Origin of the sequence: Pseudomonas sp. LFM046, from assembly GCF_000949385.2 — a bacterium.
In the GTDB taxonomy this organism is placed as follows: domain Bacteria; phylum Pseudomonadota; class Gammaproteobacteria; order Pseudomonadales; family Pseudomonadaceae; genus Metapseudomonas.
On the sequence record NZ_JYKO02000001.1, the window covers coordinates 3,512,345 to 3,737,967 of the forward strand.

Annotated in this window: 210 protein-coding genes, 2 tRNA genes, 1 rRNA gene, 6 pseudogenes and 1 other annotated feature (2 of these 220 running past the window's edge); of the genes and pseudogenes, 106 read left to right on the plus strand and 113 right to left on the minus strand. The window is 63.0% G+C overall.

Annotated elements, in window-relative coordinates; genetic code table 11:
• The 3 genes from TQ98_RS16110 to msrB all read right to left on the minus strand — a co-directional run.
• Window positions 1-29: the 5' end (the start) of a MarR family transcriptional regulator gene (locus tag TQ98_RS16110; protein WP_044874254.1), read on the minus strand. 439 nt of this gene lie to the left of the window's left edge; 29 of the gene's 468 nt are visible here — the first part of the coding sequence; its start codon is at window positions 27-29; the stop codon falls past the left edge of the window.
• Window positions 26-511 (minus strand): glutathione peroxidase, encoded by a 486-nt coding sequence (locus tag TQ98_RS16115; protein ID WP_044874253.1) that lies wholly within the window; start codon window positions 509-511, stop codon window positions 26-28. The genes TQ98_RS16110 and TQ98_RS16115 overlap by 4 nt, the downstream gene beginning before the upstream one ends.
• Window positions 512-631: 120 nt before the next feature.
• Entirely contained in the window at window positions 632-1,024 is a 393-nt protein-coding gene (gene msrB, locus TQ98_RS16120; protein WP_044874252.1) for a peptide-methionine (R)-S-oxide reductase MsrB, read from the minus strand.
• Window positions 1,025-1,197: 173 nt separating this feature from the next.
• On the opposite strand from msrB, the gene TQ98_RS16125 reads away from it, so the two are divergent.
• From TQ98_RS16125 to htpX, 3 genes are all read left to right on the plus strand, one after another.
• Complete coding sequence (locus tag TQ98_RS16125; protein WP_044874251.1) at window positions 1,198-2,409, plus strand: pyridoxal phosphate-dependent aminotransferase; 1,212 nt, start codon at window positions 1,198-1,200, stop codon at window positions 2,407-2,409.
• Window positions 2,410-2,415: 6 nt separating this feature from the next.
• The gene (locus TQ98_RS16130; protein WP_044874250.1) at window positions 2,416-2,868 is read left to right on the plus strand and encodes a hypothetical protein; all 453 of its coding nucleotides are present in this window, start codon (window positions 2,416-2,418) and stop codon (window positions 2,866-2,868) included.
• A gap of 86 nt (window positions 2,869-2,954) precedes the next feature.
• Window positions 2,955-3,827 (plus strand): protease HtpX, encoded by an 873-nt coding sequence (gene htpX / locus TQ98_RS16135; RefSeq protein WP_044874249.1) that lies wholly within the window; start codon window positions 2,955-2,957, stop codon window positions 3,825-3,827.
• 115 nt (window positions 3,828-3,942) lie between these two features.
• Here the strand turns inward: htpX and TQ98_RS16140 are convergent, their stop codons facing one another.
• Complete coding sequence (locus TQ98_RS16140) at window positions 3,943-4,599, minus strand: thiopurine S-methyltransferase (protein WP_044874248.1); 657 nt, start codon at window positions 4,597-4,599, stop codon at window positions 3,943-3,945.
• Window positions 4,600-4,698: 99 nt separating this feature from the next.
• On the opposite strand from TQ98_RS16140, the gene TQ98_RS16145 reads away from it, so the two are divergent.
• Window positions 4,699-5,466 carry a class III extradiol ring-cleavage dioxygenase gene (locus TQ98_RS16145; RefSeq protein WP_044874247.1) on the plus strand — a complete coding sequence of 256 codons (768 nt, stop codon included), beginning with the start codon at window positions 4,699-4,701 and terminating at the stop codon, window positions 5,464-5,466.
• A 93-nt stretch (window positions 5,467-5,559) separates the two neighbouring features.
• Here the strand turns inward: TQ98_RS16145 and TQ98_RS16150 are convergent, their stop codons facing one another.
• Window positions 5,560-7,245 (minus strand): DEAD/DEAH box helicase, encoded by a 1,686-nt coding sequence (locus TQ98_RS16150; protein WP_044874246.1) that lies wholly within the window; start codon window positions 7,243-7,245, stop codon window positions 5,560-5,562.
• A 369-nt stretch (window positions 7,246-7,614) separates the two neighbouring features.
• On the opposite strand from TQ98_RS16150, the gene TQ98_RS16155 reads away from it, so the two are divergent.
• Entirely contained in the window at window positions 7,615-8,406 is a 792-nt protein-coding gene (locus TQ98_RS16155; protein ID WP_044874245.1) for a crotonase/enoyl-CoA hydratase family protein, read from the plus strand.
• An 83-nt stretch (window positions 8,407-8,489) separates the two neighbouring features.
• On the opposite strand, the gene TQ98_RS16160 is transcribed toward TQ98_RS16155, so the two are convergent.
• The 5 genes from TQ98_RS16160 to TQ98_RS16180 form a co-directional block, all read right to left on the minus strand.
• Entirely contained in the window at window positions 8,490-9,107 is a 618-nt protein-coding gene (locus tag TQ98_RS16160; protein ID WP_044874244.1) for a LysE family transporter, read from the minus strand.
• Between the two features lie 175 nt (window positions 9,108-9,282).
• On the minus strand, window positions 9,283-9,897 hold the full coding sequence (locus TQ98_RS16165) for a hypothetical protein (RefSeq protein ID WP_044874243.1): 615 nt from the start codon (window positions 9,895-9,897) through the stop codon (window positions 9,283-9,285).
• A 402-nt stretch (window positions 9,898-10,299) separates the two neighbouring features.
• A complete protein-coding gene (locus tag TQ98_RS16170) occupies window positions 10,300-11,163 on the minus strand; it encodes an MBL fold metallo-hydrolase (protein ID WP_044874242.1) in 864 nt (287 codons plus the stop codon).
• Between the two features lie 112 nt (window positions 11,164-11,275).
• Window positions 11,276-13,345 carry an EAL domain-containing protein gene (locus tag TQ98_RS16175; RefSeq protein ID WP_044874241.1) on the minus strand — a complete coding sequence of 690 codons (2,070 nt, stop codon included), beginning with the start codon at window positions 13,343-13,345 and terminating at the stop codon, window positions 11,276-11,278.
• Between the two features lie 192 nt (window positions 13,346-13,537).
• Window positions 13,538-13,984 (minus strand): Lrp/AsnC family transcriptional regulator, encoded by a 447-nt coding sequence (locus TQ98_RS16180; RefSeq protein ID WP_044874240.1) that lies wholly within the window; start codon window positions 13,982-13,984, stop codon window positions 13,538-13,540.
• 133 nt (window positions 13,985-14,117) lie between these two features.
• Here TQ98_RS16180 and TQ98_RS16185 point away from each other — a divergent pair, with 133 nt between their 5' ends.
• From TQ98_RS16185 to TQ98_RS16215, 7 genes are all read left to right on the plus strand, one after another.
• The gene (locus tag TQ98_RS16185; protein ID WP_044874239.1) at window positions 14,118-14,738 is read left to right on the plus strand and encodes a LysE family transporter; all 621 of its coding nucleotides are present in this window, start codon (window positions 14,118-14,120) and stop codon (window positions 14,736-14,738) included.
• 337 nt (window positions 14,739-15,075) lie between these two features.
• Window positions 15,076-16,110: a polyamine ABC transporter substrate-binding protein gene (locus TQ98_RS16190; RefSeq protein ID WP_103103154.1), complete on the plus strand. Its 1,035-nt coding sequence runs from the start codon at window positions 15,076-15,078 to the stop codon at window positions 16,108-16,110.
• Window positions 16,111-16,520: 410 nt separating this feature from the next.
• A complete protein-coding gene (locus TQ98_RS16195) occupies window positions 16,521-17,675 on the plus strand; it encodes an amine dehydrogenase large subunit (protein ID WP_044874237.1) in 1,155 nt (384 codons plus the stop codon).
• Window positions 17,676-17,687: 12 nt separating this feature from the next.
• The gene (locus TQ98_RS16200) at window positions 17,688-18,227 is read left to right on the plus strand and encodes a MauE/DoxX family redox-associated membrane protein (protein WP_044874236.1); all 540 of its coding nucleotides are present in this window, start codon (window positions 17,688-17,690) and stop codon (window positions 18,225-18,227) included.
• A gap of 3 nt (window positions 18,228-18,230) precedes the next feature.
• Window positions 18,231-18,842: a methylamine dehydrogenase accessory protein MauD gene (gene mauD, locus TQ98_RS16205; RefSeq protein WP_044874235.1), complete on the plus strand. Its 612-nt coding sequence runs from the start codon at window positions 18,231-18,233 to the stop codon at window positions 18,840-18,842.
• A 15-nt stretch (window positions 18,843-18,857) separates the two neighbouring features.
• Complete coding sequence (locus TQ98_RS16210; protein ID WP_044874234.1) at window positions 18,858-19,379, plus strand: methylamine dehydrogenase light chain; 522 nt, start codon at window positions 18,858-18,860, stop codon at window positions 19,377-19,379.
• A gap of 17 nt (window positions 19,380-19,396) precedes the next feature.
• Window positions 19,397-19,924, plus strand: a complete 528-nt coding sequence (locus TQ98_RS16215; protein WP_044874233.1) for a hypothetical protein — start codon at window positions 19,397-19,399, stop codon at window positions 19,922-19,924.
• Window positions 19,925-20,225: 301 nt separating this feature from the next.
• Here TQ98_RS16215 and TQ98_RS16220 read toward each other — a convergent pair whose 3' ends face one another.
• The 3 genes from TQ98_RS16220 to TQ98_RS16230 form a co-directional block, all read right to left on the minus strand.
• Window positions 20,226-20,714 (minus strand): heme-binding protein, encoded by a 489-nt coding sequence (locus TQ98_RS16220; protein ID WP_044874232.1) that lies wholly within the window; start codon window positions 20,712-20,714, stop codon window positions 20,226-20,228.
• A gap of 98 nt (window positions 20,715-20,812) precedes the next feature.
• Window positions 20,813-21,439 carry a response regulator gene (locus TQ98_RS16225; protein ID WP_044874231.1) on the minus strand — a complete coding sequence of 209 codons (627 nt, stop codon included), beginning with the start codon at window positions 21,437-21,439 and terminating at the stop codon, window positions 20,813-20,815.
• Window positions 21,436-22,887 (minus strand): ATP-binding protein, encoded by a 1,452-nt coding sequence (locus TQ98_RS16230; RefSeq protein WP_242443148.1) that lies wholly within the window; start codon window positions 22,885-22,887, stop codon window positions 21,436-21,438. Before TQ98_RS16230 ends, TQ98_RS16225 begins: the two co-directional genes overlap by 4 nt.
• Window positions 22,888-23,017: 130 nt before the next feature.
• On the opposite strand from TQ98_RS16230, the gene TQ98_RS16235 reads away from it, so the two are divergent.
• Window positions 23,018-23,329 (plus strand): hypothetical protein, encoded by a 312-nt coding sequence (locus TQ98_RS16235; RefSeq protein WP_044874230.1) that lies wholly within the window; start codon window positions 23,018-23,020, stop codon window positions 23,327-23,329.
• A 146-nt stretch (window positions 23,330-23,475) separates the two neighbouring features.
• Here TQ98_RS16235 and TQ98_RS16240 read toward each other — a convergent pair whose 3' ends face one another.
• Window positions 23,476-24,819: an MFS transporter gene (locus TQ98_RS16240; protein WP_044874229.1), complete on the minus strand. Its 1,344-nt coding sequence runs from the start codon at window positions 24,817-24,819 to the stop codon at window positions 23,476-23,478.
• 288 nt (window positions 24,820-25,107) lie between these two features.
• On the opposite strand from TQ98_RS16240, the gene TQ98_RS16245 reads away from it, so the two are divergent.
• On the plus strand, window positions 25,108-25,671 hold the full coding sequence (locus tag TQ98_RS16245) for a LuxR C-terminal-related transcriptional regulator (RefSeq protein ID WP_052659233.1): 564 nt from the start codon (window positions 25,108-25,110) through the stop codon (window positions 25,669-25,671).
• A 189-nt stretch (window positions 25,672-25,860) separates the two neighbouring features.
• Here TQ98_RS16245 and TQ98_RS16250 read toward each other — a convergent pair whose 3' ends face one another.
• The 4 genes from TQ98_RS16250 to TQ98_RS16265 form a co-directional block, all read right to left on the minus strand.
• Window positions 25,861-27,150, minus strand: coding sequence for an FAD-dependent monooxygenase (locus TQ98_RS16250; RefSeq protein ID WP_044874228.1), 1,290 nt, complete (start codon window positions 27,148-27,150; stop codon window positions 25,861-25,863).
• Window positions 27,143-27,817 (minus strand): peptidase S8, encoded by a 675-nt coding sequence (locus TQ98_RS16255; protein WP_044874227.1) that lies wholly within the window; start codon window positions 27,815-27,817, stop codon window positions 27,143-27,145. Before TQ98_RS16255 ends, TQ98_RS16250 begins: the two co-directional genes overlap by 8 nt.
• A complete protein-coding gene (locus TQ98_RS16260; protein WP_044874226.1) occupies window positions 27,807-29,540 on the minus strand; it encodes an ABC transporter ATP-binding protein in 1,734 nt (577 codons plus the stop codon). Before TQ98_RS16260 ends, TQ98_RS16255 begins: the two co-directional genes overlap by 11 nt.
• Window positions 29,541-29,690: 150 nt before the next feature.
• Window positions 29,691-31,598 (minus strand): sigma-54-dependent Fis family transcriptional regulator, encoded by a 1,908-nt coding sequence (locus TQ98_RS16265; protein ID WP_044874225.1) that lies wholly within the window; start codon window positions 31,596-31,598, stop codon window positions 29,691-29,693.
• Window positions 31,599-31,818: 220 nt separating this feature from the next.
• On the opposite strand from TQ98_RS16265, the gene TQ98_RS16270 reads away from it, so the two are divergent.
• The 6 genes from TQ98_RS16270 (at window position 31,819) to TQ98_RS16295 (ending at window position 39,064) form a co-directional block, all read left to right on the plus strand.
• The gene (locus tag TQ98_RS16270; protein WP_044874224.1) at window positions 31,819-32,217 is read left to right on the plus strand and encodes a MerR family DNA-binding transcriptional regulator; all 399 of its coding nucleotides are present in this window, start codon (window positions 31,819-31,821) and stop codon (window positions 32,215-32,217) included.
• 41 nt (window positions 32,218-32,258) lie between these two features.
• On the plus strand, window positions 32,259-33,422 hold the full coding sequence (locus tag TQ98_RS16275) for an isovaleryl-CoA dehydrogenase (RefSeq protein ID WP_044874223.1): 1,164 nt from the start codon (window positions 32,259-32,261) through the stop codon (window positions 33,420-33,422).
• Window positions 33,423-33,492: 70 nt separating this feature from the next.
• Window positions 33,493-35,100 (plus strand): carboxyl transferase domain-containing protein, encoded by a 1,608-nt coding sequence (locus TQ98_RS16280; RefSeq protein ID WP_044874222.1) that lies wholly within the window; start codon window positions 33,493-33,495, stop codon window positions 35,098-35,100.
• A gap of 181 nt (window positions 35,101-35,281) precedes the next feature.
• Window positions 35,282-36,076, plus strand: coding sequence for a gamma-carboxygeranoyl-CoA hydratase (locus TQ98_RS16285; protein ID WP_044874221.1), 795 nt, complete (start codon window positions 35,282-35,284; stop codon window positions 36,074-36,076).
• A gap of 2 nt (window positions 36,077-36,078) precedes the next feature.
• Window positions 36,079-38,028: an acetyl/propionyl/methylcrotonyl-CoA carboxylase subunit alpha gene (locus TQ98_RS16290; RefSeq protein ID WP_103102989.1), complete on the plus strand. Its 1,950-nt coding sequence runs from the start codon at window positions 36,079-36,081 to the stop codon at window positions 38,026-38,028.
• A gap of 130 nt (window positions 38,029-38,158) precedes the next feature.
• The gene (locus tag TQ98_RS16295) at window positions 38,159-39,064 is read left to right on the plus strand and encodes a hydroxymethylglutaryl-CoA lyase (protein ID WP_044874218.1); all 906 of its coding nucleotides are present in this window, start codon (window positions 38,159-38,161) and stop codon (window positions 39,062-39,064) included.
• A 101-nt stretch (window positions 39,065-39,165) separates the two neighbouring features.
• On the opposite strand, the gene TQ98_RS16300 is transcribed toward TQ98_RS16295, so the two are convergent.
• The 4 genes from TQ98_RS16300 to TQ98_RS16315 all read right to left on the minus strand — a co-directional run bounded on the left by TQ98_RS16300 (window position 39,166) and on the right by TQ98_RS16315 (window position 43,750).
• Window positions 39,166-40,584, minus strand: a complete 1,419-nt coding sequence (locus TQ98_RS16300; RefSeq protein ID WP_044874217.1) for a TIGR00366 family protein — start codon at window positions 40,582-40,584, stop codon at window positions 39,166-39,168.
• 363 nt (window positions 40,585-40,947) lie between these two features.
• Window positions 40,948-42,126: an acetyl-CoA C-acetyltransferase gene (locus tag TQ98_RS16305; protein WP_044874216.1), complete on the minus strand. Its 1,179-nt coding sequence runs from the start codon at window positions 42,124-42,126 to the stop codon at window positions 40,948-40,950.
• A 238-nt stretch (window positions 42,127-42,364) separates the two neighbouring features.
• Window positions 42,365-43,021 (minus strand): CoA transferase subunit B, encoded by a 657-nt coding sequence (locus TQ98_RS16310; RefSeq protein ID WP_044874215.1) that lies wholly within the window; start codon window positions 43,019-43,021, stop codon window positions 42,365-42,367.
• Window positions 43,022-43,051: 30 nt separating this feature from the next.
• Window positions 43,052-43,750 carry a CoA transferase subunit A gene (locus tag TQ98_RS16315; RefSeq protein ID WP_044874214.1) on the minus strand — a complete coding sequence of 233 codons (699 nt, stop codon included), beginning with the start codon at window positions 43,748-43,750 and terminating at the stop codon, window positions 43,052-43,054.
• Between the two features lie 125 nt (window positions 43,751-43,875).
• On the opposite strand from TQ98_RS16315, the gene TQ98_RS16320 reads away from it, so the two are divergent.
• Together TQ98_RS16320 and TQ98_RS16325 are read left to right on the plus strand one after the other, a co-directional pair.
• On the plus strand, window positions 43,876-44,784 hold the full coding sequence (locus TQ98_RS16320; protein ID WP_044874213.1) for a LysR family transcriptional regulator: 909 nt from the start codon (window positions 43,876-43,878) through the stop codon (window positions 44,782-44,784).
• Window positions 44,785-44,846: 62 nt separating this feature from the next.
• Window positions 44,847-46,802, plus strand: a complete 1,956-nt coding sequence (locus TQ98_RS16325; protein WP_044874212.1) for an acetoacetate--CoA ligase — start codon at window positions 44,847-44,849, stop codon at window positions 46,800-46,802.
• 8 nt (window positions 46,803-46,810) lie between these two features.
• On the opposite strand, the gene TQ98_RS16330 is transcribed toward TQ98_RS16325, so the two are convergent.
• Complete coding sequence (locus TQ98_RS16330; RefSeq protein ID WP_044874211.1) at window positions 46,811-47,407, minus strand: DJ-1/PfpI family protein; 597 nt, start codon at window positions 47,405-47,407, stop codon at window positions 46,811-46,813.
• 229 nt (window positions 47,408-47,636) lie between these two features.
• Window positions 47,637-48,836: a PilT/PilU family type 4a pilus ATPase gene (locus TQ98_RS16335; protein WP_177410177.1), complete on the minus strand. Its 1,200-nt coding sequence runs from the start codon at window positions 48,834-48,836 to the stop codon at window positions 47,637-47,639.
• A 119-nt stretch (window positions 48,837-48,955) separates the two neighbouring features.
• On the opposite strand from TQ98_RS16335, the gene TQ98_RS16340 reads away from it, so the two are divergent.
• Window positions 48,956-49,234: a peptidylprolyl isomerase gene (locus TQ98_RS16340; RefSeq protein ID WP_044874209.1), complete on the plus strand. Its 279-nt coding sequence runs from the start codon at window positions 48,956-48,958 to the stop codon at window positions 49,232-49,234.
• 141 nt (window positions 49,235-49,375) lie between these two features.
• On the opposite strand, the gene TQ98_RS16345 is transcribed toward TQ98_RS16340, so the two are convergent.
• From TQ98_RS16345 to TQ98_RS16360, 4 genes are all read right to left on the minus strand, one after another.
• Window positions 49,376-49,675: a hypothetical protein gene (locus TQ98_RS16345; RefSeq protein WP_044874208.1), complete on the minus strand. Its 300-nt coding sequence runs from the start codon at window positions 49,673-49,675 to the stop codon at window positions 49,376-49,378.
• A gap of 76 nt (window positions 49,676-49,751) precedes the next feature.
• On the minus strand, window positions 49,752-49,940 hold the full coding sequence (locus TQ98_RS16350) for a hypothetical protein (RefSeq protein WP_044874207.1): 189 nt from the start codon (window positions 49,938-49,940) through the stop codon (window positions 49,752-49,754).
• Window positions 49,941-50,200: 260 nt separating this feature from the next.
• Window positions 50,201-50,419, minus strand: a complete 219-nt coding sequence (locus tag TQ98_RS16355; RefSeq protein ID WP_044874206.1) for a BPSL0761 family protein — start codon at window positions 50,417-50,419, stop codon at window positions 50,201-50,203.
• Window positions 50,420-50,643: 224 nt separating this feature from the next.
• Complete coding sequence (locus TQ98_RS16360) at window positions 50,644-50,859, minus strand: hypothetical protein (protein WP_044874205.1); 216 nt, start codon at window positions 50,857-50,859, stop codon at window positions 50,644-50,646.
• A gap of 518 nt (window positions 50,860-51,377) precedes the next feature.
• On the opposite strand from TQ98_RS16360, the gene TQ98_RS16370 reads away from it, so the two are divergent.
• Window positions 51,378-52,967, plus strand: coding sequence for an ABC-F family ATPase (locus TQ98_RS16370; RefSeq protein WP_044874204.1), 1,590 nt, complete (start codon window positions 51,378-51,380; stop codon window positions 52,965-52,967).
• Between the two features lie 123 nt (window positions 52,968-53,090).
• On the opposite strand, the gene TQ98_RS16375 is transcribed toward TQ98_RS16370, so the two are convergent.
• Window positions 53,091-53,699 (minus strand): FMN-dependent NADH-azoreductase, encoded by a 609-nt coding sequence (locus TQ98_RS16375; RefSeq protein WP_044874203.1) that lies wholly within the window; start codon window positions 53,697-53,699, stop codon window positions 53,091-53,093.
• 225 nt (window positions 53,700-53,924) lie between these two features.
• Window positions 53,925-54,431, minus strand: a complete 507-nt coding sequence (locus tag TQ98_RS16380) for a DUF1993 domain-containing protein (RefSeq protein WP_044874202.1) — start codon at window positions 54,429-54,431, stop codon at window positions 53,925-53,927.
• 150 nt (window positions 54,432-54,581) lie between these two features.
• On the opposite strand from TQ98_RS16380, the gene TQ98_RS16385 reads away from it, so the two are divergent.
• The 4 genes from TQ98_RS16385 to TQ98_RS16400 all read left to right on the plus strand — a co-directional run bounded on the left by TQ98_RS16385 (window position 54,582) and on the right by TQ98_RS16400 (window position 57,778).
• On the plus strand, window positions 54,582-55,490 hold the full coding sequence (locus tag TQ98_RS16385) for a LysR substrate-binding domain-containing protein (RefSeq protein WP_103102990.1): 909 nt from the start codon (window positions 54,582-54,584) through the stop codon (window positions 55,488-55,490).
• A 98-nt stretch (window positions 55,491-55,588) separates the two neighbouring features.
• Complete coding sequence (locus tag TQ98_RS16390; protein WP_044874199.1) at window positions 55,589-56,770, plus strand: MFS transporter; 1,182 nt, start codon at window positions 55,589-55,591, stop codon at window positions 56,768-56,770.
• 16 nt (window positions 56,771-56,786) lie between these two features.
• Window positions 56,787-57,134 carry an MmcQ/YjbR family DNA-binding protein gene (locus TQ98_RS16395; RefSeq protein ID WP_044874198.1) on the plus strand — a complete coding sequence of 116 codons (348 nt, stop codon included), beginning with the start codon at window positions 56,787-56,789 and terminating at the stop codon, window positions 57,132-57,134.
• Window positions 57,135-57,220: 86 nt separating this feature from the next.
• Window positions 57,221-57,778, plus strand: coding sequence for a putative glycolipid-binding domain-containing protein (locus tag TQ98_RS16400; RefSeq protein WP_044874197.1), 558 nt, complete (start codon window positions 57,221-57,223; stop codon window positions 57,776-57,778).
• Between the two features lie 126 nt (window positions 57,779-57,904).
• Here the strand turns inward: TQ98_RS16400 and TQ98_RS16405 are convergent, their stop codons facing one another.
• From TQ98_RS16405 to TQ98_RS16430, 6 genes are all read right to left on the minus strand, one after another.
• Window positions 57,905-60,964: an efflux RND transporter permease subunit gene (locus TQ98_RS16405; protein ID WP_044874196.1), complete on the minus strand. Its 3,060-nt coding sequence runs from the start codon at window positions 60,962-60,964 to the stop codon at window positions 57,905-57,907.
• Window positions 60,961-61,977: an efflux RND transporter periplasmic adaptor subunit gene (locus TQ98_RS16410; RefSeq protein WP_044874195.1), complete on the minus strand. Its 1,017-nt coding sequence runs from the start codon at window positions 61,975-61,977 to the stop codon at window positions 60,961-60,963. Before TQ98_RS16410 ends, TQ98_RS16405 begins: the two co-directional genes overlap by 4 nt.
• Before the next feature lie 112 nt (window positions 61,978-62,089).
• Window positions 62,090-62,869, minus strand: coding sequence for an ABC transporter permease (locus TQ98_RS16415; protein WP_044874194.1), 780 nt, complete (start codon window positions 62,867-62,869; stop codon window positions 62,090-62,092).
• Entirely contained in the window at window positions 62,866-63,798 is a 933-nt protein-coding gene (locus TQ98_RS16420) for an ABC transporter ATP-binding protein (RefSeq protein ID WP_044874193.1), read from the minus strand. Before TQ98_RS16420 ends, TQ98_RS16415 begins: the two co-directional genes overlap by 4 nt.
• 113 nt (window positions 63,799-63,911) lie before the next feature.
• Window positions 63,912-64,532, minus strand: coding sequence for a glutathione S-transferase (locus TQ98_RS16425; RefSeq protein WP_103102991.1), 621 nt, complete (start codon window positions 64,530-64,532; stop codon window positions 63,912-63,914).
• Between the two features lie 89 nt (window positions 64,533-64,621).
• Window positions 64,622-66,586 (minus strand): methyl-accepting chemotaxis protein, encoded by a 1,965-nt coding sequence (locus TQ98_RS16430; protein WP_044874190.1) that lies wholly within the window; start codon window positions 66,584-66,586, stop codon window positions 64,622-64,624.
• Window positions 66,587-66,847: 261 nt separating this feature from the next.
• On the opposite strand from TQ98_RS16430, the gene TQ98_RS16435 reads away from it, so the two are divergent.
• A complete protein-coding gene (locus tag TQ98_RS16435; RefSeq protein WP_044874189.1) occupies window positions 66,848-69,517 on the plus strand; it encodes a cation-transporting P-type ATPase in 2,670 nt (889 codons plus the stop codon).
• Here the strand turns inward: TQ98_RS16435 and TQ98_RS16440 are convergent.
• Together TQ98_RS16440 and TQ98_RS16445 are read right to left on the minus strand one after the other, a co-directional pair.
• Window positions 69,514-70,122 carry a flavin reductase family protein gene (locus TQ98_RS16440; RefSeq protein ID WP_044874188.1) on the minus strand — a complete coding sequence of 203 codons (609 nt, stop codon included), beginning with the start codon at window positions 70,120-70,122 and terminating at the stop codon, window positions 69,514-69,516. The two genes, TQ98_RS16435 and TQ98_RS16440, sit on opposite strands and share 4 nt — an antisense overlap.
• 93 nt (window positions 70,123-70,215) lie before the next feature.
• Window positions 70,216-70,704: a tetratricopeptide repeat protein gene (locus tag TQ98_RS16445; protein ID WP_052659232.1), complete on the minus strand. Its 489-nt coding sequence runs from the start codon at window positions 70,702-70,704 to the stop codon at window positions 70,216-70,218.
• Between the two features lie 368 nt (window positions 70,705-71,072).
• Between TQ98_RS16445 and dusA the strand changes: the two genes are divergently transcribed.
• Window positions 71,073-72,083 carry a tRNA dihydrouridine(20/20a) synthase DusA gene (dusA, locus tag TQ98_RS16450; protein ID WP_044874187.1) on the plus strand — a complete coding sequence of 337 codons (1,011 nt, stop codon included), beginning with the start codon at window positions 71,073-71,075 and terminating at the stop codon, window positions 72,081-72,083.
• Here the strand turns inward: dusA and TQ98_RS16455 are convergent.
• Entirely contained in the window at window positions 72,053-72,442 is a 390-nt protein-coding gene (locus tag TQ98_RS16455) for a hypothetical protein (RefSeq protein WP_242443151.1), read from the minus strand. The genes dusA and TQ98_RS16455 overlap by 31 nt on opposite strands.
• A 286-nt stretch (window positions 72,443-72,728) precedes the next feature.
• Between TQ98_RS16455 and tal the strand changes: the two genes are divergently transcribed.
• Window positions 72,729-73,655, plus strand: coding sequence for a transaldolase (gene tal / locus TQ98_RS16460; RefSeq protein ID WP_044874185.1), 927 nt, complete (start codon window positions 72,729-72,731; stop codon window positions 73,653-73,655).
• 60 nt (window positions 73,656-73,715) lie between these two features.
• Here the strand turns inward: tal and rssC are convergent, their stop codons facing one another.
• Both rssC and rssB read right to left on the minus strand, forming a co-directional pair.
• On the minus strand, window positions 73,716-74,198 hold the full coding sequence (gene rssC, locus TQ98_RS16465) for an anti-sigma factor antagonist RssC (protein ID WP_044874184.1): 483 nt from the start codon (window positions 74,196-74,198) through the stop codon (window positions 73,716-73,718).
• Window positions 74,195-75,379: a two-component system response regulator RssB gene (gene rssB, locus TQ98_RS16470; RefSeq protein WP_044874183.1), complete on the minus strand. Its 1,185-nt coding sequence runs from the start codon at window positions 75,377-75,379 to the stop codon at window positions 74,195-74,197. The genes rssC and rssB overlap by 4 nt, the downstream gene beginning before the upstream one ends.
• Before the next feature lie 215 nt (window positions 75,380-75,594).
• Here rssB and TQ98_RS16475 point away from each other — a divergent pair, with 215 nt between their 5' ends.
• Window positions 75,595-75,894, plus strand: coding sequence for a PilZ domain-containing protein (locus tag TQ98_RS16475; protein ID WP_044874182.1), 300 nt, complete (start codon window positions 75,595-75,597; stop codon window positions 75,892-75,894).
• A gap of 62 nt (window positions 75,895-75,956) precedes the next feature.
• Here the strand turns inward: TQ98_RS16475 and TQ98_RS16480 are convergent, their stop codons facing one another.
• Window positions 75,957-76,658, minus strand: a complete 702-nt coding sequence (locus TQ98_RS16480; protein ID WP_044874181.1) for a VacJ family lipoprotein — start codon at window positions 76,656-76,658, stop codon at window positions 75,957-75,959.
• Between the two features lie 102 nt (window positions 76,659-76,760).
• Between TQ98_RS16480 and TQ98_RS16485 the strand changes: the two genes are divergently transcribed.
• The 3 genes from TQ98_RS16485 to TQ98_RS16495 all read left to right on the plus strand — a co-directional run bounded on the left by TQ98_RS16485 (window position 76,761) and on the right by TQ98_RS16495 (window position 78,362).
• Complete coding sequence (locus tag TQ98_RS16485; protein WP_044874180.1) at window positions 76,761-77,180, plus strand: thioesterase family protein; 420 nt, start codon at window positions 76,761-76,763, stop codon at window positions 77,178-77,180.
• A gap of 55 nt (window positions 77,181-77,235) precedes the next feature.
• Window positions 77,236-77,976, plus strand: a complete 741-nt coding sequence (locus TQ98_RS16490) for a phosphatase (protein WP_044874179.1) — start codon at window positions 77,236-77,238, stop codon at window positions 77,974-77,976.
• 122 nt (window positions 77,977-78,098) lie between these two features.
• Window positions 78,099-78,362, plus strand: a complete 264-nt coding sequence (locus TQ98_RS16495) for a DUF4404 family protein (RefSeq protein WP_044874178.1) — start codon at window positions 78,099-78,101, stop codon at window positions 78,360-78,362.
• Window positions 78,363-78,406: 44 nt separating this feature from the next.
• Here the strand turns inward: TQ98_RS16495 and queF are convergent, their stop codons facing one another.
• Window positions 78,407-79,237 (minus strand): NADPH-dependent 7-cyano-7-deazaguanine reductase QueF, encoded by an 831-nt coding sequence (queF, locus tag TQ98_RS16500; RefSeq protein ID WP_044874177.1) that lies wholly within the window; start codon window positions 79,235-79,237, stop codon window positions 78,407-78,409.
• A gap of 161 nt (window positions 79,238-79,398) precedes the next feature.
• Here queF and TQ98_RS16505 point away from each other — a divergent pair, with 161 nt between their 5' ends.
• Together TQ98_RS16505 and TQ98_RS16510 are read left to right on the plus strand one after the other, a co-directional pair.
• Window positions 79,399-80,079 carry a heavy metal response regulator transcription factor gene (locus TQ98_RS16505; RefSeq protein ID WP_044874176.1) on the plus strand — a complete coding sequence of 227 codons (681 nt, stop codon included), beginning with the start codon at window positions 79,399-79,401 and terminating at the stop codon, window positions 80,077-80,079.
• The gene (locus TQ98_RS16510; protein ID WP_044874175.1) at window positions 80,079-81,428 is read left to right on the plus strand and encodes a heavy metal sensor histidine kinase; all 1,350 of its coding nucleotides are present in this window, start codon (window positions 80,079-80,081) and stop codon (window positions 81,426-81,428) included. Before TQ98_RS16505 ends, TQ98_RS16510 begins: the two co-directional genes overlap by 1 nt.
• 100 nt (window positions 81,429-81,528) lie before the next feature.
• On the opposite strand, the gene TQ98_RS16515 is transcribed toward TQ98_RS16510, so the two are convergent.
• On the minus strand, window positions 81,529-82,359 hold the full coding sequence (locus TQ98_RS16515; RefSeq protein WP_044874174.1) for an undecaprenyl-diphosphate phosphatase: 831 nt from the start codon (window positions 82,357-82,359) through the stop codon (window positions 81,529-81,531).
• 295 nt (window positions 82,360-82,654) lie between these two features.
• Here TQ98_RS16515 and pnuC point away from each other — a divergent pair, with 295 nt between their 5' ends.
• Both pnuC and TQ98_RS16525 read left to right on the plus strand, forming a co-directional pair.
• Window positions 82,655-83,221: a nicotinamide riboside transporter PnuC gene (pnuC, locus tag TQ98_RS16520; protein WP_044874173.1), complete on the plus strand. Its 567-nt coding sequence runs from the start codon at window positions 82,655-82,657 to the stop codon at window positions 83,219-83,221.
• Window positions 83,218-83,766 carry an AAA family ATPase gene (locus tag TQ98_RS16525; protein WP_044874172.1) on the plus strand — a complete coding sequence of 183 codons (549 nt, stop codon included), beginning with the start codon at window positions 83,218-83,220 and terminating at the stop codon, window positions 83,764-83,766. Before pnuC ends, TQ98_RS16525 begins: the two co-directional genes overlap by 4 nt.
• Before the next feature lie 85 nt (window positions 83,767-83,851).
• Here TQ98_RS16525 and TQ98_RS16530 read toward each other — a convergent pair whose 3' ends face one another.
• The 4 genes from TQ98_RS16530 to TQ98_RS16545 are packed head-to-tail and all read right to left on the minus strand — an operon-like array spanning window position 83,852 to window position 86,479.
• Window positions 83,852-85,174 carry a sensor histidine kinase gene (locus tag TQ98_RS16530; RefSeq protein ID WP_044874171.1) on the minus strand — a complete coding sequence of 441 codons (1,323 nt, stop codon included), beginning with the start codon at window positions 85,172-85,174 and terminating at the stop codon, window positions 83,852-83,854.
• Entirely contained in the window at window positions 85,171-85,839 is a 669-nt protein-coding gene (locus TQ98_RS16535; protein ID WP_044874170.1) for a response regulator transcription factor, read from the minus strand. Before TQ98_RS16535 ends, TQ98_RS16530 begins: the two co-directional genes overlap by 4 nt.
• Window positions 85,839-86,153 (minus strand): PepSY domain-containing protein, encoded by a 315-nt coding sequence (locus tag TQ98_RS16540; protein ID WP_103102992.1) that lies wholly within the window; start codon window positions 86,151-86,153, stop codon window positions 85,839-85,841. The genes TQ98_RS16535 and TQ98_RS16540 overlap by 1 nt, the downstream gene beginning before the upstream one ends.
• Window positions 86,153-86,479: a PepSY domain-containing protein gene (locus TQ98_RS16545; RefSeq protein ID WP_044874167.1), complete on the minus strand. Its 327-nt coding sequence runs from the start codon at window positions 86,477-86,479 to the stop codon at window positions 86,153-86,155. The genes TQ98_RS16540 and TQ98_RS16545 overlap by 1 nt, the downstream gene beginning before the upstream one ends.
• A 170-nt stretch (window positions 86,480-86,649) precedes the next feature.
• On the opposite strand from TQ98_RS16545, the gene TQ98_RS16550 reads away from it, so the two are divergent.
• Both TQ98_RS16550 and TQ98_RS16555 read left to right on the plus strand, forming a co-directional pair.
• On the plus strand, window positions 86,650-87,729 hold the full coding sequence (locus TQ98_RS16550; RefSeq protein ID WP_044874166.1) for a hypothetical protein: 1,080 nt from the start codon (window positions 86,650-86,652) through the stop codon (window positions 87,727-87,729).
• Window positions 87,730-87,761: 32 nt separating this feature from the next.
• The gene (locus TQ98_RS16555) at window positions 87,762-88,652 is read left to right on the plus strand and encodes a hypothetical protein (RefSeq protein WP_044874165.1); all 891 of its coding nucleotides are present in this window, start codon (window positions 87,762-87,764) and stop codon (window positions 88,650-88,652) included.
• Here TQ98_RS16555 and TQ98_RS16560 read toward each other — a convergent pair.
• Genes TQ98_RS16560 through hmpA form a run of 3 tightly spaced genes read right to left on the minus strand, consistent with a single transcriptional unit; the run spans window position 88,604 to window position 91,274 of the window.
• Entirely contained in the window at window positions 88,604-89,794 is a 1,191-nt protein-coding gene (locus TQ98_RS16560) for an NnrS family protein (protein WP_044874164.1), read from the minus strand. The two genes, TQ98_RS16555 and TQ98_RS16560, sit on opposite strands and share 49 nt — an antisense overlap.
• Window positions 89,781-90,038, minus strand: a complete 258-nt coding sequence (locus tag TQ98_RS16565) for a hypothetical protein (protein WP_044874163.1) — start codon at window positions 90,036-90,038, stop codon at window positions 89,781-89,783. Before TQ98_RS16565 ends, TQ98_RS16560 begins: the two co-directional genes overlap by 14 nt.
• A gap of 54 nt (window positions 90,039-90,092) precedes the next feature.
• Window positions 90,093-91,274, minus strand: coding sequence for an NO-inducible flavohemoprotein (gene hmpA, locus TQ98_RS16570; protein ID WP_044874162.1), 1,182 nt, complete (start codon window positions 91,272-91,274; stop codon window positions 90,093-90,095).
• 149 nt (window positions 91,275-91,423) lie between these two features.
• Here hmpA and norR point away from each other — a divergent pair, with 149 nt between their 5' ends.
• A complete protein-coding gene (norR, locus tag TQ98_RS16575) occupies window positions 91,424-92,974 on the plus strand; it encodes a nitric oxide reductase transcriptional regulator NorR (RefSeq protein WP_044874161.1) in 1,551 nt (516 codons plus the stop codon).
• Window positions 92,975-93,289: 315 nt separating this feature from the next.
• Complete coding sequence (queD, locus tag TQ98_RS16580) at window positions 93,290-93,646, plus strand: 6-carboxytetrahydropterin synthase QueD (RefSeq protein ID WP_082073277.1); 357 nt, start codon at window positions 93,290-93,292, stop codon at window positions 93,644-93,646.
• 212 nt (window positions 93,647-93,858) lie between these two features.
• Here queD and rrf read toward each other — a convergent pair.
• The 6 genes and pseudogenes from rrf to TQ98_RS28155 form a co-directional block, all read right to left on the minus strand.
• Window positions 93,859-93,974, minus strand: a 5S ribosomal RNA gene (rrf, locus tag TQ98_RS16585).
• A 153-nt stretch (window positions 93,975-94,127) separates the two neighbouring features.
• Window positions 94,128-94,393, minus strand: a sequence feature (23S ribosomal RNA rRNA prediction is too short).
• Window positions 94,387-94,776: a thiamine pyrophosphate-binding protein gene (locus TQ98_RS16590; protein WP_242443153.1), complete on the minus strand. Its 390-nt coding sequence runs from the start codon at window positions 94,774-94,776 to the stop codon at window positions 94,387-94,389. It overlaps the preceding feature by 7 nt.
• A gap of 69 nt (window positions 94,777-94,845) precedes the next feature.
• A complete protein-coding gene (gene hisD, locus TQ98_RS16595; protein WP_044874678.1) occupies window positions 94,846-96,153 on the minus strand; it encodes a histidinol dehydrogenase in 1,308 nt (435 codons plus the stop codon).
• Between the two features lie 390 nt (window positions 96,154-96,543).
• Window positions 96,544-97,356, minus strand: coding sequence for a helix-turn-helix transcriptional regulator (locus TQ98_RS16600; RefSeq protein WP_044874677.1), 813 nt, complete (start codon window positions 97,354-97,356; stop codon window positions 96,544-96,546).
• Window positions 97,357-97,514: 158 nt separating this feature from the next.
• Window positions 97,515-98,666, minus strand: a complete 1,152-nt coding sequence (locus TQ98_RS16605) for an MFS transporter (RefSeq protein ID WP_044874676.1) — start codon at window positions 98,664-98,666, stop codon at window positions 97,515-97,517.
• Window positions 98,667-98,957: 291 nt separating this feature from the next.
• Window positions 98,958-99,176 (minus strand): annotated as a pseudogene (locus TQ98_RS28155) (hypothetical protein); the annotation flags it as partial.
• On the opposite strand from TQ98_RS28155, the pseudogene TQ98_RS16615 reads away from it, so the two are divergent.
• Window positions 99,176-99,421, plus strand: a pseudogene (locus tag TQ98_RS16615) (PDDEXK nuclease domain-containing protein); the annotation flags it as partial. The pseudogenes TQ98_RS28155 and TQ98_RS16615 sit on opposite strands and share 1 nt — an antisense overlap.
• Window positions 99,422-99,446: 25 nt before the next feature.
• Here the strand turns inward: TQ98_RS16615 and TQ98_RS27990 are convergent.
• Entirely contained in the window at window positions 99,447-100,052 is a 606-nt protein-coding gene (locus TQ98_RS27990; protein ID WP_197708599.1) for a hypothetical protein, read from the minus strand.
• Window positions 100,053-100,488: 436 nt separating this feature from the next.
• On the opposite strand from TQ98_RS27990, the pseudogene TQ98_RS16630 reads away from it, so the two are divergent.
• Window positions 100,489-100,629 (plus strand): annotated as a pseudogene (locus TQ98_RS16630) (JAB domain-containing protein); the annotation flags it as partial.
• 49 nt (window positions 100,630-100,678) lie between these two features.
• Here TQ98_RS16630 and TQ98_RS16635 read toward each other — a convergent pair.
• The gene (locus TQ98_RS16635) at window positions 100,679-103,342 is read right to left on the minus strand and encodes an AAA family ATPase (protein ID WP_044874673.1); all 2,664 of its coding nucleotides are present in this window, start codon (window positions 103,340-103,342) and stop codon (window positions 100,679-100,681) included.
• 154 nt (window positions 103,343-103,496) lie between these two features.
• On the opposite strand from TQ98_RS16635, the gene TQ98_RS16640 reads away from it, so the two are divergent.
• Complete coding sequence (locus TQ98_RS16640) at window positions 103,497-103,694, plus strand: hypothetical protein (protein ID WP_052659244.1); 198 nt, start codon at window positions 103,497-103,499, stop codon at window positions 103,692-103,694.
• Window positions 103,695-103,810: 116 nt separating this feature from the next.
• Here the strand turns inward: TQ98_RS16640 and TQ98_RS16645 are convergent, their stop codons facing one another.
• The 5 genes from TQ98_RS16645 to TQ98_RS16665 form a co-directional block, all read right to left on the minus strand.
• A complete protein-coding gene (locus tag TQ98_RS16645) occupies window positions 103,811-104,410 on the minus strand; it encodes a hypothetical protein (RefSeq protein ID WP_052659243.1) in 600 nt (199 codons plus the stop codon).
• Window positions 104,411-104,732: 322 nt separating this feature from the next.
• Window positions 104,733-105,782 carry a dihydroorotate dehydrogenase gene (locus tag TQ98_RS16650; RefSeq protein WP_044874671.1) on the minus strand — a complete coding sequence of 350 codons (1,050 nt, stop codon included), beginning with the start codon at window positions 105,780-105,782 and terminating at the stop codon, window positions 104,733-104,735.
• 14 nt (window positions 105,783-105,796) lie between these two features.
• The gene (locus TQ98_RS16655) at window positions 105,797-106,729 is read right to left on the minus strand and encodes a DUF6282 family protein (protein WP_044874670.1); all 933 of its coding nucleotides are present in this window, start codon (window positions 106,727-106,729) and stop codon (window positions 105,797-105,799) included.
• Window positions 106,730-106,756: 27 nt separating this feature from the next.
• Window positions 106,757-107,527 carry an aldolase/citrate lyase family protein gene (locus TQ98_RS16660; protein ID WP_044874669.1) on the minus strand — a complete coding sequence of 257 codons (771 nt, stop codon included), beginning with the start codon at window positions 107,525-107,527 and terminating at the stop codon, window positions 106,757-106,759.
• Window positions 107,524-107,922 carry a cupin domain-containing protein gene (locus tag TQ98_RS16665; RefSeq protein ID WP_044874668.1) on the minus strand — a complete coding sequence of 133 codons (399 nt, stop codon included), beginning with the start codon at window positions 107,920-107,922 and terminating at the stop codon, window positions 107,524-107,526. The genes TQ98_RS16660 and TQ98_RS16665 overlap by 4 nt, the downstream gene beginning before the upstream one ends.
• Window positions 107,923-108,142: 220 nt before the next feature.
• Here TQ98_RS16665 and TQ98_RS16670 point away from each other — a divergent pair, with 220 nt between their 5' ends.
• Together TQ98_RS16670 and TQ98_RS16675 are read left to right on the plus strand one after the other, a co-directional pair.
• Window positions 108,143-109,573 carry an NAD-dependent succinate-semialdehyde dehydrogenase gene (locus TQ98_RS16670; RefSeq protein WP_044874667.1) on the plus strand — a complete coding sequence of 477 codons (1,431 nt, stop codon included), beginning with the start codon at window positions 108,143-108,145 and terminating at the stop codon, window positions 109,571-109,573.
• 199 nt (window positions 109,574-109,772) lie between these two features.
• Entirely contained in the window at window positions 109,773-110,600 is an 828-nt protein-coding gene (locus TQ98_RS16675) for an IclR family transcriptional regulator (RefSeq protein ID WP_103102993.1), read from the plus strand.
• Between the two features lie 118 nt (window positions 110,601-110,718).
• Here TQ98_RS16675 and TQ98_RS16680 read toward each other — a convergent pair whose 3' ends face one another.
• From TQ98_RS16680 to TQ98_RS16700, 5 genes are all read right to left on the minus strand, one after another.
• Window positions 110,719-111,528: an ABC transporter permease gene (locus tag TQ98_RS16680; RefSeq protein ID WP_052659242.1), complete on the minus strand. Its 810-nt coding sequence runs from the start codon at window positions 111,526-111,528 to the stop codon at window positions 110,719-110,721.
• On the minus strand, window positions 111,525-112,730 hold the full coding sequence (locus TQ98_RS16685) for an ABC transporter permease (RefSeq protein WP_044874664.1): 1,206 nt from the start codon (window positions 112,728-112,730) through the stop codon (window positions 111,525-111,527). The genes TQ98_RS16680 and TQ98_RS16685 overlap by 4 nt, the downstream gene beginning before the upstream one ends.
• Before the next feature lie 19 nt (window positions 112,731-112,749).
• Complete coding sequence (locus TQ98_RS16690) at window positions 112,750-113,799, minus strand: ABC transporter substrate-binding protein (RefSeq protein ID WP_044874663.1); 1,050 nt, start codon at window positions 113,797-113,799, stop codon at window positions 112,750-112,752.
• Between the two features lie 94 nt (window positions 113,800-113,893).
• The gene (locus TQ98_RS16695; protein ID WP_044874662.1) at window positions 113,894-115,006 is read right to left on the minus strand and encodes an ABC transporter ATP-binding protein; all 1,113 of its coding nucleotides are present in this window, start codon (window positions 115,004-115,006) and stop codon (window positions 113,894-113,896) included.
• 35 nt (window positions 115,007-115,041) lie between these two features.
• Entirely contained in the window at window positions 115,042-116,412 is a 1,371-nt protein-coding gene (locus TQ98_RS16700; RefSeq protein ID WP_044874661.1) for an aminotransferase, read from the minus strand.
• Between TQ98_RS16700 and TQ98_RS27650 the strand changes: the two genes are divergently transcribed.
• Both TQ98_RS27650 and TQ98_RS16705 read left to right on the plus strand, forming a co-directional pair.
• Window positions 116,375-116,764: a hypothetical protein gene (locus TQ98_RS27650; protein ID WP_146036023.1), complete on the plus strand. Its 390-nt coding sequence runs from the start codon at window positions 116,375-116,377 to the stop codon at window positions 116,762-116,764. The two genes, TQ98_RS16700 and TQ98_RS27650, sit on opposite strands and share 38 nt — an antisense overlap.
• A gap of 14 nt (window positions 116,765-116,778) precedes the next feature.
• Window positions 116,779-117,555 carry an IclR family transcriptional regulator gene (locus TQ98_RS16705; RefSeq protein ID WP_044874660.1) on the plus strand — a complete coding sequence of 259 codons (777 nt, stop codon included), beginning with the start codon at window positions 116,779-116,781 and terminating at the stop codon, window positions 117,553-117,555.
• 119 nt (window positions 117,556-117,674) lie between these two features.
• Here the strand turns inward: TQ98_RS16705 and TQ98_RS16710 are convergent, their stop codons facing one another.
• Window positions 117,675-119,108 (minus strand): NAD-dependent succinate-semialdehyde dehydrogenase, encoded by a 1,434-nt coding sequence (locus TQ98_RS16710; protein ID WP_044874659.1) that lies wholly within the window; start codon window positions 119,106-119,108, stop codon window positions 117,675-117,677.
• 170 nt (window positions 119,109-119,278) lie between these two features.
• Here TQ98_RS16710 and TQ98_RS16715 point away from each other — a divergent pair, with 170 nt between their 5' ends.
• Both TQ98_RS16715 and TQ98_RS16720 read left to right on the plus strand, forming a co-directional pair.
• Window positions 119,279-120,202, plus strand: coding sequence for a hydroxymethylglutaryl-CoA lyase (locus tag TQ98_RS16715; RefSeq protein ID WP_044874658.1), 924 nt, complete (start codon window positions 119,279-119,281; stop codon window positions 120,200-120,202).
• Between the two features lie 36 nt (window positions 120,203-120,238).
• Window positions 120,239-121,051, plus strand: coding sequence for a cupin domain-containing protein (locus TQ98_RS16720; RefSeq protein WP_044874657.1), 813 nt, complete (start codon window positions 120,239-120,241; stop codon window positions 121,049-121,051).
• A 616-nt stretch (window positions 121,052-121,667) separates the two neighbouring features.
• On the opposite strand, the gene TQ98_RS16725 is transcribed toward TQ98_RS16720, so the two are convergent.
• The 4 genes from TQ98_RS16725 to TQ98_RS16740 are packed head-to-tail and all read right to left on the minus strand — an operon-like array spanning window position 121,668 to window position 125,623.
• Window positions 121,668-122,510, minus strand: coding sequence for an ABC transporter permease (locus tag TQ98_RS16725; RefSeq protein WP_044874656.1), 843 nt, complete (start codon window positions 122,508-122,510; stop codon window positions 121,668-121,670).
• The gene (locus TQ98_RS16730; protein ID WP_242443154.1) at window positions 122,510-123,430 is read right to left on the minus strand and encodes an ABC transporter permease; all 921 of its coding nucleotides are present in this window, start codon (window positions 123,428-123,430) and stop codon (window positions 122,510-122,512) included. Before TQ98_RS16730 ends, TQ98_RS16725 begins: the two co-directional genes overlap by 1 nt.
• A gap of 44 nt (window positions 123,431-123,474) precedes the next feature.
• Window positions 123,475-124,545, minus strand: a complete 1,071-nt coding sequence (locus TQ98_RS16735; RefSeq protein ID WP_044874654.1) for an ABC transporter ATP-binding protein — start codon at window positions 124,543-124,545, stop codon at window positions 123,475-123,477.
• Window positions 124,546-124,570: 25 nt separating this feature from the next.
• The gene (locus TQ98_RS16740; protein WP_044874653.1) at window positions 124,571-125,623 is read right to left on the minus strand and encodes an ABC transporter substrate-binding protein; all 1,053 of its coding nucleotides are present in this window, start codon (window positions 125,621-125,623) and stop codon (window positions 124,571-124,573) included.
• 255 nt (window positions 125,624-125,878) lie between these two features.
• Between TQ98_RS16740 and TQ98_RS16745 the strand changes: the two genes are divergently transcribed.
• The 7 genes from TQ98_RS16745 to TQ98_RS16775 all read left to right on the plus strand — a co-directional run bounded on the left by TQ98_RS16745 (window position 125,879) and on the right by TQ98_RS16775 (window position 133,209).
• A complete protein-coding gene (locus TQ98_RS16745) occupies window positions 125,879-127,258 on the plus strand; it encodes an aspartate aminotransferase family protein (RefSeq protein ID WP_044874652.1) in 1,380 nt (459 codons plus the stop codon).
• Window positions 127,259-127,320: 62 nt separating this feature from the next.
• Window positions 127,321-127,854, plus strand: coding sequence for a MarR family winged helix-turn-helix transcriptional regulator (locus TQ98_RS16750; protein ID WP_082073296.1), 534 nt, complete (start codon window positions 127,321-127,323; stop codon window positions 127,852-127,854).
• A gap of 3 nt (window positions 127,855-127,857) precedes the next feature.
• A complete protein-coding gene (locus TQ98_RS16755; RefSeq protein WP_044874650.1) occupies window positions 127,858-128,820 on the plus strand; it encodes a nitronate monooxygenase in 963 nt (320 codons plus the stop codon).
• Between the two features lie 14 nt (window positions 128,821-128,834).
• The gene (locus TQ98_RS16760) at window positions 128,835-129,581 is read left to right on the plus strand and encodes an enoyl-CoA hydratase/isomerase family protein (protein ID WP_044874649.1); all 747 of its coding nucleotides are present in this window, start codon (window positions 128,835-128,837) and stop codon (window positions 129,579-129,581) included.
• On the plus strand, window positions 129,578-130,819 hold the full coding sequence (locus TQ98_RS16765) for a CaiB/BaiF CoA-transferase family protein (protein ID WP_044874648.1): 1,242 nt from the start codon (window positions 129,578-129,580) through the stop codon (window positions 130,817-130,819). The genes TQ98_RS16760 and TQ98_RS16765 overlap by 4 nt, the downstream gene beginning before the upstream one ends.
• A 2-nt stretch (window positions 130,820-130,821) precedes the next feature.
• Entirely contained in the window at window positions 130,822-131,571 is a 750-nt protein-coding gene (locus TQ98_RS16770; RefSeq protein WP_044874647.1) for an enoyl-CoA hydratase/isomerase family protein, read from the plus strand.
• A 6-nt stretch (window positions 131,572-131,577) separates the two neighbouring features.
• Window positions 131,578-133,209 (plus strand): AMP-binding protein, encoded by a 1,632-nt coding sequence (locus TQ98_RS16775; protein WP_242443156.1) that lies wholly within the window; start codon window positions 131,578-131,580, stop codon window positions 133,207-133,209.
• A 235-nt stretch (window positions 133,210-133,444) separates the two neighbouring features.
• Here the strand turns inward: TQ98_RS16775 and TQ98_RS16780 are convergent, their stop codons facing one another.
• The 3 genes from TQ98_RS16780 to TQ98_RS16790 are packed head-to-tail and all read right to left on the minus strand — an operon-like array spanning window position 133,445 to window position 136,796.
• Window positions 133,445-134,350, minus strand: a complete 906-nt coding sequence (locus TQ98_RS16780) for a plasmid partitioning protein RepB C-terminal domain-containing protein (RefSeq protein ID WP_044874646.1) — start codon at window positions 134,348-134,350, stop codon at window positions 133,445-133,447.
• Window positions 134,347-135,243, minus strand: coding sequence for a plasmid partitioning protein RepB C-terminal domain-containing protein (locus TQ98_RS16785; RefSeq protein ID WP_044874645.1), 897 nt, complete (start codon window positions 135,241-135,243; stop codon window positions 134,347-134,349). The genes TQ98_RS16780 and TQ98_RS16785 overlap by 4 nt, the downstream gene beginning before the upstream one ends.
• Entirely contained in the window at window positions 135,243-136,796 is a 1,554-nt protein-coding gene (locus tag TQ98_RS16790; protein WP_082073295.1) for a recombinase family protein, read from the minus strand. The genes TQ98_RS16785 and TQ98_RS16790 overlap by 1 nt, the downstream gene beginning before the upstream one ends.
• A gap of 122 nt (window positions 136,797-136,918) precedes the next feature.
• Here TQ98_RS16790 and TQ98_RS16795 point away from each other — a divergent pair, with 122 nt between their 5' ends.
• The gene (locus TQ98_RS16795) at window positions 136,919-137,272 is read left to right on the plus strand and encodes a hypothetical protein (RefSeq protein ID WP_082073294.1); all 354 of its coding nucleotides are present in this window, start codon (window positions 136,919-136,921) and stop codon (window positions 137,270-137,272) included.
• A gap of 119 nt (window positions 137,273-137,391) precedes the next feature.
• Here TQ98_RS16795 and TQ98_RS16800 read toward each other — a convergent pair whose 3' ends face one another.
• Complete coding sequence (locus TQ98_RS16800) at window positions 137,392-137,601, minus strand: antitoxin Xre/MbcA/ParS toxin-binding domain-containing protein (RefSeq protein WP_044874643.1); 210 nt, start codon at window positions 137,599-137,601, stop codon at window positions 137,392-137,394.
• 60 nt (window positions 137,602-137,661) lie between these two features.
• Here TQ98_RS16800 and TQ98_RS27925 point away from each other — a divergent pair.
• The 3 genes and pseudogenes from TQ98_RS27925 to TQ98_RS16810 form a co-directional block, all read left to right on the plus strand.
• Window positions 137,662-137,787, plus strand: a pseudogene (locus TQ98_RS27925) (transposase domain-containing protein); the annotation flags it as partial.
• A gap of 282 nt (window positions 137,788-138,069) precedes the next feature.
• On the plus strand, window positions 138,070-138,453 hold the full coding sequence (locus TQ98_RS16805; protein ID WP_044874642.1) for a nucleotide pyrophosphohydrolase: 384 nt from the start codon (window positions 138,070-138,072) through the stop codon (window positions 138,451-138,453).
• A gap of 28 nt (window positions 138,454-138,481) precedes the next feature.
• On the plus strand, window positions 138,482-140,338 hold the full coding sequence (locus TQ98_RS16810; RefSeq protein WP_044874641.1) for a DUF2075 domain-containing protein: 1,857 nt from the start codon (window positions 138,482-138,484) through the stop codon (window positions 140,336-140,338).
• A gap of 252 nt (window positions 140,339-140,590) precedes the next feature.
• On the opposite strand, the gene TQ98_RS16815 is transcribed toward TQ98_RS16810, so the two are convergent.
• The 4 genes from TQ98_RS16815 to TQ98_RS16835 all read right to left on the minus strand — a co-directional run bounded on the left by TQ98_RS16815 (window position 140,591) and on the right by TQ98_RS16835 (window position 154,226).
• Window positions 140,591-142,528, minus strand: coding sequence for an AAA family ATPase (locus TQ98_RS16815; protein WP_044874640.1), 1,938 nt, complete (start codon window positions 142,526-142,528; stop codon window positions 140,591-140,593).
• 299 nt (window positions 142,529-142,827) lie between these two features.
• Window positions 142,828-148,362 (minus strand): DEAD/DEAH box helicase, encoded by a 5,535-nt coding sequence (locus tag TQ98_RS16820; protein WP_044874639.1) that lies wholly within the window; start codon window positions 148,360-148,362, stop codon window positions 142,828-142,830.
• Between the two features lie 1,071 nt (window positions 148,363-149,433).
• Window positions 149,434-151,311: a hypothetical protein gene (locus tag TQ98_RS16830; RefSeq protein ID WP_044874637.1), complete on the minus strand. Its 1,878-nt coding sequence runs from the start codon at window positions 151,309-151,311 to the stop codon at window positions 149,434-149,436.
• Between the two features lie 1,685 nt (window positions 151,312-152,996).
• A complete protein-coding gene (locus TQ98_RS16835; protein ID WP_044874636.1) occupies window positions 152,997-154,226 on the minus strand; it encodes a Druantia anti-phage system protein DruA in 1,230 nt (409 codons plus the stop codon).
• Window positions 154,227-154,496: 270 nt separating this feature from the next.
• Here TQ98_RS16835 and TQ98_RS28160 point away from each other — a divergent pair.
• The 4 genes and pseudogenes from TQ98_RS28160 to radC all read left to right on the plus strand — a co-directional run.
• Window positions 154,497-154,613: pseudogene (locus tag TQ98_RS28160) on the plus strand (integrase); the annotation flags it as partial.
• A gap of 486 nt (window positions 154,614-155,099) precedes the next feature.
• Window positions 155,100-155,369: a hypothetical protein gene (locus TQ98_RS16840; protein ID WP_044874635.1), complete on the plus strand. Its 270-nt coding sequence runs from the start codon at window positions 155,100-155,102 to the stop codon at window positions 155,367-155,369.
• Window positions 155,366-155,662, plus strand: coding sequence for a LasR-specific antiactivator QslA (locus tag TQ98_RS16845; protein ID WP_082073292.1), 297 nt, complete (start codon window positions 155,366-155,368; stop codon window positions 155,660-155,662). Before TQ98_RS16840 ends, TQ98_RS16845 begins: the two co-directional genes overlap by 4 nt.
• A 300-nt stretch (window positions 155,663-155,962) precedes the next feature.
• Window positions 155,963-156,469, plus strand: coding sequence for a DNA repair protein RadC (radC, locus tag TQ98_RS16850; RefSeq protein ID WP_044874633.1), 507 nt, complete (start codon window positions 155,963-155,965; stop codon window positions 156,467-156,469).
• A 37-nt stretch (window positions 156,470-156,506) separates the two neighbouring features.
• Here radC and TQ98_RS16855 read toward each other — a convergent pair whose 3' ends face one another.
• Window positions 156,507-157,310 (minus strand): NYN domain-containing protein, encoded by an 804-nt coding sequence (locus tag TQ98_RS16855; protein ID WP_044874632.1) that lies wholly within the window; start codon window positions 157,308-157,310, stop codon window positions 156,507-156,509.
• A 396-nt stretch (window positions 157,311-157,706) separates the two neighbouring features.
• On the opposite strand from TQ98_RS16855, the gene TQ98_RS16860 reads away from it, so the two are divergent.
• The 10 genes from TQ98_RS16860 (at window position 157,707) to TQ98_RS16910 (ending at window position 167,184) form a co-directional block, all read left to right on the plus strand.
• The gene (locus tag TQ98_RS16860; RefSeq protein ID WP_044874631.1) at window positions 157,707-158,219 is read left to right on the plus strand and encodes an antirestriction protein ArdA; all 513 of its coding nucleotides are present in this window, start codon (window positions 157,707-157,709) and stop codon (window positions 158,217-158,219) included.
• A 515-nt stretch (window positions 158,220-158,734) separates the two neighbouring features.
• Window positions 158,735-159,106 (plus strand): helix-turn-helix domain-containing protein, encoded by a 372-nt coding sequence (locus TQ98_RS16865; protein ID WP_044874736.1) that lies wholly within the window; start codon window positions 158,735-158,737, stop codon window positions 159,104-159,106.
• 11 nt (window positions 159,107-159,117) lie between these two features.
• A complete protein-coding gene (locus TQ98_RS16870) occupies window positions 159,118-159,945 on the plus strand; it encodes a replication initiator protein A (RefSeq protein WP_044874630.1) in 828 nt (275 codons plus the stop codon).
• A gap of 244 nt (window positions 159,946-160,189) precedes the next feature.
• A complete protein-coding gene (parA, locus tag TQ98_RS16875; protein ID WP_044874629.1) occupies window positions 160,190-160,828 on the plus strand; it encodes a ParA family partition ATPase in 639 nt (212 codons plus the stop codon).
• Complete coding sequence (locus tag TQ98_RS16880; protein ID WP_044874735.1) at window positions 160,825-161,067, plus strand: hypothetical protein; 243 nt, start codon at window positions 160,825-160,827, stop codon at window positions 161,065-161,067. Before parA ends, TQ98_RS16880 begins: the two co-directional genes overlap by 4 nt.
• Window positions 161,068-161,300: 233 nt before the next feature.
• Window positions 161,301-161,789, plus strand: coding sequence for a conjugative transfer signal peptidase TraF (gene traF, locus TQ98_RS16885; RefSeq protein WP_277949305.1), 489 nt, complete (start codon window positions 161,301-161,303; stop codon window positions 161,787-161,789).
• Between the two features lie 430 nt (window positions 161,790-162,219).
• Window positions 162,220-163,071 (plus strand): oxidoreductase, encoded by an 852-nt coding sequence (locus tag TQ98_RS16895; RefSeq protein WP_242443160.1) that lies wholly within the window; start codon window positions 162,220-162,222, stop codon window positions 163,069-163,071.
• Window positions 163,072-163,093: 22 nt separating this feature from the next.
• Entirely contained in the window at window positions 163,094-164,947 is a 1,854-nt protein-coding gene (gene asnB, locus TQ98_RS16900; RefSeq protein ID WP_044874628.1) for an asparagine synthase (glutamine-hydrolyzing), read from the plus strand.
• 88 nt (window positions 164,948-165,035) lie between these two features.
• Window positions 165,036-166,235, plus strand: a complete 1,200-nt coding sequence (locus TQ98_RS16905; protein WP_082073291.1) for an MFS transporter — start codon at window positions 165,036-165,038, stop codon at window positions 166,233-166,235.
• Between the two features lie 22 nt (window positions 166,236-166,257).
• Window positions 166,258-167,184 carry a LysR family transcriptional regulator gene (locus TQ98_RS16910; RefSeq protein WP_044874627.1) on the plus strand — a complete coding sequence of 309 codons (927 nt, stop codon included), beginning with the start codon at window positions 166,258-166,260 and terminating at the stop codon, window positions 167,182-167,184.
• Window positions 167,185-167,663: 479 nt separating this feature from the next.
• Here the strand turns inward: TQ98_RS16910 and TQ98_RS16920 are convergent, their stop codons facing one another.
• The gene (locus TQ98_RS16920; RefSeq protein ID WP_146036024.1) at window positions 167,664-168,638 is read right to left on the minus strand and encodes a PD-(D/E)XK nuclease family protein; all 975 of its coding nucleotides are present in this window, start codon (window positions 168,636-168,638) and stop codon (window positions 167,664-167,666) included.
• A gap of 71 nt (window positions 168,639-168,709) precedes the next feature.
• Entirely contained in the window at window positions 168,710-169,102 is a 393-nt protein-coding gene (locus TQ98_RS16925) for a hypothetical protein (RefSeq protein ID WP_044874625.1), read from the minus strand.
• A 355-nt stretch (window positions 169,103-169,457) separates the two neighbouring features.
• On the opposite strand from TQ98_RS16925, the gene TQ98_RS16930 reads away from it, so the two are divergent.
• Together TQ98_RS16930 and TQ98_RS16935 are read left to right on the plus strand one after the other, a co-directional pair.
• Window positions 169,458-170,123, plus strand: coding sequence for a hypothetical protein (locus TQ98_RS16930; protein ID WP_052659241.1), 666 nt, complete (start codon window positions 169,458-169,460; stop codon window positions 170,121-170,123).
• Window positions 170,105-170,701: pseudogene (locus TQ98_RS16935) on the plus strand (tyrosine-type recombinase/integrase); the annotation flags it as partial. The gene TQ98_RS16930 and the pseudogene TQ98_RS16935, both read left to right, overlap by 19 nt.
• Window positions 170,702-170,772: 71 nt before the next feature.
• Here TQ98_RS16935 and TQ98_RS16940 read toward each other — a convergent pair.
• The 9 genes from TQ98_RS16940 to thrS form a co-directional block, all read right to left on the minus strand.
• Window positions 170,773-170,849 (minus strand) — tRNA-Pro (locus TQ98_RS16940).
• An 85-nt stretch (window positions 170,850-170,934) separates the two neighbouring features.
• Window positions 170,935-171,291: a MerR family transcriptional regulator gene (locus TQ98_RS16945; protein WP_044874624.1), complete on the minus strand. Its 357-nt coding sequence runs from the start codon at window positions 171,289-171,291 to the stop codon at window positions 170,935-170,937.
• On the minus strand, window positions 171,272-171,574 hold the full coding sequence (ihfA, locus tag TQ98_RS16950; RefSeq protein ID WP_044874623.1) for an integration host factor subunit alpha: 303 nt from the start codon (window positions 171,572-171,574) through the stop codon (window positions 171,272-171,274). The genes TQ98_RS16945 and ihfA overlap by 20 nt, the downstream gene beginning before the upstream one ends.
• A 3-nt stretch (window positions 171,575-171,577) precedes the next feature.
• The gene (pheT, locus tag TQ98_RS16955) at window positions 171,578-173,956 is read right to left on the minus strand and encodes a phenylalanine--tRNA ligase subunit beta (RefSeq protein WP_044874622.1); all 2,379 of its coding nucleotides are present in this window, start codon (window positions 173,954-173,956) and stop codon (window positions 171,578-171,580) included.
• Window positions 173,957-173,993: 37 nt separating this feature from the next.
• Window positions 173,994-175,010 (minus strand): phenylalanine--tRNA ligase subunit alpha, encoded by a 1,017-nt coding sequence (gene pheS / locus TQ98_RS16960; RefSeq protein WP_044874621.1) that lies wholly within the window; start codon window positions 175,008-175,010, stop codon window positions 173,994-173,996.
• A 94-nt stretch (window positions 175,011-175,104) separates the two neighbouring features.
• Window positions 175,105-175,461, minus strand: a complete 357-nt coding sequence (rplT, locus tag TQ98_RS16965) for a 50S ribosomal protein L20 (protein ID WP_044874620.1) — start codon at window positions 175,459-175,461, stop codon at window positions 175,105-175,107.
• 28 nt (window positions 175,462-175,489) lie between these two features.
• The gene (gene rpmI / locus TQ98_RS16970; protein WP_044874619.1) at window positions 175,490-175,684 is read right to left on the minus strand and encodes a 50S ribosomal protein L35; all 195 of its coding nucleotides are present in this window, start codon (window positions 175,682-175,684) and stop codon (window positions 175,490-175,492) included.
• Between the two features lie 61 nt (window positions 175,685-175,745).
• Window positions 175,746-176,297: a translation initiation factor IF-3 gene (infC, locus tag TQ98_RS16975; RefSeq protein WP_177410221.1), complete on the minus strand. Its 552-nt coding sequence runs from the start codon at window positions 176,295-176,297 to the stop codon at window positions 175,746-175,748.
• Window positions 176,297-178,219: a threonine--tRNA ligase gene (gene thrS / locus TQ98_RS16980; protein WP_044874617.1), complete on the minus strand. Its 1,923-nt coding sequence runs from the start codon at window positions 178,217-178,219 to the stop codon at window positions 176,297-176,299. The genes infC and thrS overlap by 1 nt, the downstream gene beginning before the upstream one ends.
• A gap of 156 nt (window positions 178,220-178,375) precedes the next feature.
• Here thrS and TQ98_RS27660 point away from each other — a divergent pair, with 156 nt between their 5' ends.
• From TQ98_RS27660 to TQ98_RS16995, 4 genes are all read left to right on the plus strand, one after another.
• Window positions 178,376-178,585 carry a hypothetical protein gene (locus TQ98_RS27660; protein WP_146036025.1) on the plus strand — a complete coding sequence of 70 codons (210 nt, stop codon included), beginning with the start codon at window positions 178,376-178,378 and terminating at the stop codon, window positions 178,583-178,585.
• A 429-nt stretch (window positions 178,586-179,014) separates the two neighbouring features.
• Entirely contained in the window at window positions 179,015-179,260 is a 246-nt protein-coding gene (locus TQ98_RS16985; RefSeq protein ID WP_044874616.1) for a hypothetical protein, read from the plus strand.
• Between the two features lie 46 nt (window positions 179,261-179,306).
• Complete coding sequence (locus TQ98_RS16990; protein WP_044874615.1) at window positions 179,307-179,645, plus strand: hypothetical protein; 339 nt, start codon at window positions 179,307-179,309, stop codon at window positions 179,643-179,645.
• A gap of 124 nt (window positions 179,646-179,769) precedes the next feature.
• Window positions 179,770-180,096: a hypothetical protein gene (locus TQ98_RS16995; RefSeq protein ID WP_044874614.1), complete on the plus strand. Its 327-nt coding sequence runs from the start codon at window positions 179,770-179,772 to the stop codon at window positions 180,094-180,096.
• A 40-nt stretch (window positions 180,097-180,136) separates the two neighbouring features.
• Here the strand turns inward: TQ98_RS16995 and TQ98_RS17000 are convergent, their stop codons facing one another.
• Window positions 180,137-180,379, minus strand: coding sequence for a hypothetical protein (locus TQ98_RS17000; protein ID WP_044874613.1), 243 nt, complete (start codon window positions 180,377-180,379; stop codon window positions 180,137-180,139).
• 483 nt (window positions 180,380-180,862) lie between these two features.
• Here TQ98_RS17000 and TQ98_RS17005 point away from each other — a divergent pair, with 483 nt between their 5' ends.
• A complete protein-coding gene (locus TQ98_RS17005) occupies window positions 180,863-181,072 on the plus strand; it encodes a cold-shock protein (protein WP_044874612.1) in 210 nt (69 codons plus the stop codon).
• Window positions 181,073-181,225: 153 nt separating this feature from the next.
• Entirely contained in the window at window positions 181,226-181,471 is a 246-nt protein-coding gene (locus TQ98_RS17010) for a hypothetical protein (RefSeq protein ID WP_044874611.1), read from the plus strand.
• A gap of 1,190 nt (window positions 181,472-182,661) precedes the next feature.
• On the opposite strand, the gene TQ98_RS17020 is transcribed toward TQ98_RS17010, so the two are convergent.
• Window positions 182,662-182,943: a hypothetical protein gene (locus tag TQ98_RS17020; protein ID WP_044874609.1), complete on the minus strand. Its 282-nt coding sequence runs from the start codon at window positions 182,941-182,943 to the stop codon at window positions 182,662-182,664.
• Between the two features lie 110 nt (window positions 182,944-183,053).
• Here TQ98_RS17020 and TQ98_RS17025 point away from each other — a divergent pair, with 110 nt between their 5' ends.
• Window positions 183,054-183,254 (plus strand): hypothetical protein, encoded by a 201-nt coding sequence (locus TQ98_RS17025; protein ID WP_044874608.1) that lies wholly within the window; start codon window positions 183,054-183,056, stop codon window positions 183,252-183,254.
• Window positions 183,255-183,345: 91 nt separating this feature from the next.
• On the opposite strand, the gene TQ98_RS17030 is transcribed toward TQ98_RS17025, so the two are convergent.
• A tRNA-Val gene (locus TQ98_RS17030) sits at window positions 183,346-183,422 on the minus strand.
• A gap of 184 nt (window positions 183,423-183,606) precedes the next feature.
• Between TQ98_RS17030 and TQ98_RS17035 the strand changes: the two genes are divergently transcribed.
• Window positions 183,607-184,890 carry an FAD-binding oxidoreductase gene (locus TQ98_RS17035; protein WP_044874607.1) on the plus strand — a complete coding sequence of 428 codons (1,284 nt, stop codon included), beginning with the start codon at window positions 183,607-183,609 and terminating at the stop codon, window positions 184,888-184,890.
• Between the two features lie 61 nt (window positions 184,891-184,951).
• Here TQ98_RS17035 and TQ98_RS17040 read toward each other — a convergent pair whose 3' ends face one another.
• Complete coding sequence (locus TQ98_RS17040; RefSeq protein WP_242443161.1) at window positions 184,952-185,620, minus strand: PA2778 family cysteine peptidase; 669 nt, start codon at window positions 185,618-185,620, stop codon at window positions 184,952-184,954.
• A gap of 251 nt (window positions 185,621-185,871) precedes the next feature.
• Between TQ98_RS17040 and TQ98_RS17045 the strand changes: the two genes are divergently transcribed.
• From TQ98_RS17045 to TQ98_RS17055, 3 genes are all read left to right on the plus strand, one after another.
• Window positions 185,872-186,141 (plus strand): hypothetical protein, encoded by a 270-nt coding sequence (locus TQ98_RS17045; RefSeq protein ID WP_044874605.1) that lies wholly within the window; start codon window positions 185,872-185,874, stop codon window positions 186,139-186,141.
• A 219-nt stretch (window positions 186,142-186,360) separates the two neighbouring features.
• Window positions 186,361-187,374, plus strand: a complete 1,014-nt coding sequence (locus TQ98_RS17050) for a DJ-1/PfpI family protein (protein WP_044874604.1) — start codon at window positions 186,361-186,363, stop codon at window positions 187,372-187,374.
• Window positions 187,375-187,378: 4 nt separating this feature from the next.
• Window positions 187,379-187,621 (plus strand): DUF1272 domain-containing protein, encoded by a 243-nt coding sequence (locus TQ98_RS17055; protein WP_044874603.1) that lies wholly within the window; start codon window positions 187,379-187,381, stop codon window positions 187,619-187,621.
• A gap of 406 nt (window positions 187,622-188,027) precedes the next feature.
• Here TQ98_RS17055 and nfuA read toward each other — a convergent pair whose 3' ends face one another.
• Window positions 188,028-188,612, minus strand: coding sequence for a Fe-S biogenesis protein NfuA (nfuA, locus tag TQ98_RS17060; RefSeq protein ID WP_044874602.1), 585 nt, complete (start codon window positions 188,610-188,612; stop codon window positions 188,028-188,030).
• 97 nt (window positions 188,613-188,709) lie between these two features.
• Window positions 188,710-190,995: a fatty acid cis/trans isomerase gene (locus TQ98_RS17065; RefSeq protein WP_044874601.1), complete on the minus strand. Its 2,286-nt coding sequence runs from the start codon at window positions 190,993-190,995 to the stop codon at window positions 188,710-188,712.
• A gap of 173 nt (window positions 190,996-191,168) precedes the next feature.
• Between TQ98_RS17065 and metH the strand changes: the two genes are divergently transcribed.
• On the plus strand, window positions 191,169-194,861 hold the full coding sequence (gene metH / locus TQ98_RS17070) for a methionine synthase (protein ID WP_044874600.1): 3,693 nt from the start codon (window positions 191,169-191,171) through the stop codon (window positions 194,859-194,861).
• A gap of 176 nt (window positions 194,862-195,037) precedes the next feature.
• On the opposite strand, the gene TQ98_RS17075 is transcribed toward metH, so the two are convergent.
• Window positions 195,038-195,331 carry a DUF1883 domain-containing protein gene (locus tag TQ98_RS17075; protein WP_044874599.1) on the minus strand — a complete coding sequence of 98 codons (294 nt, stop codon included), beginning with the start codon at window positions 195,329-195,331 and terminating at the stop codon, window positions 195,038-195,040.
• A 215-nt stretch (window positions 195,332-195,546) separates the two neighbouring features.
• On the opposite strand from TQ98_RS17075, the gene TQ98_RS17080 reads away from it, so the two are divergent.
• The 3 genes from TQ98_RS17080 (at window position 195,547) to TQ98_RS17090 (ending at window position 197,546) form a co-directional block, all read left to right on the plus strand.
• Window positions 195,547-196,155: a hypothetical protein gene (locus tag TQ98_RS17080; protein ID WP_044874598.1), complete on the plus strand. Its 609-nt coding sequence runs from the start codon at window positions 195,547-195,549 to the stop codon at window positions 196,153-196,155.
• Between the two features lie 76 nt (window positions 196,156-196,231).
• Window positions 196,232-197,272 carry an RNA methyltransferase gene (locus TQ98_RS17085; RefSeq protein WP_044874597.1) on the plus strand — a complete coding sequence of 347 codons (1,041 nt, stop codon included), beginning with the start codon at window positions 196,232-196,234 and terminating at the stop codon, window positions 197,270-197,272.
• A gap of 55 nt (window positions 197,273-197,327) precedes the next feature.
• On the plus strand, window positions 197,328-197,546 hold the full coding sequence (locus TQ98_RS17090) for a DUF2970 domain-containing protein (protein WP_044874596.1): 219 nt from the start codon (window positions 197,328-197,330) through the stop codon (window positions 197,544-197,546).
• Window positions 197,547-197,549: 3 nt separating this feature from the next.
• On the opposite strand, the gene TQ98_RS17095 is transcribed toward TQ98_RS17090, so the two are convergent.
• Window positions 197,550-198,635 carry an ABC transporter substrate-binding protein gene (locus tag TQ98_RS17095; protein ID WP_052659240.1) on the minus strand — a complete coding sequence of 362 codons (1,086 nt, stop codon included), beginning with the start codon at window positions 198,633-198,635 and terminating at the stop codon, window positions 197,550-197,552.
• Window positions 198,636-199,085: 450 nt separating this feature from the next.
• Here TQ98_RS17095 and TQ98_RS17100 point away from each other — a divergent pair, with 450 nt between their 5' ends.
• Both TQ98_RS17100 and TQ98_RS17105 read left to right on the plus strand, forming a co-directional pair.
• Window positions 199,086-200,744, plus strand: a complete 1,659-nt coding sequence (locus TQ98_RS17100; protein WP_044874595.1) for a nitrite/sulfite reductase — start codon at window positions 199,086-199,088, stop codon at window positions 200,742-200,744.
• A complete protein-coding gene (locus TQ98_RS17105; protein WP_044874594.1) occupies window positions 200,728-201,228 on the plus strand; it encodes a DUF934 domain-containing protein in 501 nt (166 codons plus the stop codon). Before TQ98_RS17100 ends, TQ98_RS17105 begins: the two co-directional genes overlap by 17 nt.
• A gap of 139 nt (window positions 201,229-201,367) precedes the next feature.
• Here the strand turns inward: TQ98_RS17105 and sohB are convergent, their stop codons facing one another.
• Entirely contained in the window at window positions 201,368-202,393 is a 1,026-nt protein-coding gene (gene sohB / locus TQ98_RS17110) for a protease SohB (RefSeq protein ID WP_044874593.1), read from the minus strand.
• A gap of 211 nt (window positions 202,394-202,604) precedes the next feature.
• Here sohB and TQ98_RS17115 point away from each other — a divergent pair, with 211 nt between their 5' ends.
• From TQ98_RS17115 to TQ98_RS17130, 4 genes are all read left to right on the plus strand, one after another.
• Window positions 202,605-203,315, plus strand: a complete 711-nt coding sequence (locus TQ98_RS17115) for a histidine phosphatase family protein (RefSeq protein ID WP_044874728.1) — start codon at window positions 202,605-202,607, stop codon at window positions 203,313-203,315.
• 58 nt (window positions 203,316-203,373) lie between these two features.
• On the plus strand, window positions 203,374-203,688 hold the full coding sequence (locus tag TQ98_RS17120) for an SCP2 sterol-binding domain-containing protein (protein ID WP_044874592.1): 315 nt from the start codon (window positions 203,374-203,376) through the stop codon (window positions 203,686-203,688).
• 207 nt (window positions 203,689-203,895) lie between these two features.
• The gene (locus tag TQ98_RS17125; protein WP_044874591.1) at window positions 203,896-204,966 is read left to right on the plus strand and encodes a phosphotransferase family protein; all 1,071 of its coding nucleotides are present in this window, start codon (window positions 203,896-203,898) and stop codon (window positions 204,964-204,966) included.
• A gap of 25 nt (window positions 204,967-204,991) precedes the next feature.
• Complete coding sequence (locus tag TQ98_RS17130) at window positions 204,992-205,759, plus strand: SDR family oxidoreductase (RefSeq protein ID WP_044874590.1); 768 nt, start codon at window positions 204,992-204,994, stop codon at window positions 205,757-205,759.
• Between the two features lie 157 nt (window positions 205,760-205,916).
• Here the strand turns inward: TQ98_RS17130 and TQ98_RS17135 are convergent, their stop codons facing one another.
• Window positions 205,917-206,567, minus strand: a complete 651-nt coding sequence (locus TQ98_RS17135; RefSeq protein WP_044874589.1) for a hypothetical protein — start codon at window positions 206,565-206,567, stop codon at window positions 205,917-205,919.
• Between the two features lie 100 nt (window positions 206,568-206,667).
• Here TQ98_RS17135 and TQ98_RS17140 point away from each other — a divergent pair, with 100 nt between their 5' ends.
• On the plus strand, window positions 206,668-207,447 hold the full coding sequence (locus TQ98_RS17140) for a TSUP family transporter (protein ID WP_044874588.1): 780 nt from the start codon (window positions 206,668-206,670) through the stop codon (window positions 207,445-207,447).
• Here TQ98_RS17140 and nudC read toward each other — a convergent pair.
• The 3 genes from nudC to TQ98_RS17155 are packed head-to-tail and all read right to left on the minus strand — an operon-like array spanning window position 207,421 to window position 210,786.
• Window positions 207,421-208,254, minus strand: a complete 834-nt coding sequence (gene nudC / locus TQ98_RS17145) for an NAD(+) diphosphatase (protein ID WP_044874587.1) — start codon at window positions 208,252-208,254, stop codon at window positions 207,421-207,423. The two genes, TQ98_RS17140 and nudC, sit on opposite strands and share 27 nt — an antisense overlap.
• Window position 208,255: 1 nt before the next feature.
• On the minus strand, window positions 208,256-209,935 hold the full coding sequence (locus TQ98_RS17150; protein WP_044874586.1) for a hypothetical protein: 1,680 nt from the start codon (window positions 209,933-209,935) through the stop codon (window positions 208,256-208,258).
• Window positions 209,936-209,973: 38 nt separating this feature from the next.
• The gene (locus tag TQ98_RS17155; RefSeq protein WP_044874727.1) at window positions 209,974-210,786 is read right to left on the minus strand and encodes a crotonase/enoyl-CoA hydratase family protein; all 813 of its coding nucleotides are present in this window, start codon (window positions 210,784-210,786) and stop codon (window positions 209,974-209,976) included.
• Between the two features lie 213 nt (window positions 210,787-210,999).
• Between TQ98_RS17155 and nhaB the strand changes: the two genes are divergently transcribed.
• The gene (gene nhaB / locus TQ98_RS17160; protein ID WP_044874585.1) at window positions 211,000-212,502 is read left to right on the plus strand and encodes a sodium/proton antiporter NhaB; all 1,503 of its coding nucleotides are present in this window, start codon (window positions 211,000-211,002) and stop codon (window positions 212,500-212,502) included.
• Here nhaB and TQ98_RS17165 read toward each other — a convergent pair.
• From TQ98_RS17165 to TQ98_RS17185, 5 genes are all read right to left on the minus strand, one after another.
• Window positions 212,486-213,850 (minus strand): amino acid permease, encoded by a 1,365-nt coding sequence (locus tag TQ98_RS17165; protein WP_044874584.1) that lies wholly within the window; start codon window positions 213,848-213,850, stop codon window positions 212,486-212,488. The genes nhaB and TQ98_RS17165 overlap by 17 nt on opposite strands.
• A gap of 17 nt (window positions 213,851-213,867) precedes the next feature.
• Window positions 213,868-216,123, minus strand: coding sequence for an arginine/lysine/ornithine decarboxylase (locus tag TQ98_RS17170; protein WP_044874583.1), 2,256 nt, complete (start codon window positions 216,121-216,123; stop codon window positions 213,868-213,870).
• A gap of 103 nt (window positions 216,124-216,226) precedes the next feature.
• A complete protein-coding gene (dnaQ, locus tag TQ98_RS17175; RefSeq protein ID WP_044874582.1) occupies window positions 216,227-216,964 on the minus strand; it encodes a DNA polymerase III subunit epsilon in 738 nt (245 codons plus the stop codon).
• Window positions 216,965-217,004: 40 nt separating this feature from the next.
• Window positions 217,005-217,448 (minus strand): ribonuclease HI, encoded by a 444-nt coding sequence (gene rnhA / locus TQ98_RS17180; RefSeq protein WP_044874581.1) that lies wholly within the window; start codon window positions 217,446-217,448, stop codon window positions 217,005-217,007.
• Window positions 217,449-218,213 carry a methyltransferase domain-containing protein gene (locus tag TQ98_RS17185; protein ID WP_044874580.1) on the minus strand — a complete coding sequence of 255 codons (765 nt, stop codon included), beginning with the start codon at window positions 218,211-218,213 and terminating at the stop codon, window positions 217,449-217,451.
• A 61-nt stretch (window positions 218,214-218,274) separates the two neighbouring features.
• Here TQ98_RS17185 and gloB point away from each other — a divergent pair, with 61 nt between their 5' ends.
• Complete coding sequence (gene gloB, locus TQ98_RS17190; protein ID WP_044874579.1) at window positions 218,275-219,054, plus strand: hydroxyacylglutathione hydrolase; 780 nt, start codon at window positions 218,275-218,277, stop codon at window positions 219,052-219,054.
• A gap of 98 nt (window positions 219,055-219,152) precedes the next feature.
• Entirely contained in the window at window positions 219,153-220,748 is a 1,596-nt protein-coding gene (locus TQ98_RS17195; RefSeq protein ID WP_044874578.1) for a LysM peptidoglycan-binding domain-containing protein, read from the plus strand.
• On the opposite strand, the gene TQ98_RS17200 is transcribed toward TQ98_RS17195, so the two are convergent.
• A complete protein-coding gene (locus TQ98_RS17200; protein ID WP_177410178.1) occupies window positions 220,745-222,190 on the minus strand; it encodes an HDOD domain-containing protein in 1,446 nt (481 codons plus the stop codon). The two genes, TQ98_RS17195 and TQ98_RS17200, sit on opposite strands and share 4 nt — an antisense overlap.
• A 237-nt stretch (window positions 222,191-222,427) precedes the next feature.
• Between TQ98_RS17200 and TQ98_RS17205 the strand changes: the two genes are divergently transcribed.
• Window positions 222,428-224,254, plus strand: coding sequence for an extracellular solute-binding protein (locus TQ98_RS17205; RefSeq protein ID WP_044874577.1), 1,827 nt, complete (start codon window positions 222,428-222,430; stop codon window positions 224,252-224,254).
• Window positions 224,251-225,623 carry the 5' portion of an extracellular solute-binding protein gene (locus TQ98_RS17210; protein WP_044874576.1) on the plus strand. The gene runs 475 nt beyond the window's last position, so the window shows 1,373 of its 1,848 coding nt (coding positions 1-1,373); its start codon is at window positions 224,251-224,253; its stop codon lies beyond the right edge, outside the window. Before TQ98_RS17205 ends, TQ98_RS17210 begins: the two co-directional genes overlap by 4 nt.

The window sequence follows — 225,623 nt, forward strand, 5'->3', positions numbered from 1 at the left end:
AGCTCCGGCTCGATGGACGGCTTGTTCATTTCAGCAGTGCTTCGATCTCGGCGCTGATCTGTTCCGGCTTGGTGGTCGGCGCGAAACGCTTGATGCGCTGGCCATCCTGGCTGATCAGGAACTTGGTGAAGTTCCACTTGATGCCCTGGCTACCCAACAGGCCCGGTGCGCGCTTCTTCAACTGCACATAGAGCGGGTGGGCATTGGCACCGTTCACCTCGATCTTCTTGAACAGCGGGAAGCTGACACCGAAGTTCAGTTCGCAGAACTCGGTGATGGCGCCTTCGTCGCCCGGTTCCTGCTTGCCGAACTGATTGCAGGGAAAGCCCAGCACTACCAGGCCCTTGTCCTTGTACTGCTGCCAAAGGCTTTCCAGGCCCTTGTACTGCGGTGTGAAACCGCACTGGCTGGCGGTGTTGACCACCAGCAGGGCTTTGCCGCCGAAGTCCGCAAGGGTCTTGCGCTCGCCTTTGATGGTGGTGACGGGGATATCGAGAATCTTGTCGCTCATGGTCGGGGCCTGATGTGGGAATGGATAACGGAAGAAAGATAGCCATCAATTAAATTGCACGCAATTTAATTTACCCAAGAAAAGGCCCGCCTTGCGGCGAGCCTTGGCAAAAACCCGAATTCAGCGCGGTTCGAGCTTCAACGACACCGAGTTGATGCAGTAGCGCAGTCCGGTCGGCCGGGGTCCGTCGGGGAAGACATGCCCCAGGTGCGCGTCGCAACGGGCGCACCGTACCTCGACGCGGTGCATGCCGTGACTGAAGTCCTCGAGCTCCTTGATGACATCCTTGCCCACCGGCTGGAAATAGCTGGGCCAGCCGCTGCCGGAGTCGTATTTGGTATCGGAGTCGAACAGCGCCTCGCCGCAGCAGGCGCAGCGATAGATGCCCGGTGTCTTGGTGGCGTAGTACTCGCCGGTGAAAGCGCGCTCGGTGCCGCCCAGGCGGCAGACGTGGAACTGGGCGTCGGAGAGCTCCTCGCGCCAGGTTTCCAGGGGTTTCTCTAGCTTGTCCATGACAGTCCTCGGCAGTAGTAAAAAAGCGCGATCCCGGCCTTTTCCGGTCATCAGGCCGCACGTATCATGCGCGATTCATCAGACGCCAGTCTGGCAGCGGCGTTACAGGCTGCCAAGGCGCATCGATCCCCGTCGCCCGCGCGACTCTTTTCACCTCGGGACATCCACGCATCATGCAGGTCAGCAAATCGAACAAGCTCGCCAACGTCTGCTATGACATCCGCGGACCGGTGCTCAAGCACGCCAAACGCCTGGAAGAGGAAGGCCACCGCATCCTCAAGCTGAACATCGGCAACCCGGCGCCGTTCGGTTTCGAAGCCCCGGAGGAAATCCTCCAGGACGTGATCCGCAATCTGCCCACCGCCCAGGGCTACAGCGACTCCAAGGGGCTGTTCAGCGCGCGCAAGGCCGTGATGCAGTACTACCAGCAGAAGCAGGTGGAAGGTATCGGCATCGAAGACATCTACCTCGGCAACGGCGTGTCCGAGCTGATTGTGATGTGCATGCAGGCGCTGCTGAACAACGGCGACGAAGTGTTGATCCCGGCGCCGGACTACCCGCTCTGGACCGCCTCCGTGAGCCTGGCCGGCGGCAAGCCGGTGCACTACCTGTGCGACGAGCAGGCCAACTGGTGGCCGGACCTGGAAGACATCAAGGCCAAGATCACCCCGAACACCAAGGCCATGGTGATCATCAACCCGAACAACCCCACTGGCGCCGTGTACTCCAAAGAAGTCCTGGAAGGCATGGTGGAACTGGCCCGCCAGCACAACCTGGTGGTCTTCTCCGACGAGATCTACGACAAGATCCTCTACGACGGCGCCGTGCACATCTCCACCGCCTCCCTGGCGCCGGACGTGCTCTGCCTGACCTTCAACGGCCTGTCCAAGTCCTATCGCGTGGCCGGTTTCCGTTCCGGCTGGGTAGCCATCTCCGGCCCCAAGCAGAAAGCCCAGAGCTACATCGAAGGCATCGACATCCTGGCCAACATGCGCCTGTGTGCCAACGTGCCCAGCCAGCATGCGATCCAGACCGCCCTCGGCGGCTACCAGAGCATCAACGACCTGGTGCTGCCCAACGGCCGCCTGCTGGAACAGCGTAATCGCGCCTGGGAACTGCTGAACGACATCCCTGGTGTCAGCTGCGTGAAGCCCATGGGTGCGCTCTACGCCTTCCCGAGGATCGACCCGAAGGTCTGCCCGATCCACAACGACGAGAAGTTCGTCCTCGACCTGCTGCTGTCCGAGAAGCTGCTGATCGTCCAGGGCACCGCCTTCAACTGGCCGTGGCCGGATCACTTCCGCGTGGTCACCCTGCCCCGCGTCGACGACCTGGAGCAGGCCATAGGCCGTATCGGCAACTTCCTCAAGTCGTACCGCCAGTAACGACCCATGGACCTGCAGATCGACGACTTCTACAGGGACTGCGCCGCCGGCCTGCTACAGCTGTACCAGGCCTTTCCACGGCGCATCGCCCTCTACGTGGAAGATCTGATCGGCCCTTCCGAGCCAGACGAGTTCGGCCTGCCCAGCAAGCGCCACGAAAGCTGCCTGGGCGCCCTCCTCTGGCTCGCCGACGAGGGCTATCTGCGCTTTGACAGCACCATCCACTTCGAAGCCCTGGATCAGGCGGTCCTGACCGAGAAAGGATTCCTCCGGCTGTCCCGCGCGCTGCCCGGCGCGCTGGCAGACACCGAATCCCTGCCCCCCAGCATCCGGCGGGTTCGCGCCAGCCTTGCGCAGCAACTGCGCGAAGCCTTTCGCAATGCGAACAGCGAACGCCTCGTACGCCTGTCTCGACTAATCTTCGAGGGCAGCGCCGATACTTCAGACGACATAGTTTGAAATAGTCCCTGGTTGAATACGCCAGGGCCGCCCCTTATATACCCCGCATACCAAACGCTTTCCGCCGTGAGGAGACTGTTCCAATCATGATGCGCATTCTGTTGTTCCTGGCCACAAACCTCGCAGTCCTGGTGATTGCCAGCATCACCCTGAAGCTGCTGGGCGTGGATCGTTTCACCGGCCAGAACTACGGCAGCCTGCTGGTTTACTGTGCCGTGTTCGGCTTTGCCGGCTCCCTGATCTCGCTGTTCATCTCCAAGTGGATGGCGAAGATGAGCACCGGGACCGAAATCATCACCCAACCCCGCACCCGCCATGAGCAGTGGCTGCTGCAGACCGTCGAGCAGCTGTCCCGCGAAGCCGGCATCAAGATGCCGGAGGTCGGCATCTTCCCGGCCTACGAGGCCAACGCCTTTGCCACCGGCTGGAACCGTAACGACGCGCTGGTGGCCGTGAGCCAGGGCCTGCTGGAGCGCTTCTCCCCCGACGAAGTGAAGGCCGTTCTGGCCCACGAAATCGGCCACGTGGCCAATGGCGACATGGTCACCCTGTCGCTGATCCAGGGCGTGGTGAACACCTTCGTGATGTTCTTTGCACGCATCTTCGGCAACTTCGTCGACAAGGTGATCCTGAAAAACGAAGAAGGCCCGGGCATCGGTTACTTCGTCGCGACCATCTTCGCTGAACTGGTCCTGGGCATCCTCGCCAGCATCATCGTCATGTGGTTCTCGCGCCGCCGCGAATACCGCGCTGACGAGGCCGGCGCCAGCCTGGCCGGCACCAACGCGATGATCGGCGCCCTGCAGCGTCTGCGCGCCGAACAGGGTGTACCGGTGCAGATGCCCGACAGCCTGACCGCCTTCGGCATCAATGGCGGCCTGAAGCACGGCCTCGCCGGCCTGCTGATGAGCCACCCGCCGCTGGAAGACCGCATCGAGGCCCTGCGCCGCCGCGGCTGAAACGAATCACACTGACTTGGGCGGCCCACGGGCCGCCCTTTTTTTTGCCCACCGGTTTCATCTCGCCCTTGTAGGGGCGAATTCATTCGCCAAGCAGGCCGCAGGCCTGCCCCAATTACCGGCGACGTAGTCGGAATACCGGTTCGTGCAGGCTGTCCAGCCCGCGGGACGCGAACTTCCAGTTCTTCTCCAGCACGTCATTGCGTTCCAGCATCTCCACCTCCCAGCCCGCCTCCAAGTGCCGGCGCACCTCCGCCTCTGGCACCGAGAACGGCGGCCCTTCGAGGCGCGCCTGCTCGTAGTCCAGGGTGACCATCAGTCCGACACAGTGCTGCGGCAGGATGCGCTGCAGGTGGGCCACATAGTCATCCCGCATGGCGGGCGGCAGGGCGATCAGCGCCGCGCGGTCGTAGAGACCCCGGCACTGGGCGACTTCTGCGGCCGTCACTGCGAAGAAATCCCCCTGGAGGATTTCGACAGCGCCCACGCGATAGCGACGAAGCGCGCCGTGCTGCGACACCTCTGGGGTCAGGCCCTGCTCGGCAAAGAAATCCACCACCGCCCGTTCGGCCAGCTCCACGCCCAACACCCGGTGCCCCTGCCCTGCCAGCCAGAGCATGTCCAAGGTCTTGCCGCAGAGCGGCACCAGCACCTGGGATTCGCGGGGGAGACCCAGTTTCGGCCAATAGCGTTCCAGATAGGGATTGACCTCGCGCTGGTGGAATCCGATCTGATTGTCTGCCCAACGTGCCTGCCAGAACTGCTCGTCCATGACGCCTCCATCAATTCGATCAAATAGCTCAAATATTTATGCTGGAAATCGATATATCCAGCCCGGATGATGCCGGAATCCTACCGGAGGAATTCCGAAATGCTACCCAGCCTCTACATCTCCCACGGCTCTCCCATGCTCGCGCTGGAGCCCGGCGCCAGTGGCCCGGCACTCAAGCGCCTGGCCGATTCGCTGCCACGGCCCGAGGCCATCCTGGTGGTGTCCGCCCACTGGGAAAGCGACCGCCTGCTGCTGAGTAGCGCCGCCCACCCAGAAACCTGGCATGACTTCTACGGCTTCCCGCCACCGCTTTACGCCGTGCAATACCCGGCACCGGGTGCGCCCGAGCTGGCGGTAGAAATCGCCGGCCTGCTGACCGACGCCAGCCTCCCGGCGGGCGTCGACCCGGAGCGCCCGTTCGATCACGGCACCTGGGTGCCACTGTCGCTGATGTATCCAGACGCCGACATCCCGCTGGTCCAACTGTCGCTGCCCAGCCGCCTCGGCCCCGCCTTCCAGACCCGCGTTGGCCGTGCGCTGGCCTCGCTGCGGCAGCGCGGCGTGCTGCTGATCGGCTCCGGCAGCATCACCCACAACCTGGGAGAACTGGACTGGCGCGCCGGCCCGGACGTGGTGACGCCTTGGGCGAAGGCGTTCCGCGACTGGATGGTGGAGCGCCTCGAAGCCGACGATGAAGCGTCCCTGCACGACTACCGTCGCCTCGCACCCCAAGCGGCCCGCAACCATCCTCGCGACGAACACCTGCTGCCGCTCTATTTCGCCCGCGGCGCCGGCGGGCAATTCAGCCTGGTGCACCAGGGATTCACCCTCGGCGCCCTGGGGATGGATATCTACCGCTTCGATTGAGCGAAGGTTCCAGCCTACGAAGCCAGAAGCCACCAACTCACACCCACAAAAAAGCCCCGCATTTGCGGGGCTTCTTCGTTTACGGCATGGCGCTTAGTCTTCGCGGTAGCGGCGCAGTTTCAGCTGCTTGCCGGCCACGCGGGTGTCCTTCAGCTTGCCCAGCAGGCGGTCGAGGCCTTCTTCGGGCAGCTCGATCAGGCTGAAGGTCTCGCGGATCTGGATGCGACCGATGGCCTCGCGGGCGATGCCGCCCTCGTTGAGGATGGCACCCAGCAGGTTCTTGGCAGCGATGCCGTCGCGAGTACCCAGGGCCGTGCGGCAACGCACGCGGCCTTCGGCCAGCGGCATGGGTGCACGACGCTCGCGGTACTCACCGCGCTCGCCACGCTCACCACGTTCGCCACCTTCACGCTCGCGGCGCTCACGGGGCTGGAAGCTCGGCACCAGCGGCTGCTCACGCTCCACGTCGGACAGGTTCAGGGCCTGACCATTGGTGGCCTTCAGCAGCAGCGCAGCGGCCAGAGCACGAGGCTCGCAGCCGATGTCGGCGATCAGGCGGTCCAGCAGCTCGCCGTGGCTGGCTTCGGCACCGGCCACCAGCGGGGCGATGCTGGCGGTGAGCTTCTTGATGCGCGCGTCCAGCACTTGCTGGGCGTTGGGCAGACGTACTTCGGCGACCTTCTGGCCGGTCACGCGCTCGATCACCTGCAGCATGCGGCGCTCACGCGGGGTCACCAGCAGCAGGGCGCGGCCATCGCGGCCGGCACGACCGGTACGGCCGATACGGTGCACGTAGGATTCCGGGTCGTAGGGCATGTCCACGTTGAACACGTGAGTGATGCGCGGTACGTCGATGCCGCGGGCGGCAACGTCGGTGGCGACCACGATATCCAGGCGACCGTCCTTCAGGGACTCGATCACGCGCTCACGCTGGTTCTGGGCGATGTCGCCATTCAGCGCGGCGGCCTTGTAGCCCTTGGCTTCCAGGGCGCTGGCCAGATCCAGAGTGGCCTGCTTGGTCCGCACGAAGGCGATCAGGGCGTCGAATTCCTCGACTTCCAGCAGACGCAGCACAGCCGGGGTCTTCTGGTCGGCGTGGACCATCAGGTGAGCCTGCTCGATGCGGGCCACAGTCTGGGTCTTGGCGGCAATCTTGACGTGCTGCGGGGTCTTCAGGTGACGCTCGGCAATCGAACGGATCGACGGCGGCAGCGTGGCGGAGAACAGCACGCTCTGGCGGCTTTCCGGGAGGGCTTCGAAGATCACTTCGAGGTCTTCCATGAAGCCGAGCTTGAGCATTTCGTCCGCTTCGTCCAGCACCAGCTGCTGCACGGTGGCGAGCATCTTGTCGTCGCGGCGCAGGTGGTCGCAGAGACGGCCAGGGGTGGCCACGATGACCTGGGCGCCCTGGCGCAGAGCCTTGAGCTGCGGGCCCATGGGCGCGCCACCGTAGACGGCGACCACGTTCAGGCCGGGCATCTGCTTGGCGTAGGTTTCGAAAGCGGTGGCAACTTGCAGTGCGAGCTCGCGGGTCGGTGCCAGGATCAGCGCCTGCGGCTCACGTTTGGCCGGATCGATGAGCGACAGGATCGGCAGCGCGAAGGCTGCGGTCTTGCCGGTACCGGTCTGGGCCTGGCCGATCATGTCGTGGCCGGCGAGGATCACCGGAATCGACTGGGCCTGGATGGGGGACGGCTCTTCATAGCCGACCGCCGAGATGGCGGCCAGAACATTGGGATGAATGCCGAGCGCGGCGAATCCGCCGATTTCCTGGGTCATGGGTCTGCCTCGTGTGCATCCGCAAAGACCCTTGTTCCATGGCTGCACATGCCATGAAGGACCTTTTGGGTCACCCTGGCAGCCTGGTAGAGAATTTGCGTGATCGCTTTATTAGGAATGGATGAAACGTCAAGGGTAGTCCGCAGTGCGGACTTGCAGCCGAAGGCAAAGCGCCTCGGAAAAAACGCAGTACTTGAACGGAGCCGTCAAATGGCCGGCGCGCATCATACAGGATTATTCTGTCCCGCGTGCAGCTTTTTCGGCCGCCCCCCTTCATCTCCGCCAGACGGTGTCGGGCAATGGACAAGCCTTCTGCGCGGGTCTATATCCCACCTGCCCTCCCGCTATTCCTACAGAGGAACGCCCTCCATGCCCTCCAGTTCCGCCGGCCGCGTCAGCCGCGAAAAGCGCGGCCACATCATGCTGATCGGCCTCGATCGCCCCGCCAAGCGCAACGCCTTCGACTTCGCCATGCTGGAGGACCTGGTCCTGGCCCTGGGCGAGTACGAACGGGACGACAATGCCCGCTGCGCCCTGGTTTTCGCCCACGGCGACCACTTCACCGCCGGCCTGGACCTGGCCAGCGTGGGCGACACGTTCAAGAAGGGATGGAAGGTTCCCGCCGGCGCCATGGACCCCTGGGGTACCTTCGGCGGCGACCGCTTGACCAAGCCGCTGATAGTCGCGGTAAGGGGGTACTGCTACACCATCGGCATCGAACTGATGCTGGCGGCGGACATCAATCTCTGCGCCAGCAATACCCGCTTCGCCCAGATGGAAGTGCAGCGCGGCATCTTCCCCTTCGGCGGCGCCACCCTGCGGCTGCATCAGGTGGCCGGCTGGGGCAATGCCATGCGCTGGCTGCTCACCGGCGATGAATTCGATGCCCACGAAGCCTACCGTCTGGGGCTGGTCCAGGAAGTGCTGGCGCCGGAAGACCTGCTACCCCGCGCCATCTGGCTGGCGGAGCGGGTGGCGGCCCAAGCGCCGCTGGGCGTCAGGGCCACCCTGGCCTCGGCACGGCAGACGCTGGACGAAGGCGAAAAGGCAGCAGCGGCCAGCCTCCCGGGCACGGCCCAGCGCTTGCTGGCCACCGAGGACGCCCAGGAAGGGCTCAGGGCAATGCTGGAACGACGGGAAGGCCACTTCAAAGGGAAATAGCTGCAGCTTGTGGGCTGAGTGGGCGCGAATTCATTCGCAATGCAGGCGGCAAATCTGCCCTGCAAGAGCGAAAAAACCGCCCCTCAACGGCTAAGCAACAAACGCCCGCCCAGCCCCACCAGGAAAACGCCCATCAGCGTTTCGAACACGGCCTTGAAGCGCATGAAGCCGCCGCGCACGGCGGGGCTGGAGAAGAGCACGGCCATCCCGCAGTACCAGAGCCCGGATACACCGGCGGCGATGGCAACGATGGCGGCGTAGAACCAGTCCGGCGCATGGGCCGGAACCATCACCGCGAAAATGCTGCCGTAGAAGGCCAGGGCCTTGGGATTGGTCATGCTCACCAGATAGCCCTTGCGGGCAGCGGCGAAGGCACTGGACTCAAGTGCGTCGGAGGTGGTCGCCTGCGGCTTGCGGGCGCCGAAGATCATCTTCGCGCCAATCCAGATCAGATAAGCAGCACCCGCCAGCTTGATCCCGGCGTAGACCCATTCCACCTGCATCACGATCAGCCCCAGCCCCGCCACCGCCAGCAAGGCCCAGGTCGCGGAGGCGGCGGCCAGCCCGAGGCCGGTGGCCACGCCTGCGCGGCGGGAGCGCAGGGTTGCGGTGGAGGTGACGATGGCGAAATTGGGGCCCGGACTGACAACGCTCAGGACCAGTACGCCGGAAATGGCCAGCAATGCGCCGATGTAGTCCACGGCATCCTCTCGTCGTATCGATTGGGGGAAATGCTGGGGAGTATATCCGGGGCGCGCGCCGGCGGACGTCAGCCGGTGGTCGTACTTCAGTAGATCAAAGCGGGCATGTGCAAGGACTGCGTCCCTCTCCCCGAGGGGAAAGGGGGCAGCCAGTCGAAGGAAAATGCCAGGACCATCAAGGCATTGGCGTAGGTTCGGCCGGTGCCGGCGGCGGGTTGTCCATCGGCGGTACAGCTTCCATCTCGTCAGGCACAACGTTATTCGCCCGCGGGATGCCAGCGGCAAACCAGGCAAGGTTGCCGGCATTACGAATCAGCAGGACGGGGCTGTCGCAAGGTGTTGGTGGGGTCGGCGTGAGGACGTCGTTGATCGTGAAGTCCCCATCCGTGGCCAGCGGTACACCGGCCAGGTTGGTGCTGCTTTCCGTGAACGGCGCTACCGCGCCACAGAACAGGGTCGCGAATACGCTCTGGCCAGTAGCCCGGCCTACGTTGTCGCCCCCACCCAATACCAGGCCTTTCCCCCTGACCGTGATCTGGCCATCGGCGAACACCTTGGCAACAAGATCGTCGATCACCCAGATTTGTCCGGGCGGCTGCACGCCGCGCACCAGGTTGCGGTTGACCACAGTGGCAATGTTCTCGGTCCCCTGGCCACTGGAGACCGGAATGACGCCTATTCCTCCATTGAAGCTCACCAGAATCGCCATTGTGGCAGCGAGGGCCGTGGACGCCAGAACGGCGGATATCAGCAGGGGAATGGTTAACGTTAACGCGATTTTTCCTTTCATTTCTCAACCTCCACACTGGCTCCCATCGAACAGATCGACGAGTAGCCGCAGAACGGAGAGCAGGCAGGACGGACCGAAATCCCTTGTCGCAAGGGTTGGCTGGCCGGGCGACCCCGAGGGGCGTCCCAGGATGGATGACTCGGTGAACAGCCGCTGGCCGTGATCGGATGGCCGGGCTTGCCGCCGCTCTCCTCCGGTGGTGTCTGAGTCAGCGTCGGAAGACGCCGACCCCACCGTCCGTCAGAGCAGGCACAGGCGCTAACAGCACAAAGGCGGGGGTGCGAGGACTCTGCAAGTACTGCACGTGTCAGTATACCCCCCTGCATCCGCACGCCTGCCCCGTCTGTCCCTCAGGGGGCACAACGCCATACCCCTCGTCGGGAAAGCGCCCTGCCCCACCGCTCAGAGAGCGTCCAGGGGAATCTTCAGGTAGCGGATGCCGTTGGCCTCGGCCGGGGGCAACTGTCCCGCGCGCATGTTCACCTGCACTGCCGGCAGGATCAGCGCCGGCATGGACAGGGTGGCGTCCCGCGCGGTGCGCATGGCCACGAATGCCTCTTCATCGATGCCTTCATGGGCGTGGACGTTCCGCGCCCGCTGCTCGGCCACCGTGGTTTCGAAGCGATAGTCGTCACGGCCGGGGGCCTTGTAGTCGTGGCACATGAAGAGCCGGGTGTCGTCCGGCAGCTCGAACAGGCGCCGGGTGGAGCGGTACAGGGAACGGGCATCGCCGCCTGGGAAATCACAGCGGGCGGTGCCGTAGTCGGGCATGAACAGGGTGTCGCCGATGAAGGCGGCATCGCCCACCAGGTAGGTCATGCAGGCCGGGGTGTGACCCGGCGTGTGCAAGGCCCGCAGCTCAAGCGAGCCAATGGACAGGCGATCGTCATCCAGAAGGAGGCGGTCGAACTGACGGCCATCGGTGGCGAAGTCCTGGCCTGCATTGAACAGCTTGCCGAAGCGCTGCTGGACCTGGGTGATCTGCCCTCCGATGGCGAGCTGCCCACCCAGTTCGCGCTTGAGCCAGGCGGCGGCAGACAGGTGGTCGGCGTGAACATGGGTTTCCAGCAGCCAGTCGACCACCAGCCCCTGCGCCCGCACGTAGTCGGCGATACGCGCAGCCCCGACAAAGGACGTGCGGCCACTGGCGGCGCAATAATCCAGGACCGGGTCGATGATGGCGCAGCGGTCACTGGCCGGATCGCTGACGACGTAGCTGTAGGAACAAGTGGCCGGGTCGAAGAAAGCTTCAACACGGGGGGTCATGGGGCGCTCTCCTGTCCACGTTTTCCCAAGCTTAGTTGCCGCCGCTCCGGGGCCGGCCCAAGACAGACTCCGGCGATCCCCCAACCCACGCCGAACAGCAGACTGCCACCCCTCAGGCCAGGGCGACGGAGCTGGCCATGAACTCGTTGGCGGGCACCGGTTTGCCGAACAGGAAGCCCTGCAGCAAATCGCAACCCAGACCGGTCAGGAAGGCCTGCTGGGATTCGGTTTCCACCCCTTCGGCGACGATGCGCAGGTCCAGTGCCTGGCCCAGGGCAACAATGGCGGAGATGATCGCCGCATCATCGCTGTCGTGCTCCAGGTCGCGAACGAAACCACGGTCGATCTTCAACTCGTTAGCCGGCAGGCGCTTGAGGTACAGCAGGCTCGAATAGCCGGTACCGAAGTCGTCGATGGACAGGTCCACGCCCATCTCGGCCAGTTGGCGGAGGATCGCCAGGCTGGTGTCGGCGTCCCTCATGGCGACGGTTTCCGTGATCTCCAGCGTCAGGCAGTTAGCCGGCAGGCCGTGGCGTTCCAGCGACAGGGCCACGCTGTCGATCAGCCCGGCATGGCAGAACTGCAAGGCCGAGAGGTTCACCGCTACCCGCCAGTCACGGTGGCCATCGGCGTACCACTGGCTCATTTGCCGGCAGGCCTCGTTCAGCACCCAGTTGCCGATGGGGATGATCAGGCCGGTCTTCTCCGCCAGCTCGATGAACTCTTCAGGCATCAACAAGCCCCGGCGCGGATGCGCCCAGCGCAGCAACGCCTCGGCCCCGATCACCTTCTGGTTGTCGCCGGCGGCGAATTTGGGCTGGTAGTGCAATACCAGCTCATTGGCGTCCAGGGCGTGGCGCAGGTCGTGAATCAACTGCAGCTGGTTGCGGGCATTGGTGTTCATCGACTGCTCGAAGAAGCTGTAGCCGTTCTTGCCCGCGCCCTTGGCGTGGTACATGGCGGCGTCCGCGTTCATCAGCAGCTCTTCGCGGGTCGTGCCGTCGCCGGGATAAAGGGCGATGCCGACACTGGTGGACACCCGCAGCTCCTGGTCGCCCACCTCGAAGGGCGTGCTGACCAGGGCCACCAGGTCACTGGCCAGGGTCACCGCGTCGTTCGGTTCGCCAAGGCCGGCGAGCAGCACGAATTCGTCGCCGCCGATGCGCGCCAGGGTGTCGTCGGCGCGCAGGTTGTCACGCAGGCGCTGGGCCACTTCGCGCAGCAGCAGGTCGCCAACGTGATGGCCGAAGGCGTCGTTGACCGGCTTGAAGCCATCCAGGTCCATGAACAGCACACCGAAGCAGCCGCCCGTGCGCCTGACCGTGTGAATGGCCTGGTCGATGCGGTCTTCCAGCAAGGTGCGGTTGGGCAGCCTGGTGAGGTTGTCGTGCAGCGCCAGGTGCGTCAGCTCCTGGTTGGCCCGCTCCAGGGACGTGGCGAGCTGGGCAGTGCGCGTTTCCAGTCGGGCGTCCAGGATCGAAGTCAGCAGGGCAATGGCCAGCACCGCCAAGGTGACCGCTATCACCAGGCTGGCCAGCCAGCGACTGTCGAGCCCTTCGATGGCCGCGCCACAGACACTGCCCAGAGGGAAGTTGGCCGCCGCCATGCCGGTGTAGTGCATACCGACGATCGCTCCCCCCATCACCAGGGCAGCGCCGGCGCGCGAGAGACGCACATAAGGGGTGTCTCGCCGCAGACGGAAGGCGATCCACAGGGCCGCGCCAGACGCGACCACCGCAATACCCAGCGAGAGATAGAACAGGTCCGGGTCATAGTCGATGCCCGGCGTCATGCGCATGGCATACATGCCCAGGTAATGCATGGAGCTGATGCCGGCCCCCATGGTCACCGCGCCGCAGAGCAACTGCCAGAGCGGTTGTTCCGGCTGGCTCACCAGCCAGAGGGCGAACCCCGAGACGAGGATGGCGATCAACAGCGACAGCAGGGTCAATGGCAGGTCGTAGCCCAGGGGAATGGGCAGGCTGAAGGCGAGCATGCCAATGAAATGCATCGACCAGATGCCAATGCCCATGGCGACAGCCCCGCCGCCAATCCACATCAGCGCGCCACGTCCTTGGCTGCTGGCCACCCTCCCGGCCAGATCCAGCGCCGTGTAGGACGCGAGGATGGCGACCAGCAGGGAAATAAGAACAAGGGAATAGTCGAAGCTGCCCGTGAGCATGAAGAACCTATCAAGCGGAGATTCCGCCCTGGATGAGGGCGAATAAATGGGTCGCATTCTAAACAAAGTCTGATCGACCGGTTAGACCGTATGGCAGATTGCCTTTATTCGCTCTCCTTCGTGACATGACTCCAGTACCTGGCGGACCGTAGGGTGCGCATGGCACACCCTACGGTGGAGCGAGTGCAGGCCTCACTCCCGCGGCGGCTCAAGCCCGCGCAGGGGAATGGGCGCCGACATGACGATGGACGTGCGGGTCTCGCCGAAGTGGTTGATGCTGCCGACGAAGCGCTCCAGGTGACGGATATCCCGGGTGGCCACCCGCAGGATGAAGGAGTCCTGCCCCGTGACGTGCAAGCACTCCAGCACTTCCGGCAGCTTCTGCAACTGCGCAATCAGCCGGGCTTTCTGCGGTTGCGGCGTGGTCATCCCGATCAGCGCCATGACCTGGTAGCCGGCCTTCTCCGGCGAGACCGTCGCGCGGTAGGCCTCGATCACGCCGGACTCCTCCAGGCGCTTGAGGCGTTCGGACGTGGCCGGCAGGGACAGGGCAACACGTGCCGCCAGGTCAGTCAGGGAAATGCGTCCCTCGCTCTGCACCACTTGCAGGATTTTCCAGGACTTCGCATCCAGCTCCATGATTCTCAGGCCTCCCCGGTGAATTTCGTGAATATTTCAGGCAACCACCCAAAACTACCGTAATCCCTGCATTCATGCCCGTCGCAGTGCAGCGCAGACTATTGCCCAGGTCCACTGCCACCGGAGCCTCCGAATGGATGCCCTGCTGTTTCTGAAATCCGTCCTGATCGGCCTGTCCATCGCCGCCCCGGTGGGGCCCATCGGCCTGCTGTGCATCCAGCGCACGCTGGGGCACGGCGCACGCATCGGCTTTATCAGCGGCCTGGGCGCGGCGGCGGCGGATGCCACCTACGGCGCCGTGGGCGCCTTCGGCATCGGTGCCATCACCCGCGCCTTCGTCGCCCTGGCCACGCCCCTGGCCCTGGCCGGCGCCCTCTTCCTGGCCTGGATGGGCCTGAAAATGCTCCGCGCCACACCACCGGAGCGCGCCGCTCACGCCAGTGATCCGGTCCGGGCCCTGCCAGCCTTCGCCTCGGTGTACCTGCTGACCCTGAGCAACCCGCTCACCATCCTGTCGTTCATCGCCATCTTCGCCACCTTGTCCGGCGGCGAGGCCCTGTCCGCAGGGTCCGGCCTGGTGATGGTGCTGGGCGTATTCTGCGGCTCGGCCCTTTGGTGGCTGGCCCTGAGCCTGGGCGTGGCCGCCGTCCGCCACCGCCTTGAGCCGGGGACGATGATCTGGATCGACCGCTTCGCAGGCGTCTTCCTGCTGGGCTTCGCCGCCTGGCAGCTGGTGCGGGTAGCCGGTAGCTGACCGCGATTTCCGGGTTACCGACTCCGCTTGAAAGCGGGGCCCGAGCACAGATTTCGCCCCATTTCGATGCGCCCGAATGGGTAGCCCGGTGCCAGCCCCGTTACGCTCGGTAATCCCCCACTCCCGCACTACGCTCGATCAACCCGTCAAAATCGACACATATCGGCCTTAAAGCTTATATGGCGCGGCAATTGCTTACATATATGCGACCTGAGCAGATAGTTATCGGCTTGGGGCCGACAAAAGCCCTCCTCATCAAAGGTTGCCGCAATTGATCAAGCACACATTCCCCCGCCTCCTCGGCGCCGCCTTGTGTGGCGTGCTCGCCACCAGCGCCATGGCCGAAGAACGCACCCTGCGCGTGTACAACTGGTTCGACTACATCACCCCGCAGACGCTGGAGAACTTCAAGAAAGAGAACGGCGCCAAGCTGATCTACGACATCTTCGACACCAACGAAGCCCTGGAAGCCAAGCTGCTCACCGGCAACTCCGGCTACGACGTGGTGGTGCCGTCCAACGTCTTCCTCGCCAAGCAGATCCAGGCGGACGTGTTCCAGCCGCTGGACCGTAGCAAGCTGCCCAACTGGAACCACCTGGACCCGCAGCTGATGAAGCTGATCGAGGCCAACGACCCGGGCAACCGCTTCGCCGTGCCCTACATGTATGGAACCGTGCTGATCGGCTTCAACCCGGCCAAGGTCAAGGCGGCCCTGGGAGAGAACGCCCCGGTGGACAGCTGGGACCTGATCTTCAAGGAAGAGAACATCTCCAAGCTCAAGCAATGCGGCGTGGCCCTGCTGGATTCGCCGTCGGAGATCATGCCCATCGCCCTGCACTACCTCGGCCTGCCGCCCAACAGCAACCAGCCCAAGGACTATGAAAAGGCCGGCGAACTGCTGCAGAAGATCCGCCCCAACGTCGCCTACTTCCACTCCTCCAAGTACATGGCCGATATCGCCAACGGCGACATCTGCGTGGCGGTCGGCTACTCCGGCAGCTTCTCCCAGGCGGCGAACCGCGCGAAGGAAGCCGGGAACGGCGTTGTGGTCGACATGCGCCTGCCCAAGGAAGGCGCGCCCGTGTGGTTCGACATGCTGGCCATCCCGAAAGGCGCGAAGAACGCCGAAGACGCCCACGCCTTCATCAACTACCTGCTGCAACCCCAGGTGATCGCCCCGGTCAGCGACTTCGTCGGCTACCCCAACCCGAACAAGGACGCCACCGCCCTGGTCAGCCCGGACATCCGCAACAACCCCAACCTCTACCCCACCGCCGAAGCCCAGGCCACGCTCTTCACCCTGAGCCCCCTGCAGCGCACCGCCGAGCGCGCCCGCACCCGCGCCTGGACGAAGCTGAAGTCGGGAACCTGATCGCCCTGCGCTGAACCGCTCTACCCATCCTGCTGGCCTCCCCTGCTGCCAACTCCGCCAGGCCAGCACCGCAGGATGGGTCGGGCGACGTTCCGCAAGCCTGCGAAACCCATCTACCGAGGCTGATGGGTTTCGCTCCGCTCTACCCATCCTACTTGCATCCCCTGCCGGGCCAGCCCGCAGCTGGCCAGCCAAATTACCCCCTCCTCCGTCAGACGCGGCACAAGCACGCGCGCGACTATGCTTTCTGGCGGGTCTCCGACCGCTGGCAGCCAGCCACAACTAATGGCACAGGCACACAAGGGGTTGGCACGGACAACAAGCTCCATGCCGCAGTCCGGCGGCAGACTAGGACTGCAGATTTCTGCCCGCACCCGCGATCCATTCCAATAATTCAGGGAGCCGCCCCTATGCGAATAACCAGGATCCTCGCCCAATCAACGCTGGCCCTGGGCGTCTCGCTCATCGGCCTCGGTCACGCCAGTGCCGAGCTGCCGGCCGATAAAGGCATCGGCCAGACCACCTTGCCCTTCCCGCCGGAACCGCACCGTGCCTATGTCGTCGACGTGGAGTTCGAGAACTTCGTCGCCGGCCGCGTGACCGTGGTCGATCCGGAGCAGAAGAAGGTGCTCGGCATGGTGCCCACCGGCTTCGCCGCGCCCTCTACCCTGAGCCGCGACGGCAAGACGCTGTTCACCGCCGACCTGTTCTACTCCCGTGGCACCCGCGGTACCCGCACCGACGTGCTGACCGCCTGGGACACCAGCACTCTGTCTCCCTCCTATGAAGTGCTGATCCCCACCAAGCGCGCCGAAACCCTGACCCAGCGCTACGCCCTGGGCACCAGCTCGGATGACCGCTTCGTCTACGTCTACAACTTCACCCCGTCCACCTCGGTAACCGTGGTCGACACCAAGGCCAAGGCCGTTACCGCCGAACTCGCCATCCCCGGATGCGTGCTCAACTACCCGGTCGGCAAGCGCGCCTTCGCCTCCCTCTGCGGCGACGGCAGCGTGCAACTGGTGACGCTGAACGACGAAGGCAAGGAAATCGCCCGTACCCACACCGCCTTCTTCGACCCCAACGCCGAGAAGCTGGTAGAGCGCGCCTACAACGTGGGTGACACCTACTACTTCGTCACCACCACCGGCACCGTGCGCGGCGTGGACTTCTCCGGCAAGCAGCCGAAGGTCCTCGAAGCCTGGGAACTGGTGAGCGACGCCGCCGAGAAGAAGGCCGGCTGGGCCCCTGGCGGCTGGCAGCTGATCACCGTGGCGCCGAAGCTGAACCGTCTCTATGTGCTGATGCACGACGCCCACGAGCCGATGAAGTGGGAAGACCCGAGCCCCATCGTCTGGGTCTACGACCTCAAGACCCACAAGCGCATCGGCACCCTGGAAGCGCCGAACCCGATCTGGAGCCTGCACGCCACCAAGGATGACAAGCCCCTGCTGCTGGGCACCAACATCGCCGGCGGCCTGGAAGTCTTCGACCTGACCAGCGGCAAGCACACCGGGACCATGGAGCACGTTGCCAAGACGCCGATCCAGGTCCTCAGCCACTGACGAGGTGCAGCCATGCAACCTGATCCCATCTTCGTCATCGCCGCCGCCCTCGCGGTTGCGGTGATCCTGGCCAGCGCGGCGACCCACAAGCTGCGTGCGCCAGCGCGCTTCGCCAACCAGGTGGAGGACTACCAACTGCTGCCGCGTGGTCTGGTGCGTCCGGTATCGCGGGTACTGCCCTTAGTCGAAGTGGCCGTGGCCTTCGCCCTGCTCGTGCCCGCCAGCCGTCACGTTGCCGCCCTGGCTGCGGCCGCGCTGCTGGCCGGCTACGCGCTGGCCATCTCCATCAACCTGTGGCGCGGCCGCCGCGACATCGACTGCGGTTGCGCAGGGCCCGAACAGGCCCAGCCGATCCGCCCGGTGCTGCTGGCCCGCAACGCCGTACTCGTGAGCCTGGCGCTGGTCGCCAGCCTCGCCCCCCACAGCCGCGACCTGGGCGTGTTCGACAGCTTCGTCGTGATCGCCTCCGCTGCCGTGGCCCTGCTCATTTATGCCGCCGCTGATGGCCTGATGGCCAACAGCCCCCGTCTGCTCAAACTTATTGGAAGGTGAAATATGGAAGCTCTGATCGTTTCCAACGTCCTGCTCTGGTGCCTCTTGATTGCCCTGGCCTTCGCCGTCATGGGCCTCGTTCGCCAGATCGGCGTACTCCACGGCCGTCTGGCCCCGGCCGGCGCGCTGATGGTCGACAAAGGCGTATCCGTCAACGAACCCGCTCCGAAAGTCACCGCTGCCGACCGTAACGGCCGCCCGGTCAACTTTGGCTATGCCGGCGAGAAAGCCCAGCTGCTGTTCTTCCTCTCGCCCACCTGCCCGATCTGCAAATCCCTGCTGCCGGCCATCAAGTCCATCGCCAAGGATCAGGCCGATCGCCTGGAAGTGGTCTACGTCAGCGACGGCGACATGGACGCCCAGCAGGCACTGATCGCCGAGCACAAGCTGGAAGACGCCACCTACGTGGTTGGCCCGGAAGTGGGCATGACCTACCAGATCGGCAAGCTCCCCTACGCCGCGCTGATCGACAAGGCCGGTGTGCTGCGCTCCAAGGGCCTGGTGAACTCCCGCGAGCACCTGGACAGCCTGTTCGAGGCCGAGCACCTGGGCAGCGCCACCCTGCAGCAGTACCTGCACAACCACTCGCACGCCCACGGCGCACATAACCACTAAGGAAGGGAGCACCCGATGAAACTGCTAGACCGCCTGTTCGAACGCTCCACGCGCCATGTGGCCGACACCACGTCGCGGCGTAAACTCCTGGCCCGCCTGGGCTCGCTGATGGTCGCCGGTGCCGCCCTGCCGGTGCTGCTGCCCATCGACCGCACCAGCAAGGCCCTGGCCGCCGAAGCCCCCAAGGCCGGCGATCCGGGTGATCCCAACAGCTGCGACTACTGGCGCTACTGCTCCATCGACGGCTTCCTGTGCAGCTGCTGCGGCGGCTCGGTCACCTCCTGCCCGCCGGGCACCGAGGCGTCCCAGGTGACCTGGATCGGCACCTGCCGCAACCCGGCTGACGGCAAGGACTACATCATTTCCTACAACGACTGCTGCGGTAAGCACAGCTGCGCCCAGTGCGCCTGCACCCGCAACGACAGTGAGGAACCCGCTTACCGTCCGTTCAACAACAACGACGTGAACTGGTGCCTGGCGGCCAAGTCGCACATCTACCACTGCACCGTCTCCATCATCCGCGGCGTCGCGGTCTGACCCGCCGGAGGGCTGCCATGCGTTACCTGTTGATTGCCGGACTGATGTGCGCCATGGCAGCCCCCACCGCCATGGCCCGCGCCATCCCGGACCCGAACCAGAAACACGCGCCGGGCAACGAAGCGCTGCAAAAGCCGATTGCCCAAGCCGGCTACAGCACCCCGGTGAACTACCAGCTGCAATGCGCCGGCTGCCACCTGGGCGACGGCACCGGCTCCAGGGCCAACGACACGCCGAAGATGAAGGACTTCGTCGGCAACTTCCTCAAGGTAGAAGGCGGCCGTGAGTTCCTCGTGCGCGTGCCGGGCATGTCCCAGTCGGCGCTGAACAACGCCCAACTGGCCGAGCTGATCAACTGGCTGATGCGCAAGGACGGCATCGCCGGCAAGAGCGTGCCGGACGACTACAAGCCCTACACCGAGGAAGAAGTGGCGAGAATCCGCGGCGTCGCCCTGCTCAACCTGCCCGAGACCCGCGCAGGCCTGATCAAGCAGATGCGCGACAAAGGCATCGAGATCGACGACGGGATCAGCGACGCCAACTGACGATTTAGCTGGACGGCTTATGACCCGCCTTTATGGCGGGTCTTTTTTGCCTGCAGGAAAGCTGCGTGACGGCTGTGTAGGCTGTGACAGACGCAGGATGGGTGGAGCTTGCGATACCCATCACCCCTACCCCGCATGGGTTTCGTGCCTCAACCCATCCTACCTACTGCGAAGAAGGCCGGAGGGATACGTAGGATGTGGTAGAGCGAAGCGAAACCCATCAATCGGGGGTCCGCATGGGATTCGTACCTCTGCGGAGCGCAGCCCCCCACCCTACGAATCCCTGCAGCGCAATGGCTACTTACTTGAACAGCGCGGCGTTCTCGGCCAGGACGGCGTCGGCGCACTGCGCGTCCAGGTGACCGCCCGGGGCGCCGGCTACGCCGATCGCGCCGATGACGGCATCGCCGGCCTTGACCGGAACACCGCCGCCCAGCAGCAGGAAGCCCGGAATGTCGGCCAGGTTGGCGGCGCCCGGGTTCTTCTGGGCGTTTTCCATGATGGTCAGGGTCGGCGTCTTGGCGGAAGCGGCGGTGAACGCCTTGGCACGGCTGGCTTCAATGGTGTGCGGGCCGGCGTTGTCGGCACGGGCGAAGGCTTTCAGCAGGCCCGCGCGGTCCACGACCGACGCGCTCACGTTGTAGCCCTTGGCCTGGCAGGCGGCGACAGTGGCAGCGGCCAGTTTCTGGGCGTCGGCGGTCGAGATATTGCTTTCCTTCAGTACGTCAGCAGTGGCGGCACCGGCGAAAGTCAGGCCGCAGAGCAGTGCTGCAAGGGAGAAACGGGGCATGGTTACGTCCTTTTCGTGGATCGATTTCAGGAGTAGCCAGTGTGGCCAGAGGGCGCTTGCCTCGGTATTCGCCCGAATACGCGCCGGCCTCCGTAGTGCTACGGAGACGGCGAATCCAGCAGGGTCGCGTACTGGCGGATGAGCTGCGCCAGCGAGTCGGCTTCGAGCTTGGCGAAGACGTTGGCGCGATAGGTTTCCACGGTGCGCGGCGACAGATCGAATTCGCGCGCGATTTCCTTGTTGCTCATGCCCTGGACGATGCGCGCCAGCACATCACGCTCGCGCCCGGACAGGCGCGCCAGCCGTTCGACGGCGGCCTGGGTCACCGCCTGGCGCTCGCGACTGGCGACATGGCTGCGCACGGCGGCCTGCACCGCATCCAAGAAGACGTCGTCGTCCACCGGCTTCTGCAGGAACTCCATGGCACCGCCCTTGAAAGCACGGCGGCACAAATCGACGTTGGCGTGGCCGGTCAGCATGACCACCGGCAGATCAGAACCCTCCGCCAGCCTTGCCAGCACATCCAGCCCACCAATCCCCGGCATGCGGATATCCAGCACCACACAACCGATGGCCTGTGGTGACAGCGACGCGAGAAAGGCCTGGGGATCGCCATGGCCCTCACTGCGCAGCCCGACGCTGCGCAACAGCAGCGCCAGCCCGTCGCGCACGGCATCGTCGTCGTCGACCAGATACACCAACGGGGAATGTGCAGGGAGGCTCATGCAGGGGCTCCGGCCAGGGGCAGGCGCAATGTGAAGCAGGCGCCCACGGGATCAAGGTTGCGCACGGCGATGCGGCCGTCCATGGCACCGGCCAGCGTTTCGCACAGTGCCAGGCCCAGCCCCATGCCTTGTGGTCGCGTGCTGTAGAACGGCTCGAACAGTCGCGGCAATGCCTCATCGGCGATGCCTGGGCCGTTGTCGCTGACGCTGAACGCATAGTCGGTGCCCTCCACACCGCCGCTCAGGACGATGTTCCGGCTGCCAGGCGTGTCGGCCAGCGCGTCTGCGGCGTTCTGGACCAGGTTGTGCAGGATCTGTTCCAGCGCCACCCGGTCACCCAGCAGGCGGACTCCCGGACTGGAGTTGTGCCACATCAAGCGGATGCCCCGACGTGCCAGCTCGTCTTCACGCAGGAACAGCAGCGAAGCCGCCAGGGCATCGGGGTCTACTGCGGTGCGTGGCGAGGGCGAGCTGGGCTTCACCAGCTCGCGCATGCGGCTGATGATGTCGGCCGCGCGGCGAGCCTGGCCCGCACTGGCGAGCAGGGCCTGACGCACCGCTGGGCGTTCTTCCTCGTCATCCAGCAGGCGTTCGGCGGCACGTACCTGCGCGAGGATGGCGGTGAGCGGCTGGTTCAGCTCATGGGCAATGCCGGCGGCCATTTCCCCCAGGGTGCTCAACCGCGCCATCGCCGCCAGGCGGACCGCCTCCTGCTGCCGCCTCGCGTCAGCGCGCGACCGTTGCCAGGCAGCGGTACCCGCCGCCAGCAGGCAGCTGGCGGCCGCCCAGGCCAGCCACTCCACCCAGGGCCAGTCCGTGGCCGTCAGCGTGCGCCAGCTGTGCAGGGGAAAGGGTTGGCTGACCGCGCCCAGCGGTTTGTGCAGGTCGATTTTCCAGCCCGGTGGGCCGTCGGTGGACTGGCGCGCCAGCAACATGAGCGGGCCCTTCCCCAGGTCCAGCGTCAGCATTGCGAGTGAGGGTGGGAAGTCGGCGGCGGGTATGAGTAGTCGCGCGTCCAGCAACAAGCTCCAGCTTGACGGGGCCACCAGCCAATAGCGGGCCTCGTCCAACGGCAGCGTGACGGGCCGTCCCACTTGGCGGGCTTGCTCGACTGCCGCTACGAGGCCCGGCGGGGAGGCCGTGCTGCCTGCCCAGGCCCCGTCGCGCAGGAAGCCCAGCCCCAGCAGTTGCGGCATGGACGGTTGCAGGCTGGGAAGCAGGCGTTGGGGAATGGGCGGATGCGACAGCGCCGCCAGCGTGGCCAGCACCGCTTCGTGCTGCACAGTCTTCTGGCTGAGCATGCGCTGCGCGATGCTGGTGTCCTGGAAAAAGCGCTCGTACCGGTCGGCGTAGTCCTGCCAGCCGATCCAGGCAGCAACGGGACTAAACAGGACCAGCCAGAGCAGGAACGTGCGGGGAATCGTCAGGGGCTTCACGGCCGACATCATGCCTTGCGGCCTCGGGCGCTGGCCATCCGTACACCTACGGAGCCAGGCGGGCTGCAGCCGGTAGGAGGCGCTGGTCTACCCTCTTCTTTCAAGAACCTGGTTTCACCGAACACCTTTGGAGGCCTCGCGCATGACTGATCGCTACTCCTGGACCCATGAAATCGCCGAAGACCGGGCCGCCGCCGGAGCCGCCTTGATCCCGGTCGAGCTGCGGGAAATGATCGATGGCCTGGATACCGGCGCGATAAAGCCGTTCTACGCCGCCGTGGCCAATCTTGCCTACTCGGCGGCTGATCAGTGTGAAGAGTACGACGGTTACTGCATTGGCCTGATCGACGCCGCCTACCAGCGAGGAGAGTTGGGAATCGTGGAGCGGGACGCGCTGCGGGACTTCATCATTTCCTTGTGCGCGAGGGTGCGCGAAGGCAAGCGGCCTGCGTGAGCCGCGGCGAAGTGATTTGAACCCGGACGCTCCCATGCGGGAGTGTCTGCAGGAGCGAGCGCTCGGGGCCCCCTCGCTCCTACCCGGTTTCAGCCCATCATCTTGCGCACAACCGTGCGGATTCCTGGCGCGCTTCTACTCGCCAATCAGGCGGGGGTTCGAACGCGTTTCAATGAATCGCTGGGCGTCGCGTCCGGCTCATCGTGCAACGAGATACGGAAGGTTTCCGGCAGTGCCAGTCCGCCGGCCAGGGCCAGCAGTGCAATCAGCACCAGGTAGAAGGCCGGCGCCAGGCTGCTGCCCGTCTGGCTGATCAACCATGTCGCGACCAGCGGCGCGGTGCCGCCGAAAATCGTGTACGCGACGTTATAGGTCATGGCCGAGGCGGTATAGCGCGTGCGGGTGGGGAAGACTTCGGACAGCAGCGCAGCGGTGACGACGCCGGACAGCACGGCGCCCACGGCCAGCAGGATGACCCCGAAGATCGCTGCCAGGAGGTCACCGGAGCTGGCCAGCCAATAGGCGGGGAAGACCGTCAGAATCACCCACAGACAGGCCACGCCAATGGTCCTGCGGCGGCCGAAGCGGTCCGAAAAGGCACCCGCCGCCGGGCAGGCACCCGCCGCGAACAGCAGGGCCACGGTCGAGACCATGAGCGACTGAGCCCGGCTCAGGTGCCCGACAACCTGCAGGTAGGTCGCGAAGTAGGTGGAGAACATGTAGAACGACAGCGCCGTCAGCGAGATGAAGGCGCCGAGCCGCAGGATCGTGCCCTTCTGTTGCCCCAGCGTTTCCCGCAATGGCGAATGGGCATGTTCCTGTTGCTCGGACATGGCCAGGCGGAATGCCGGCGTCTCCTCCATCCGCCAGCGCAGATAGAGTCCGACCACACCCAACGGCGCCGCCACCAGGAACGGCACTCGCCAGCCCCACTCGCTCATCGCTTCGGGTGAGAGGCTGGCATCCAACAGGTAGGCCGTGACCGCCGCGCAGGCGAACGCCGAAAAGGTCGATACGGGGAGGAAGCTGCCATACCAGGCCCGTCTGTGATTCGGCGCGTGCTCCATCAGGTAGGCGCAGGCCCCGGCGTACTCGCCGCCGGCAGAAAAGCCCTGGACACAGCGGGTGAGCGTCAGCAGGACCGGAGCCAGCAAGCCGATGCTGGCGTAAGTCGGTAGCAGGCCGATCAGCGTGGTGGCTCCTGCCATCATCAGGACCGTCGCCGAAAGTACGCGTTTGCGACCCAAGCGGTCCCCGAGCGCGCCGAACACGATCCCGCCCAGGGGCCGCAGGGCAAAGGCAACGGCGAAGACCGCGAAGGTCTGCAGCAAGGCGGCGTTGGGATCATCACTTGAGAAAAACTGTTTGGCGATGATCGTGGCGAGAAATCCATAGACCGCAAAGTCGAACCATTCAACGAAGTTACCTACCGCTGCCGCAGCGGTTACCTTTCGAAGCGTGGCGGGAGATACCGTTATTGCTTTGCTCATTACCTTCCTCTCCTGAATTATTTTAATTAAATAGGATGGGCAGTGAATGGATGGCGCACAGAGTGTTCAGTGCAAGGCTGATATGGTTTGGTTTCTATGTTTCACGCGCTTTTAAATACCGCCGGCGGCAAGTAATTGCCCCAACCGGATAGTGGCGGCGTGTTGTAAAAATCAGCGTGGTGTCATCATAGGGACGCAGCGTAGAGCGGGCCAGGCTCTCCGATCACCTAGGTGATCGGACCTGCTCCCAGAACGTTTTCGGTCATGCGGTTCAGGAGGAAATCACTGATGTTCGAAGAGGGATTGCTCGACGCGGATCATCTTTTTCATCATTTGCCAGTGGCGGTGATCGTTGCCCGGAATCGCACAATAGTGAAGTGCAATGCACGCGCACTCGACATGTTTCGGGCGACCCGCGAACAACTGTCAGGCGAATCTTTTGCCGTGCTCTATCCCGAGCGGAAAGACTTTGAAAATGCGGCGCGGCATTTTGGCCCGTTATTATCCAAACATGCCGATTTTCATGATGATCGCCTCATGCGTCGCCTGGATGGCACGCACTTCTGGGTCACGGTCCGAGGCCATGGTTTCAACGAACACAATCCCTACGAGTTGGCGGCCTGGGTGTTCACTGACGTGGATGAGCACGAACAGCACATCCGCGCTCAGAAAGTGAGCCTTACCGCACGCGAGCGGGAGGTGGCCGCACTGTTGGTGGATGGGCTGACGAGCAAGGAAGCGGCGAAACGCCTGGGCATCAGCCCCAGGACCGTGGACATCCATCGGTGCAGCCTGCTCAAAAAATACGCGGTGAAGTCGACGGGAGACTTGATCAAACGGATCGTGGGCTGAGGGTTGAAGACTCGCTGGACGTCATCTCGACATTCGCGAGTGAACATCCACGTTCGAAGGGGGCGCCCCCGTAAGTTGGTGCCGAGCGCAGCGAGGCCCAACAACCTGCACATCGCTGGGCTTCGCAGGCTCAGCACCAGCCTACGAAATGCCCTTGGCGCAAGCTCGGATGGATAGAGCTTGGGCTGCTCAGGGGCGGTAGCCCTGGGACAGGAGCCAGCCCTGCACCATTCGCCTCTGCTGTTCGGGCAGGGCAGTCAGGGCCTGGTTCAGTTCGCCGCGCCGCAGGGCGGTGACGATGGGGGCGAGTTCGAGGCCTTGCAGGTGCCAGATGCCGAGAGGCTGGTCGGCCGTTACCACGACTTCCACTTCTTCAATCAGCTCGTCGTGAATGACCGGTGCCCGCTCCACCCGCACCTGGCTGAAATCGGCGGGAGCGTGCATGGGTTCGACATCGGGCCAGGTGCATCGGTCACGCCAGAAGGGCTGGTCGGGCCAGCGTTGTTCCAGCGCGTAGAAGTCGCGGCCGGTGCGGGCGAAGCGCAGGAAAAGGTGTTCGACCCGGCGCTGGTGGAATTGCCGGGCCAGTTCCGCGCGCTCGGGGCACTTGATCATCGTGTTGATCACCGCAGGCGCCTGAAGAGCCGAAGACAGGGACTGGAAGATGCCGTTGCCGGACAACGGGTCCACCGCCATGGCCGCATCCCCTACCCTCAGCCAATTCGCGCCGCTGGCCTCGTGGAAGAGGATGGCCGTACTGCTGCGGGCGTGCAGGCTGGCGGGTTGCAGCGCCGCCTCGCCAAACAGCTCGCGCACCAGGGCCGACTCGCCACGACGCTGGGCGCAGTATTCCGGCAACTGGTCCTTGGGGGATAGATCGCGGGCATCCAGGGTGATCTGCCAGTAGCAGCGGCCATCGTCCAGGCGCGCCATCCAGGCCCAGCCATCCGGCACGCTTTCCACTGCCGAGCCCGGATGGCCCGGTGCGTCCTGCCACTGGTTGAGCAGGCTCAGGGTTTCTGGCCCACGCAGGCGGCCACCGGCCAGGGGCGCCTGACGGCCACGGGCTTCAACGAGGAAATCACCCCGCAATGGTTCACCAGGCTCGACGTGGATCAGATGGCCGTCATCGGTGCTCTCCACCCGCAACACGCGGGCCTCCAGCACCTCGATGCCAGCGGCTTGCAGGTCTTCGCGGATCGCGGCGTCGAACCGCGTGCGGTCCAGCAAGCACTCCTGGTTGATGGACTGGCCGTCACCATTCCACAGCACCCGCCTGGGTGAGGGCGCAGCGGCGCACGCCAGGGCGCGGTTCAATCCTGCCTGACGCAAGCCATCCAGCACCCGCTGGGAAACGCCTTCCACCGCCGCGAAGCGCCGCCATTCGCTGACCACCCGCACGGCGTAGCCAAGCCGTTTCAGCCCCAGGGCCACCGCCGCACCGGCCGGGCCGGCGCCGAGTACGACGATCTCAGTCATGGCCACGGCGCTCCGGGCCGATAAAGGCGGCACCGTCGTGCAACCACTGGAGCACCGCGTCTCGGTTGCTGCCGGGGTTGGCCAGCACGTAGCCGGCGATGATGCCGGAAAGGGCCGCGCAGCCCACGCTGGAACCTGCCACGCCATTGGCGGCGGCGACGTGGGCGCCGAAGTCGGCCTGGGGGCTGTTCAGCCACGACCATTGCCCCGGCGCGCAACGGGCATCGCCGGTGACGCGGATGACGCCGGGGTAGGCCGCCGGATACACCGGCTCGCCCTGGGCCGGGCTGGAGGCGCAGAGCAGGACGCCAGCGGTCTGGGCCACCACGCAGGCTTCGCGCAGCACCGGACGGTCGTTGCGCAGGCCGAGGCTCATATTGACCAGGGCCACATCCTGTTCCACCAGCCAGTGCAGCGCGGCAGCAATCTGTAGCGGGCTGGTCTGCCAGCGGTCACCGAAGACCTGGGCGACGCAGAGGCGAACCGGACCGCTCTGGCGTGTCAGGGTGTCCAGCACCACGCTGCCGTGGCCGAGCGCATCGGGTTGGGTGTCGCCCTCCTTCAGTTCCCCGCCTTCCAGCCAGAAGCGCCGGGCCTGAGCGACGCGCCCGCCCTGCTCTGCCGAAAAGCCGCTGTCGATGATGCCGATGGCGACTTCAGTGGCCATGGCTCACCTGCTCGGGTTCCAGGCTGTGCAACTGACCGAGCTCCAGGCGGAAGGCAATATCGGCCTGGGCCAGTGTCGAAGGACGGTGGCTGATCAGAATGCGCGTGCGCCCGGCGAACAACTGGTCGATGGCGGCGATCACCTCACGCTCAGTGGCTTCGTCCACCGCCGAGGTGGCCTCGTCCAGCACCAGGATCAGCGGGTCCTGCAACAGCGCGCGGGCAATGGCGATGCGTTGCTTCTGGCCGCCGGAAAGCTGCTGACCACGCTCGCCCAGGGGGCTGTCCAGGCCGTGGGGCAGCGATTCGATCAGGCTGTCCAGGCGGGCCAGGCGCGCGACCTGCTCCAGGGCTTCGCGGCTGGCGTCGGGGGCGCTGTAGGCAAGGTTCTCGGCCAGGGTGCCGCGAAACAGCACGATGTCCTGGCTGACCACGGCGATGCGCCGGCGCAGGGCGAAGAGGTCCAGTTCCCGCAGGTCGGCGCCGTCCAGCAGCACGCGGCCCTGGTCCGGGTCGTAGAAGCGTTGCAGCAGGTCGATCAGGGTGGACTTGCCGACGCCCGAGGTGCCGCTGATGGCCACCTTCAAGCCGGCGGGAAGCAGCGCATCCACCCCGCGCAGCACCGCACCGGCGCGTTGTTCGTGGGCGAAATGCACGCTTTCAAGACGCAGCTCGCCTTTGCCCTCCGGCATGGGTTTTGGCGCTTCGGGCTGGCGTACCGGCACCGGTTCCTGTTGCAGCTCCATCACCCGGCCGAGGCTGACGGTCATCCGCTGTAACGCGACATAAAGGCCCAGCAGGCTCTGCACCGGCCCCACGGCCATGCCCAGGTAAGTGGAGAACGCGATCAGCGCGCCCAGTTGCCAGGTGCCCTGAATGACCCAATAGCCCCCGATCAGGAAGGCGCAGGCGCGGGACAGCGACGTGAGGGTGCCGGGCACGGCATGGGTGAAGAATTCGGTGACCTGTACCTTGAGCAGCTGACTCATGTAGCCCTGCCCCAGGGATTCCAGGCGTTGGGATTCGCGCCGCTGCTGGCCGGCGGCCTGGATGAACTTCATGGCCGGCAGGGTCTCGACGAGGAAGGACGACACATCCGCCGAACGCTCGCGCAGGCTGCGCACTTCACGCTCCACCTTGCGCCGCATCCAGCGCAGCCAGACAACTTCGATGGGAATCAGGAGCGCCAGCAGCAGGGACAACTGCCAGGAAAGCATCAGCATCAGCGCCACGGCGCCGAGCAGGCCGATCACGCTGGAGACCGCCGAGAACAGGGAATCCACGGCAAAGCGCTGGATCTCCGCGACATCGCCATCCAGCCGGGAAAGGAGGTCGCCGATGCGCTTGCGCCCGTAGAAGGCCGGCGAGAGTTGCTGGAGATGGCGATAGAGGTCATCGCGCAGGGCGAAGAGGATGCGCCCGGAGAGCCGCGTATGCAGGTAGCGGTTGATGCCGGAGAGCACGGTGCCAAGGATGCCGACGGCGATCATCGCCACCGCCACCTGCACCAGCTTGCCGAAGTCCCTGGCCAGCAGGCCGTCATCGATCAGGGTCTTGGTCAGCCAGGGCTGGGCCAGCACCAGCAGGGAGGCGGCAAGGGACAGGCCAAGCAGCACCACAATGGCGCGCAGCTGCGGGCGGACGAAGCCGTAGAGCCAGGCCAGGGAACGGCGCAGCAGGTCGGGGTCGCTGGTTTCCACCAGTTTGAGGAAGAGGCGGGTCATCGAGTAAAGGCCAGGGATTGCAGGTTCATTGTGGGGGCGAATTCATTCGCCAAGCAGACCGCAGGTCTGGCGATGGATATCTGGGGCAACTGCGTTGCCCTTGGCGAATGAATTCGCCCCTACAAGGACTATTCGCTCCTACAGGAAATGTCATCCCCGCAACTGCTTCAGCTTGCGATACAGCGTCGCGCGGCTGATGCCGAGGCCATCGGCGGCGGCGGAGACGTTGCCTTGGTGCCGGTCCAGGGCGGCGCGGATCAGCTCCAGTTCGTTCTCGCGGATGCTGCCCGGCTGGCGGCAGCTGCTGGTGAGTTCGTCGAGCAGGCTGTCGGTGAGATGGTCCAGCCCCAGCACGGTCTCGCCCTCCTCCCGCATGGCCAGGGCCGAGCGCAGCACCATTTCCAGCTGGCGGATGTTGCCCGGCCAGTCATAGCCGGACAGCAGCTCGCCGAGGTCTTTGTCCAGGCTGACGTCAGCGGCGCCGAACTTGTGCAGGACGCCGCTGATCATCCCGGACAGATCGTCACGCTCGCGCAGGGCCGGAAGGCGCAGGCTGACGCCGTTGACGCGGTAGTAGAGGTCCTCGCGGAAGTGCTTGTCCTGCACCAGGCGCTTGAGGTCGCGGTGGGTGGCGCAGATGACCGCCACGTCGATCTCCTGCTCCTCGCCTGCGCCGAGGGGCGCTACCCGGCGCTCCTGCAACACGCGCAGCAGGCGCGCCTGGAGGCTCAGGGGCATGTCGCCGATCTCGTCGAGGAACAGGGTCCCGCCGTGGGCCTGCATCAGCCGGCCCACCATGCCGCCCCGGCGCGAGCCGGTGAAGGCGCCTTCGCGGTAGCCGAAGAGTTCGGATTCGATCAGGCCTTCCGGGATGGCGGCGCAGTTCACCGCCACGAAGGGCTTGTCCGCACGCGGGCTGGATTGATGCAGCGCACGGGCCACCACCTCCTTGCCGGTGCCGGTTTCGCCCAGCAGCAGGACCGGGAGGTCGTTGGCCAGCCCCTGGCGGGCCATGCGCAGGGCACGGGCGAAGCGGCTGTCGCGGCCGGCCAGTTCCTCCAGCAATTGGGGCTTCTGTGCGGTGGGGGCCTTGGCGGCCGGCGCGGTAGCACCCAGCTTGGTGTGGCGGGGCACCTGCAGGGCGCGGAAGTAGAACTCGCCCTTGGCGGTCTGCACGCTGCTCACCCCGCCCTGCAGCAGGCGGGCAATGAACTGCGGCGAGCGCTCACCGAGCAGTTCGCTTGAACGCCGCCTCACCAGGGATTCGCGGCGTATCTGAAGGAGGTCGCAGGCGCGGTCGTTGGCAGCCAGCACTTCGCCGTCCAGGCTCAGGGCCAGCAGGCCATGCCAGGCGCTGCCGAGGTATTGCGGGCGGTGGTGGAAAGCCAGCACCAGGTGATCCGGGTAGCAGAGGCCGAACATGCGGCTCTCGATGTTGCCGGCGGCCAGCATCAGGGTGGCGAGGTTGTCCTGGGGCTGGGCCATGACGCCCTGGCGGGTCAGGTCGAGCACACCGACCACCCTGCCCTGGGGATCACGCAGGGGCACCGAGGTGCAGGAGAACGGGCTCAGGCGGTCGAGGTAATGCTCGCCGCAGTTGATCAGGGTCGGGCGGCCTTCGACGACGGCCGTGCCAATGGCGTTGGTGCCACGCAGGGACTCGCTCCAGCAGCTGCCTGGCCTGAGGTCGCGCAGGCCGAAGTCCTTGAGATATTCCGTCTGACCCTCGATGGCGAGGACATTGGCCTGGGCGTCGCCGAGGATGATCAACCCACCCTTGCCCTGCTGGCTGACCAGGTATTCCAGCTCCGGGGTGGCCGCGTCGATCAGCAGACGGTTGCTGTCCAGCAGCAGTTGCAGGTCATGGCCCTGCTCCAGCACGGCCTGCTCGTCTTCCAGGCAGTTGAGGCCGTGGCCGAGGCTGCGCCGCCACGAGGCATCGATCTCGTCGCGCAGCACGCCCTGGGGCAGCTCGCCTTCGCTGGCCAGTCTCAGACGGTATTGCCGCGACTCGTTCAGTGGATCGGCAGCTGTTTTTATTCGAATGTCTTGCGCCATCTCTCGCTCCAGCGTGCGCCCCGGCAAGGGCCGGCGGCCAAGCTACACGCCCTGAATGTCTACACCCCCGGCTCGCGTCCGTAAAGAGCGCGCCAACGGCCCCGCAGGCAGCAAGTATCGGACCATTCAAGGCAGTCCATTCTGCTGCGGCGTGCAGTTGACAGTCAGGTTGGCACAGGTTTACGTTAACGTAAAGGTAAACGCAGACACGAGCCCAACCATGTCCATCACCTACAGCATTTCCGACCTGGCCCGCGAACTGGATGTCACCACCCGCGCCATCCGCTTCTACGAGGAGCAAGGCATGCTCAGCCCCGAGCGCCGTGGGCAGGAGCGCATCTACAGCCCGAAGGACCTGGTGGCGCTGAAGCTGATCCTTCGCGGCAAGCGCATCGGCTTCTCCCTGGCCGAGTGCAAGGAACTGATCGACCTCTATGACCCTAGCAGCGGCAATCGCAAGCAGCTGGAAACCTTCATGACCAAGATCGCCGAACGCCGCGCGCAGCTTGAACAGCAGTTGCTGGACATCCAGCAGATGCAACTGGAACTGGATACGGCCGAAGAACGCTGCCTGGCGGCGATGGCCGAAACCGAACGCAAACAGGGCGTCAACGCCTGACTCCCCTTCCCTCCCCGACAATGACAAGCACAGGTGGAACCATGAGCTATCCCACTCTCAACTTCGGTCTCGGCGAGACCATCGACATGCTGCGTGATTCCGTCTATCAGTTCGCCCAAGCCGAACTGGCCCCGCGTGCCGCGCAGATCGACCGCGATAACGAGTTCCCCATGGACATGTGGCGCAAGTTCGGCGACATGGGCCTGCTGGGCATGACCGTGGAAGAGGAGTACGGCGGCACCAACATGGGCTACCTGGCTCACGTGGTGGCGATGGAAGAGATCAGCCGCGCGTCCGCCTCGGTCGGCCTGTCCTACGGCGCCCACTCCAACCTGTGCCTCAACCAGATCCGCAAGAACGGCACCCACGAGCAGAAGCTCAAGTACCTGCCCAAGCTGTGCTCCGGCGAACACGTTGGTGCCCTGGCCATGAGCGAGCCCAACGCAGGCTCCGACGTGGTGTCCATGAAGCTGCGCGCCGAAAAGAAAGGCGACCGCTACGTGCTCAACGGCAACAAGATGTGGATCACCAACGGCCCGGACGCCAACACCTACGTGATCTACGCCAAGACCGACGTCAACGCCGGCTCGCGCGGCATGACCGCCTTCATCGTCGAGCGCGACCTCAAGGGCTTCTCTCGCCACCAGAAGCTGGACAAGCTGGGCATGCGCGGTTCCAACACCTGCGAGCTGGTGTTCGAAGACGTCGAAGTGCCGGAGGAAAACATCCTCGGTGCCGAAGGCCGTGGCGTGGCCGTGCTGATGAGCGGCCTGGACTATGAACGTACCGTGCTCTCCGGCGGCCCGACCGGGATCATGAGCGCCTGCATGGACGTGGTGCTGCCCTACGTGCACGAGCGCCAGCAGTTCAAGCAATCGATCGGCGAATTCCAGTTGGTGCAGGGCAAGCTGGCCGACATGTACGCCGGCATGAACGCCTCCAAGTCCTACCTGTACAACGTGGCCAAGGCCTGCGACCGCGGCGAGGAATCGCGCAAGGACGCCGCCGCGGTGATCCTCTACACCGCCGAAATGGCCACCAAGATGGCCCTGGACACCATCCAGCTGCTCGGCGGCAACGGCTACACCAACGAGTACCCGGCCGGCCGCCTGCTGCGCGACGCCAAGCTCTACGAGATCGGCGCCGGCACCAGCGAAATCCGCCGCATGCTGATCGGCCGCGAGCTGTTCAACGAAACCAAGTGATCCGTAGGGTGCGCTGCGCGCACCAGTGACTGCTAAGCGGTGCGCCTGGCGCACCCTACAGGAATCGAAGATGGCCATCCTGCACACCCAGATCAACACCCGTTCTCCCGAGTTCGCCCGCAACAGCGCGGCGATGCTCGAACAGGTCAGCGCCCTGCACACACTGCTCGGCCGCATCCATGAAGGCGGCGGCGCCAAGGCCCAGGAGCGCCATACCTCGCGCGGCAAGCTGTTGCCCCGCGAGCGCATCAACCGCCTGCTCGACGCGGGCTCGCCCTTCCTCGAAATCGGCCAGTTGGCCGCCCATGAGGTCTACGGCGAAGACGTGCCCGCCGCTGGCGTGGTGGCCGGTATCGGCCGCGTGGAAGGTGTGGAATGCATGATCGTGGCCAACGATGCCACGGTGAAAGGCGGCTCCTACTACCCGCTGACCGTGAAGAAACACCTGCGCGCCCAGACCATTGCCCAGCAGAACCGCCTGCCCTGCATCTACCTGGTGGACTCCGGCGGCGCCAACCTGCCCCGCCAGGAAGACGTGTTCCCGGATCGCGAGCATTTCGGCCGCATCTTCTTCAACCAGGCCAACATGAGCGCCATGGGCATCCCGCAGATCGCCGTCGTGATGGGCTCCTGCACCGCCGGTGGCGCCTACGTGCCGGCCATGTCCGACGAGACCATCATGGTGCGCAACCAGGCCACCATCTTCCTCGCTGGTCCGCCGCTGGTGAAGGCCGCCACCGGTGAGGTGGTGACTGCCGAAGAGCTGGGCGGTGCCGATGTGCACTGCAAGACCTCGGGCGTGGCCGACCACTACGCCGAAAGCGACGAGCACGCCCTGGCGCTGGCCCGCCGCAGCATCGCCAACCTCAACTGGCGCAAGGCCGGCGAACTGAACCTGCGCGCCCCGCTCGCCCCACGCTTCGCCGCCGACGAGCTGTACGGCGTGATCCCGGCCGATGCCAAGCAGCCGTTCGACGTGCGCGAAGTCATTGCACGCCTGGTGGACGACTCCGAGTTCGACGAGTTCAAGGCCCTGTTCGGAACGACCCTGGTGTGCGGCTTCGCCCACCTGCACGGCTACCCCATCGCCATCCTGGCCAACAACGGCATCCTCTTCGCCGAAGCCGCGCAGAAAGGCGCGCACTTCATCGAACTGGCCTGCCAGCGCGGCATCCCGCTGCTGTTCCTGCAGAACATCACCGGCTTCATGGTCGGCAAGAAGTACGAGGAAGGCGGCATCGCCAAGCACGGCGCCAAGCTGGTGACGGCGGTGGCCTGCGCCAAGGTGCCGAAGTTCACCGTGATCATCGGCGGCAGCTTCGGCGCCGGTAACTACGGCATGTGCGGCCGCGCCTACGACCCGCGTTTCCTGTGGATGTGGCCCAACGCGCGCATCGGCGTGATGGGTGCCGAGCAGGCCGCCGGCGTGCTCACCCAGGTCAAGCGCGAACAGAGCGAACGCGCCGGCCACAGCCTGAGCGCCGAGGAAGAGGCGCGCATCAAGCAGCCGATCCTCGAGCAGTACGAGCGCCAGGCGCATGCGTACTACTCCAGTGCGCGGCTGTGGGACGACGGCGTGATCGACCCGGCGCAAACCCGCGACGTACTGGGCCTGGCGCTGTCCGCCAGCCTCAACGCCCCAATCGAGCGGACCACCTTCGGCGTGTTCCGGATGTAATAACAGCTCCCCTCTCCCTTCGGACAAATCGGCAGGACAGCCGATTTGGGCAGCTCGAAGAGCTGGCCGAAGGCCGAGCCACATGGATGTGGCGAGTCCAGAGGGGTCGGGGGTGAGGGAAGCCAGCCCTCACTGGGACCCCAGGCACTCGGTGCGCGCGGCGCACCCTACAGGATCGACCATGACCGACTTCACCACCCTGCAACTGGACATCGCCGCCAACGGCGTCGCCACCCTCTGGCTGAACCGCCCGGAGAAGAACAACGCCTTCAACGCCGGCATGATCCGCGAACTGATCCTCGCCCTGGACGCCGTCAAGGAACACGGCAAGGTGCGTTTCCTGATCCTGCGCGGCCGTGGCCGGCACTTTTCCGCTGGCGCGGACCTGGCCTGGATGCAGGAATCCGCCCAGCTCGACTACAACGCCAACCTCGACGATTCCCGCGAGCTGGCGGAGCTGATGTACAACCTCTACCAGCTCAAGGTGCCCACCCTGGCGGTCGTCCAGGGCGCAGCCTTCGGCGGCGCACTGGGCCTGATCAGCTGCTGTGACATGGCCATCGGCGCCGTGGATGCGCAGTTCTCCCTGTCCGAAGTGCGCATCGGCCTGCTTCCGGCCGTCATCAGCCCCTTCGTGGTCCAGGCCATCGGTGAACGCGCCGCACGCCGCTACGCCCTGACCGCCGAGCGCTTCAGCGGTGAACGCGCCCGCGAACTGGGCCTGCTCGCCGAGTGCTACCGGGCCGAGGAACTGGATCAGGCCGTGGAGAGCTGGACCGCCAACCTGCTGCAGAACAGCCCGCAGGCCATGAGCGCCACCAAGGACCTGCTGCGCGAAGTCGGCAGCGGCGTGCTCTCGCCCAACCTGCGCCGCTACACCGAAAACGCCATCGCCCGTATCCGCGTGAGCCCCGAAGGTCAGGAGGGCCTGCGCGCCTTCCTGGAAAAACGCAAACCGTCCTGGCAGGAGCAATAACAATGATCACCACCCTGCTGATCGCCAACCGCGGCGAAATCGCCTGCCGCGTGATGCGCACCGCCAAGGCGCTGGGCATCCGTACCGTGGCCGTGCACAGCGCCATCGACCGCAACGCCCGCCATGTGCGCGAAGCCGACATCGCCGTCGACCTCGGCGGCGCCAAACCAGCGGAAAGCTACCTGCTGGTGGACAAGCTGATCGCCGCCGCCAAGGCCAGCGGCGCCCAGGCCATCCACCCCGGCTACGGCTTCCTTTCGGAAAACGCCGGCTTCGCCCGCGCCATCGCCGACGCGGGACTGATCTTCCTCGGCCCGCCGGCCACCGCCATCGACGCCATGGGCAGCAAGTCCGCCGCCAAGGCACTGATGGAAGCGGCCGGCGTGCCCCTGGTGCCCGGCTACCACGGCGAGGCCCAGGACCTGGAAACCTTCCGCGACGCCGCCGAACGCATTGGCTACCCGGTGCTGTTGAAGGCCGCCGCCGGTGGTGGCGGCAAGGGCATGAAGGTGGTGGAGCGTGAAGCCGAACTGGCTGAGGCCCTGGCCTCTGCCCAGCGTGAAGCCCAGTCCGCCTTCGGCGACTCGCGGATGCTGGTGGAGAAGTACGTCCTCAAGCCGCGCCACGTGGAAATCCAGGTGTTCGCCGACAGCCACGGCAACTGTCTGTACCTCAACGAGCGCGACTGCTCCATTCAGCGCCGCCACCAGAAAGTGGTGGAAGAAGCGCCCGCCCCCGGCCTCTCGCCGGAGCTGCGCCGCGCCATGGGCGAGGCGGCCGTGCGCGCCGCCCAGGCCATCGGCTATGTGGGCGCCGGCACCGTGGAATTTCTGCTGGACGAGCGCGGCGACTTCTTCTTCATGGAGATGAACACCCGCCTGCAGGTGGAGCACCCGGTGACCGAAGCCATCACCGGCCTCGACCTGGTGGCTTGGCAGATCCGTGTCGCCCGTGGCGAAGCCCTGCCCATCACCCAGGAGCAGGTGCCGCTGATCGGCCACGCCATCGAAGTGCGCCTCTACGCCGAAGACCCGGACCAGGACTTCCTGCCCGCCAGCGGCCGTCTCGCCCTCTACCGCGAAGCCTCGGCAGGTCCCGGCCGCCGCGTGGACAGCGGTGTAGCCGAAGGCGACGAGGTTTCGCCCTTCTACGACCCGATGCTGGCCAAGCTGATCGCCTGGGGCGAGACCCGCGAGGAAGCCCGTCAGCGCCTGCTGGCCATGCTGGACGAGACCGCCGTGGGTGGCTTCAAGACCAACCTGGCGTTCCTGCGCCGCGTGCTGGCCCACCCGGCCTTTGCCGACGCCGAGCTGGACACCGGCTTCATCGCCCGCCACCAGGAGCAGCTGCTGCCGACCCCGGCCGCCCTGCCCCCGGCCTTCTGGCAGGTGGCCGGCGAAGCCATCCGCCAAAGCGAGGCCGAGCGCGTGCGCGGCGACGACCCGCACTCGCCCTGGAATCGCAATAGCGGCTGGCGTGCCGGCCTGCCCAGCGAGACCGATCTGCACCTGGTCTGCGGCGACGAACGCCAGGTGGTGCGCCTGCGCGGCGCCGCTGCCAGCCCCATTCGCCTGCTGGGCGAGCGCATCACCCTGGAGCAGGACGGCCTGCGTCGTCAGCACCTGGCGATCCGCCGGGGCGAGACCCTGTACCTCGAATGGGATGGTGAGCTGCGCAGTGTCGGCCGCGTCGACCCCATCGAGGAAGTGGAAGCCAGCCACGCCCACCACGGCGGGCTGACGGCGCCCATGAACGGCAGTATCGTGCGTGTCCTGGTGGAAGCCGGGCAGAAGGTGGAAGCCGGTACCGCCCTGGTGGTGCTGGAAGCCATGAAGATGGAACACAGCATCCGCGCGCCCAACGATGGCGTGGTCAAGGCGCTGTATTGCAGCGAAGGCGAACTGGTCAACGAAGGCACCGCGTTGGTGGAGTTGGAAGAAATCAGCGCTTGATTGGCTTTCGGTAGGATGGGTGGAGCCCCGCGATACCCATCGCGGATTGATGGGTATCGCTCCGCTCCACCCATCCTACGGTCTGAACGGCCACGGTTCCGCCCAACATCCCGAATCGAGAGATGACGCAATGACTATTCCCAGCAAGGTCCGCCTGGTCGAAGTCGGCCCCCGCGACGGCCTGCAGAACGAAAAGCAACCCATCAGCGTCGCCGACAAGGTGCGCCTGGTGGACGACCTCACCGCTGCCGGCCTCGGCTATGTCGAGGTCGGCAGCTTCGTCTCGCCCAAGTGGGTGCCGCAGATGGCCGGCTCCGCCGAAGTCTTCGCGCAGATCCAGCGCAAGGCGGGCGTCACTTACGCCGCCCTGGCGCCCAATCTCAAGGGCTTCGAAGCGGCCGTGGAAGCCGGCGTGAAGGAAGTGGCGGTCTTCGCCGCAGCGTCCGAATCCTTCTCCCAGAAGAACATCAACTGCTCCATCGCCGAGAGCCTGGAGCGCTTCGTGCCGGTGATGGACGCCGCCAAGGCCCACGGCATCAGCGTGCGCGGCTACGTGTCCTGCGTGCTGGGCTGCCCCTACGAGGGCGAGGTGCCGGCAACCCAGGTGGCCAGCGTCGCCGCCGAGCTCTATGCCATGGGCTGCTACGAAGTCTCTCTGGGCGACACCATCGGCACCGGCACCGCCGGCGCCACCCGCCACCTGATCAACGTGGTGGGCACCCGCGTGCCGCGCGACAAGCTGGCCGGGCACTTCCACGACACCTACGGCCAGGCCGTGGCCAACGTCTATGCCAGCCTGCTGGAAGGCATCGCCGTGTTCGACAGCTCGGTCGCCGGCCTGGGCGGCTGCCCCTACGCCAAGGGCGCCACCGGCAACGTCGCCACCGAGGACGTGCTTTACCTGCTCAATGGCCTGGGCATCAAGACCGGCATCGACATGGGCAGGCTGGTGGACGCCGGGCAGCGTATCTGTGCGGTGCTGGGCAAGGAGAATGGCTCGCGGGTGGCGCGAGCCATTCTGGCGAAGCGGGGCTGAGGTCCAGCGGTTTGCCGTAGGTTGGCGCTGAGCTTGCGAAGCCCAACATCGGGCTTGGCAACGTTGGGCTTCGTGACCTCAGCCCAACCTACGGACTGACGTCAAGGCATGACCGGCGGAATGTACGCCAGGGTCGTGCCCAGCCCCCACAGCAGCACCATCACCAGCGGGATGTGCACCAGCAGCTGGACGAAGGAGAAGCCGATCAGGTCGCGCGCCTTCAGGCCCAGCACGCCCAGCAGCGGCAGCATGTAGAAGGGGTTGATCAGGTTCGGCAGCGCCTCGGCGGCGTTGTAGATCTGCACCGACCAGCCCAGGTGGTATTGCAGGTCGTTGGCCACCTGCATCACGTAAGGCGCTTCGATGATCCACTTGCCACCACCGGACGGGATGAAGAAGCCCAGCACAGCGGAGTACACGCCCATCAGCAGCGCGTAGGTGTCGTGGTTGGCGATCTGCACGAAGAAGGTGGAGATGTGGTGCGCCAGGGTCTGGCCATCCACGCCCTTCACCGTGGTCATGATGGCGGCGATGGAGCCGTAGAGCGGGAACTGGATCAGCACGCCGGTGGTGGTAGGCACGGCGCGCGCCACGGCGTCGAGGAAGCTGCGCGGACGCCAGTGCAGCAGCGCGCCGGCCATGATGAACAGCAGGTTGTAGGTGTTGAGACCGGAAATGGCGGTGATCGCCGGCTTGCTGGCGAACTCCTGGGCCAGCCAACGGCCGGCCAGCACCACCAGCAGGATGATCAGCAGCGGACTGTGTTCCAGCCATTCGCCGGGACGGGTCGGCTTGACCTGCGGCGGCGCGGTGAAGCTCGGGTCGATGCCACAGGCTTTGGCATCACGGGCGCTGGCGGCACTGGGGGCGGTCATGTAAGCGATCACCAGGGACACCACCACCAACGCCAGCAGCATCACGCCGGATTGCCAGAGGAAGATGGTCTCGGTGAAGGGGATCACGCCGGTGATGGCGAGGATGGATGGCGGCAGGCTGGCCGGGTTGGCCTGCAGTTGGGCCGCCGACGAGGACAGGCCCAGTGCCCAGACGGCGCCGAGGCCCAGATAGGCGGCGGCGCCAGCGGCGCGGTAGTCCATCTTCAATTCTTCACGGCGGGCCAGGGCGCGCACCAGCAGGCCGCCGAACACCAGGGAGAGGCCCCAATTGAGCAGCGAGGCGACCATGGAGATGAATGCGACCCAGCAGACCGCCGAGCGGCCGTTCTTCGGCACGCGCGCCAGCAGGTCGATCAGTCGGGACGCCGGGCCGGAGCTGGCGACGACATAGCCACCGATGACCACGAAGGCCATCTGCATGGTGAAGGGGATCAGGCTCCAGAACCCGTCGCCAAAGGCTTTGGCGGCCTGGCTGGCCGGTGCACCCATGGCCAGGGTAGCGATCGTCACCAGCAGCACGGCGACTGCGGCGAAGACCCAGGAATCGGGGAACCAGCGTTCCGCCCAGTTGGAGCAACGCATGGCAAAGCGGGCTGAGCGGCTTTCGTGAAGTACTGTGGTCATCGGGTTACCTCGGGAGTTTTCTTCTTATCGGTAATCACCCAGCCGCAGCCGGGTACCGGGACAGTGTTCTTGTAACGGAACCGAGAGTCTTGTGCCCTCTTTCTGTCTGAAACGACGACGCCACGCCCGTAACCGGGCGTGGCGAAGTCCGAGTCCCGCGGCCTTTCGGCGTTGGGCGCGTGCGTGATGACCTTGCGTGGGTGGGTACGTTGCCCACCCTGTGCGGCGTGCCTCGCAGGGTTTAAATCGTGAAGGGATTTTCACCACCACGGAAGCGACTCCGCGTTTATGTTCGATTCCGCCTGGTGGACAGAAATGCGCTGTCCACCCTACAGGAGCGGGTCCTGCCGATCAGTCCGTCGATCAGCGCTCGATGGCAATCGCCACGCCCATGCCGCCGCCGATGCAGAGGGTCGCCAGACCTTTCTTGGCATCGCGCTTGATCATCTCGTGCAGCAGGGTCACCAGCACGCGGCAGCCCGAAGCGCCGATGGGGTGGCCGAGGGCGATGGCGCCACCGTTGACGTTGACCTTGGCCATGTCCCAGCCCAGTTCCTGGCCGACCGACAGGGCCTGTGCGGCGAAGGCTTCGTTGGCTTCGATCAGGTCCAGGTCGTCCAGGCTCCAGCCAGCCTTTTCCAGGCAACGACGGGTAGCGCTCACCGGGCCGATGCCCATGATCGACGGGTCAACGCCGGCATTGGCGTAGCCCTTGATGCGGGCCAGCACCGGCAGGCCCAGGGCCTCGGCCTTGGCGGCGCTCATCAGGACCACGGCGGCGGCGCCGTCGTTGATGGAGGAGGCGTTGCCGGCGGTCACGCTGCCGTCCTTCTTGAAGGCAGGCTTGAGCTTGGCCAGGGACTCGGCGGTGGTGCCGGCGCGCGGGCCTTCATCGGTATCGAAAGCGACGGGATCGCCCTTCTTCTGCGGGATCAGGATCGGGGTGATCTCGTCCTTGAAGCGACCGGCTTCGATGGCGGCGGAGGCCTTCTGCTGGGAAGCCGCGGCGAACGCGTCCTGGGCCTCACGGCTGATGCCGTACTTCTCGGCCAGGTTCTCGGCGGTCACGCCCATGTGATAGTCGTTGAAGGCGTCGGTCAGGCCGTCGTGGATCAGGGTGTCCAGCACTTTGGCGTGGCCCATGCGCATGCCGGTACGGGCGGCCGGCAGGAAGTAGGGAGCGAGGCTCATGCTTTCCTGGCCACCGGCGATGATCACCTCGGCGTCGCCGCAACGGATGGCCTGGATGCCCAGGTGCAGGGCCTTGAGGCCGGAGCCGCAGAGCTTGTTCAGGGTCATCGCCGGCACCTCGACGGGCAGGCCGGCGAGGATGGAGGCGCGACGTGCCGGGTTCTGGCCAGCACCAGTGGTGAGGACCTGACCCAGGATGACTTCATCCACCTGCTCGCCCTTGAGGCCGGTCTGCGCCAGCAGCTGGCGGATCACGGCGGCGCCCAGTTCGTGGGCGGGGATGTTCGACAGGGCACCCTGGAAGCTGCCGATGGCGGTACGGGTGGCGGCGACGATAACGACGTCTTGCATGTTCAGAACTCCTGATCCACGGCTTGCACCGTGTTTGGGCCGTAGGTTGGCGTTGAGCGAAGCGAAACCCAACAAACCGGGGCCGAAGGACAAATGATGGGTATCGCTCCGCTCCACCCATCCTACGATTGACGATGGACAGAGCTTCGCTCCACCCATCCTACGAACTGCAAATAACAAAAAAACCGCCCCGGAGGCGGGCCGTGCGTGGTGGCCCTCCTCCGGCGCGGCGAGGTACTCAGAACGTCATTTCGACGACGTCGTCCGGGATGATCAGGCGGCCGGCGGTCTTCTCGGCGATTTCGGCGATGCTCACGCCCGGCGCGGTTTCACGCAGGATGAAGGCGCCGTTCTCGATCTCCAGGTAGGCCAGGTCGGTCAGCACCTTGCGGATGCAGCCGGCGCCGGTCAGCGGCAGCTCGCAACGCTCCAGCAGCTTGGACTCGCCGTCCTTGGAGGCGTGGGTCATGGTGACGATGATGTTGTCGGCGCCGGCCACCAGGTCCATGGCGCCGCCCATGCCCTTGACCAGCTTGCCGGGGATCATCCAGGAGGCGATGTTGCCGTGGACGTCCACTTCAAAGGCGCCGAGCACGGTCAGGTCAACGTGGCCGCCGCGGATCATCGCGAAGGACTCGGCCGAAGAGAAGATCGACGCGCCCTTGACCGCGGTGACGGTCTGCTTGCCGGCGTTGATCATGTCGGCGTCCACTTCGTCTTCAGTGGGGAAGGCGCCCATACCCAGCAGGCCGTTCTCGGACTGCAGCATCACTTGCATGCCTTCGGGTACGTAGTTGGCCACCAGGGTCGGAATACCGATACCCAGGTTCACGTAGTAACCGTCTTTCAGTTCGCGGGCCACGCGCTGGGCCATCTGTTCGCGGGTCAGTGCCATGTCGGTTTCCTCGAATTCTTCTTGTCGTGATCAGGAGCGGACGGTGCGCTTCTCGATGCGCTTCTCGAAGGTCCCGCAAATGATGCGGTCCACGTAGATGCCCGGGGTGTGGATCTGGGCCGGGTCCAGTTCGCCCGGCTCGACGATTTCTTCCACCTCGACCACGGTGATGCGGCCGGCGGTGGCCACCATCGGGTTGAAGTTCTGCGCGGTGTGGCGGTAGATCACGTTGCCGAAGTGGTCGGCCTTCCAGCCTTTGACGATGGCGAAGTCGCCGGTGATGGAGGGCTCGAGGATGTGGGGGCGACCGTTGAACTCGCGCACTTCCTTGCCTTCGGCAACCGGGGTGCCATAGCCGGTGGCGGTGAAGAAGGCCGGAATGCCGGCGCCGCCAGCGCGGAGCTTCTCAGCCAGGGTGCCCTGGGGCGTCAGTTCCACTTCCAGCTCGCCGCTCAGCAGCTGCTTTTCGAACAGCGCGTTCTCGCCAACGTAGGAGGCGATCATCTTGCGGATCTGGCGGTCTTCCAGCAGCACGCCGAGGCCGAAGCCGTCGATGCCGCAGTTGTTGGAGACCACGGTGAGGCCCTTGACGCCACGGCGGCGAATTTCGGCGATGAGGTTCTCGGGGATACCGCAGATGCCGAAGCCGCCAGACAGGACGGTCATGTTGTCAGTCAGGCCGTCCAGGGCCTCTTCGTAAGAGCTCACGCGTTTGTCGAGTCCGCTCATGCTGTTGCGCCTCATGTTGTTATTGGGAGCGGCGGGATACCGCAATCAAGTGAGGCAGAGCTTCTACCGGGCAGACTGATTTGTTAAGTTTGTTTTTCCTAACGATTGATAACGAACGCAAATAAATGACCATCAAGCAGCTCCGCGCCTTCCTTGCCGTGGCCCAGAGCCTGAGCTTCGCCCAGGCCTGCGAGCGGCTGCACCTGTCCCAACCTGCCCTGAGCCTGGCCATCAAGAACCTGGAAGAGTCCCTCGGCGGCCAGTTGCTGGTACGCACCACCCGCAGCGTCGCCCTCACCCCCGAGGGCGAAACCCTGCTGCCCATCGCCCGACGCTTGCTGGCGGACTGGGACAACGCCGAGGAGCTGCTGCGCCAGCACTTCACCCTGCAACTGGGCAAGGTGTCCATCGCCGCCATGCCGTCCTTCGCCGGCAACCTGCTGCCGGCGGCGCTCAAGGCCTTCCGCGACCAGCACCCCAAGGTCAACGTGGCGGTCCACGACGTGATCAACGAGCAGGTGCTGGAAATGGTGCGCAATCGTCGGGTGGAGCTGGGCATCGCCTTCGAGCCGGATTCCCTCGACGGGCTGGACTTCACCCCCTTCTACACCGACCGTTTCGTTGCCGTGGTGCCGGCGGACTGCGCGCTGGCGGGCCGCGAGGAACTGACCTGGGCGCAACTGCTGGAGCAACCGTTCATCACCTTGCAGCGGCCCTCCACGGTGCGTCTGATGCTGGAAGAGATCGTCGCGGTGGAGCACGGCAAGCTGCCGGTAGCCTTTGAAAGCCACCAGTTGGCGACTATCGGCAGGATGGTCGCCCAGGGCCTTGGGGTCAGCGCCGTGCCCAGCCTCTGTGTCCGCCAGATGCAGGAGCTGGGCGCCCGTTGCGTGGCCCTCGGCTCGCCCCAACTGGAGCGACGCGTGGGCCTGTTCCGGCTGTCGGACCACAAGCTGTCCGCCGCCGCCCAGGCCATGAGCGACGTCCTGCTGCGCGTGCTCGACTGGAACCGTCTCGACCTGCCCCCGCCATGACGCGCGGCCTATGCTCTATAGCAAACGGCCGGCCCAAGAGACATGGGAAGGAGGACTCGCACATGGACCAGCCAATCTGGACGCCCAGCCCGTTGCGGATCGCCGCGACCCGCATGGATGCCTTCCGCCGCCAGGTCAACCAGCGTCACGGCCTGGACCTGGCCGACTACCCTGCCCTGCACGCCTGGAGCCTGGATCGCCGTGAAGCCTTCTGGCAGGCCGTGGTGGAGTTCTTCGATATCCGTTTCCACACCCCGCCCGGCGCCGTGCTGGAAGAAGGCGCCGCCATGCCCAGCGCCCACTGGTTCCCTGGAGCGACCCTGAATTTCGCCGAGCACCTGCTGCGCCGCCGCGACGACCATCCCGCCCTGGTGGCGGTAGGCGAAGACGGCAGCCGCGTGCAATTGAGCCATGCCGAGCTGGCCGCCCATGTGGCCGGCCTGCAGCAGAGTCTTAAGGCCGCCGGCGTGGGCGTCGGCGATCGGATCGCGGCCTTCATGCCCAACGTCTGGCAAACCGTGGTGGGCATGCTGGCGGCCACCAGCCTGGGGGCCACCTGGTCGTCCTGCTCGCCGGATTTCGGCACCCACGGCGTGATCGACCGCTTCGGGCAGATCGAGCCCAAGGTGCTGATCGCCTCCGCCGGCTACCTCTACGCCGGCAACCCGATCGACCTGACCGCCAAGCTCAATGAAATCCTCGAACGCATGCCCTGGCTGGAACAGCTTGTGGTGGTCCCCGGCACCCGACGCAACGCCGGCGTGACGGACTTCACCAGCCGCGCCCGCATCGCCCTGTGGGACGACTTCTACCAGGCCGTCGGCGAGCCCGTGTTCACCCCCGTGCCCTTCGATCAGCCGCTGTACGTCCTCTATTCGAGCGGCACCACGGGCGTGCCCAAGTGCATCGTCCATGGGGTGGGCGGCACCCTGCTCCAGCATGTGAAGGAGCACGGCCTGCACTGCGACCTGTCCGCGTCGGACACGCTGTTCTACTTCACCACCTGCGGCTGGATGATGTGGAACTGGCTGGTTTCCGGCCTGGCCCTGGGCGCCACCGTGGTGCTGTACGACGGTTCCCCCTTCCACCCCGGCCCCGAGCGCCTGATGGACCTGATCGATGCCGAAGGCATCAGCATCTTCGGCGCCAGCGCCAAGTACCTGGCCGCCCTGGAAAAGGCTGGCGCCAAGCCGCGCCAGAGCCACCGCCTGGAGCGCCTCAAGGCGGTGCTTTCCACCGGCTCGCCGCTGGCCCACGAGAGCTTCGAGTACGTGTACCGCGATATCAAGGACGACCTGTGCCTGTCGTCCATCTCCGGCGGCACCGACATCGTCTCCTGCTTCGCCCTGGGCAACCCGGTGCTGCCGGTATGGCGCGGCGAGTTGCAGTGCAAGGGCCTGGGCATGGATGTGCAGGTGTGGAACGACGACGGCAGGCGGGTGTTCGGCGAGAAAGGCGAACTGGTCTGCGCCCGGCACTTTCCCTCCATGCCGATCGGCTTCTGGAACGACCCGGACGGGGCAAAGTTCAAGGCCGCCTACTTCGACACCTTCCCCGGCGTCTGGGCCCACGGCGACTATGCCGAGGAAACCCCGCACGGCGGCCTGGTGATCCATGGCCGCTCCGACGCCGTGCTGAACCCCGGCGGCGTGCGGATCGGCACCGCGGAAATCTACCGCCAGGTGGAAAAGGTGGAACAGGTGCTGGAGTCCATCGCCATCAGCCAGGACTGGGAAGGCGATGTGCGAGTGGTGCTCTTTGTCCGCCTGCGGGACGGCGTGGTGCTGGACGACACACTACGGGATCGCATCCGCAAGGTGATTCGCACCAACACCTCGCCGCGCCATGTGCCGGCGAAGATCATCGCTGTTGCCGACATCCCCCGCACCTTGAGCGGCAAGATCGTGGAACTGGCCGTGCGCAATGTGGTGCATGGCAAGCCGGTGAAGAACACCGACGCCCTGGCCAATCCGCAGGCGCTGGAGTTGTTTCGGGACCTGGACGAGCTCAAGCGCTGAAGTCGGGCTTACAAATACGGCCTGATCACGCCCAGCGCCCGCTCCACGAACGACTCTTTCTCCCCCACCGGCGCCACGTAATGCAGCGCGGCGGCGCAAGCGTCTTCGCCAGCCAGCTTGGCGATCACCCAGGCCGCAAGATAAGGCGCGGACAGGCAGCCACCGGCAGTGGCCAGGTTGCCACTGGCAAAAAAGGGCTGGTCCAGCACCTGGACGCCGGCGTCGATCACCCAGGGCTTGGTGGTGAGGTCGGTACAGGCCGGCAGGCTGCCGAGCAGGCCGAGTTTGGCCATCAGCAACGCACCGGAGCATTGCGAGCCGATCAATTGGCGCTGCGGGTCAAGCTGCAGGCGGTCGAGGATGCTGCGGTCCTTGGCGATGTCACGGGTGAGGATGCCGCTGCCGAACAGCACCACGTCAGCCTCGTTGGCGAATTCCAGTGGCTGCTGGGCCTGGACCCGCACCCCGTTCATCGAGGTGACGTACTCCGCAGGTGCGGTGATTTCCGCCTGCCAGCCCTGCCCGCGCATGCGGTTGAGCAGGCCGGCGGCTACGAAGGAATCCAGCTCGTTGAAGCCTTCGAACGTCAGTACGGCGATTCGCATCAGGACCTCCCGGATTGGTTGGGTGCATGGAGCGAATCTATTCAGGCCGGGGCGCGGTCGCTATGTACAGACGGAATTAAATTTGGCCATACAGGTTGAACGGGGCGACGCGACCTGTAGGGGCGGACTCATTCGCCAACCGGACCGCAGGTTCGGCCTGCGAGGCCCATGGGGGCAGCTGCGCCGCCCTTGGCGAATGAATTCGCCCCCACAAGATGCCGCCTGCCCCTTACCTCGGCCCGGGCTCTTCTTCCTCGTCCTCGTCCAACTCTTCCAGCTTCAGCTCCATGCCGCCCCAGCTGGAGTCCTCGCTGCGGGTGGCTGCGGCAACCGGGCTGGCAGTGGCTTCCGCTGGCTGGTTAACCGGGTCTTCCCGGTACAGCTTGAGCTTCAGGCGCAAGTTGTTGGCCGAGTCGGCGTTCTTGATCGCCTCCTCCTCGGGAATGGCGCCCTCCACCACCAGGTCGAACAGCGCCTGGTCGAAGGTCTGCATGCCCAGGCCACGGGACTTCTCCATGATCTCCTTGATGGAGTGGAATTCGCCGCGCTTGATCAGGTCGCTGATGGTGGAGGTGCCCAGCAGCACTTCCACCGCGGCCCGGCGCTTGCCGTCCTGGGTCCGTACCAGGCGCTGGGAAACGAAGGCCTTGAGGTTGTTGCCCAGGTCGTTGAGCAGCTGCGGGCGGCGCTCTTCGGGGAAGAAGTTGATGATGCGGTCCAGCGCCTGGTTGGCGTTGTTGGCGTGCAGTGTAGAGATGGCCAGGTGGCCGGTGTCGGCGAAGGCCAGGGCGTGTTCCATGGTCTCGCGGTCGCGGATCTCGCCGATCAGGATCACGTCCGGGGCCTGGCGCAGGGTGTTTTTCAGGGCGGCGTGGAAGCTGCGGGTGTCCACCCCCACCTCGCGCTGGTTGATGATCGACTTCTTGTGCCGGTGCACGTATTCCACCGGGTCTTCGATGGTGATGATGTGGCCGCCGCTATTGCGGTTGCGGTAATCGATCAGCGCCGCCAGGGAGGTGGATTTGCCGGAGCCGGTGCCGCCGACGAAGAGCACCAGGCCGCGCTTCTCCATCACCATTTTCAGCAGCACTTCGGGCAGCTTGAGGTCCTCGAAGCGCGGGATGTCCAGCTTGATGTTCCGCGCCACGATGGAGACTTCGTTGCGCTGGCGGAAGATGTTGATCCGGAAGCGGCCGATATTGGGCAGCGAGATGGCCAGGTTCATCTCCAGTTCGCGGTCGAATTCGGCGCGCTGCTCGGCGTCCATGATCGACTCGGCGACCCTCGCCACATCCCCGGCCTTGAGCGGTTCGTTGCTCAGCGGCCGCAACAGCCCGTTGAACTTGGCACAGGGCGGCGCGCCGGTGGACAGATAGAGGTCGGAGCCATCCTGGGTGGCCAGGATTTTCAGCATTGCGGAGAGGTCCATGGAACGTGCGCATCCCTTGTGAGGTGAAGGCATCCGCTTGGCGGATCACCGGTGCCCAACTGTATGGCGGCGACCCATGCTGGCACAATGAACCGCTCCACAGTCCAAGAGGAATTCCCATGGCCAAGGCCCTTGCCCGCCATATCCTGGTCAAGACCGAGGCGGAAGCCGAACAGCTGAAAAAGCGCCTGGAAAAGGGCGAAGACTTCGCCGTCCTGGCGAAGAAGCACTCCATCTGCCCCTCCGCCAAGCGTGGCGGCGACCTGGGCGAAGTCCGTCCCGGCCAGATGGTGCGTGTGATCGATCAGGTGATTTTCAAGAAGCCCGTACGCGTCATCCATGGCCCGGTGAAGAGCCAGTTCGGCTATCACCTGGTGCAGGTGTTCTTTCGCGAGTGAGAGGTGTTGCAGAGGATGGGCACCGTCCGTGGCGCAGTGCCCATTGTGACGCTGGAATATGACGGCTGCGTTGCCGCCGTCATTTGGCTTCGCGGGACTTCACAGTCGGAACAGGAGGCGAGATCACCCCTCCCGCCGTCATCATTTCAACGTTTCCCGGGCGCAGGACCGTGAAATGTCGGTCAGCACCGTCATTTCTTCGTCCGTGGGCTTGCGCCCTTCGGTGACGCCCACCAGCTGCTGGGAGGTAAAGGCCTCCTGCATCATGCCGTTGGAGCAGTTGCAGTAGGCAACGGCCTTGTCCTGCGGGACCTGCCGGGCCGCACTGGCCACGCATTCCTGGGTGAACTTCTCACCGCCACCTTGCGGCCATTCCCCCGCTACCGCTGCAACGGCGCAGGCCTGCAGGGCCAGTACGCCTAGAGTCCGAGCTATCTTCACCTGCCATCTCCTGCCGGTCGCCGTCCTGAAGGCGCCATTCTTGCGCCAGCGGATGCCCCGCTGGCAATAGCCGGACTCACTTCTCCTCCGGCTCGAGCGGTTCTGTCTGGCCAGGCAGCCGATGGGGCGCCTCGACGCGCTCCTGCAACCGAACCGCGAATGCCAGGGCCGACGCCCGGTCGCGGAACGGAACCTTCATGCCGAAGGCCTCGACCTGCCACTCCTCCCGGCCGCCTCGGTCGACCTGCTGGATCGCGATTTCCATGGATTGCTCCCGCTGAACCTGATGGGAACCACGGCAGGGGGCACAAAGAAAAAAGGCCAACCGCTATGGTTGGCCTGCACCCTTGAGGTGGTATCGATGCGCGGGCGCATCGAGAAGTGCCGTGGAAGCCACTTCACCCTAGCGTTGCGGGATGACAGTTTGGCGACCGGGTTGTGACGGGGCGGCAACCTGACAGTCCATTTCGCGAAGCAACGCGTTCAAGGCCCATCAGGTCATATTCCGGGGTAGCGCGACCGTGGTCACGGCTCGATGGGCGAATTCCAGTACCCCTCCCCTCGCCGATGTGTTTCCCGCGCCCCAAGCAGCAATGGGTTGGCCAGCGTGGGATACGGGTAGTTCCTCAACAGAGAGCTGACCTCTTCCCGGACGGCCTCTGGCAGATCAGTGTCACGGGTCAGCCCAATCAGGAAGTCCCACGTCTGGATGACCGATTCAGTGCGCTTGTTCGAATGGTTCATTCTGCGTCCCCTTGAAACAACAGGAATGGTTGAGATCCAGCCGATCCAGGACTTTGCACGGGATGGAAGGTTCTGGGGGACCACTATAGGGAGACGGGGCAAGCCCAAATATCGTCGTTAGCGGGGATCTGTTGTGGTGATTGCAGCTACGCGCGTGTAGGGGATCGACTACACCCCCGATCAGGTCGGCAATTCCGTCCCGTCACCGGCGCCGGGATGAACGCTCAACCGTTCCGGCGTTCACTCCACTCGACTGCGCGTTGGATCTCCTGAATCGTGACAGTGAAGTGCGGGTGCTCTACCCAGCTGTATCTGGGGTCATTGCCGACGAGTCCCGCAACGGCCGTTTCAACCACCTGATCGCCAACGCCGAGATCCTTCGCCGCAGTCAGGACCGCCACCAGCGCTTGCATCAGGGCGGTCTCTTTATCACGTGCCATCGGGGTCTCCTCGATTCGACGCCCTGTCAACAATCAAGGCCCCAAAACCGCCGATGCGACAGTGCGACGCGACGCGACGCCTTGGTGCCCAGACGAAAGGAAACAGCCGCGGGTTGTCCCCTCCCGGACGCTGCAAAGGGGCACGCCGGGCGTCGGAAAATCGGCGTGAAACCGCTCAAGGCCCGCTCGTCGGTCTTCCGCCCTCCAGCACCCGGGAGCGCATCCGAGAGCCCTTCAGCCTTCATCACCGACGATGTCCGCCCCTGAACGCCTCCGGGATCAGATACCAGCCGTCATGCAATTGCCGCCGCACCTATGCGACAATCCGCGCCCTGTCCGGCATGAACCCCGCCTTCATCTCCCAGCAATACGGCCACATCGTCCCGATGCTACCGTCGACGTAAGCCCGCTGGATCTATTCCCGCTCCGATTGGAGTGATCGGGAACAGTTGAATATCGGTATCGGATCGGTAATCAGCCGAAGGCGCCACTTCGTAAGTTATTGATAGGTAAATCCCTTGATCTCCACCGCCAACATCACCATGCAGTTCGGCCCCAAGCCGCTGTTCGAGAACGTTTCCGTCAAGTTCGGCAACGGCAACCGCTACGGCCTGATCGGCGCCAACGGCTGCGGCAAGTCGACCTTCATGAAGATCCTCGGCGGCGAGCTGGAGCCGTCGGGTGGCCAGGTGATGCTGGAGACCAATACCCGCCTCGGCAAGCTGCGCCAGGACCAGTTCGCCTACGAAGACTTCAGCGTCATCGACACCGTGATCATGGGCCACGCAGAGCTCTGGAAGGTGAAGGCTGAACGCGACCGCATCTACTCGCTGCCGGAAATGAGCGAGGAAGACGGCATGGCCGTGGCCGAACTGGAAGTGCATTTCGCCGAAATGGATGGCTACACCGCGGAATCCCGCGCCGGCGAACTCCTGCTGGGCGTGGGCATTCCGCTGGACCAGCACTTCGGCCCCATGAGCGCCGTGGCTCCCGGCTGGAAGCTGCGTGTGCTGCTGGCCCAGGCGCTGTTCTCCGATCCGGACGTGCTGCTGCTGGACGAACCCACCAACCACCTGGACATCAACACCATCCGCTGGCTGGAAGGCGTGCTGACCACGCGTAACTCCACCATGATCATCATTTCCCACGATCGTCACTTCCTGAACAGCGTCTGCACCCACATGGCCGACCTGGACTACGGCGAGCTGCGCCTGTTCCCGGGCAACTACGACGAGTACATGACCGCCGCCGAACAGGCCCGCGAACGTCTGCTGTCGGACAACGCCAAGAAGAAGGCACAGATCGCCGAGCTGCAGACCTTCGTCAGCCGCTTCTCCGCCAACGCCTCGAAGGCCAAGCAGGCCACTTCCCGCGCCAAGCAGATCGACAAGATCCAGCTGGAAGAGGTCAAACCGTCCAGCCGCGTGAGCCCCTTCATCCGCTTCGAGCAGTACAAGAAGCTGCACCGCCAGGCGGTAACCCTGGAGAAAGTGAGCCAGGGCTTCGACGGCACCCCGCTGTTCAAGAACCTGTCCATGCAGATCGAAGCCGGCGAGCGCGTGGCCATCATCGGCCCGAACGGCATCGGCAAGACCACCCTGCTGCGCACCCTGGTGGGTGAAATGACCGCGATGAACGGCGAGGTGAAGTGGACCGAGAGCGCCGACGTGGGTTACTTCGCCCAGGACCACGCCGAGGACTTCGAGGACGACATCACCCTGTTCGACTGGATGTCCCAGTGGACCCAGGGCGGCGAGCAGCTGGTACGCGGCACCCTCGGCCGCATGCTGTTCTCCAACGACGAGATCAAGAAGTCGGTGAAGGTGATCTCCGGTGGTGAGCAGGGCCGCATGCTGTTCGGCAAGCTGATCCTGAAGAAGCCCAACGTGCTGGTGATGGACGAACCGACCAACCACCTGGACATGGAATCCATCGAGGCCCTCAACCTGGCCCTGGAGAACTACCCGGGCACCCTGATCTTCGTCAGCCATGACCGCGAGTTCGTCGGCTCCCTGGCCACCCGCATCATCGAGCTGACCGAGAACGGCGTGACCGACTTCAGCGGCACCTATGACGACTACCTGCGCAGCCAGGGTGTGATTGTCTGATCCGTTCCAGGCTGAAGGCTGCATCTGTAGGGGCGAATTCATTCGCCCCTACAGGGAATATTCGCCGCCGCTGGAAACAACAAAGCCCCGCAATTGCGGGGCTTTGTGTTTTCAGGCGCCGGATCAGGCAGTGGCGAACAGCTCGCCGATCTGCTCGTTGGCAGCCTTGAGGGCGTTGGCGCGGGGCTCTTCGCCGTAGGCCAGGCCTTCGGCGCGGACGATTTCGATGTCGGTCACGCCGAGGAAGTTCAGCACCAGCTTCAGGTAGTCCTCATGGGCCTGGCCGCTGACCTGGCCGGAATGGATGCCACCGGCGGTGGAGACGATCACCACCTTCTTGCCACCGGCCAGGCCTTCAGGGCCGTTCTCGGTGTAGCGGAAGGTCTTGCCGGCGACGGCGATGCGGTCGATCCAGGATTTCAGCTGGCTCGGGATGGTGAAGTTGTACATCGGCGCGCCGATGACGATGGCGTCGGCAGCCAGGAATTCGTTGAGGGTGGCCTCACCCAGTTCGGCTTCGTGCTTCTGCGCGGCGTCGCGCAGTTCAGCCGGGGTACCGCCAGCCACCAGGCTCAGGGCGGACAGGTGGCTCAGGGCGTCGCCGGCCAGGTCGCGATAGGTGACCTTGGCGGCCGGCTCGGCGGCTTGCCAGGCGTTGATCACGGCGCGGCTGAGCTGGCGGGAGGCGGAGGCGTCGCCGAGGATGCTGGAGTCGAGGTGCAGGAGCTTCATGGTGGGTAACCCTCAGTTAAGGACCGGCGACGGCCGATCTGATGGGGCAATCCTATCCATGTCGACAAAAGCTGATTAGACAGCGATTTTGTGATTCAGCGTCCTACCCATGGGACAAAACCGCTCGTAGGGCGGATCACGCCTCACCGATCCACCATCGGCGGCCGGGTCGAGTACGAAGGGTGGATAGAAGAGCGCTATCCACCCTACATGGCACAAGAGGCGTCAGACGCCGCCCAGGTAATCCATCTTGCCGACGTCCACGCCGTTGTGGCGCAAGATCGCGTAGGCGGCGGTGATGTGGAAATAGAAGTTCGGCATGGCGAAGCCCAGCAGGTAGTCGCGGCCGCTGAAGCTGATCTCGCCACTGCGCATCTTCAGGACCACCGTGCGGCTTTCGCTGCCGTCCAACTGGCTGGCATCGATGCCCTTGATGAAGTCCAGGGTCTTGGTGATGCGCGCCTGCAACTCCTCGAAGCTGGTTTCGGTGTCAGCCCAGCTGGGCACCTCGACGCCGGCCAGGCGCGCAGCGCAACCCTTGGCCATGTCGCTGGCGATTTGCACCTGGCGCGCCAGGGGATACATGTCCGGCGCGAGGCGCGACTCGATCAGTACCTTGGGTTCGATGCCGCGCGCCTGGGCATTGGCCTCGGCCTTCTTGAGGATGTTGGACAGGTTGCCGAGCATGCGCGCCAGTACCGGGAGGGAGGCCTCGTACATGGACAGGGACATGGTGATCACTCCATTTCGGGTGGGGGAAAGAGGCTCAGGTATAGACCCAGTCCGACCATCCGGCAATGACGGCAAGAGTCCCGCCAAACAAAGCAATGGCGCGAGAATAGGCCTCGGCGCGATACTTCGTCCCACCGACGGGACGATGCCATGCAAGACCTCAATGATCTCCTCTATTTCGCCAAAGTCGTGGAACACGGCGGCTTCTCCGCTGCCGGCCGCCTGCTGGGGATACCCAAGTCAAGGCTGTCGCGACGCATCGCCGAGCTGGAAGCCCGCCTCGGCGTGCGCCTGCTGCAGCGGACCACCCGCAAGCTGGCGCTGACCGACGTCGGCGAACGTTACCTGCGCCACTGCCAGGCCATGCTGCTCGAAGCCGAACAGGCCGAGGAAACGGTGGCCAGCGTGACCGCCGAACCCCGAGGCCGCCTGCGAGTGTCCTGCCCCGTGGAGCTGGCACACTCGATGCTGAAGACCGTGATCACCGATTTCCTCCAGCGCTATCCCCTGGTGCAGCTGGACATGTTCCTCACCAACCGCCGGGTGGACCTGCGGGAGGAAGGCGTGGACGTCGCCCTGCGGGTACGCGAGGCCGGCGATGAGGACCCGACCCTGATCGCCCGCCAACTGCGGCCGGCCCAGGCGTTCCTGGTGGCGGCGCCGAGCCTGCTGGCGGGAGTCAGGATCGAGACACCGGACGATCTCCAGCGTCTGCCGGCGCTGGGCGGCCTGGAAGCGGACCGGCGCATTCACCACTACCTGCGGGACAGCCACGGCAATCGCCGGGAAGTGGTGCTGGAAGCGCGACTGGGGATCGAGGACTTCGACGTGCGCAAGCACGCGGTGCTGGCGGGCCTCGGCTTCAGCATGCTGCCGCAGATGAACTGCGAGGCCGAACTGCGGGACGGCAGCCTGGTGCGCCTGCTGCCGGAGTGGGACCTGCCCGGCGGCCACCTGCAGGCGGTCTACACCCACCGGCGCGGGATGCTGCCGGCCGTGCGCGCCTGGATCGAGCACCTGGCGGAGGCCGTGCAGCACAGCCCCCACGTGATTGTCTGAGCCATCGCGAGCAAGACAACCATTAGCCAGCTTTCTTTGCCGCCGCGAGTCGAGGATGATGAGCGGCGTTCCCTTCCGCCCCGAATCCAGGTTCTGCCATGAGCACGCCACGGCTGTCCGCGTCCTCCAATACCCTGCAGATCATCTCCATCGTCTTCTTCACGTTCGTCAGCTTCCTCTGTGTCGGTCTGCCGATCGCCGTGCTGCCCGGCTACGTACACAACGACATGGGCTACGGCTCGATGATGGCGGGCATCGTCATCAGTACCCAGTACCTCTCCACCCTCCTCTCCCGCCCGATGTCCGGCGGACTGGCGGACCGCCTGGGCGCCAAGCGCGCCGTGATGTACGGCATGGCCTGCTGCGGTCTGTCCGGCGTGCTGACCCTGCTGTCCACGTCCCTGGCGCAGGTCCCCCTGGCGAGCCTGGCCCTGCTGCTGGGCGGCCGGGTGCTGCTGGGGATCGGCCAGGGCCTGGTAGGCACCGGGTCCATCAGCTGGGGCGTGGGCCTGGTCGGTGCGGAGAACATGGCGCGGGTGATTTCCTTCAACGGTATCGCCTCCTACGGCGCGGTGGCCATCGGCGCTCCCCTGGGCGTGGTGATGGTGGGCGGCCTGGGGCTCTGGAGCATCGGCGCGCTGATGGCCCTGCTCTGCGCCGTCGCCCTGTTGCTGGCCTGGCCCAAGCGCCCGGCGCCCATCGTCCAGGGCGAGCGGCTGCCCTTCACCAACGTGTTCCTGCGCATCGCCCCCAACGGCACCGCGCTGGCCCTGGGCTCCATCGGCTTCGGTACCCTGGCCACCTTCATCACCCTCTATTACGCGAGCCTGGGCTGGGAAGGCGCCGCCTTCTGCCTGACCGCCTTCGGCTGCGCCTTCATCGGCGCGCGCCTGCTGTTCGTCAACAGCATCAAGCACCTGGGCGGCTACCGGGTGGCCATCGTCTGCCTGGCAGTGGAAAGCCTTGGCCTGTTCCTGCTCTGGGGCGCCACGACGCCCTGGCTCGCCCTGGCCGGCTCGGCGTTGACGGGCGTCGGGTTGTCGCTGGTCTACCCCGCCCTGGGTGTTGAAGCGGTCAGCCGCATTCCGGCCGCCAGCCGCAGTTCGGCCCTGGGCGCCTACGCGGTATTCTTCGACCTGGCCCTAGGCATCGCCGGGCCGCTGATGGGCGCCATCGCCGGCGGAGCGGGCTTCGCCGCCATCTTCCTGGTGGCTGCGCTGATGGCGCTGACGGGCATGCTGCTGTCCGTGTGGCTGCAGCGCAGCGAATCCAGAACCTGAAGGAACAGGAGCCACCATGACCCCCGATCAAGTCGCCGCCTTCTGCCTGAAACTGCCGGGCGCCCGGGAAGACCTCAAATGGGGCAGCAACCGGGTGTTCTCGGTGGCCGGCAACAAGATGTTCGCCATCCTCGATTTCCTCGGCGATGGCCTGGCCTTCAAGGTCCACAAGGAGCTTTTCCTGGGCTATGTCGATCGTCCGGGCATCGTCCCGGCGCCCTACCTGGCCCGGGCTCACTGGATTGCCATGCAGCGGCCCTACCCCATGAGTGATGACGAGCTTCGCGACCTCCTCACCCGCTCTCACCAGTTGGTGGTCGCACGCCTGCCGAAGATCCGCCAGGTGGGCCTGCGGCTCGACTGAAGATGGCCCTGGACGGGCTTTGTTCCAACCGGTTGCTACCTTTTCTCCATGGACCTGCGCCAACCCGCGCCAAGAGACCTGAATCGATGAGAACCACCGCCATCTGGACCCATCTGTGGAACACCCGAGCGCCCGCCCAGGGCCTGGAAGATTTCCGCCTGGAGGGCCGCCGGGTGGACAGCGCGATGGTGGCCTTCGACGACGAGGGCAAGCCGTATCGCCTGAGCTACACCCTGGAGTACGAGAAAGGCTGGGAGCCCCGTGCCTTCAGCGCAACGGTTCGCGACGGCCGTGGCACCCGCAGCCTGGTCCTGCGCCGCGACGGATTGCACTGGTTCGACGCCAACGGCCTGAAGCTGTCTGACCTGTCCGGCAGCCTTGACCTGGACCTCTGGCCCACCCCGTTCACCAACAGCCCGAGCATCTGGCGACTGTTCCTCAACCCCGGCGAGCGCCGGGAGATCGACGTGGTGTTCGTCGAGGCGCCGCAGTTGAAGGTGCGGCGCATGCGCCAGGCCTACACCCGCCTGGACCAGATCCACTACCTCTACCAGAACCTCGATGGCAGCGGCTTCGAAGCGGTGCTGAGCCTGGATGAGGATGGGTTGGTGAACCGGTATCCGAAGTATTTTCAGCGGGCGTGATCGGCGGTTGAACGAACATTGTGGGGGCGAATTCATTCACTGACCGGACCGCAGGTTCGGCCTCACCAATACCAGGAGGGACGCTACGCGCCCCTTAGCGATTGAAATCGCCCCCACAGGAATTCATCAAACCGGCGCAGGCTCCAGCTTGTGGATCGGCCTCCAGCGGCGCAGTTGCTGGTACAGGGTCGGCACCACGAAGAGGGTGAAGAAGGTGCCCACCAGCAGGCCGCCGACGATCACCATGCCGATCTGCTGCCGGCTTTCGCCCCCGGCGCCGCTGGCGATGGCGAGCGGCACGGAGCCCAGCACCATGGCGCCGGTGGTCATGAGGATCGGCCGCAGGCGCTTCACCGAGGCCTCCAGCACCGCTTCATGCAGTTCCATGCCCTGGCGCAGCAACTGGTTGGCGAACTCGACGATCAGGATGCCGTGCTTGGTGATCAGGCCGATGAGGGTGACCATCCCCACCTGGGAGTAGATATTCAGGGTGCCGCCGAAGAAGGTCAGCGCCAGCAGCGCACCGGCGATGGAGAGGGGCACGCTGAAGAGAATGATCAGCGGGTCGATGAAGCTCTCGAACTGCGCGGCCAGCACCAGATAGATGAACACCAGGGCCAGGGCGAAGATCAGCGCCACGCCGGCACTGGAGTCCTTGAAGTCCCGCGAGGTCCCCGTGTAGTCGAACTGGGTGTCTTCCGGGAACACCGAACGGGCGGCTTCTTCCAGGTGGTTCAGCGCCTCGCCCAGGGTATAGCCGGAGCCGACGTTGGCGGTGATGGTCACCGCCCGCAACTGGTTGAAGTGGTTCAGCTCGCGGGGCGCCACGGTTTCCCGCACGTCGATCAGGTTGGCCAGCTGCACCATGCTGTCGTTGCGCCCACGCACGTAGACGCGATTGAGGTCGTCCGGGTTGCTGCGGTCGACGTTGGCCAGCTGGACCAGCACGTCGTACTGCTCGCCGTTCTGCTTGAAGCGCGTCACCTGGCGGCTGCCGAACAGGCTTTCCAGGCTGCGGCCGATGGCGGACACGTCCGTCCCCACCGCCACCGCCTGTTCGCGGTTGACGCTGACCTTGAGCTGCGGCGAGTTGAGCTTGAGGTCACTGTCCAGGCTTTCCAGCCCCGGATAGTTGCGCACCCGCTCCATCAGCTGGTCGACGTACTTCTGCAACTCGTCGTACTCCAGGGAAGAGCGGATGACGAAGTTCACCGGCTGGTTACGCGCACTCTGCCCCAGGGGCGGCCGGTTGATGGGGAAAGCGCGCACGCCGGGGATGTCCCGCAGCTTGGGCAGGAGCTCGTCGCGAATCTCGAACTGGGTGCGCTTGCGGGCATTCCAATCCTCCAGCTTGAGGAAGGACAGGCCCTGGGCCACGGTGGGGAAGCCCACCACCACCATGTAGCGGTTGGCCTCGGGAATGGAGGCGTAGGCCTCTTCCAGCATCTTCGCGTAGCGGCTGGTGTACTCGATGGTGGCGCCGTCCGGCCCGCTGATGGAGCCGACGATGGTGCCGGTGTCCTCGGTGGGCGCCAGCTCGCTGCGCAGCCCTGAGAACAGCACCAGGCAAAGCGCGAGGATGCCCACCAGCACACCGACAATCAGCAGCCAGGCCCGCAACACCCGCTCCAGTGCGTGGCGGTAGCTATAGGTGAGGCCATGGAGGAAGGACTCCACCAGGTTGTACAGCTTGCCGTGCCGCTGGGCCCCGTGAGGCTTGAGCAGGTGTCCGCTCATCATCGGCGACAGGGTCAGAGCGACGAAGCCGGACACCAGCACGGCGCCCGCCAGGGTCCAGGAGAATTCGGTGAACAGCTTGCCCGAGGTGCCCTGCATGAAGCCGATGGGTGCGTAGACGGCGGCGAGTGTCAGGGTCATGGCGATCACCGCGAAGGCGATCTCGCGGCTGCCTTTGTAGGCGGCCTGGACCGGCGACATGCCTTCCTCGATGTGCCGGTGGATGTTTTCCAGCACGACAATGGCGTCGTCCACCACCAGGCCGATGGCGAGCACCATGGCCAGCAGGGTCAGGGTGTTGATGGAGAAGCCCAGCAGGACCATCAGACTGAAGGCGCCGATCAGCGACACCGGGATGGTCACCAGGGGAATCAGGGTGGCGCGCAGGGAGCGCAGGAACAGGAAGATGATCAAGACCACCAGCACCACCGCTTCCCAGATCGTGGTGTAGACGTTGTTGATGGACTCGCGGATGAACAGCGAGTTGTCGTTGGCGATGGTCATCTGCATGCCGTCCGGCAGCAGCCCACGAATTTCCGGCAGTGCGGCGTTCAGGCCGTCGGAGATTTCCAGGGGATTGGCCGTGGCCTGCTTCACCAGGCCCAGGGCCACCGCCGCGCGGCCGTTGAAACGTACGATGCTGCGCTCGTCCGCCGCGCCGATCTCGGCGTGGCCGACGTCCGCCAGGCGCAGCAGGTAGCCACGCTGGTCGTTGAGGATCAGGTCGTTGAATTCCTCGGGGGTGCGCAGGTCGGTCTCCGACAGCACGCTGAATTCCCGCTGCACCGACTCGATGCGCCCGGCCGGGATTTCCACGTTCTGCCGGCGCAAGGCGTCTTCCACGTCCTGCACGGTCAGGTCGTGGGCGGCGAGCTTCTCCGGGTCCAGCCAGATGCGCATGGCGAAGCGGCGGGCGCCGCGGATCTGCACCTCGGACACGCCCGGAATGGTCTGCAGGCGGTCGCGCACCACCCGTTCCAGGACGTCGGTGATCTCCATCGCCGAGTGCTTTTCGCTGAAGAAGGCGATCCACACCACCGGCTGGGCGTCGGCTTCCACCTTCTGCACGATGGGCTCGTTGATCTCGTCCGGCAGCAGGCCGCGCACCCGCCCCAGGCGGTCGCGCACGTCGTTGGCGGCCTCATCGGCGTTGGTGCCGAGGCGGAATTGGGCGGTGATCTGGGTGTTTTCCGAGCGGCTGATGGAGGACACGAAGTCCAGGCCTTCGATGCCCGACAGCACGTCCTCGATGGGCTGGGCCACCTGGGATTCCATGATCTCCGGACTGGCGCCGGGGTAGATCACGTTGACCGTGACGATGGGCACGTCGATGTTGGGGTACTCCCGCACCGTCAGCCGCTGGTACGCCAGCAGCCCGAGCAGCACCAGGATCAGCGACAGGACGGTGGCGAACACCGGCCTGCGAATGCACACATCCGAGAGCGTCATGCCCCACCCCGTGCGACGGTGCGGACCTCCATGCTCGGGCTGACTTTCTGCCAGCCCGCCGTAATGACCTGCTCATCGCCCTGCAGGCCTTCGCGAACCTCGGCCTTGCCGCGCAGGCGCTGGCCGATCTTGATCTGCCGCCGCTCCACCTTGCCGTCCACCACCAGGTTGACGAACAACTGGTGCCCCAGGGGCATCACCGCTTCCTCGGGGATCAGCAAGGCCTGTGGGCGCTCGGCGAGTATCACCGACACCTTCACGAACTGGCCGGGCTTGAGGCGGTGGTCCTGGTTGGGGACCTGGGCGCGGATGGCCTGGCTGCGGCCGACCTCGTCCAGGCGCGGGTTGAGCGCGATGATCTCGCCCCGGAAGCTCTCGCCCGGATAGGCATCCAGGCTCACCTCCACCGGCTGGCCGATGCCGACCTCGCTGACGGCCTTCTGCGGTATGCGGAAATCCACCTTCAGCGGGTCCAGCACTTCCAGGTTCACCACATCCTGGCCGGCGCTCAGGTAGTCGCCCACGCTGACCTGGCGCAGGCCAAGGGTGCCGTCGTACGGCGCGCGGATCTGGGTCTTGTCGAGGCGTGCCTGGGCCAGGGCCAGGCTGGCGCGGGCGGCCTGCTCCTGGGACAGGGACTCGTCCTGGGCCTGGGCGTTACTGGCGCCCCGCGCGAACAGCATCTTCGCCCGCTGGTAGCTCTTTTCCGCCAGGTCCAGGTTGGCCCGGGCCTGGGCCAGTTCGGCGCGGGCGATGGCGTCATCCAGGCTGACCAGCAGGTCGCCGCCCTTGACCGCCTGGCCCTCCTGGAAATGCAGGGTGGCCACCCTGCCCTCCACCTCCGGGCGGATCATCACCGACTCATCCGAACGCAGGGAACCGAAGGTCACCAGTTCGTCGCGCACCAGCGCCCGTTGCGGCTCGGCCACTTCCACCAGAGGCGCCTCCTGGGCGAAGGCAGAAAGCGTGGCGAACGCCCCGAGCAACAGCCAAGCACTGCGACGGACCTTCATCTGGAGCCTCTGGATCAGGGGGAGGGAGGAAAGGAAGCCTGCCGACTGTATCGGCAGGCTTCGATCGGCGGCATCTACAGGATAACGCCAGTCTGCGACGCGCTGTCTCGTCTTATTGGCGCATGCCGCGCCCGCTCACCAGCAGGCGGATGCAGGCGGTGTAGAGAATGACCATGGTCAGCAGCATCAGGGCGATGGCGATGCCGATGTTGATGTCGGACACGCCGAGGATGCCGTAACGGAAGGCGTTGACCATGTGCAGGATCGGGTTGCCCAGGGACACCACCTGCCAGAACGTCGGCAGCATGTTGATCGAGTAGAACACGCCGCCCAGGTAGGTCAGCGGGGTCAGCACGAAGGTGGGGATGATGGAGATGTCGTCGAAGTTGCGCGCATAGACGGCGTTGATGAAGCCGCCGAGGGAGAAGATGGTGGCGGTCAGCAGCACCACCAGCGCGGTCACCCCGATGTGGTGAACCGAGAGCTTGGTGAAGAACAGCGACAGGAAGGTGACGATCAGCCCAACCGCCAGGCCCCGCAGCACACCGCCGATGGTGTAGCCGAGCAGGATGGTGTGGGCCGATACCGGCGATACCAGCAACTCCTCCACCGAACGCTGGAACTTGCTGCCGAAGAAGCTCGACACCACGTTGCTGTAGGAGTTGGTGATGACCGACATCATGATCAGGCCAGGGACGATGTAGTCCATGTAGGTGAAGCCGCCCATATCGCCGATCTGCCGGCCAATCAGGTTGCCGAAGATCACGAAGTACAGGGCCATGGTGATGGCCGGGGGCAGCAGCGTCTGCGGCCAGATCCGCATGAAGCGGCGCACTTCGCGGGTGACGATGGTTTCCAGGGCGACCAGGTTGGCGCGCAGTTCCGAACTCATATGGCCACCTTCGCCAGGTTTTTCTCCACCAGGGACACGAACAGCTCCTCGAGGCGATTGGACTTGTTGCGCATGCTCAGCACGTCGATGTTCAGGGCAGCCAACTGACGGAACAGCTCGGTCAGGCCCTGGGACTTCTCCACCTGCACTTCAAGGGTGTGGTCATCCACCAGCTCGGCCGGGTAGCCATTGAGCTGCGGCACCACTTCCAGGGGTTCTTTGAGGTCCAGCAGGAAGGTTTCCTTGTGCAGCTTCTTCAAGAGCTCCTTCATGCTGGTGTTCTCGACGATCCGGCCGTGGTCGATGATGCCGATGTTGCGGCACAGCTGCTCGGCCTCTTCCAGGTAGTGCGTCGTCAGGATGATGGTGATGCCCTGCTCGTTGAGCTCGGTGAGGAAGCTCCACATGGAGCGGCGCAGCTCGATATCCACGCCCGCGGTGGGTTCGTCGAGGATCAGCAGGCGCGGCTGGTGGATCAGCGCGCGGGCGATCATCAGGCGGCGTTTCATGCCACCGGAAAGCTCGCGGGACGCGGAGTTGCGCTTGTCCCACAGGCCCAGCTGGTTCAGGTACTGCTCGGCGCGCTCCTTGGCGATTTTCGCCGGGATGCCGTAATAGCCCGCCTGGGTGACGACGATGTCGAACACCTTTTCGAACTGGTTGAAGTTGAACTCCTGGGGCACCACGCCCAGGCAACGCTTGAGCGCGTAGGGCGATTTGTCCAGGTCGTTGCCGAAGACGTTGACGCTGCCGCTGGTCTTGTTCACCAGGGTGGACAGGATGCCGATGGTGGTGGACTTGCCCGCGCCGTTGGGGCCGAGCAAGGCGAAGAAGTCGCCTTCGGCCACTTCCAGATCGATGCCCTTGAGGGCCTGGAAGCCATTGCCGTAGGTCTTGGTCAACTGCCGGATGGACAGGGCGGAACTCATGATGGATTCGTCTGCTTCAAAGGGAAGTGGCTACATAAGGCTGAATGCCAGCAAATTCAACCGCCGGTCGCTGCACATTAGCCCAGGTTCAGAGGCCAGGCTGGCGAGCCGGCTCAGGTGAGGACCGTCATCACCGCCTTGCGATAGGCCGGTCGGGCCTTCAGGCGCTCGTACCAGGCTTCGAGATGGGGCAGCTCAGGCCGCAGGATCGGCATTTCGAACCAGGCATAGGCGAAGCAGCCCAAGGGGATGTCACCCATGGCGAAGGCCTCGCCCGACAGCCAGGGTCGCTGGGCCAGGGCGCGGTCGGGAATGGCCAGCAGCTCACCGCAGCGGGTCATTGCGGCATCGATCAGCGCCTGGTTGCGCTCGGCCGGCGGCGTGCGCAGGGTGCCCCAGAACAGGTCGCGGAACGGCGTGGCGAAACTGGAGGTGGCCCAGTCCATCCACTTGTCACCCTCGGCCCGCACCACCGGGGACTCCGGGTAGAGGCTGCCGGCGGCATAGCGCGCGGCCAGGTAACGAACGATGGCGTTGGACTCCCAGAGCACCAGGCCGTCGTCTTCGATCATGGGGATCAGGCCGTTGGGATTGAGCGCCCGGTAGGCGGGTTCGTTCACCAGGCCGAAGGCGCCGCCGGCGTCCCGCTGCTCGTAGGGAACGCCCGCTTCCTCGGCACACCAGAGTGCCTTGCGCACATTGGTGGAATTGATTCGCCCCCAGATCTTCAGCATTGCGACACTCCCGGCCGGTTGGACAGGGGCACCATTCTAGGGCCCCGTCCCAGGCGACGGAATGCCGAATCCTCCAGAGTTTCGCTGGATCAGAGGCGGAAACTGCCCGCCATCCCCTGCAACTCATGCCCCAGGCGCGCCAGCTGCACGCTGGAATTGGCCGTCTCCTCCATGGCCATGGCGGATTGATCGGCGATATCGCGGATGCTGGTGACGCTGCGGTTGATCTCCTCGGCCACGGCGCTTTGCTGCTCGGCCGCGGCTGCGATCTGCTGGTTCATCTGGTGAATCAGGGTCACGGCTTCGGCGATACCCGCCAGGGCCTCCTCGGTCAGGCCGGCGTCCTGCACTGTCAGGTCCACCAGGCTACCGCTCTGCTGCATGTGCTCCACCGAGCTGCGTACCCCGTCACGCAGGGTCGCGATGAGCCGCTCGATCTCCGCCGTGGACTGCTGGGTACGCCGCGCCAGCGCCCGCACCTCGTCCGCCACCACCGCAAAGCCCCGGCCTTGCTCACCGGCCCGCGCGGCCTCGATGGCGGCGTTGAGGGCCAGGAGGTTGGTCTGCTCGGCGACATTCTTGATCACGTCCAGCACGGTGCCGATGCTCTGGGTGTCCTGGCTCAGGCGCTGGATGCTGCCGGTGGCCGCTTCCATGGAATGGGCCAGCTGGTTGACCCGCTCCAGCGTCTGGCGCACCACCTGGCTGCCGCTGCTGACGCGGTTGTCCGCCGCTTCGGTGGACATGGCCGCGGCCTCGGCATTGCGCGCCACTTCCTGCACGGTGGCGGCCATCTGGCTCATGGCGGTGGCCACCAGGTCGGTTTCTTCCTTCTGGCCGTTCACGCCGACGCGAGTCTGCTCGGTGACGCTGGACAGCGACTGGGCCGACGCGGAAATCTGCGCCACCCCGCCCTGCAGGCGACCGACCATTTCCCGCAGGTTGCCGGACATGCCGGCCATGGCCTCCATCAACTGGCCGATCTCGTCGCGGCGTTCCACCTCGATGCTGGCACTGAGGTCACCTTCGGCGATCTGCCGGGCCAGGCCGATCACCCGGCGCAGCGGCCTGACGATCAGCAGGCTGATGAGGACAGTGGCGGCCAGCCCGATCACCAGGGCCAGGGCGGCCGCCAGCAGGATCAGCAGCGAACTGGCGTCCTGCTGGGCGCGCATGTCGGTCTTCTGCAACTCATACGCGCGCTCCACGGCTTGCACCACGCGCTCGGCCTGGGCGGCCAGGCGGGCGTACTCCTGGCGCTGCTGTTCCAGGATCGCGGTGTATTCCTTGAGGCGATCGTTGAAGGAGTCGACGTTGCCAATCACCTCCGTGAGCACGGCGGCATAACCGGGGTCCTGCATGGCGTCGCGCAGCTCGCCGGCGAGCTTCTTGGCATCCAGCGCTTCCTGGATATGGGGCGCCCCTGCCTCGCCGGCACTGCGGCTCTGTTCCAGGCGCAGGCGGGCCTGGTTGAGGGCTTGAAGCAACAACTGATAGACACGGCCGATCTGCCCGCCCTGCTCCACCAGATCGGCGCCTTGGGCCCCCTGGGAGCTTTTCATCAGATCGATGCCGTCCTCGTTCAGGCCGCTCTGCAGCACATCGAGACTGTTGGAGGCGCTGACCACCAGCCAGTTGGCCGCTTCCAGGGCCAGGCGCTGGTTATCGGTAAGCTCCACATAGCGGTCGAAGGCGCTGCGGTACTCGGCCATCGCCTGGGTGACTTCGCCCAAGGCCTCGCTGCCGGGGGCGGACAGGCGGCCGGCCAGGGCCTCGCTGCGGGCGACGATCGCATCGGACTGCTGACGCAGGGTTTCGGCCTGCTTGCCGTCGCCGGTAAGGGCGTAGTCCTTCTCGGTGCGCCGGATCACCAGCACGTCGCTGCTGATGGCACGCATCTCCTCCAGCAGGCGGGCCCGTTCATCCACCGCACGCAGGGCGGTGAAGCCGGTGGCTGCCACCACCAGGGTCAGCGCCAGCACGGTGCCGAACCCCAGCATCAGCTTGTTGGCGGTACTCAGGCTGGCCAGCCCACGTTGCAAGACAGTCCACATGCTCCTACCCCCTTCAAGGTGACAACCGCATGGACGCGATCCGCTATCCGCTTCCTTTGACGGCCGACCATAGGAGCAGCGTGATAGTGGCGACAAGCCACAATCCTGCCGCGGCGAGGGGCATGCTGTTTTTGGCTAACTGGAGGTCGTTTCTGGATCACTTTCTATGATTCCTACAACAGCCTCGGAAATGATCCAGGCCAACAGGGAATCCGGCTGAAGGGACTAGGCTCTGTACTAAATGTCGCCATGGAGGACGCCATGAACGCGCCGTCTCCCACCCAGTGGCACGCCCAATCCGTTGAAGCCAGCCTCCAGCAGCTGGCCAGTGGGCCGGACGGCCTGGACGCGGAAGAGGCTGAACGCCGCCTGTCCAGCTGCGGCCCCAATCGGCTGCCGGAGCGAGCGGGTGCCGGACCGCTGAAGCGATTCCTGTTGCAATTCCACAACCTGCTCATCTATGTGTTGCTGGCGTCTACCCTGGTCACCCTGAGCCTGGGCGAGTGGCTCGACAGCGCGGTCATCTTCGGCGTGGTGCTGATCAACGCCGTGGTCGGGTTCATCCAGGAGGGCAAGGCCGAGCAGGCCATGCGCGCCATCCAGAAACTCCTGACGCTGGACAGCCGGGTCAAACGCGACGGCGAAGTGCGCCAGGTACCGGCCGAGGACCTGGTGCCCGGTGATCTGGTGCTGCTGGAGGCCGGCGACCGCGTACCGGCGGATCTGCGTCTGGTGGAAACCCGCGATCTGCGTATCGAAGAAGCCGCGCTGACCGGCGAATCCCTCCCCGCGGACAAGACCAGCCGGCCCGTCACCCAGGATGCCAGCCTGGGCGACCGCCACAGCATGGCCTACTCCGGCACCCTGGTCAGCGCCGGTAGCGGCGTCGGCGTGGTCGTTGCCACCGCCGAGGAGACCGAGCTGGGGCGCATCAGCCATCTGCTGGGCTCGGTGGAGCAGCTGCAAACCCCGCTGCTGGCGGACATGGCGCGCTTCGCCCGTCAGCTCACCCTGATCATCCTGGTCCTGGCGGCGGCCACCTTCGTCTTCGGCATCCTGCTGCGTGGCTACAGCGCCGACGACATGCTGATGGCCGCCGTGGGCCTGGCGGTGGCGGCGATCCCCGAGGGTCTTCCCGCCGTCCTGACCATCATCCTGGCCCTCGGCGTGCAGCGCATGGCCCGGCGCCAGTCCATCATCCGCCGGCTGCCGGCTGTGGAGAGCCTCGGCGCGGTAACGGTCGTCTGTTCCGACAAGACCGGCACCCTGACCCGCAACGAGATGACGGTGCAACGCGTCTACACCGCAGCCCGGCGCTTCGAGGTGGAAGGCGTGGGCTACGCCCCGCTGGGTGCCGTCAACCCGACCGGCGACCTGGCCCACGACCTTCACGAGCTGGCTCGCGCCGGCTTGCTGGCCAACAGCGCCAGCCTGTGTGAAGTCGACAGCCAGTGGTGCATCACAGGAGACCCCACCGAAGCGGCGCTGCTCACCCTCGCCGGCAAATTGCAGCTGGACTCGGAAGAAGAATCCGCGCGCCTGCCCCGGCTGGACACCATTCCGTTCAGCTCCGAACGGCGCTACCTGGCCAGCCTGCATCGCGACGGAGATGGCAGCGGCGTCATCTACCTGGTCGGGGCGCCGGAGCGGTTATTGGAGGTCTGCGACCAGCAGTGCCGCAACGGCCTCGACGAGCCGCTGGACCCTCGGGTCTGGGATGAGGTGCTGGAAGAAGGCGCGGCAGCCGGCCTGCGCATGATCGGACTCGCCCGCCGCGCAGCCGGCAGCGGCCATCACGAGCTGGACCATGCCGACCTGAACGGCGGCTTCGTCCTGCTCGGCCTGGTGGGCATGCTCGACCCGCCTCGCGAGGAAGCCATCCGTGCCATTGAGGAGTGCCACAACGCCGGCATCCACGTGAAGATGATCACCGGCGACCACGCCGCCACCGCTGCGGCCATCGCCGAGCGCCTTGGCCTGCCCGCCGGCAACCCGCTGACCGGCGCCGACCTGGACGACCTCAGCGATGCCGAACTGGACGCCCTGCTCGCAGAAACCAGCGTGTTCGCCCGCACCAGCCCCAGCCACAAGCTACGCCTGGTGGAGCGCCTGCAAGCGATTGGCGAGCGCGTGGCGATGACCGGCGACGGGGTCAATGACTCCCCTGCCCTCAAGCGTGCCGACATCGGCATCGCCATGGGCATCAAAGGCACCGAGGCCGCCAAGGAGGCCGCCCAGATGGTCCTGGCCGACGACAACTTCGCCACCATCGCCCAGGCGGTGGAGGAAGGCCGGACCGTCTACGACAACCTGAAGAAATCCATCCTTTTCATCCTGCCCACCAACGGCGCCCAGGCCTTTGTCCTGCTGACCGCCATCCTGCTGGGGCTGACCCTGCCCATTACACCGCTGCAGATCCTCTGGGTGAACATGATCACCGCCGTCACCCTGGCGCTGGCCCTGGCCTTTGAACCCGCCGAGGACGACCTCATGGCACGCCCGCCCCGGGACCCGAAGGCGCCGCTGCTGTCAGCCGAGCTGCTGTGGTTGATCCTGCTGGTATCGGTGCTGCTGACCCTGGCCAGCCTGGGCCTGTTCATCTATTCCCAGGACCTGGGCTGGAACATGGAAGCCAGCCGCACCCTGGCAGTGAACGCGCTGGTGTTCGGCGAGATCGGCTATCTGTTCAGCAGCCGACGCCTGAACGGCCCAGCGCGCTTCGGCCTGCGGGACAACCCCATGGTCTGGGGCATGGTCGGGTTGATGGTGCTGCTGCAGCTGGGTTTCACCTACGTGCCGGCCTTCCAGTCGCTATTCGGCACCCGCGGGCTGGGCCCGATGGGCTGGAGCTGGTGCCTGGGAACGGCGGCGGCGACCTGCGCCGTGGTGGAACTGGACAAGTACATCCGCAGCCGCATGGCCGGCCGTTAGGTCGGCCGCACCATGTTGAAGGTCTCGCGGGTACGGGTATAGGCACTGCCGCCCAGGCGACCTACCAGGTCCAGGCGGTGCGGGTCCACGCGGCCGGCTTCAGTCAGGACATCGTCCTCGATATGGGCCAGCAGCACTTCGGCGAACACCATGTGGCAGTTGGGGTTGGTGCGGGGATAAGGCTGGATTTCCGCCAACCGGCACTCGAAGGCCACGGGAGCTCCCAACACGCGCGGCGCGCGGACTCGCTGGGACGGCGCGGTGGCGATGCCACATTTCTCGAACTCGCTGACGCCATGGGGCAGCAAGGCGGCGCTGGCATTCATGGCCTCGGCCTGGGCGTAGGACACCAGCTGAATCACCAGTTCCCCGGTGTCCTGCACATTGCGCAGGGTGTCCTTCAATTCCCCATCGTCACGGGTGTTGATGTTCACCATCAGGGTCGGCGGGTTGTCGCTGATCACCTGGAAGAAGCTGAACGGCGCCAGGTTGCTGATTCCGTCCTTCGACAGGGTGGACACCCAGGCAATGGGGCGCGGCGTGACAGTGGAAGCCAGCCAGCGGTAGGCGTCCAGTGGGCTCAGCTGGGTGAAATCGAGCTGCATGAAAGAGGCTCCAGCGGGGAGAAAATGGCAATTATGCCTTGCCACCGAAGGCACAACATAGACGCCTCAAGGCCGTTCCCCCCACCGGGAGGGTCAATCGGCCTCAAACCCGCCAGCGGAGACACCCGCCTCGTAACGAGCCGGCACGTACTGGTCCAGACCAACCGGGACCGGGGCCTGCTCGTCCACCACCACTTCCGCCTCCGAACCGCCCGCCACACCCGGCCCCATGGCCTGTCGAGCTGCCTGGATCAGCTGAACATTGCGACTGCGCAGATCGGCATCATTGCGTATTTGCGCGTTAGACCGCTTCGCCAGCGCCACGGCCTGCACATATTGCCCTTGCTGGAACCGTACCTGCCCCAACTGATGCAGGATCGCCGGATTGTTCGGCTCGATACGCAGGGCGCGTTCAAGGGTGTCTTCCGCCTGCTCGACCTCGCCGTACTCCAGCTGCAGCGACGCTGCTTCCAGCAGAGCGCCCGTGGCTCCATTGCTCCGCGAACCCGAAGCGTACGCAGGTAACGTGGCGGCCGCGCAGAAGGCGAGCATCAGAATCGGGAAGAAATTCCTGGCGTGCATCGGAGGTGCTCTCACCTGACTTCAAGGCAGGGTGGGATGGGAAGTCACGGCGAACTCCGACTCTCGCCGGTACCTGAAGTTCCCGCCCACCCCGGCGCTTGGCTAGCCGTAGGGTGCGCTGCGCGCACCGACCACGGAATCGATACCGGATAGTGATCGCCCGCGCCTTGTCGGCGCCGCCTGGCGACCGGCATGCGGTGGAAGGCCCGGCTTTCCTGATAAACTTGCCGGCCAATACGTATGATCCGAATCTGCCAAACGTCCTGTCCTTGCGTTCCCACTTTCCGACTGCGACACGTTCGAAGTGCTACAACAGCTCGAGAACAACCGGAAATGCCAGGAAAACGCAGCAATCCAGAAGCCCCCGAATGACCGCCGTACAAGCCTCCACACCAGCCACCACGCGCCCTGCCCTGTCCCGCCGCTTCTCCGTGGCGCCGATGATGGATTGGACTGACAGACACTGCCGTTTCTTCCTGCGCCAGCTGTCAAAGCACGCCTTGCTCTATACCGAGATGGTGACCACCGGGGCGCTGCTCCACGGTGACCGGGAGCGCTTCCTGCGCCATGACGAGACGGAACACCCCCTGGCGCTGCAACTGGGCGGGAGCGTGCCGGCGGACCTGGCGGCCTGCTCGAAGATGGCGCAGGACGCGGGCTACGACGAGGTGAACCTGAACGTCGGTTGCCCCAGCGACCGGGTACAGAACAACATGATCGGCGCGTGCCTGATGGGCCATCCGGGACTGGTAGCAGACTGCGTCAAGGCGATGCTGGATGCGGTGGAGATTCCGGTCACCGTGAAGCACCGGATCGGCATCAACGGCCGGGACAGCTACGAGGAGCTGTGCGACTTCGTTGGCCAGGTGCGTGAGGCCGGCTGCCGCAGTTTCACCGTGCATGCGCGCATCGCCATCCTTGAGGGCCTGTCCCCCAAGGAGAACCGCGAGATTCCGCCCTTGCGCTATGAGGTGGCGGCGCAGCTGAAGCGGGACTTCCCGGACCTGGAAATCATCCTCAATGGCGGCATCAAGACGCTGGAAGAGTGCCGCGAGCACCTGCAGACCTTCGATGGGGTGATGCTGGGCCGCGAGGCCTATCACAACCCCTACCTCCTGGCCGAGGTGGATGCCGGACTGTTCGAAGGCTCCGTGCCGCAGATCAGCCGCGCCGAAGCCCTGGAGGCGATGCGCCCCTATATCGAGCGCCACATCGAGGAAGGCGGCGTGATGCACCACATCACTCGCCACGTCCTTGGCCTGGCCCAGGGTTTCCCAGGGGCCCGGCGTTTCCGCCAATTGCTGTCGGTCGACGTGCACAAGACTGCCGACCCGCTGGCGCTGCTGGATCAGGCTGCCGAGCTGCTGCGCGGCCGCTGAGCACTGATCGCGGCTGCCCAGGCCGGTGCCAGACGGTACCGGCCACCTCCCCCTGCGACCACCAGGCCGCTTTCCACCATTCTCCCCAGCACCTGGCGCACGCTGACCAGTGACAGGGGTTCGCCGGCTTCCACCAGGCGCTCGTGCAGCACGCGGCTACGGATGTCGCTGCCATCCAGGGAGACCAGGCAGAGCATTTCCAGCACCTTGAGGCGGGGCATGCTGGTCTTGAGTCCCGCTTCCTGCAGCATCAGCCGCAATTGGCGGTGATCCAGAACCGACTGGCTCGGTTCCGCAGTCGGGCTCATGGGCTGTGGCGGGGTTATTCGCTTGGCCCGGGTCAAGGCGTGTACTCGCATCCTGGTCTCCTTGTTGATGAGGGGCTCGCGTGGCGCGAAGCCTCCGGCCGGATCTCCTTCCAGCCGGCTGTCCCGAAACGTCCGGGCCCTCATAGAAATAGACGAACGAGCGTGAAAAAACCGCAGTGAAAATGTGAAATCTTTTCCACTGCGGAACCTGCCTCCCCCCTTTCCCGGTCTGTAGGAATGGGCAGGCCGATGGCCTGTAAAAAAGCCCTTACGCCCCCGTTGAGCAGCCACGGCGGCTCGGGTAAGGTCAGTTCATCCGCCACGAAAAGGTTTCGCCATGACCTCCAAGCTGGACCAACTCAAGCAGTACACCACTGTCGTCGCCGATACCGGTGATCTGGACGCGATTGCCCGCCTGAAGCCGGTGGACGCCACCACCAACCCTTCCCTGCTGCTGAAAGCCGCCGCCATGCCGCGCTATGCCGAGCTGCTCGACAGCGCCGTGGCTGGCAGCGGCAATGACCTTGGCCTGGCCTGCGACCGCTTCGGCGTCGCCGTTGGCCAGGAGATCCTCAAGGTGATTCCGGGCCGCATCTCCACCGAAGTGGATGCCCGCCTGTCCTTCGATACCGATGCCACCCTGCGCCGGGCAGAACGCTTGATCGGGCTCTACGAGGAGGCCGGCATCGGTCGCGAGCGCGTGCTGATCAAGATCGCCTCCACCTGGGAGGGCATCCGTGCGGCTGAACAGTTGGAACGCATGGGCGTCCAGACCAACCTGACCCTGCTCTTCAACTTCGCCCAGGCAGCGGCCTGCGCGGATGCGGGGGTATTCCTGATTTCCCCCTTCGTCGGCCGCATCTATGACTGGTACAAGAAGGCCGAAGGCCGCGACTACGTGGGGAGCGAAGACCCGGGCGTGCAGTCCGTGTCGCGCATCTACCGCTACTACAAGGCCAACGGCTATCAGACCGTGGTGATGGGGGCGAGCTTCCGCAATCTGGGGCAGATCGAAGCGCTGGCCGGCTGCGACCGCCTGACCATCAGTCCTGAACTGCTGCAGAAGCTGGCGGACGATCAGGGCCCGCTGGAGCGCAATCTGGCGCCCGGCGGCGAAGCCGAAGCCCGCGTGGTGCCGGATGAGGCGGCTTTCCGCTGGGAGCTGAACGAAGACGCCATGGGCACCGAGAAGCTGGCCGAGGGCATCCGCTTGTTCGCCCGCGACCAGGAGAAGCTGGAAGCCCTCCTCGCGTCCCGCCGCTAAAGCGCAAAACGCGCGCGGCCTTTGCAGGCTGCGCGCGTGATGAGGAGTGGAAACGAGGGATCAGCTGCGCTCGAGAGCGCTGACGAGGTCGTGGAAGGCTTCGCGGTTGGACTCGTTAAGCCCCATCAGGATGCGGTGGGCTTCCAGCACCTTGGTGCGGACCACCTCCTCCGTCTGGTCCTGCGGCGGCAGGTCCTCGAGGCTTTCCGGACAGGGAACCGGCCTTCCGACGATATTGAACACCTGATCGAACCCCATCGACTGCAGCAGTCGGGTGATATCGGGGTGGGTGGTCACTACCGTGGGCAACAGGCCCACTTTCTGCCGCGAAAGGATCGACAACTTGGCCAGCAAGCCGAGGGTCGTACTGTCGATACTCTGGGTTTCAGTAAGATCGATCACGATTGCCGAGAAATTCAGCGCCGAGAAGATCTTTTCGATGGTCGCATCCAGGGCCGAACACAGGGTGAGGCGGATTTCTCCGACAAACTTCAGGACGAAGGTCCCATCCTGCTCGGCAAACTGGATTTTACCGGTACTCATGCAAGGTTCCTGCTCAACACCAGCAAGGCGATATCATCCGGCATCTCGCCCAGGCTGGCCAGTCCAAATACTTGTCGCAAGCCATCCAGACTGCCACCTGCCTCACACACCATTTCTGGCAGCGCGGCTTCCTTATCTTTGAGGGTATCGCCGGGCAAAAGGTCCAATATCCCGTCGGAGAGCAAGGTCAAGCTGAAGGAAGACGGCAGATCGATGATCCGGTCATCATAGCTCGCCTCCTCGAACAGCCCCACCGGCAACCCTTTGCCAGCCAGGTAGGAGGCCTTGCCTTCGCTGTAAAGCACCGGCAGGGGCAAATGCCCGCCGATGCTATAAGTCAGTTTGCCGCTTTCCTCGTCGATTACACCGCCAAGCATGGTCACGTGCTTGCCCAGCTTGGTGTTGATCAGGCCGCGGTTGATGTGCCCGAGCACCTCGGACGGCTTGAACTCGGGCAGCATGCCATTGCGCCGGGACTCATAGAGCAGGCGCGTGGTCATGAACTTGAGCAGCACGGTCACGAATGCCGAAGAGGCGCCGTGGCCCGAAACATCCGCCAGATAGAACGCGACGCGGCGCTCGTCCACGCGGAAGTAGTCGACGAAGTCACCGGAGAGGTACAGCGACGGGATGATCTGGTGGGCGAAGTGCAATCCGTCCACTTCCCAGGGCGTCACCGGCAGCATGTTCATCTGCACCTGGCGTCCGGCGTTCTGGTCTTCCTGCAGCAGGTGCAGGCTGGCCTGGAGCTCGCGGTTGGCGGCCTCCAGCTTCTCCCGGTAGCGGCGGTTCTCCAGGCGAAGGGCTGCGCGGTCGAGGGCGCGGCGTACGGAGTGCTCGAGGACAGCCAGGTCTTCCAGGGGCTTGATCAGATAGTCCGCAGCGCCCAGGCGCAGAGCCTCCACCGCGTCGCTCATCACGCCGGCGCCGGAGACCACTATCACGGGGGTTTCTGCTTCCAGTTCGGAGATGCGGCGGATCAGTTCCAGGCCGTCGACCTGAGGCATGCGCAGGTCACAGATCACCAGATCCGGGCGCTCCTGCTCGAAAACCTGCAGCCCTTGCAGGCCGTTGCTGGCCTGCCGAACGCTGAATCCACTGTCTTCCAGATAGGCCGCGAGGCTCGCGCGCACTACCTCGTCGTCATCAATAATCAGCAGCTTGGCACTGGGATTGTGCATGGATTATCCAGGCAAACGGCGCCAGGGATGGGTTGTTGTAGCACCCGACCTAAGGCCCGAGCACAAGTACGGGGGTTCGCTTTACGGCGCAGACGGTACTCCCATCCGCATGGCGATTCAAGCTTGCGCCGCGCGCTGAACTCTGCCTTTACACCTGAAATCGCTGGAAGTTATAAGGAGTTTGCCCCGCCGGATGACAACAAGAGGACTAGCGCGTGAGCCTGGACGACCGCAACTACAGCGAGAAGCGCGATTTCATCCGGATGCAGGTGCAATCCAAGGCCATTCTGGAGCACGGCGGCCAGCAGTACCCTGCCCTTTGCCTGGACCTTTCCAGCAGTGGCATGCAGCTTGAAGTCAGCGTCGAACTGGCGATCGGTGAGCGTGTCCGGGTACTTATCCCGTCCGAGCACAGCGCTCTCAAGGGGCTGGAAGCAGATGCCGAAGTGATCAGGGTCGCCGACGGGCCGAACGGCGGCCGCGCCCTCGGCCTGGCCATCCTCGACCTTCGCTAGACGGAAAAGACCGGAAACGAAAAAGGCGACCTCAAGGTCGCCTTTTTGCTTTGCGCCGGGGCTTAGAAGTCGTCTTCGACCTCGCCGTCCTTCACCTTGAACTCGCGGTTCTGCAGGTAGGCGTTGCGGATGAAGATGTACTTGTCGCCCGTGATCAGCTTCTCCGCCGACAGCAGACTGGCGCGGGTATCCACCACATCCACGGCACGGGTCACGTTTCGAGTCGGCACGTGGTCGATGTAGGGGTACGGACCTACGAAGGTATCCGGGATCAGGCCGCCGGCATCACGCACGGTGCTGGGCCCGAGGAACGGGATCACGAGGTAAGGACCACTGCCCAGGCCCCAATACCCCAGGGTCTGGCCGAAATCTTCATCGTTGCGTTGCAGGCCCATCTTGGTAGCAACGTCGAAGAAGCCCAGCAGACCGAAGGTGGTGTTGAACACCAGGCGACCGGTGTCGACGCCGGCATTGTGGAACTTGGCCTGGAACAGGTCGTTGGCCAGGTTGCGCACGTCGCCAATGTTGCTGAAGACGTTATGCACGCCGTCCTCGACGAACTGCGGGGTCACCGCCTGGTAGCCCTTGGCGACGGGCTTCAGCGCGTACGTATCAAGGGTGTCGTTGAAGCTGAACATTGCACGGTTGAAGCCCTCCCACGGGTCCTCCTCCGCGGCGTTCGCGGCGAGAGGAAGCACCGCCAGGCTGAGGCAGGCCAGAACACGGCCCAGTCGATCGAGCCACTGAGCGCCGATCAATTGCATTGCAGACTCTCCTTGAGAAAAGTAGTGTGGCGGCCCGCCGCCAATTCGAGGCGCGCAGTATAAGGCCATCGCCCCTGTAGGGCAGCATAGCGGAACGCCAGCATGCCGGAAAAAACCTTGCTTCATGTTGCCCATATCCCCGTTCGCTGGGGCGACATGGACAGCTACGGACACGTCAACAACACCCTCTACATCCAGTATCTGGAGGAAGCACGGGTCGCGTGGTTCGAGCGTCTCGGCATTGCCATGAACAACGTGCCCCGGGGCCCGGTGGTGCTGCAGACCCTGCACACCTACCTCAAGCCCGTGGTGCATCCGGCCACGGTAGTCATCCAGCTCTATGCCGGTGCGGTGGGCAACAGCAGCCTGGTGGTCGAGCACCGCCTGAGCACACTGGAAGACCCGCATACGCTCTACGGCGAAGGCTATTGCAAGCTGGTCTGGATCGACCACGCCACCGACAAATCCGTGCCGGTGCCGGACAACCTGCGTCAGGCCATGGGCGCCAACACGCAGCCGTAACCTCGCTGTCATCGGCGGCGGTTAGCCTGCGCCAGACCTCGTCAGGATGACGCAGATGCCCCAGAACCAACCGCCCGCCTTCACCGCTATTCTCTTTGGACTTTCCGGCTGCCTGGTGGACTTCGGCGCCCGGACGCTGCCGCTGGCCCTGAGCCGATTGCTACCAGGCTGCCCTGCTCCCCGCCTGGCCGCAGCCGCCACCCTGCCCCCGCGCGCCGCCCTCGAGCATGCGCTCGACGCCTGCGCTAGCGAAGAACAGCTCCAGGCCTTCCAGCAACACCTGCTGGATGCCGCCGGTGAGCATGCCGAAGCCGTGACCGACCTCGATCGACTGGCCGGCCTGGTGGATGGCAATCGGGTGCCTTGCGCCTGGCTCGATGAACTGCCCTCTGCCACGAGTTGGCGCCTGGCCGGCCCCCTGCCCGCCTGGCTGCGCGCCAGCGAGGCCAATGGAGCGCGCCCATGGCCGGCTCCCGACAGCTGCTGGCAGGCTCTCGCTGGACTGGGCGTTTCGCGCCTGGAAGGCTGTGTGCTGATCAGCGCCAACCCGCGCCTGCTGCAGGCAGGCCTGAACGCTGGACTCTGGACCATCGGCCTGGCCGCCAGCGGCCCCTTGTGCGGATTGGCACCGGCGGATTGGCAAGCCCTGGACGGCAGCGACCGCGACCGCCGCCGTGCGGCCGCCACCCTGGAGCTGTACCGCCTCGGCGCCCATTCGGTGATCGACCACCTGGGGGAGCTCGCCCCCTGCCTGGCGGACCTCGCCAGCCGCCGCGAAAAGGGCGAGAAGCCCTGAGTTTGTTTCAGCCTTGATCCGGGTCAGGCACGCCCGCCCGGCCTGGATTACTCTCTAAGGCATGAGGGACTTTTGGCCCACCGCCAAGGTCCACTCCTGAGAAGCCGCATAGGGAGAACGACATGCCTGAACGCCTGCAGCAGCAACTGCAACAACTGCGCGACCAGTTGGCCGAGGAGCCGCCACTGGATGCGGAGGAGCGCGCATCGCTGATCGAGTTGATGCAGGAAATCGAACTGCGCCTGGCCCGCGACGCCGCCATGGCGCCGGATGCCACCCTGGTGGATGGGGTCAACCTGGCCGTCGAACGATTCGAAACCCGTCACCCCACCCTGGCCGGCACCCTGCGCAATATCATGCAGAGCCTGGCGAACATGGGTATCTAACCCACCCCAAAAGCAGAAACCCCGACTTCGAGTCGGGGTTTTCGTTATTGCCGCACCAGTCGGCGGTTGTCCGCCTGGACGTGGTGTGTGCTGCGGTAGGGGTTGATGTCCAGGCCGCCGCGACGCACATAGCGCGCATAAACCGTCAGCCGCTCCGGCTCCAGCAGGCGCTTGAGATCGAGGAAAATGCGCTCCACGCACTGCTCGTGGAAATCCGCATGCTGGCGGAAGCTCACCAGATAGGCCAGGAAGCTCGCTTGATCCAGACGCTTGGCGCCCTTGTACTCGACGACCACCGTGCCCCAGTCCGGCTGGCCGGTTACCGGGCAGTTGGACTTCAGCAGATGGCTATGCAGCGCTTCCTCCGCCGGGCCCGCTTCGGCACGCAGCAACTCGGGGTGCGGATGGGCGTAGTTGTCGATGGCCACATCCAGATCGTCGATGCAGGTGCCCGGCAGGCCGGCGACACCCTCCGCTTCCACGTCCGTGAGGCTGCGCACGCGCACCGCCACCGGCGCGCCGGCAGCCTCGCTCAGGTCGCGGGCGAGCACTTGTTCCAGTTCTGCAGCACCGGTGTAGACGGATTGGTTCAGCGAGTTCAGGTAGAGCTTGAACGACTTGGATTCGATGATGTTCGGAGAATCGGCCGGAATGGCGAACTCGCCGATCGCCACCACCGGCTTGCCAGACGGCGTCAGCCAGGACAGCTCGTAGCAGTTCCAGTAGTCCACGCCCTGATACGGCAGCGTGGCGGCGGTCAGGCCCAGTTCGTTCCACTTGGTCACGCGGGAGATGGGGAACAGCAGCTCCGGACTGTAGGTGCTGACGTACTCGCTGGACTTGCCCAGCGGCGAATGTTCGGCGGGGTGATGCATGGGGCGGACCTGAAAAATACGGAAATCGCGCAATTGTATACACCTGCGCGGTCGCTGAAAAATCCACGGCACCAGCGGTGCCCTGCATTACAACTTTGTCAGCTTGCCCCCTGCACCCTGCCGGCGCGGTATAAAGCAGCTGCCCAAGCCATGAGCCCACCATGAAGCTACTGATAGTCGAAGACGAACCCAAGACCGGCCAGTTCCTGCGCCAGGGCATGGCCGAAGCCGGCCTGGACGCCGACCTGGCCACCGATGGCTTGAGCGGCCGCGACCTGGCCCTTTCCGGCACCTACGACCTGATCATCCTCGACGTGATGCTCCCCGGCCTCGATGGCTGGCAGGTGCTGCGCAGTCTGCGCGATGCCGGACTGCACGTTCCCGTGCTTTTTCTCACCGCGCGAGACGCCGTGGAAGAACGCGTCCACGGCCTGGAACTGGGCGCGGACGACTACCTGGTCAAGCCCTTCGCCTTCGCCGAACTCCTCGCCCGCGTACGCACCCTGCTCCGCCGTGGCGCGGCAGCCCCGCAGGAAACCAGCCTGGAACTGGCCGACCTGCGCCTGGACCTGCTGAGCCGGAAAGTCGAGCGCAGCGGCCAGCGCATCGACCTCACCGCCAAGGAGTTCGCCCTGCTTGAATTCCTGCTGCGCCGCCAGGGCGAAGTGCTGCCCAAGACCCTGATCGCCGCGCAGGTGTGGGACATGCACTTCGACAGCGACACCAACGTCATCGAAGTCGCCGTCCGCCGCCTGCGCGCCAAGCTGGACGACGACTTCCCCACCAAACTGATCCATACCGTGCGCGGCATGGGCTACGTGCTGGAGGCGCGGGAAGGCTGATGCGAGGACTTTCCCTGACCACCCGCCTCGGCCTGCTGTTCGCCGCCTGCACGGCCACCGTATCCCTGCTCGCCGGCCTGCTGTTCAGCCGCGCCAGCGAGGCGCATTTCGTCGAACTGGACCTGCAGTTGCTGGAAATCCGCACGGAGGCCTTCCGTGCCCTGGTTCAAGAGGTGGACAGCCCGGCCACCCTGGCGCCACGGCTGGAGTCCCTGCAGACCGAACTGCGGTTGCATCCGGACCTTGCCCTGCGCCTGGAAAGTCGCGACGGCCAGTACTGGTTCAACAGCGCCGACGGCCTCCGCGCCCCGGGACGCGACGGCCTGCACGACTGGCAGCAGGACGGCACGGACTACCGCGTCTATGGCGCGCCGCTGCGACCGGGGGATGCGGATTCGCCGCGTATCACCCTGGCCCTGGATATCACCCATCACCAGCACTTCCTCGAACGCATGCAGCGCCTGATCTGGCTGACGGTGGGGCTTTCCGCCCTGGCCACCGCCCTGCTGGGCGCCTGGGCGGCCCGCAGCGGTCTACGCCCGTTGCGCCGCATGGCTGACGTGGCCGCCGGGGTGTCCGCCAATTCCCTGACCACCCGCCTGGATGAGAACGACGTCCCCCGCGAACTGGTGGACCTGGTGCGCACCTTGAACGCCATGCTGGGGCGGCTGGACGACGCCTTCCAGCGGCTCTCGGCCTTCTCCGCCGATATCGCCCATGAACTGCGTACGCCGCTGTCCAACCTGCTCACCCAGACCCAGGTGATCCTCAGCCAGGACCGCGCCATGGACGAGTACCGCGAGGCCCTGCACTCCAACCTGGAGGAACTCCAGCAACTGGCGCAGATGGTGGGTGACATGCTGTTCCTGGCCAAGGCCGAGCACGGACTGCTGGCCACCCGCCGCGAGCCCCTGGAGCTGGCCGCAGAGCTGGACGCCCTTCTGGACTACTTCAGCCCCCTGGCCGAGGACCGTGGCGTGGTCATGAGCCGCCGAGGCGAGGCGCGCCTGTCCGCCGACCGTGGCCTGTTGCAGCGCGCCCTCTCCAATTTGCTGGACAACGCCCTGCGCTTCACACCGGCAGGCGGCCGAATCGAGCTGAACCTGAGCAGCGACAGCCACGGCCTGCGCCTGACCGTCGCCAACAGCGGCGAGACCATTCCTGCAGAGCTGCTGCCGCGGCTGTTCGACCGCTTCTTCCGCGCCGACCCGGCCCGCCGCGAAGGCCGCGAGCACGCTGGCCTCGGCCTGGCCATCACCCGCTCCATCGTCCGTGCCCACGGCGGCGAGATCCGCTGCGAGTCAGGCGGAGGTTGGACGCGCTTCATCATCGATTTCCCCTCGGCCTGAGCGGCCGAGGTTGGGCGTTGCGGTGGGCTGAAGCCCACCCTACGGATACTGCAATGAAAAGGCGCGCCAGAGGGCGCGCCTTTTTTGTGTCCGGGGTGGATCAACCCTGGGCGGTGGACCAGTCGATCAGGCCGAACTGCCAGGTCGCCAGGATCAGCAGGCCAAAGCCGATGCGGTACCACGCGAAGGCTGCGTAGCTGTGGCTGCCGATGAACTTCAGCAGGCTGCGCACGGCGATCATGGCGAAGATGAAGGACACCACGAAGCCCAGGCCGAACACCGGCAAGTCGCTGGGCTGGAACAGGTGGCGGTACTTGTACCCCGAGTAGACGGCCGCGCCGACCATGGTGGGCATGGCGAGGAAGAAGGAGAACTCGGTCGCTGCCTTGCGCGACAGGCCGAACAGCAGGCCGCCGATGATGGTGGCGCCGGAGCGCGAGGTGCCCGGCACCAGCGCCAGGCACTGGGCACAGCCGACCTTGAGGGCATGCTTCCAGGTCATCTCGTCGACGGTTTCAGCCTGAATCCGGTGCGCTCGCTGCTCGGCCCAGAGCATGACCACACCGCCCACCACCAGGGCGCTGGCCACCGTGATCGGGTTGAACAGGTAGTGGTGGATCAGATCAGCGAAGGCGACGCCGAGTATCACCGCCGGGAAGAAGGCCACCAGCAGGTTCACGGTAAAGCGCTGGGCGCTGCGCTGGGTCGGCAGGCCGACCACGACCTCGAAGATCTTTCGGCGAAATTCCCAGACCACGGCGAGGATCGCCGCCAGTTGGATGATGATGTTGAAGGCGATGGCTCGCTCGCCGGTGAAGCCCAGCACGTCGGCCACGACGATCTGGTGCCCGGTACTGGAGATCGGCAGGAACTCCGTCAGGCCCTCGACAATGCCCAGAACGATAACCTGAATGGCCGTCCATAAATCCATCGAAACTTTCCCCCGAGCGCGCTCTTCAGGCGCTTTTTAATTCGAATGTGCAGATGGCTGGCACCGCATTTGTGCCGATGGGCGATGAGACCGGAGTGCCAGCGGGCGGGTTCCGGGACAGACGAACCGTCAGCGTTGTCCCGGAGCGCCGAAATGCTAACAGAGAGCCATCTGGAAATCGCAACTCAGCCAACGGCTGATTGAGAAAAACCCCGCATATCCGGGTGTAGCCACGCCCAGCCGAATCGGGTGCGAGCCGCTACAATCGGCGGTTTTCTTTCATGGGATTGGCAAAGTGTCTCCGCTCGAACTCGTCGCCGCCGCCCTGGGCGTGCTGGCCGTCTGGCTCACCGTCAGGCAAAACCCCTGGTGCTGGCCGATCGGCCTGATCATGGTGCTGATGTACAGCTGGATCTTCTTCGAGGTGAAGCTGTACTCGGACATGCTCCTGCAACTGGTCTACGCCGTCCTGCAGCTGTACGGCTGGTGGCAATGGACCCGGGGCGGCCGCCAGCACGACGGCCGGGAGGTCAGTCGCCTGGGCTCCGCACCGCTGGGACTGGGCCTGCTGGCCGGCGCCGCCGGTAGCCTGCTGTTGGGATACGGCATGGCAACCTGGACCGACGCCGCTGCGCCCTGGCTGGACGCGGCGCTCACCGCCTTCAGCCTCGTCGCCCAGTTCTGGATGGCGCAGAAGCGCGTGGAGTGCTGGCTGCTCTGGATAGTCGTGGACGTCCTGTTCGTGCTGCTGTTCCTCGACAAGGCCCTGTACCTGACCGCCGCCCTCTATGGGCTGTTCACCCTGCTGGCCGTGCAGGGGTGGCGCTCCTGGCGACGCGACCTGGAACCGACAACCGCATGAACGTACTGGTGCTGACAGGGCCGGAGTCCAGCGGCAAGAGCTGGCTGGGCGCCGCCATTCAGGCGGAATTCGGCGGCCTGCTGGTGGGCGAATACGTTCGCCACTTCATCGACCGCGAGCAGCGCGACACCTGCTATGCGGACATTCCGGCCATCGCCCGTGGCCAGTTGGAGTGGGAAGACCGCGCCCGCGCCACGGCGCCCGAGCTGCTGATCCTGGATACCCACCTGCTCAGCAACATCCTCTGGAGCCGCAAGCTGTTCGGCGATTGCCCCAATTGGCTGGAAAGCGAGCTCCTGGCCCGTCGCTACGACCTGCACCTGCTTCTCAGCCCGCTGGACGTCGAGTGGGTGAGCGACGGCCAACGCTGCCAGCCGGAGCTGGCCGAGCGTCAGGCCTTCTTCGACGATTGCCGGGCTTGGCTGGACAGCACCGGCCAGGTCTACGAAGTGGTCGAGGGGGACAGGGAGTCGCGCCGCCGGCACGTGCTGCAGCGGATTGCGCGCTGGCTGCATCGGCCGCTCCCCGCTGGATCGGAGGCATGACGCCCGACAAGGTCGGCGCTCAGGCCCCTCTAGACGGAGAAGAAACCTGCAATCCGCAGGATCGGGTTGAGCGACGCGTTACCCATCACGACTGCACTTCCGCCGGCAGGTCGATCCGCACCCGCAGGCCGCCCAGGGGGCTGTCCTGCAGGTTCAGGCTGCCGCCCCAGGCTTCGACCATGTCCCGCACGATGCCAAGGCCCAAGCCATGGCCCGCCACCTGCTCATCCAGCCGCGCACCACGGCCGATGACTGCTTCGCGCTGGTCTTCGGCAATGCCCGGGCCGTCGTCGTCCACCATCAGGCTATAGCCCCCCTCCCCGCCCCGAATGCTCAGGTTGACCTGGGTTTCCGCCCATTTGCAGGCGTTGTCCAGCAGGTTGCCCAGTAGTTCCAGCAGGTCCTCCCGGTCCCAAGGCAGGCGCAGGCCCTCGGGGGCGTCCCAGTCCAGATCGAGGTCCCGGTCGTGGATCATTGCGAGAGTCGAGAACAGGCCCGGTAGTTCCTCGGCGCAGTCGAAGTGCGCCCCCGGCAGGGCTTCGCCGGCCAGGCGCGCGCGGCCCAGTTCGCGGCCGAGGCGCTGTTCGATCTGCTCCAGTTGCTCCTGCAGGGTCGTACGCAGTTCCGGACAGCCACGCATCTCCTCGCGGTCGGCCAGGCTGACCAGGACCGCCAGGGGCGTCTTCAGGGCATGCCCGAGGTTGCCCAGGGCATGGCGGGAACGCCGGAGCGTGTCTTCGGTATGGCTGAGCAGATGGTTGACCTGCGCCACCAGGGGCTCCAGTTCCGCAGGAACACGGCTATCCAGTTCGCTGCGCTGCCCCTGCTGCAACTGGGCGATCTGCTGGCGAACCTCCTCCAGCGGGCGCAGCGCCCGGCGCACGGTCAGGCGTTGCAGGGCGAGGATCAGCAGCAATCCGGCCACGCCCAGGCCGAACCCTGTCCAGCGCACGCGGCGGAAGCTGTCCAGCACGGGGGTGTAGTCCTGGGCCACGGCGATCCGCACCTGATGGCCGAATCGGCGGTACTCGCCGCGCCAGGCCAGCAATTGCTGGTTATCCGGCCCCGGCAGCAGACCAGGCGCCAGGCCCTTCTGCGACGGCATCGCCAGTTCGGCATCCCAGAGGGAACGCGAGCGCCAGAGCCCGTCGCCCAGATCGATGAGGAAGTAGCGACCGGAAAAAGGCTGTTGGTGGGCCGGGTTGATGCGCTTCTCGTCCAGCTGGATGCCAGTGGGGCCGCGAACCAGCGCGCCCAGCAGCAGTTCAGCTTCACTGCGCAGGCCTTCGGCCAGGTAGCGGCGCAATCCCAGGTCGAACAGCCAGAGGCTAGTCTGCGCCAACACTAGCCCCACCAGCAGCAGGACGCCCACCAGCCCCAGGCTGAGCCGGCGCTGGATCGACCTCATCGGCCCTCACCGGTGAAGCGGTAGCCCTGGCCACGGCGCGTCTCGATCACCTCGCGGCCCAGCTTGCGCCGCAAGCGGTTGACGTGGACCTCGATCACGTTGGAGTCCCGCTCGGTCTCGCCATCGTAGAGGTGCTCGGCCAGGTGGCTCTTCGACAGAAGCTGGCCGGGATGCAGCATGAAATAACGCAGCAGGCGGAATTCGGCGGCGGTCAGCTCCACTTCCTCGCCATTGCGATTGACGCATTGACGACCCTCGTCCAACTGCAAACCCGCCGCTTCCAATTGCGGCTGGTTGGCCAGGCCATGGGCACGGCGCAGCAGCGCCTGGATGCGCAAGGACAGCTCCTCGGGGTGGAAGGGTTTGGTGAGGTAATCGTCGGCACCGGCCTTGAGGCCGTCGATGCGTTCGGCCCACGAGTCCCGCGCGGTCAGTACCAGCACCGGCGTTGCCAGGCCGCCGGCGCGCCATTCCCGCAACACGTCGAGTCCGGGTTTGCCGGGGAGGCCCAGGTCCAGAATGATCAGGTCGTAGGGTTCGCTCGCGCCCTGGTGCAATGCGTCCCGGCCATCGGCCAGCCAGTCCACGGCGTAGCCTTGGCGACCCAGGCTGTGGGTCAACTCATCGGCCAGGGGTACATGATCCTCTACCAGCAGCAACCGCATCAGTCGTCTTCCTCGTCCTTCAGAATGCGCCCGTTACGGGCATCCAGCTCCAGCTCACGCACCGTTCCATCCGCGGTGACCAGCTCCACCTCGTAAATGTAGACGTCGTCCTCTTCCTCCAGCTCGGCCTCAAGCAGGCGCGCCCCGGGGTAGTGCCCCAGGGCGCTGCGCAGGAGTTGTTCGAGGGGCAGGATGACGCCCGCCTCCCGGAGTTTCAGGGCCTCATCCTGGTCGAGGTCCCTGGCCACCGCTTCAAGGGTGAAGATGGCCAGGACCAAGGCGACAATTCCGCTGTATCGAAAAATCCAGCGCATCAGTCGTCCTGGTGATCCTTGAGGATCTGTCCATTGGTGGCATCGAGTTCGAGGTCCCACTGCACGCCCTGGGCGTCACGCATTTCGACCTGATAGACGTGCCGGCCGTATTCCTCTTCCAACTCGGTTTCATGGATGGTGGCGCCCGGGTGCTTGGCCAGGGCTGCGGCGTTGAGCTTCTCGAACGACTGGATGGTGCCGGCGTCCCGCAGCTTCAGGGCTTCGTCCGGGCCGAGATCGCGCGCTTCGGCGACACCCGCCGTGACGAAGAGGGTGGCCAGTGTGGCGAGGGTGGCGATGGCAAACAGGGTGGGAAGATTCTTCATGGTCCGTCTCCTTGGGAGCTTGCGTGTTTTCGATGGGCTCAACATACCGGCGACGACTTAACTCAAGCTGAATTCGCCTTAAGACTTGGGAAGAATCATTCATGCCCTGAAGCAACTTGGCCCTGACTCGGGCGCCACTATAATCGCTGCCCTGCCTTCAGGAGAGCCGCATGAGCGCCATCCAGATCAAGTTTCCCGCCCTGACGCTGCGTGCCGGACGCCGCGCGCTGACGCGCATACGCGAGCACGGCCTCGCACCCGCCGATGTGGGCATCCTGCCCGGCGCTGCTGGCGGCCCCAAGGCCCTGGGCATCCAGGGTCTGGATCTGGCGCTGTTCGGGGACTGGTTGCCGCGCGCGCCACGGGAAAGGGCGCTGATCGGCGCATCCATCGGCTCCTGGCGCTTCGCCAGTGCCTGCCTGCCGGACCCCGCCGCCAGCATCCGCCGCCTGGGTGATCTCTACACCAGCCAGCGCTTCCCCAAGGGCGTGACCATGGCGGAAGTCAGCCGGCTCTGCGGCCTGATGCTGGACGACCTGCTCCAGGGCCAGGATGCCCAAGTCCTGGCCAATCCGAACTACCGCCTGAATGTGGTGGTGGTGAAGAGCCATGGCCTGCTCGCCCATGACCGACGCAGCGCCCTGGGCCTGGGGTTGTCGTCGGTGATCGGCAGCAACCTGCTGGGCCGCCCGCATCTGGCCAGACACTTCGAGCGCGTCATCCTTCACGACGCCCGCCAGCCGCCGCCCCTCGCACCGCTCTCCGACTTTCCCTCACGCTTCCACGCGCTGGACCCGGGCAATCTGCGCCATGCCCTCCTCGCCTCCGGCTCGATCCCCATGGTGATGGAAGGGGTGCGCGACATCCCCGGCGCCGGCCCCGGCACCTACCGCGATGGCGGCCTGCTCGACTATCACCTGGACCTGCCCTACAACGCTGGCGGCGTGGTGCTCTACCCGCACTTCACGGACAAGGTGGTGCCCGGCTGGTTCGACAAGGGCCTGCCCTGGCGCAAAGGCGATGCCGAGCGCCTTCAGGACGTTCTGCTGATCTCCCCGTCCCGCGAATACCTGGAGACCCTGCCCCACGGCAAACTGCCCGACCGAAAGGACTTCAAGCGCTATCTGGGCGACGACACCGGCCGTGAGCGATACTGGCGCAAGGCCATGAGCGAGAGCCAGCGCCTCGGGGACGAATTCCTCGAACTGGCGGACAACGGCAAGCTCGGAGAACGCCTACAGAACCTCTGATCGTCGGCACAGGAAGCCAAGGGAGTACAGGGATGAAACTCGCAGTTGCCATCATTCACGGCATCGGCAACCAACAGGACTCACGGGATGCCGAAGGCCACCACGCCTTCGCCCAGGGTCTGATCCGCGGGCTGCGCAGGCGCCTGGGACTGGAAGCACAGGACGTGGCCTTCCAATCGCTCTACTGGGCGAACGTGCTGGACAAGCGCGAACTGGCCTATCTGCAAGACCTGGAACGGGAACCGGTGCGCTGGCGCTGGATGCGCCGCCAGGTCACCCTCTTCCTCGGCGACGCCAGCGGCTACCGCAAGGTGAGTCAGGCCTACGACACCACCTACGAACAGGTCCATCAGAGCGTGCGCAGCGGTCTTATGGCGCTGCGCGCCAAGGTCGGGCCGAACACCCCGCTGGTGGTACTGGCCCACTCCCTGGGCGGACACATCATCTCCAACTACATCTGGGACCAGCAGAAGCTCAACGCCACACCGAGCTGCCCGCTCGACCCGTTCCTCGCCATGGAAACCCTGGCCGGCCTGGTGACCTTCGGCTGCAACATTCCACTCTTCACCTTCGCCTACGAGCCGGTACGGCCGATCCGCTTTCCCGGGCACTGCCTCGATGAACACCTGAGCCGCTCGGCGCGCTGGCTGAACGTCTATGCACCGGCCGATCTGCTGGGCTATCCGTTACGCCCGGTGCAGGGCTATGCCGCCGTGGTCCAGGAGGACAAACCCCTGGCCGTCGGCCCCTGGTGCAAGCGGCATACGCCCCTGAGCCATCTGGAGTACTGGAACGACAGGCGCTTCCAGGACTACCTGGCCCGCCATCTCCGCGAGCTGCTCCACGCCTGCGCTGCCAACGTTGAAGCCTCGGCTCAGCCCGGCCTGCCATCCACCCTCGGCGTACACAGCAGCACGGCGTAGTACCGCAGGAACAGCGCGAACGCCGCCCCCCAGCACGCGGCGGCCAGCCAGAACGCGGAAGCGCCGAGCAGGGGCAGCAGGATGACCCTGGCCAGGGCACCCAGGTTCAGCAGCGCGAACGCCAGGCCCATGGCGCGTGGCGGCTCCAGGGACCGACCACTGTGCCCCAGGCTGACGCGGGCGATCATCGCCAGGATCAGGCCACCCATGGCACCCACACCCAGTGCGTGTTGCGCCAGGCTCTGATTGGCCAGGATGCCCAGGTGCCAGGCCACCAGCCCCAGCGGCGCCACAGCCAGCCAGGCGAACGCCAGGTGCAGCGGCCAGAGCAACGGCACGCGCCAGATTCCAGCGTCGTACCAGCGCGCCAGGCGCAGCAGATTGCCCAGGCCGAGCATGGCGCAGAGCGGCGCAAGCCAGGGATTGACCTGCAAGCCATGGCCAGTGGCGAAGGTCACGGCCAGCAGGATGGCACCCCCCAGCGTGCCCCAGTCCAACCAGGGCAACGCTTTTACCTGCTGGTTCCGGCCCAGCCCTCGTTGGGTGAAGAACGGAATCACGCGGCCGCCGATCAGCCCCATCAGGGCGGATACCAGCCACAGCGCGGCCAGCACGCCCTGGCGCTGCAGGTCGTCATTGGAGGACGCAAGGCCCCAGAGCACCAGGGTGTCGGCCAGAGCCAACAGGGTCAGCACCACGACCACCGGGTAATTGCCGCGCTGGCGGACTTGCCACAGGCTGCGCCCCATCACGAACGCAACGGTGGGAAGGAAGGCCAGCTCAAGCGGGAGCAGCAGTAGCAAAGGCGCTCCCAGCAGCCAGGCCAACCGCCCGGCCAGCCACAGCATGGCCAGTAGAGCGAGGGAACGACCGCGCAGGCCGAGGTTGCCGGTCCAGTTCTGCACGGCGGTGAGGAGAAATCCGGCCACGATGGCGCCACCGAAGCCGAAGACCATCTCGTGGCGGTGCCAGGCAAGCCACCCGCCCGCCGGCTGCCAGGTGCCGGCGTGGCCATTGAGCGCCGCCAGCCAGATCAGCACGGCTATCACGGCGAAGACCGTGCCGAACAGAAAGAAGGGCCTGAAACCCAGGCGCCAGATCGGCCGGATGGCCAGTTCGCGGGAGGCATCAAGCAATTGCACAGGCGAACCCCCGCGCTTCGTTGCGCATCTGGTAGTTGGCGGTCAGGCGCATCACGTAGCCCAGTTTGATCAGGGTCGGTCCCAGAATGACCATGCCGTGGGAGACGACGAGCAGGAGCAGCCCGAGATGGGCGTCCAGGTAGTAGGCGCCGGCGATACCCAGCAGCAGCAGGATCAGTCCGGCCCATAGGAACAGGTGAGAGAGTTGCAGCAAACGCCGGGGGCATCCGAACACGCCAGTCATGATCTCGCTCTCCTCGATTGGATGCCCGGCGCGCTAAGCACCGGGCGTATTTGCTCAGGCGTCCAGGGCGCCGGCCGGTCCGAAGAACTCGTAATGGCACTGTCCCTCGGGCACGCCCAGTTCGCGCAGGTGCTTTTTCACCTGGGCCATGAAGGGTTTAGGCCCGAGGAAGTAGGCATCCAGGTCACGCTCGGCAGGCAGCCACTGGGCCAGATGCTCGCGACTGAGGAAGCCGGTGGCGTCTGGTTTGTCGTCCGCGTGGGGCTCGCTGTAGCAGAAGAAGCGGCTCAGTTGCGGAATGGCGGCGACCTTCTCCTCGACCCAGTCGCGGAAGGCGTGGACCGCACCATTGCGTGCGCAATGGATGAAGTGGATCGGCCGACCGCTGTCCTGCGCAGCTTCCAGCATGGTCAGCGCCGGGGTAATGCCGACACCGGCGGTGATCAGCACCAAGGGCTTGCTGCCGGGGCGCAGGACGAACTCACCGGCCGGGGCGAACAGTTCGATGCGATCGCCGACCTGGAACTGGTCGTGCAGGTAGTTGGACACCCGACCGCCCTCTTCGCGCTTGACGCTGATGCGGTACTCGCGCCCGTTGCCTCGGGCAGACAAGGAGTAGTTGCGGCGTACTTCTTCGCCGTTCAGGAACAGACGCAGGCCGATGTACTGGCCGGGGACGAAATCCATCACGTCGCCGCCGTCTTCCGGAACGAGATAGAACGAGGTGATCTCGGCACTTTCCTCATCTTTGCGCGCCAGGCGGAACCAGCGGGCGCCACGCCAGCCACCCGGAGCAGCCTCGCTGGCGGCGTAGATCTGCTCTTCAGCACCGATCAGCAGGTCGGCCAACTGCTGGTAAGCGGCAGCCCAGGCCTCGATCACTTCATCGGTCGCGACCTCGGCACCCAGCACTTCGCGGATCGCACGCAGCAGGCAGGTCCCTACGATCGGGTATTGCTCCGGGAGCACCTGCAGGGCGACGTGCTTGTTGATGATCTGGCCCACCAGCGGACCGAGGGCTTCGAGTTGGTCGATGTGACGCGCATACATCAGTACGCCGTTGGCCAGGGCACGCGGTTGGTCACCGCTGGCCTGGTGGGCCTGGTTGAACAGGGGCCGCACTTCCGGATATTCGCCCAGCATGATCTTGTAGAAGTGGCTGGTCAGGGCCTCTCCACCGGTTTCCAGCAGGGGGACAGTGGCTTTGATGATGGCACGTTGTTGGCTGGACAGCATAAGGACTCCGTTATCGGTTGGGTCTTTCTGCCTGCTTCTATTCCATCTTTCATGCCAATTATTTATTTGTTATTTATCAATAACTTATAAATTAATAGGTTTTTTTGACTACACTGGAAAACAGGTCATATCGACATCACGGAGTCAATTTGACAACTAATCCTTTTCTGCAGACGCTGATTCCGCTGGTCACTGATCTGTCCCGCGAACTCCCCGAGCGCGAGCGTTACCGTCGCCTGCTGGAAGCGCTGCGGGGGCTGCTGCCCTGTGACGCCACCGCCCTGCTCCGCCTGGACGGCGACCAGTTGGTGCCCCTGGCCGTGGACGGCCTTAGTCAGGACACCCTGGGGCGGCGCTTCAAGGTTTCCGAGCACCCCCGCCTGCAAGCCTTGATGGAGCGCCGGGGCGTCACCCATTTCGCCGCGGATTGTGGGTTGCCGGATCCCTATGACGGATTGGTGGAGGGGCATCAGGAGCACCTGGAAGTGCACGACTGTCTGGGTTGCACGCTTTACCTGGATGACCACCCTTGGGGATTGCTCACCCTGGATGCCTTGGACCCGGCGCGCTTCGATGGCCAGGACCTGGAAGTCCTCGAAGGGTTCGCCAGCCTCGCGGCCGCCACGGTGAAAGCCGTCGAACGCATGGACAACCTCACCCGCCTCGCCCAGGACGAGCAGCAGTTGGCGGAGATCTATCGCCAGGCCGCTGGCCAGGTCCGCCCTCAGGAAATGATCGGCCAAAGCGCGACCCACAAGGCCCTGGTGGAAGAGATCAAGCTGGTGGGGGGCAGCGAACTCACCGTACTGATCAGCGGCGAAACCGGTGTCGGCAAGGAGTTGGTGGCCCAGTCCATCCATGCCCGGTCCCTGCGGGCCCGTCATCCGCTGATCAGTCTCAACTGCGCGGCGCTTCCTGACACCCTGGTGGAGAGCGAACTGTTCGGCCACGTACGAGGGGCCTTTTCCGGCGCGGTGAATGAGCGCAAGGGCAAGTTCGAGTTGGCCGACGAGGGAACGCTTTTCCTTGATGAGGTCGGCGAATTGCCCCTGGCGATCCAGGCCAAGCTCCTGCGAGTGCTACAGAGCGGGCAGTTGCAGCGGGTGGGTTCGGATCGTGAGCACAGGGTCAATGTGCGGGTGATCGCCGCCACCAACCGGGACCTCGCCGAGGAAGTCCGCGCCGGTCGTTTCCGCGCCGATCTCTATCACCGCCTCAGTGTCTATCCCCTGCGCGTCCCTCCCCTTCGAGAGCGTGGCCGCGATGTGCTGCTGCTGGCGGGGTATTTCCTTGAGGAGAATCGCGCCAGGCTCGGGCTACGCAGCCTGCGTCTCAGCCAGGACGCCCAGGCTGCGCTACTCACCTACGACTGGCCCGGCAATGTTCGGGAGCTGGAGCACCTGATTGGCCGTGCTGCCCTCAAGGCGCTTGCTTCCTGTGCCGAGCGGCCGCGTATTCTCACTTTGGCAGCCGGCGACCTCGCCTTGCCGGGTAGTCAGCCCGCAGCACCCGACGTCCCTGCGGACGCGCCTGCGATTGTCCCAACCGGTGATTTGCGCGAGGCGGTCGACCAATACCAGCGCCACTTGATCATCGCCAGCCTGGAACGCCAGCAGCAAAACTGGGCAGCGGCGGCCCGGGAACTCGGTCTGGATCGAGCCAACCTGCTGCGTCTTGCCAAGCGCCTGGGCATCAAATGAACCTCCACGTTCGTAGAACGTGGACTTGCGATGCCCCCCGGAAGGGCACAAAGCTCCCCTTTCGCCTGGCCTAAACCGTAGGGTGCGCCGTGCGCACCGGCAGTTTGCCCGGGCGCCGAAGCTGATTCCAAATCGGTGCGCACGGTGCACCCTACCGGACCGACTTAATCCTTAGCCCAGGCATTCGAGTCGTCACAAGCAGGAAGCTCGTCCGGCCGGTCCCGACTTTTCGGTCACGCAGCCAGAGAGCTGGTAAAATCGGGCCATCCTGCTTTGGCCAGGCTCCTGGCCGTCACTTCAAGAGCGTTACTCATAGTGGAAATCTTCAAAGAGTTCATGTTCGAAGCTGCGCACCAGCTTCCTCACGTGCCCGCAGGCCACAAATGTGGCCGTCTGCATGGCCACTCCTTCCGCGTGGCCATCTACATCGAGGGTGAGCCTGATCCCCATACCGGCTGGATTCGCGATTTCTCCGAGATCAAGGAAATCTTCAAGCCGCTCTACGATCGGCTCGATCACAACTACCTCAACGAAATCCCCGGCCTGGAAAACCCCACCAGCGAAGTGCTCGTCAAGTGGATCTGGCAGGAGCTGAAACCCCTGCTCCCGGAGCTCTCTCGCATCCGTATCCACGAAACCTGCACCAGCGGGTGCGAGTATCGCGGCGACTGAAGCTCGTCCAGGAATGCAAAAAGGCCACCGAAAGGTGGCCTTTTTATTGGGTCGGAGCTTGTTGGTGGGCTGAAGCCCACCCTACGCGAGGAAACGCTGGCCCGTGGCGACGCTATGCGATGCCCAACAACCTTCCCCACGTCACGCCCACTTTCCCGCGCGCAAAGACAAACCCCCGACACGCCGGGGCGTATCGGGGGTTTGGGATAGAAGCTTGACGATGACCTACTCTCGCATGGAGAAGCTCCACACTACCATCGGCGATACGTCGTTTCACTGCTGAGTTCGGGATGGGATCAGGTGGTTCCAACGCTCTATAGTCGTCAAGCAATTCGGTAGGGGCCTCGTCGCGAGACGCGACCCCGAATCAGGTATGTGACAGGTTTGGCTTTTGCGGTTCTGGCAAATTTTCGGTCTATATCGACTTCACCACCATACGCAACAATCACCAGATTGTTTGGGTGTTATATGGTCAAGCCTCACGGGCAATTAGTATTGGTTAGCTCAACGCCTCACAGCGCTTACACACCCAACCTATCAACGTCGTAGTCTTCGACGGCCCTTTAGGGGATTCAAGATCCCAGTGAGATCTCATCTTGAGGCGAGTTTCCCGCTTAGATGCTTTCAGCGGTTATCTCTTCCGAACATAGCTACCCGGCAGTGCCACTGGCGTGACAACCGGAACACCAGAGGTTCGTCCACTCCGGTCCTCTCGTACTAGGAGCAGCCCCTCTCAAATCTCAAACGTCCACGGCAGATAGGGACCGAACTGTCTCACNCAGTTCCTGCAGCAGGCCGTGGCCACGCATGTGAGTGGGCGGGCCACCGGTGATCAGCATCAGGCTGGTGGAGTCGGTGAAGGCGGTGGCCATGCCGATCACGGTGTTGCTCGCGCCGGCGCCGATGGAGGTCACCGCCGCCATCGGCTTGCCGGAAACGCGGTAGTAGCCGTCGGCCAGGTGCACGGCACTCTGCTCGTGGAACACCTGGATGAACTTGATCTTCGACTCTTCCTCGAGGAAGGCGTCGGTGAGGGTCCAGATACCGTGGCCGGGGATACCGGCGACGTACTCGACGCCGTAGTTCTTCAGGGTTTGGGCAACCACTTGGCTGCCAGTCAGTTTCTTCATGGATTAATTCCTATTGTTATCAGATTTCGAAACTACATCCGCCGCTTCGAAACGTCCGAATCGCAGGCGTCAGATAGCTGGCTCACCGAACGGCACGTCCTTCTTGCCGTAGCGACGCACGCGCAGGTTGGCCTGCTCGGCATGGCCGACGAAGCCCTCCATCAGACACAGACGCGAGCAGTACTCGCCGATCAGGGCAGAGGCCTCGTCCGTCAGTACGCGTTGGTAGGTGCAGGTCTTGATGTACTTGCCGACCCAGAGACCGCCGGTGTAGCGCGCCGCCTTGTTGGTCGGCAGGGTGTGGTTAGTGCCGATCACCTTGTCGCCGTAGGAAACGTTGGTGCGCGGACCGACGAACAGGGCGCCGTAGTTGCTCAGGTTCTTCACGAAGAAATCGTCGTCGCGCGTCATGATCTGCACGTGCTCCGAGGCGTACTCGTCGGAGAACTTGACCATCTCTTCGAACGACTCACAGAGAATGATCTCGCCGAAGTTCTCCCAGGCCTCCCCGGCGATGGCCGAGGTCGGCAGGAGTTCGAGCAGGCGAGCGATTTCCTTCAGGGTGTCTTCCGCCAGTTCGCGGGAAGTGGTCAGCATGACGGCCGGCGAGTCCTTGCCGTGTTCGGCCTGGCCCAGCAGGTCGGTGGCACAAAGTTCGCCGTCAACGCTGTCATCGGTGATCAGCAGCGTCTCGGTGGGACCAGCGAAGAGGTCGATACCAACGCGACCGAACAGCTGACGCTTGGCTTCTGCAACGTAGGCGTTGCCCGGACCGACAATGATGTCCACCGGATCGATGGTGGCAGTGCCCAGTGCCATGGCACCAACTGCCTGGATACCGCCCAGACAGTAAATGGCGTCCGCGCCGGCCAGGTGCTGGGCTGCGACAATGTACGGAGCCGGTTTGCCCTGGAACGGCGGCGCTGCAGTCACAATGTTGCGCACGCCAGCGGACTTGGCCGTGACGATGGACATGTGTGCCGAAGCAAGCAGTGGGTACTTGCCACCTGGGACATAGCAGCCGGCGGCGTTGACAGGGATGTGCTTGTGGCCAAGAACGACGCCCGGAATGCTTTCGATCTCGACGTCGAGCATCGACTTGCGTTGAGCATCAGCGAAGCGGCGCACTTGGGCCTGGGCGAACAGGATGTCGTCGCGCTCACGGTCAGTCAGCTGAGACATGCATTGATCGATCTCGGCCTGGCTCAGTCGATAGTCGCCCCGGTCCCAGCCGTCAAACTTGACCGACAGCTCACGGACGGCGGCGTCGCCACGCTTCTCGATATCCAGCAGGATGCGCGATACGTCCGCCTTCAGCTTGTCGTTGTCAGCCGCCTGCTGCTCCGTCGGTTTAGCCTTCTTGATCCACTCAGCCATCACATCACCTTTCTTGTAGGGCGCAGAAAGCCAACACACCTGAGCAGCGAATGCATCGAGTGAGGCCAATCTGCGGATTACGGGAAAATTGGGCAGTGCCGTGTTTGCGTCAGATGCCCAGGGCACCTGGAGAACGCCCTGTGAGCCACAAAGTACGGCGGCACCCTGCCCCCCTCAATTTCTCAAGAACGCATCAAATGACGCACTGTGACGCAACTAAGTAAAAAAAGTGCGACATGCCACCGGAATAGCACGCACACAGTGAAACTGCCTGAACACGGGCAGCCCAACGAGAAACAAGCCAGAAGACTCAGGATGGGATTGGTCGGCATCACCTGATGGTGATGCCCCAAGAAAGAGGGAATAGGTGACGCGCGCCCAAGGCGCAATTCAAGCGGAGTCGATGGAAGTGTTGCCGGTATTCAGATAGATGGTGACTTCCTTGGGAATGGACGGATCGCTGGGCGGTAGCACCGTAGCTCGCCGGATGTTCGCCTTGCGAATGAGCCCCTTGCTAACGAAGCTCATAGCCACCTTGGCGGCCACCGGCTGCCTCATCATCGTCGCTGCGATGCCGCTGGTGACGCCGAAGATGTACTTCTTGGAGTTTCGACTGACGGCCGCCAGATTGCTGAAGGTTATCTCGTTCTTTTGGATGGTTTCGAAGTCGACAGAGAAGATCCGCCCCGAGATCAGGAAGCTCAGGCCGTGGTACTTGAAGTGGTAATCCATCTTCCCGGTACCATCCATGCTCGGGAATCGCTCGATGTAGTAATGCATCAGCATGCCGTCGTGCTCATAGATGCAGAAGATCGAGCGCACGATCTGGCCGGGGTAGATAGACGAGTAGTGATAACGCTCGTAGATGCCCGTGATATCACTCTGGCGGGACTCACCTGCCCTCATCAATTCATTGATGAACATGAGCATCTTCGGCGACTGGATGACGCTCCTGAACAGATGGAAGTGCCCTCCTTCCATCATCGAGCGGAAGTCATTCGGATTCGAGAACAGAACGTCCTCACTCAGACCAAAGAAACTGGCAATCGCCCGCAGGTTGCCCTTCGAGGGGGCATGAGTTCCAGCAAGGTATTTATTGAATTGCTGCCGGTTGATGCCGATCTTGCGGCACATCTCTGAGACAGTGCCGGCTCGCTCACAGAGGACACGGAGGTTCTCTGGAAGAAACTCATCCTGATTCATTTGTGTCTACTCGTCTCGAACAATGAAACTGCGGTAGCAACAGATAGTCGCTCGATAACCTAATCAGCGAGTCACGTGCCCCTCCATTATAGGCGCAGTCCGCATCAGTCTAGTGCGTCATATTGAGAAGGGACTCACCCGCCAACGCAAGGCTGTGCTCAAGCCACCCTTCGGGCGAGCGACGGCGCAATGCCCACCACCACCAAGAGCAGACCCGCCACACCGACGAAGGCAACGTTCAAGCTGGATGCTTCGGCCACGAAACCAATCAGGGCCGGGCCCAGTAGCACCCCCAGGTAACCAATCCCACTCATCGAAGCGATGGCAAGTCCCACTGGCATTCTCTGCTGCCGACCGGCCAGGGATAAGAACACCGGGACCATGTTGGCGATACCCGCTCCTACCAGGACGAACCCCAGCAGCGCAAACAGCCAGTGATCGAGCATGACGGCCATCAGCATCCCAGCAATTGCCAGCAGCCCACCGCCTATCAGCACTGCGCTCGCACCCAATCGGTTTACGATGCGGTCACCATTGAGCCGCCCAAGCGCCATGGTCACCGAGAAGACGGCATAACCAATTCCAGCCTGGCTCAGTTCGACTTCGCGCACCGTCGAAAGGAAAACCGCGCTCCAGTCCAGCATCGCCCCCTCCATCAGGAAAGCGATAAAGCAAAGGCATCCAAGCAAGAGCACCGGCCCAGTCGGCCGCACGAATACCGGCGCATTGCCTCCCTCCGCATACGGAAGCAGGCCACGGCCATAAGCACACAAGAAACAGGCCCCTGCCACCATGATCACCAGGATGGCCTGGAGGGGCGAGGCTCCCAACCACAGCAACAAGCTGACGCCGGCAGCGCTGATGATGCTGCCGAGGCTGAATAGTCCATGGAACCCAGACATCATCGCGCGTCCGCAGGAACGCTCGATGATGACCCCCTGCATGTTCATGGCGACCTCCGCGATGCAGAATGTGGCGCCGAACAGTGCCAAGAAGATCATCAGCAGCCCGAACGAAGACACGGACGCAAGGAGCAGCAGACATGCTGTGATGACTGAATAGGCCAGACAGATCGCGCGGCGACAGCCAATTCGAGTGACGAGCCACCCCGCCAACGGCGTCATCACCAGCGAACCACCGCCGAGACAGAGCAGTAACAGACCCAACTGCGCGTCGAGAATGTTCGCCCTTTGCCGAGCAAAGGGCACCAGCGGCGCCCAGCCCCCCATCGCCAATCCCGCAAGCAGAAAAGTCAGACGACAGGCGGCCAGGGAGCGTGGAAACAGCGACAACGAATGCAGACTGGACATGGCAACAGCTCAAAAAAAAGCCCGGCAAGACCGGGCTAAGGGTGTGTTCTAAAACACTGAGAATCAGAGCGCCCATGAGGGCTCTAGCAACGACCTGGTTCCGCCCTTCGACAAGCGAAGTACCCATCGTCAGCTCGCTGACAATATGCCCTTACGATATTGACGCTGACTTGCCTGCTCAACTTCGCAAAGTAGTTTGAACTGACGCAGAGTGACGCAAAGCCCACTCATGATCGCGGCCAGCTTGAGCTCATCTATGGAGCCGACTCTGGGCGCAGTTACCCAGACTGCCTAGTACTTGCCCCCTTGGGCCCCGCCACCCGCACGCTCATTGGCTTCAGTTACCGCGCGAGTAAATGTCTCAAAGGGAATATCGGTAATTCCGACCAGACCGGTATGTGAATTCTCACCGTCGAGAGTACGCCCTGTTACCGGCTGATCTGCGTACTGGAACCAGTGGGCCCCCACTACCACTCCGGTCGCTACCGCAGAGTCCATGAAGCGCGCATATGTATTGCAACTATGCCAAGGAGCACTGGGCATATCCCGAGGAGAACCCGCCTGTTGGCCTGATTCTCTGCGCCGACAAGGGCCATGCCCTAGCGCGATACGCGCTGGAGGGCTTGCCCACCAAGGTCATGGCGGCGAACTACCGAACTGTCCTGCCGGACGCCGAAATGCTGCAAAAGGAGCTGGAAAGCACACGGCGGCTGCTTGAAGCGCGGGCGGAACTTCGACCCAAGGCTCAGCGATAAAGGGCTGCTGGGGCCCCTCGGCGCCTCAGTCCGCCCAGAACAGACCTCGCGTGGGCGGCGGTGGAAGCGCCGAGTAGATTGCCTGCGCTCTCTGATAGTCGATCAGGTGCTTTCCGTGCGCCCAGGCGAGCACGAATTGCCTGATCTCCCACGGCGAGAACGAGAAATCCTTAGGCAGCTTCAGCTTCCTCTTCGCCGACGCGTCGGCGGAGTTGCACTGCTCACAGACCACGGTAGGCTCAAATCGAGGCGTGAACCATGACGGAAGCTGCCAGCCGAATTTGTCGCCCGCGTGGTCATGATGTTCGTGATATCCGCCAGCCCACCCAAGACGGCGGCCCGGCTTATTCGGGTAGAGCACCGTCCAACGGAGGATGTGATACTTCGTTCGGGTGCATCCTGGACATTGCCAGTCCTCGACAAGGCCCTTGTAGATGTTGCGGCAATGGGCGCCATCGAACGCTTGGTATTCCTCCAAGGTGGGGCGTTTGACCTCGAAGTTATGCCGCAGGGTGCCTTCCCGCGCTGGGTTCTTGATTCCCGTTCCCTGGCAGGCCAGGCATAGCCCGTTGAAGAAGCGGCGCGTGTCTCCCTTCATGCACATGCAAGGGATACCAAGGGCAGTCGGCATTTTCGGTTCTGATTCCATCCAGCATTTGCGGTCGCGCTAGCTTTGACCACTTTTCTGCGCGCTACAAGCGGTTAGAGGTTCTCCGCCGTTAACGGGTCGATCCGCGTGTGATGCCGTGAAACTGAGCCCGTCTCATTGTGACATTGCGGAAAGAGCCCGGCTCGGCACGAGAGTTAATCAGCCTGCGCGCCGAGTGCGAGCGCTTCAGCTATGACACGGTAGACGTCCGAGTTTTCCAAATAGCCCCTGAAGGCCTCCGCTCCCGGCCCGCTTGCCTGCAGCACCTCATCGTCAATCGCATGGGTGCCCGCATCCAGCTCGCGCGGTAAGTTGCCGGTCCTGAGCACCGCGCCGGGCACATTCTTATAGGCTTCGTTGGCGACGAACGTCTTGTTTTCGTCCTCGGCAACAGACGGGACGAAGGGGCCATCGAGCTTCGGCCGAGGCGAGCACAGCCGACAAGATCATTACCGCTCGGCTCAGGGAGGCCCTGGATCTCGTGGACGTTCGCGTGCTCGACCACATCATCGTTGCTGGCAAGAAGGCCCTGTCGTTCGCCACGAAGGGTCTGCTGTAGTCAAAAGGGGGCATCGCCCCCTTTTCTGCACTACGGTTGTTCCGCGCGCCTACCGGCCGCGTCGCAGGTCGATTGCATCAAGCTCTTGGAGAGTTTGAATAACGGTTTCCACCACTTCTGCGTCGAAATCGTCCCGATCCGCTTCCTCATGTGTCCCCTTGTTCAGATAGGTCCAAACGAGGTTGGCTTCAGGGATACCCAGAATCCTGCCATAAGCGGCAACCAGCCGATCCTTGCTTGCGTGGTTGAAAGTACCAGCTTCCCGGAGCTTTTTGAGGATCGCATCGCAGACGTTGCGCAACGCAGGTTCCTTCCCCACGCCGGCCAGTTGGAGGCTAAGAAGTCCAAGGTCGTGGCTGACCATCCATCCCCACGTCTTCTCCGTCAACATTTCGAGGGCCTGGCGACAAGCAGCCAATGCGCCCCTGTCATTTAACAGATCCTTCGCCGCCCGAGCTTGAGCGATGTAGTTGCCGGTTGGCACATTTCTCGTAATTCGTGGCTGATAGTCGCCTGTGTGATGGCGGAACAGGATGACGACGCATTGCTCGCGCTGCCTCTGGGGCAGATGCTGCTGGATGTCCTTGATGAACTCGTTGCTATGGCAGGTAACGATCAGCTGCATATCCGGGAAGTTGTCGTTCTCGAAGATTGCTTCCCGAATGCCCGCGCGATGATCGTGGTCGATCGCGTTGATCGCATCATCGAACACGACCAATGGGCTACCAATGCTCTTTGCCTTGGCAAGGAGGATCGCAAGCCCGAGGCATCGAATGTGCCCTTCGCTTAGGATATGCAGCGCATCTACCCGGACGCCCAGTTTGCCCCGAAAGACGATTTCAATCTTGTCGTAGCCGGTCAGGGGGAGATGCAATTCCGCAAGCTTGTCGGCTTCGAGGTCATTGCGATTGAACTCGTTATAGAGAGCCATCGCCGTCTCGTTGGGACCGGCCATGAGCCCGCCCGGCAGCTGCTCGCGGTATGCCCGAATTTCACCCAGGAACCGGTCGTAGGCCGCCTTGATCGGAGAGTCACGCTCGATGTCTTGCTCTTCCTGGGCGACCTCTTCGGTCAGATCAGCATTGGCCTCATCAAACTCGGCAATCCGGTTCTTCGCCGCAGCCACGTTATCGGCATTCTGCTGACGCTTCAGATCCTGGGCCTGCACCTTCAAACGGACGGCGTTTAACCCGTCGCGCTCTTCGATGTTTCTTTGGCGCTCCTGCTGGGCTTGTGCGGCAGCCGCGTCCTGTGCCGCCACTCTGTCGGCGACCGCTAGCAGCTGTTCGAGCGTCACAGGTTCTGGCGCCAGCGGCTCCTCCGGTTGAAGCGTTGTCCACCAGGCGCCCAAGGGTTCATCCGCGAGCCCAGCAAGATAGCGACCAACGGCGGTCTCATCCTCCTGGTGGGCGGTGACGAACCCGTTCAGCACAGTCAACTGATGGCGCAGGGCCCTCGAAGCAGTTCCGAATTCCGCTTCAGCGGCAGCAAGGCCTTCCTGCAACTCGGCAAGGTCTTTCAGGTCGTCCAAGCCTGCTCGGGCCTTCTCGTAGGGATTGGTGACGACGTGTCCCGGCCCAAGCAAAGGCGTATCGCAGGCGGGGCAATGATCGCCCTCAGTCTCCTGAAGGGCGACCACGGAGTTATAGAGATCCATGAACGAGACCTGCGCGCTGCGCTCTGACAATGCAGTCTCGATCCCGTTGACCTGTTCGTGTCGTTCCTGGGCCGCCTGAAAAGATGCAGAAAGACCGTCGCGGGTCAGACCGATGACGGCGGGTGGGACGGCATTGAGAATTTCCTCCAATTCCTGCAAGCGACCCGGGGCGTCTTCGCTGCCGATCAACGCCTTGAGCCCTGCGTAGGTTATGTCTGCCGAGTGACTACCCGCCAATTCGGCTTCTTCCTTGTCCAGCCCCTCCAGTGCTGCCTTCTCCCCATCGACCGTCGCCTGGTCGTTCGCCAATCCTTCGCGGCGGGCCGCCAGGATGTCCGCCTTTTGGGGGTCAAGGACGAGCTGGCGATCCATGCTCTCGTTGAAGTTACCGACGAAATCGCTGAACTGGTCCATGCCAAACAAGGTGGCGATCAATTCGGAGCGCTGACCTGCGGGCCGCGCTGCGATCCGCGAGAAGGCGTCTATTCGGTTCTTCTCAACGAAGCAGAAGCGGAAAGCTTCCGAATTCGCCAGCACATTCACTTCGCGATCCTGGTGATCGGTCGCGGTCAGAATAGGCGGAGCAAATCTCTCTTCATGAATATTGGCGAGATAGACACGCGGATCGATGCGCTTGCTTTCGGCCTCTTCGACGACGCCGAGCAGAGAGTACTCCAGTGCTTCGCAGAAACTGGTCTTGCCGCTGCCGTTCGGGCCATAGAACAGGATGATGCGCTTCTGGAGATCGAAAGGCTCAGGCCTGCGGAAACCACGAAACGGCCCGAGCGTCAGATTGCGCAACCGCTTCCAGGGCCAATCCCCATTCGCCGCAGCATCCTGAGCCTCAGGCGCCTCGTCCGAAGTTTGAGCAAGAGACGCCCGCATCAGCCCGGTCAAATAGATGGATCGCTGGCTGCGATTGCTCGACGTCCGCGCCAATGCATCGAAATTCGCAAGCGCCAGATTGGCAAGGCGCCGCACATTGGAAGGGATTTCCTTGTCCGCCTGATGAAGCCAGACGATAAAGCGCTCAAAGTCCTGCTTGGCTGACGCCATGTCTCCCCCTCGAATTCCCAGTCAGTCTCCTAGCCTGGCGCTATCGCTCAGTTCGAACTACGCCAGTGCGTCCCTCACTCTAGGATTGTATTGGTTAGCTTCTGGAAATGCGCCTGCCGGGACACCGCCGTTGCCGCGGCTGGAAACCGCGCCGATGTACATCACTGGCAACTGGGACAAGAAGTACGGCGACTACGAAGCCATCGAAAACCTTGAACCGTGGGAACGGATGGATGCTGCAATCGAGGCGATTGAGGCGAACGACACGGCTGTCAACATCCTCGTGACGCAACGCCGCACGCACATCGGCCAACACGAGATCACGGCCGTCTTCGAGGCTCTCCGGCGCTGACCGCTGACGACCTCAGAGGCAACAGGCGGCTGAGGCCTCCTGTTGCCTCTCTTCACGCCGATTGAGCCACGGCAGCCGGATCGACCGGCAGCCATGGCTTCGGGCACGCCCGGGATTTACGGGCTCACGCCATTCGCAGAGCGATGCGCCTGTGCAAATGCCAGGAACCGCTCGCGCCCATCCGCAGCCCCTTCCTTCAGGTGCCACAGTGATGTCTGCGTAACGAGGTTGAACGGTTCTTTCTCCTCAGCGAGAACAGCGGCCGTCGTTGTCGAGAGGATGAAACCATCACATTTCCCGTCCATGATGGCTCTTTGGAGAACACGTCGATTGCGGTTCACGAAATCCATGTTGAAGGCATCGAGAAACTGCATACCCGACGCTCGGTTCTGGTCATAAAGGAGGCGGCCGGCCGGTGGCAAATCATCCAGGTTGAGTGCGATGATTCCACCGTTTCCGAATGGGGCAAGCTGCTTGGCACCCTTGCTGACGTGACCTTCGACGCCTTTCTCCGACCAGAATTTCTTGCAGGCGATCGGATACTCGCCCATTCCGAAATCGACCACGATATCCGGCTCCGCGGCTTTAGCGGACAGACCCGCATTCGACAGGTCAGCGAGCAAGGCCACTTCCCAAAGTGCATCCTTTCCCTGAGACGCATCTCTGTTGTCGGGCTGGTCGTCACCATCCGGGCGCTTGTCCTTCTGATAGACCACATCAAATTGGCCGCTGATTCTACCCGCACCGACTTTTCGTACAGAACCTAGCGAACGGCCTACAACAACGGTGTTCTGAACGATGGCGGTAGCACGCCCACCATCGCACCGAATTTCACAAGCTTCTATGGCACTGGGGGTAGTAACAGTTCCCAGCTATCTACAATCTCCCGGACCAGCCGCTGGATACGGGCAATCCTCCCCTGCGGAATCGGAGGCGACCGATATGCACAATCGCACATCACCGTCCCGCGGAGCCGCGTAGCAAGTTCTGGATCGATCCGTTTCCAGTGAGCGTTCCGCCCAATGATTTGTCTGGCCATCATTCAGTTCTCGGAGCAAAGCCCTGCCAGTAGCCGGGACGATCAGGTTGCTGCTGATAGGTCTCGACGTGATCCGCAGCCATTCCGAGAAGTTCGCTTACATTGCGGCCTCGGCTGCACAGGTATCGATCCAGTTCCTCGATAGCTTCGCTGAGCACGCGGTAGCCCCCGGTGAAAACGGCCGAGGTGAGTTCGGTGGCGCAGGCTCCGGCCAGAAGAAAACGCGCAACATCCAGGCCACTGCGTGCGCCATTGGTGGCGATCAGCGGGTAGTCCGCCCCAATGGCCTTGCGCGTCAGCATCAGCCAGCGTGCCGTGAGCGGCAGGGCCCAGCCACCGCCGATGGCGGCGCTGGTGCCGAGCAATGGCCGCTCGCTCTCCAGGTCCGGCAGGAAGCCCATGAAACGCCCCATCATCACCACGCTGTCGGCACCGCCCCGACGGGCTGCCTGGGCCAGCCCCACTACGTCTTCGCTCTGCCCGGTGAGCTTGATCCACAGCGGCAGACGCGTCGCCTGGCGGATGTGCCGCACTATCGCTTCGATGCGCTCGGCACCGCGCTCGAGCACGATGGCCCCCTTGGCGGCCTCCTCGCCGTGGGGAGCGCCGATGTTGAGCTCCAGGACGCGCATACCGGCATCCTCAATCTTCCGGGCGAATGCCGCGCAGCGCTCCAGGTCGCTGAGGATCAGGCTGGGGATGACGTAAGCGTCCTGCTTGCGCGCTTCGCGGTCCAGTTGCTGCAGGTCGTCGAGCCACTCATCGAAATCGCGCTGGACCAGCCCGGAGCGACCGAACAGCATGGCGTCCGGCGGCGGTGCGAAGTTCCACGGCAGGCGGTTCCACTGCGCATCGAGCAGGACGTAGTCGGTCTTGTCCAGTTGCTCCTTGGCAGCCGCCGACTCATTGGTGGATTTCGCGACCACCGCCGCAGCGCCGGAAGCCAAAGCGCTGCGTATGGCAGCCATGGTCATCGTCTGTTCGCCGGCTCCGCAGATCACCGGGTTCTTCAGGGTCAGGCTGGCGACCTGGGTAACGAGGCGGCTCATGCTGGCTCTCCGGGTCAGATATTCATCAGTCGGGCGGCATTCAGTGACGTCATCTTGCGCACGTCTTCCTCGCTATAGCCCAGGTCCAGCACGGTGGCGATCACATTGCGGAAGCCGTCGACGATGGTCGGGTTGCCCTGCTGCCCGAGGTCCGAGCCGAGGATTGTCAAGTCCACCGTACCCGCCTCGATCACCTGTTTAAGGAACTCGGTGTCGTAGAACTTGAACTTCGAGCCAGGCACCCACATGCACATCGAATGCTCCATGTAGACGCCCCCCCTGGCCAACTCGCGCATGTCATCCAGCGTGGCGTCGACCACATAGGTCGGGTGGTTGACCAGCAGGCGCTTGACGCCGCGCTTACGAGCCTCCTCGAACAGCGGCCAGATCTCGCGGATGTTGAGATGGCCTGCCGACAGCACCACGTCCTGCGCTGCGATCAGGTCGAGGATCGCTTTCACCTCGTCGCGCAGCTGATCGTTCTCGTCCAGCACGCTCAGTGGCACCGGCTGCAGCATGCGCTGGGTGGTCTGGGGAAACTTGTCGACGAACTTCACGTCCTGGTGGTGATGGGCGATGTGGTTGGCCGAAGAGAAGGTCGGCATCCACACCAGGTCGGCGCCCAGCTTCAGGCCGTGCTCCACCGCGTGCACGTTGAGGCCACCCACCGCGTTGTTCAGCGGCACACCGGACAACATGCGCACATTGAGGTCGGAAAAGTGCTTGTTGAGCAGTGTGGTGACGGGCGTGCAACTGTAGTAGTGGTCCTTGAGCAGGACCGCCTTGAGCCCGGCCCGTGAGGCTTCCTGCATGGCTTCGATATGGTCGCAGTAACGCGGCATGACGGACGGGCCGCTGTGGCAATGCAGGTCGATGGCACCGTGCAGCAAACGGTCGATCTGAGCTTCGCGTTCCGAGGAAAAGGTTTCAGGCAGTACGGAATTCATGGCATCACCTTGTTCTTGGGATGGGAGTCAGAGGGTACGAATGCTGTGGAAGGTCTCTGCCTGGCGAGTCCAGCCGGCGCGCAGCACCGCCTGGTCAGAGCCGACAATGAAGAAGCTGGCGCCCTGGTCGACGTAACGCTGCACATCGTCGATCGCAGGCACGAACAGGCCGCTGGCCTTGCCGGCTCGCTGGGCAGCTTGCAAGGTCTGACTCACCGCGCGCTCGACAGCGGGATGGTCGAGATCATAGGTACCGAGCGACACCGCCAGATCAGCACGCCCCACGAAGAGGCAGTCGACGCCGTCGACAGCGGCGATGGCGTCCAGGTGGTCAAGCGCTTCGGCATCCTCGATCTGGACCACCAGCGCGTGGCGTCCATCCTCGATTTCCACATGCGTGGAAAGACTGTTGCGCCCGTAGCCACCAGCCCGCGGAGAATTGGAGAAGCCGCGCGTGCCATTGCGGTAGCGGCAAGCCGCAACCGCCTCCTGGGCTTGCGCGGCCCGGGTAACGTGCGGAATCAGCACACCGTCGGCCCCCAGATCCAGCGCCTGGAGAAGCGTCGCAGGACGGCTGTCGGGAACACGCACGACGCCGCAGATACCCGCCGCGCGGCACGCCAACAGCCCGATGTCCAGACTGTGGGCGGTAAACCCGGCATGCTCGGCATCGAGCACCGCTACGTCGACGCCGGCAATTCCGGCGATTTCGATGCTGGCGTGGCCCGGAGTCTTGATGAAGCTACCCAGCAGCAGATCACCCGCCCGCAGGCGCCAGCTCATGCTCGACGCGCTCATGCGATGGCTTCCTTGCCGCTCTCGGTGAACTCACCAGCCTGGTACTCCACGAGGTGGCGATAGTCATCGCGTAGCGGCGAGAAGATATCGAGGTTCATCACCACTTCGTCGCCCAGCGGCTCGGCGTAATGAACGACATGCGGGGGAATACGCAGCATGGTGCCCGGCCCACCTTCGACGACATCGTCGCCCAGATGAAAGCGGACGCGGCCCTGCACGATGATCACCAGCTGTTCGAAGGTGTGGCTGTGGGGAAAGACGTCCATCCCAGGGGTCAGCCAGTTCATCACGCAGATGGTGTCGTCGCCCCGAAAGCCAACGCGCTCCACACCTTTGCGGACGGTTTCCCGGGGCAGGTCATTCCAGTTGTGGAGCAAGGCAGTTGCCAGATTCATCGAGGGTCTCCTGATTCGTCTTTTCAGATTTCGTTTCTCTGAAAAGAACACAATTTCTCTGTACGACCCAAAACTACTCCGCATCCATATCTGCCGTCAACGCCTTTTTCTCCCGCACAACCCTTGACACCGGCAAAATTCCGTCACTAGGATTGTATCTCCATAGAGAACTTTATTTCTCTGTAAAGAACAATGAAACAACCCTCGAGGAACCAGCCCAATGCAAGTCATCCAATCGCTGTTGATCGATGGAGAATGGTCGTCCGGCAGCCACGAACGCCAAGGCGAGGTGTTCAATCCGGCGACCGGCGAAGTCATCGCGCAGCTGGGGTTTGCCGATCGCAGCGACCTGGACCGCGCCCTCGCCGCCGCCAGCAAAGGCTTCGACACCTGGCGCAAGACCTCGGCCTATGAACGCTCGCGGATTCTCCGACGCGCTGCCGACCTGGTCCGCGAGCGCTCCGAAGAAATTGCCGCGCTGATCACCCTGGAACAGGGCAAGCCGCTTGCCGAGGCGCGCATGGAGGCCTTCGGCGCTGGCGACCACATCGACTGGTATGCAGAAGAAGGCCGTCGTGCCTACGGCCGGGTGATTCCGCCACGGGTACGTGGCGCCCGGCAGATGGTGCTGCGCGAGCCGATCGGTCCGGTGGCGGCGTTCAGCCCGTGGAACTTCCCGGTGAGCCAACTGGTACGCAAGATCGCCGGGGCGCTGGCCGCCGGCTGCTCGATCATCGCCAAGGGCCCGGAAGAAACCCCGTCGTCCTGTATCGAACTTTGCCGGGCCTTCCAGGATGCCGGCGTGCCACCAGGGGTGCTGAACCTGGTGTTCGGTGTTCCGGCGGAGATTTCCGACTACCTGATTCGCTCCGAGGTCATCCGCAAGGTGTCCTTCACCGGGTCGGTCCCGGTGGGTCGTGCCCTTGGTGCACTGGCCGGGCAGTACCTCAAGCGCTGCACCCTGGAGCTAGGTGGCCACGCGCCCTTCATCGTTTGCGATGACGTCGATGTGGACGCGGTCGCAGCCCTGGGCGCCGGACTGAAGTTCCGCAATGCCGGGCAGGTCTGCGCGTCACCAACCCGTTTCTACGTCCAGGTCGGCATCCACGATCGCTTCGTCGAAGCGTTCAGCCGGGCCAGCGCTGCGCTCAAGGTGGGCGATGGCACCAATGCCGACACCCAGGTGGGACCACTGGCCAATCCGCGCCGCGTGACGGCGATGCAAGCCTACGTGGACGACGCACTGGCCGTCGGCGCCCAGCTCGCCCTGGGTGGCGAACGTCCGGCTCAGCCAGGGTTCTACTACGCGCCCACGGTGCTCACCGGCGTGCCGGAGCAGGCACGTATCATGAGCGAGGAACCCTTCGGCCCGATCGCTTCGATCATCGCCTTCGACGACCTGGACGAGGTGATCCGCAAGGCCAACGCCCTGCCCTTCGGCCTCGCCGCCTTCGCCTTCACCCGTTCGATCCAGCGCGCCACCTTGTTGGCCGACGAGCTGGAAAGCGGCATGGTCTCGATCAACCACTTCGGCCTGGCCGCTCCGGAAACCCCCTTCGGCGGCATCAAGAACAGTGGCTACGGCAGTGAAGGCGGCAGCGAGGGGCTGGAGGCCTACCTGACCACCAAGTTCGTCAGCCAGGTGGGTTGATTCCACCGCCAGGCTATCTGATCAAGCTCGCCAAACAACTGCCACCCCTGCCTTCGGCAAGGGTGGCAGTTGTGCTTCAGCTTCCCGAAACGCTCGAAGCCATCCATCCCTCGGCTGAAATTGGTGTCGCACACCAACACAAGCATTTCGGCAAGCGATACAATTCAGCCTACCTCAGCCCAGCCCCAGGAGATGGATTGTGAACGCTGACGACCAGAAGACCGAAGGCGGGTCCAGCGGACCGGCCCTGCTGGAATCGGTGGAGATGGTGTTCCGCCTGCTCGATGAACTCACTGCCGCGCGGCGCCCGCTGGGCGTCACCGAGCTGGCCCAGCTGCTGCAGACCGCCAAGCCGCGGACCTATCGGCACCTGGCCTCGATGCGCCAGCTCGGCATACTCGAACAGGACCCCACCAGCGAGAAATACCGCCTTGGCGCCCGCCTGGTGGCCTACGGCGAAGCGGCCAGCGAGCAGTTCGACCTGCGCGCCCTGGCCGATCCGTACCTGACCCGCATCCGCGACGCCACCGGGCAGACCGCCCTGCTCGCGGTGGCGACCCACGATACGGCCCTGGTGGTGTCCTGCGTCGAATCGAAGGCCAACGTGTGCATCTCCGTAAAGCCGGGCAACCGCGTGCTGCCCTACTGCTCGGCCCAGGGCCGCACCGTGCTGGCCTTCTCCGACACCGCCAGCCAGCAGCGGGTGATGCGCCGCAAGATGGCACCGCTGACCGAGCGCACCTTGTGCGAACCGCAGCAGCTGGCCGAGCGCCTGGAGTTGATCCGGGAAAGAATGTACGACGATGCGGACAGTGAAATCACCATGGGGATCAACGCCCTCTGCTGCCCAATATTCCGCGAACACGACGTGATAGTCGGCACCATCGGCATAGTCGGACCCAGCTCGGCCATTCCGTCCCCGCCGCCGCCGAGCATGCTGCGCGAGCTGCAATCCGCGGCGGCGGAAATCAGCGAACGGCTGCATGCCGGCACCTATCAACGGCAGGCCTTGCCGGCGCTCTCTTAGCACCGCAACCATCTGGCCTGAACGTCGCTGGGGAGCTTCGTCAAAAGAGCGAGGCCCCACCCTGCCCTTTTGCCGACACAGTAAGGGCAGGAAGAGGCCTCGGTAATCGCACGCAGGCTCAATCGCCCTTGCGCTTGGCCAGGAACTGCGACAGGACCAGCAATGCGGTAGCGAACAGCACCATGATGGTCGCTGCCGACAACAGCACGGGGCTCAGCGCCTCGCGGGCGGTGGTGAACATTTCACGGGGCAGGGTTCGCTGGTCGGGGCCGGCGAGGAAGAGCGTCACCACCACCTCGTCCAGCGAGGTGGCAAACGCGAACAGACCGCCGGAAACCAGCCCCGGCGCCACCAGGGGCAACGTGATCTTGCGCAGGGTCACCCAGGGCGTCGCCCCCATGCTCGCCGCTGCCCACAACAGGCGCTCGTTGAGTCCGCTGAGGGCGGAGCCGACGTTGATCACCACGAAGGGCACTGCCAGCGTCGTATGGGCCAAGACCAGGCCAGCGAAGGTCCGGGTCAGGCCGAGGCTGGAGAACACGAAGTACATGCCGACCCCGACGATGACCGCCGGCACGATCATCGGTGCGATCAGCAGGACTTCCACCACGCGCCGACCCGGCAGGCGGGGATGGCGCAGGCCGAGTGCGGCCAGGCCACCCAGCGTCACCGCCAGGAAAGTGCTGAGCAGCGCGATGGCAAAGCTGTTGAACAGCGCGCCAAGCCACTGGGTGGAGCCGAAGAAGTCGTCGTACCAGCGCCAGGTGAAGCCACCCAGCGGCAACGACATGTAGCGGCTGTCGCTGAACGACAGCGGCAGCACGATCAGGATCGGCAGCACCAGGAAGGCCAGGACCACCCAGCCACCGAAATACAGGCCCAGGTCGCCAGCCAAGGCCAGGCGACCACTGTTGGGATTGCGGATCATTGATTCCCTCCGCGCGCCAGGCGCGCCTGGACCAGATAGAGCAGCGTGGTGACCACCAGCAGCACCAGGCCGAGGGCCGATGCCAGGCCCCAGTTGAGGGTGCCGGTAGTGAATTGGGCGATGTAGAAACTGATCATCTGGTCGGCCGGACCGCCGATCAGCGCCGGGGTGATGTAGAAGCCCAGGGTCACAATGAAGACCATCAGTGCCCCGGCGGCAAGCCCTGGCAGCACCTGCGGCAGGTAGACCCGAAAGAACGCATACACGGGCCGCGCGCCCATCGAGTAGGCCGCCTGCACCAGCAGCCGGTTACGCGAGCGCATCGCCGCCAGCAAGGGGAAGACCATGAACGGCAACATCACGTGGACCAGGGCCAGGATCACTCCGAAGCGGTTGTAGAGCAGGTGCACAGGGCTGTCGATCAGCCCCATCCGCTGCAGCAGCGTGTTGACTATCCCCTGGTCCTGCAGCAGGACCATCCAGGCCGTGGTGCGCACCAGAATCGAGGTCCAGAACGGCAGCAGGATGAGCAGCAGCAGCAGATTCCGCGTACGGTCCATGCGGCGATCGAGGAAGGCGCACAAGGGGAAGGCGAGCAGTACGCAGAACACCGTGGTCACTGCGGCGATGGTGAAGGTCCGGGCGAGGATCGAGCGATACAACCCCTCTTCACCCTTGTCGACCACCCCTTCGATGTAGTCGTGCTTGAGATCCAGCGCCGACAGCAGGTGATAGGTGCCCACGGGGCCGCTGGCGCGCTTGAAGGTCTGCCAGGTCGCGTTGTCCAGCCAGCGCGGGTCCAACGCCGCCATGCTGCGCGACGAGCCGTCCAGCTCGCCGGCGGCACGCTTGGCGGCAGCCAGCATTGCGCGCAATTGCGGGGCCTCGTAGGACAGGCGCCGGGTGACGCCGGCCAGATCCTTGGGGGCGACCTTGCGCAGGTCCCCGGCCAGGGCCTGGAACATTCGTTCATCGGGTGGCGAGGCGCCGTTCCAGCGGGCCACCGCCTGTGCCGTGGCGGGAAGGGCCTGCGGCAGCTCGGCGTCGGCCACGCCACGCCAGAGCAGCGTGGCAATCGGACCGACGAAGGTCACCAACAGGAATATCAGCAGCGGCGCCAGCAGGGCGTAGGCCCGCAAGAGACCGAGTCGGTCCTTGCGGGCGACCACGGGCTCCGAACCGGCGTGGACGATTGCAGTCATTTCAGGGCCTCGGCAACTGTCACTTGGCGGACCAGGCGGTCCACTTGGCATTCAACTCGTCGATCCGGTCGACCCAGAATCTGTCGTTGAGCACCAGCACATTGCTGCTGTTCTGCGGTGCACCAGGCATGTCGGCCAGGACGGCGGAGTCGAGTTCGGCGATCCCCTTGACCGAGGTGATGCCGGTCGGCTGCAGCGCCGGCCAGAGCTTCTGCTGCTCAGGGGTGCCCATCACTTTCAGCAGCCCGTAGGCCTTGTCGACGTTCGGCGAGTTGGCCAGGATCACCCAGCTGTCCATGGTCTGCAGGGACTGGTTCCAGACCAGACCAAAGGGCTTGTGGTCCTGCTTGACGGCATTGGTGACGCGGCCGTTGTAGGAGCTGGTCATCACCGCCTCCCCAGAAGCGAGCAGTTGCATCGGCTGGCCGCCGGCCTTCCAGAACAGCAACTGGCCCTTGATGCTGTCCAGCTTGGCAAAGGCGCGCTCCACGCCGCCGGGGGTGTTGAGCACCTTGTAGACGTCTGCGGGAGCCACGCCATCGGCCATCAGGGCGATTTCCAGATTGCCTTTCGGTCCCTGGCGCAAGGCACGCTTGCCCGGGAATTTCTGCAGATCGAAGAAGTCGGCCCAGCCCTGGGGTTCGCCCTGGAGTCGTGACTTGTCATAGCCGAGTACGAAGTTGTAGACCGCCGCCCCTACCCCGCACTCGCTCGCAGCGCCGGGTATATAGCTTTCCTTGCCGCCGATCCGACTGAAGTCGAGGCTGACGAACAGCCCCTCGCCGCAGCCCAGTTGCAGATCCTCACCCTCGACCTGGACGACGTCCCAGCCGCTGTCGGCGCCTTCGGCCTTGGTGCGCAGGATGCCAATGCCGCTGTCCCAGGAATCTTCCAGCACCTTGTTGCCGGTGGCCTGACTGTAGGGTTCGAAGAATATCTTGCGTTGCACTTCCTGGTAGGCGCCGCCCCAGGAGGTCACCGTCAGGTCGCGGGCCTGGGCGGTGCCACCCAGCAGGGCAAGGCCGCAGAGCATGAAGGAAAGGGAGCGAAGCGGGCGTTGCTTGAACATGGTTTGTCTCCGAGCCGTTAATCTTCTTTGTGGTTGGCAGCAGTAGCAAAACGTGGTCGTCGAGTTCGGCAGGAATCTCTGTTGTTATGGCGCCTCAACGCAGGATCAGCGCGTGTTCGGCTGGCAGGGCCAGGTCCACGACCTCCCCCGGTATTGGCAGCGGGCGTCCGAGATGCCCCGGGTTGAACTTCATGGTCAGCGCGCCACCCCGTGCCAGGTGCATGCGCAGGATGCAGTGGGCGCCATGGAAAATACTGTCGGTCACGGTGGCCCGCAGGGCCGGCTCGCCGGGCCTGGCCAGGCGCACGTTCTCGGGACGTATGGCCAGGGCCGCAAGATCTCCGGTCCCCAGCTGGGCGTCGGCACAGGCCACCTCGTGCAGGGAGCCGTCCTCCTCCAGGCGTATGCGTGCGCTCGCGCCCTCGCGCTGGGTTAGGGTGCCTTCGAGCAGGTTGGTCTCGCCAAGAAAATTGGCCACGAAGCGCGTGCTGGGGCGGCTGTAGATGGCCTGCGGCCGGTCGATCTGGGCGATCTTGCCGTCATGGAACACCGCGACCCGGTCGGACATGGTCATGGCCTCCTCCTGGTCGTGGGTGACATAGACGAAGGTGATCCCGAGCTGACGGTGGATCGCCTTGAGCTCCAGCTGCATGTGTTCGCGCAGGGCCTTGTCCAGCGCCCCCAGGGGCTCGTCCATCAGCAGCATGCGCGGCCGGTAGACCAGCGCACGCGCCAGGGCCACGCGCTGCTGCTGACCACCGGAAAGCTGGGCCGGGCGGCGCGATTCGAAGCCCTCGAGACGGGCCAGGGCCAACGCCTCGCTGACCCGCTGGCGGCGCTCGGCGGTCGGCACCTTGCGCAGGCTCAGCGGGAAGGCGACGTTCTCGGCGACGCTCATGTGCGGGAACAGCGCGTAGCTCTGGAACACCACCCCCATGTCGCGCTTGTAGGCCGGCAGGCGGCTGATGTCCTGGCCATCCATGAGGATGCACCCGCGATCGGGGGAGTCGAAGCCCGCCAGCATCATCAGCGTGGTGGTCTTGCCCGAACCGCTGGGACCGAGCAGCGACAGGAACTCACCCTGGACGATATCCAGGTCGAGGTTGTTGACCACCCAGTTACGCTCGTCATAGGTCTTGTGGACCTGCTCGAAGCGCACCAGGGGCGCTGCGCTCGCCGCCACGGGGGCGGAAGGCTCGACGGCCATGCTGTCCCTCTTCAGGGCTATCACGGAGTTCGATCTCATTGCTGAATACCCGCGTGGACTTCATCGAGGGATTCAGCCAATGCCTGCAGGATAGTCTCCACCTGATCGGCATCGATGATCAGCGGCGGCGCCATGACCAGGACGTCACCCAGGGCGCGCAACAGAACGCCGCGCCGTTGCAGGGCAGCGGCAACCCGGGCGGCGACCTTCAGTTCCGCCGGGAACGGCGCCTTGCTGTCCTTGTCGGCGACGAATTCCAGCGCCGCCATCAGGCCGACCCCGCGCGCCTCGCCAACCATCGGGTGGTCGCCCAGGGCGCGCACCCCCGCCTGGAATCGAGGCGCCACTTCGGCAACGCGGCCGAGGATGTCGAGCTCGTCATAAAGGCGCAGGGTTTCCAGGGCTACCGCGGCGGCCACCGGATGGCCGCCATAGGTATAGCCGTGGCCGAACCCGCCGAGGGCGGCGCTCTGGTCGGCGACGACCTGATAGATGCGATCCGACACCAGCAGCGCCGAGATGGGCTGGAAGGCCGCCGACAGGCCCTTGGCGCAGGTCAGCATGTCCGGCTCCAGCCCCATGGCCTGCGAGCCCCAGTAATGGCCGGTGCGACCGAAACCGCAGATGACCTCGTCGGCCACCATGAGGATCTCGTACTTGCGCAGCACCGCCTGGATCTTGGCGAAGTAGGTGGCCGGCGGCAGGATCACGCCCCCGGTCCCCATCACAGGCTCGGCGAAGAAGGCACCGACGGTATCCGGGCCGGCATCCAGGATGGTCTGCTCCAGCTCGGCGGCCAGGCGTGTGGCGAAATCTTCCTCGCTCTCCTCCGGCAGTCCCTGGCGATACAGGTGCGGACAGCGCACGTGAATCACGTCTGCCAGCCCTTCGCCCCAGCCATTGTGCATGTTGGGCAGGCCCGTGAGGCTGGCGGCCGCCAGCGTGGTGCCGTGATAGCTGCGCTGGCGTGCGATCACCCGGCACTTGCCAGGTTTGCCGATCGCTCCGTGGTAGTAGCGCACCAGCTTGATCGCGGTGTCCACGGCCTCGGAACCGGAACTCTGGAAAATCACCTTCTCCAACCCGCCCGGTGCACGCTCTACCAGCGCCGCGGCAAGTTGCGCAACGGGGCCGCTGCTGCGGTGGGCGAAGGTCTGCTGGTAGGGCAGCTTGTTCATCTGGGCGAAGGCGACCTCGGCCAGGCGCGGCTGGCTGAAGCCCAGGGTCGCGCACCACAGCCCGGACATGCCCTCGATGTAGCGCTCGCCCGATTCGCTGAAGACGTAGATGCCTTCGCCGCGGTCGATCATCAAGGGCCCCACCTGCTCATGCAGGCGCAGATTGGTCTGGGGATGAAGGTGATGGGCGATGTCCCTGCTCGCCAGGTCCGAAGCGCTTGTCGTCATGATCGTTCCTCGTGTCATTCTGTATGCATATGCGGTACGTGGTTTTATTTTTACGACCATCCGGCATCATCGTCAAATACTTTTTGTTTCTTTTAAGGTAACCGCGTTTCGCTCAGCGAACCAATACAGTGCACCATCAGATGTCACTGCCAGGACACCTGTGGATTCAAGCGGTTACATGGGCGCAGGCGTGGCTTACGCAATGAAGCGAACCTCGGAATTGCCGTCGTCCGTGTTGCTTGACGAGAGAGGAGAAAATGAAATCAGGTTTCTCCTGTGCAAACAGCGTCGCCAATGCAGTAACCTTGCCATCATCGCTGTCGGCACCAGGACAGCCTTCAATGAATCATGAGTCGAGGACGCACCATGAGTGACGATCTTGGGAAAGGAGGGGTGAAATCCGTCCAACTTGCCCTGGACGTTCTGGAGCAGGTCGCCGCCGCGTCGGACGAGATCAGCGTGAGCGAACTGGCATTACGCCTGGGCGTCACCAAGGGCTCGGTATTCCGCCACTTGAGGACGCTCGTAGACAGGGGTTACCTGAACCAGAATCCGGCGACCTCCCGCTACAGCCTCGGGATCAGTGCATACATGCTGGGCAAGGCGGCAGCCAACAGTGTCGACCTGCTGAGCGCCTCGGCCGACGTCATGCGCGACCTTCGCGAAGAGATCGGCTTGTCGGTGGTGCTTTCCGCCCTGCAGGGGCGACGGCTGAAGGTATTGACGACCAGTGTCGGCAAGGCCGCGCTGGAAATAGGCGTTCGACCGGGAACCGAGCTGGAGCTGCATTGCAATGCACAGGGCAAGATCGCGCTCGCCTTTGCACGCCAACTGAGCGCTGGCGTCAATGGAAAGCTGAAGCCTCACACACCCTTCACCTTGACCGACCAGACGGACCTTGCGCGCGAGGTCAACCAGGCTCAACTGAGAGGCTACGCAATAGCTTACGAGGAAGAGACTTTGGGGATCTCCGCAATAGCGGCGCCGATTTTCGGCCCGAATACCGAGCTGCTAGGAACCTTGGCGCTGGTCGGAACGGTGCAGCATATTTCCAAGGCCCCCGATGAGAAGCTCATCGAGGCGCTGAGACGCTCCGCCCTGCGGATATCCTGGAACATGGGCTACAAGGGGTCAGGTGCCTGAGATGCGGAAGTGGAGGTTTTCCTCCACTTCCTCGAGATGTGGGTCGAGTACGGGCACGAATCCGGCAATGCAGTAGACCGCAGAGGGAGGTCCCGCAACCCGCCGACCTCAAAGGGCCTTCAACACCCTACCTGGCTGATGAATTTCGTGGTCAGGTAGGCATCAAGCCCTTCAGTACCACCCTCACTACCGTGCCCGCTCGCCTTGATGCCGCCAAACGGCGTTTCCGGCAGAGCCAAACCGAAATGGTTAATCGAAACCATACCGCTCTGCAGCCGGTTGCCAAGCTCAGTGGCAGTCTTCAGGGACGCCGTGAATGCGAAGGCTGCAAGGCCGTACTCCAGGCTGTTGGCCTGGCGGATCACCGAATCCAGATCATCGAAGCGCAATAGTGGCGCCACGGGCCCGAAAGGCTCTTCGCAAAGGAGTCGCGCCTGCGCAGGGGTATCCGCCAGCACGGTGGGCTCGAAGAAGTTGCCCTTTTGCCCAATCCGCTTACCTCCGGTCACCACCACCGCACCAAGGTCAGATGCATCGGCCACCAGCTCCTGGATGGCGGTCACGCGCCGGGCATTGGCCAGGGGTCCCATCTGCGTAGACGTATCAAAGCCGTCGCCCACCTTGAGCTGCCCGGCCAGTTCGCCGAAGCGCCGGGCGAAGCGCTCGAACACCGCATCGTGCACGTAAAAGCGCGAAGGCGAAGCACACACTTGCCCGGCATTCCGAAACTTGAGCCCACAGGCCAAAGTGGCAGCCGCCTCCAGGTCAGCGTCCTCACAAACGATGAAAGGCGCATGTCCGCCCAACTCCATGGTGGTCAGCTTCAGGTGCTCTGCGGCAAGGGCACCCAGCTTTCGCCCTACAGCAGTGGAGCCAGTGAACGACACCTTCCGAATAATGGGAGAGCGGACCAGGTAATCAGAAACCTCGGCCGGGACACCAAACACCAGGTTCAAGACGCCTTTGGGCACGCCCGCATCATGGAAGCAGCGAACCAGCTCGATCACTGAGCCAGGGGCTTCTTCAGGCGCCTTGATGATAATGCTGCAACCGGCCGCCAGGGCGCCGGCAATCTTGCGCACAGCCTGGTTGATCGGGAAGTTCCACGGGGTGAAGGCAGCGACCGGACCGACGGGCTCACGAACCACCAACTGACGTACGGCGGGATTGCGCGACGGCACGATCCGCCCGTAGGCGCGCCGCCCCTCCTCCGCGTACCACTCGATATGGTCGGCTGCGCTCTTGGCTTCAAGCATGGACTCCGCAATGGGCTTGCCCTGGTCCAGGGTCATGCAGCGCGCCATGTGTTCATGCCGTTCACGAACCAACGCAGCAGCGCGGCGAAGGATGGCAGAGCGGTCATAGGCCGAAGTGATCGACCATTTCTCGAAACCCTTCGCCGCCGCATCCAGAGCCGCATCGAGATCCGTCCTGGAAGCCAACGGCAGTTGGCCGATTTCCTCTCCCGTGGCTGGGTTGATAACCGGCGAGGTGCGATCCGCCTCACCGGCAGTCCATACCCCGTCTATGTAAAACATCAACTCGGTGTACATCGCTCACTCCTCCTGCAATGGGAACGGGGCGCCAATCGAACGGATTCCGCATTGGCAGCGGTTTCGGCCCCCAAAATGACGGCCGAATAAGGTTGACAAGGTGAACCATATCTCAGTAGCTTTTGTTCACATTGTCAACCACTTCATCCCGTCACCTTGGAACGCCCCTCATGAAAGACGTGATCCTGTGCGAGTGCTTCGCTCGAGATGGCCTGCAGCATGAACCCGATTTCCTGCCCACCGACACCAAGCGCAAGCTGGTGGAGCGTTTCGCCAGCATCGGATTCAACCGGGTGGAAGCCACGTCCTATTCCAATCCTGCCGTTATCCCCCAATTCGCCGACGCCAGCGACCTGCTGGCGAGTCTCTATCGCCAGCAGGATGTCTTCTACAAGGCGACCTGCGCCAATGTGCGTGCCGTGGAACGAGCCCTGGCTGACCTGGACGCGGGTTTTGGCGCCAATGAGATCAGCCTGCTGGTATCCGCCTCGGAGTCCCATTCGCAGCGCAATCTCAAGCGCAGTCGTCAGGATCAATGGCAAAACATTGAACAGATGGCCCGGGCTGCCAACGGTCGATTTCGGTTAATCGGCACCATCTCGGTGGCCTTCGGCTGCCCGTTCGAAGGCCGGGTGGATGAGAGCAGTGTGCTTCGGGACGTCGCGGCATTCGCCGAGCGTGGAGTGAGTTTCGTCACCCTGGGCGACACGACTGGCGTCGCCACGCCCCACAGCGTCCGCAACCTCTTCGTCAAGGTGCTTGCCGAGTTCCCGAACATCACGCCCATCGCTCACTTTCACGATACCCGCGCTACCGGCCTGGTGAACTACGTCGCGGCCCTGGAAGCCGGCGTCCGCTACTACGACTGCGCCTTCGGCGGCGTGGGCGGACACCCGGCCAAGGTCAAGTACGGCGGCGGGCATACCGGCAATGTGTGCACTGAGGATTGGATCAACCTGCTCGAATCCATGGGGGTTCGGACCGGAATTGACCTCGAAGCCATGCTCGAAGTTGCCGCCGAATGCGAAGCGGCACTTGGTCGCGAGCTGCATAGCCGCGTCGTTCGCAGCGGCCTTAACCCGCTACTGACGTAAAAGGTCCAACCCCACCAACAAGAAAGAGGATGCAGCATGATCGGTACCCTTGCTAAAGCCACACCGCTGAGCCTGATGTTCGGTTTACTGATGTCCGCGACTGCAGCACAGGCGGAAGACAAGTTGCTTCTGGTCCACCGCAGTGAACTGCTGAGCACGCCACCAGGAGAAACGTTGCTCGGCCAGGAAATCTGGGACATGCATACGACCAGCCTGTCCCGCACCAGCATTATCCGCCTTGATGAAACCGCTCCGGCCGTGCGGCATGCTCAGGGTGAGCGCACGCTGATCGTCCTCGAAGGCAAGGTGGACTTCACCTTCGCCGATGGGCGGAGAACCCTCGGGGTCGGGGACTATGTGGCCATTCCGGCGGGACAGACTTACCAGATGGCCCCGGCCGGCGAGACCAAGCCCCTGCTACTCGGCTTCGACGTACCGGTCATCAGCATGCAGAGCAGCGCCCGCGGAGACCTGACCACCTCGGATAAGGCTGCTGCCCCTGTCATCAAGACTCAGGCGGCAATCATGGCCAGTCCTACCAACTGGAATGATCCCAGCGACCGCGGCTGGACCCTGGTGAAGACAACGGAGAAGCGCGTCAATCTGGTGGAAATGTTCTCCGAGCTGAAGAATCACAGCCACCCGGACGCCGACCACTCGCTGATCCTCTTGAAAGGCAGTGCACGGGTAGTCACCCCTAAGGAAGAGCGCCTACTCAAGCCTGGCGACTACGTGTCCATCCCGCAGAACGTCCCCCACAAGTATTACGTCGAAGGCGGCCAACCGGCCCTATTCATCAGCTTCGACGCTCCCGCTTACGACCCCGCCAAGACCATTTACTTCGAGTAATCCACTCGCCCCTGCAGTACCCCGCCATGCCGCACCACGCCAGCGGCATGGCGGTTCCCTCTTGCCCCCTCCGATTGCCCCGAACCACCATGAACAAGCCGAAGATTTGCACGCCGCGGACACTCGTTCCAATTGCAATCGTCCCCCGCCACGACTTTCGTTCTTCAGTTGCAGCCTCTTCTCAGCAATATTCGGCGTAAGCACGACGACCGGAACCTGAGGGGCAGGTTGCCGCTTGCATGACTCCAGCAATTAGAAGTGATACCCGACGCATCGACCTATCTCGCCCCGGGACTGGCCTGTTCAGCCGCCCTTGAAGTCAATGTCCTATGCACTGAGTACCGCCGCTTCAGAGAAATTTTTAGGAGGGCATAACAGGCTGCTCATTTGCGGCACGACGCTCAAATGGGCGCGCACCAGCCGCTGAGCACTGAACGGGTACCGATTGTTTGCAACAAGGTAGAACCACTGCCCACGGGGGAGACGAGACGCGTTCCACTTCTCCCCACGCCTTGGCGAAGCCCCAGCCGATAGTGGCTACACGTAGAGCCGGACGCTAAAAGGACGGGCAAAAAAAAGCGTGGCCAAAGCCACGCAAAAGTCCAGCCAATCGCAATCAGACAGGAGCCGACGCGGGTTGCCGCCGCTTTTCCAGCCCCTTGATGTACTGCATCGCCACCAGCAGCAGGATCGAAAGCACGATCATCAATGTAGAGACGGCCGCCACAGTCGGGTCGATCTGGTCGCGGATGTTGGCGAACATACGACGCGTCAGGGTCGAGCTCTCCCCGCCCACGATGAACAACGCGATAACTACCTCATCAAAGGACGCGATGAAGGCGAAGAGCGCGCCGGAGAAGATCGATAAGCGAATCTGCGGCAGGGTCACTGTGAGGAACGCCCAGGTACGGGACGCTCCCAGGCTGCGAGCCGCCATCTCCTGGTTCATGTCGAATCCCTGCAGGCCGTTGCCCACCGCGATCAGGACGAATGGAATCGCCAGTACGCTATGGGCCAGTACGAGCCCGGTGACGGTGTTGTTCAGGCCAGTGCGCGAATAGACGAAGAACACGCCCACCGCTACCAGGATGATCGGCACCAGCATGGGCAGCATCATCAGTCCGTTGGCCAGTTTCGCCAGCCCACCACGCACCTGAGACAGCCCGTAGGCCGCCAGAGTCCCCAGCACTGTGGCGACCAAGGTGGAGATGATCGCCACCTTGAAGGACACCCAGGTCGCAGTCATCCACTCCGGCGAGCCGAGATACGCTTCATACCAGCGCAGGCTCCACTCCCGCGGCGGGAACTCCAGGTACTGCGAAGCCGAGAACGACATGGGGATGACGATCAGGCAGGGAATGATTAGGAACAGAAGAATCAGACCCACCAGGCAGTAGAGCCACAGGCGATGCAGGTGGGTGATCTGGGTTGGTGTCACCGCTTCATTGAGATTGAGCATCAGGCTTTCCTCCCCGAGTCGTTGAGACCGAACACCCTTCTCATTCCCAGCAGGATGAGTACGGTGACCACCAACAATGCTACGCCGAGCGCACTGGCAGCCCCCCAGTTGCCGTAGAGGGCGATGGTGTCGCTGATCTTCATCGACCACATGGACACCCGGCCGCCACCCAGCAGTGCCGGCGTCAGGTAGAAGCCGAGGCAGAGCACGAAGACCAGGGTAATGCCGGAGGCCAGTCCCGGCAGGGATAGCGGCAGGAACACCTGGCGAAATGCCTGGGACGGCGTGGCACCGCAGTTGGCGGCGGCTGACAGCAGCAGCGGGTCGATGTTCTTCATCTTGTCGTAGAGCGGCAGCACCAGGAATGGCAGCATCACATGCACCATGCCCACCACGGTGCCGAAGAAGTTGTGGACCAGCGCTAGCGGCTGCTCGATCAGCCCCAGGTCCAGCAGCCAATTGTTGATGATGCCCTGGCGCTGCAGCAGAACCAGCCAGGCGTAGGTTCGGACCAGGATCGAGGTCCAGAACGGCAGCAAGACAAAGGCCATGCAGATCTGACCGGCCCGTTCAGGCAACTGGGACAGCAGGTAGGCCAACGGATAGCCAAGCAACACGCAGATCAGGGTGACGCAGAACGCCACCTTGAAGGTGATGACAAAGCTGCTCATGTAGACCGGCCGCAACAGGCGTTCGTAGTTCGCCAGGGTCAGCGCGCCACTGCTGTCAAAAGCCGACAACCAGAACAGCCAGGCCAGCGGAATGGCCAATACCACGAATACCAGCAGGAAACCGGGAAGGGTCAGCGACAGCAGTGTCCAGCGTTCCTTCCGCTCGGCGCGCGCCAGGGCGGCAGCCATGGACTGGCTATCAAGCCCCTCACCTCCCAACGGCATGCACAGGGTACTTATCGTCTTCATTTTCGAACCTCGTCGAAGCGCGTGAGGATGATCGTGATCGGAAGTCATGCCGACTCCGCCACCAGCAGCGTGTCCTCAGCGTGCAGCCAGAGTTCGACTGGTGCCCCCGGCACGGGCACGGGAACATCTCGGAATCCTTTCTGGTGTCTGGCAGTGAGCTCCGTACCGTCCGGTAGAACTAGGCCGACGTGGTAGCTGTCCCCCTGGTAGACCACGTCCCGGGCCGTACCTTGAATGCGGTTCATCGCATGGCCATCACCGCTGATCTGCCATTGCAGGCGTTCCGGTCGCACCATCAGGACGCGCTTCTGCGGGTGTCGAGTGGCCGTTCCCTGTGGCAGTTTCAACGGACGCCCCTGCAACATCACGCCGCCGCTCCCCTCCTCAACTTCCAGGAAACAGCTTTCACCGATGAACCCGGCGACGAAGCGGTCCGTCGGTCGCTCATACAAGGCGTCGGGCGTATCCAGCTGAGCCAGCTTCCCCTTGTTCAGTACGGCAATACGGTGGGAAAGCGTCAGTGCTTCCTTCTGGTCGTGAGTAACATAGATGGTGGTCATGCCCAAGCGTGCATGGAGCCGCTTGAGCTCCAGCTGCATGTGTTCACGCAGGTTCTTGTCCAGAGCTGAAAGCGGCTCGTCCATCAGCAGGATCTTGGGCTCGAAGACCATTGCCCTTGCCAGGGCCACGCGCTGACGCTGTCCACCGGATAACTGGTGGATTCCACGCTCGCCGAGGTGGTCCATCTGCACCATTTCCAGCGCCGCCTTGACCCGCTTGACCCGGTCGGCACCGCCCACCTTGCGCAGGCGCAGTGGGTACGCGACGTTTTCCGCCACCGTCATGTGCGGGAACAGCGCGTAGTTCTGGAACACCATGCCCACGTCGCGCTTGTGCGGAGGTCGAGTGAGGAACTCGACTCCGTCAACCTTGATTCTCCCTGAGTCAGGGCGAATGAATCCCGCCAGCACATTGAGCAGCGTGGTCTTCCCCGACCCCGAAGGACCGAGCAGAGTGAGAAACTCACCGGCATGCACATCAAGGGACACATGATCGATTGCGATGAATGATCCGTAGCCCTTGTAGACATCCCGAATCGCAATATTGCCTTGCATAACTCCGACCTCCGCAAATCCAGAACTATTGTGCGATCAGCTCTTTGTAGTCTTCTTGAACCTCGGTGACATGCCGACCCCACCAGCGCGGATCCATCATGGTCTGCTTGGCGCGGTTGGCAGGCGACATGTTCGACTGGTTCAGAATGTCCGCTGAGAAACTGGCCTTTTCAAAGGCCTGGTTATTGGTCGGGCCGTAGTAGCCCATCATGGTCGGGATACGGGCCTGGATGTCAGCAGATACCGTATTGGCGATGAGCTTCTGGGCGGCAGCGACGTTCTTCGCCCCCTTCAGGATGGCCATGCAGCCATAGCCCAGCAGCCCGTCATCGTAGGTGTAAGCAACCGGAGCCTTGTCCTTCACGACGGAGTCGACACGGCTACTCCAGATGGCGATCAGGTCGACCTCACCGTCCTTGATCAACTGCGAGGACTGGGCACCAGAGGTCCACCAAACCGCAACATCCGATTTGATCTTCTCCAATGAAGCCAAGCCGCGCTCGATATCCAGCGGGTAGAGCTGGTCACGCGGTACACCGTCGGCCAGCAGGGCGACTTCGAGCATTTCATCCGGAGCCACCGACAGTGCACGACGACCAGGGAATTTCTTCACGTCCCAGAACTCCTGCCAGTTCTTCGGGCCGTCCTTGAACTTGTCGGTGCGCCAGCCCATCACCACCGAGTAGCTATTGGTGGCGATCCAGTCCTTGCCCCGCGCGCGGCTGGGAATACCACTGGCATCGATGACGGAATAGTCCAGCGGCTCGAACATTCCCTGCTCGGAAAGCGCCGCACAGTCGTTGGCGCCGATATGAATGGCATCCCAGCTCGGCTTGCCCGACTGCACCTGCAGACGAACGGACGGCTGGCCATCGTGCGATTCCGTGCGCAGGGTCAGGCCGGCTTTCTCCGCCGAGGGTTTCCACAGTGTCTGGATCAGCGCGTCCTGCAGATTGCCGCCATAGCCGGCCACGGTGACCGTCTGCTCATCAGCGGCCATCACGGGCGCGACCAGGCTGACGGCCATGGCGCCCAGGAAGAGGCGGATCGCCTTGGGTGAGGGAAGTGTATCGATCATTTTCCAGCTCCTATTTCTAGCGCCCTGTCAGGCGCGGGACTTGTTCTTAGGCAGCGGTAATTCTCAAAGCTACATCCTGTTGCGGCATTGGGAGTGGGTCTTTAGTGCCTTCCGTCCGTCTGCCATCTCTATCGCCAGTTGGCCCCTTGAGATGGTTGACAACATGAACCACATGATTCACATTGTCAACCATGTTGAATGAGCAGGGTTACTCAGCGAGCAGCCCGATCGCAGGTCCGAACAGGAGCAATTGCCATGTCAAACTCGTTGCACGCAGCCGATATCGCCTTCCATATCCATAGCCAGACCAACCTCTCGATTCACGAGCAGGTAGGCCCGACCGTCATGGTTCGCGGCGAAGGGGTCTATACCTGGGACGACAAGGGCAAGCGCTACCTGGATGCCATGTCGGGCATGTGGAGTGCAGCCTTGGGTTACAGCGAAGAGCGCCTGGTACACGCAGCGCTGCGCCAGATGCAGGAACTGCCCTACCATCAGAACTTCGCCCATCGTTCCACCGAGCCGGCGATCCAGCTGGCCGAGCGTTTGATCCAGCTCGCCCCGGTGCCAATGTCCAAGGTCTTGTTCGCCTGCTCCGGCTCCGAAGCCAACGACACCGCGATCAAGCTGGCCTGGTATTACTGGAGTGCAGTCGGCCAACCCCAGCGCCGAAAGATCATCAGCCGCAACCGCGCCTATCACGGCACCACAGTGGCCAGCGCCAGCCTTACCGGCTTGCCGCACCTGCACCAGGACTTCGGGCTGCCCTTGCCCGGCTTCCTCCATGTCACCTGCCCCCACTACTACCGCGAGGGCTTGCCGGGCGAGAGTGAAGAAGCCTTCTCCGGCCGTCTGGCCGCAGAACTAGAAGCACTGATCGAAAGGGAAGGCGCCGACACCATCGCCGCCTTCTTCGCCGAGCCGCTGATGGGCACCGGTGGCGTGATCACCCCGCCGGCCGGCTATTTCGAGAAAATCCAGGCCGTGCTCAAGCGCCACGACATCCTGCTGGTGGCCGACGAAGTCATCTGTGGGTTCGGCCGCACCGGCAACTGGTGGGGTTCGCAGACCTTCGGCCTGAAACCGGACATGCTGACCTGCGCCAAGGCTCTGTCGGCTTCCTACTTGCCGATCTCCGCCCTGATGATCTCCGAAGGTATCTACCAGGCCATGAAGAGCCAAAGCGAGAAGATCGGGGTGTTCGGCCATGGCTACACCTACGGCGGCCATCCGGTGCCGGCGGCCGTCGCACTCGAATGCCTGAACATCTACCAGGAGCGCCAGCTGCCAGAGCATGCCCAGCGCGTCGGCAGCCGTCTGGGGACTGGCCTTCGCAAGCTGGCCGACCATCCCCTGGTGGGCGAAGTGCGTGGTGAAGGCTTGATGTGGGGGGTGGAGGTCGTCGCGGACAAGGCGAACAAAACCGCATTCCCCAGGGAATGGAAAGTCGCCCTGGCTGTTTCGCAACAAACCGAAGCCAACGGCGTGACCGCCCGCGCCCTCAACGACTCGGTGGTCTTCGCGCCGCCGCTGATCATTTCCGAAGCGGAAGTCGACTTGGTGCTGGACGCATTTTCCAGGGGCCTGGACGCCACGCTCGACAAACTTGTCGCCCAGTCGCGATTCAGTCGTTGAGCAAGTCCGAGCAGTCCAGAACAATGAGGCACTGATGACAGGAACTCCTCATAGGTGACCCCATGAAAAAACAAGCAACAGCAGTCAATCGCGATATCGAAGCATCCACGGACATGCGCGACCTGTTCTCCGTGCAACTGCAGCGTCTGGCGGGACTCTCCAGCCGGATCGCTGCCTTGGTGATCCCCCAGCACTTTTCCATCACGGTGCTGGAGTGGCGGACCCTCGCCATCCTCGACTACCTCGGTGAAGCCCCGCTGGTTCGAGTAGCGAAGCATGCTGGCGTGCTCAAGAGCCAGATGAGTCGACTGGTGACGAATCTGAGCAAGCGAGAGCTGATCGAGCGCCAACCCAACCCGGAGGATGGGCGTAGCGCCCTGCTGTGCCTGAGCCCGGCGGGCAAGGACCTGGTGCGCCGCATCCTCGACGATTCCCAGGCCCGTAATGAAGCCATGCTTGACGGGCTGTCCGGTGAGGAACGCGAGCAGCTCAAGGCGCTGATGCAGCGGGTTTACGCCAACAGCCTGGCCTACTTCGGCGAGCTGAAGAAACACACCCCGTATGACCACCCTGAAGATGAAGACCATGAGGACTGATCGATGCCTATCGATACCCGTCTGACCCGTTTGCTGGGTATCTCCTATCCGATTGTTCAGGCTGGCATGAGCTGGGCATCGAGTTGCGCGGCATTGCCGGCAGCAGTTTCCAACGCCGGCGGTCTCGGCGTCATCGCGGCGGGTCCCATGCGCCTGCCGGACCTCACGGAGACAATCCGTGAGGTCAAAGCACTTACCAACAAGCCCTTTGCGGTGAACATGCCTCTCTACCGCAAGGGTGCTGAAGAAGTCCTGGATCTGCTGGTCGCCGAACGCGTCCCGGTGATTATTGCCAGCCAGGGCTCACCGAAGGCACATCTGGCACGCTTCAAGGACTACGGCGCCACTTGGCTGCACGTAGTCGCCTTCGTCGAGCACGCGATAAAGGCCAGTGCGGTCGGCGTCGACGGCTTGGTGGTGGTAGGAAGCGAAGCTGGCGGCCATCCACCGGCCAATGAAGTGAGCACCCTGGTGAATGTGCGCAGGGTGCTCCAGGAAGTCAGCATTCCCGTCGTGGCCGGTGGTGGTGTTGCCGATGGTTACGGCATCGCCGCCCTGCTGGCCCTTGGCGCCGACGCAGTCCAGCTCGGCACCCGGTTCATGCTCAGCGAAGAAGCCAACTTGCATCCTGCCTACAAGCAGCGGGTGCTGGAGGCAGAGATTGATGAAACCGTCCTCGTAGGACGCAAGCTCCCCGTCCGCAGCCTGCGCAATGCGTTCACGGAACGCGTGGCGAACGCCGAGCGCGACGGTCTCCCCGAGCGCGACCCGGCTGCGTACGAGGCCCTGCTGGCCTCCGCAAGCCTGAAGCAGGCGTCATTCGACGGTGACATCGGCAACGGAAAAGTGGAAGCGGGCCAATCCGCCGGCCTGGTCCGCGAGCTGCTGCCTGCCAGCGCCATCATGCATTCGCTGATCGAAGAACTTGAGCAGGCACTATCCCGCCTGCGCGCCATGCAATCCTGACGGGAGCCTGCACCATGACCCAAGAGCCAGTCGTTCTGACCCAAACCGCCGACGGCGTCCAGACCATCACGCTGAACCGTCCCGACAAACTCAATGCGTTGAACTTCGCCCTCACCGAAGGCCTGGTAGCAGCACTGAAGGCGGCTGATGCCGACGAAGCCGTGCGCGCGGTGATAGTCACCGGCGCCGGGCGCGGTTTCTGCGCAGGCGCCGACACTCGCGAATTCGCCGTGCTGACCCCGGACAACCAGGAACTGGTAGATCGCCGTGCCGCCCTCACCACCGAACTCCAGGGGCTGGTCAAACACATGAGCAAGCCGGTAATCGCGGCAGTGAACGGCTACGCGATGGGCGGCGGCAGTGGACTGGCGATCTCCTGCGACCTCGCACTGGCGAGCGAATCGGCACGCTTCGGCTATCCCGAGGTAAAGCATGGGATTGTTGCTGCCATCGTGATGGCGGGTCTGGTCGAGCACGTAGGTCGCAAAGCGGCTTTTGAGCTGGTGGCCACTGGTCGCACAGTTGATGCAACGGAAGCAATGAAGCTGGGGCTGGTGAACCGCGTAGTGCCAGACGATGAGTTGCTGGCCGAAGCCGAGGAGCTGGCACTCGCATTGGCGGCTCACCCGCAGAACGCCATGCAAGCAACCAAGAAGATCTTCCACCAGGTGGCAGAGCTCCCCTTCAGCGAAGGACTCAAGCTTGGCCAGCAGTTGAATGCCCAGATGCGTGCCTTCCGGCAGAAGGAGCAAGTCGCATGAAACCGCTGGAAGGCATTACCGTTATCGAATTGGCGCGGGTGCTGGCCTGCCCGTTCGCCGGGATGATCCTGGCTGAACTGGGTGCCCGCGTGATCAAGGTGGAACAGCCCTTGTGCGGCGACGAGACCCGCGGCTACGAACCCTTCGTCGGTCAAGACGAACTGGTCCGGGACCAACTGGATGAAGATGCCTTGGCAGCAGCCCTGGGCCACGAACGCAGCGCGTACTTCTACGCTTTTAACCGCAGCAAGGAATCCATCACCGTTAACCTGCGCAGCGCCGAGGGCCAAGAGGTCGTTCGTAAGCTTGTCAACAGCGCGGATGTGGTGTTGGAGAACTTCCCAGTCGGCACCCTGAAACGCTATGGGCTCGATTGGCCCAGCCTGAAGGAAATCAATTCGCGGCTGATCTATGTGTCTTGTACGGGGTTCGGCCAGACCGGCCCCTATGCAAAGAAAAAAGGCTACGACACTGTGTTCCAGGCCATGAGCGGCATCATGAGCCTGACCGGCGAGAAGGACGGGGGCCCGGTCAAGCCCGGCATCCCGGTCTCGGATCTCAGCTCCGGTCTTTGGATCGCGCTTGGCATCGTATCGATGCTGCAAGGCCGGGGTCACGACGGTGCTGGTTCCTATCTGGATTTCTCCATGCTAGACGGCCAGATCAGCCTGCTGTCCCTCGCCGCGGCCCGCTACTTCGCGCTGGACGAAGTGCCCGAGCGTCTCGGTACCGAGCATCCCGGTCGTGTGCCTTCGGCCAGCTTCCGCTGCGCTGACGGCGGCTTCGTTCACATCACAGGTGCCGACCAGCATTGGCACCCGCTGTGCGAACTCCTGGGTCTCAACGATCTGGCTCAGGACCCGAGGCTGCAGGTCAACAGCGGTCGCGTCATGCACCGCGACGAGGTCATGGCAGCCCTAAGTGAAGCCACAGGACGGATGACCCGCGACGAACTCTGCGCGGCCTGCGACGCCGCCGGGGTACCGGCAGGCCCGCTGAAGACGCTGGACGAAGTGGTAGTGGATCCCCACCTGAACGCCCGCGGTGTGTTCAGCGAGTTCGAGCACCCGGAGGGCGGGCGCTTCCCGGCGATCCGCCTGCCCTTCCAGTTCAATGGTCTGGAGAATCCGGCCCCTAGCCGTCCACCACTGCTGGGCGAGCACACCGAAGCGGTTCTGTCTGGCCTGGGCTACAGCCCCCAGCGAATCGAAGCACTGCGCACTGACGGAGCGATCTGAACATGCAAATTCTGGAACTGGGCAGAGTAAGCCTGTCCCTCGACGAACACATTGCCACGATCACTTTGAATCGCCCCGAGGCGCGCAATGCCTTGAATACCGGGCTCTGTCAGGACCTGCATGCTGCCATTCGCGAAGTCGGCGCTTGCCAGGACGTCCATGTGGTTCTGATCCGCGCCAATGGGCCTGTGTTTTGCGCCGGTGCCGATCTGAAAGAACGCAAGGAGATGAACGAGGACCAGATCCGCGCACGGCGCATCAAGGCCTTCGCGGTCTATGCAGCCATTGAAGAACTGCCGATGCCGGTCGTGGCGGTTATCGAGGGGCCAGCCGTGGGTTCTGGCTGCGAAATTGCCGGCGCTTGCGACTTCATCGTTGCCAGCGAGGCCGCCAGCTTCCGTTATCCAGAGGCGCGCTGGGGCACCGTCGGCGCCACCCAACGTTTGCCACGCATCGTGGGCCGTCGCATCGCCAAGGAATTGATGTTCACCGGTCGTGAAGTGTCCGCACAGGAAGCCGTAGACATCGGCCTGGTCAACCAGGTGCGCCCCGTCGAGGAGTTTCCTGACTTTGTCATGGAACTGGCCCGAAGCATTGCGGCAGCACCTGGTGCAGCCATGCGCAGCGCCAAGCGCACTATTGATCGGGGTGTCGACGACAGCCGATTTGGAGCCCTCGCCCATGAAATCCTGGCAATCGAGGAGAACCTCAACCAGGGCACCTGGCGCGCCGGTATGACTTCGTTTTCCTGAGGACAGATGATGACTGCAAACGCTTCCCCGCTCCCCGGTCCGCTCTGGTCAGTCCTCAAGGACGTCGCCAGCCAACATCCGGACAATGATGCGCTGGTAGCCGAAGACGGCCGCCTAAGTTACAGCGCCCTGCTCAAGCAGGTCGAGACGACCGCAAAGGGCATGATCGCATTGGGCCTGCAGCGCGGCGATCACATCGGCGTGTTGATGGGCAACTCCGTGCAGTGGGCAGTGATCTGGTATGCGGCGGCCTCCATCGGACTTGTCTGCGTTCCGTTCAATACCCGCTTTCGCACGGAAGAGCTAGGTTACGGGCTGGTTCATGAAGACGTGCGCGCCTTGTTCTGCGTCGACCGCTTCCTGGGGAAGATCGACTTCAGCGCGATGCTGCGCGAGGTCGAGCCGGCCATTGACCAAGCGCTTCCTGGCAAGGCCCTGCCCTTGCTGCGGCATGTGGTCGTATTTGGCGAGCAGGTGCCGGCCGGCGCTATCAGCGAGGAACGCTTCCTCATCCTGAGCAAGGGTATCGCTGTCGCGGAGCTGAGCCAGGCACGCGACCAAGTGCAACCGGACGATACCTTGCTGATCCAATTCACCTCGGGCACCACTGCGTTTCCCAAGGGCGTAATGCTCAGCCACGCCTCAATGCTGGGCGTAGCCAAATCCGTAGCCGGACGCATGGGCGTTCGTTACGACGACCGCTACTTCAGCCCCCGCCCCTTCTACCATGTCGCCGGCAGCACCATGTCGCTGCTCGTGGCGTTGGTGCATGGCGCTACCTTGGTAACCGCTGCCACCTTCGACCCCGCGCAGGCGCTAGAGATCATGAGCCGAGAGCGTTGCACGCTGACCTCAGGCAACGACACCATGTTCCTGATGCTACTCGCCGAGCCGAGCTTCGAAGAAAAGAAACTGTACTTGCGTGGTGGCTGGGCCGCCGCCAGCCCGCAGATCCTTCAGGATGTAGTCGACAAGATGGGAGCAGCGGAAATCTGCAATGCCTACGGCCTATCCGAAGCCTCTCCCAACATCGTGATCTCCGACTATCGCGAACCGCTCGAATACCGCCTGGATGGCTCAATGAAACCCCATGAGGGCCTGCAGGTGGAAATTCGCAACCCGGCCACCGGTGAGACGCTGCCCGCGGGTCAACCGGGCGAAATCTGCGCCAGTGGCTGGAGCCTGATGAAGGGGTATTACAAGCTGCCGGAACAGACCGCGTCGGCCCTGCGCGGCGGCTGGCTGCACACGGGGGATCTCGGTGTACTTTCCGCCGACGGCCGCTTGCGCTTCGTTGGCCGACTCAAGGATATGTTCCGTGTCGGTGGCGAAAACGTGTCGCCCCTAGAGGTGGAGCAGGTACTGCTGAAACACCCGGCCGTCGAACTGGCTCAAGTGATCGGTGTACCCGACGCCCGGCTGGGGGAAGTGCCAGCGGCATACGTCACCTTGAAGCAAGGTGTCTCAGCGTCCTCGGATGAGCTCATCTGCTTCTGCAAGCAACGATGTGCCAACTTCAAGGTTCCGCGTTTCCTGGCCATCGTCGAGGACTTCGAAAGCATTGGCATGACTGGCTCCAGCAAAGTCCAGAAAGGCCGCCTGCGCGAACATGCAATACAGCAGTTTGGCCTGAAGTAGAGCCTCCACTTCGCAAGACTCACTCGCCTCCGCAAGGAGGCTTTTTTTTTGCCACCGATAAGCGCTCCAAACAGCCCACCAAGCCCAAGGCGGCTCAAAGCATGCGCGGGAGGTCACCTTTGCAGGGGTGGCGTTGGCTGCATGGTCATGAGCCTCAGCTTCGCCGGGCTTGCCGTGGACCAACGCCACCTGGCGAGTGCCTGGCGCGAGCAGCCACTTAGCGCAGAATGAGGACCTATTCGCGCTCTAGACTGCGGGCATCGGCGGTGACCGCATCCATGACCACCGCCAGTTCCCGCCCTAGGTCCGGCTCGAAGCGCTCCAGATAGGCGGCGATAGTTTCATTGCGCAGCAAGCGGGAGACGTAGCCCTTGGCAACCACGAGCACCAGCATGGTTTCGCCGAGGGTGTCCTCGACCAGCCTATAGTCGTGGTAGAGCTTCTCCATTTCCCGCTCCATCCGCGCAATGTCTTCAGCCGTCACGCCCTCACTGACTTTCTTCGGTTCGACCAGTTGTTCGGGACGGGTTGCGGCCAACACCATTTCGGCGTAACGGCCGGTGAAACAGTTGGCCGAGATCATCATCTCCACTACTTCGATCTGGCGCATGGGCCTCATCTTGCGCAGCACGCGAAAGACCGCCTGACTGACCATGCGGGTCTTGAGCAACTCCGCGACCTCTGGCGCAATCCCCCTCAGCAGATGCTGGCGTTCGCGGATGCGCCCGACGTTGACGCTCAAAACCTCCGCGATCCGCTCAGCCGTGGCCCCTTTGCGAATGGCCTCCAGAATCATCTTGTGCTCTTGGATCGGCGTGAGGCGGTTGATCTGCCGGTTATAGGTAAAGCCCTCATCATCCGTGGCCAGCAGACAGAGCGCTTCCGACGCGCCCAACTGCTTTAAGGCGGCTAAACGCAGATGACCATCCAACAGTAGGTAGCGGGTCTCCCCGCCCGCCCCCCGAATCGGCTCGGGATGAACCGCCAGAGGTTCAACCACCCCCAACTCTCTAATGGACGCCAGAATCGCGGCGTATTTGACCGAGACCAGCATGTCGTGGCTGACCTGACGCGATGGCAGGATTTGCGGCAGGGGGACAGTAATCAAGTCGGGCTCGAAGGCGCGTTTAACGGCGGTCATGCATCCCCCTGAATGCGCTCAGCCAACACCTGTGGGATGTCATCGATGCCTTCACTCCGCAACAACGAGCGGAAGTACTCATCGGCCAACAACCGGCGTAACGCGGTCACCACAAAAAGCAAACGTTGCTCGCCGACATCCGCCTTCTTCACCATTAGGCGCTGACGGCGCACCTCGGTTTGATAGGCGTTCAGAAGCTGGCGCGGTGTGGTCATTCGTTCGGCGCCTTGGCGTATCCCATAGCCTTTACCCAGGAGGCGTCGCCGGTCGATAAGACGACGAACCTTGATCAGTTGATCCCCCTTCAACACCCCACTTTCGTAGGCCTCCAGCATTGCTGCCTGCACCTCGGTATCGTCAGCCCGTGCCACCTCCGTTGCCACTTTAATCGGCAGCCAGCCCTTCTCGACCGCTGCGATCAAGCGCTCCTCCCCTTGGCGCAACAGGATCAGGATCCCGCCAACGTAAGCACCGTCCAAGCAAGTTTTCTGAGCTATTTGCTTAATGGAGTAACCACGTTCATGCAGTACGCTGATGGCCATCAGCAAATCGCGGTTCGAGTGCTTTCGCCGGGCCAGATTCTCTACCAGGCTGATCAGGTAACGATCCGCCTCGGTCGCCGTAACCACCACCGCCGGAATCGTCGACTCACCCAGGATCTTGAAAGCTTCGAAGCGCCCCTGGCCACAAATCAGATCGAAGCTCGGACCATTTCGAGTCACTGTAATCGGTCGTTTCAGCCCTAGACTGGCGATGTTTTCCACGAGTCGCGCAAAGACTTGCTGATTGCGACTTCGCGGGTTCAACACGCGAATATCCGCCAACGGGATTTGGGCAATGGGCGCCGCTTGCGCAATATGAAGTGCAGGATGATTTTCCTGCGGCATGGCCATTACGCAGCCCTCATCAGAGGTAGACGCCGACTCAGGGCCGCCAAGATGTCCAGGCTGTCGAACCGATAGAGTTCCAACTCGCGGGGGTTGGTGTCTCCCAGACGCAAGTGCGGTGCCGCCAAATCAATCATCGGAAAGAGGTAGTAGTCGAGCACCTCCTGCTCGCCCGGTAGCATGCGTACCGCGACGGTCAGGTCAGGCAACAGCCCGAAGTCGAAGCGAAGTTGCCAGCGCCTGCGCGCAGAAGCAGGGCACTGACAGCGGCAAAGGACCACCGAGATCGAGAACTCGTCGTTGACCCAAATCAGTTGGGTCTGGGGATCGACCGTGATGCGACCGCCTACGACGCGAATGCGCTCCTGCGTGTCGACCAATATATGGGGGTGCCGCTCACGCAGACGGCGATTGGCCTCAAGATAGCTGTAGTCTCGTGCAGGGGAGTAGCCGATTAGGCTGTAGCTGCGCAGCAAACTGCCGAAGCGCTGGCGATAACAACTGCTGGAGGGGCAGTCCTCCTGCTCGTCAATGATCAACCCAGACAGGCAGCCTCGCTCCTCAAAAAGCTGCTTCAAGGTGACCAGCATTTGCTCATCGGACCAGTGCCGTGAACGCGCGCGGATGATGGCCTGCGCCGCGAGGAATAACGAGTGGTCGACCACGGGGGAGAAGGCGCCGTCGGCTCGCACCCACTGATCAATTGGATTGCGGGTACGGTGCTGCTTCAGTTTGCCAGAGGTACGATTCCAGACGTTGTTGCCGATGTATTTCTCGTTGATCAGCACTTGGTGCACTACGCCCCGTGTCCACGGTCGCTCCCAGTCGGTGCGAAGTCCGCGCCGATTCAGCTGCTCTGCAATGTCGGCTTCGGTGCGGCCTTCTTTGACAAAGGCCTGATAAATGCCCTGAATCACCTCCTGTTCGGGTTCCGGCCCCGGGGTGAGGATCACCCGATCCGTCTGAAGGCTCTTGTGCTCACCACGACTCAGGAGCGCTTTCGGCTGTCCGGCCTGATCGATCAGTTGGCGCCGCAACCCATACCCTGCTGGCCCGCCCTGTCGGTATCCCAACTCGATCAGGCGCGACTGCCCCGCAAATACCTTGACGGATAGCTCGCGGCTGTACTCACCCGCCATCATGCGTTTAACGCTTTTGATGATGCTGGATACAGGTGAACCATCGTTGACGAACTGTTCGGCACAATACTCGACCCGAACACCGGCCTGCCGACAGCGGACTTCGTAGCTGGCACTCACATCAGGATCCTGAAAGCGTCCCCAGCGACTCACGTCATAGACCAGTACCACTGAGAAGTCGGACTGGCCGGCATCAACGTCCCGAAGCAAATGTTGAAGGGCTTCTCGACCGTCCAGACTCAGCCCACTTTTCCCCGCATCCGTGTACACCCGGACGATATCCAACTCATGCGCTGCAGCGTAGACGCGAATGGCGTCTAGCTGATTCTCCGTGGAGTACTGCTGATGCTCCGTCGACATACGGACATAGGCCGCCGCCCTATTGCTGCCCTCTGCCGTGGATAAATTTGTTCGTCTCATTTTCAGATCGATGCCCCCTCAGCGGCTTTGGGTCTACACCCATGCCGAGCCGTAGACCGCGCCCCGTCTACTGGCCTTTGACGGATGCACCACTAACGAATCTAGAGAGGGGAAACGGAAAAATGATCGCGAAAATGGGCAATCCATTTCCAATCAGTGCAGAAACCTATGCCGGCGCCTTGGCCGCTGCCTTGCGCACCGAGCTGGGCACGTCACATCGCGCAATAAAGACGCTGCGACACTGGACCGATGCCAGTGAACGCACCGCCAAGCATTGGCTTGCGGGAAGTCACGGTCCCAGCGGCCTTCACTTGATTGAACTGATTCGGCATTCCGACCACGCCCTCCAGGTGGTACTCGAATTGGCCCAACGAAACTCATCCGTGGCAGTTATTTGGCTTCCCGCCCTGCGTGAGCGATTGCTTGATACCGCAGAGCTGATTGAGGCTTGCCTGAGCCCAAGCGGGTCTCACTGATTGCCCACTGCGGAGACCAAAGCCAGCCGCGAGGAAGTCAGCAGAAAGCGCCCTGATCAGATGCGCTCGGCTGGAATACCGTCTGGTTCGTGTCACCCAGGACAACTCACAAGTACGGCTCATGGCGGCACGCCATGGGCCAACTTTTCGAGCAGTGTCAGGAATGCTTGGCGCCCCGCCTTGCTCTGAACGAGGTCTTTCGGGTGTTGCCCACCAAGACCGATCACTGGAGAGGAGAACCACCGCGATGCGCTCAAATGGTTGTAACCGAAGAACGCCACGGCCTCGTGAATGACCCGAACGATGGCTAGCGTGTCATCCCAGTCCACGAGAGCAGGCTCCACAAGTTCAACCGACTCTGGCCACAGAGCCCTTGCGATGCGGGATTTGGCAAGCGGGCGGCATCGATCATGAGCTTGATCCAGTCAGCGCGGATGATTGGGCATGACCTGTATGCCAATTGGAAGGATGTGCTTACGCGGCTGCCGACGCAGCGGGCGAGTGAGTTCGATTAACTGCTGCCCCATTGGGTGCCTGTCCTACACAAAATCGAGGCTTGTAGGAGCCTCGCCAGCCTACTAAGCCGGACGATTACACCTGGATGGAGCGTTCTATATCAATGATCTAACACCCGACAGTGGCCTTCTGGAATATAAACCGCTCCTTACGACTGGTGAAAAAGTCCTACAGGCTTTTTCACTCCGTCTGAAGGACGTATGGTGTCGAGCTGAAGCAATACAGGCACAACTCAGACCCCTTGCCTCCGCTGCCTGATCAGGACATCACAGGACACCCACGTGACGAACGCATCCACCCCACCCTCCCCTTTGGTCGACATATCCCAGCTCGCCGAAAAGCTTGAGCAATTCGCCAACGATCGAAATTGGGCCCAGTTCCACTCTCCCAAGAATCTGGCGATGGCCCTGAGCGGAGAGGTGGGTGAACTCAACGAGATCTTCCAGTGGATGACTGAGGACGCCTCCAAGGAAGCAGCCCGAAATCCGGAAACGGCCCAGGCTGTGAAGGACGAATTGGCAGACGTGCTGATGTACGTCGTGCGGCTGGCCTCGGTACTGGGCGTCGACCTTAACGCCGCAGCGCAACAGAAATTGAAGCTTAACGGCGAGAAATACCCGGTCGAGAAGGCCTGGAACACAAGCAAGAAGTACGACCAGATCTAATCCGGACGTTTGCCAAGGAAGACACAAGTTGATCGTTTACGAAGCCACCAAGAAACAGTTCCTCCACGATCACGATAATGACGACATCGAGGAGGTGATCCTTCAAAGCTTCACGACCGCAACCGGGAAAAAGGTCGCTGCATCTGAGGTCAATTCCTGGAAAGGCTCCCTTGGCTATATGGCCAAGGTGCTGCGCGACGAAGAAGTCCCTGATGACACCGGATTGGCCATTGAGCTGCACATTCCGCAAACCTCGAAACGCATCGACGTCACACTGACTGGGCACGATGAATCGGGTACCAAGCATGCCGTGCTCGTCGAACTTAAGCAGTGGGACAAGATCACGGCGACCAGCAAAGACGCCATCGTGAAAACTGCGCTGGGCAATGGGCTACGCGAGGTAGTACACCCCTCGTACCAAGCTTGGTCTTATGCGTCGTTGCTGGAGGGATTCAATGAGGCCGTCTACGAAGACAGCATCTCAGTGCGCCCCTGCGCATACCTGCACAACTATGTGCGGGACGGCGTGATCGACTCGCCCCACTACCAGGCCTATTTGGAGAAGGCTCCTCTATTCCTAAAAGGCAAAGAGGAGCTGGAACGCCTACGCACCTTTATCAAGAAGCACATCAAATGTGGTGATTCCAAGAAGGTGCTCTACGAACTAGCGAATGGGAGAATTCGCCCCTCCAAAGCACTCGCCGACTCACTGAAAGGACTCCTCGCTGCTCAGCCGGAATTCGTGCTGATCGATGACCAAAAAGAGGTCTACGAATCGACGATAGCGGCTGCCAAGTCGGCATCCGAAGCGCAACCCAGGGTTCTGATTATCGAAGGGGGGCCTGGCACGGGAAAAACGGTGCTCGCCATTAACCTACTCGTGCATCTCACCTCGCTCGGCTTAGTGGGCAAGTACGTTTCCAAGAACGCAGCACCGCGCAAGGTATATGAATCAAAGCTCGTCGGTTCGATCACGCGAAGCAAGTTCTCGCATATGTTCACGGGCTCGGGTGCCTTCATCGATACCGAGCCGAACACCTTCGACATGTTGATCGTCGACGAAGCCCACCGTCTCAACGAAAAGAGCGGGCTTTACGGCAACCTGGGTGAAAACCAGATCAAGGAGCTTATTGAGTCGTCCAAGTGCGCGATCTTTTTCATCGACGAGGATCAGCGCGTCACGCTCAGTGACATCGGCAGCAAGCAATCCATCAGGAAGTTCGCAGAGGCCAAGGGGGCCACAGTTGAGGAGTACAACCTTGCTTCGCAATTCCGCTGCAGCGGCTCTGACGGCTACTTGGCCTGGCTGGACGACGTCCTCGATATCCGTCCCACCGCCAACAAGCAGCTCAACGGTTATGAGTACGAGTTCAAGGTATTCGACACCCCTGAATCGCTCCATGCCGCTGTGGAAGCGAAGAACAAGTCAAACAAGGCCCGTGTCGTAGCCGGCTATTGCTGGCCCTGGCGCAGCAAGAAGGACTCGACTGCACACGACATCATCATTGGCGAGAACTACCGACGCCAATGGAACCTCGACCAGGATGGCAGCCTCTGGATCATCGCTGAAAACTCGATTGAGCAGGTGGGCTGCATTCATACCTGCCAGGGCCTTGAGGTCGATTACATCGGCGTCATCATTGGCCCCGATCTGATCGTCAGGAACGGGCAAGTCATCACAGCCCCGGACCAACGAGACAAACATGACAAATCGATTCGTGGGTACAAGAAGCTGATGAGGGAACATCCGGACCTGGCCAAGCAGGAGACGGACCTGATCATCAAGAACACCTACCGGACCCTTATGACTCGCGGAATGAAGGGCTGCTACGTGTACTGCACAGATCAGGAGACTGCAGAGTATTTGCGAGAGCATCTGTTGTAAGACCAGGTCTGACTGTAGACCCACTGAACTATCTACCTAAGGGAGTGTCCGCGCAGCCCGGGACAGACCAGGAATTTCCATGCACCAACGAAGCTCTTACCCCAAACCGTTCAAGGTCCAGGTTGATCAGGAGTGCCTGCAACGCCTGAGCTCAAGTGCGCTCGAGGTGACGCATGCTTTGCGGCGGCACAAAAGTGCGTAGCGGATCAAACATCACCTGCAGCGACTTGTTGGGAGGCAGTACTCGGAGGTTTAAAATTCATAGTAATCAATGCTTTCGGGGTACTTGCGGTGTAGGTCAATGGCGATTTTGCCAATGTACGACTCAGGGTCTGAGACATGGATCACGAGCGTATCTATTGCTCTTGTGAGGGGGATCATCACCCACTTTTTCGCGTAATCAAGGGCCGCTTCTTGTTCGTCGTAGAATATGTCGTTTTTCTCCTCTTCGCTGACTTGAGCGTTCTCCTGCTTGTAAGAAAAGAATTCATCTAAGGCGAAATTAACCACGACCCAACCCTCGAGGCCACGACATGATTCGTACTGAACAATTCGAAACTGCTCGACACTAGTTGGATATTCGTCTCGCTGCTCCGGATCTACGGCATCCCAACACTTAAGACCCCATTCAGAATACTGCTTTCCGACCTTCGAACGCTTTTTCCCATCGGCGGAATTTTCCACCCACCCAGGCGGCACACAAAACAGCATGTCAATCGGCTTGTTCCCATCATCTCTAGCGGTTGCCGTCAGCTTAGAATGAAACTTTTGGGACAATGGGTCGCCAACAACCACTATAACTCTACCGCCGTGTGATTCAGGCAGAGGCTCGAGATTCCAATTCGCGTACTCAATTTCCTTAGCGAAATGACCTACCGTTTGGCAAAGGCTGGATTTAAGCCGCAGGCTTTTCCTTAGCGGAACAATTTGGCTTTCGCACGCCCCAACATTTGCCCGCCAATCGATCTTCTCCACACCTCGCACGAACTGATCAACCCCGTCAGCAATGATTACCTTCTCCGGCCCATATAGCTGATAGATCAGGTCTCGTTCAGTAGAAGGCCAATCTTGCGATTCGTCGATGAGCAACAGATCCCACGTCAAGGACCTACTGTGAGCTGATCTCGACTTCTCGACTTCTTCTTGTGTCACAGTGCCGGTTGACAAATATTCAAGCGCAGCTTTTTTATAGCCTTCGTAAGCTTCAAGGAAATCGGGTTCCTGCTTTGAAATAACACCCAAAGCAACCAGCCATTCGTGCATGAAGCTATGAATGGTCTTGATAGAAATACTTCCCTCTCCGACCGAATCTTTAGCTCCTAGCAAGGCAAGTAGTCTACGTAAATCTGCAACCAACGCCTTGTTGTAGGTAAGCAAGACAACGCGCAATCCAAATTCGTCATATGCTTGATATGCCACGCGAATAAGGCGTACCGTCTTTCCTGTACCGCCGCGCCCTCGAAATATTAGAAGCTGCTTTCCCAGCTTCTCGGCGTATTGCTGCTGCGTTCGATCCAGGACAGATTTAGTGATCGCTTCAAGCCGCTTTCTGTCGATTTTGGATGGAATCAATGTTTTTGAAAACACTTCCAAGGTGTTTACCATGTAACCGCGAGCGGAAAAGCAACACACCTCGTTAGCACCCGGCCGACTCGATAGCAAGGCTACTTTTTCCAACAAATCTTCCCAAGTCGCATCCGACCCAAGGATATTGTTCTGTGACTTGGGGATAAGCGAATCTTGCACTCGCTCAAGCCAAATCAAATTTGTGATCCAAGGAGAGCTTTTGCTCAGGCTATTCTTCTCAATATATTTTTTGATGGAGTACTTCTGCCCATCGCTTTGCGCAGTAACATCATGATCACTATCGTTGTATTTAACAAAACACCGATTACCCTCAAAGCGAACCAAATGGGGCGAATGCCCTTTTAATTCAAACGAAACACAGAACGAATGGATTAGCGTTTTGCTTTGGGGCGATCGAATTTCCTCCTTGCGGTAGTTAGCAAATAACACGAGCAAGTCGATGTCTTGGATCTTCTGCCCAAAGCATTTAGCCGAAGGAAAAATCTCAAGAACTATCTGACTATCCTCATCCAGTCCGGCAATACTCGCTGCAGCGAGGCCTGCTAATTTCTCAGCTGCCTGATACTCCGGCGAGTTGTCCTTTTGCCCATGTATTCTGATCATTCTTCTAGCCGTCCCACTATAAGTAGGCAACACAAGTGAGCATAATGTTTATGCCACTTGTATCCCATAACGTCCCTGATCCACCTGTAACCCCTTGATCCAATTGAGTCGATCACTCAAACGCAACATGGGACTGAGGGAAAAAGCGACAACATTGGGCTGGAGGTTACGAAGTCGTTTGCAACGTGTCTATGGCTGGTGCTGGCGGATTCTGTTGAAAAAGGCGCTTCTGCGGCAGCCAGCCGGCCAGATGCGCCAGCTTTCCCCGGGACATGTACCGAGGACACTTCCGCGGCTGCCTAACGGAAAAAGCTCCGGACTCGCTGATGTGCATCCGGCAGGTTGGATCGGAGCAGGTACTCGTTCAATGCCAGATAGTCGTGGACATTCTGTGCGTGCTTGACTGCATGAACGAACTCCGGCCTACCGATGAGCCCCGGGTAGGAACCCAAGGCCATTCGACGTTCACCGTGTTCTACAAGTATGGGGGCTTCGGGCGTACCGCCAGGTAAGCACCGGAAGTCGTCCAACTCCAGACTGGCGCACAGCTGGGACAGCGTGGCCTCCTGTGCATTCGGAGAGGAGCAACGCGGCTCCTCGCCGAATATTCCGTAGCGTAGAAGCGCCGCACCGAGCTTCCTGTTCAGTCGGTCTTGGATGTGCTGGTTGTGGAAGTGGTCTAGGCATTCAGTGCATGAAGTGTCGCACGTGCAACTCTCCAGCAACGCTAGAGTAGCCTCCAAGATCTCTGGAAGGTTTCTCGCCGCCACCTCGGCGTACCCTGCGCCACCCGAGAGGGTGTCGTATAGGAATATGTCCAACATCCGGGCTTCGTTTTGGAGGGCAGGGACAACGCGGAAACCGGAACCAAACTCAGTTGGGTCGAGGTCCAATTGCCTATGGCGGCTCGCAGCGAGCCGGACAGCTTCTGCGATCGTGTGAAGGGCGTCCTCCAGCATTCGCAGGGTTACTATGTCACTGGTGTCGGTCACTAGAGGAGCCGCGACTCTCAGCCTTACCAGCAATAGATCGGTTGTGAAGTCATGGCCGAGAAGCACACGTCGGAACTCACCGGAGCATAGCTGCGGGGTTCCCTGCGGGCCGAGGTAGCGGTAGGGGCGTTCGTGCGGACCACCAGTCGGCGAGAACTGGTCGAAAACGGAGGCCGCTCCGCATTCGACGCATACCGAGAACCCGTTGGCCTGACCGCCCTCTTTGCCTCGGTTGACGGTTACTAGCCTGCGGTCGGTCGCGTGAATAAAACTAGCATTCGGCCCACACGGCCTAAAGGTGAATACCTCCGGATCAACGGGCTGCGGGAACTGCGCCATCGTTGCGAACGTGATGTCTTGCTCGCGGTCGTCCTCGGGAAGTTCTCTGGCGCATTCGGGACCGAAGACTTCTGGCTGAATCATCGTCTCCTCCTTCAGCGCCCCGCCACAAACAGGACAGGTACTGTCATTTCCCTGGGCCGTATGGGGATCACGCACAAAGGAGCATGCCTCGCAATGGACGAGCTTTTTCGCAGCTGCGAAAAGCGGTCTGGCCCGGCTCACCTCCCCGGCTGGAAGGTCAGCGAACACGCCTCCGGAACGGTAAGTCTTCTTATCGATAACGATCAGCCGCCCAGGGGCATACTCGCTTAACGCCTGAGAAATCGACTGCTGCGGCCGCTGAACCGTGCGAACCTCCCAAATGCCTTTGAGATTCTTCTCGCGCTTCTCCACCAAGAAACTGCAGAGGCTTGTGGGAAACGCGTAGCTCGGTAGGAGACCGTGGAAGAAAAGGAACTCCAGGAGTTCTTCCTGCTCTAGCTTCGGTCCTGCGATTTCGTTGTCCTCAACTTCCTTGTTCTCTCCGTCGTCCTCCGAGGCGGCAGGTGGTGGGACATCTGCGCTGAGCCGACGCAGAGTCGCCAGGAAATCTTCCGCCACCTCCGCGAGCCACTCCTCGAGCGCTCGGCCGCCGGTATCTAGGGACGGCGGAAGCCATGCTGCGACGGATGCCCTCAGGTCACCCTCGGCGGCGAGGATGCGGTGTGACACCCAATCTCCAAAACCTTCTAGGTTTAGACCAGTGTCCCGTGCCCCATGGAAAAACTGTCGTGTCGGGCCGAGCGCCTTTTCAAGCATTGACGTTTTTTCACCAAGACCGTGGCCCCCCTGTTCCATGAGTTCGTGGAAGAAGGTCTGGACCAAATAAGCATGCACGTGCCGTCGGGCGATTTTGGGGTTATCTACCTTGACCTCGGGCGTACGCGGCGGCCCAGCCACGATGTGCTCGGGGTTCAGGAAATAATGGCTGTCGTGAGGCCCGGTCTGGGAATACGTCACGACGGTCGAGACCGAAGCACCGCGACGGCCCGCACGACCGGCACGTTGCTGGTAATTCTCACGTTGGGGGGGAACGTTCCTCAGTGCTACCGCGACTAGAGAGCCGATGTCGACGCCAACTTCCATGGTGGTGGTGCAACTGAGCACGTCGATCGGCCTGTCGAAGTCCTCGATAAGGACGTCTTGAAACCTCAACTCATAAAGCTCGGTGGTAGCGTGGACGCTGCTGCGGTCCCGATTCGAGAGTTGGGCTGTGTGCTCTTCGACGCTCAGGTTGGAGAGCCGGGCACCGGAGGCGAGGGCCTCTTGCACCGGCAGGCGCCAGAAGCCCTTGCGGGCGGCCACGTAATTGCTTACCAGGGGATCGACTAGTCTGACTCCTTCGCCTCCGCAGGCAAGGCAGATCGTCCCACCTAAAGCGAGAGGCATGAGGGCTGTGCAGTCCGGACACTGAGCCCAGACGTGGGAAAGGTCGACCCGTAGGCGGAGTGTGTTCGGAGTAAGGAACCAGACTTTGTCTTTCTCGGACGCCAACTGGCTGCGGAACGCTGCCTCGATAGCCTCGACGGCGGGCTTCCCCCAACCGGGGCGACGGGCAAGGGCCTCCGCGAAGGCCCGGTCGAACTGCCCTTTGCTTCCCCAGTCCGGCTTGAAGTAACCGGCCGCCTTGCAGCGGAGTACCGGGTCCAGCGACGGGTCGAATGCGAACTCCCTGAGCAGTGCATCTATCCAGGCGACTGCGAGTGCTCGGACGTCCTCATTCCCTAGGGCGATCCCCACCGCCTTGATATCGTCTTTCAGCTTCCTGAGTTTTGCCCGCGCGGGCTCGACGAAGCCGACGGTTGTTCCCGACAGCGAATAGTAGTTGCTGCAAAAGAGCTTCAGCAGCGCTATCCGGTATCGTGCGGGTGGCGTTTCCGACGGTTCGAAATCGTCGTCGAGAGCCTGCCTCAGGTCCCCCTCGCAGTCGCGCTCGAATTCGGCGCGAGCGGCGGCGATCTTCTTCGCATCCTGCCCGTCGAATATGAGGAGGTCGTGTTCAGAGAGGACCGATAAGAAGGCGAGATAGAGGCTAAGGTTAGGTCGCGGCTCTTGGGGAATTGCCTCCAGCCGCGCGCACGCGAGCGCAACCGCCTGCCGGAACACGTCGAGCTCGATGTCCCGGGGGATGTCGCGAGCCAACCGGGCAGCCTTCTGGCGGCCATCGGAGAAGATGAGTACCTTCCGACCTCCATTGGGATGCTTTGCATCGATAGTGCGACTTGCCGGCTGGCGAGCCATCTGCGTGCGGACCAACGCAGTGAATGGAGCCTCGCCCTTCGTCACGTGGTCCATCACCTTGGAGGGCTCGTCCTTAGAGCTTCGGGTCCTACGCATACATACAGGGCATTCGTCGAAGGCGATCTCCACCTGGCCTGCGGCGACCTTGTCGGGTACGTGTACCTTGCGGTAGCCCGAGGCATCTGGGGGGCACGTCGGGGAGAGTTGTCCAGTTGGAACGTGAAGCCACATGTCTTTGTGGCGGCTGCGCGGGTGAACGTTCTCCTCGACCAAGATTTCAATCGGAATAAGTTCGATAGTACCGCCTTCGGACAATGGGCCACTCGGCTGATGCCATACAAAGTCCATATCGGAACTCACGTAGCCACGGATGAAAGCGGCACCGCAATCGCGGTGGGTGAGCAATTCGTAGACCCTTCCCTTCGACGTGCAAAAGCACCGGTCCAACGGCTTCGTGTGAAGGCGACCTAGGATGGTGGGGCCGGCGTGGCCGCCGAGTCTTTGCGAGCATTCGGGGTCCACGCAAGCGTGAAGCCCGGGAAGCCCTCTATGGAAAAGATGCAAGCGGGTCGGTATCAATACGCGGCCATCTGAGCGCCGCCGGGCATAGCTACCCAAAGCAAGCAAGGCGTCAGCCGCCCGCGCTGCGGTGTTAGGTGGAGATTCGCGGAAGAGCGCCTCGCTGAGGGCGTCGAGCCTAACCGCCTTGCCCGACACCGTCGCGATCAGTGCCTCAAGGGGACCGAAGTCGGTCATATTCTCGTAGAGCCAGTCACGGAATGATGCATGGTCGCCTGCGGTTGGCGCCTGCCAGTTCAGGCGTGCGGCGAGGTCCACCGTGGCCGCCTGCGCAGCGCCGAGGTCGTTGGCTGCATTCTGAAAAGCCCCAAGATCAAACTCCGCCAACGCCTCGGCCTCTTCGCGCGTGGCGGGACGTGGGAGAGAACGCGGTTCAGGGGTTCCTTGGATCACTCTGACGCGTCGGGAGGAACCATCTGGCAAGCCGGTTAGATCCCGGGCGAAGCGCTCGCCGTCCTCGACTGCAGTCGGGCCTGAACCAAGGCTCGCACTGGTTAGAATGCAACGCATGCGTTCACGGGATATCTCCAGGCGGGCGCAAAGGCGTCGGATGAGAAGAGCGACCTCCGCGCCACCAGCCCCCCTGTACATATGCGCCTCGTCGAGAACGAGGACGAATTCGTTCCGGGGATCAGCTTTGAGCCAATCCCTAGTCTGCTCGAAGATGCCGCGCTCGATGGGGCGCATGAGCATGTACTCAAGCATGGAGTAGTTGGTGATGAGCAGTTCCGGGCAGCGCTGCTGCATCTCGTCCCGGGTCATGAGCTCACGGTCACCGGGCTGCGTAATAAGCCGATGGCCCCAGTTGTTGGCAATGTATTGCTTGCCAGCCTTCTTACCTGACACATAGGTTTTGGTCTGAGCCGACTCGCGTCCATAGAAGGCATCGAGATCTTTACTGGGCCAGCGGCCGATGCGTTCCAGTTCCATCCGGACGGCCGATTTCTCTGCAACCTTGCGATAGAACTCTTCGAAAAGTGGTTTGATGAAGCGTTCATCCCGCACGGAAGATCGGCGTCCTGGATAGGGCGTGCGTCCCGTGTAACTGCCGAAACGTACGGGCCTCGGCCTCCCCTTCGCGAGGACCTTTGCTGCCTCGGGGTTGCCGAGCAATCGCCGGATACGTGCAAGCTGATCATTGACCAAGGCATTCATCGGATACAACAGCATCGCCCTGCAGCCTGGAAGCTCGGCAGACTCGGGCCTTTCTTCCCCCTCGATCGCCAACTTACCGATGACAGGCATAAGGAAGCTTTCGGTCTTACCAGAACCGGTGCCGGTAGCCACTACCAGGTCGGCCGCTTCATCGCCGAGGAAAGACACGAGCGCTTCCGACTGGTGCTCATAGGGGTGGGGGTAAAGGCCTACGCCCATCCCCGCCAATTGGGTCAGTGCATCGATGGCTGCCTTGGGAATCGGCAGGCTGTCGTAGAGATCACCCACCTTATAGACTGGAGTGGCTTCCACATAAGGGACTTGGGCGATGGTGGCATCCCTCCGAAGAAGCGCATGGCGCTCTTTGATAAGCCCCTCATCGCGGATGTGGTATTGAGCCTCAATGTATTGCCTAAGACTCTCCGCCAGACTCCTCGCTGCCTCATGGACGCCTGTCGCTTCAACAGTTTTCGACATTACGGTCATTAGTTTTCTCTCCCTGCGCCAACGCGCTCGTCCAGTACGATCCGAAGCCCCTCGAATGCCTTGCGCAGGATCGGTAGAGTCTCTGCGGGGAACATGTGATGCGTTACTCCAGGGTGTTCACCGTCGGGCGCGGGAACCTGCCAGCCAAGAAGGAGTACTCGCGCCTCCCGCTCAGGCAAGCGGCGCCCTAGACTGAGCTTCACCAATCCCTGAGACGCTGAAGCGACGACTCTGATAGGACGCCCTACCTGCGCATCCAGATAAAAGCGAAGGCGCCTGGCGTCCTGGGAGTCAATGCCGCTAAGTCTCCGCAGACGACTCCTGACAAATTCGCCAATGAAATAGGAAAACATCGGCCCGGCCACTCCCGAACTGCGCACTCTGCAGAGTAAAATCGGTCCCTCGCCTACCGGTAGATCCGCAAGCCTGACCCATTCACGGGGCAAGTAGGCGGAGACCTCGCCGATGTCATCGGGAGCGTCCGTCAGTCGCGTCGTAGCTTCGGCCAGCAGCCGCGCTGACCATGCTTCAAGCCCTTCGGCGGGGGCTCCGATCCATTCATCTGCCTCCCACAGATCTGCCCAGCCTTCGCAAGCGGCTGTCTCCACAAGCCGGACCCTACCCTCAGCCCTAGCCGACGCCCCCACTGCCTGCGGGAGCACCTCCCTTGGCCCTCCACCTAGCAGCACAGCTAGCCCGTCTCCTGCCCGTACAGTGTGCGCCGGCGCCGCAAGCCACCTGCCGCCTTCGAGTCTGACCATGTCGCCCAGTTCGGCAAGGCTATTGAGTACTCCCATCACTCCAGGGTGAGTATCCTCCCCGTCGGCAGCGAGATCTGGCCATAACGAAACCAGCTTACGCCGCACCATACCGGTGAGGCGAACCGAGGCAGCAGGCTCCCACGCCCCCTGTCCGCCTACAGGGACAGAGCAGAGATGTGATACCGCCCGCAGGCATTCCGACACTGCGGATATCCGAAGGCATTCCCCGGCCGACCTGCAGCGTATCCCCGCCGCGACGACCCTACGTGCCCCCTCTAAGGAAGCCGCCTGCCACTCCATCGTCACTCCCTCAAACTGTCACGTCTGCTCGCCGTTCGGCCAACTCGCGTTCAGCGATTTGAATGATCTCCCTAACAGGACCGCCCATGGCCCTAGCCCATGGAGCGGCCCATGAGACCAGCAGCGAATGGAGATCATCCTCCGCTTTTCCGCCTGGCATCGCCCTAAGAGTCGTGTAAGCGCGGCTAGACACGCGCCGCCATAAGCTGCCGCCCTCAAAGCCAGCTTCCTTCAGGAGTTCGCCCAACTGGCTTGTCACTGGAGTCGTCTCGCTAGTTTCAAGGCCATCGACCTGCGGCCAGGCTTCTTTCGCGAGTCGGCCGTACCTCAGCGGCGGTAGCTTGGCGGAAATGCCGCGCATCGGAAGAGTATCCGTATCTAACACGGGGCCCATCTCAGCAAGCGTGCTTCCATCAGGGAACGCGGCCGGCCCCTGCGCCCAAGAGGCAATTAGAGCAAAGCCTCCGTAGCTAGACCCGGTGAACTGTCGTCGCACGACAATGTCCCGAATGGCAGCACCGTAGACCTCAAAAGCCGAGAGGTTCGCCCCCTTCAGAAGCAGGCAGCTTGACGATTCTGCGACGATCTCGACACAGTCGGACGCAGCCTCATCGGATACAAGTCCGACCGGCACTCGCCATTCATGGAAAATCGGCCCGCCGATTGCTGCGGCCACAGAGTCAGCCACCAAGTCAGCGAGCGAACCCGAGAACTGCACCATTTGGCCTGCGACGAGAGCAGCTACTGTCTGGCGGGCAGCGGCGATTGCCGCTCCTCTCGCAATGCCGGTCGCCTGAAGATTCGAAGCGACTAGGTCACAGGCGTTTTGGATAGAAAGAATGTCCACGAACGCTCCCTCTGGCTTGTGCTCAAGCAGCCTTACCCGTTGCCTTGTTCCCGATTCCGCACCACTTCCCACCAAGATGCTTTCAAGGGCAGCGACTCGTCCCAAAAGAACGCCAACGGTCTCGGCGGTCGCCGCCCGATCGGCTTCGCCTGCTGAAAGACCTTCGACAGCCACCTTCAGCGCTGCTACGCCAGTTGCGACCTCATCCCACCTGTCTCCACGTACCTCAAGCGCCCGCACGCCTTGCTCAAGGGCATCGGTCCTGATGTTGACGGCGGTGACGGCGTCAGCGTTCTTCTTACCGGCAGCACTTAGCGAGTCGATAACTTTTTCAGTCGTTTCGGAGCGCGCGAACTGCGCATCCAGTGCAATCCGCAATTCGGACACTGCATCGGAGTTCTGACTAACGTTCTTCGCGGCGTCCTCCATACCTCTGGCATGGGAAGCCGAGACGACTTCAAGCTGTCCAATGCGTTTGACCTCATCCGCAGTAGCAGCCTCAGCAACTGCAAAGCGTTGCTCCATCTCTTCAAGATAGGCCGGTAGGCTGTCGATCATCTGATCGCGTGCCAGAGTTGAGGCAGAGCGGAAGCAACCAAGTGCCATCGCGACATCGGGATGGTCTGGATAACAGCTGAAAATGAATAATCGCTCTACGTCCTCCCTAGCTGCGCCCGGGAAACGTTCGGCGAGTTCTCTCAAGAAGGAGGGGCCGGCGTCAGGGCTAGGCTCGGAGTCTTCGCCTTGTGGAACGGATTCACCCAGCCGGTCCCTAACCCAGGCCTCCCAAAGCTGGGTGAAAATGCTCCAGTCAAATGCTTCTTTGGGGCTTGTTTGCGGGTGGATCAGATGTCCTAGTAGGCGCTTCTGTCTCTCTTTGAACTCGGGCGGCGTGCCTGGCCTGAACCCCTGGACGCGCGGCAAACGGTCATAGATTGTCCTACGCAAGCCATGGGGAATCTCCTCAATGAATTCGACGACCGCGGCTTGTCCCAATGCAGAGATTCGCTGTTTTGCCTCCTGGCTGTATTGGTAACTCATGGTGAGGCACCTTCTCCCAAACGTTTAACTTCGAAGCCGCAGGCAAGGACCTCCTTTACCAGCGAACGATAATGCGGGATGAGCGACGGTTCGGGCCTCATAGTAGCCAAGGCCCCAACTAACGTGTTGTCGTCCGTATGTACTGCTGTTGGCGAAGCAATTCGCAGGTGGAGCATGAAACTAAGCAGCCTTGATCGCAGGGCCGGGGTGAGTTCCCTACTACCGCGATCCACTGAGGTATGTGTCCAAGTGCCGGCGACGTGCAGTCGCCCAAAGCCACCAAAATCAATCTCCACGTGACATGCAGGATCGGCCAAGGCCGAAGTCATTTTGGTCTGCACATCGGGCGGTGGGAGACGCATATGACGGCAGTGAGGAGAGGAATCACTCCCAGAGGAAAATGCAGTCACAAGGCGCCCGGTCGGTCCATCTATGCGGAGAATCCCCGCCGCGCCAGGAGGCATCGACAGGTAGTCAGGCCCCCTCCCATGCGCCCGGGCCTCAGTGGCCACATCTGTACACCTGCGTTGATGCAGAGAAACAACATGGCGAACTCCCGTTGGTGTCGTGAACACCAGTTCGACAGAGGGATGCCTCTGAGGGCGCTCTAGATTAAGGGAGAAGGAGACGAACTCTTCAATCCCCGGGGTGTTCGCATCTGACACTTTGACGGTCTGCGTGCCGTCAGGCCTAAGGGCAAAAAATGCTGGCGATCGGTCCACTCCTAGGGCGGAATGCTTTGAGGACCCACCTTGAACTTGCATCGTCGGACCGTGGTCCGACTGTTCCAACGGCATCATCTTCGCTGCTAGCAAGAGCATGCCCGTCCTGACACTCTCAATCACGTTGACGCTTGCATTCCTAGTGAAGAATGGCCAAACAGCAGTGATTGCGGGTACGGGTGGTGCTATTGGCAGCCCGGTGAATGAACGCAGCCAATCGGTGCATTCTGGGGATAGCTCATCGGGAAATGTAACTAGAGCTAGATTCCATCCCTGCCGTCCAGGAAACCTTTCGATCACCAACTCATCGGGAAAATCTGGCTCAGCAGGCTCCCTCCACAGCAGGGCAAAGGTTTCAGAAACTCTTAGTTCCTGTGTTCGTGGGAACCCTCGAGGCTCGCTTCTTCCCGACGCGGTGAAGGCAGCAGCACCTACGGCGGGTAATCCCCGACATTCCCTATCCACACGAAGGACGAACGAAGGGTCGGGTTTGCCGCTAAATTCGACTATGCAGTAGGGGGCCGTAGAAAGCTCGGCGGTCACACGGCGGCGAATCTGCATACCACGCATATTTAGCGTCTGGATTCTTCCACCCACGTCAAGTGAGAGCGTGGCCGGACATTCGCGACATGGGGGAAGCACCAGTTCGAGTGACCAACCAGCGCGATCTGTCCCTATTGCAGGAATCACCAAGCGGAGTTCCATCCTCTGCTTTTCCATCGTGGCAGAGGCTTGTCCCTGGACATACTGCCCATGGAGGCCCGGAACGAAGATCTCGCACTCAGGCGATCCCATACCAGGCCAGTGGGCGAAATGTGGCTTCCTTCTCACTCCGGAGCGGTGAAGAACCCTCGCTTTGCACACTGGGCATACATAAAACCAGGAGAACGATACTTTCGCTGCCGATTCCAATCTGCCCGTTATCTCATTGAAGGCGTACTCCATTCCCCCCTCCCTGTGCCCTTACAGCCGACCGGCCTTCCTATGCATCTCTACTTTTTCTAGCTGCGCACGTAGATTTCGGGCTTGATTCCCAAACATGTCAATAAGGTCGCTGGACATCCAATCACGATACTCGGGTCTACGCCTTGAGCGAGGTATCATCCACCGATCCACTGCTTGCTCGGCAATATCCTTTGCAGACAGGAGCGAAGTAAGGTCGGGTTGACCTTTTCCCGTCTGCAGAATTTCGGTCGCATTATTGGCGAGCTGGCAGATGAAAACTTCGCGTTGGATACCGTGCCGCATTAGATCTTGTTTGAAACCGAGCGCAGATAACGCCGCCTTCATCGTTCGCAAACGCCAGTTGGGCCCTTGCCCGAAAGCATGCTGGTCCGCATAGGTATGATCAATATCGCGCAAGTAGTCACGGAGCTCCGCAAACAACTGATCTGGAATGTGAAAGTGCCCCCAGCCGTTCGTGTATCCGATGGATTCTAAATACTTTATTCCATCAAGCCTCAGTCGATTATAAACCGAAGACCTTCCCATTGAAGATGATGTTGTTATCGCAAGAAGACGTGCTTTTTTCACTTCCCCGGAAATGACACCTGTCGTACCGCCGTAAGCCCTAGAAAAATCGTCATAAAGATCACGACTGCGCAACAAGCACGCTATAAGCTTGCCACCGAGAAGCGTATTGTATGGAGGGAGCGCCCCCAATACATAAGCGTCCATCAAGTTTACGAGGCGTGCACTCCTGTCATGAATGTCCCAATCAATGAACCTGTCTCGGACAGCGAGATTAAAGACAGGATCACCAATAGCAATGAGACCCATTAGCTTCCCATTATTCTCATCCCAGACAAGGTATCGGAGACGCCTACCGAATCCGTTTGAGACGGGAACAGACCACGATAGCGAAGCAAGCCTGAAGAGCTCACCTTGCTGCGTTTCCGATGAAACACGCTCAAGGACCGGAGAGATTTTCTCTGGATCAATATCCTTGCCTGATGCAAAGAATTGCATCAGCTTTCGGCCCGTTAGCGAGACAAATTTCTCATTGGCCGAAAGCCTCTCTTCTCGTTGTGCACTGTGGAGCGAGCGGATCGCTTCCTTGGTGTTTCCTGGGGCTTGTAATGTTCCCTCTTCAGATTTAGTAAAGCCAAGGGAGTGCAGATGTTCCCGCAATTTGCTCTTTAGATTATCCTCGCGCGGCTCGACACTAATAACTGTTGCATCGCCATTTGGCATTTTTCGTTTTGCATCCCACTCAAAATTTGTCCAATTTGAACTTTGCTCGGAGCATGCGCCATTAGAGCCTCCAGATGACGGTCGCTGCAAGGGCGACGACGGCGATCAGGTTGGGGACGGACCATTTCCTCCGACGAACTCTACGGTCGAGTTCGGGCAGAACGCCTCCAGGAGCCGCAGCCTCGTTTATGCTCGCTGGCATGGCGTAGCCGCCTCCCACATCACCCATCGAGCACATCCGCGCGGGTCAGGAAGGCGCCGTCACGGCCAACGGAGGAGGACCGAAGTGCTCTGCTGGGGCGCAAGAACGGCAGCATTACCAGTCATTACTCCGCAGCAGAGCTGGGAAAACTGTTCGATGAAGCCAATAAGATTTCGGCTACCTGAATCGCCCCTTGTTTCGTGGACACCTCCAAGCCTCTTGGCCGAGCACGCACAAATACTTCTGGGCTCGAATCACTCCACTGAGCAGCTTGACCACAGCAAGTGACGAAAAATCCAACTACGCCATAGTAGGTTGCCATCCTGAAACCCGCAGGCTAGAGTGCGCCCGTCGTGGTAAATCCCACGACCGGGCGTGACAACCCGAACTCAACCAGGGGCGTGGTAGCGCGTAGTTGCGCGACTGGTACACAAGTACCGTGTTGCTGCATTTCTATGGCTGACCGCGCGGGGCGGGCTTTTGCCCGGCCGGTTGCCTTGGTTACCGGATTGTCACCCCCGCGCGGTCCGCCACCCATCACCGCGTGACAACGGCGGGTGTCGGCTCCTTAATCCAACCAAGGAGCATAAGGAAAATGCGCTACCTCCTTTTTACCCAAGAGCTCCGCCTTGGGATTTTGGTCTTGTTCACCTCTGTTCCGGAGGTGCGCCATGGCTGAGTTCGAAACCAGCGTTATCCCCTTTCCACGGCGGCCGAGTCCGCTGCATGAATCCGAGCGCTCTCCCCTTCCTGTAGAGGCTGCCGCTGAACTGCGTGCAACCATGCTCGGCAACTTGCTGGATCAAATGGCCGGGCCGGATGGGCTTCAGCCGGAGAATCTGCGGTTACGAGTTGCGGCCTACTCGGCCCAGGATCTGCTCGACGAGATGGTCGTGCTGTTCCGTCGTGCGCTTTCCGAAGCGCGAGGAGGTGCAAGGTGAATGAAGGCGTCATGACTTGCCTCCCTCCGCACGATGGCCATCCAGGCATGGAGATCATCTGGGCCGCGGACTGCCGGCAGGCATTCAATCAAGGCGTGGGACTGGCCCAGACCTGGCTCGACAACGCTCGCAGCGGCTGGCTCTGGGCGATCATGATCGCCGAGCGTGATCTATTGCCCTGCGCAATGGAACGGCGTGCCTTCGAGGTCGGCTTTCTGAGCCGAATTCATCAACGGCTGTGTTCGCTGCAGTGCAATGAGCAACGATTCCGGGATCTGCCTTTGACGCTGTAGGTAAGTAGCTCGAGCCGGTTCAGCCGGCTCGAGCTTTCTGCCTAGCGATAGGCTTTCTTGAGAGACGCGCATTTCCTCTCCGGCCCCTTGAGCCTGGGCGCTTCGCTTGCCGTCCGTGCTGCATGAAAGTCCGGAGGGCGGTCTTGCTGTTTCCCTTCACCCTATCACGGCGTTCTCGCCGTCAAGGGCTGCGCGTGCGGGGCACGCTTGCGGCCAAGCCGGCTTTCGCCCCCTGACTGCTGCGCTGCGTCGTGCTGGTCCGGGATCGGGCAATTCCGCCCGAGTAACCGGAGAACGACCATGTCGCAACCTATCCCAGCTATCGCCGCTACCCTGCTCGTGCGTGACGACCAAGGGTGCTATCTGCCGGCATCTGCCGATCAGATCCTTGAAGCCGCGCGCCAGGCCATTGATTGCAAGCTGCAGCGTGGCGCCAGCTTCACTTCGCCGGATGTGGTCAAGGACTACCTTCGCGCCAAGCTGCCTGGCTTCGAGCGCGAGGTGTTCGCAGTATTGTTCCTGGACGCCAAGCATCGACTGATCCAGTACGTCGAGCTGTTCCAGGGCACCATCGACAGCACAGCGGTGTATCCACGTGAGGTCGTCAAGGAAGCTCTGCGCCTGAATGCGGCCGCGGCGATCATCGCTCACAACCATCCCAGCGGTAATCCAGAGCCCAGCGAAGCGGACAAGTCCATCACCCGGCGCCTCAAGGAAGCGTTGACACTGGTGGATGTGCGCACGCTGGATCACATCATCATCGCAGGAACCCGGTCAGTCTCCTTCGCGGAGCAGGGGCTCATCTGAGCCAAGGGGGCCTGCCCCCCTTTTTTGCAAGATGGGATCAGTTGATCACTTCGGCCGCGGCTTCTTCACGCGCGGCCAAGCTCACGCTCCAGTGCCCACCGTTTTCCTGGACAAGTTGCAGCAGGTCGTAGGTCTTGATCATGTCGAGCAGGCCCGAGTGACCGTATGCGCTGGGAGAAAATGCAGGATCAGTTCGTTTCAGGTATTGCCCCAGAGCGCTCAGGGTGACCTTGCCCTCGCTGGTTCTGGCGGCGAGCAACGACACTGCATCTACCACGAACCTCGGTCTGCGTTTGACCGCGGGCTTTGCGGGTTCAGGCTTGGCGGGTTCGGTCTTCAGGTTGGCGTCAAGCTTGGCGGCAGGTTTCTCGGCCTGCTCCGCAAGTTCTTCGGCGTGCTCGTCTCGGCTCCACTCGAAGAACTGGTCGCTGGCGTTGCGCAGCGCCGCAGGTGTCTTGGACTCACCAACAATGCAGACCGTGGCGCCCCGCTCACGAAGCTTGCGGCACAGGTAGGCGAAGTCGGAGTCGCTGGTGACCAGGCAGAAGGTGTCGACTCGATGATCGAAAAGGGCTTCCAGGGCATCGAGCGCCAACGCGATATCCGATGTGTTCTTACCCGCTGCGTACTGATACTGGAGACATGGCGTGAAGGCCAAGCGCACCAGCGCCTCCTGCCATTTGTTGGCCAGCGATCCGTGGTTTCCATAACCTCTGCGAAGCACCACACGCCCGAACTGGGCAACGACACGCAGCGCGTGTTCCAGAATCTCGGGAGATACGTTGTCGCAATCGACCAGGACCGCGACACGTGTTTCTCCAGGGGGAATGAATACGCCCATCCCTGCTCCTTCTGTTGTCTTTCCGTTTCAGATAGCTGATCGATGCGGAGGAACCAAGCCGTTCCTGGCCATCCTCATTTCAACTGAGTATGCCCAACGGCGAGTGTTGTCGGTACACCCTGCCATCTCTTGAGCAACAAGTTTTCCATTGCGCCGAGGAGATAGCAGCAACGGAACAATGGGGCCGGTCACCACAAGGTGTTGATCTATTCTTCCAGAACAGGGGTTCTTGCCCCCTCAAATTCAAGAAAAATAGCCGGTATCCACCTGGCCGCTGAGCTGGGTGGAGCCTCCGCGATTTTTCCTGATTTTTTCACGACTGCCTTAGTCGCCCTAGTCGGCAGGGGTTCATGCGCAATGCAAGCGCAGAACCCTGAAGACGAAGGAGCGAAAACCATGAGCGAAGCAATCAGGATCTACGTTGCCGACCTGGCCGCCTACAACGCTGGTCAGCTGCACGGTGTCTGGATCGATGCGACCCTGGACCTGGATGATATCCAGGCGGAGGTTGATGCAATGCTGGCAGCCTCACCTGTCGAGGATGCGGAGGAGTACGCCATCCACGACTTCGAGGGCTTCGACGGCTACCGTCTCGACGAGTACGAAGGGCTGCAAGCCGCCCACGATATCGCCTGTTTTGTTGAGGAGTACCCCGACGTTGGTGGCGCCCTGCTCGTCCAGTCCAACGACCTGGAGCAAGCGCGCAAGGTTGCCGAAGAGGACTACTGCGGTTGCTACGCCTCGCTAGCCGACTATGCCCAGGAACTCACTGAGCAGACCACCAGCATTCCTCAACATCTCGCCCACTACATTGACTACCGAGCCATGGCCCGCGACATGGAGATCGGCGGCGACGTGTTCACCCTGGAGACCGGCTTCGAGCAGGTGCACGTGTTCTGGAACAGGTAGCTCAGGCTGAGGGCACCGGGATTGACCCGGTGCCCTTGTTTTTTTTTGCGCCCCTGTCCATTCGGACACCCGCGCGCCCCACCCTGGAAGCTGATCGGGTGCTGCACGCACCCTGCGATCAGCCAGGGGCAGGTGTGCCGAATCGCGGTCGCACATTCGGACCGTTACGGACTTACGAATCTGCACAAATGAGCCAATCCGCTTCTGCGGAACTGCGAATTTGTGGGGAAACGGATTTACGCTTTTACGGAAGTACGGAAAAGCGCCGATGCGTTTTTCAGGTTCCGCGCGAAACCGCAGATCCGTATATCAGCAGCACTGCGACCATGGGCAATTGCGGAGTCGCCTGCCGGGCAGTGTTCGCTCGCGTATATGGGCGCACTGGGTCAGGGTCCTGACCCTTTGGGCATCAATCCATGCCCCGCTCGCCATCGACGTTGCCCAGACCGAACAGAGCATGATCGAGCACGACGGCTACCACACGGTGCTCCTCCCACGTCAACGGAGGACACATGATGCCGCACTCACCCGACCTCTCCCGTCACTCTCGTCTCGTCGATCTCGACTCCCCAGTGCATCGCAAGGCCGGTCCTTTGGCACACGCCATGAGCCCTGCTGCGCGCGATAACGCGGCGCAGATGCCCCAGGCCTCCCCTGCGCCGCGCTACCTCACCAACGACGAAGCTGCGGCCTTTCTGCGCCTTTCACCGCGGACGCTGGAGAAGCAGCGGATGATCGGTGGTGGGCCGCGCTTCCACAAGTTCGGCCGCCGAGTGATGTACGCGCTGACTGATCTCCAAGCCTGGGCCGATGCGCGCAGTTTCGAGACCACCTTCGACCCCGAGTACGTCGACCGCCACCAGGGAGCCAGCCGACATGACCAGTGAAGCTCTCCCCCATGAGTCGCAGCCAATATCCCCAGCCGAAGGAAAACGAGCAGTTGGATCTGTTCCGGGCTCTGCCGGGGGACATGGCACCGCGCGACGCCCAGGACCTGATGGCACATCCGTTCTTCTCGCTGGCCAAGTCGCGACGTACCGTACCCATCGACTTCCGCTCCGGCGGCGTGACGGTACGTGTGGAGGGCACGCTGGAGCATGGCATCGCCACGATCTGGGATGCCGACATCCTGATCTGGGCGGCCAGCCAGATCGTCGAGGCGCGCGATGCGGGCATCCCCACTTCGCGCCTGATGCGGGCGACACCTTACGAGATCCTGCGCTTCATCGGCCGTGGTACGTCGCTGCGCGATTACCAGCGGCTGAAGGCCGCCCTGGATCGACTGCAATCGACCAGCGTGGCCACCTCGATCCGCGAGGCCACTGGACGGCGCCTGCACCGCTTCTCCTGGATCAACGAGTGGAAGGAGCTGGCCGCTGCGGATGGCCGCCCGCTAGGCATCGAGCTGATCCTGCCCGACTGGTTCTACAGCGGGGTGATCGACCAGGCCCTGGTGCTCACCATCGACCCGGCCTACTTCCGACTCACCGGCGGCATCGAGCGCTGGCTGTACCGTCTGGTACGCAAGCATGGCGGGAGGCAGGAGGATGGCTGGCAGTTCGACTTTCGTCACCTGCATCGCAAGTCGGGGAGCATGGCGCGCTACTCGGACTTCGCCTTCGACCTGCGCGCCCTTGTCGCTCGGCAATCGTTACCGGGCTACCAGTTGGGCATCGTGCATCTGCCACCCTCGACCGAGCTGCTGGCCTTCCGTCCCGTGCCGTAGACGGCACGGGGATATCCTGCGGGCAAGCTGTGAATTCACTCGTGCTATCAGGCGCAACCCGGCTCGTGCTATCGGGAGTACGACTCTCGTGCCATCAGGAGTATGGATGCCCCTGCAGGCCACGTCTGGCGGGACCTCCAGCTGCCCTTAACTCTACTAACTCAAAAGCTCTAACTTCTTGTTGGGCGGGCGCCCCGTTGTGGACGAGCGCTGACGGCCACTGCATGGTCGGGGAGATCCGACCATGATCGTTGCCCTGCTGAACCAGAAAGGCGGGGTCGGCAAGACCACCCTGGCCACCCATATCGCCGGCGAACTGGCCATGCGTGGCCACAACGTGATTCTGCTCGATGCCGACCCGCAGGGGTCAGCACTGGACTGGACACAGCGACGCAGCCAGCAGGGCTTGCCCAGGCTGTTCAGCGCCGTAGGCCTGGCACGGGAGACCCTGCACCAGGAAGCGCCGGAGCTGGCGCGACGCGCTGATCATGTGATCATCGACGGCCCTCCACGTATCGCCGCCCTCGCCCGCTCGGCGTTGCTGGCCGCCGATCGCGTGTTGATCCCGGTGCAGCCCAGCCCCTATGACCTGTGGGCCAGCGCGGAGATGGTCAGTTTGATTCGCGAAGCGCAGGTGTTTCGGCCGACCCTGCGCGCGGCGTTCGCCATCAACCGGCGCATCAGTACCACGGTGATCGGTCGGGAAGCCCGCGGCGCACTGGCAGACCAACCGTTACCGGCCCTGCAGGCCGAGGTACGCCAGCGCATCGTGTTCGCCGAGAGTGTGGCGGCCGGCCGACTGGCACGCGAGCTGGCACCGGATAGTGCCGCCGCACGCGAGGTCAGCAGCCTGGTGGACGAGCTCTTGCGGTGGTCGCCATGAGCGGCAAGCACATCGGTATCGGAGCGCGTCCAATGGCCAACCCACAAGCCGAGGCCTGGATACGCCAGGGCGCCGCCATCGACAACGGCAAGATCGAACGCTACACGGCACGGCTGACACTGGACATCACGCCGGCACTGCGCACCCGCATCAAGCTGGCTGCCTTCAGTCAGGGCGTCACGGTGGCGGAGATGTTGCGCGAACTACTGGAGCGGCAGTTCCCGGAGGTCACGCCATGATGAGCTACAACAGCATGCAGCCAGCGCAGGCAGATAGCTCCAAACAGATGCCGGAGTGTGTCGACGAGATGGACGCCATCGAGGACCTGAAGCACGCCAGGGACCATGACCAGAACCAGGTCGTGATCTGTTGCTCGCATGCTGGGCAGTCGTGCTTCCGCTCGCATGTGGCAGCTCGCTGGGGGCACGCTGCGATAGCAGCGGTTGCTCGCTGCGTTCAATGGCCACTAGCGCTGACTGCTGGCGGTCTGGTCGCGCTGGGTTGTATGGCACAAGGCACGTCATCACCACAGCTCGTCTACAACGCCTCCGACAGTGTGCCCACCGGCTGGTACCGCATCACCTCGACCAGTTCGCTGGCCGTCGGCGACCTGGTGCTCGTCCGCCTGCCTGCATATACGGCGACACTGGCGGCGCAGCGCGGCTATTTGCCGACTCACGTGCCGCTACTGAAGACAGTGGCAGCCGTCCCGCCGCAAATTTTCTGCGTACGCGGCGATCAAGTGCTGGTCGACGGTGTAGTTGCGGCCAATCGTCTGCACCGGGATCGACAGGGTCGAGCGCTGCCAGCCTGGCAGGCCTGTCGGTATCTGGTCGGCGATGAACTGTTCCTCCTCAGCACCTCCAACCCGGAGTCGTTCGACAGCCGCTACTTCGGTCCAATCTCTGCTAGCGCGGTGATCGGTCGAGCGCAGCCGCTGTGGTTGGAGTCGCGCCGATGAGTCTGTCCACCTCACGTCTTACGGTCCTACGACTTCGGGTGGTTGGCTTGCACGAGCGACCTCCGCCACTGTGCCAGCGGCGATGCCCTTGCCCAGTTATTCAGGCCTGCGCCGAGGCCAGGCCTATCCAACTTGATCACCTACCCCAGGAGCGCCAAGGCAGGGAAAAAGCGGAGGGCAAGATAAAAGGGCGCAGCACTTCGTGGCGCTCGAAAGCAGTCTGCACGGGGGTTGGAGGTGGCACAGAGGCGGTTCTGTCACGTGCAGGCCTGGCGTCTTCGGCGCGAAAACGCTGGCTCAGGCGCGTGCCTACCACGCTCCACTACGATCGGTTTGGAGATTCTTCAGGATGAGCAAGGAACGCAATCAGGACCACGAGCAACGCTTTCGTCCCCAACCTGGGAAACCGAAGCAACGCGGACATGCGTCCGTGCTCAAGCAGCTAGCCGGTTATCAGGGCTTCGTGATCTGCGAGAAGCCTCTGGCTACTCCGCAGGACGACCTGTCCGAACTCGCCGCCGCGCTGGGGCAAGTCAGCGGCTTCGCCCTGGACCTGGTGGAGCGCTACTCGGACGTCACCCGGCAACTGCGCGAGTGGGTCGAGCGGCACGATTGGCAACTGGTGCGCGCCAACCTCCACTGGGGCAAGGATCGCATCAATGACTACCGCCCCACGTGTGGCGTAACCAGCGAGGTGATTCATGCGCTGGATCTTGTCGGCTGGATCTGCCCACGAGCAGGCCAGCTCCGGCTGCATGGCGTCCTTGGCGTGCGCTCGGACTTCTCGATCTCCGGCGAAGCAGTCCTCGACACCGTGCAGCTCTCCGCCAGCCTGGGTGATGCGCCGGTCACCGGCTACAGCAGCTTCGTCAACATCGTTCGCCAGCGCACGGTGGACTTCAGTTTCGTCGACCGCGACGCCCGGCTGATCCATGCGCGCCTGGTGTTCGACACACCACGCTGGGACCACGACCAGTTGCGAATCTGGACCCGGGGAGCCAACGGCGCCGAGGAGCTGCTGCACAAGTTCGCTACCACGCCCGACAAACCTGGGCTGGACACCCTGCACAAGCTCTCGCGACTGTGCCTGCAGGTGGTGCGCGCCGTGGCGCTCAAGGAAGCACCACGCCAGCCATTTGCAGGCCTGGACACCGCCGTGGCGTTGCAACGCCTGCTCAATGATCTCGACACCCATGCCCAAACCCCACCCCCGGCGCGCTACGTCCATGGCGAAACGCGTTTGCTGCTGGCCGAGGACAGCGATCTGGAAAGCCTCGGATAACCCTATTCCCAAGGAGAAGACTATGTGTGGAATCGCTGGATGGCTGTCCTACAGCCAGAACATGGACGCGCAACGCGACACCCTGCAGCGCATGACCGACACCATGGCCCTGCGTGGCCCGGATGCCAGCGGGCTTTGGATCGACGGGCCGGTCGGCCTGGGCCATCGCCGGTTGTCGATCATCGACCTGGAAGGTGGTCGCCAACCGATGACGGCCATGCACGGTGGCCTGCGTGAGGTCGCCGCGATTACCTACAGCGGCGAGGTCTACAACTTCCGCGAGCTGCGCACCGAGTTGCAACGCCTCGGGCATCGATTCGAAACCCGCAGCGACACCGAGGTGGTGCTGCGGGCCTACGTGGAATGGGGCGAATCCTTCGTCGAGCGGCTCAATGGCATGTATGCCTTTGCCCTCTGGGACCTGCGCTCGCAGGAGCTGCTGCTGATCCGCGACCGCATGGGCGTCAAGCCGCTCTACTACTTCCCCACCGCCGATGGCGTGGTGTTTGGCTCCGAGCCCAAGGCGCTGCTGGCCAATCCCTTGGTACCACGCAAGGTGCGCGCCGATGGTCTGCGCGAGATCCTGGAGATGGTGAAGACACCCGGGCACGCTGTCTTCGAAGGCATGCGCGAGGTGATGCCGGGCGAAATCGTGAGGATCAACCGGCAGGGCTTGAGCCGCCGCCACTACTGGAAATTGGAGGCACGCGAGCACACTCACTCGCTGGACGAGACCATCCGCCATACCCGCGACCTGCTGGAGGACATCGTCGACCGCCAGATCGTCGCCGACGTACCGCTATGCAGCCTGCTCTCCGGCGGCCTCGACTCCTCGATCATCACTGCGCTGGCCTCGAAGAAATTGCTCGCCGCCGGCAAGGAGAACATCCGCTCCTTCTCGGTCGATTTCGTCGACCACGGCAACGGCTTCACCGGCGATGCCGTGCGTGGCACGCCGGATGCGCCCTTCGTCCGTGACCTGGTGGAAAAGATCCGCTCCTGTCATCAGGAGATCGTCCTCGACAGTCGCGAGTTGGCCGACCCGGCGCTGCGCGCACAGATTGTCCGCGCCCTCGACCTGCCGCCGGCCTTCTGGGGCGACATGTGGCCGTCGCTCTACCGCCTGTTCCAGGAGGTACGTAAACACTCGACGGTCGCCTTGTCCGGCGAGAGTGCGGACGAGGTGTTCGGCGGCTACCGCTGGTTCCACGACCCGGAGGCGATCCAGGCCGACACCTTCCCCTGGCTGACCTCGGTCACTGGCAAGTATTTCGACGGCAAGACCCTGTTCGAGCAAGGCCTGCTGGCCCAGTTGGACATGGAGAGCTTCCTGCGCGACAGCTACGCCCAGGCCATCGCCGAAGCGCCGGTGCTACCGGGCGAAAGCGCAGTCGACCAGCGCATGCGGCAGATGAGTTACGTCAACCTGACGCGCTTCGTGCAGACCCTACTGGATCGCAAGGACCGCATGAGCATGGCCGTCGGCCTCGAGGTGCGAGTGCCCTTCTGCGACCACCGCCTGGTGGAGTACGCCTTCAACATCCCCTGGGCGCTGAAAGCCTTCGACGGGCGGGAGAAAAGCATCCTGCGCGCGGCAACCCGCGACCTGCTGCCGGCGTCGATCAGCGAGCGGATCAAGAGCCCCTACCCCTCGACCCAGGACCCGGCCTATGAGCAGGCACTGCGTGAAGCCCTGGCCGCGATCCAGGCGGATCGCAATGCGCCGGTGACACCACTGCTCGACAGCGGCCGCATCCAGCAAACCCTGGCCAAGCCGCTCGGCAGCGTCTCGCCCATGTACGAACGCATGGGCATGGAGCTGGCGGTCGGTCTCAACACCTGGCTGAACGAGTACGACGTCAGCCTCGAACTCTAGTCACCAACCGAATGCCGCCCCGGCTCGGGGCGGCATCCCTCAGTTCTTCCACCCACGCGACTCCCATGGAGCGCAAGCGAGCCTGAGCATGCACACACCCAACCAATCCCCCATCTACCTCATAGCGCTGGGAGCCTTCGCTCTTGGCATGGCCTCCTACGTCACCGCTGGCCTGATCCCGATGATCGAGGCCTCGTTCGCGGTGTCCGTGGCGGTGGCCGCCCAACTTGTCACCGCCTTTACCCTGGCCTACGGCCTGGGCTCGCCGGTCTTCGTTGCTCTGACCCCGGCACATCACCAGCGCACCGGCCTGCTGCTGGCCCTGGGCCTGTTCGTGATCGCCAACGCGGCCAGCGCGCTGGCCGAGAGCTTCACCACGCTGATGGTTTGGCGCGCCATCGCCGGAATCGGCGCCGGCGTCTACCTGGCCATGGGCATCGGTGCCTCGGCCGCGGTCTCCACGCCGGAGCGCCGCGGCAAGGCCATCGCCATCATCATGGGCGGCATGGCCAGCGGCGTGGTACTGGGCGTGCCGCTCAGCCTGCTGGTCGCCGAGCAGATGGGCTGGCAAGCCGCCCTGTGGCTGGTCACCGTGCTCGGCCTGGTGGCGTTCTTCGGCCTGCTGCTGAAGCTCCCGACGCTGCCGGCAGCCACCGCCAGCTCGCTGGGGCAGAAGCTGGCCATCCTCGGCGACGGTCATGTGCTGGTCATCCTGCTGGTGTCCCTGCTGGCCGCCATCGCCAGCCTCGGCATGTACACCTTTATCGCCCCGCTGCTGGCCGACCCGGCCTATGGCGCGGTGCGCTCGGTCACGCCCTACCTCTGGGTCTGGGGCATCGGCGGCGTGCTGGGTAGCTTCCTGATCGGCCCCCTGGTGGACCGCATCAAGGGCCCGGTCCTGACCTTCGCCATCATGGTGATCCTCGCCGTTTCGCTGTTCGTGCTGCCGCTGTCCGCCGCGCTCGGTACCTGGCTGGTGATGCTGCCCATAGCCGTGTGGGGAGCCGTCGGCTGGGCCCTGCAGGTGCCGCAGAACAACGAACTGATCCTGGCGCGCCAAGCCCAGGGCGACGGCAACCTGGCCATCGCGCTGAACGAGTCGGCGCTCTACCTTGGCAGCGCCATCGGCGCCGCCGCCGGCGGTTTCGTGCTGCTGTTGCAGATGCCCACCTGGACCCTGGCCGCCTGCGCGGGCGGTGTGGCCGTCCTGGGCGCCCTGCTGCAGATTGTTAACCTGCGTCGCCCACGCAACTGGACCTGCGACGTGCAGGCCGAGCCCTACAACTGAATCACCCAAGGGAGGAAGGGCCGTGGAACTGCGCCACCTTCGCTGTTTCATCGCCGTCGCAGAGGAACTGCACTTTGCGCGTGCGGCCGCGCGTCTGCACATCGAACAGTCGCCCCTCTCCAGGATCATCAAGGAACTGGAGTACCGCCTGGGTGTACAGCTGTTCGAGCGCACGACGCGTCGCACGCGACTGACCTGGGCCGGCAAGGTTTTTCTGGAGGAAGCCCGCCGCGTACTCGCGGTGGTCGACCAGGCCAAGGCCAGCGTCAAGAGCGCCGCGGCCGGATACCGCGGGCGCATTCGCGTCGCATTGTCCGATGGCATCCCGCAGTCACGCCTGGCCGCCCTCCTCGCTCAGTGCCGCGAGGAAGAGCCGGAGGTCGAGATCTGTCTGTCGGAAGTCACCTTTACCGAACAGGTCAGAGGGCTGAACGACGACCTGTTCGATATCGGCCTGGCTCAGTCGGCCGAGGTCGGCGAGGGCCTGGTAGCCGAGCCAGTCTGGTTCGACCCGTTGGTGGTGGCGGTGCCCGCCCGCCATCCTTTGTTGACCTATCGCCACGTGCCGCTCGACGAGGTGGTCCGCTATCCCCTGGTGCTCTGTGATCCGCAAGTCTGCGAAGGCTTCTGGCAACAGCTGCGGCAAGTGTTGGGCACGGTGGATACGCGGCTGACGATCGCCGACCGCGTCCCCACGCTGGACCTGATGATGGCGCTGGTAGCGGCTGGCTATGGGCTGGGCTTTTCCAGCCTGGCGCGGATCACCGAACTCAACAATCCCGGTGTAGTGACCCGGCCACTGGCCGGCTGCCCTGCAATGCTGACCACCTACCTGATACGGCGCGAAGGCGAGCCGGCCGAGCAATTGGCGAGGTTTGTCGACCGGGTGAGTCCGGAAGAGAGCCGGGCATTGCTATCCGACCAGTCCCGAGCAGAAGCGATTGCATGACGATCAAAAGCATCGACAGGGGCAGATCTGAACAGTGATCAGAGCAGACACCCGGAGATGCTCTTCGAACACGAAGTAAAGATGAGAGCCCTCCATGGCCAAACGCGATATCTTTTCCGAACTGATCGAAGGCATTGACGACCTAGCCACAACAGGTGAACGCAATCAGACTTTGCGACCAAGAAGGTCGAGTACACGTCAATCAGACCCGTTAGAGTCGCGAAAGTCTGAAGATTGCAAATATCCCAGAACGCCTTTGCCCAAGCCTTTCATGCCACGCCAGTGCCCCTGAAGCAGCGGGAACAAGACCGCTTACAGCCCAACAACCATGCTCCTGTCCTGATTCGCCGCTTGGGCAGCCATCTTGAGTCCAATCACGAATTTGCCCTATGACATGCTCCTCACTCTGTCTGCGGAGCAGTACCAGTGACATGAGGTCTTGGAGCATGTAGCGATCTGGTCGTATCAATGACGGGAATCTAGACCGCTTCTTTTCTTCTCCGCTCAGTCTCCTCCCGTGCCTCAGCAATCGAACCGTATGCTCCTGAAAGCAGCGTATCGATCGCGCACCAGAACCGACTGGTTGGATAGATGTTGCCATTGACCAGTGGCTTAGCGGGCTGAATTGCAGGACCGAGCTTGTAGACAACGAACGCTTCCGCAGAACCCTTTGACCAAAGTGGGTTGATCATAGATGGGCTACTGACTCGCTCATAGCTTTCAACGTGATGGACCGACCGGAGACGGCCGCCATATCTAAAGGCAATGTAGTTTGGCGCCTCGATCGGCCACCCTTTCTCTCCTACGGGGTGGTAGTAATAACCATCAGTCTCGACTACATCACGATAGGTATGTGGATGGTCTGCCCGAATTCGCTTGGGCGACAGAACGACCATATACACCTGATTGCTCAACACACGCTTCATCGGCGAGTACTCCTTGTAATGCTCGACCAGCTCGCGCAACCAAAGCTTCTCTTCATGGCTAGAAGCCTTGGCCCGGGCCTGAACAGCCAATTTGCGTAGGTCATCCCAAGAAAGGTGAGGCACAGACTCCTGATGCGCTTTAGGGAGCATCCGAGCTGCGTTGATTTGCGAGGCGAAGCTGACAGAGAGAATGCATTTGAACTGAACGTCGCTTCGAAGGCGAGCTTGATACTTGGAAAGCTGTCCTTTGCCAGCCACAGAGGACCATCGCTTCGCTTCGATGATCAGGTGGAAATTTTCCCCCACTATCTCGACGTCAGTGAAGCCACCATTCTTTTCATGGCGCTGTAGGTCAATCTGGACCTGCCGAACTGCGACACCCTTGCCGAACACTCGCTGAAGCAATGCATTAAGAAAAGCAGGGCTCTGTTCCAGAACCCAACCGAGTGCATACGTACCACTGTTTTCATCTGCTCCAAGCAATCGAAATACGCTGGAGGCTTGGGAGCCATAAACGCTTAGAGCCACGGACCGATACTCCTGTTGTCAGCCGGTGTAACACGTTCTTCAGCTGATTCTTGGCTTACGACACCAATTGATCATGTCCTGGAGAGCACCAGCACGCCACCGTCGTAGCTAACCTGTTTGTAGTCTCTTAACTGAGTGAGCACTGCTACACCGCCAGCGCTCATGGCAATAGCAATTGCAGTCGCCATTACGGCTGGCCCCAATGTGAACGCGGGGACTGCAGCAGCCCCGAGTGATGCGATTCCAGCAGTCACTGAAGACTTGGTGTTATCTGATTTGGCAGCCAACAAGGCCGCCGTCACTGCAACACCAATGCAGCCGAACGCAATTACCCACGCCACCTTGCCTGTGGCCCTGATCTTGAAGGTTTTTTTAGCCAGATCACCCTCAACCTCGATGTAGTCGGCTCCTGCCCTGATTGCCTCAGCAAGCTCTTCTTCCGTTTTCGCTTTAGCGCGCGCCATCAGTTCTTTCCTTCGCTCGTGATCGCAGTTTGATATCGCTTTGTATCGGTATCCGCAACCCAATTCAATCCCACCATCATCCGCGAATCGCATCAACGATTGAGCACCGCTCTGCCTGGAGAAAATCCATGCTCAACCTGACTGATAGACGCGAATACACTGCTGTCAAATGAGCGAGCACTAGCCGGGGCGGCCGTGCATATGACCTGACGGCAGCCACCAGCGACCACAACTCCTGCACCCGCGCTTACGGATTGTGCGAATGAATCATCACCTCTTGGTGTTCAACTCCTTCGCATGCTGGCAATCCGCCTGATCGTCTCGTTAAAGTGCATGCTTTAACAACCGATCAGGGATGACCACGTTGATCCTTCCAGAAGCAACCCGTGCTGCGCTAGAACGAGCACTCAAGAAGTTCGACAGAGAGTTCCGCAACAGCCAGGAGTGGGCAGGGTGGGAAGACAACCAGGCCCATCGCTATGCCATCAAGTGGGAAGGCGGTCTCTACCCCGCCAAGAAAGTAATTTCCCTCGCTACCGATACTCCAGTTGGGTACTTCTCCGGCGGCATTCAAACGAACCGGTACCTCGAAGCTCGCGGTTTCGAGATTGTCCGCCTTCAGCGAGAAGGGCAAGCGCCCTCCCCCTATGAAATCAGCTTTGAAATTGGCGATATCTACGATCGCCGGACTGATATTCACGGCCCGTTTGGTGGCAGCCGGCAAAGCGGCGTTTCGCCATCTGCACAAGCGCCAGCGGTCTTCCTGTTCACGGGAGAAAGCGGTGAGCAGTTTGGGTACAAGGACCACTACGACGACTTCGGCGTCTACCACTACACGGGCGAGGGGCAAATCGGCGACATGCAACTCACCGGGGGAAACAAAGCCATCCTGAATCACGCCCAGGACGGGCGCTCCCTCCACCTGTTCAAGTCGCTAGGCAAGAAGGCCGGCAAAAGCCAAGGCCAACAGTACTTGGGCGAGTTCGTTTGCGCGGACCATGCCTGGCCCTTTACAAGGTGAACAGTGGCTCGCGCGAACAAGAAGTTGTGAAGCTGCGCTGGGACTGGGAGATACCGGTTCCAGAGCTCAAGACCAGCGTCTTCCTCATACCGGCCGATTTTGGTGGCAGACATGAGAGTTCGGGGGTCAAGAACGGCGACGAGCGTTTGGTGGTGCTGAACAACGTGGCGAAATCCGTCATCGAGGGACAGCGTGGCCTGGACCCAGTTTGGGTGTTCCCTTACGGGATGCCTGACCAGAACGGCAAGGCGATGCCGGTACACCGAATGAACGACTCGGCCTGGAAGAAAGCCAGGGTGAGGGCGGCAAAGAAATTTCAGGAACAGTTTCTGCGCCCTGCTCCACCCGGATTCGCTTCGATCCGCATCCACGACCTGAAGCACACGTTCGGCCGCAGGCTTCGGGCGGCCGGGGTAACGGAGGAGGATCGGAGGGCTCTCTTGGGGCACAAGAACGGCAGCATCACCAGTCATTACTCGGCGGCAGAGCTGGGAAAACTGATCGATGAAGCCAACAAGATATCGGCTACCGACTCCCGCGGGCCGGTGCTGACGATACTGAGGAGGAAGGCAGGATGAAGAGTCCCGCAAAAGTCCCTGAAACGAAAAAGGCCAGTCGTTTCCGAACTGGCCTAAGTCGTTGAAGAATATGGTCGGGACGGAGTGATTCGAACACTCGACCCCTTGCACCCCATGCAAGTGCGCTACCAGGCTGCGCTACGCCCCGACGTTTGTTGCTCGTTCCGCGTTGTTGGAACGGAGCGAACTATACTTTAAGCTTTTGAATTGTGGAAGGTTTTTTTCAAAAAAAATTACTTCCGCAATACCAGGAGGACGTCCTCGAGCTCGGCAATCATCTGGCGGATGAGCTGCTTGTACTGCGTGGTGTCTTCCTTGGCTTCGTCCCCGGAGAGGCGCTGGCGCGCCCCGCCGATGGTGAAGCCCTGATCGTATAACAGCGCCCGGATCTGCCGAATCATCAGCACATCCTGACGCTGGTAGTAGCGCCGGTTCCCGCGCCGCTTTACCGGGTTGAGCTGGGGGAATTCCTGCTCCCAGTAACGCAGCACGTGGGGCTTGACTGCGCAGAGCTCGCTGACCTCACCAATGGTGAAGTAACGCTTGCCTGGAATGGGCGGTAACTCGTCGTTATGACTCGGTTCCAGCATAAGCTTCGACCCTGGCTTTGAGTTTCTGCCCTGGACGGAAAGTGACTACACGGCGAGCCGTGATCGGGATTTCCTCTCCTGTCTTCGGGTTCCGGCCAGGCCGCTGACGCTTGTCGCGCAGATCGAAGTTGCCGAAGCCCGACAACTTCACCTGTTCGTTATGCTCCAGCGCCTGACGGATTTCCTCGAAAAACAGCTCCACCAGTTCCTTGGCTTCCCGTTTATTCAGGCCAAGCTCTTCATAAAGACGTTCAGCCATCTCAGCTTTCGTCAGAGCCCCCATACGCTACTTCCTTAACGTGGCATTGAACCTGTCTTCTAGCGAGGTGACGATGTTTTGCGTCGTGGTATTCACCTCATCGTCAGTAAGAGTGCGCGATGGATGCTGCCAGGTCAAGCCGACGGCCAGGCTTTTTCTATGCGGATCAATGCCTTTACCGTGATACACGTCAAATAGCCTGAGGTCGGTCAGCCACTCGCCGGCGGCCTCGCGGATGGTGGCGAGGACGGATTCGGCAGGGACTTCGCGGTCCACCAGCAAGGCCAGGTCACGACGCACTTCAGGGAAGCGCGACAGCTCGCTGAAGCTCGGCAGTTTGCCTTGCATCACTTCGGCCAGTACCAGTTCGAACAGGTAAACCGGCTGATCCAGGTCCAGGGCCTTGGCCAGCTCCGGGTGCAGTGCACCGAGGAAGCCCACCAGGCGCCCTTCCCTTTCAATGCGGGCGGTCTGGCCCGGATGCAGGGCAGGATGCTCGCCCGGCACGAAGCTGAACGCTCCCAGGTCGCCGGCTGCGCCGAGGACGGCTTCGACGTCGGCCTTGGCGTCGTAGAAGTCGACGGCATCACGGCCATGGGCCCAGCCTTCCGGCAGACGGGAACCACAGAGCACGCCAGCCAGCATCGGCTCCTGCTTCAGGCCTTCGAGCTGGCCAACGAAACGCAGGCCGCTTTCGAACAGGCGCACACGGGACTGCTGACGATTCAGGTTGTGCTGCAGGGCGCTGACCAGCCCCGGCCACAGCGAAGAACGCATGGCAGCCATGTCGGCGGAGATGGGGTTGGCCAGCATCAGCGGCTTCACGCCCGGGTTGAACAGTTCGAATAGCTTGGGATCGATGAAGCTGTAGGTAATGGCTTCATGGTAACCACGAGCCACCAGCAGGCGACGCAGGGCCGGCAGCTGGACGCTGGCTTCGGAACGCGCGGTCGGCGCCAGGCGGGCTTGCGGGTAGCGAACCGGCAGGCGGTTGTAGCCATAGAGGCGGCCCAGCTCTTCGATCAGGTCCACTTCCAGGCTGATGTCGAAGCGATGGCTCGGCACTTCAACGCGCCACTGACCAGCACCTTCGGCAGTGACTTTCAGATCCAGCGCAGTGAGCAGACGCTCGACTTCAGCGGCGTCCATTTCCATGCCCAGCATCTGGGCGATGCGCTCGGCACGCAGGGTGACCGGAGCCACTTGCGGCAGATGGTCCTGGCTGGCTGCTTCGATGATCGGGCCGGCTTCGCCGCCAACGATTTCCAGCAGCAGGCCGGTGGCACGCTCCATGGCTTCGCGAGCCAGTTGGAAGTCCACGCCACGCTCGAAGCGGTGCGACGAATCGGTGTGCAGGCCGTAGGAGCGGGCCTTGCCAGCAACGGCGATGGTGTCGAAGAAAGCCGCTTCGAGGAACAGGTCGCGGGTCTTGCCGCTCACGCCACTGTGCTCGCCACCCATCACGCCGGCGATGGCCAGGGCGCGATTGTGGTCGGCGATGACCAGGGTGTCGGAACGCAGGGTGACTTCCTGGCCGTCGAGCAGGACGAGCTTCTCGCCCTCCTCCGCCATGCGCACGCGGACGCCGCCGTTGATTTCGGCGAGGTCGAAGGCGTGCATCGGCTGGCCGAGCTCGAGCATCACGTAGTTGGTGATGTCGACGGCGGCATCGATGGAGCGCACTTCGGAGCGGCGCAGGCGCTCGACCATCCACAGCGGGGTCGGACGGGACAGGTCGACGTTGCGGATCACGCGACCGAGGTAGCGCGGGCAGGCAGCCGGGGCGGAGACTTCCACCGGGCGCACTTCGTCGTGGGCCGGCGCGACAGCGGCAACCTGGGGACGAGTGACCGGCGCGGCGTAGAGCGCACCCACTTCACGGGCGAGACCGGACATGCTCAGGCAGTCGCCGCGGTTCGGGGTCAGGCCCAGCTCGATGATGACGTCATCCAGGCCGAGGTAGGCGCGAATGTCCTGGCCCACCGGCGCGTCGGCTGCCAGTTCCATCAGGCCGTCGTGGTCGTCACTGATCTGCAGCTCGGAAGCCGAGCAGAGCATGCCGTTGGACTCGACGCCACGCAGCTTGGCTTTCTTGATCTTGAAGTCGCCCGGCAGCTCGGCGCCGATCATGGCGAAGGGGATCTTCAGGCCGGGGCGCACATTGGGAGCGCCGCACACGACCTGGTGGGTCTCGCTGCCATTGGTCACCTGGCAGACGCGCAGCTTGTCGGCGTCCGGGTGTTGTTCGGTGCTCAGCACCTCGCCCACCACCACACCGCTGAAGGCACCCGCTACCGGGGTGACGCTGTCGACTTCGAGGCCGGCCATGGACAGACGAGCGACGAGCTCATCACGGGAAACCTGCGGGCTGACCCAGCTCCGCAGCCATTGTTCACTGAATTTCATCCTGCTCTCCTGGGGGATTCGTTTCTGACGTTACGACCTAGCGGAATTGCGCGAGGAAGCGCAGGTCGTTGTCGAAGAACAGGCGCAAGTCGTTGACGCCATAGCGCAGCATGGCCAAGCGTTCTACGCCCATCCCGAAGGCGAAGCCCTGGTATTTCTCCGGATCGATGCCGGACATGCGCAGCACGTTCGGGTGCACCATGCCGCAGCCCATCACTTCCAGCCAGCCGGTCTGCTTGCACACACGGCAGCCTTTGCCGGAGCACATCACGCACTGCATGTCGACTTCGGCGGACGGTTCGGTGAAGGGGAAGAACGAGGGGCGGAAACGGACGCCAAGGTCCTTCTCGAAGAAGACGCGGAGGAACTCTTCGATGGTGCCCTTGAGGTCGGCGAAGCTGACGCCTTCATCCACCAGCAGGCCTTCGACCTGGTGGAACATCGGCGAGTGGGTGATATCCGAGTCGCAGCGGTAGACGCGGCCGGGGCAGACGATGCGAATCGGCGGCTGCTGGGACTCCATGGTGCGCACCTGCACAGGCGAGGTGTGGGTACGCAGCAACATGTTCGCGTTGAAGTAGAAGGTGTCATGCATTGCCCGGGCCGGGTGGTGGCCGGGAATGTTGAGCGCTTCGAAGTTGTGGTAGTCGTCTTCGACCTCGGGGCCTTCGGCGATGCCGTAACCGATGCGGGTGAAGAACTGCTCGACGCGCTCCAGGGTGCGGGTAACGGGATGCAAGCCACCAGAGGCCTGGCCACGACCCGGCAGAGTCACGTCGATGCGCTCGGCCGCGAGCTTGGCGGTCAGTGCTGCCTGCTCAAGCGAATCCTTGCGGGTGTTCAAGGCTTCCTGAACGCGCTCCTTGGCGGCGTTGATCAGGGCGCCGACCTTGGGGCGCTCCTCTGCCGGCAGGTCGCCCAGGGTCTTCATTACCTGGGTCAGTTCGCCTTTCTTGCCAAGGTAGTGAACGCGAATCTGCTCCAGGGCATTCACGTCTTCGGTTTGTTGCACGGCCTCAAGCGCTTGCGAGACCAGCGCATCCAGATTTTCCATTTACTGACTCCAGATACGAAATAGGGGAAGGGCGCAAGGCCCTTCCCCTATCGGTGACGTTCAGCACCGGGCGAACCCGGTGATTGTCGGGGACTTAAGCCAGAACGGCCTTAGCTTTCTCGACAATCGCAGCAAACGCCGCTTTTTCGTTCACTGCCAGGTCGGCCAGAACCTTACGGTCGATCTCGATAGCCGCTTTTTTCAGGCCAGCGATCAGACGGCTGTAGGACAGACCGTTCTGACGAGCACCAGCGTTGATACGAGCGATCCACAGAGCGCGGAACTGACGCTTGCGCTGACGGCGGTCACGGTAGGCGTATTGGCCAGCCTTGATTACCGCCTGCTTGGCAACGCGGAACACGCGCGAACGCGCGCCGTAGTAGCCTTTGGCGAGTTTCAGAATTTTCTTGTGACGGGCACGAGCGATGACGCCACGCTTAACACGAGCCATGAGTAGTTTCCTCTAGAATCTTGACCGATTAACGAACGCGCAGCATGCGCTCTACTTTGCGAACGTCAGACGGATGCACCAGGATGCAGCCGCGCAGCTGACGCTTACGCTTGGTAGTCATTTTGGTCAGGATGTGGCTCTTGAAAGCGTGCTTGTGCTTGAAGCCGGAAGCGGTCTTCTTGAAGCGCTTCGCAGCACCGCTCTTGGTTTTCATTTTTGGCATGTTCGGATACTCCGCATTCAATCAATACATATAACCACAAGGCCTGCCAGTGCCCTGGAGGTTACTTTCGCTTTTTGGGAGCGATGACCATCATCAGCTGGCGTCCTTCCAGCTTAGGATGCTGTTCTACGGTACCGTATTCGGCGAGGTCGGCTTCGACCCGCTTCAACAGCTCCATACCCAGCTCCTGGTGGGCCATCTCACGGCCGCGGAATCGCAGGGATACCTTGGCCTTGTCCCCATCACTAAGGAAACGTACCAGGTTGCGTAGTTTTACCTGGTAATCCCCTTCTTCCGTCCCTGGACGAAACTTGATTTCTTTGATCTGCGCTTGCTTCTGGTTCTTCTTCGCAACGGCGGCCTGCTTCTTCTTCTCGAAGAGGTGCTTGCCGTAATCCATGATCCGGCAAACAGGCGGCACCGCATCGGCAGAGATCTCTACCAGATCCAGCTTTGCTTCTTCAGCAGCGCGAAGCGCTTCTTCAATCGAGACGACGCCAATCTGTTGGCCGTCAGCACCAATCAACCGCACCTCACGAGCCGAGATATTCTCGTTGATCGGGGCCTTCGGTTGAGTCCGCTTATCCTGTCTCATTTCACGCTTAATAATGATTACTCCAATTCTTGGCGACCACGCCGGGAAACCGCTTGTGCGAGCATCTCAGAGAAGCTTTCGAAGGGCATGGAACCCAGGTCGACACCCTCGCGGGTGCGCACAGCAACGGATCGAGTCTCAACCTCCCGGTCTCCAATAACCAAGAGATAGGGAACCTTGAGCAAAGTATGCTCGCGGATTTTAAAGCCGATTTTTTCGTTTCTCAAGTCGGACTTGGCACGGAAACCGCTTTCGTTTAGCGCTTTTTCCACCTCGAGGGCGAAATCGGCCTGCTTGTCGGTGATGTTCATGATCACCGCCTGGGTCGGCGCCAGCCAGGCCGGGAACAGACCGGCATAGTGCTCGATCAGCATGCCGATGAAACGCTCGAAGGAACCGAGGATCGCGCGGTGCAGCATGACCGGGCGAGTACGGCTGTTATCTTCGGCGATATAGCTGGCATCCAGTCGCTCCGGCAGGTTCGGGTCGTACTGCAGGGTGCCGCACTGCCAGTTACGGCCGAGGCAGTCCTTCAGGGTGAACTCGATCTTCGGACCGTAGAACGCGCCCTCGCCCGGCTGGTATTCCCAGGCCAGACCAGACTCGTTCAGGGCATCGGCCAGGGCGCCTTCAGCGCGATCCCACAGCTCGTCGGAACCTACGCGTTTGGCCGGACGAGTGGACAGCTTCATGGAGATGTCGGCGAAGCCGAAGTCCTTGTAGACCTGCAAGGTCAGCTTGATGAAGTCAGCCGCTTCCTTCTTGACCTGTTCTTCGGTGCAGAAGATGTGGGCGTCGTCCTGGGTAAAGCCGCGTACGCGCATGATGCCGTGCAGAGCGCCGGACGGCTCGTTACGGTGGCAGGCACCGAATTCAGCCAGACGCAGCGGCAGGTCGCGGTAGGACTTCAGACCCTGGTTGAAAATCTGCACGTGGCACGGGCAGTTCATCGGCTTGACCGCGTAGTCGCGACTTTCCGACGAAGTGGTGAACATGTTCTCGGCGTAGTTGGACCAGTGACCCGAACGCTCCCAGAGGATCCGGTCGACGACCTGAGGAGTACGCACCTCTACATAGCCGTTGTCGCGCTGAACCTTGCGCATGTACTGCTCGAGCACCTGGTAAACAGTCCAGCCGGCCGGATGCCAGAACACCATGCCCGGCGCTTCTTCCTGAAGGTGGAACAGATCCAGCTGCTTGCCGATGCGGCGGTGGTCACGCTTCTCGGCCTCTTCGATGCGCTGGACGTAGGCAGCCAGTTGCTTCTTGTCACCCCAGGCAGTGCCGTAGATGCGCTGCAGCTGCTCGTTCTTCGAGTCGCCGCGCCAGTAGGCACCGGAAATCTTGGTCAGCTTGAACGCCTTGAGGAAACGGGTATTGGGCACGTGCGGGCCACGGCACATGTCGACGTATTCTTCATGGAAGTACAGGCCCATAGCGGTTTCGTCGGGCATGTCGTCGATCAGGCGCAGCTTGTATTCCTCGCCACGAGCCTTGAACACGTCGATGACCTCGGCACGAGGCGTCATCTTCTTGATGACGTCGTAGTCCTTGTCGATCAACTCGGCCATGCGCTTTTCGATGGCAGCCATGTCTTCAGGCGTGAAGGGTCGCTCGAAGGCGATGTCATAGTAGAAGCCTTCGTCGATGACCGGACCGATCACCATCTTGGCGGTCGGATAGAGCTGCTTGACGGCGTGCCCAACCAGGTGCGCGCAGGAGTGACGGATGATTTCCAGCCCCTCTTCGTCCTTCGGCGTGATGATCTGCAGGGTCGCGTCGGTTTCGATCAGATCGCAGGCATCCACCTGCTTACCGTTGACCTTACCGGCCAGGGTTGCCTTGGCCAGGCCCGCGCCGATGGACTGAGCCACCTCGAGCACGGATACGGGTTTATCGAACGTACGCTGACTGCCGTCGGGAAGAGTAATGATGGGCATGGCGCCTCCTCTCCTAGTGGTGACCTCTACCAAAGGCCACATGGGTTGGGATGAGCCAGTACGCGATCCGGTGGTGTGCCCGCCATACGGTGGCAGGAGCCTTGCGGCCAACCAGAGCCGAACCAGAGTCACTGGAGGTAATGAAGAGCGGCATGCTTGCAGAAAGCCATGGCCCCGACAAGCATCCAACAAGAAAGGGTCACCAAGGTGACCCTTTCTTATTTAATTCGGCAACACATCATGGCTTTGGCCGATGGCCATCCTGCAAAGGGGTCGCCTGATGCGTCTAACCTGTTGGCACCAAAGAAAAAAGCAAATTTCAGTGGCGCCAAGAAAGCGCACACTCTAGCACAAAAGAATCAATGACTTGGCGCTGCGCTTAGCCATGTCTGTGAAAATTTGGGACCCAGCCCATGCCCGCCGCGTGATATTGGATTCGCGCGCCACCTCGCGAACCGACGACAGCGAAACACGCCCCGACGGCTGGAGAAAAGGGACCAGCACGGGCCCTTTTTCGAGGGCACAACCTCCGTGCCAGCCAACGCTCGTCGGATTGAGCTCTTTCAGCATGGCCGCAAATAGCGAGCATTTGCGAACCATTCAGCTTTGAAAGCAGCCCGCCCGGCAGGTCCCCCAAACCACCACCGCAGAGCTGTTTCAAGCGCGCAACAAACGGCCCAATACCCCCGAAAAAGTAGGCCTCCGCCCTGCCCCTTCGTCAGATTTTCACTACACACAGCACTTGCGACCTCATAGTGGAATCTTGCAGCACGTCGAAACCTGCCGGAGGCCGCCATGCACAGACGAGACTTCCCGGGGCACGCCGTCTGGACCGAGACCCGTATCAACGGTGACCATGTGTTGGCATTTGTGGCGATTCAGCCACACGACAGCCAGACCGACCCCTCCCTTCATCAGGTCTACGACCGAACGTACTTCACGCGCCAGTCCGATGCGCTTGAAGCTGCGAAGGAAGCACTGAGCAAACTGCTGCACATTGATGAGCGAGGCCAGCCGGTCTTCAGTTCGGCGGATTGCTAGTCGCAGCGCTTCCGACAACCAACATCGGATCCCGAGGGATCCGGAGATGAGCACCGAGAGCGACAACCGAAGCATCGAGATTCTTTTCGAAGATGAGATGCCGGGCTATCGGTGCATTGTCTCCCGGCAGCTTGACGGCGCGATCAACCTCCAGTTCGAAAACGTCAACACCCGCACGGTAATCACCGTCCCGGCGCAAGACGCCACCCAGTGGGATTCGCCGCAGAAACTCCATGAGCTTTGCGCACAACTCTCGGCGGAGTTTCTACTGGTCAGCAATCAACAAGGGGCCAGACCAGCCAGCAAGACCAAAGCCTTGCTTGATCACACTCGAAACCTGGCTGACCGCATCTACCTCTGCCTCAAATCCCATGGACGCAAATAAGGCTGCCGCCCGGCGGGCTATTGAGCGCCACATCCATTAACTGGAGCGCGAGGCGCTATTCTGGAAGTGGCATAAAGCCTTCACTGGCTGTAGGCTGCCGCGCTCCACGGATCCAGGAGGCCTTATGAGCAGGAAAAAAATCGTCATCCGCACAGCACTGGCAACCAGCCTGTTCGCGCACGCGGGCGCATCGACGGCCTCAAACGGAAACATGGTGCCTGGCTCAGATCGCCATAACTTCAATATTTTCTGCGACGTTGCTGGCAAGCAAACGTTCACGGTTGCCAATAAAAAGGGACTCGGCAGCCTTCAGGTTGCCAGAAACATTTATGTGACCGAAGCAGATGATGGACGGAAGCTGATTACCTTCAAGCACGGCGTTACCGTCGCCAGTGAACCTGGTTCCTACACCGCAGCCGAAAACGAGAACTGCCGCTTCGTTGAGCGGTGATACGGCGACCGAGGCATTGCTCAAGGCTGCATGGCGCTGGTTAGCCACCGACCACCAATCGCAATCGGAATGGCGCTTGCTGCAGGCCAAGCGGATGAATGGCATACGCTGAGTAGGCACGGACGGCCGCTTGCTCAGCAAGGATCAACCGCTCGAACTCCACCATCTGGTCACCCGACCAAGGAACCGCAGTTTCTTCCAGGAACTCCACCATGGCGATGTGCGCGGCAGCTACGTTGAGCGAGAGCCGACGCAGCTCCGCCAAGTAAATCAGCTCGATCACGTAACGCTCCTGGTGCACCACAAAGCCAGATGCACCTGATTAGCAATAGCGCACGGAACGGGTTTTCGTCGGACCGTTAGACGAACTGCAATGAACTGAAGACAGCCGACCTGCCCCTGGCCTCGGATAATTTGCGAGGACGAGCAGAGGCTTCACGAGATTTTCACTTGCCCAGGCGCACAGTGAATCTCAGCTGAAGGATCAGCCCCATCCGACGATGTACGCGAAGCCCCGCCCTCCCCGTGCGGGGCTTTTCGTTTCTGAATGGCCGCGCAGCCGACTCCCAAATAGGCCCCAGGCGGCAGGAAGGACGATTTATCCAGGTGGACCCTGTATGCTGAATTCACTGCCTGCTCAGTCTTGCGGCACCGTCTTGATGTTCTGTCCTATCGATTTCCCATCTCCTCGGCACCCTCCACTTCGCATCCAGTCATGGCCAGGCCCTTGCCTGACCCGCATTCCTACACCCTGGAGATAGACATCATGGCAACTCGCCAAAACGGTACCGTAAAGTGGTTTAGCGCTGAGAAAGGATTCGGCTTCATTACCCCTGAAAATGGTCCGGACGTGTTCGTCCACTTCCGTCAGATCGAAGGCGGCGGCTATAAGTCCCTGGCCGAGGGGCAGCGCGTGAGCTTCCTCGTCACCAACGGCGCCAAAGGCCCTCAGGCTGAGCAGGTGCGCGCCGAGTAATGCCGCATCGCACCGAAAGCCTCGCCCATGCGGGGCTTTTTGTACCTGAGCCCGACGCATCAGTGACCCCCGGTCCGGTTTTTGAATTAAAGGGAGCTATTCGGTTTTGTCAGGGGGATAGTGAAATTTCACCCCCTAAACATTGAGAACGTCATGAAAAGACGAGAATTCCCAGGCTACGTGGCTTGGAGCACAGCCGAAGTATGCGGCGGGCGTGCGCTGGCATTCGTTGCGATTAGAAAGCACGGGCTGACATCCGAACCCCTCTATCATCTGGTCTGCGACCAGACGGCTTTCAAATTGCTATCCGATGCGGCATCTGCTGCCGAACTCGCGCTCAGCAAGATCTTGCGCATCGACCAATACGGCACGCCCGTCTTCAGCTCCCCGGAGTACTGAGCTCCACCAGGCCAATGCTGACTTCATGGGCGGAGCCATCGCGGTCCTGATGACCGAGGCATGGACTACGCCGTGAAGTGCTAAGCGCCCCCGGCTGCCGCGGCGCTCCGTGTCGCCGGGGCAGCGTTTTCAGGACGGTAAGGATGCCTACTCGCCAAGAAGCGAATCGCCGACTCCTTTCCGCCCTCATGGGCCTCGACGACAAAGCCTGCTCAGCCACCTTGGCAGAACTGGAGGGGCTGACTGGCGAAAACGGCTCCGCCGTTCAGTGAACAATCGACGGACGCTCCCGCAAGGTTCTGACCACGCCGTCGAGCGCGCCAGCAGCCCCATTAACCTGTTCGCCAGACCTACCCCTCGATCCAAGTCAATGCCCAGGGGCCGTCGATCGGCTCAATCTTCAACCACTCCTTTCCGCACTCTAAGCAGCGCATGCGGATACAACGCCTACCAATAGGTGCTCTCTCGACGCAGATCGCCAGTAGAATTCCGTATCCATGCCGACGGGTAGGATCCGGTTCAGCCACCATCGCCTCACAGCTAGCGCAGTTGCCCATCTTCACGCTCATTCTGAAGCGCGCCTGGTCATTCCGTACGGCTACCAGTGCCTGCGACCCAGCGTCATCCACACCGGCGGCATTGAATCGAGCAGCTCATCATCGCCCGCTTCGCTCGGTAGTGATTCATCGCCCCTCATGTCAGGAGGGACAGGAAAGCTCAGGTGGATCTTCTGGGAGTACGGATAGTGCTTCAGCAACCAACTCGCGTCCCGCCGGACGTCATTCGGCAAATTTGTGTCTCGGGCCAACCCAACCAGGAAATCCCACGTCTGGTAGACCGACTGAATACGCTGATCAGAGAGATTCATACACTGCCCCCTAATGTTCGATTTGGTGAAGTCCGTCCATAGGGATAAGAGCCTTGCGGAGCTCAATTTATTGATTCCGGGAAAACGCAAAAATCGTCGTTTGCAGACAGCTGCTGTAGCGATTTCAGCTGCATACCTGTAGTGGATCCACTACAAGTCGGAACCCCATTCAACGCGCCCGCCGTAGCCAGCGCCTGACATAGAGCGCGTCAGGCCTGACGGGCGCCGTCAAGCGCCATGACGCGGTACACGGTCCGGCATCTTTGCACAATGCGTTGGATGGGGTGGCGGATGCCCAGTCGTGGCATTGCAGGGTGGCTAGCTAGTCCTCGACTCCGGCAAAACCACATGCCTTGGAGAATGCAGCAACAAGGGCGGCATCGAGACTGCTTGCACTCACGGCACCGTTGAATTGCTCAATAAGGATGCTGCCATCCCGGTCATACACCCCAATGAACCACTGAATGTCGCCGAACGGGGTCTCCCTGACACGGACATCCACTTCTTTGCCGTTGGGAAATCGCTTGTTTATTCGCTTGCAAGGAAGGTCTTGCTCCAGCCACTCAAGGTAAGCGTTCGTCCTGACCGTCATCGATTCCCCCATTCGATCCCACCCCGGAATCCAGACCCTAGCCCACCTAATGCCATATCGCCACCACAGCAAAGGAATCCCGTGCGCCTGAAGAAATCCAATCCATGAAGGTCTAGTCCTCCATGCTCACCAGGCTGACCTTCACCGATGCCGATCTCCTCGATCCAATTTCCGTGCCCTTGGAAGACTTCGGCGACCGGACCGCCGCCCTGGAGCACAACCCTATGGGGCACGCTGACGAAGAGATGACGACCTACTACCAGGCCGGACACAAAGAGAAGGAGGTGGAGTTGAGGAGAGTTAAGGCGGGGCTCAGGCTCTGAGCTGGGCGGGGGAGGGCCAGAATTGCCCAAAACAAAAAGGGGCGACCCTTTCGGATCGCCCCTCTAAGCCCCGCGTGACGCGGGTTCGATTTGGTAGGCACAATTGGACTCGAACCAACGACCCCCACCATGTCAAGGTGGTGCTCTAACCAACTGAGCTATGTGCCTTCGATGGGTGCGCATTCTACGGACTATCTTTTCCCTGTCAATACCTTTTTTCGCTAACTCTCTGAAAAAGTGGATCTTTTACTGTTCGACCGCTCGTTGAATATTTTGCACAGAGGCTAGCCGGCCCGATTCAACTCAGGTAGCATCAGCTCATCTGTAAAAAATAAAAAACAGAGATTCCATTATGACGCACACTCCCTACCCCCAGTCCTATTACGCGTTTTCGGCCAACCCCGTCCCGGCACGCCCTGAGCTGCAAGGCGAGGTCGAAACCGACGTTTGCATCATCGGCGCTGGTTACACCGGCCTGTCCACCGGCCTGTTCCTGCTGGAGAACGGCTTCAAGGTGACCGTCCTCGAAGCCGCCAAGGTGGGCTTTGGCGCGTCCGGCCGTAACGGCGGCCAGATCGTCAACAGCTACAGCCGTGACATCGACGTGATCGAGCGCACCGCGAACCCGAAGAACGCCCAACTGATGGCCGACATGGCCTTCGAAGGCGGCCGCATCATTCGCGATCGCATCAAGAAGTACGACATCAAGTGCGACCTGAAGGATGGCGGCGTGTTCGCGGCCTTCACCAAGAAGCAGATGGGCCACCTGGAGGCCCAGAAGAAGCTGTGGGAGCGCTTTGGTCATAAGCAACTGGAAATGCTGGACGCCAAGCGCATCCGCGAAGTCGCGTCCACCGACAACTACATCGGCGGCATGCTGGACATGAGCGGTGGCCATATCCACCCGCTGAACCTGGCCCTGGGCGAAGCCGCGGCCATCGAGTCCCTGGGCGGCGTGATCCACGAGCAGAGCCCCGCCACCCGCATCGAGCGCGGTGCCAACCCGGTGGTTCACACCCCGAAAGGCCGCGTGAAGTGCAAGTTCGTGGTGGTGGCCGGTAACGCCTATCTGGGCAACCTCGTGCCCGAGCTGGCCAGCAAGTCCATGCCATGCGGCACCCAGGTGATCACCACCGAGCCGCTGTCGGACGAAATGGCCAAGTCCCTGCTGCCGCAGGACTACTGCGTCGAGGACTGCAACTACCTGCTGGACTACTACCGTCTCTCCGGCGACAAGCGCCTGATTTACGGCGGCGGCGTGGTTTACGGTGCCCGCGACCCCGCGAACATCGAAGCCATCATTCGTCCGAAGATGCTGAAAACCTTCCCGCAGCTGAAGGACGTGAAGATCGATTTCGCCTGGACCGGTAACTTCCTGCTGACCCTGTCCCGCCTGCCCCAGGTTGGCCGGATCGGCGACAACATCTACTACTCCCAGGGCTGCAGCGGCCACGGCGTGACCTACACCCACATCGCCGGCAAGGTGATCGCCGAAACCCTGCGTGGCCAGGCCGAGCGCTTCGACGCCTTCGCCAGCCTGCCGCACTACCCCTTCCCGGGTGGTCGCGTGTTCCGCGTGCCCTTTACCGCAATGGGCGCCTGGTACTACACCATGCGTGACAAGCTGGGCGTCTGATCCGCCCGCACAACGAAAACGGCGCCCGAAGGCGCCGTTTTTTATTCCGGGAGAATTGGGCTCAGGGCATCTGCAGCCGAGCCATCTTCGCGGCATTGACCTGACCCGCCGCCGCAAGCTCGTCGGCCGCCTTCAGCCATCGCGCCCGCTCCACGGACGCCGGCAACTGGTTGGGTGCCTGCACCAGCACAGCCCAGTTGCCCGCCTCGCCCCAGCTGGACTCGAATGCACTGAAGCTCATCTGAGCACGACGCTGATGGCCTTGACGCAGCAGCACCTGTTGGTTCGCGCGGTCGTAGCCGATCAACAATGCGTAGCGCCAGGAGGGCATCCAGCCGAACCCCTCACGCAAGTGCACGAGCACCGGATTGCCGGCAGCGACCTGCTCCAGCAGCTCATCCAGGCGATTGCCGAGGGGATAGACCATCAGACCATGCTGACGCGCCGTCGCGGCCAATTCGTCGCGCAGAGCGGCCTCCTTCTGGGGCAGATGCAGCGCCTGCTCGATCATGCCCGGTGTCACCACTTCCCCCTGCTGGGTCAGCAACGCCGCCATCGCCGCCGGCGCACTCTGGTAGGCGTTCTGGGCGAAGAAGGGCACGCCGCTCAGCTCGACCCGCTCCGGAACTGCCCGCAGCTTGGGCGACAACGGCTGGGCAGAGCATCCGGCCAGCAATGCGACACAACCGGCAATGAGGAAAGGACGGAGCAGACGGTTCAGAACGGGCACGGCATCACTCGCTGTAGGCAGAGGCATGAAATGACCGCCGATATTACTTGCACAGGTCAGAACGGTACATCGGACTCGCGCCATTGCCCCCGAAGGCGCCTTCCCATTCATTTCAGCGACAAAAAATTAGATATTCACGACGTGCTGTGACTTATCGGTCAGGTCTCGCCATCCACATTCACGACGGTGTAACAATGGCCTGATGCCGCGCCGTCACCTTCATTGGGCACAATATGGAGAGACCCCATCCCATGAACACTCCGCTGCGTTTCAACGAAGCACTGATTATTACCGGCCGCGCATTCAAACCCTTCCAATGCGTGGCCTGGGCGCTGCAGGACGGTACCGGCGAACTCAGCATCAGCGTGATCGACCGCTTCAGCACTCGCCTGCTTGGCCGCTCGAAAATCCCCAGCAGCACCTATTCCGACCCGGAGCAACTGGCGAGCATCCTCAAGCAGTCCCGCGAGGAACTGAGCCGCAAAGGCTACGATCTCGAACCCTGGTCCATGCCGGAGTAACCACTCCGCTACCAGTGCCCAATGAACGGCGGGCAGGCCTCTCCTGCTCGCCGTGGCCACACATTCTCCCCGCGTCCCCCTCCTCCTCTTTTCCCCATCCCGCCGCAGCCAGCGCGCACGCCCTGCCTGGATACCACTGGCAATATCTGTGGGCCGGTTGTCATTGTTGCCATTGCCCATTCGCTGCAGACTGACGCCATCTCCATCGCAGAGACCGTCATGGAACCAATCCGCCAAATCGCCTGCCTGTGCTTCGCCGAAGTCATGAGCCTGGATGTCACAGGCCCGCTGCAAGTGTTCGCTTCGGCCAATGTCGAGCGCCAGCGCCAGGGATTGCCCGCCTGCTATGCGCTCCATCTGTTGGGCCCGGAGGCCGGTCCGGTGAAGACCTCCGCCGGCTTCGCGCTGATGGCTGAGCGGGCCTGGCGAGACGTCGACCCGGCCAGCCTGGACACCTTGCTGATCCCCGGCGGCATGGACATGGCCACACCGTGCGCAGACTCCACGCTGCTCGACTGGCTTCGAGACGCCGAGCCCCGCGTACGCCGGCTCGGCTCCATCTGCTGCGGCGCCCTGATCCTGGCCGCCGCTGGCCTGCTGGAAGGCCGCCAGGCCACCACCCACTGGTCCGACGTGGAAGCCCTCAGCAGATACCAAGGCATCGATGTTCAGGGCGATCGACTCCATACCTACGATCCGGCGAACGTCGACGGCGATGCCCATGTCTTCACTTCCGCCGGGGTCACCGCCGGCATTGACCTGGCGCTGGCACTGGTGGAAGCGGACCTTGGCCGCCCCCTCGCTCTGGCAGTAGCGCGTCGGCTGGTCCTGTTCCTGCGCCGGCCCGGTGGACAGGCACAGTTCAGCGCCTTGCTCACTCCGGAGCCCAGCCGCACGCCGCGACTGGCCGCGCTGCTGGAATGGATTCCAGCCCACCTGGGTGGTGACCTGTCCTTGGATGCCCTGGCCGACCAAGCAAAGATGGCGCCACGCAGCCTGTCGCGGGCCTTTGTCCAGGAACTGGGAGTGGGGCCCGGCAAGTACGTGGAGCAGGTCCGACTTGAAGCTGCCCGCACCCTGCTGCAGGACGCCCAGGCTTCCATTGCCACAGTGGCGCGCCTCACCGGCTTCGGTCACCCGGAGAACCTCCGCCGCACCTTTCACAAGCACCTGTCCGTCAGCCCGCAGGAGTACGCGGAGCGCTTCGGACGCCCCACCACCGATCGAGGATGACGTCATGCTGCAACTGCGCCCCAACTGCGAATGCTGCGACAAGGACCTGCCACCGGACTCCGCCCAGGCCCTGATCTGCTCCTTCGAGTGCACCTTCTGCCAGAGCTGCGCCGAACAACGCCTGCACGGCACCTGCCCCAACTGCGGCGGCGAACTGGTGCGGCGGCCGATACGACCGGCGTCGAAGCTGGCCAGGTACCCCGCTTCGACCGAGCGCATTGTGAAGGCGGCTGGCTGCCCGACGTGACAGGGCCTTCACGCTTCGTTGCACGTCGTCCAGCCTCCGTCTCCCTGAAGAAGGGAGGCGTGACACGCGCCTGCGACACCGCGCTTTTCCTGTAGCGAATGCATTTGAACCTGGGAAACCACGTCCTGAGTCAGCGGCGCTGCCTGTGACAATTCGGCTGCCCGGGCGATCAGGATGAAGCCGACCCGGTAGGGTGCGCCGTGCGCACCAGCGGTTTGACGGGGAGTCGAAGCCGATCCCGGAAGCGGTGCGCACAGCGCACCCTACGGTCCAGACCGGGTGAAACGGGGCTACCGCAAGTCCAGGTTCTACAAACGTGGATGTTTACTCGCGATTGAAATGACACCTACCTGTCAGACATGAAAAAGGCGACCCGAAGGTCGCCTTCTTTTGCACCGCTCGCGCCTTAGTAGTAGGCGTTCTCGCGGTTGCTGTGGTCGGTAACGTCACGCACGCCCTTCAGTTCCGGGATACGCTCCATCAGGGTCTTCTCGACGCCATCCTTCAGGGTCATGTCAACCATGCCGCAGCCCTGGCAGCCACCGCCGAAACGCAGCACGGCGATGCCTTCCTCGACCACGTCCACCAGGCTCACCTGGCCGCCATGGCTGGCGAGACCGGGGTTGATCTCGGTTTGCAGGTAGTAGTTGATGCGTTCGTTAAGGGGGCTGTCCTCATTGACCATGGGCACCTTGGCGTTCGGGGCCTTGATGGTCAGTTGGCCGCCCATGCGGTCCGTGGAGTAGTCGACGGTCGCGTCTTCGAGGAAGGGCTCGCTGACGCCGTCGATCCAGGCAGTGAACGCAGCCAGGGCCAGGGCGGTGTCCTCGGCCTTCTGCTCGCCCGGCTTGCAGTAGGCGATGCAGGTTTCGGCGTACTGGGTACCCGGCTGGGTGATGAAGATACGAATGCCGATGCCCGGGGTGTTCTGTTTCTCCAGCAGGTCAGCCAGATAGTCCTGGGCAGCTTGGGTGATAGTGATGGCGCTCATGGCAACTCCTCGCAAACATGGGCGCAGTGTACGCCAAAGGGGAATGACGATTAAAGCCCTACCAATTTAGTAGGAATAATTCGCGTCCAGTTCAGTCTCATAGATTCTGGTACCGATTCATATCCAACTCCCCTGCCTCCACCGGCTCGGTGTCGCGAATATAAGCCGCCAAGTCGTGGAAATAGGACCAGAACTGCGGATGGGTGCGACGAATGCCCCAGCGCTCCACCACCTTGTCGAACGCTGCACTGTCCTTCGCCTGCTCCAGTGCACTGACGAACGCCTCGGCCTCCTCCGCCTTGAAGCTGAAGATAAAGTTCGGGTAGCTGGAAAGCACGCCGGGATAGAGCGTCACGGTGTCCAGCCCTGGCAGGTAGCGCAGTTCTTCGCCCAGCATGAAGGCCACGTTGCTGTGGGCGCGGTTGCGCAGCAGGCTGTAGACCTCGCGACGGCCGTTCGGCAGTTCCACCCGCAACAGGGTCGATTCCGGGAGCTGATCGATCACCTTGAGCCCTGCCGCCGGCCGACTGACCAGCCGGCTGAAGGCTTGCTCCGCCTGCTGCAGTGCAGGGTCGATGCCCGGTCGGAAGCAGCGGGCGCCGGTACAACGGTTGATGGGATCGGGCCGTGCATTGATGCCGGCGTAGCGCTCCAGCAGTTCCCGGGCAAAGGCGCCTTTGGGGTCATTGCCGGGCAGCGCCAATGCCGTGGGGGTGTCCTTGTCGATGCTCTGGTATTCCAGCCACATCTTTACCTTGCCGCTCCGCTGGTACCAGTCGCTCAGCAATGGCCCGCGGGCATCCGCCGGCATCAGGCGCAGGAAATTGACCTCGGCACCATTGCGGATCAGGTCGAAGTAAAGCCGCGTCTGCGCCTGATGGGAGACATTGCCGAAAACGTCGAAGTTGACGACCAACTGGTAGTAGGTGCGCTCGAACAGCGGGTAGTCCATCCACCAGATGGTCTGGGGAATCTCGCCGATCAGGCCCTTGCGCACCGAGGCGCTGTCGTACTGGCGGAAAATCGACAGCAGCGCGTTGTCATTGCCGGTCCAGATATGGGCCCAGCTGGGCAGCGGCGCATCGGCGTAGGCCTGCATGCGCAGCGCCTCGTATTCGTTGCGCTTGTCGCGGTAGGTGCGCCAGATCCCCAGCAGGTCGCCGATATCGTCGAACTGCCCCGGCATTGCCAACAGCGGCGTCGCCTGCTCCCGGTATTCCGCGTCGGTGATGTAAAGGTCGTGGGCCGGGTCCTGGAACAGCGCCCAGAAGTTGTCGCGGATCACGTCGGTGGCGATTTGCCCGCGACACACCGGACCACGGATGAAGGTACGCACGAAGTATTCGGCGTTATCCAGCATGAACTGGTAGCGGGCCTTGGCCGGGATGGCCTGGAAGGTCTCGAAGGGGTTCGCGCGGCGCTGGGCACCGTAGCCGGGCACTGCGTCCACGCTCCAGTCACCGCTGTAGAACAGCTCCTTCACCCGCGCCAGCTTCGCCGCGCCCAGGGGATAGGTGATGTGGGTCTTGTGCACGATCACGCCCTGAATGGGCCAGAGCCGGTAGTAGAAGGCGTTGCCCGGGTCCTCATTGGGCCGGCGGGTGGCGATGGGATCGATGGGCTGGCCGCTGGGGGTACGGGAGCGCACCAGTTGGAAGAAGTGGCCTGGCTCGCCGCCCTCGAAGTAGAGATGGGCGAGGAACAGATGCTCGAACAGCCAACGCCCCACCAGGGCCTCACGGGCGCCCGGCGCATTCAGCAGGGCCTCCCACTCGGCCACTTGGCGCACTTCGGCGGCGCTGGGCTGCACGGCCTGCTCGTCCACCTTGGCGCCCTCGGCCAGCCAGCGCTGCAGAGTCTGGTACTCCGCCTCGCTCAAGCCGGTGACGGCGAAGGGCATGCCCGCCCGGGCGTGCTTTCCGGCATAGGCGTCGAACTCGCCAGGCAACGGGCACTGATTCTGGCGATTGATGCTGATATCCAGCTCGTCGGGAAGCTTGGCATTGGGTTCCGGCGGATTGGACCGGCCCAGTTCCAGCATGCGCGCCATCAACGCCGCCTGGGCGCCGTTGGCGTCCAGCACGGAATGGAAGCCCTTGCGTCGCCAGGCCTCCGCGCCCTGGGCATCGAAGTACAGACGAGAGGGGTCTTGCGCCTTGGTGCGCCCACCGTCATAGACCGGCAGTTTGCTCGCCCCTCGCGCCGCGCCCTCGGCGCTGCCCAGGTTGAGCTGGCAAGGCGAGTCGTAGCAGGCATGGCAGGCCACGCACTTCTGGGTGAAGATCGGCTGGATGTCGCGGCTGTAGGAAAGCTCGTCCGCTGGGGCCAGGCGGCTCCACAGCATGAACAGAACCAACAAGGCGATTAACTTCCGTGGCGACATGACGCGATCCCTTATGTGCAGATGGGCGGATTCTACTGGCTTGCGACGAGGCTGGGCGATCCACCCCCGCCAACAACATGAACAGAATTCATGGAAATGGCGGACAAGCTAAAAATTACTAAGGTTTTGCTATCATCCTCGCCTTTGTTCACGCCAGCCCTCAGGTAGTTCCCATGTCCGACCACATCGCCCGCCAGCAAGCCCTGCAACAGGCGCTCAAACAGCGCATCCTGATCCTCGACGGCGGCATGGGCACCATGATCCAGAGCTACAAGCTCCAGGAAGAAGACTATCGGGGCACCCGCTTCGCCGACTGGCCGAGCGACGTGAAGGGCAACAACGACCTGCTGCTGCTGACCCGCCCGGATGTGATCCAGGCCATCGAAAAGGCCTATCTGGATGCCGGTGCGGACATCCTCGAGACCAACACCTTCAACGCCACCCGCGTGTCCCAGGCCGACTACGGCATGGAAGAACTGGTCTATGAACTGAACGTCGAAGGCGCGCGCCTGGCCCGTGAAGTCGCCGATGCCAAGACCGCCGAAAACCCGGCCAAGCCGCGCTTCGTCGCCGGCGTCCTCGGCCCAACCAGCCGCACCTGCTCCATTTCCCCGGACGTGAACAACCCCGGCTACCGCAACGTCACCTTCGACGAGCTGGTGGAGAACTACACCGAAGCCACCCGCGGCCTGATCGAAGGCGGCGCGGACCTGATCCTGATCGAAACCATCTTCGACACCCTCAACGCCAAGGCGGCCATCTTCGCCGTGCAGGGCGTGTACGAGGAGTTGGGCGTGGAGCTGCCGATCATGATCTCCGGCACCATCACCGACGCCTCCGGCCGCACCCTCTCGGGCCAGACCACCGAGGCCTTCCTGAACTCGGTGCGCCACGCCAAGCCGATCTCCATCGGCCTGAACTGCGCCCTCGGTGCCAAGGAACTGCGCCCCTATATCGAAGAGCTGTCGACCAAGGCCGAAACCCACGTCTCCGCCCACCCCAACGCCGGCCTGCCCAATGCCTTCGGCGAATACGATGAGACGCCGGCACAGATGGCGGCCGTGGTAGAAGAATTTGCTGCGGCCGGCTTCCTGAACATCGTCGGCGGCTGCTGCGGTACCACCCCGCCGCACATCCAGGCCATTGCCGAAGCCGTGGCCAAGTACCCGCCTCGCGTGATCCCGGAGATTCCCAAGGCCTGCCGCCTGTCCGGCCTGGAGCCCTTCACCATCGATCGCAGCTCGCTGTTCGTGAACGTTGGCGAGCGCACCAACATCACCGGTTCCGCCAAGTTCGCCCGGCTGATCCGTGAGGAGAACTACACCGAAGCCCTGGAAGTCGCCCTGCAGCAGGTGGAAGCCGGTGCCCAGGTGATCGACATCAACATGGACGAAGGGATGCTCGACTCCCAGGCAGCCATGATCACCTTCCTCAACCTGATCGCCGGCGAGCCGGACATCTCCCGCGTGCCGATCATGATCGACTCCTCCAAGTGGGAAGTGATCGAGGCGGGCCTGAAGTGCATCCAGGGCAAGGGCATCGTCAACTCCATCTCCATGAAGGAAGGCGTCGAGGCCTTCAAGCACCACGCCCGCCTGTGCAAGCGCTACGGCGCCGCAGTGGTCGTAATGGCCTTCGACGAAGTCGGCCAGGCGGACACCGCTGCGCGCAAGAAAGAAATCTGCCAGCGCAGCTACGACATCCTGGTCAACGAAGTGGGCTTCCCGCCGGAAGACATCATCTTCGACCCGAACATCTTCGCGGTCGCCACCGGCATCGAGGAACACAACAACTACGCGGTGGACTTCATCGAGGCCTGCGCCTATATCCGCGACCAACTGCCCTACGCCCTGTCCTCCGGCGGCGTGTCCAACGTGTCGTTCTCGTTCCGGGGCAACAACCCGGTGCGCGAGGCGATCCACTCGGTCTTCCTCTACCACGCGATCAAGAACGGCCTGACCATGGGCATCGTCAACGCCGGCCAGCTGGAAATCTACGACGAGATCCCGGCCGAACTGCGCGAGAAGGTTGAGGATGTGGTGCTCAACCGCCATGAAGGCAGCACCGAGGCCCTGCTGGCCATCGCCGACAACTACCGTGGCGGCGGCGCCGTGAAGGAAGCCGAGAACGAGGAATGGCGCAGCTACCCGGTGGCGAAGCGCCTGGAGCATGCCCTGGTCAAGGGCATCACCACGCACATCGTCGAAGACACCGAGGAATGCCGCCAGCAGTGCACGCGTCCCATCGAGGTGATCGAAGGCCCGCTGATGGCCGGCATGAACGTGGTGGGCGACCTGTTCGGCGCCGGCAAGATGTTCCTGCCCCAGGTGGTGAAATCCGCCCGCGTGATGAAGCAGGCCGTGGCCCACCTCATCCCCTTCATCGAAGCCGAGAAAGGCGACAAACCGGAAGCCAAGGGCAAGATCCTCATGGCCACCGTGAAGGGCGACGTGCACGACATCGGCAAGAACATCGTTGGCGTGGTGCTCGGCTGCAACGGCTACGACATCGTCGACCTGGGCGTGATGGTCCCGGCCGAAAAGATCCTGCAGACCGCTCGCGAGCAGAAGTGCGACATCATCGGCCTCTCCGGCCTGATCACCCCGTCCCTGGACGAGATGGTCCATGTCGCCAAGGAAATGCAGCGCCAGGGCTTCAACCTGCCGCTGATGATCGGCGGCGCGACCACCTCCAAGGCGCACACGGCGGTGAAGATCGATCCGCAGTACAGCAACGACGCCGTGGTCTACGTCACCGACGCCTCCCGCGCGGTGGGCGTGGCCACCACCCTGCTGTCCAAGGAGATGAAACCGGAGTACGCCCGCAAGCTCCGCGAGGAATACGCCGAAGTCCGCGAGCGCACCGCCAACCGCGCCGCCCGCACCGAGCGCCTGGCCTACTCCGACGCCCTGGCCAACAAGCCGCAGTTCGACTGGACCAACTACCGCGCACCCAAGCCTGGCTTCACCGGCGCGCAGGTGCTGGAAGACATCGATCTGGCCGTGCTGGCCGAGTACATCGACTGGACGCCCTTCTTCATCGCCTGGGACCTGGCCGGCAAGTACCCGCGCATCCTCACCGACGAGGTGGTGGGAGAAGCGGCCACCACGCTGTTCAATGACGCCCAGGCCATGCTCAAGCAGCTGATCGAAGGCAAGCTGATCAAGGCACGCGCCGTGTTCGGCTTCTGGCCCGCCAACCAGGTGGACCATGACGACATCGAGGTCTACGACGGCCACGGCAAGCCCCTGGCTCGCCTGCACCACCTGCGCCAGCAAACCATCAAGCCCGACAGCAAGCCGAACTTCTGCCTGGCCGACTACGTGGCGCCCAAGGAAAGCGGCATCACTGACTACGTAGGCGGCTTCATCACCACCGCCGGCATCGGCGCCGAAGAACTGGCCAAACAGTACGAGGCCAAAGGCGACGATTACAGCGCCATCATGGTGAAAGCCCTGGCCGACCGCCTGGCCGAAGCCTGCGCCGAGTGGCTGCACGAACGCGTGCGCAAGGAGTACTGGGGCTATGCCGCGGACGAGCACCTGGACAACGAGGCGCTGATCAAGGAGCAGTACAAGGGCATTCGCCCGGCTCCCGGCTACCCGGCCTGCCCGGACCACACCGAGAAAGGCACCCTCTTCCGCCTGCTCGACCCGCACAGCACCTCGGGCGTGACGCTCACCGAGCACTACGCCATGTTCCCCGCCGCCGCCGTCAGCGGCTGGTACTTCGCCCACCCCGAAGCGCAGTACTTCGCCGTCGGCAAGATCGAACGCGACCAAGTGGAGAGCTACAGCAAGCGCAAGGGTCAGGACCAGGCCGTGAGCGAGCGCTGGCTGGCACCGAACCTGGGGTACGAATACTGATCCTGGCTCTTCCTTGTAGGGGCGAATTCATTCGCCAAGGGCTGCGCAGCAGTCCCAAGCTGACTCCCAGGCCGAACCTGGCGGTCCGGTTAGCGAATGAATTCGCCCCCACAGAAAGTCATCGCCAAGAAATAAAAAAGCCCCGCGATTGCGGGGCTTTTTTCATGGCGCGGAGCTCACTCCTTCGTGCGCTTCACGAACTTGATCGACCACTCGAAGTTGGGCTTGCGCGTAACACTGATGGCGCGACGGGTGACCGTATCCAGGGTCACGTTCCAGAAACCGGTGCTGGGCACCACGATCTTCGCCGGGAAGCGGTCAAAGGCGCCGCCATGGTAGGTGTGGCGCCCGCCGTTCTTGAAGCTGCGGAAGTTCGCATCGTTCATCAGACGGATATTGCAGGTCTGCGAGCACTGGATGACGACCAGATCCCCTTCGTTGAGGTGCTCACGTTGATGGATGAACTTCATTCAATGCTCCCGGACACTCGGTAAAACGACGCGACACAATAGCACGAGGGCACCCACGGCCGCTCACCGGCACGACGCAACACGCCTCCCGAATCCCGGAGACAAGGGCGGCAATAAGGCGAAGTTCGCCTAAGCTGAAGGGGCTGATCCGGCGCAAGAGCCACAGCGCAGAGCCCTCAAAGGACTCATCCCGCATCCATCAAGGTAGATACCCTATGCATAAGACGAACATCGCCTGCCTGCTATTTCTTGGCATTGCCATGACCAGCGCCTGCACCACCCAGGCCGAAAACGACGGCCTGACCAGCACCTCCAGTACCGCCGAGGTCTACTCCCAAGGCAACCCTGGCGGTGTGGTTTCCGAAACGGAAGAGATCTCGGCCGTGGTCCGCGCCGTCGATCAGACCAAGCGGACCTTCACCCTCGAGGATGAACACGGCAATCGCCAGACCTTCAACGCCGTACCGGAGATGCGCAACTTTCCGCAGTTGAAGGTGGGAGACCGGGTCAAGGCCATCGTGACCCAGGAGCGCGTGGTGCAGTTGCGCGAACCGGGCGAAGAGACCGCCGATGGCGCCGCCGGCATGGTCGCCGCCGCGCCCGAGGGCGCCAAGCCGGGCATGTTGGTGGCGGAGGCCGTTGAGATCACCGCCCTGGTCAAGGCCATCGACACCACCAAGCACACCGCCACCCTGGAGTTCGCCGATGGCAGCCGCAGGACGGTCGCGGTGCGCCCGGATGTGGAACTCAAGAAGTCCTACCTGAACAAGGAAGTGGTCATCCGACTGACCTCTGCCCTCGCCATCAAGGTCGAGGCGCCCTGAGGCCCCCGCCCGGCTGGTCGGCCGGGCGGTGATGGATCTGCCGCCACTGTGGGGACAGTGGTAGGATGCGCGCCCCATGCGTATCCCCGAAATCCATCAACGCCTCGCCGACCTCGGCGCCCTTCCCGTCCACAGCGGCCGAGTGGTGCGCGCCTGGCTGCAGGGCAAGCCCCTGAACGCCGGCACACGCCGCCAGCACACTGAGCATTTCCTGCCTCTGAGCGTTCGCGATGGCTTGCCGACCCTGGCCGACGAATTGGACGGCCTGGTGCGCCTGCGTTCCGAACATCCGGGGGCCGACGGCTCGTCCCGCCTGCTGGTGGAGCTGGGCGACGGCCAGATGGTGGAAAGCGTGCTGCTCCCACGCGACGGCCTCTGCGTGTCCACCCAGGTCGGCTGCGCCGTGGGCTGCGTGTTCTGCATGACCGGCAAGAGCGGCCTGCTGCGCCAGGTGGGCAGTGCCGAGATCGTCGCCCAGGTCGCCCTCGCTCGCCGCTACCGGCCGGTGAAGAAGGTGGTGTTCATGGGCATGGGCGAACCGGCGCACAACCTCGACAACGTGCTGGAAGCCATTGACCTGCTGGGCACCGACGGCGGCATCGGGCACAAGAACCTTGTGTTCTCCACCGTGGGCGATTTGCGCGTCTTCGAGCGACTGCCCCTGGAACGGGTCAGACCGGCCCTGGCGCTGTCCCTCCACACCACCCGTGCTGATCTGCGGGAACGCCTGCTGCCCAAGGCACCCCGCATCGCGCCGGACGAGCTGGTTGAGCTGGGCGAACGCTACGCCCGCACCATCGGCTACCCCATCCAGTACCAGTGGACCCTCCTGCGCGGCATCAACGACAGCCAGGAGGAAATGGACGGCATCCTGCGCCTGCTCAAGGGCAAGTACGCGGTGATGAACCTGATCCCCTACAACAGCCTGGAAGACGACGAGTACCAGCGCCCCGAGGGCGATCGGATCGTGCAGATGGTTCGCTACCTGCACAGCCGTGGCATCCTCACCAAGGTGCGCAACTCCGCCGGTCAGGATGTCGAGGGGGGCTGCGGTCAGCTGCGTGCCCGCGCGGTGGACCTGGTCAATACACGCCGCCTGCACCGTCCAGCCTCCTGATCCAGCGGAAAGCACTTTTCAGCCAGCGAGCTAAGCTCAGGCCAGGAGGTGTCCCATGGACGACAAGAAAGACGATCGCCCGCTCAGCTTCAGCGAGATGCTGCAAAGCGTACTGGCCGCCGCATTCGGCGTGCAGAGCGGAAAGAACCGCTCACGCGACTTCAGCCGCGGCAAGCCCAGCCACTTCATCCTGCTCGGCGTGCTTTTCACCGCTGTATTCGTGGTGATGCTCTATGGTCTGGTGCGGCTGGTACTGCATTTCGCCGGCGTGTGAGCCTCAATCGATCAGCGGCTCCAGGGAGAAGTGGTAATCCCCCGCGCCGTTCTTGCCCACCAGACTGTAGGCGCGGAAATCCAGGTCATAGCCCTGCTGTTCGATGTGCCGCAGGAGACGGGCCGTCTTGTTCCGGTCCAGGGCCATGAACAAGCGTACTTCCCGGTCCTTGCCGCCATGCTTGGCGAAGTCGACGCCGGCGTTGTAGTCATGGAGCAACACCATGGCCCAGCCACCGAGGGTGAAGTGCCCGCTGACCAGGGCGCTGATCTTCCCGTCCAGGTAGGCGTTCAGCGTCTCCGGGGAATTGTTCAGGGCGGAGAAGCGCACCTCCTTCCCCGGTTTGCGGCCCAGCTCCGAGGCCGCGCGCATCGCGCCGAAAGCCATCTCGTCGTTGGCGCACCACACCACCTTCACGTCCGGATAGCGCTGGAATAACTGCTGCCCCTGCACGTAGGCGCGCTCACGGTTCCATTCGCTGTAGACCAGCTGCCGCAGGCGGGCGTGGGGGTACTCGGCGAGGGCACGCATCAAGCCCCGCTCTCGGTGTTGGGCGGCGGGGGTCTGCTTGACCCCGGAGAACGCCAGCATGTCGAAGGGCCGTCCGGGTGCGGCGCGCTGCTGCCTTTCCAGCAGTGTGCGCGCCATCAAGTACCCGGCTTCTTCGTCGTTGGGCACCATGCTGCCGATCCAGTCAGGGAAATGCTCCCGGGTGCCGCCCAGAAGCGCCTGCTGATCCGGCGTCAGGGTGCTGTTGACGGCGAACAGCTTGACCCCGCTGCCTCGGGACAGGCGCAGGATTTCCGGGCCGGCGTACTGCTCGTTGACGAATACCAGGTAGTCGGGGCGATGCTCGCCCTGCAGCACGTCGCGGGCCTGATCGAGCATGAGGTCGATGTTCCGCTCGGCGAAGCGGATCTCCAGGTCCATGCCCAGATCGTTCGCGGCGGCCTGCATGAACTGTGCGTAGCTGACCCAGAACGGTTCGTTGGTCCGGCCCGGGTTGAGGAACACGACTGAGGCGGCACTCAGCGTCTGGCTGAGCCCCAGACAGAGGCAAAACAGCAGGGAAGCGCCCAGTCCTTTCATTCCATCACCCGGGAAAAAACAGCGGCGCAGTATACCCGCTTGCACAGGGTGACCGGATACAGCAAGGCCGGCCGGGAGCAGCGGCCGGCCCTGCAGGGTTTATTGGTGGCTGACCCAGAAAACCGCAGTGGAAACGGCGATCAGGATCAGGAAGAAGATGGCCCAGGCGTCGACCTTGCTGTCGCTGCTGGAGCCTTCGGAATGTTCGGTCATGGCGTCCCCCGTTGTTGTGGTTATAGGCGGCTTGCACTTCGAGTAAAGACCAGCCCCCGCAAGGCCTCAAGGCGACGGGTTATGCACCCTCGCCTTTCAATAACTTATGGTTCTTTACATATGCTCAAACATCACTTTTGCGCATATCCCCGAACTGGTATCTTCCTCCGGCTCCGCGGGGAGTGCGCGGCCGTGCGCGCAGAGAAGCTGTAAAGCAGCCTGACAACAGGACATTTCATGTACGTATACGACGAGTACGATCAACGGATCGTCGAGGACCGCGTCAAGCAGTTCCGCGATCAGACCCGCCGCTATCTGGAAGGCGAGCTTTCGGGGGAGGAATTCCGCCCGCTGCGCCTGCAGAACGGCCTGTACATCCAGCGCTACGCGCCCATGCTGCGCGTCGCCGTGCCCTATGGTCTGCTCTCTTCCGGCCAGGTACGCAAGCTGGCGCAGATCGCTCGCGACTACGACAAGGGCTACGCCCACATCAGCACCCGGCAGAACGTCCAGTTCAACTGGCCGGAGCTGGAAGACGTGCCGGAGATCCTCGCCGAGCTGGCCACCGTGCAGATGCACGCGATCCAGACCAGCGGCAACTGCATCCGCAACACCACCACCGACCAATTCGCCGGCGTCGCCCGCGACGAGATCGTCGACCCGCGTCCGTGGTGCGAAATCATCCGCCAGTGGTCCACCTTCCACCCGGAATTCTCCCACCTGCCGCGCAAGTTCAAGATTGCCGTGAACGGTGCCGTGAGCGACCGCGCTGCGATCGAAGTCCACGACATCGGCCTGGAAGCGGTGAAGAACGCCGCTGGCGAGCTGGGCTTCCGCGTTTCCGTGGGCGGTGGCCTGGGCCGTACCCCGGTGGTGGGCAGCTTCATCAACGAGTTCCTGCCCTGGCAGCACCTGATCAGCTACCTCGACGCCATCCTGCGCGTGTACAACCGCTATGGCCGTCGCGATAACAAATACAAGGCGCGCATCAAGATTCTGGTGAAGGCGCTCACGCCCGAAGTCTTCGCCGAGCGCGTCGACGCCGAGTGGGCCCACCTGAAGGACGGCCCGACCACGCTGACCGAAGCTGAAGTCGAGCGCGTCGCCAAGCACTTCGTCGACCCGGCCTACAGGGCCCTGGAAGACCAGGACGCCGCCCTCGCCGCCCTGGACGCCGAGCATCCCGGCTTCGCCCGCTGGCGCACCCGCAACGTCATCGCCCACAAGAAGCCGGGCTATGCCGCTGTGACCCTGTCGCTCAAGCCCACCGGCACCGCCCCGGGCGACGTCACGGACAAGCAACTGGACGCCATCGCCAATCTGGCCGATCGCTACAGCTTCGGCGAAGTGCGTAACAGCCATAACCAGAACATCATCCTGGCCGACGTCGAGCAGTCGCAGCTCTTCACCCTCTGGGGCGAACTGCGCGAACTGGGCTTCGCCACGCCGAACGTGGGTCTGCTGACCGATATCATCTGCTGCCCGGGCGGCGACTTCTGCTCCCTGGCCAACGCCAAGTCGATCCCGGTTGCCGAAGCCATCCAGCGCCGTTTCGACGACCTGGACTACCTGTTCGACATCGGCGATCTGGACCTGAACATCTCCGGCTGCATGAACGCCTGCGGCCACCACCACGTGGGCCATATCGGCATCCTCGGCGTGGACAAGAAAGGCCAGGAGTTCTACCAGGTGTCCCTTGGCGGCAGCGCCGGTCGTGACGCCAGCCTGGCACAGATCCTCGGCCCGTCCTTCGCCCAGGATGAAATGGCCGACGTGATCGAGAAGATCATCAACGTCTATGTGGAACAGCGCACCGAGGACGAGCAATTCCTCGACACCTTCCGCCGTATCGGTATCGATCCGTTCAAGGAGCGCGTATATGCAGCGAATCATTAAGAACGACCAGGTACTCGACGAAACCTGGCACCTGCTGGCCAAGGACGCGACCCTGGACGGCATCCCCAACAGCGACGACATCATCGTGCCGCTGGCGCTGTGGTGCGACCACGGCCATGCGCTCAAGGCCCGTGATGGCGGCCTGGGTGTCTGGCTGGATGCCGGCGAGGAGATCGAGGAAATCGCGGGCGACCTGGAGCATTTCCAGGTCATCGCGCTGAACTTCCCGGCCTTCACCGACGGCCGCCACTCGTCTACCGCCTACCTGCTGCGCCAGCGCTATGGCTACAAGGGTGAAGTGCGCGCCATCGGCGACGTGCTCCGCGACCAGCTGTTCGCTCTGCGCCGCTGCGGCTTCGACGCCTTCGCCCTGCGTGCGGACAAGGACCCCTACGACGCCCTCAAGGCGTTCGAGGACTTCTCCGAGGTCTACCAGGCCTCCGCGGACCAGCCCCTGCCGCTGTTCCGTCGTCGCTCGGCCTGAGCGTCGCACTAACAAAAAGCCCCGCACCTGCGGGGCTTTTTGTTTCTGCACCCATCGACTAGAGCCTTAGTCATTGGCTATGCCTGAGCAAGGCCTGAAAATGGCGAGGCCCGGTTCTACCGGGCCTCGCATCGATGCCTCACTGCCAGAAGCGCTGCTGGCTCAACCTCTCCCACCAGCTCAGCAGCACCCGATCGATCGCGACGCTGGCGGCAAGGCCAACGCGCTCCTGCAACGTCTTGCGAGCGGCGTAGTGCAGGTGGAACAGGTCGGCGTCCTTGGCCCGCTCGGCCAGGTATTCGTCGCTGGTGCGCAACTCATCCACCAACTGCTTCTCCAGCGCGGCCATACCCAGCCAGACCTCACCGGTCGCGATCTCCGGCATGTTCAGCTGCGGACGATAGCGGCCGACAAACCCCTTGAAGAGCTCATGAGTGGTTTCCAGGTCTTCCTGGAATTTCTGCCGGCCCTTCTCCGTGTTCTCACCGAAAACAGTGAGCGTGCGCTTGTACTCGCCAGCGGTGAGCACTTCGAAGTCGATATCGTGCTTTTTCAGGAGCCGGTGCACGTTGGGCAGCTGCGCCACCACGCCAATGGACCCGATGATGGAAAACGGCGCGGCGAGAATCTTCTGGCCGATGCAAGCCATCATGTAGCCGCCGCTGGCCGCCACCTTGTCCACGCAGACGGTAAGCGGTACGCCGGCATCGCGAATGCGCGCCAGCTGCGACGAAGCCAGACCATAGCTGTGGACCATGCCGCCGCCACTTTCCAGGCGCACCACCACCTCGTCCTTGTCCGTCGCCATGGACAGCAGCGCCGTCACTTCATGACGCAAGTGATCGGTGGCCGAAGCCTTGATATCGCCATCGAAATCCAGCACGAAGACACGCGGCTTCTGCTTGGCGGCCTTCTTCGCCTTCTTGTCCGCCTTGGCCTCGGCCTTCTTCATCGCCTTCAGGTGCGCCTTGTCCAGCACCGAATGCTCCAGGCGCTCGCGCAGGCCCTTGTAGAAGTCATTGAGCTTGCGCACATCCAGGTGGCCGCTTGCGACGCGGCGGTTACGACCACGCAGCGCGGCGATGGCCGCCAGCACCAACAGAATGGCCACGACCAGGGTTACGGTCCTGGCCAGGAAACCTGCGTAATCGGCAAAAAATTCCACGTGAATACCTCTCGTTTTCCCTACTGACGCCAACCTTCCGGCGGCGCGAATGACGAGCAAGCATAACGGCGCCATAACGGCCTCGCCAGCGGCCGAAACAGCGCTCCATAAGCGGCGAGAATGGATTCAAACAAGCGTATGTTTTTTCGTTGACAGCCCCCCGGCTTCCCCATAACCTCGCGGAACTTTCAACCTCGCGGGACGCCAGAACGTGGGCAGCATCTACCTGATTCGACATGGCCAGGCATCCTTCGGCGCCGATGATTACGATGTGCTGTCACCCGTCGGCATCCGCCAGGCCGAAGTGCTCGGCGCCCATCTGGCCCAACTGGGCCTGCGCCTGGATCGCTGCTACAGCGGTGACCTGCGCCGGCAGCATCACACCGCCCAGGCCGCCCTCGCTCAGTTCGCCGCCGCCGGCCTCAGCGTCCCCGCAGTCGAGATCGACCCGGCCTTCAACGAGTTCGACGCCGACGCGGTGATCCGCGCCCTGCTCCCCGAGCTGCTCCCGGAAGAACCCGAAGCCCTGCAGGTGCTGCGCAATGGCGCGAACAACCGCGCCGAGTTCCAGCGGCTGTTCTCCAAGCTGGTGCTTCGCTGGGTATCGGGAGAACACGACAAGCCTGACCTGCAAAGCTGGAAGGCGTTCGTGGAACAGGTACGCGGCGGCCTGGAGCGCATCCTGGCCCAGGCAGACAGCAAGCAAAACATCGCCGTGTTCACCTCCGGCGGCACCATCACCGCCCTGCTCCATCTGGTGACCGGCATCCCGGCCGATAGCGCCTTCGGCCTCAACTGGCAGATCGTCAACACCTCGCTGAACCGCCTGAAGTTCCGCGGCAACGAGGTGACCCTGGCTTCCTTCAACAGTCATGTGCATCTGGAACTGTTGAGGGCGCCGGAGCTCATCACCTATCGCTGAGCCCGGCCCACTGCGGCCGGACAGGCCGCGAGAAAAACCCTAGAAAAAGGAAAACACCATGACCAACGTTGCTGACATCGTCAAAACCATGCAGTCCAAGTTCAACGCCGGTGCCGCCGCTGGCCTGGACCTGGTATTCCAGTTCAACATCGAAGACGGTGACAACCACTACCTGGTGGTGAAGGACGGTACCTGCGACGTGCAGCAGGGCGACTCCGCCAACCCGAACGTCACCCTGATCATGGACAGCGCCACTCTGGTGGGCATCATGACCGGCGAAACCGACGGCATGCAGGCTTTCATGGCCGGCAAGCTGCGCGCCGAAGGCGACATGATGCTGGCGATGAAGCTCGGCGAACTGTTCCCGGTCTAAGCTTCTCCGCTAGACGCATGAACAAGAAACCGGAGTCCCAGGGCTCCGGTTTTTTTTCGCCCGAGTCAGGCGGTGCGGGCGAATCAGGCAGCTTGATTGTGCTGCAACACCTTTGTCTATAACGGCTCGTTCGGCTTGTGACGCCCCCCGGGCGGCATTAGATTAGCGAATAGTCTCGGGCACCCATCATAAACAGAAGGGATAAGCATGTCGCTTACTGATCAATCCACCCGCATCCGCGAAGGCGAAGAGCTCGACGCCGCAGTCATCGACGCGTACCTCAAGGCCAACATCCCCGGCCTCACGGGTACTCCGAGCATCAGCCAGTTCCCCGGCGGCGCGTCGAACCTGACCTACCTGCTGGAATACCCCTGCCAGGAGTTCGTGCTGCGTCGTCCGCCCTTTGGCCACAAGGCCAAATCCGCCCACGACATGGGCCGCGAATTCCGCATCCTCAACCAGCTCAACGCCGGCTTCCCCTATTGCCCGAAAGCGTACGTGCACTGCACGGACGAGTCGGTGATCGGCGCCGAGTTCTACGTAATGGAGCGGGTCAAGGGCGTGATCCTGCGCGCCGACCTGCCGGCCGACATGCAGCTCGACGAAGGCCAGGCCCGCGATCTGTGCCTGAGCTTCATCGACAAGCTGGTGGAGCTGCACAACGTTGACTACAAGGCCTGTGGTCTGGGTGACCTGGGCAAACCGGAAGGCTACGTCCAGCGCCAGATCGCCGGCTGGAGCGACCGCTACGAGAAGGCCCTGACCCCGGACGCACCGACCTGGGAACCGGTCAAGGCCTGGCTGAAGGACAAGATGCCGGCCGACCACGTCAAGCCGGGAATCGTTCACAACGACTACCGCTTCGACAACGTCATCCTCGACCCCGCCAACTCGATGAAGATCATCGGCGTGCTGGACTGGGAGCTGACCACCATCGGTGACCCGCTGATGGACCTGGGCAACACCCTCGCCTACTGGATCGAAGCCAAGGACCCCGCGCCAGTGCAGCTGATGCGCCGCCAGCCGAGCCACCTGCCGGGCATGCTGACCCGCCAGGCGTTCGCCGACTACTACGCCGAACGCGCCGGCCTGCCGCCGATCGACAACCTCGATTTCTACTACACCTACGGCCTGTTCCGCCTGGCCGGCATCGTGCAGCAGATCTACTACCGCTACTTCCATGGCCAGACCCAGGACAAGCGCTTCGCCCAGTTCATTCACATGAACAAGCTGCTGGAGCAGATGAGCCTGCAGGTCATCAACCAATCACGGCTGTAAACCGGATCACAACAAGGGGAATCCCATGTCCAAGACCACACTGTTCGACCTCGACGGCAAGATCGCCTTCGTATCCGGCGCCAGCCGCGGCATCGGTGAAGCCATCGCCAAGCTGCTGGCCCAGCAAGGCGCCCACGTGATCGTTTCCAGCCGCAAGATCGAAGGCTGCCAGGCCGTGGCCGACGCCATCATCGCTGAAGGCGGCAAGGCCACTGCCATCGCCTGCCACATCGGCGAAATGGAGCAGATCCAGAGCGTGTTCGCCGAGATCCGCGAGAAGTTCGGCCGCCTGGACATCCTGGTCAACAACGCTGCCACCAACCCGCAGTTCTGCAACGTGCTGGACACCGACCTCTCGGCCTTCCAGAAGACCGTGGACGTGAACATTCGCGGCTACTACTTCATGTCCATCGAAGGCGGCAAGCTGATGAAGCAGAACGGTGGCGGCAGCATCATCAACGTCGCCTCCATCAACGGCGTTTCCCCGGGCGAATTCCAGGGCATCTACTCGGTGACCAAGGCTGCCGTGATCAGCATGACCAAGGTGTTCGCCAAGGAATGCGCCCAGTTCGGCATCCGCTGCAACGCCCTGCTGCCGGGTCTGACCGACACCAAGTTCGCCTCCGCCCTGGTGAAGAACGACGCTATCCGCAACGTCGCCCTGCAGCGCATCCCGCTGAAGCGCGTTGCCGACCCGAGCGAGATGGCGGGCGCCGTCCTCTACCTCGCCAGCGACGCCTCCAGCTACACCACCGGCGTTTCGCTGAACGTGGATGGTGGCTTCCTCTCCTGAGGACAGCCGCCCCATGAAAAAGGGAGCCCCTGGGCTCCCTTTTTCATTTCCCCACCCCGTAGGTTGGGCTGAGGCACGAAGCCCAACGGGCCGACTCGTGCTGGGCCATGCTGGGCCTCGCGAGTTCGGCGCCAACCTACGAAATATCGGGCTGGTATCAGCGCCAATCCTTCAGCGCGTCCTTGGCCAACTGGTTCAGGGGTTCGGCCAGCAGACCGGTCGGCGACAGGCTCACGGAGTAGACCGCGCCGTCGGCCATGGGCAGGTAGGTAACCCGCTGGGCTTCCGGGATGAAGAGGAAGAAGTCGCGCTGGGCCAGCCGCAGCCAGCGCCAGAAATCCACGCCGTAGGGGCTCGTCGCCAGCTGTGCACGCGGGTGCTGCGCCAACGCCTGCTGCTCGATGGCCAGGAAGCGGCCCGAGAGACGTTCCAGGCGATAGCCCGGCTGCAGACCGAGCAACTGACCGAGGCCCCTCCATTTGAACAGGCGCGCATCCAGCTGCCAGAGGTCGCCATCCAGCAACACCTCGCGCTCGTTTGCGCCTTCCAGCAGGGTGACCTGGTAACTCTGCGGCCCCAGGGACTTGAAGCTCAGGGTAACGACCGGCTTGTCCTCCGGCAGCGCGTCGTAGCTCCAGAGGTCCCTGGCCACCAGCGCCACCACCACCGCCAGGGCGAGGAACGCCAGGCCGCAGGTGCCGCGAAGCCAGCCCAGGAACCAACCGCGGTCGAAGAGGATGCGTCCCGCCACCACCGCGACCAGCAATGCCAACAGGGCGATTGCCCAGGCCAGGCCGTCATACTGCATGGAACCCATTCCTTATGCGTGAAAATGGCGGCATTATGCGCAACTCCCCTAGCCGCAGCCACAAGCCACGCGGCAGTTGTAGACACGGACCTCGTTTTCCATGCCCTTTCCTTTCGAGCTGGCGGTCGATCCCGCCACCCTGGCGATTCTCGCTGCTGTTGCCTTCCTTGCCGGTTTCATCGATGCCATCGCTGGCGGCGGTGGCCTGCTGACCATACCCGCCCTGCTCACCGCCGGCCTGCCGCCGCATCTGGTGCTGGGCACCAACAAGCTCTGCGCCACCTTCGGTTCGGCGACTGCCAGCTACACCTTCTACCGGCGCAAGCTGTTCGAGCCGCGAAAGTGGCGCAACGCGCTCATCGCAACAGCCATCGGCGCGGCCCTGGGCGCGGTGATCGCCCACTGGCTACCCGCCGCCTGGCTGAACCAGATGCTGCCGGTGGTGGTATTCGGTTGCGGCCTCTACCTGCTGTTCGGCAAGACGCCGGATGCAGAGCATAGCCATGACGCCCCCATCTCCCGTGGCCGTCAGTGGCCCCAAGGCCTTGGCCTCGGCTTCTATGACGGCGTTGCCGGCCCTGGCACAGGCGCGTTCTGGACCGTCAGCAGCCTGCTGCTCTATCCCCTGGACCTGGTGCGCGCCAGCGGCGTCGCCCGCAGCATGAACTTCGTCAGCAATGCCATGGCCCTGGCGGTCTTCATCGCCGCTGGCCAGGTGGCCTGGGCACTGGGTATCAGCATGGGGCTTGCGCTGATGGCCGGCGCATTCCTCGGCGCACGCACGGCCATCCAGGGCGGTGCCAAATTCATCCGCCCGGTCTTCATCATGGTGGTGTTGGCGCTGACCGCGCGCCTAGTGTGGCAGCACTGGATCGGCTAAGCCGCGACGCCGCGCCACGTAGAGGTCGATGAGGTAACGCGCGATCGAGCGCTGCGCCGGCAGTGGCGGCAGCGCATCGAGGGAGAACCAGCGAGCGTCCTCGATCTCGCCCGGCTGCGGCACGATTTCACCGCTGCGGTACTCGGCATGGAAGCCGAGCATCAGCGAATGGGGGAACGGCCAGTTCTGGCTGGCGATGTACTGGACATTGCCAATCTCCACCCCGACCTCTTCCCGCACCTCGCGGGCTACGCAATCTTCCACTGACTCGCCCGGCTCGACGAAGCCCGCCAGGGTGCTGTAGACACCACTGACGAAACGCGGCGAGCGCGCCAGCAGCAGTTCATCGCCCCGGGTGACCAGCACGATCATGCTCGGCGAAAGCCGTGGGTAGTAGTGGACTTCGCAGCTCGGGCAGCGCATCGCGCGCTCACCGGGCACCGATTCCATGCGCAGGCCGCAGCTGCCGCAGAAACGGTGCTGGTCGGCCCAGGTACCAATCTGGCTGGCGAAGCCGAGCATCCGGAAGAGGTCGGCATCGCCCTGCAGCATCACCTGCCGCAGGCCCTGCCAGAAGCAGCCCGCCACTTCCGCCGGGTGCGCCAGCTCCAGCAGGTAGATGGGGTCGCCATCGAAGTGGCCGATGCCGTGCTCGGCGAGCACAGGCAGCTCCTGCCGCTTCAGCCACTCCCGTGGGAAGAGCACGCCATTGCTGTCGGTCAGGAACTGCTGACGACAGTGGGCAACGGCCCAGCCTCCGGGCAGGGAGGTGTCCAGCAGGCCCGACTGCCAGCGCTCGCCGGCCATCTCAGGCCGCCACCGGCAGGCCCAGGGCCCGCACGCTGTTCGCCGCCAGGTCGAGCACGTCGGACTGGAAGCCGCGACGCATACCGGCACCACCTTCCAGGTAGTACTCGAGACTGGTCAGGGCATCGGCCAGGGTTTCCAGCATCTGCTCCGACGGCATCAGCGAGGTTTCCAGCATCTGCCGCTGGATGTAGTCGCCGCAGGCACCCACCAGGGCGGCCGCGCGTTCCTGGCCCAGGAACCAGAGACCGCCCCGCACAGCCTGCAGGCTGACCGGCACGTTGGCCAGGTGCGGCTTTTCGCCATTGGATTCCAGATAGGCCGTTATGGCGCGTTTGGCCAGTGCGATCCCCGCCTGAGCCTCGTCCAGCACCACGATGCGCGCCTCGGCCAACTGATGATTGGCAAAGGATTCCGACTCGCGACCCGGTTCGGCCTCCAGGCGCGATCCGCGACGCTCGCCACTGTCCAGGCCGGCCACCATGCTTTCCACATAGAGCACGGCGTCAGCCAGCTTGAGCAATTCACCGGATTCAACCGGAGATTCCGCGCGCCAGGCAGCCACCATGGGCAGTTGGGCCTGGAGGGCGTTGCCGGGAGAGTTCAGCCCCACCATGACCAGGGTCTTGGCGAGCTTGGCCAACAGGCTGTGCAGGGTGGCGAAGGACTCGGCCGGCGCGGTCCCACGCTCGATCAGGTCGATCACGTCCTTGACGCTGTTCAGCTCTTCGAAGATGGCCGAGGACAGCGAACGCATCACCGCCTGACCCGGGCCGGACAGGCGCTGGTATTCCTGCTCCAGGAGTTGGTCGGTGAACGGCAGCGCGGTCATGCCGAAGACTTCGCGCAGTTCGATTGCGCGCGGGCCCTGGCTGTCGGCCAGTGCCACGAGGTAGAGGAGTTCCTTCAGCAGGCTGCGCGGTGCCTCGTAGGTTCCGCTAGCCAGCAGCAGTTTCAATTCACGATCAAGACGCGAGAACAACTGCTTGCGGGCCTTGCGCGCAAGCAACTGGCCATCCCGTTGCGATTCCGTTGCGGCAGCGGCGATCCAGCAGAGACGACCACGGGGCTCGTCGGCGAATATCCGCTCCAGTCCACCCAGGGCACGTTCCATGGTGCGCAGGGCGCTCGGAACCTTCTGTCCCCGCAGGAAGCCCAAAAGCCCCTGCTGGTAGGCCTGGCGGAAACGCCGGGCCAGGGCATTCGGGTCGGTGCCTTCCGGCAGCTGGGTCGCGGCCTTGCCTTGACGCGGCTGATCCAGGCGCACGCTGAAGAAATAGCTCTCCGGCAACGGCGGCTGACCGCCCGCCTGGCGCAGGTCGTTGATGGCCGGCAGCAGCAGCTCGGGCATTTCCTGGCGATGCAGGTCGAGGTTTTCCAGGTAGCGGCGCAGCACATACAGTGCATTGCTCAGCGCCGCCAATTGGACGTCACGCTCTTCGCCAGCGCCAGCCGGGATATCGGTAGCCTGGTCCAGCAGCTCCTGCGCCAGCAGTTCGGCGCCGGTCAGCTCGATCAGGGTAAGGGTGCCACGCACCTGATGCATGGCCTCCACAGCCTGTTGCAGCAGGCTGCCGTTCTGGCGCTCGGCAATGAACTGCTCGAGGCTGTGTTCGGCCTGTTCCATGGTGGCGAACAGCTCGTCGCGCACCAAACCCAGGGAAGTGACTCCAGTAACCATGCCTCAGTGCGCCTCCCGCGCGAATGTGCGGTACAGCATCAATCAGCGAACTCTGGCTTCTGCTTGCTCATGTGGGCCGCCATGGCCACGCGCAGGTCGGTGGACTGCAGCATCGCCGCATTCCAGGTGGCCACGTACTCGAGGCCGTCGTCAACGCGGTGGTCGCGCATATAGCGGATCATTTCCTTGGTGCCGCGCACGGCGATGGGAGACTTGGCGGCGATCTGGTGGGCGATGCCGAACACGCCGTCCAGCAGGGCGTCCTGGTCGGCGTAGGTGCGGTTGACCAGGCCCAGGCGCTGCGCTTCCTCGCCATCGATGGTGCGGCCGGTGTAGGCCAGCTCGCGCATCATGCCGTCGCCAATGATGCGCGGCAGGCGCTGCAAGGTGCCAACATCGGCGGCCATGCCGATGTCGATTTCCTTGATGGAGAATTGCGCGTCGACGGTGCAATAGCGCATGTCGCAGGCGGAAACCAGGTCGATGGCGCCGCCCAGGCAGTAACCCTGGATGGCCGCGATCACCGGCTTGCTGCAGTTGTCGACGGCATTGAAGGATGCCTGCAGTTCGAGAATCTTGCGCCGCAGGGTGCGCGCGTTGCGGCCGGCATCCGGCCCCAGCTGGGCACCGACCGAAGCCAGCATCATCAGGTCGATGCCGGAGGAGAAATGCTTGCCGGCGCCCGAAAGCACCACCACCCGCACCTCGTCGTTGTCCTCGATTTCGCGGAAGATTTCGACGATCTCTCGCCAGAAATCGGCGTTCATCGCATTGATCTTTTCGGGACGATTGATCTGCACATGGGCGATCTTGTCTGCCAACTCTACGCGGAAGGCTTTGTAGTCAGGCACGGGTCGGTCCTCGGCGTGCGCCATAGAAAACGGGTCATTCGGGAAGCCCGGCAACTATAACAAGCACGAAGTAAAAGTCGATGCCGCCCACTGTGACGCAGGCCACGCCCCGCAATTGCTACTTCACATCGAAAACTCGGCTTAAGCACTTGATCTGCCACGGTTGGGCTGGCACCTTCCGCGCGCTTAACGATACGCCCAAGGATTACCCTGATGCCCGTCTCGCCTGCCGCCGCCTTCGGCCGCAATTTCCTCGGTCAGTCACCTCGCTGGTACAAGCTGACTGTCATCGCCTTCCTGGCACTCAACCCGCTGGTGCTCTGGCTGCTCGGCCCCGTGGTGTGCTCCTGGCTGCTCGTCGGCGAGTTCATCTTCGCCCTGGCCATGGCGCTCAAGTGCCACCCGCTCCTGCCGGGCGGCCTGCTGGTGCTGGAATCCCTGCTGCTGGGACTGGCGACGCCCGAGGCGGTCTATGAGGAGGTCCAGCACAACTTCCCAGTGGTCCTGCTACTGATGTTCATGGTGGCGGGCATCTACTTCATGAAGGACCTGCTGCTCCTGCTGTTCTCCCGGCTGCTGCTGGGCGTACGCAGCAAGACGCTGCTGGCCCTGATGTTCTGCCTGCTGGCGGCCTTCCTGTCCGCGTTTCTCGACGCCCTGACCGTGACCGCCGTGATCATCAGCGTTGCCCTGGGTTTCTACGGCGTGTACCACCGCGTCGCCTCGGGCAAGGGAATGAGTGAGGAGCACAACCCCGACTGCGACGGCGATGTACCCACCACCAGCCGCGAGGACCTGGAGACCTTCCGTGCCTTTCTCCGCAGCCTGCTGATGCACGCCGCGGTGGGCACCGCCCTGGGCGGCGTCTGCACACTGGTGGGGGAGCCGCAGAACCTGCTGATCGGCCACGAGGCGGGCTGGCACTTCAAGGACTTCTTCCTGCGTGTGGCGCCCGTGTCCATGCCCGTGCTGGCGGCCGGTCTGCTGACCTGCGTGTTGCTGGAGAAGCTGCGCTGGTTCGGTTACGGCGCCGAGCTACCCGACAGCGTGCGCCAGGTGCTGACCGACTTTGCCCACGAAGAGAATGCGCGGCGGACCTCCACCCAGCGCGCGGCCTTGATGGTCCAGGGCGCGGCGGCGCTGATTCTGATCCTGTGCCTGGCCCTGCATGTGGCCGAGGTGGGCCTGATCGGCCTGATGGTGATCGTGCTGATCACCAGTTTCAGCGGCATTACCGACGAGCATCAGCTCGGGCGCGCCTTCCAGGACGCCCTGCCCTTCACCGCCCTGCTGGTGGCGTTCTTCGCGGTGGTGGCGGTGATCCAACAGCAGCATCTGTTCACGCCCATCATCCACGCCGTGCTGGCGCTGCCGCCGGAGCAGCAGCCGGGGATGCTGTTCATCGCCAACGGCCTGCTCTCGGCCATCAGCGACAACGTCTTCGTCGCCACCATCTACATCACTGAGGTGAAGCAGGCCTTGCTGGCCGGCAACATGAGCCGCGAGCACTTCGACACCCTCGCCGTGGCGATCAACACCGGCACCAACCTGCCCAGCGTGGCCACGCCCAATGGTCAGGCGGCCTTCCTGTTCCTGCTCACCTCGGCCATCGCACCGCTGGTGCGCCTGTCCTACGGACGCATGGTCTGGATGGCGCTGCCCTATACCGTCGTGATGGGCCTGCTCGGCTGGTGGGCCGTCAGCTATTGGCTCTGACGGCCGATTCCGCCTGCACCCGGTTGCGCCACTGACGCCAGGTGTAGAGCGGAATTCCCGCCATCAGTACCAGGAAGCCCCAGAAGATGGCCTGCTCGCCGGTGCCATACAGGGCCCAGATGGAATAGATGAAGCCCAGCACGCCGATGGACACCAGGCGACCACGCTCGCCATCGGTGAAATCGCCGGGCTTCACCGCCAGCTGCTGCAACAGCGCGGCGGTGCAGAAGGCGTAAGGCACTACGCCAGTCATGGTGCCGAGCAGGATGATGACGTTGAACACGTCCACCAGGTCGCCCTGCCCATCCACCAGCACCAGCGCGGTGACCAGCACGCCGGACACCAGCAGGCCATGGGCCGGCACCCCGTGCTTGTTGGTCTGGGCCAGGGATTCCGGCAGCAGGCCGTCGCGAGCGGTCGCCATGGGGATCTGCCCCTGTAGCAAGACCCAGCCGTTCAATGCGCCAAGGCAGGCGATCACCGCACCGCCGGCCACCAGGAAATAGCCCCAATCCCCGACCAGCACCCGCGCCGCATCGGCGAAGGGCGCGGTGGAGCGCATCAGAGCCTCGGGGGGCAGCACGCCCTGCACCGCAGTGATGGACAAGATGTACACCCCGGCTGCGACCAAGGTGCCGAATACGGTGGCACGGGGAATGGTGCGCTTGGGGTTGTCGACGTGATCCGCCGGCACCGTGGCCGACTCCAGGCCGATGAACGACCAGAGGGTCAGCGCCGCCGTGGTGGCAATGGCCTGGGCGTAGCCACCGACGCCAGCGGGCAACTGGTCGGGCTCAGGAATGCGCAGATATTCGGGGTGGAAGGAGAACCAGCCGAGCACGCCCACCAGCAGCAGCGGCACCAGCTTGAGTGCCGTCAATATGTTCTGGGCCACGCCGAAGGCGCCGATACCGCGCAGGTTGATCAGGGTGCAGAGCCAGATGGCGCCGATGGCGGTGCTCACCATCAGCACTGGACCACGCAGGGCCGGGATGAACACCTGCAGGTAGCCCACCAGGGTCACGGCAATGGCGGCATTGCCGATCCAGGCCGCCTTCCAGTAGGTCCAGGCGCAGAGATAGCCGGCGAAGCTGCCGAATCCATCGCGGGTATAGGCGTAAGGGCCGCCGGCGGATGGATTGAGCCGCGCCAAACGGGCGAAGGTCAGGGCCAGGATCACGGCCCCGGTGCTGGAGATCAGCCAGCCGAACAGGCTCAGCCCCCCGTAGGCCGCCAGGCTTGAGGGCAACAGGAACACCCCGGAACCGATCATGTTGCCCACCACCAGTGCGGTGCAGGTCCAGAACCCCATGCTGCCGCGTGGCTTCACCCCCTCCCCTTGCGCCATCTCTCCCCCTGGCTGGCTTATTCCTTGATGCAATCCACGGTATAGCAGGGCCCCGCAGGACTTTCCTGACAGTTGAGGCCATGCACGTCGATGTCGAAGCCGGGGAAGCTCTGGTCGAACGTGCGGGCAAACTCCAGATAGTCGATGATCGCCTTCGTCTCCGGGGTGAAGCGCTCGCCCGGCATGATCAGGGGGATGCCTGGCGGATAGGGCACCAACATCACGGCGGCGATGCGCCCCTGCAGACGATCCAGGGGCACGGCTTCCACCTCGCCCCGCACCAGCTTGTCGTAGGCATCGGCCGGCTTCATCGCGAGCTCAGGCAGGTTGGTGTACATGCGACGGAGCGCCTTGGGCGTGGCGCTATTGCGGTAGCAGCTGTGCAAGGCGTTACACAGATCGCGCAACCCCATGCCGGCATAGCGCGCGGCCTGTTCGGCAGCAATCGAAGGCAGCGCCTGGGCCAGCGGCTGGTTGGCATCGTAGGCGCGCTTGAATTCCATCAGTTCAGTGAGCAGCGTGCTCCACTTGCCCTTGGTGATCCCCATGGAGAACAGGACCAGGAAGGAGTAGAGGCCGGTCTTCTCCACCACCAGCCCGCGCTCCCAGAGGAACTTGCTGACCACCGCGGCGGGGATCCCCTCTTCCCCCAGCTTGCCATCGGCAGTCAGGCCCGGCGTCACCAGGGTGACCTTGATGGGGTCGAGCAGCACATAGTCTTCCGCCACATCGCCGAAGCCATGCCAGTCGGCCTCCGGTCGCAGCAGCCAGTCTTCCGTGGCGACGCTTTCGGAGCCTTCCACCAGCGGCGGTTGCCAGATGTCGAACCACCAGTCCTGCGCGTCCAGGTTCTGCCGCACATTGGCCAGTGCCCGGCGGAAGCGCAGGGCCTCGTCGAAGGTCTCCTGGATCAGCGAACGCCCCGCCGGGCCTTCCATCATGGCCGAGGCCACGTCGAGGGAAGCGATGATGCCGTACTGGGGCGAGGTGGAGATGTGCATCATGAACGCTTCGTTGAAGCGATGCCGGTCGAGCTGGCGGGCGCCGCCGTCCTGCACGTGGATCATCGAAGCCTGGCTGAACGCCGCCAGCAGCTTGTGGGTGGAATGGGTGGTGAAGACCAGGGGCGAATTCGCTTCGCGGTGGGTGCACATGCCGTAGCGGCCCGCATAGAACTCGTGAAACGCGGCATAGGCGTACCAGGCCTCGTCGAAGTGCAGTACGTCCACCGAGTCGCCCAGGGTCTGCTTGATCAGCTCGGCGTTGTAACAGAGGCCGTCATAGGTGGAGTTCGTCACCACCGCCAACTTGACCTTCGGCTCGCGCCCCTTGGCGAGGGGGCTGGCGTCGATCTTCGCCTTGATGGCTTCACGCGTGAACTCGCTGAGCGGAATGGGGCCGATGATGCCCAGCTCGTTGCGCTCCGGCGTCAGGTAGAGCGGGATGGCGCCGGTCATGATGATGGCGTGAAGGATAGATTTGTGGCAGTTGCGGTCCACCAGCACCAGGTCGTCGCGCCCCACCATCGAGTGCCAGACGATCTTGTTGGCCGTCGAGGTGCCATTGATCACGAAGAAGGTGTGGTCGGCGCCGAAGTTCTGCGCGGCGCGGGCCTCGGCTTCCGCCAGCGGGCCGGTGTGGTCCAGCAGAGAACCCAGTTCCGGTACGGAGACCGAGAGGTCCGAGCGCAGGGTGTTTTCGCCGAAGAACTGGTGGAACGCCTGCCCCACCGGGCTCTTGCGATAGGCCACGCCGCCGCCATGCCCCGGCGTGTGCCAGGAGTAGTTGGATTGCGCCGTGTGCTCCACCAGGGCCCGGAAGAAGGGTGGCAGCAGGCCTTCCAGATAGCTGCGTGCGGCGCGGGCCACCTGGCGGGCGAGGAAGGGCACGGTGTCTTCGTAGAGGTACAGCAAGCCGCGCAACTGGTTGAGGTCGGCCATGGCTTCGGCCGGCGCGTTCTCGATGGTCACCTGTTCGCCCAGGGCAAATATCGGCAACTGAGGCGCACGCACCCGGGCAACGCGGATCAGCTCCACCATGTCCTGCAGCAGTCGCTGGTTTTCCCCGGCGCCTTCGGCGGCGACCAGGATGCAGGCAAGGCCATGGTGGGTCGAGGCGACGATGCGCCCTTCTGCGGAACTGGCGGTGGAGAGGATGGTGAAGCCGTCCTGCTCCAGCTCGCGGGCGATGCTGCGGACCCGGTCGCCGGCGACGGTGTCGGCCTTGATGTCACGGTGGACGATGAGGACGGGGAACTTGAGTTCTTTGTACATTGTGGCTCCCTGAGGGGCGGCGCTGCCGCCTGTTTCCTCAGGGTAGAAGCTCGCTCGCGGGGGCGGAACCCCCGCTGCCACTGGCTGTACGTAAAGGTCGCAATCAGGAAGCTGGGGGTGCGTCCATCTGCGTCCAGAGGGCCGGTGCCCCAGCGGACTTCTCGATGATCGCCAGGCGCGCGGCATGGGCCGCCAGCTCTTCTTCGCTGGCGCGGATCACCCGCCCGCGGGCGCGGTCGGCGGGCAGGCGGCGGATCGGAGTGGCCAGAGGTCGGCCACTGCCGCCATCTCCGCCTTCACCCGCCAGGGACAGGTTGGTCTGGCCACCGGTCATCGCCAGGTAGACGTCGGCGAGGATCTCGGCGTCGAGCAGTGCGCCGTGCAGTTCGCGGTTGGAGTTGTCGACGTCGTAACGCTTGCACAGTGCGTCCAGGCTATTGCGCTGCCCCGGATGGCGCTCGCGGGCCATCAGCAGGGTGTCGAGCACCGTGCAGTATTCGCTGACGTCGCTGCGCTCGCTCTGCCCCAGCAAGGCGAATTCGTTGTTGATGAAGCCAACGTCGAACGCCGCGTTATGGATGATCAGCTCGGCGCCCTTGATGAACTCGAAGAATTCGTCGGCGACGTCCTTGAAGCGCGGCTTGCCCACCAGGAATTCGTTGGTGATGCCGTGGACCGCGATGGCGCCTTCATCCACTTCGCGATCGGGTTGCAGGTAGACGTGGAAATGACGACCGGTCAGGCGTCGGCCTTCCAGTTCGACGCAGCCGATCTCGATGACCCGGTGGCCATCGGTGACCGGCATGCCAGTAGTTTCCGTATCGAGTACGACGTAACGCATGTTCAGAACCTATGAAGGAGATTGCCGCAAGGGCGCAATTCTACCGGGGGTAGAGTTCGCTGACACCCCGATTGGCCAGCTGGTCGGCGCGCTCGTTGCCGGGATGGCCGGTATGGCCGCGCACCCACTGCCAGTGCACCGTGTGGCGATTGACCTGCTCGTCCAGGGCCTGCCAGAGGTCGGCGTTCTTCACCGGCTGCTTGGCAGCGGTCTTCCACCCGCGCTTCTTCCAGTTGGGCATCCATTCGGTGATGCCCTGCATCACGTACTGGGAGTCGGTGATGATCTTCACCTCGCAGGGCCGTTTGAGCGCAACCAGCCCCATGATGGCGGCCATCAGCTCCATGCGGTTGTTGGTGGTATCCCGCTCCCCACCCCAGAGCTCACGCTCGGCGCCCTTGTAGACCAGCAGTGCGCCCCAGCCGCCGGGGCCGGGATTGCCCTTGCAGGCGCCATCGGTATAGATCTCGACCAGATCGCTCACTCAAACCTCGTGTTTCGATTCGCACCGGCTGACCTTCGCCACCGGCATGGGCACCAGCTTGCCCATGGGCTCGCGCCGGGCCTGACGCAGCGGCCGCAAGCCGACGACCAGCTTGCGCGCCACCAATAGATAGAAGCCCGCGCCGAACCCCTGTCCGGCGGCGCCCCAGCGCTCCAGGCGGGCCAGGCGGGATTGCCAGGCGGCCGAAGCAAGCGGCGGACGATAGCACCCGAAACGGCGTTTCTCCAGCGCGAAACCCAGCAGGTTGAGCCAGTCGCTGACCCGCACCGGCGAGATGCAACGTGCCTGGCGCAGGGCGTCACTGGCGAAGTAGTGGCGCACGCCCCACGCGCTCCAGGGATTGACCCCGATGATCATCAGGTGCCCGCCAGGGCGCACGCTGCGCGCGGCTTCCCGCAGCAGACTGTGGGGTGAAAGGCAGAAATCCAGGCCATGCTGCAGCACCACGATGTCGGCGGCGTGTTCGCTCAGGGGCCAGGCGGCCTCTTCACAGGCGATCTCAACCCCTGGCAACGGCGCCCCCAGATGAACGCTGCGCTGGATCTGCTTGGCGCCCGGCGGCAGCTCCGCGCGAGGGCCGTAGTGCACCAGGTAGCCGCCGAAGTAACGTGCCAGTTCGTCCTCCAGCAGGCGCTGCTCTTCGAACAGCATCAGGCCGCCCAGTGGCCCGGTGAACCACGAACGGGCCTCGGCGATCAGTTCCAGCCAGTCGGCATCGGCTTGGGCGAATGCTTTCTCGGTCATGGCAATCTCCTGCGTCAGAGCCCTAAGATGCTCCATTGCTCTCTGCTTGGCGACTCCCTTCATGATCAAGATCGACGCCCTCCCCGCCTTCTCCGACAACTACCTGTGGCTGCTGCAGGACTCCGAAAGCCGCCGCTGCGCCGTGGTGGACCCCGGCGATGCGGCGCCCGTACTGGCCTGGCTCGACGCCCATCCCGGCTGGCAACTGACCGATATCCTCGTCACTCACCACCATGGCGACCACATCGGCGGCGTGGTCCGCCTGAAGGAAGCCACCGGCGCCCGCGTGCTGGGCCCGGCTCAGGAAAATATCCCCGCTCGTGACCAGGCCCTGGGTGAAGGCGACCGGGTCCAGGTGTTGGGTCTGGAGTTCAAGGTGCTGGAAGTGCCCGGACACACCCTGGGGCACATCGCCTACTACCACGAAGACAGCAAACGGCCCTTGGTGTTCTGTGGCGACACCCTGTTCGCCGCGGGTTGTGGCCGCCTGTTCGAAGGCACCCCGGCGCAGATGTACCGATCCCTCAGCCGCCTGGCCGCGCTACCGGCGGCCACCCTGGTGTACTGCACCCACGAGTACACCCTGAGCAACCTGCGTTTCGCCAAGGCGGTGGAGCCCGCCAACGAGGCCACGTCCGCGCGCTTCGACGAGGTCACCCGTCTGCGCGAGCAGGGCGATATCAGCCTGCCTTCATCCATCGCCCTGGAACGGGCCACCAACCCCTTCCTGCGCGTGACTGAAACATCCGTTAAACAAATGGCCGACGAGCGGGCCGGCCGGGAAAACCCTACACCGGCCGAGGTCTTCGCCACATTGAGGGCCTGGAAAGACCAGTTCTGAGGCTCTGGCAAGGGGAGATCCGGCTGGCGAAAACTTGACCAGCCATAGGTCGGTTTCTAGAATCCCCGAACTTTTTCGCCGGAAAAACCACTCAGCCAATGTTGTCTTTGCCGATCAGAACCTTCGACCTGGATGCATTGGCACGAGCCGCACGAGCGCTTGTGGTGGTCGCCGCCGCCACTCTTGCCGGCTGTTCCGCCACGGGTCAGAAGGACGACGACCAGGGCCGGGACACCGACCGCGCCCTGGGCATGAACCAGCAGACCCAGTGGCTGGAAGAGAATCAGGCGGAGCGCGAGCCCCAGGACATCTGGGAGCGCATGCGCAACGGTTTCAAGCTCCAGGATGAAATAGGCGTCAACCCGCGCATCGAGCGCCAGCGCCTCTGGTACGTCAGCAAGCCCTCCTTCCTGGAAAGTGCCAGCGAGCGCGGCAGCCTTTATATCCACTACGTGGTCGAGCGCCTGGAAGAGCGCGACATGCCTCTGGAACTGGCCCTGTTGCCGGTGGTGGAAAGCGCCTACAACCCGTTCGCCTACTCCCGCAGCAACGCCGTGGGCATCTGGCAGTTCATCCCCTCCACCGGCCGTCACTACAACCTGCGCCAGACCAACTGGTACGACGGGCGCCGCGATATCACCGCTTCCACCAATGCCGCCCTGAACTATCTCCAGCGCCTGCACGAGATGTTCAACGGCGACTGGCTGCTGGCGCTCGCCGCCTACAACGCCGGCGAAGGCACCGTCAGCCGCGCCATCGAGCGCAACCAGAAGCTCGGCCTGCCGACTGACTACTGGAACCTGCCGCTGCCGCAGGAAACCCAGGACTATGTGCCCAAGCTGCTGGCCCTGTCCCAGTTGGTGATGGCACCGAATGCCTATGGCGTGAACCTCAACCCCATCGCCAACGAGCCCTACTTCGAGGTGGTGGAGGTCAAGCAGCAGCGCCTGGACCTGTCCCGTGTCGCCGAAATGGCCGACATGGACGCCGACGAGATGTACCAGCTCAACCCGGCCTTCAAGAAGCGCATCACCATGGACGGCCCCCAGCACCTGCTGGTGCCCGCCGACAAGGCCGAGCTGCTGAGTGCCAACCTCGCGCTGATGAAGCCCCAGGAACTGGTGGACTGGCAGAAGTACCAGGTGCGCAACGGCGACAGCCTCCACGGCATCGCCAACCGCTACCACGTGACGGTCAAGACCCTGAAGGAAATCAACGGCCTTCCCGGCAACCACCTGCGCGTGGGTCAGGAACTCAGCATTCCGGTCGAACCGGGCGTGAAGCCCGAGCAGCCGCTGTTCCAGAACGTCGCCAGCAGTAGCGCGCCGGCGCCTGCCCCAGCGCGCAGCCACAAGGTGAAGAGCGGCGACAACCTGTGGACCGTCGCCCGCCAGTACAAGGTGGATGTGCAAGACATCAAGCGCTGGAACAAGCTCAAGGGCAACAACCTCAAGGCCGGCCAGGTGCTGAAGCTGCAAGTCCCCGCACCCCAGGTCGCCAGTGCGCCCACCGCCCGGTCCAAGGACAACGCCAAGGGTCGCGAGTCGGTGACCTACTACAAGGTCAAGCAGGGCGACTCGCTCTACCTCATCGCCAAGCGCTTCAACGTCGAGATGAAGCACCTGCAGCGCTGGAACCCCCGTAGCGTCGGCGACCTGCAGCCAGGTCAGACGCTGACCGTCTACCTGCCCTAAGCCTTCTGCGCCATCGCTTCCAGACAGCGCCCAGTGGCCTGGGCGAAGCGCTGGAACGCCACGAACTGCTCATGCCGGAGTGCCCGGCCTGAGTGTCGGCAGTCGGCATAGATCACGCCGATCTCGCGCTTGCCGGCCAGCAACGGCGCGACGAAGAACATGCCCTGCCCCAGCCACTCGCGCATCAGCCGCGTCACCAAATCGTTCAGGCTGTAGCTGGCCGGCACCCCCATCCACAGGGTTTCGCGGGTCCGCAGTACGTAACTGAACAGATTGGGCTGCTCTGGCTGGTTGGCCGGTAACACGAACTCATCGACCCACCGCCCGGTGCCTTCACCCACCGCACTGCGCACGGCAAAGCGGCTGCGCTGGTCGGCCAGCACGGCCACCATCACGCGCTCCAGACCAGCCCCCTGGTGCAGGCCCTGCAACAGGGTATCCAGCACCAGATTGATGTTGGCCTTCTTCGACGACAGCAGGCCGAGCTCTTGCAGGGCCTGCTGCATCACCAGCAGGTTCGGCTGCAGCAGGGACGCTTGGCGCTGCTCGCGTTGCTGGCGGATCTGTTCCGGGTCGGTGTGGGGAATCAGGTGGCACAACTTGCCGGCACCGAATGTCGTGGCCACCTTCACGGCCTCGTCAGCACTGGCCAGCACTTGCTGGAGCGCCTCCTCGGGGCTCACGCCGATCAGGCCCGCCAGTTGCCCCACCAGCGCCGTCATGGCGGGCGAGTCCCAACCATCCAAAGCCGCCTCGCTGATCCGCACGCCCAGGTTCACCGCTTTCACCGCCGGGTCGCCTTGGGCCGTGCCGGCGTGAGACAGGCTCGCCAGCTCACCCAGGTTCCAGCTGCGCACCAGGCCCAGGGTCAGTTGGCGGAAGCTGGTGCCCAGCACCTCACGGACCGCCTGCTCCTCTTCCACCCCGGGCTGAGCCAGCGCCACGGCCAGCTCGTCGGCCTGGTCGCCACCGCAGCCCCAGAACGCCAATTCGCCCAGGTTGTGCAGGAGGGCCGCGATGAACACTTCTTCCTGGCTGCGCGCCAGCAGGTAGCCGGCGATGTTGCGGGCCTGCACGGCCGCGTGGAACGACCGGGCCAGCAGCTGCGGCAACTGCTCACGGGGGCCACGGGTGAGCAGGTTGTCGATCAGGCTCACCGACAGGCCGATCAGACGCACGTTCTCGAAGCCGATCAACACGATGGCGCGGGAAATGGTGCGAATGGTTTCCTGGGACGGGTTGTAGTAGACGCTGTTGGCGACCTTCAGCACCTTGGACGTCAGCGTGGCGTCACGCAATAGCACGTCAGCCAGCTGCTGCACGGAGGATTTGTCTTGTTGGGTCATCTGGTGCAAGTCCTGCACCACCGCCGCCAGGGCGGGCAATTCAGCCTCGTTGAGGCGGTCTATCCATGACTGCAGTCCATGGCTACGTTCACCCAAGATTGGCACCTCTGAGCATTTTTCCGGGTAGTGGCAAGTATGGTGGCCAGCAACGCGCAGGCTGACCCTTTTTTCTTGCCTGTACAAGCTGTTACTGTACTTGCCAGCCGTTACCGCCGACACCCACGGCGCGTAACCCCCGACACGAAGTTTGCCGGCCAGTCACCTGTGCCTTCCCACAAGCGAGGCCAGCGCTCATATGCCCGACACGATAGCCATGGATCGGACAACCACCTGATGCGTCGCCTCGCTTCCTTGCTCATCGGCCTGCTGGCTCAGCCTTGTTTCGCCAGCGTGATCGAAAGCCACGGCTATGCGCAGTTCGGCACGCTGAAATACCCCGCAAATTTCGACCACTTCGAGTGGGTCAACCCAGAGGCCCCCAAGGGCGGCACCCTGCGGGTCATGGCCTTCGGCACGTTCGACACCCTCAATCCGTACACCTTCAAGGGCACCAGCCCGGTCTCCACGGCCAACTTCCTGCAGTACGGGATGTCCGAACTGAACGAACCGCTGATGGTGGGCACCGGCCAATATGACCCATCCGGCGATGAGCCTGCCTCCAGCTACGGCCTGATCGCCAAGAGCGTTGAATACAGCGAAGACCGAAGCTGGGTAGTCTTCAACCTGCGGGAGGAAGCGCGCTTCCACGACGGCAAGCCAATCACCGCCTACGACGTCGCCTTCTCCTACCGCACCCTGGTCAGGAACGGCCACCCGCAGTACCGCACCAGCCTGCAGGAAGTGAAGCGCGTCGACATCCTCAATCGCCATCGCATCCGCTTCGTCCTCAAACGCGCCGGCAATCCCCTGCTGATCCTGCGCCTCGGCGAGTTACCGGTGCTGCCCCAGCACTACTGGAAGGACCGCGATTTCAAGGCCACCACCTTCGAGCCGCCCCTGGGCAGCGGTCCCTACCGCATCGTCCAGGTCCGTCCGGGCCGCAGCCTGGTGTTCGAACGGGTCAAGGACTGGTGGGGCAAGGACCTGCCGGTCAACAAGGGCAAGTACAACTTCGACCGGGTGGAAGTGGAGTTCTACCGGGACAGCAATGTCGCCTTCGAGGCGTTCAAGGCCGGCGAATTCGACTTTTATATCGAGCACCAGGCGAAGAACTGGGCCAATGGCTATCGTTTCCCGGCCATCGCCCGGGGTGACGTCATCCGCGCCGAGATTCCGCACCAGATTCCGACCCAGACCCAGGCGCTGTTCATGAACACCCGTCGCGCCGTGTTCCAGGACCGCAAGGTGCGGGAAGCCATGGGCCTGATGTTCGACTTCGAATGGACCAACCGCACGCTGTTCAATAATGCCTACATCCGCGCGGCCAGCTACTACCCGAACAGCGAGTTCAGCGCCGTGGGCAAGCCCGAGGGCCACGAGTGGCTGCTGCTCTCGCCCTTTCGGAAGGAATTGCCGGAGGCCCTCTTCACCCAGCCCTTCGCCGTGCCCACTACCGAAGGCCGGGGCATCCCACGGGAAACCCTTCGCCGGGCCCTCGGTCTATTGGCTGAAGCAGGCTGGAAGCTGTCCAATCAGCGCCTGCTCAATGAGCACGGCCAACCGCTGCGCTTCGAGATCCTGCTGGTCAACCCGAACCTTGAACGCATCCTCCAGCCTTACCGCGAGAACCTCTCCAGCATCGGCATCGACGTCAGCCTGCGCACGGTGGACCGCGCCCAGTACAAGCAGCGCCTGGACCACTTCGACTACGACATGATCCTGATGACCCTGCCGCAAACCCTGAGCCCGGGCCTGGAACAATCCCTCTATTTCCATTCCAGCCAAGTGGGCGTGAAGGGCAGCAAGAACTACGCAGGCGTCGCCAATCCGGTGGCCGACGCCATGATCGAGAAGCTCCTCGGCGCCCAGAGCCGTGACGAACAACTGGCCGCGGCCCGCGCCCTCGACCGGACACTGCTCTGGGAGCACTACAGCATCCCCAACTGGTACATCAACTATCACCGCCTGGCGTACCGCAACCGGTTCGCCTTCGTCACCACGCCGCCCTATACGCTGGGCCTGCGAGCCTGGTGGCTGAAGCCCACGGAGAACGTCCGATGAGTCATTCCCTGCGCACCCGCTGCCTGCTGGGTTGCGGCGCCCTGCTGCTGTCCCTGGCCGGCCTCGCCATGGCCGAGCCCAGGTACGCCATCACGCTCTACGACGAGCCCGCCAAGTACCCGGCGAACTTCAAACACTTCTCCTGGGTCAACCCGGACGCCCCCAAGGGCGGCACACTGCGCCTTTCCGGCGTCGGCGGATTCGACAGCCTCAACTCCTTCATCCCCAAGGGCACCGCAGCCGACCAGCTCGGCCTGATCTACGACAGCCTGACCTTCCACTCCCCCGACGAGCCCTTCACCGAGTACGGTCTGTTGGCGGAGAAGATCGAGAAAGCGCCGGACAACAGCTATGTGCGCTTCTACCTCAACCCCAAGGCGCGCTTCCACGACGGCCAGCCGGTGACCGCAGAGGACGTGATATTCACCTTCAACGTCCTGCTCGAAAAAGGTGAACCGATGTACCGCCACTACTACGCCGACGTCGCCAAGGTAGTGGCGGAAGACAAGCAGCGCGTGCGCTTCGACTTCAAGCAGGCCGGCAACCGCGAGCTACCGCTGATCCTTGGCCAGATCCAGGTGCTGCCCAAGCACTACTGGGAAGGCCGCGACTTCAGCAAGACCAGCCTGGAGCCGCCGCTGGGCAGCGGCCCTTACCGCATCGCCAAGGTGGATGCAGGCCGCTCGATCCGCTATGAGCGGGTCAAGGACTGGTGGGCCAAGGACCTGCCGGTCACCCGTGGCTATTACAACTTCGACGCCATCACGGTGGACTACTACCGCGATACATCCGTCGCGCTGGAGGCCTTCAAAGCCGGCCAGTTCGACTTCAACCTGGAGTATTCCGCCAAGGATTGGGCCACCGGTTACGAAAGCCCGGCCCTGAGCGCTGGCAAATTCGTCAAGGAAGCCATCCCCAACCATAACCCTGCCGGCATGCAGGGCTTCGCCTTCAACATCCGCCGCCCTGTGTTCCAGGACCGCCGCGTACGCGAGGCGATTGCCCAGTTGTTCGACTTCGAGTGGGCCAACAAGCAGCTGTTCTTCAGCTCCTACAAGCGCACCAGCAGCTATTTCGAGAACTCGGAAATGGCCGCTCACGAGATGCCCGACGCGGAGGAACTGAAGATCCTCGAACCCCTGCGGGGCAAGGTGCCGGCCGAGGTCTTTACCCAGGTGTTCAAGCCGCCGGTGAGCGACGCCAGCGGCATCATTCGCGACCAGAAGCGCCGTGCGTACCAACTGCTCATGGAGGCCGGCTACAAGATCGAGAACGACAAGATGGTGGGTCCGGATGGCAAACCGCTGGCCTTCGAGATCTTGATCGCCCAAGCCAACCTGGAGCGGGTCATCCTGCCCTTCAAACGCAA

Coding starts and splice junctions, on each gene's coding strand:
- TQ98_RS17120 (WP_044874592.1), top strand. CDS start 203,374: ATGACCAACGTTGCTGACATCGTCAAAACCATGCAGTCCAAGTTCAAC.
- asnB (WP_044874628.1), top strand. CDS start 163,094: ATGTGTGGAATCGCTGGATGGCTGTCCTACAGCCAGAACATGGACGCG.
- TQ98_RS16785 (WP_044874645.1), bottom strand. CDS start 135,243: ATGGCCATGCCGCAGGAAAATCATCCTGCACTTCATATTGCGCAAGCG.
- TQ98_RS16780 (WP_044874646.1), bottom strand. CDS start 134,350: ATGACCGCCGTTAAACGCGCCTTCGAGCCCGACTTGATTACTGTCCCC.
- TQ98_RS16250 (WP_044874228.1), bottom strand. CDS start 27,150: ATGACTGAGATCGTCGTACTCGGCGCCGGCCCGGCCGGTGCGGCGGTG.
- TQ98_RS16390 (WP_044874199.1), top strand. CDS start 55,589: ATGAGCACGCCACGGCTGTCCGCGTCCTCCAATACCCTGCAGATCATC.
- TQ98_RS16400 (WP_044874197.1), top strand. CDS start 57,221: ATGAGAACCACCGCCATCTGGACCCATCTGTGGAACACCCGAGCGCCC.
- TQ98_RS16130 (WP_044874250.1), top strand. CDS start 2,416: ATGGACCTGCAGATCGACGACTTCTACAGGGACTGCGCCGCCGGCCTG.
- TQ98_RS16680 (WP_052659242.1), bottom strand. CDS start 111,528: ATGATCCGCAATCCCAACAGTGGTCGCCTGGCCTTGGCTGGCGACCTG.
- TQ98_RS16650 (WP_044874671.1), bottom strand. CDS start 105,782: ATGAGCCGCCTCGTTACCCAGGTCGCCAGCCTGACCCTGAAGAACCCG.
- TQ98_RS16245 (WP_052659233.1), top strand. CDS start 25,108: ATGTTCGAAGAGGGATTGCTCGACGCGGATCATCTTTTTCATCATTTG.
- TQ98_RS16655 (WP_044874670.1), bottom strand. CDS start 106,729: ATGAATTCCGTACTGCCTGAAACCTTTTCCTCGGAACGCGAAGCTCAG.
- TQ98_RS16670 (WP_044874667.1), top strand. CDS start 108,143: ATGCAAGTCATCCAATCGCTGTTGATCGATGGAGAATGGTCGTCCGGC.
- TQ98_RS16255 (WP_044874227.1), bottom strand. CDS start 27,817: ATGGCCACTGAAGTCGCCATCGGCATCATCGACAGCGGCTTTTCGGCA.
- ihfA (WP_044874623.1), bottom strand. CDS start 171,574: ATGGGGGCTCTGACGAAAGCTGAGATGGCTGAACGTCTTTATGAAGAG.
- TQ98_RS17065 (WP_044874601.1), bottom strand. CDS start 190,995: ATGTCGCCACGGAAGTTAATCGCCTTGTTGGTTCTGTTCATGCTGTGG.
- TQ98_RS16195 (WP_044874237.1), top strand. CDS start 16,521: ATGCGAATAACCAGGATCCTCGCCCAATCAACGCTGGCCCTGGGCGTC.
- TQ98_RS16545 (WP_044874167.1), bottom strand. CDS start 86,479: ATGAAGAATCTTCCCACCCTGTTTGCCATCGCCACCCTCGCCACACTG.
- TQ98_RS17130 (WP_044874590.1), top strand. CDS start 204,992: ATGTCCAAGACCACACTGTTCGACCTCGACGGCAAGATCGCCTTCGTA.
- TQ98_RS16555 (WP_044874165.1), top strand. CDS start 87,762: ATGAAACTCGCAGTTGCCATCATTCACGGCATCGGCAACCAACAGGAC.
- radC (WP_044874633.1), top strand. CDS start 155,963: ATGTCGCAACCTATCCCAGCTATCGCCGCTACCCTGCTCGTGCGTGAC.
- TQ98_RS16635 (WP_044874673.1), bottom strand. CDS start 103,342: ATGGCGTCAGCCAAGCAGGACTTTGAGCGCTTTATCGTCTGGCTTCAT.
- TQ98_RS16280 (WP_044874222.1), top strand. CDS start 33,493: ATGGCCATCCTGCACACCCAGATCAACACCCGTTCTCCCGAGTTCGCC.
- rpmI (WP_044874619.1), bottom strand. CDS start 175,684: ATGCCAAAAATGAAAACCAAGAGCGGTGCTGCGAAGCGCTTCAAGAAG.
- TQ98_RS16490 (WP_044874179.1), top strand. CDS start 77,236: ATGCCCCAGAACCAACCGCCCGCCTTCACCGCTATTCTCTTTGGACTT.
- nhaB (WP_044874585.1), top strand. CDS start 211,000: ATGCCCGTCTCGCCTGCCGCCGCCTTCGGCCGCAATTTCCTCGGTCAG.
- TQ98_RS16795 (WP_082073294.1), top strand. CDS start 136,919: ATGATCGCGAAAATGGGCAATCCATTTCCAATCAGTGCAGAAACCTAT.
- TQ98_RS16840 (WP_044874635.1), top strand. CDS start 155,100: ATGGCTGAGTTCGAAACCAGCGTTATCCCCTTTCCACGGCGGCCGAGT.
- TQ98_RS16230 (WP_242443148.1), bottom strand. CDS start 22,887: ATGATGTCGGCCGTGAAGCCCCTGACGATTCCCCGCACGTTCCTGCTC.
- TQ98_RS16835 (WP_044874636.1), bottom strand. CDS start 154,226: ATGCCAAATGGCGATGCAACAGTTATTAGTGTCGAGCCGCGCGAGGAT.
- TQ98_RS16505 (WP_044874176.1), top strand. CDS start 79,399: ATGAAGCTACTGATAGTCGAAGACGAACCCAAGACCGGCCAGTTCCTG.
- TQ98_RS17035 (WP_044874607.1), top strand. CDS start 183,607: ATGACGCACACTCCCTACCCCCAGTCCTATTACGCGTTTTCGGCCAAC.
- TQ98_RS16540 (WP_103102992.1), bottom strand. CDS start 86,153: ATGCGCTGGATTTTTCGATACAGCGGAATTGTCGCCTTGGTCCTGGCC.
- TQ98_RS16600 (WP_044874677.1), bottom strand. CDS start 97,356: ATGAATCAGGATGAGTTTCTTCCAGAGAACCTCCGTGTCCTCTGTGAG.
- TQ98_RS17135 (WP_044874589.1), bottom strand. CDS start 206,567: ATGCAGTATGACGGCCTGGCCTGGGCAATCGCCCTGTTGGCATTGCTG.
- TQ98_RS16420 (WP_044874193.1), bottom strand. CDS start 63,798: ATGAGTTCCGCCCTGTCCATCCGGCAGTTGACCAAGACCTACGGCAAT.
- TQ98_RS16285 (WP_044874221.1), top strand. CDS start 35,282: ATGACCGACTTCACCACCCTGCAACTGGACATCGCCGCCAACGGCGTC.
- TQ98_RS16985 (WP_044874616.1), top strand. CDS start 179,015: ATGCACAGACGAGACTTCCCGGGGCACGCCGTCTGGACCGAGACCCGT.
- TQ98_RS16550 (WP_044874166.1), top strand. CDS start 86,650: ATGAGCGCCATCCAGATCAAGTTTCCCGCCCTGACGCTGCGTGCCGGA.
- TQ98_RS16275 (WP_044874223.1), top strand. CDS start 32,259: ATGAGCTATCCCACTCTCAACTTCGGTCTCGGCGAGACCATCGACATG.
- TQ98_RS17105 (WP_044874594.1), top strand. CDS start 200,728: ATGCAGCGAATCATTAAGAACGACCAGGTACTCGACGAAACCTGGCAC.
- TQ98_RS17075 (WP_044874599.1), bottom strand. CDS start 195,331: ATGAAGTTCATCCATCAACGTGAGCACCTCAACGAAGGGGATCTGGTC.
- TQ98_RS16330 (WP_044874211.1), bottom strand. CDS start 47,407: ATGCGAATCGCCGTACTGACGTTCGAAGGCTTCAACGAGCTGGATTCC.
- TQ98_RS17195 (WP_044874578.1), top strand. CDS start 219,153: ATGTTGTCTTTGCCGATCAGAACCTTCGACCTGGATGCATTGGCACGA.
- dnaQ (WP_044874582.1), bottom strand. CDS start 216,964: ATGCGTTACGTCGTACTCGATACGGAAACTACTGGCATGCCGGTCACC.
- htpX (WP_044874249.1), top strand. CDS start 2,955: ATGATGCGCATTCTGTTGTTCCTGGCCACAAACCTCGCAGTCCTGGTG.
- TQ98_RS16905 (WP_082073291.1), top strand. CDS start 165,036: ATGCACACACCCAACCAATCCCCCATCTACCTCATAGCGCTGGGAGCC.
- TQ98_RS16305 (WP_044874216.1), bottom strand. CDS start 42,126: ATGCAAGACGTCGTTATCGTCGCCGCCACCCGTACCGCCATCGGCAGC.
- pheT (WP_044874622.1), bottom strand. CDS start 173,956: ATGAAATTCAGTGAACAATGGCTGCGGAGCTGGGTCAGCCCGCAGGTT.
- TQ98_RS16730 (WP_242443154.1), bottom strand. CDS start 123,430: ATGAAGACGATAAGTACCCTGTGCATGCCGTTGGGAGGTGAGGGGCTT.
- TQ98_RS17100 (WP_044874595.1), top strand. CDS start 199,086: ATGTACGTATACGACGAGTACGATCAACGGATCGTCGAGGACCGCGTC.
- TQ98_RS16860 (WP_044874631.1), top strand. CDS start 157,707: ATGAGCGAAGCAATCAGGATCTACGTTGCCGACCTGGCCGCCTACAAC.
- TQ98_RS16775 (WP_242443156.1), top strand. CDS start 131,578: ATGATGACTGCAAACGCTTCCCCGCTCCCCGGTCCGCTCTGGTCAGTC.
- TQ98_RS16320 (WP_044874213.1), top strand. CDS start 43,876: ATGACCATCAAGCAGCTCCGCGCCTTCCTTGCCGTGGCCCAGAGCCTG.
- TQ98_RS16235 (WP_044874230.1), top strand. CDS start 23,018: ATGACTGATCGCTACTCCTGGACCCATGAAATCGCCGAAGACCGGGCC.
- rssB (WP_044874183.1), bottom strand. CDS start 75,379: ATGCACAATCCCAGTGCCAAGCTGCTGATTATTGATGACGACGAGGTA.
- TQ98_RS16865 (WP_044874736.1), top strand. CDS start 158,735: ATGCCGCACTCACCCGACCTCTCCCGTCACTCTCGTCTCGTCGATCTC.
- msrB (WP_044874252.1), bottom strand. CDS start 1,024: ATGGACAAGCTAGAGAAACCCCTGGAAACCTGGCGCGAGGAGCTCTCC.
- TQ98_RS16480 (WP_044874181.1), bottom strand. CDS start 76,658: ATGCAATTGATCGGCGCTCAGTGGCTCGATCGACTGGGCCGTGTTCTG.
- TQ98_RS16395 (WP_044874198.1), top strand. CDS start 56,787: ATGACCCCCGATCAAGTCGCCGCCTTCTGCCTGAAACTGCCGGGCGCC.
- TQ98_RS16190 (WP_103103154.1), top strand. CDS start 15,076: ATGGCCGAAGAACGCACCCTGCGCGTGTACAACTGGTTCGACTACATC.
- TQ98_RS17080 (WP_044874598.1), top strand. CDS start 195,547: ATGCATAAGACGAACATCGCCTGCCTGCTATTTCTTGGCATTGCCATG.
- TQ98_RS16740 (WP_044874653.1), bottom strand. CDS start 125,623: ATGATCGATACACTTCCCTCACCCAAGGCGATCCGCCTCTTCCTGGGC.
- TQ98_RS16290 (WP_103102989.1), top strand. CDS start 36,079: ATGATCACCACCCTGCTGATCGCCAACCGCGGCGAAATCGCCTGCCGC.
- TQ98_RS16510 (WP_044874175.1), top strand. CDS start 80,079: ATGCGAGGACTTTCCCTGACCACCCGCCTCGGCCTGCTGTTCGCCGCC.
- TQ98_RS17170 (WP_044874583.1), bottom strand. CDS start 216,123: ATGTACAAAGAACTCAAGTTCCCCGTCCTCATCGTCCACCGTGACATC.
- nudC (WP_044874587.1), bottom strand. CDS start 208,254: ATGGCCGGCGAGCGCTGGCAGTCGGGCCTGCTGGACACCTCCCTGCCC.
- TQ98_RS16930 (WP_052659241.1), top strand. CDS start 169,458: ATGACCACGTTGATCCTTCCAGAAGCAACCCGTGCTGCGCTAGAACGA.
- TQ98_RS16485 (WP_044874180.1), top strand. CDS start 76,761: ATGCCGGAAAAAACCTTGCTTCATGTTGCCCATATCCCCGTTCGCTGG.
- TQ98_RS16355 (WP_044874206.1), bottom strand. CDS start 50,419: ATGAACCATTCGAACAAGCGCACTGAATCGGTCATCCAGACGTGGGAC.
- TQ98_RS16700 (WP_044874661.1), bottom strand. CDS start 116,412: ATGACGACAAGCGCTTCGGACCTGGCGAGCAGGGACATCGCCCATCAC.
- TQ98_RS16455 (WP_242443151.1), bottom strand. CDS start 72,442: ATGCGAGTACACGCCTTGACCCGGGCCAAGCGAATAACCCCGCCACAG.
- TQ98_RS16660 (WP_044874669.1), bottom strand. CDS start 107,527: ATGAGCGCGTCGAGCATGAGCTGGCGCCTGCGGGCGGGTGATCTGCTG.
- TQ98_RS16155 (WP_044874245.1), top strand. CDS start 7,615: ATGCCCTCCAGTTCCGCCGGCCGCGTCAGCCGCGAAAAGCGCGGCCAC.
- TQ98_RS17095 (WP_052659240.1), bottom strand. CDS start 198,635: ATGAAAGGACTGGGCGCTTCCCTGCTGTTTTGCCTCTGTCTGGGGCTC.
- TQ98_RS17125 (WP_044874591.1), top strand. CDS start 203,896: ATGTCGCTTACTGATCAATCCACCCGCATCCGCGAAGGCGAAGAGCTC.
- TQ98_RS16430 (WP_044874190.1), bottom strand. CDS start 66,586: ATGTGGACTGTCTTGCAACGTGGGCTGGCCAGCCTGAGTACCGCCAAC.
- TQ98_RS16145 (WP_044874247.1), top strand. CDS start 4,699: ATGCTACCCAGCCTCTACATCTCCCACGGCTCTCCCATGCTCGCGCTG.
- TQ98_RS16725 (WP_044874656.1), bottom strand. CDS start 122,510: ATGCTCAATCTCAATGAAGCGGTGACACCAACCCAGATCACCCACCTG.
- TQ98_RS16260 (WP_044874226.1), bottom strand. CDS start 29,540: ATGACCCGCCTCTTCCTCAAACTGGTGGAAACCAGCGACCCCGACCTG.
- TQ98_RS16685 (WP_044874664.1), bottom strand. CDS start 112,730: ATGACTGCAATCGTCCACGCCGGTTCGGAGCCCGTGGTCGCCCGCAAG.
- TQ98_RS16690 (WP_044874663.1), bottom strand. CDS start 113,799: ATGTTCAAGCAACGCCCGCTTCGCTCCCTTTCCTTCATGCTCTGCGGC.
- TQ98_RS16215 (WP_044874233.1), top strand. CDS start 19,397: ATGCGTTACCTGTTGATTGCCGGACTGATGTGCGCCATGGCAGCCCCC.
- TQ98_RS17185 (WP_044874580.1), bottom strand. CDS start 218,213: ATGACCGAGAAAGCATTCGCCCAAGCCGATGCCGACTGGCTGGAACTG.
- TQ98_RS16750 (WP_082073296.1), top strand. CDS start 127,321: ATGAAAAAACAAGCAACAGCAGTCAATCGCGATATCGAAGCATCCACG.
- TQ98_RS16115 (WP_044874253.1), bottom strand. CDS start 511: ATGAGCGACAAGATTCTCGATATCCCCGTCACCACCATCAAAGGCGAG.
- TQ98_RS16295 (WP_044874218.1), top strand. CDS start 38,159: ATGACTATTCCCAGCAAGGTCCGCCTGGTCGAAGTCGGCCCCCGCGAC.
- TQ98_RS16225 (WP_044874231.1), bottom strand. CDS start 21,439: ATGAGCCTCCCTGCACATTCCCCGTTGGTGTATCTGGTCGACGACGAC.
- TQ98_RS16435 (WP_044874189.1), top strand. CDS start 66,848: ATGAACGCGCCGTCTCCCACCCAGTGGCACGCCCAATCCGTTGAAGCC.
- TQ98_RS17055 (WP_044874603.1), top strand. CDS start 187,379: ATGCTGCAACTGCGCCCCAACTGCGAATGCTGCGACAAGGACCTGCCA.
- TQ98_RS16440 (WP_044874188.1), bottom strand. CDS start 70,122: ATGCAGCTCGATTTCACCCAGCTGAGCCCACTGGACGCCTACCGCTGG.
- TQ98_RS16735 (WP_044874654.1), bottom strand. CDS start 124,545: ATGCAAGGCAATATTGCGATTCGGGATGTCTACAAGGGCTACGGATCA.
- TQ98_RS16385 (WP_103102990.1), top strand. CDS start 54,582: ATGCAAGACCTCAATGATCTCCTCTATTTCGCCAAAGTCGTGGAACAC.
- TQ98_RS17005 (WP_044874612.1), top strand. CDS start 180,863: ATGGCAACTCGCCAAAACGGTACCGTAAAGTGGTTTAGCGCTGAGAAA.
- TQ98_RS16425 (WP_103102991.1), bottom strand. CDS start 64,532: ATGCTGAAGATCTGGGGGCGAATCAATTCCACCAATGTGCGCAAGGCA.
- TQ98_RS17090 (WP_044874596.1), top strand. CDS start 197,328: ATGGACGACAAGAAAGACGATCGCCCGCTCAGCTTCAGCGAGATGCTG.
- TQ98_RS16515 (WP_044874174.1), bottom strand. CDS start 82,359: ATGGATTTATGGACGGCCATTCAGGTTATCGTTCTGGGCATTGTCGAG.
- TQ98_RS16170 (WP_044874242.1), bottom strand. CDS start 11,163: ATGACCCCCCGTGTTGAAGCTTTCTTCGACCCGGCCACTTGTTCCTAC.
- TQ98_RS16830 (WP_044874637.1), bottom strand. CDS start 151,311: ATGAGTTACCAATACAGCCAGGAGGCAAAACAGCGAATCTCTGCATTG.
- metH (WP_044874600.1), top strand. CDS start 191,169: ATGTCCGACCACATCGCCCGCCAGCAAGCCCTGCAACAGGCGCTCAAA.
- TQ98_RS16340 (WP_044874209.1), top strand. CDS start 48,956: ATGGCCAAGGCCCTTGCCCGCCATATCCTGGTCAAGACCGAGGCGGAA.
- hisD (WP_044874678.1), bottom strand. CDS start 96,153: ATGGCTGAGTGGATCAAGAAGGCTAAACCGACGGAGCAGCAGGCGGCT.
- tal (WP_044874185.1), top strand. CDS start 72,729: ATGACCTCCAAGCTGGACCAACTCAAGCAGTACACCACTGTCGTCGCC.
- rplT (WP_044874620.1), bottom strand. CDS start 175,461: ATGGCTCGTGTTAAGCGTGGCGTCATCGCTCGTGCCCGTCACAAGAAA.
- TQ98_RS16335 (WP_177410177.1), bottom strand. CDS start 48,836: ATGGACCTCTCCGCAATGCTGAAAATCCTGGCCACCCAGGATGGCTCC.
- TQ98_RS16415 (WP_044874194.1), bottom strand. CDS start 62,869: ATGAGTTCGGAACTGCGCGCCAACCTGGTCGCCCTGGAAACCATCGTC.
- TQ98_RS16405 (WP_044874196.1), bottom strand. CDS start 60,964: ATGACGCTCTCGGATGTGTGCATTCGCAGGCCGGTGTTCGCCACCGTC.
- TQ98_RS16165 (WP_044874243.1), bottom strand. CDS start 9,897: ATGAAAGGAAAAATCGCGTTAACGTTAACCATTCCCCTGCTGATATCC.
- TQ98_RS17025 (WP_044874608.1), top strand. CDS start 183,054: ATGCTCACCAGGCTGACCTTCACCGATGCCGATCTCCTCGATCCAATT.
- queF (WP_044874177.1), bottom strand. CDS start 79,237: ATGCATCACCCCGCCGAACATTCGCCGCTGGGCAAGTCCAGCGAGTAC.
- TQ98_RS16995 (WP_044874614.1), top strand. CDS start 179,770: ATGAGCAGGAAAAAAATCGTCATCCGCACAGCACTGGCAACCAGCCTG.
- thrS (WP_044874617.1), bottom strand. CDS start 178,219: ATGCCCATCATTACTCTTCCCGACGGCAGTCAGCGTACGTTCGATAAA.
- TQ98_RS16180 (WP_044874240.1), bottom strand. CDS start 13,984: ATGGAGCTGGATGCGAAGTCCTGGAAAATCCTGCAAGTGGTGCAGAGC.
- TQ98_RS16350 (WP_044874207.1), bottom strand. CDS start 49,940: ATGGAAATCGCGATCCAGCAGGTCGACCGAGGCGGCCGGGAGGAGTGG.
- TQ98_RS16210 (WP_044874234.1), top strand. CDS start 18,858: ATGAAACTGCTAGACCGCCTGTTCGAACGCTCCACGCGCCATGTGGCC.
- TQ98_RS17085 (WP_044874597.1), top strand. CDS start 196,232: ATGCGTATCCCCGAAATCCATCAACGCCTCGCCGACCTCGGCGCCCTT.
- TQ98_RS16535 (WP_044874170.1), bottom strand. CDS start 85,839: ATGCGGTTGCTGCTGGTAGAGGATCATGTACCCCTGGCCGATGAGTTG.
- TQ98_RS17205 (WP_044874577.1), top strand. CDS start 222,428: ATGCGTCGCCTCGCTTCCTTGCTCATCGGCCTGCTGGCTCAGCCTTGT.
- TQ98_RS16265 (WP_044874225.1), bottom strand. CDS start 31,598: ATGGCGCAAGACATTCGAATAAAAACAGCTGCCGATCCACTGAACGAG.
- TQ98_RS16185 (WP_044874239.1), top strand. CDS start 14,118: ATGGATGCCCTGCTGTTTCTGAAATCCGTCCTGATCGGCCTGTCCATC.
- TQ98_RS17020 (WP_044874609.1), bottom strand. CDS start 182,943: ATGGGGGAATCGATGACGGTCAGGACGAACGCTTACCTTGAGTGGCTG.
- TQ98_RS16315 (WP_044874214.1), bottom strand. CDS start 43,750: ATGAGCGGACTCGACAAACGCGTGAGCTCTTACGAAGAGGCCCTGGAC.
- TQ98_RS16270 (WP_044874224.1), top strand. CDS start 31,819: ATGTCCATCACCTACAGCATTTCCGACCTGGCCCGCGAACTGGATGTC.
- TQ98_RS16530 (WP_044874171.1), bottom strand. CDS start 85,174: ATGAGGTCGATCCAGCGCCGGCTCAGCCTGGGGCTGGTGGGCGTCCTG.
- TQ98_RS16720 (WP_044874657.1), top strand. CDS start 120,239: ATGATCGGTACCCTTGCTAAAGCCACACCGCTGAGCCTGATGTTCGGT.
- TQ98_RS16945 (WP_044874624.1), bottom strand. CDS start 171,291: ATGCTGGAACCGAGTCATAACGACGAGTTACCGCCCATTCCAGGCAAG.
- TQ98_RS16220 (WP_044874232.1), bottom strand. CDS start 20,714: ATGCCCCGTTTCTCCCTTGCAGCACTGCTCTGCGGCCTGACTTTCGCC.
- TQ98_RS16755 (WP_044874650.1), top strand. CDS start 127,858: ATGCCTATCGATACCCGTCTGACCCGTTTGCTGGGTATCTCCTATCCG.
- TQ98_RS16710 (WP_044874659.1), bottom strand. CDS start 119,108: ATGTACACCGAGTTGATGTTTTACATAGACGGGGTATGGACTGCCGGT.
- TQ98_RS17010 (WP_044874611.1), top strand. CDS start 181,226: ATGAAAAGACGAGAATTCCCAGGCTACGTGGCTTGGAGCACAGCCGAA.
- TQ98_RS16325 (WP_044874212.1), top strand. CDS start 44,847: ATGGACCAGCCAATCTGGACGCCCAGCCCGTTGCGGATCGCCGCGACC.
- TQ98_RS16375 (WP_044874203.1), bottom strand. CDS start 53,699: ATGAAGCTCCTGCACCTCGACTCCAGCATCCTCGGCGACGCCTCCGCC.
- TQ98_RS16410 (WP_044874195.1), bottom strand. CDS start 61,977: ATGAAGGTCCGTCGCAGTGCTTGGCTGTTGCTCGGGGCGTTCGCCACG.
- TQ98_RS16870 (WP_044874630.1), top strand. CDS start 159,118: ATGAGTCGCAGCCAATATCCCCAGCCGAAGGAAAACGAGCAGTTGGAT.
- mauD (WP_044874235.1), top strand. CDS start 18,231: ATGGAAGCTCTGATCGTTTCCAACGTCCTGCTCTGGTGCCTCTTGATT.
- TQ98_RS17150 (WP_044874586.1), bottom strand. CDS start 209,935: ATGGTTACTGGAGTCACTTCCCTGGGTTTGGTGCGCGACGAGCTGTTC.
- TQ98_RS17045 (WP_044874605.1), top strand. CDS start 185,872: ATGAACACTCCGCTGCGTTTCAACGAAGCACTGATTATTACCGGCCGC.
- TQ98_RS16765 (WP_044874648.1), top strand. CDS start 129,578: ATGAAACCGCTGGAAGGCATTACCGTTATCGAATTGGCGCGGGTGCTG.
- TQ98_RS16125 (WP_044874251.1), top strand. CDS start 1,198: ATGCAGGTCAGCAAATCGAACAAGCTCGCCAACGTCTGCTATGACATC.
- TQ98_RS16760 (WP_044874649.1), top strand. CDS start 128,835: ATGACCCAAGAGCCAGTCGTTCTGACCCAAACCGCCGACGGCGTCCAG.
- TQ98_RS16200 (WP_044874236.1), top strand. CDS start 17,688: ATGCAACCTGATCCCATCTTCGTCATCGCCGCCGCCCTCGCGGTTGCG.
- TQ98_RS17050 (WP_044874604.1), top strand. CDS start 186,361: ATGGAACCAATCCGCCAAATCGCCTGCCTGTGCTTCGCCGAAGTCATG.
- TQ98_RS27650 (WP_146036023.1), top strand. CDS start 116,375: ATGTCCCTGCTCGCCAGGTCCGAAGCGCTTGTCGTCATGATCGTTCCT.
- TQ98_RS16175 (WP_044874241.1), bottom strand. CDS start 13,345: ATGCTCACGGGCAGCTTCGACTATTCCCTTGTTCTTATTTCCCTGCTG.
- TQ98_RS16790 (WP_082073295.1), bottom strand. CDS start 136,796: ATGAGACGAACAAATTTATCCACGGCAGAGGGCAGCAATAGGGCGGCG.
- TQ98_RS16360 (WP_044874205.1), bottom strand. CDS start 50,859: ATGGCACGTGATAAAGAGACCGCCCTGATGCAAGCGCTGGTGGCGGTC.
- TQ98_RS16445 (WP_052659232.1), bottom strand. CDS start 70,704: ATGCACGCCAGGAATTTCTTCCCGATTCTGATGCTCGCCTTCTGCGCG.
- TQ98_RS27990 (WP_197708599.1), bottom strand. CDS start 100,052: ATGCCGACTGCCCTTGGTATCCCTTGCATGTGCATGAAGGGAGACACG.
- TQ98_RS16565 (WP_044874163.1), bottom strand. CDS start 90,038: ATGACTGGCGTGTTCGGATGCCCCCGGCGTTTGCTGCAACTCTCTCAC.
- parA (WP_044874629.1), top strand. CDS start 160,190: ATGATCGTTGCCCTGCTGAACCAGAAAGGCGGGGTCGGCAAGACCACC.
- dusA (WP_044874187.1), top strand. CDS start 71,073: ATGACCGCCGTACAAGCCTCCACACCAGCCACCACGCGCCCTGCCCTG.
- TQ98_RS16140 (WP_044874248.1), bottom strand. CDS start 4,599: ATGGACGAGCAGTTCTGGCAGGCACGTTGGGCAGACAATCAGATCGGA.
- hmpA (WP_044874162.1), bottom strand. CDS start 91,274: ATGCTGTCCAGCCAACAACGTGCCATCATCAAAGCCACTGTCCCCCTG.
- TQ98_RS17165 (WP_044874584.1), bottom strand. CDS start 213,850: ATGGCGCAAGGGGAGGGGGTGAAGCCACGCGGCAGCATGGGGTTCTGG.
- TQ98_RS16640 (WP_052659244.1), top strand. CDS start 103,497: ATGTACATCACTGGCAACTGGGACAAGAAGTACGGCGACTACGAAGCC.
- TQ98_RS16380 (WP_044874202.1), bottom strand. CDS start 54,431: ATGTCCCTGTCCATGTACGAGGCCTCCCTCCCGGTACTGGCGCGCATG.
- TQ98_RS16150 (WP_044874246.1), bottom strand. CDS start 7,245: ATGACCCAGGAAATCGGCGGATTCGCCGCGCTCGGCATTCATCCCAAT.
- TQ98_RS16605 (WP_044874676.1), bottom strand. CDS start 98,666: ATGTCCAGTCTGCATTCGTTGTCGCTGTTTCCACGCTCCCTGGCCGCC.
- TQ98_RS16855 (WP_044874632.1), bottom strand. CDS start 157,310: ATGGGCGTATTCATTCCCCCTGGAGAAACACGTGTCGCGGTCCTGGTC.
- gloB (WP_044874579.1), top strand. CDS start 218,275: ATGATCAAGATCGACGCCCTCCCCGCCTTCTCCGACAACTACCTGTGG.
- TQ98_RS16815 (WP_044874640.1), bottom strand. CDS start 142,528: ATGATCAGAATACATGGGCAAAAGGACAACTCGCCGGAGTATCAGGCA.
- TQ98_RS16820 (WP_044874639.1), bottom strand. CDS start 148,362: ATGACCGTAATGTCGAAAACTGTTGAAGCGACAGGCGTCCATGAGGCA.
- TQ98_RS16495 (WP_044874178.1), top strand. CDS start 78,099: ATGCCTGAACGCCTGCAGCAGCAACTGCAACAACTGCGCGACCAGTTG.
- pheS (WP_044874621.1), bottom strand. CDS start 175,010: ATGGAAAATCTGGATGCGCTGGTCTCGCAAGCGCTTGAGGCCGTGCAA.
- rssC (WP_044874184.1), bottom strand. CDS start 74,198: ATGAGTACCGGTAAAATCCAGTTTGCCGAGCAGGATGGGACCTTCGTC.
- TQ98_RS16770 (WP_044874647.1), top strand. CDS start 130,822: ATGCAAATTCTGGAACTGGGCAGAGTAAGCCTGTCCCTCGACGAACAC.
- TQ98_RS16310 (WP_044874215.1), bottom strand. CDS start 43,021: ATGGCACTGACCCGCGAACAGATGGCCCAGCGCGTGGCCCGCGAACTG.
- TQ98_RS16990 (WP_044874615.1), top strand. CDS start 179,307: ATGAGCACCGAGAGCGACAACCGAAGCATCGAGATTCTTTTCGAAGAT.
- TQ98_RS16665 (WP_044874668.1), bottom strand. CDS start 107,922: ATGAATCTGGCAACTGCCTTGCTCCACAACTGGAATGACCTGCCCCGG.
- TQ98_RS16705 (WP_044874660.1), top strand. CDS start 116,779: ATGAGTGACGATCTTGGGAAAGGAGGGGTGAAATCCGTCCAACTTGCC.
- TQ98_RS16300 (WP_044874217.1), bottom strand. CDS start 40,584: ATGACCACAGTACTTCACGAAAGCCGCTCAGCCCGCTTTGCCATGCGT.
- nfuA (WP_044874602.1), bottom strand. CDS start 188,612: ATGAGCGCCATCACTATCACCCAAGCTGCCCAGGACTATCTGGCTGAC.
- TQ98_RS16240 (WP_044874229.1), bottom strand. CDS start 24,819: ATGAGCAAAGCAATAACGGTATCTCCCGCCACGCTTCGAAAGGTAACC.
- TQ98_RS16925 (WP_044874625.1), bottom strand. CDS start 169,102: ATGGCGCGCGCTAAAGCGAAAACGGAAGAAGAGCTTGCTGAGGCAATC.
- TQ98_RS16880 (WP_044874735.1), top strand. CDS start 160,825: ATGAGCGGCAAGCACATCGGTATCGGAGCGCGTCCAATGGCCAACCCA.
- TQ98_RS16745 (WP_044874652.1), top strand. CDS start 125,879: ATGTCAAACTCGTTGCACGCAGCCGATATCGCCTTCCATATCCATAGC.
- TQ98_RS16525 (WP_044874172.1), top strand. CDS start 83,218: ATGAACGTACTGGTGCTGACAGGGCCGGAGTCCAGCGGCAAGAGCTGG.
- TQ98_RS16715 (WP_044874658.1), top strand. CDS start 119,279: ATGAAAGACGTGATCCTGTGCGAGTGCTTCGCTCGAGATGGCCTGCAG.
- TQ98_RS17140 (WP_044874588.1), top strand. CDS start 206,668: ATGCCCTTTCCTTTCGAGCTGGCGGTCGATCCCGCCACCCTGGCGATT.
- TQ98_RS16695 (WP_044874662.1), bottom strand. CDS start 115,006: ATGGCCGTCGAGCCTTCCGCCCCCGTGGCGGCGAGCGCAGCGCCCCTG.